We start from the raw sequence: 213,998 nt of genomic DNA, 5'->3' as shown, positions 1-213,998 counted from the left end.
CAACGCACAGAAATGGAAGCCACAAAAGTACCTCAAAAACACCATCATACACTAATCAATAAGTTGGTAGCATTACCGATTTATTTTGTTATTTAAATATCATTAAACTGTAAATAATACATATCCTGATTCACTATCATGTACTACGCTTACTTTAATGCATGTTATAAATGCATGGGTTAACTGACATGAAGTCTGGTTTTCAATAATCTTGTATTTTTCATCGTTCTGTCTCTGCCTGTAATCACGGATATCTATTGATATCGTTACAGGGTCATTTACATATCAAAAAGTTTATCGACAAATAACGACTTAGATCAATAAATCATGGCTTATATCTATTTTATCTGCTGGATATAAATAAGGATTTTAGATTAAATTGTCTTACGTCAATTTGGGTTTTTTCTGTTGTTTTTCCTGTTATTAAAAAGTTGATAAAGATCACTGGTGTGAGTCCTGACAGTACAGTGATAGTCAGAGGAATGACAGGTATCAGACCCTGATTAGCGGATACAAACGTTTGATTATCAATAATCGGTCAATTTTCTGTCAACACAACGAAGTACAATTTACCGGTACCGTTAACGGCTTATTCTCTGAAGTCCGGAAGCAACCCAATGTTATCTGAAGAGAATTTTTATTAAAAAGAGCAAGGAGTCAGGATGTTAGATATCGTCGAACTGTCTCGTCTACAGTTTGCCTTGACTGCAATGTACCACTTTCTGTTTGTGCCACTGACGCTCGGTATGGCGTTTCTGCTGGCAATTATGGAAACCGTATATGTGCTGAGCGGTAAACAAATTTATAAAGATATGACTAAGTTCTGGGGGAAATTATTTGGTATTAACTTTGCCCTCGGGGTCGCTACCGGCCTGACAATGGAGTTTCAGTTCGGGACTAACTGGTCATACTATTCCCACTATGTCGGAGATATTTTCGGAGCGCCGCTGGCCATCGAAGGTCTGATGGCATTTTTCCTTGAGTCCACCTTTGTCGGTCTGTTCTTTTTCGGCTGGGATCGTCTGGGCAAGGTTCAGCATCTTTCTGTCACCTGGCTGGTTGCCCTGGGTTCCAATATGTCCGCCTTATGGATCCTGGTGGCCAATGGCTGGATGCAAAATCCGGTAGCCTCTGAATTTAACTATGAAACCATGCGTATGGAGATGGTCAGTTTCTCCGAATTAGTCCTTAATCCGGTAGCGCAGGTTAAATTTGTTCATACGGTTGCCGCAGGTTATACCACCGGGGCGATGTTTATTCTGGGTATCAGCGCGTACTACTTACTGAAAGGCCGGGATACTGCATTTGCCAAACGCTCGTTTGCTATCGCTGCCAGTTTTGGTATGGCTGCCGTGTTGTCCGTTATTCTGCTTGGCGATGAATCAGGCTACGAGATGGGGGATGTACAGAAAACCAAGCTGGCTGCGATAGAAGCTGAATGGGAAACTCAGCCGGCACCCGCTTCATTCACTCTGTTTGCTATTCCGGACCAGAAGACTGAAAAAAATAACTACTCGATTCAAATCCCTTATCTGCTCGGATTAATTGCCACGCGCTCTCTTGATACCCCGGTTCTCGGGTTAAAAGACTTACTGGCGCAGCATGAAATTCGTATTCGTAACGGGATGAAAGCCTATGGATTGCTGAATGAGTTGCGCAACGGCAACCAGGATCCGGCGGTACGTACCGCATTCGACCAAACCAAAAAAGATCTGGGTTATGGATTGCTGCTGAAACGTTACACACCGGATGTGACCAATGCGACAGAAGCTCAGATTGCGAAGGCGACCAAAGACTCTATCCCTGAAGTAGCACCGCTCTATTTTGCCTTCCGCATCATGGTGCTTTGCGGAGTGCTGCTGCTGGCGATTATTGCGCTTTCTTTCTGGAGTGTGCTGCGTAACCGGATTGGCAAATGCCGCTGGTTACTCAAAGCTGCATTACTCGGTATTCCGTTACCCTGGATCGCGGTTGAGTCAGGCTGGTTTGTGGCCGAATATGGTCGTCAGCCATGGGCTATCGGTGAGGTATTACCGACTGCTGTGGCAAACTCTTCCCTGACAGCAGGCGACCTGCTGTTTTCCATGGGCCTGATTTGTGGTTTATACACGTTGTTCCTGATTGCAGAGATGTACCTGATGTTCAAATTTGCTCGTCTCGGACCCAGCAGTCTGAAAACAGGTCGCTATCATCATGAACAATTGCCAGCAACCACTCAGTCGGCACGATAATTCAGGAGAGCACACATGTTTGATTATGAAGTATTGCGCTTTGTCTGGTGGCTGCTGATCGGGGTTCTGTTTATCGGGTTTGCAGTGACCGATGGTTTCGATATGGGGGTAGGGATGCTCTGCCGGATTATCGGAAAAACAGATACTGAACGCCGGATAATGATTAACAGTATTGCCCCCCATTGGGACGGTAACCAGGTCTGGCTGATTACTGCCGGTGGTGCGCTGTTTGCCGCCTGGCCGACCGTTTATGCGGCCGCCTTTTCCGGATTTTATATTGCGATGATTCTGGTGCTGGCCTCATTGTTCTTCCGGCCGATCGGTTTTGATTACCGTTCAAAACTGGCTGACAGCCGCTGGAGAGGAATGTGGGACTGGGGGATTTTCATCGGCAGCTTTGTTCCGCCGCTGGTAATAGGTGTGGCATTTGGTAACCTGCTGCAGGGTGTTCCTTTCCACATGGATGAGTATCTGCGCCTGTTTTATACGGGTAATTTCTTTATGCTGCTGAATCCGTTTGCCCTGTTAGCCGGCATTGTCAGTCTGACGATGATCCTGACGCAGGGAGCGGCCTATCTGCAGATGCGTACTGCCGGTGAATTGTATCTGCGCAGCCGCAGTATGACGCAGGTTACAGCACTGGTGATGCTGGTATGCTTTGTTGTGGCGGGCATCTGGATTGCTTATGGTATTGATGGCTATGTAGTGAAAAGTGTAATCGATCGTCATGCCGCCTCGGATCCTCTTGGTAAAGATGTTATCCGTGAAAGTGGTGCATGGCTGGTAAACTTTAAACAGTCGCCGGTGTTATGGTTGTTCCCGGTGCTGGGGGCAGTACTGCCGTTGCTGACAATACTCACTACCCGTCTCAACAAAGGCGCCTGGGCATTTGTATTCTCTTCCCTGACCATTGCCTGCGTTATTATGACTGCCGGTATTGCTATGTTCCCGTTCATCATGCCATCGGACACTAACCCTGGTATGAGCCTGACCATGTGGGATGCGACCTCCAGCAAGCTGACTCTGACCACTATGACGTTTGCGGCGATTATCTTTGTGCCTTTGATCCTGGCATATACCGCCTGGTGTTATTACAAAATGTACGGACGGATCACTAAAGATGATATCGACCGTAATACCCATTCACTGTATTAAAAGAGAGGTCAACCATGTGGTATTTTGCCTGGATTCTTGGCACGCTGTTGGCTTGTTCCTTCGGGATCATGACTGCACTGGCATTAGAGAATGGCAGTAAAGATAATCAGGATGAACAGGCCTGATGCAGCGGATGGTCAGCAGGATTTATGACCTGACCGGTAAGGCCCCTTTACGGGGCCTTTCACTGATCGCCGGTTTGCTGGTTGCAGGTTGTGTTCTCTGGGATCCCACCCGTTTTTCACTGTCCTCAAAAACGCTGAGTCTGTGGTGGGGGATATTACTCATCTGGGCGGTGTGTAGCAGTGTGATACACGGCAGTGGTTTTCGTCTCCGTACAATGCTCTGGCAGATAGTGTTTAATCCTCTTTTTGCCTGGATTATTTTATTGTCTGCGATCATTTGCTTCTACAGCGCCTGAATCCGTATTTCCCTCCTTTTTTCTGACGATCAATCCTAATAAATCATTTTCTCCCGCAGGTTGTCCTGCGAGAGGAGATGAAATTATTACCGTATATGCAAATTTTTCTGCTGTGACTGTACGCAGAGAGTAAAAAATCTTAAGAGTTTGTCATATTTATCCCCCTCAGAGGCGAGGGGTGTTTCCGCGGAAATAATTATTTTCACAGGTCAGTATTGTCCCATTCCAAAGCCGATTTCAGTTGCGTATAGTATGCTGGTTTAACTTAATACCGGGATACAGGGTGAGTAACTTACTGTTTCGTTGGCCGGTCAGGGTCTATTACGAAGACACTGATGCCGGAGGTGTGGTGTACCACGCCAGCTACATTGCTTTTTATGAACGGGCACGAACCGAAATGTTGCGTCAGTGCGGCTTTACGCAGCAAACGCTGTTAGAGCAGCAGACCGCTTTTGTGGTACGGCGTATGACGGTCGATTACATTGCGGCAGCCCGGCTTGATGACTTACTGCACATTGAGAGTGAAGTCAGCGATATGGGGCGGGCAACCATGACTTTTCGTCAACGCATGCTAAATTCAGAGGGCAGGCTGATTAATGAAGCTGAAGTTCTTATTGCCTGTATCAACACTCATCGTATGAAGCCGATTGCGCTTCCTAAGTCCATTGTCGCGGAGTTCAAGCAGTGACTGATATGAACATCCTTGATTTGTTCCTGAAGGCAAGCCTTCTGGTCAAATTCATTATGTTGATTTTGATTGGTTTTTCCATCGTATCCTGGGCCATCATTATTCAGCGTACCCGTATTTTAAATGCGGCAAACCGTGAAGCCGAAGCCTTCGAAGATAAGTTCTGGTCAGGTGTCGACTTATCCCGTTTATACCAGGAAAGTCAGGGGCGCCGTGAGGAACTGAATGGTTCAGAGCAGATTTTCTACGCAGGATTTAAAGAGTTTGCCCGGCTGCACCGTGCCAATGTACATGCGCCGGAAGCTGTTGTTGAAGGTGCCAGCCGTGCGATGCGTATTTCGATGAACCGTGAACTGGAAAATCTTGAAAACCATATTCCTTTCCTCGGTACGGTGGGATCTATCAGCCCGTATATCGGTCTGTTTGGTACCGTGTGGGGGATTATGCACGCCTTTATCGCTCTGGGTGCAGTGAAGCAGGCGACTTTACAAATGGTTGCGCCCGGCATTGCGGAAGCACTGATTGCGACAGCAATTGGTTTATTTGCGGCAATACCTGCGGTTATGGCTTATAACCGTCTGAACCAGCGGGTGAATAAGCTGGAACAGGGTTACGATAACTTCACCGAAGAGTTTACCGCAATCCTGCATCGCCAGGCATTTACCAGCGAAAGCCCTAAGTAAGCAGAGGTTGACTCATGGCCAGAACGCGTGGTCGCGCTCGTCGTGACCTGAAGTCAGAGATAAATATTGTACCGCTGCTGGATGTATTGCTGGTGTTGTTACTGATTTTTATGGCAACAGCACCGATTATTACCCAGAGTGTCAATGTGGATCTGCCGGATGCTACCGATTCTAAAACAGTGTCTGCTGATGATAACCCACCGGTGATTTTAGAAGTCTCAGGTGTCGGACAATATACTATTGTTGAAGATCATCAACGGTTAGAACAACTGCCGCCGGAACAGATTATCAGTGAGGCGCAGCACCGTCTGGAAGCGAATCCGAAAAGTATATTTTTGATCGGCGGGGCAAAAGATGTGCCTTACGATGAAATAATTAAAGCACTGAATTTACTTCATCAGGCAGGTGTTAAGTCTGTCGGTCTGATGACCAAACCGATTTAATTATCATCTGTTTTTGGGAACCAATAGTGTCGAAGGCAACCGAACAAAACGATAAGTTAAAGCGCTCAATGATGATATCCGTCGCCTTGCATGTTCTGGTGGTCGGGGTGCTTATCCTTAGCTCGTTTGACGAAAATATTGAACCCAGCGGTGGTGGCGGGGGAAGCGACATTGATGCGGTCATGGTAGATCCTGGCGCTGTCGTTGAACAATACAACCGCGATAATGCCCAGCAGTCTCAGCAGCAGGCTGCCGCAAAACAGGCACAGCAACAGTCTGATAAGCAAGCCGATGCTGATGCAGAAGCCAAAGCACAGGCAGATCAGCAGGCGAAAGCCGCTGCAGCAGAAGCCAAAGCACAGGCAGATCAGCAGGCGAAAGCCGCTGCGGCAGAAGCCAAAGCACAGGCAGAACAGCAGGCGAAAGCCGCTGCGGCAGAAGCCAAAGCACAGGCAGATCAGCAGGCGAAAGCTGCTGCGGCAGAAGCTAAAGCACAGGCAGATCAGCAGGCGAAAGCTGCTGCGGCAGAAGCCAAAGCGAAGGCAGTAGCGGAAGCGAAGCAGAAAGCTGAGGCAGAAGCGAAAGCGAAGGCAGCAGCGGAAGCGAAGCAGAAGGCTGAGGCAGAAGCGAAAGCGAAGGCAGTAGCGGAAGCGAAGCAGAAGGCTGAGGCAGAAGCGAAAGCGAAGGCAGTAGCGGAAGCGAAGCAGAAGGCTGAAGCAGAAGCGAAAGCGAAGGCAGCAGCGGAAGCGAAACAGAAAGCAGAAGCGAAAGCGAAGGCAGCGGCAGAAGCGAAAGCCAAAGCCGCCGCGGCAGCCAGACAAAGCAGTGAAGTTGATAATTTACTGGGGGGGCTGGCGTCAGGGAAAAATGCGCCCAAAGCAGGAAAAAATGCAGGGACCTCTGCAGCTGGTCAGGGAACACAGAAGAAATCCGGAGCATCAGGTGCGGCGATTGAAAGTTATATCGGTCAGGTACAGGGTGCTATTCAGAGCAAGTTCTATGACTCTGATAACTATACAGGGCAAACCTGTAATGTCCGGATAAAACTGATGCCAGACGGGACGCTGATTTCTGCGGTGTCGGCGGGAGGCGATACGGCGTTATGCCAGGCGGCGATTACGGCGGCTAAACTGGCACGTATTCCGAAACCACCAAGTCAGGATGTCTGGCAGGCGGTAAAAGATGCAACACTGGTATTTAAGCCTTAACTGTGTCGCGGAATAAAAGAACGACTATGCTGTCAAAGATAGTCGTTCTTTTATCAGACAATTTATCGGAATTTATACGAATTATCATGAACACTGAGTTCAGATAAGGGAGAAAAGATGAAGCATGCATTTCGTATAACCTTGGGTCTTTTTTTATTGTTATGGACCGTAGTCTCACAGGCTGAAGTACGCATCGAAATCACCCAGGGGGTCAATACGGCTCGTCCGATAGGCGTAGTTCCTTTTCAGTGGGTGGGAACAGGTGCAGCGCCAGAGGACATCGGTGGTATCGTGGCAGCTGATTTACGCAACAGTGGAAAGTTCAATCCATTAGATCGTAGTCGCCTGCCTCAGCAACCGACAACTGCACAAGAGGTTCAGCCTGCAGCATGGTCTGCGTTGGGGATTGATGCTGTTGTGGTCGGTCAGGTTCAGGGGAATGCAGATGGCAGCTATCAGGTATCGTATCAGCTGGTGGATACCGCCGGGGCTCCGGGCACCGTACTTTCTCAGAACTCGTACAAAGTGACCAAACAATGGTTGCGTTATGCGGCCCATACTGCCAGTGACGAAGTATTTCAGAAACTGACAGGTATCAAAGGAGCATTCCGTACCCGTATCGCTTATATCGTTCAGACCAATGGTGGCCAGTATCCATGGGAACTGCGTGTTGCCGATTATGATGGCTACAACCAGTTTGTCGTGCATCGTTCACCGCAACCATTAATGTCCCCGGCATGGTCACCGGATGGCAGTAAACTGGCCTATGTTACGTTTGAAACCGGCCGTTCTGCACTGGTGGTCCAGACCCTGGCGAACAGTGCGATACGTACTATCGCTGATTTCCCACGACACAATGGTGCACCGGCCTTTTCTCCGGATGGGACCAAACTGGCATTTGCTTTATCCAAGACCGGCAGCCTGAATCTTTATCTGATGGATCTGGCGTCGGGGCAGATTCGCCAGCTGACAAATGCGCGATATAACAGTACAGAACCGACATGGTTCCCGGACAGCCAGTCTCTGGCGTATACTTCGGATCAGGCGGGACGTCCGCAAATTTATAAAATCGGTATTAATGGTGGTACACCACAACGTATTACCTGGCAAGGCAACCAGAACCAGGATGCGGATGTGGCCCCGAATGGGAAATTTATGGTGATGATCAGTACCGCAAACGGTGCTCAGCACGTCACTAAACAGGATCTGGAAACGGGAGCCGTTCAAACATTAACGGACACGTACCTGGATGAGACGCCAAGTCTTGCACCTAACGGCACAATGGTTATCTATAGCTCTACTCAGGGTTACGGGTCCGTCTTGCAGTTGGTTTCGACCGACGGGCGTTTCAAAGCGCGTCTTCCGGCGACTGACGGACAGGTGTCATCACCTGCCTGGTCTCCGTATCTGTGATGCATGTGTAAATATGTATGGCAAACTATAATAGGATTTTGAAATGCAACTGAATAAACTGCTGAAAGGGTTAATGCTTGCTCTGCCTGTTCTGGCTGTAGCAGCTTGTAGCTCACATAAAAATGATAATGATAGCGGTGCAACTACCGGTGCAGACAGTGCATACGGTAATGGCGCTAATAGCGGCAATATGTCTTCTGATGAGCAGGCACGTCTGCAAATGCAGCAGCTGCAGCAGAACAATATTGTTTACTTCGGTCTGGATAAGTATGACATCCTGCCTGACTACGCTCAGATGCTGGATCAGCATGCTAACTTCCTGCGCAGCAACCCTTCATACAAAGTGACTATCGAAGGTCATGCGGATGAACGTGGTACACCGGAATACAATATTGCACTGGGTGAACGTCGTGCTAATGCAGTGAAAATGTATCTGCAAGGTAAAGGCGTCGCCGAAGATCAAATGTCTATCGTATCTTACGGTAAAGAAAAACCTGCAGTACTGGGTCATGACGAAGCCGCCTGGGCTAAAAACCGTCGTGCCGTACTGGTTTACTAAGAGAAGAATATGATTAGTAACTTCAGACTTCATACCCTGAGTCTGTCGTTACTGATTGCTGTAGCGGCCGTTCCGGCCGCTCATGCTCAGGCGTCAATCAGTAGCGTTGGCTCTGGCTCGGTAGATGACCGGGTCACCACCCTTGAACGTATTTCGAATGCACAGGCACAGTTACTGCAACAACTGCAACAGCAACTCAGTGACACCCAGAATGATATTGACTCATTGCGTGGTCAGATTCAGCAAAACACCTATCAGCTTAGCCAGGTTACTGAGCAGCAAAAGCAGCTTTATCAGCAAATTGATGCGCTGAGTAGTAATAATTCTGCGTCTGCAACGGCTGCCGCGGCAACCAATGGGGCTGCCAGTACCGCTAACACACCGGCGACAGAAGCCGCGTCAGGTACCCAGTCAGGTGATGCAAACAGCGAGTATAATGCAGCTGTTGATTTGATCCTGAAGCAGAAAAAGTTTGATCAGGCGATCACTGCAATGCAGGCGTGGGTGAAAAAATATCCGGATTCTACTTATCAGCCTAATGCAAATTACTGGCTGGGCCAGCTTTACTACAATAAAGGTCAGCTTGATGATTCTGCCTATTATTTTGCGACCGTAGTAAAAAATTATCCTAAATCACCAAAAGCACCTGAGGCATTATTTAAAGTGGGTGTGGTTATGCAGGATAAAAAAGATACTGATAAAGCCAGGGCTGTTTTCCAGCAAGTGGTAAAACTTTATCCCGCAACAGCATCTGCCAAAGCTGCACAAAAAAAGCTGGCGGAAGGCTAATTACCGATGATTTGACCAGAAATCGTTTTATTTCTGGTCTTACAGGCTGAAAGGTAAGCAGTCAGTTAGTTTTTTTTAAATAAGAGTTGCGCTACCCAGTTAAATCAGTAATATATGCCGCCGTTGCCGGGTGATAAACAAATTGCATTCGGCAATGGTAAAAGAGGGGTCGTTAGCTCAGTTGGTAGAGCAGTTGACTTTTAATCAATTGGTCGCAGGTTCGAATCCTGCACGACCCACCATTCATTAAGAATGCTATCGCAAAAAATTCCCGTCAGGGTCGTTAGCTCAGTTGGTAGAGCAGTTGACTTTTAATCAATTGGTCGCAGGTTCGAATCCTGCACGACCCACCAGTTTCCAGAGAAAAGCATCCGTAAGGGTGCTTTTTTCGTTTCAGCTCTCTGATTATCCCGCCGCGGATGAAAGCCTGCCGCAGGGTCAGGTTATCCTCTGAGCCCTTTGCCTGGCCGCCCGCTGTACTTACTGGCGGTTTTCGGCGATCAATAAAAAATACCCCTATGTCCGAAAAACGGCAATAAGTTTGCTGTTCCGTGGCATAATCAATGCACCCTCTGTATCTCCGGAAATGATAAGCATGTACTTCTATAAATTATTACCGACGCAGGTCGGGGAGCTGACATTAATCGCCGGTGAGCAGGGACTGGCTGCGGTTGCCTGGGAAAATGAGCCCCCGGCGCGTATCAGGGCCAGACCGGAGCTGTTATCTGAGGAACATCCGGTGCTGTTACAGGCGGCAGAACAGTTAACGGAATATTTTGCCGGTGACAGGAAATGCTTTGATTTACCTTTACAGCCAGAAGGGACCTTGTTCCAGCGGCAGGTCTGGCAGGCACTGGCAGAAATTCCCTACGGTGAAACCCGCAGTTATCGGGATATCGCTGCCCGTATCGGCAGGCCAAAAGCCGTTCGGGCGGTAGGCGGGGCGAATGGCAGAAATCCGTTATCAATCATTATCCCCTGCCACCGGGTGATTGGTGCTGATGGCAGCCTGACCGGTTTTGCCGGCGGAACAACGGTAAAACAACAATTACTGCAACTGGAAGCCAGCGGTTTACGGTAATTGTCCTGAAAATCCGGCGCTACGGGGCTGCTTCCCCGGCCGCCGGTAACCGATTAATGGTGGTGTGAATGCCGCTGGTGACGATTACCAGCCGCCGCAGGGTTGTCATGGGGATGTTCTTCGTGGCTGAGCCTGCATTCAGTCTGCGGGCACAGCTGGTATTCAAGCTGTACTGTGGCATGGGATATGGAATAATGCTCATTCAGCCAGAGATGAATACGTTGCAGTAACTGATCCTGCTGATAGTCAGAAATTATCTGCACATGCAGGGTCAGCACTTTCTTTTCACCAACCTGCCAGCAATGGATATGGTGCACATTGCGTACTCCGGCAATCTGTAAGGTAAGCTGACGGGCCAGTTTATCCGTATCAACGTCTGCGGGAGTACGTTCCAGCAATTCACGTACACTTTCGCGTAACAGCCTGCAGGCACTGTTCAGAACCGGTAAACACACCACTACTGACAGAATCGGGTCAAAAGGTGTCCAGCCGGTCCGGATGATCAGCAAGGCAGCAATAATCGCCCCCGCGGATCCCAGCAAATCTCCCAGCACATGCAGTGCCGCAGCCCGCACATTCATATTCTGCTCGCCGTTCCCCTGCCGCAGCAAAAAGAAGCACAGAATATTCGCCAGTAGCCCGGCGATAGCGATCCCCAGCATCAGGCCGCCAGCTACCGGTTGCGGCGAAAAGACGCGGGCTATTGCCTCAGCGACGATAAAAACAATAATCAGCAGTAAAGCCAGTGCATTGACGAACGCGGATAACGTGGTGAGCCGCAGCATTCCGAAACTGTAGTTACGGTCGGTTTGACGGCCTGAAAAATGTGTTGCCAGTAATGCCAGAAGTAATGCAGCGGCATCTGTCAGCATATGGCCGGCATCTGCAAGCAGCGCCAGCGAACCCGACATCCAGCCGCCGATAACTTCAGCCAGCATAAAAATAACCGTCACAATAAAAGCTGCCAGTAAACGTGAGCGATTGACACTGGCAGTGTTGTGGTTGTGCGAGTGAGTCATAAAGTGATGTTAATCCTGAAAGGCTGTTCCGGTAATACTGAACAGCATTGTATAAAAAACTGTTAAATCGTGCCTGTTCAGTATGGCATAAGCTCGGAACAGGGGAGAATATATTGTATATATTTCAGCAGGTAAAAATTCACAGCTGCCACCGGATATTCACAGCAGCCACACTTATTTCTCTCTGCCGCACGGATAAAGCCGATTTACTCCGATGGCGCGGCAGGCTAGAGTAAAGGCCATGATTTCGACTCACTTCTAATGGAACCACTATGAACTATCAGAACGACGACGTAAGGATCAGGGATATCAAAGAACTGTTACCTCCGGTGGCACTGTTGGAGGCGTTCCCGGCCAGCGAGGAAGCGGCTGCAACAGTATTTCGTTGCCGTGAGGCGATCCAAAAAATTTTACAGGGACAGGACGATCGTCTGTTAGTAGTGATTGGTCCATGCTCTATCCATGATCCACAGGCCGCGCTGGACTATGCCGGGCGACTGCTTAAGCTTCGTCAGCAACTGGGCGATGATCTGGAAATTGTGATGCGGGTTTATTTCGAAAAGCCCCGCACCACCGTCGGCTGGAAAGGTCTGATTAATGATCCCGGTATGGATGGCAGTTTCCGGATCAATGACGGGCTGAAAATTGCCCGGCAACTATTACGGGATATTAACCACAGCGGGCTGCCGGCAGCCGGAGAGTTCCTGGATATGATCACCCCCCAGTATCTGGCTGACTTGATGAGTTGGGGCGCTATCGGGGCCCGTACCACCGAATCTCAGGTGCACCGTGAGCTGGCTTCAGGCCTTTCCTGTCCGGTAGGTTTTAAAAATGGCACTGATGGCACCATTAAAGTGGCAATTGATGCGATTAATGCCGCAGCAGCAGGACACTGTTTCCTGTCGGTGACTAAATATGGCCATTCCGCGATTGTCGAAACCCGCGGGAATCAGGATTGTCATATCATTCTGCGCGGCGGAAAAGTCCCTAACTACAGTGCTGAAGATGTTGAATCCGTTCGTCAGGGACTGACCGGTGCCGGGCTTAAGCCACAGATTATGATTGATTTCAGCCATGCCAATAGCCTTAAACAATTCCGCCGTCAGCTTGACGTGGCTGCGGATGTTGCCGGGCAGATTGCTGGCGGGGACCGGGACATTATCGGAGCGATGATAGAAAGTAATCTGGAAGAGGGTAATCAGAACCCGGAAGCAGGACAGCCACTGGTTTATGGTAAAAGTGTCACCGATGCCTGCATCGGCTGGGAAGCAACGGAACAGGTATTACATCAGCTGGCCACAGCGGTACGTGCCAGACGAGCGCTGTGATGCACGGATAAAAAAACGGCCGGTGAAAGTCTTCACCGGCCGCGGATTACAGGCAGATATCCCCGTAACGGATTATTTGGCTTTACCCTGGTTAGCTACCGCAGCAGCTTTAGCCGCGACTTCATCAGCATTTCCCAGATAGTAACGTTTCAGTGGTTTAAAGTTTTCATCAAACTCGTAAACCAGTGGCACGCCGGTAGGGATATTCAGTTCGAGAATTTCATCTTCGGACAGGTCATCCAGGTATTTGATCAGTGCACGCAAGGAATTACCGTGTGCAGCGATAATAACTTTTTCACCGGTCTTAATACGTGGCAGGATAGACTGCTGCCAGAACGGGATAACACGCTCAATAGTCAGGGCCAGACTTTCGGTGGTTGGTAATTGCTCTGCAGTTAATGATGCATAACGAGGGTCATGACCGGGGAAACGCTCATCACTGCGATCCAGTTCCGGCGGAGTGACCGCAAAACCACGACGCCATTGTTTAACCTGTTCGTCACCGTATTTTTCAGCCGTTTCTGCTTTGTTCAGGCCCTGCAGAGCACCGTAATGACGTTCATTCAGACGCCAGGACTTCTCAACAGGCAGCCATGCCTGGTCCAGTTCATCCAGCACGCTCCACAGGGTATGGATGGCACGTTTCAGTACCGACGTGTAGGCAAAGTCAAAATTAAAGCCTTCATCTTTCAGTAACTTTCCTGCGGCTTTTGCTTCTCCGCGGCCTTTCTCGGACAAGTCAACATCGTACCAGCCGGTAAAGCGGTTTTCCTGATTCCACTGGCTTTCGCCGTGACGTACCAGAACAAGCTTGGTTACTGCCATCGCTTAACTCCTTAATGCTCGAAAAGTTCTATGATAATGGAAACTATGCCAATGCCGGAGTCTTCATCCGGGCAGGATACAGGTTAACATAGCTGAAAACTGCAGCCTGCGTAAGTCCGGCGAAGACTCTCTGCAGGATATTTCAACGCAAATCAGACAGCATTAAACCGGTAACAGGTTTGTGTGTGCATTTTTTCACCTGCTGCCAGCCAGCAATCTGGCTGAGGCCATTCCGGATGATTGGGTGAGTCCGGCAGAAAACCGGTTTCTAAAGCAATCCCCTGATAATTTTCATAGACTCCCTGTCGCGCCGGAGTACCGGCTAAAAAATTCCCTGTATAAAGTTGTAACGCCGGTGCATCGGTAAACACGGACATCCGGAGTTTGCCATCGGCTGACCATAAACGGGCGGCTGGCTGAGAGTTACCGCTCAGGGTGTTCAGCAAAAATGCATGATCATAACCGGACGTTTTTTTCTGGTCAGCATCGGTCAGAAAATCATCGGCAACTGATTTTGCCTGGCGGAAATCAAATCCGCTACCGGCGACTGGCTGTAAATCTCCGTCAGGAATACCCTCAGCAGTTACCGGTAAATAACGATCAGCGTTTATTTGTAACCGATGCTGACGTGCATCACCTTGATTCGCATCAAGGTTAAAATAAGCATGATTAGTTAATGCTACCGGACAGGGCTGATCCGTTTCAGCCTGGTAACTGATGACCAGACTATTATCCTCTTTAAGCTGATAGCGGACTTCCGCCGTCAGGTTACCGGGAAAACCCTGATCCCCATCCGGGGAATTCAGGCGATAGATAACTTCATCGGGTGTCTGGCTGACGATCAGCCAGCGGCGGCAGCTAAAGCCCTGCGGCCCGCCATGCAGTTGATGCGGGGGCTGGTTAGCCTGCAGCTGACATCCGCTGCGTGTCAGCAACGCCTGACTAATCCGGTTAGCATAACGGCCGATACAGGCACCGAGATAGGCAGACTGGTTCAGATAGTCGGCCGGGGTGGCACACCCCAGCACCGCTTCCCGCACTGAGCCATCTTCCAGCGGTACTCTGGCGGAGAGCCAGGTCGCTCCCCAGTCCATAAAAGTGACATCCATACCGTTGGCATTACGTAACACGGTCATCCGCCAGGGCTGACCATCCGGTGCTATTGACTGGTTGCTGTGTGACATATTCCTGCCCCCTGTGATGCATGGCAAACATAAAAGGTTTCTTTAATACCCGTCTGCGGCTGGTATTGTTCAGAAACGGCCTGACGGACATCTTCAACCAATCCTACAGGGATAAGTGCCACAATGCAGCCACCAAATCCGCCCCCGGTCATGCGGACGCCTCCCCGCTCACCAATGACTGATTTCACAATATCTACCAGCAGATCAATCTGCGGTACCGTAATGTCAAAGTCATCGCGCATGGAAGCATGGGATTCAGCCATCAGATGTCCGATAGCCACTAAATCGCCACGACTCAGGGCATCGGCAGCATCAGTCGTTCGCTGATTCTCGGTCAGAATATGGCGGACGCGTCTGGCCACCAGCGGATCAATATCAGTGACCATCGCACTGAACTCTGACAGTGAGACATCCCGCAAAGAGGGCTTATTAAACAGCCGGGCGCCAGTATCACACTGCTCTCTGCGGGTATTGTATTCACTGCCGACCAGTGAACGTTTAAAATTGGAGTTAATAATCACCACCGCGGCATTGTGTGGCATCGGCACTGGCCGGGTTTCCAGTGACCGGCAATCCAGCAGCAGCGCATGGTCTTTTTCACCCAGTGCTGAGATCATCTGATCCATAATACCGCAGTTACAACCGACAAACTGGTTCTCTGCCTGCTGGCCGATCAGTGCCAGCGTAGCCGGGTCAAGGTCCAGCTGCCAAAGTTGCTGGATCATCGTCCCGACAGCGACCTCCAGAGAAGCAGAAGAACTCAGACCGGCACCCTGCGGCACATTACCGCTAATCACTAAATCCATGCCGCCAAAAGCAGGATTACGCTGATGTAAGTGTTTAACGACACCACGAACATAGTTGGCCCACAACGGGGATCGGACACTGAGTACCGGCTCATCCAGGGAAAACTGGTCACTGGCATTGTCATAGTCAGCGGCAATTACCCTGATCAGATTATCATCGCGTTTCGCACAACTGATGACCGTCTGGTAATCAATCGCACAAGGTAAAACAAAGCCCTGGTTATAATCAGTATGTTCGCCGATAAGGTTGACCCGTCCCGGGGCCTGAAAACTATGGGTGGCGGGATAACCGAAAAGGTCATTAAACAGGGTCCGGTTCTGTTGCTGTAGTAGCATGTCAGCGCGCCTCATTGAAGTGGATATCACTTACGGCGCGCATTTTCTCTGCGGCCTGTTCGGGGGTTAAATCACGTTGTGTTTCTGCCAGCATTTCATAGCCCACCATAAATTTACGCACAGTAGCCGAACGTAATAATGGCGGGTAAAAATGCGCATGCAGCTGCCAGTGCAGATTCGATTCCCCGTTAAAAGGTGCACCGTGCCAGCCCATTGAGTAGGGGAAAGAACAATGGAACAGGTTGTCATAACGGCTGGTCAGTTTCTTCAGTATCACCGCCAGATCCTGACTTTGTTCACTGTTCAGTTCGCTGAGGCGTAACACCGGGGATTTAGGCAACAGCAGGGTTTCAAACGGCCAGGCCGCCCACCAGGGGATGACCGCAATCCAGTGGCTGGTCTCGGCAACGGTCCGCTGACCGTCGGCCATTTCTCTGTTGGCATAATCAAGCAGCATCGGGGTTCCGTGCTGCTGATAATACTGCCGCTGATTTTTGTCTTCACGCAGGGCCTCATTAGGTAAAAAATTGTTAGCCCAGATTTGTCCGTGGGGATGAGGATTAGAACAGCCCATAGCTGCCCCTTTGTTTTCGAAGACCTGAACCCAGGGATATTCTTTACCCAGGACTTCAGTTTGTTCCTGCCAGACAGTCACAATCTGCAGCAAGGCACTGACGGATAACTCCGGCAGGGTTTTACTGTGATCCGGAGAAAAACAGATCACCCGGCTGGTACCGCGGGCCGCTTCATAACGCATTAACGGGTCGTCGTTTTCGGGTGCCGGCGGTGTATAGGTCATCAGCGCGGCAAAGTCGTTGGTAAATACCCAGCAACCGGTGTAATCGGGGTTTTTATCCCCGGTAATGCGCAGGTTACCGGCACAAAGAAAACAGTCCGGATCATGCGCGGGCAGTGCAGGTAATGCCGGGGTTTCCTGCGCACCCTGCCAGGGACGTTTGGCGCGGTGCGGAGAGACTAAAACCCATTGGTCAGTGAGCGGATTATAACGTCGATGCGGATGATCGACCGGATTAAATACGGACATAATATTATCCTGAGTATCATGAGTCAGGTAAGGCGAAATGCCCTGACGTTAACATAGAGAAACTATCAATATTGTGATCAGTGTGGATGAATGGAAACGTTTACACAATAGGGAAATAGCGGAAAGCAGCAGATTTATATGTGGCGATTCAGCCAGCCAGTAGCCCTGTAAAACAGGGCAGAGAGGAGCTGTCCCGCCCTGTGTGGTATAAGATCAGTGCGGAGGAAGGGGGGATTGCTGATAAGTGTAACCCCCGGATCCATCAGGGACAAAACTCAGACGGTGGGTAATACATTCAGGTGCATCTTCGGCATGGTGGGAGACAAATAATAACTGGGTATGCCCCTCGCGGATCAGAATGGTCACAAACTGGCGGATCAGTTGCCGGTTGATGGCATCCAGCCCCTGTAACGGCTCATCCAGGATGAGTATTCGCGGGTGTTTCACCAGTGCACGGACAATCAGCACCAGCCGCTGTTGTCCCCAGGACAGGCTATGGAACGGCGCATTGGCCAGTGTATTATCCATCCCCAGTAGCGCCAGCCACTCGCTGGCCAGCTGATTCTGACGATCAGATACGGACTGATACAGGCCGACTGAATCGAAAAATCCGGATAAAATGACGGTACGCACCGTTGCGCTGACACGGTATTCAAGGTGCAGACTACTGCTGACATAACCAATATGTTGCTTAATATCCCAGATTGTTTCACCACTGCCACGGCGGATACCAAACAGGGTCAGGTCATTACTGTATCCCTGAGGATGGTCTCCGGTAATCAGACTGAGCAGAGTGGATTTTCCGGCACCATTAGGCCCGGTGATTTGCCAGTGCTGGCCCGGTTCTACTTGCCAGTTCAGCCCGTTAATAATCAGTTTATCGTCCCATGAGACTTTACCATTACGTAAAATCACCGGTGACTGATCTGCCGGACAGCGTCGCTGTGTGGCCGGATCATCTGCAGCGGGTAATTCCAGGGTGGTGATTTTCTCGCTGTGGGCCAGTTGCATGATCAGTGCCTGTTGCAGAATATCCTTGCGTGGCCCGCTATGGCTGAGTGTGCCTTCGGCCAGTACCCCGACATGATCGATAAACTCAGGAATATCTTCAAAGCGATTCAGTACCAGTACCAGTGAGGTGCCTTGCTGATGCAGCGCTTGTAACTGGCGGGTGAGGATTTGCCTGGATTCCACATCCAGGCCATCAAAAGGCTCGTCGAGTACTAATAAATCCGGCGCTGACATCAGCGTTTTGCAGAGTAATGCTTTACGTGTTTCACCGGTGGAAAGAAATTTAAACGGTCTGTCCAGCAGGTGGCGGATAGCAAACTGCTGACTCAGTTGTCGGCAACGTGCTTCATCATCCACCTCATCCATAATAATATCGCGGGTTAAGCGTCCGTTTTCACACTCATCTTCGCTGTACAGGTCCGTATTACTGCGTTGCCACTCTTTGGCGGTCAGCTGCGACAGCTGTTCCAGTGACAGACGTACAGCACGTTCAAATTGCTGACAAAACTGACCTTCAGCAACAGGCAGTTCTCCGGTGACTGCTTTAGCAAGTGACGATTTCCCGCTGCCATTCGTGCCGACAAATGCCCAGCTCTCACCGGCCTGCAGCATTAACTGTTCAATATACAGCGCCCGGTGTTTCCCCTGGCGGAACGTGCCTTGCGATATTTGCAATGATGTCATGTTTTATTCCGTTTTATGCATTGTTTTACCTTGTTGTAACTTCCGGGTAAAAACTTGTCAAACATAAGCGGAATGACAGTGATGGCCGGTGATAATTAACTGAGGCAGGCCAGCAATGCATTTTCCGGCCTGAAACTGACCTGCACCTGCTGACCGGTATAAAAATCATGGGCAGATGAGGGTAATGTAGCGCAAAGTGCTTCACCGTTATCCAGCTGCATTAAGACCTCATCACCTTCGGTACCGGAAGTAATATTACTGACTGTGGCTGAGAACCGGTTTCCTTCGGTGACCGGGCCGGTATGTATCTGTAGCCATGAGGCTTTAATCAGAACCAGTACTTCTTTATCTATCACCAGTTGCAGACGATGACTGCTGTCACGGGTAACAGATACTTCGATGCAGGTTTGCCGGTCACTGAGTAAGACACTGACAATATCAATCGGCCCTGCATGGCGGATTGCGCTAACGGTACCAAATAACTGGTTACGGGCGCTGGTCTGTAATGAAGAACGGGCAATAGCAGCCAGCAGGCTGTTCAGCGGTAAGGTTTCTTTCTGTAAATTATTAAATATCTTCTGCTGTATTTGCTCCAGCAACTGATACAACTGGAGTAATCGCAGGCCGTGGGCGGTCAGCCGGGCGCCACCGCCGCCTTTCCCCCCGGCATTACTTATTACCACCGGAACGTCAGCCAGAGCATTCATTTCATTAATGGCATCCCAGGCCGTTTTGTAGCTGATTCCGGTCAGTTTAGCCCCGTGGCTGATAGAACCCGTTTGCCGGACAGCGTCCAGTAATGTTATCCGGCGCGGGTCAGCAAACAGCGTATTACTGAGGTGGAGAGTTAAAGAAATATCAGCCTGCATAATCGTTCCTCTGTTCAGGGGGGGATCGGCAGCCGCCAGGCAGAAGCAGGTACCGGCGCATACCGGACTTCAGGTAAGAAAACGTAAAAGCACAAAAAGCAATGGGCTTTACGCAGTACTCCCCGTAAAATATCCTTTTTGTGAACAGACTGAGGTTGATATGCTCGAACTGCTCGAAAGCCTGTTGATGGCCATTATAATGGTACCTTTGGTAATGGCAATTATGCTGGGTTTGATTTACGGACTGGGAGAACTATTCAATCTTATTTCCGGGACCCGGGGTAAGGATGATCAGACATCCGGCCAGAGTACCCATCCGTAACGGCTTCTGTGACCTGCCCGGCGAGGCAGGTCATTTTTTATTCAGAGAACTTTCTGATAAATAGTCTCAGCAATCGATGGCCGGTTATTATCGCCTGTCACCCAGCCTGCACGGTCTTTAATTTGCTGATCGGCATTCCCCATCGCAACCCCCAGTCCGGCGTGTTCCAGCATACTTAAATCGTTGTAATTGTCACCGAAAGCAATGACATCCTGCATAGATAAGTTGCGGGTTGCCAGCCATTCTGCCAGCCGCTTACCTTTACTGTTCCCCTGACGTGAAATATCCACCTGATCTGCCCAGGACCACTCGCAGGTAACCTGTGCTTCATCGGCGATACGTAACGCGAAATCCCGTAACTGAGGGAGATTGTCGTGAGACAGGGCAAATTTCCACAATTTATCTGACCGTCGGGCTGCGCTGGTCAGGTCATCAACCCGGGTGAAGAGCGGACGCTGTGCTGCCGGCAGGCTTTCGCCCCAGGCGCTGGTACGGATAACATGCGGAGTAGGGTGCTGGTATAGCATCGCATCGTCAGCATATAACAGGCCTTTAATACCTTCTTCCTCCAGCCGCTGAATGACCAGTTCAGCCTGGGCGACAGACATCGGGTCATTATCCAGTACACGTTTCTGTTGATAATCATACAGATAGGTACCATTACAACAGATTGCAGGTGCAGTTAACTGCAGAGCCTGATAAAACGGATGGATCGCACTGTGGTGTCGTCCGGTGACAATCACCACTTCGGCCCCCGCCTGGCGGGCTTGTGACAGAGCATCAATCGACTCGGGTAATATCGTTTTTTCAGACGTCAGCAGGGTGCCGTCCAGATCAAGAGCAATAACACGATAACGCATAAGATCTTTTACCTGAAGGTGGAGTGGTGCCTGCAGTCTATCCTGATTCCCTGGCAGCCACCAAAAAACCCCGCATGAATAAATCATTTTTTGCGGCGGTATATTGCGATACAGTGGAGCAAATCCCGAAAAATCACCGATTCCAGGTAAGGAGAATACATGCAACAAGTTGTTTATATCGCCAGTCCCGAAAGTCAGCAAATTCATGTCTGGCAGCTCTCTGAGACCGGGGCGCTGACGTTATTACAGGTGATTGATGTTGATGGACAGGTACAGCCGATGGTCGTCAATCCGCATAAACCGGTGTTGTACGCCGGTGTGCGCCCTGATTTTCGTGTGATTGCATTTTCTATTGCTGCCGATGGCAGCTTAACCCGCGCAGGGGAAGCTGCATTGCCGGGCAGTCCGACACATTTATCGACTGACCATCAGGGGACGGCTCTGTTCAGTGGTTTCTATCATGACGGGCTGGTTACGGTCACACCGCTGGATGCTCAGGGTCTGCCGCAGCCTGTCAGTCAGGTCATTGAAGGGCTGGATGGCTGCCATTCCACCAATCTCAGCAGTGATGATCTGCTGTTTACTCCGGCACTGAAACAGGACCGGGTATGTGCTTTTCGCTGGAACAGTAACGGCACCTTAAGCGAACCGGCCTGTGGTCAGGTGGATACCCGGCCGGGTGCCGGACCACGTCATATGGTGTTTCATCCCGCCGGACAGTATGCCTATCTGGTCAATGAGCTGGACAGTACGGTGAGTGTGTTACAACTGAACACCCACGGTGCTGAGACGATTCAGACACTGGATATGATGGCCGATGATTTTACCGGTACCCGCTGGGCGGCGGATATTCATCTGACTCCGGAAGGGCGTTTCCTGTATGCCTGTGATCGTACCAGCAGCACTATCACAGTCTTCTCGGTCAGTGACAGTGGTGATCATCTGACAGTACGCGATATCTGCCCGACAGAGACACAGCCGCGCGGATTCAATATTGATAAACAGGGGAAATTCCTGATCGCTGCCGGACAGAAGTCTCACCATATCGGGGTCTATACTATCGGTGCACAGGACGGCTTATTGACAGAAACAGGACGTTATGCGGTAGGCCAGGGGCCTATGTGGGTAACAGTCCACCAGCTTAGCCCGCAGAAATAAACGGGCACCGGCAGAGACTCTGTCTGAGGGGCTCTGCCGGCAGCGGTCAGTTAAAAGTGACCGTCAGGCTGGCACTGGCCAGTGAATGGAAGTGCACATTAAAACCAACCATTGCCCCGCTGGCATGACTGTCGACCTCAATCAGATCACTATCCAGAGCATGCACGGTAAACACATAGCGATGTTTCTCACCCTGCGGAGGTGCAGCGCCGCCATAGACAGAAGAACCAAAATCGGTCCGGGTCTGTAACGCTCCGGCAGGTAATGGGGCGATGCCTGAACCTGCGCCCTGTTCTATTTCTGAATTCCCGGCGGGAATATTGACCACCACCCAGTGCCACCAGCCACTGCCGGTCGGTGCATCAGGGTCAAAGCAGGTAATCACAAAACTCCGGGTCGCTGCAGGGGCATCTTCCCAGTATAACTGGGGTGACAGATTCCCGCCCTGATAGCCCATACCATTAAACACATGGCGTTGCGGCATGGTCTGCCCGTCAGTTAAATCCTTACTGAATAAACGCATCTTATCTCTCCGTTCTGTAAAGTAGCCTGCCGGACCAGACTACCATACAGTCATCGGGTCCGGCGCTGTTCTGTCAGTCCGGCATGGCGAATAAATTGTCCAGTCTGACCGCAAGACTGATGGCCGTGGTTAACCGGGATAACTCTTCGGGGCGGATAATATAAGGCGGCATCAGATAAATCAGCCGGCCGAACGGGCGGATCCAGACGCCCTGACTGACAAAAAATTGCTGTATTTCGGCCATCCTGACCGGGTGATGACACTCGATCACCCCGATAGCGCCTAATACCCGCACATCCGCGACCCGGGGGCAGTCTTTGAGGGGCTGAAGCTGCTCAGTTAACAGCTGTTCAATCTCTTTCACCTGCCGTTGCCAGTGTCCTTCTGCCAGTATGCTGAGGCTTTCACAGGCCACCGCACAGGCTAACGGATTCCCCATAAAGGTGGGGCCATGCATAAAACAACCGGCAGGGCTGTTGCTGATTTTTTCCGCAACCGCACTGGTTGCGAGGGTGGCCGACAGGGTCATCGTTCCCCCGGTTAATCCTTTTCCAAGGCACATGATATCCGGGGAAATTTCTGCGTGCTGACAGGCAAATAACCGTCCTGTCCGGCCGAAACCGGTAGCGATTTCATCGGCGATCAGCAGTACGCCAAATTGATCGCATAACTGTCTGACACGCCGCAGATAGTTCGGGTGATAGAAGCGCATACCTCCGGCTCCCTGAACAATGGGCTCGAGGATCACCGCTGCCAGTTGCTGATGATGTGCAGCCAGCATTTGCTGCATTTCGGCAATGTCCTCTTCCTGCCAGGGGTGATCGAAACCGGTGGCCGGGGCGGCGACAAACATATGTTCGGGCAGATAGCCTTTCCATAAAGCATGCATCGAGTTTTCAGGATCGCAGACTGACATCGCTGCAAAAGTGTCCCCGTGATAACCCTGACGGATGGTAAGGAATTTCCGGCGCGGGCGGGTATCGCCGCTGTAATACTGAATGGCCATTTTCATCGCAACTTCAACCGCCACAGATCCTGAATCGGCGAGAAAGACCTTATCTAATCCTTCCGTGCTCATATCCACCAGTTTGCGGCATAAGCTGACTGCTGCAGGGTGGGTAATACCGCCAAACATCACATGTGACATATGGCTGATTTGTCTGACCATTGCCTGGTTAAGCCGCGGGTGGTTATAGCCATGAATAGCAGCCCACCAGGAAGACATGCCCTCTGTCAGTTGTGTTCCGTCAGCCAGAGTCAGGGTACAGCGGTCGGCGGTGACCACCGGATAACAGGGCAAAGGATCGATCATTGAGGTGTAGGGATGCCAGATATGCTGGCGGTCGAACGCAAGGTCGTCGGCAGTTAACATAAACTTGTAAACCAAATTAAAAAGATTTAGTTTACAAGTATACGTATAAAAACTGTCTTTGTTAATTACCCGGAGCATGTCATGTCACAACGCTGGACCCTTTCTCAGGCCGAAGCTTTGTTTGAGAAACCGTTACTGGAACTGCTTTTTGAAGCACAGCAAGTGCATCGCCGTCATTTCGATCCGCAAAAAGTCCAGGTCAGTACCTTATTATCGATTAAAACCGGCGCCTGCCCGGAAGATTGTAAGTATTGTCCGCAAAGTGCCCGTTATAAAACCGGCCTCGAGTCAGAGCGCTTAATGGAAGTTGAAGAAGTTCTGGCTTCAGCACGCAAGGCCCGCCAGGCCGGATCAGGCCGTTTTTGCATGGGCGCGGCATGGAAAAATCCCCATGACAGGGATATGCCTTACCTGGAGAAAATGATTGCCGGTGTTAAAGAAATGGGGATGGAAACCTGTATGACGCTCGGCACCCTGTCAGCGCAACAGGCTGAACGACTGGCCAGTGCCGGACTGGATTTTTATAACCATAATCTCGACACTTCCCCCGAATTTTACGGCAGTATCGTGACAACCCGTACTTATCAGGAACGGCTGGATACTCTTGGTGCGGTCAGGGATGCGGGCATGAAAGTCTGTTCCGGAGGAATTGTCGGTCTGGGCGAAACGGTTACCGATCGTGCCGGACTGCTGGTTCAGCTGGCCAATCTGCCGGTTCCTCCGGAGAGTGTTCCGATCAATATGCTGGTGAAGGTCAAAGGTACGCCACTGGCAGATAACGAAGATGTCTGTCCGTTTGATTTTATCCGGACGATAGCTGTGGCCAGGATAATGATGCCTGCCTCTTACGTCCGTCTGTCCGCCGGGCGTGAACAGATGAATGAACAGACCCAGGCGATGTGTTTTATGGCCGGAGCTAACTCTATTTTCTATGGCTGCAAGCTGCTGACCACACCAAACCCTGAAGAAGATAATGACCTGCGTCTGTTCCGTAAACTGGGGCTTAACCCCGAACAGACTTATACGGAACAGGGCGATCGTGGCCGTGAGCAGCAATTACATCAGGTATTACAGGAGAGTGATACGGCGTTGTTCTATAACGCGGCGGTACAATGAGCTGGCAGCAAAAAATCACCGGAGCACTGCGGTTACAGCGTGAGTCTGGGTTGTGGCGTCAGATGCAGCCGGTTACTCCCGCGGCAAATGCAACACTGTCGGCAGAAGGCCGGCAGTATCACCATTTCTCTTCCAATGATTATCTGGGACTGAGCCGGCACCCGCGGATTATTGATGCCTGGCAGCAGGGGCTTAACCGCTGGGGAGCCGGTGCCGGTGCCTCCGGCCATGTGACGGGCTATACCCCGGCACACCGGGAGCTGGAAGAGGCCCTGGCGCAGCGGCTGGGGTTTTCCCGGGCATTGCTGTTCGGTTCCGGATTCGCGGCCAACCAGGCCTTAGTTTTTGCTCTGGCCGGTAAACAGGATCGGTTGCTGGCCGATAAACTGATGCACGCATCATTACTCGAAGCAGCGGCCCTGAGTCCGGCGACGTTATGCCGTTTTCAGCATAACAGCCCGCAGAGCCTGCAACGGTTACTTTCCCGTACCTGTGACGGCGAAACCCTGATTATTACCGAAGGGGTGTTCAGTATGGACGGTGACCGTGCGCCATTGAGGGAGCTCCGTCAGCAGGCAGATGCCTCAGGCAGCTGGCTGGTGGTCGATGATGCGCACGGTATCGGGGTCTGCGGGCCACAGGGCAGGGGCAGTTGCCAGCAACAGGGGATTACGCCTGATATTCTGGTGGTCACCTTCGGTAAGGCATTCGGTGTTGCCGGAGCCGCCATACTCTGCTCTGCAGACGTGGCCGACTATTTGTGTCAGTCGGCAAAACACCTGATTTACAGCACGGCGATGCCTCCGGCACAGGCGGTGGCTATTCATGCGTCATTACACCTGATCGACGTTGCTGATCAACGCAGAGAAAAATTACAGCACAACATCCGTTTATTCCGTCAACAGATGACAGGTCTGCGCTGGTCACTGCTCCCCTCAGAGACAGCGATCCAGCCATTGATGATCGGAGAAAATCAGTCAGCCGTCGATCTGGCCGCAGCACTGCGTCAGCGTGGGTTTTGGATCAATGCGATCCGTCCGCCAACGGTACCTGCCGGCGCAGCAAGGCTGCGTATCACCCTTTCGGCAGCCCATGATCCGCAGCAGATTGAACAACTGGCGGAGCACTTATATGCATTGCAATCCTGAACAGACCGCAGGGCCGGGTGTTGATAAATCAGCAATAGGTAAAGCTTTTGGCCGTGCGGCAGCAACTTATGATGATTATGCAGCGCTGCAGCGTATTACCGGTGACCGTTTACGGGAAATAGCCGGCATGCCGGCAGCAGGCGACTTACTGGATGCGGGCTGCGGCAGTGGCTGGTATAGCCGTTGTTTCAGCGCCGCGGGGTATCGGGTCACGGCACTGGATATTTCGACAGAGATGCTTCGTTATGCCCGTCAGCAACAGAGTGCCGCAGATTATCTACAGGCTGATCTGGACGCGTTACCTTTTCGCGCCGGTAGCTTTGATGTTATCTGGAGCAATCTGGCCCTGCAATGGAGCAACCAGCTGCGGCAGGCAGTATATCAGCTGCGTTCTGCTCTGAGACCGGCAGGTCAGCTGCGATTTTCCACAGTTGCGGCAGGGTCATTACCGGAAGTGGATCAGGCGTGGCAGTCCGTAGACGGTACTGCACATACTAACTCGTTCCTCACTGTGCAGCAGATTACGCAGGCCGTCTGCGGGTATGGTATCAGGCTGATCCATGAGCCCGTAACCCTGCACTTTCCGTCTGCTCGTGCGGCGCTCTGGTCACTGAAAGGGGTGGGGGCCGGTCATCTGCACCAGCGGACGAAGAGTCTGCCCCTTACCCGTCAGCGGCTGGCGCTGCTTGATGCGGGCTGGCCTAAAGAGACAGAAGGCTACCGATTAAGTTATCAGATAGTGTATGGAGTGACAGAATGAATCATCGCTGGTTTATCACCGGAACAGATACAGAAGCCGGAAAAACGGTGGCGACAACCGCATTGTTGCAGGCGGCGGCAACGCAGGGCTGGCGCGCGGCGGGTTATAAGCCAGTAGCCTCCGGCTCGGAAATGACACCGCAGGGATTACGTAACAGCGATGGGCTGTTACTGCAACAAAACAGTTTACCTGGTCTGGATTATCATGAAGTTAATCCGCTGGTCTTTGCTGAGGCCACATCGCCGCATATTGCCAGTGCGGCACAACGACAGCCGATTAGCGCGCAGGCGATGTCAGCAGGGCTGCGTCATCTGGAAACGAAAGCCGACTGGATTGGCGTAGAAGGGGCTGGCGGATGGTTTACACCACTGGCAGACGATTTTTTGTTTTCTGACTGGGTGGTTGCAGAACAATTGCCGGTAGTGCTGGTGGTAGGAATGAAACTGGGCTGTATTAATCATGCGCTTCTGAGTGCTGCCGCAATCCGGGCTGCCGGCCTGACGCTTTCCGGCTGGATAGCTAACTGTGTACAGCCACCTCAGGAGCGTCATCAGCCATATATGGAAACCCTGATTCAGCGACTGCCGGCACCACTGCTCGGCGAAATCCCGCAACTGACCAGCAGACAGCAACTGTCCTGCTGCGGACAATATGTTGATTTACCCGCTGCCGTCAGTTCACGCTGAGCCATTTATTGATCATGCCTTCATCCAGCTGAGTAACACGGCCGTTAGCGACGCTGCGGCCGCAATGCAGCAGTAGAAAATAGTCGGCCACACTGCGGATAAAGGAAACCCGCTGTTCCAGCAACAGGATGGTCATCCCGAACTCATGATTCAGGCAGCGTAGCAGGTTACCCATATCTTCTTCCAGCCAGCAGGACATGCCTCCGGTCGGTTCATCCAGAATCAGTAATTTGGGTTCCAGTACCAGCGCCCGGGCCAGTGCCAGTTGTTGCTGCTGATCGATAGTTAAATCACCACTGCGCTGATGACGCAGGTCATACAGATGCGGGAAAAGATCAAAGATTATTTGCGGGATTGCGTAAGGCGGGCTGCTTTTTGCGGCCTTTAAGGCGATCATCAGGTTATCTTCAACACTCATCTGAGAAAAGATATGCCGCCCCTGGGGAACGTAACCGATCCCCATACCTGCCCGTTGTTCTGACGGTTGTTGCTGAAGGTCGCGTGGCGGAGCATTACGTTCCTGCCAGGTAATGGTACCGCTATTGATCGGCAAATATCCCATAATACAATTGACCAGCGTCGTTTTTCCCATCCCCGGCTGGCCCAGCACAGCAGTGCATGAGCCGGGCATCAGGTCCATGTCGACATCCCGGAGAATATGATTCGGACCATAAAACTGATTGATTGCACGTAAACTCAGCATCTGTTGCACTCCTCTGTATAGGTTACGCCTGGCGGCCCGCAGACTGCCCGGCGACGCTTATGCCGTCTCTCCCCGGACGACAGCACCCTCTGAATAAAGCAATTATCAGGCCACAATGATGTAGCCTGAGAAAAACCGGTTATATCGGGTCTGTCAGGGCCAGTTATGCACAGCCAGTGGCTATCGGCAGGCGCTGTTGCACTTTACCGGTGCCGGGCGGAATGCTTTAGGGTGCATCCTGACCGCTAAAAAGGCAGAAAATCTGAGGAGAGGTACTTGACCGTAGTGAAAAATAACGTAAAGCCGTGCTGCGGCAATGATTTGAAAACTGACATAAGGGGTAAAAAAAGCCAAAAAAAATTTTTTTTAATCTGGCTGAAAAGGGATTAATAATTTATACACAGCCGATGCTATCAGGGCTAAAAACAGTTATCCACTATTCCTGTGGATAACTATGTGCATTAGCATCTTAAAACAGGGCTGAAGCAAGGAAATATGCGGTCTGGCAACAGACTGGCTGTAAATCGGACTTTTGATATTAACTGTATATATTCAATTAGTTAATTAAAAGCAAGCCTGCGGACAGTCAGACGGCCGATTATGGCAGTGGTTTATTACATTAACTTGACAAACGATAAAGTCGGCAGGCAGTCGGTGGATAACACTGGCCACGGAGACAATCGCGCGGAGAAATAAAAATTATTTCTCGTTAAAATTCCTTAAGTCACATTGTGATATGTATCCGTACTGGCTGTATACCCAGTATGACACTGGCAAATTTTCGTTCAGTGGTTAGAATAGATCCCCCGCCAGAACAGATGCGACAGGTGACCCTACGATGAGCAAAGTTTTCACACTCCATTCGGAATTCAAACCGTCAGGTGATCAGCCTGAGGCCATCCGCCGTCTGGAGGAAGGGCTGGAAGACGGATTAGCACACCAGACATTGCTCGGGGTGACCGGCTCCGGAAAAACCTTTACGGTGGCTAATGTGATTGCTGACCTGAACCGGCCAACGATGGTACTGGCCCCCAATAAAACCCTGGCGGCCCAGTTATACGGTGAGATGAAAGCCTTTTTCCCTGATAATGCTGTCGAATACTTTGTGTCTTACTATGATTATTACCAGCCCGAAGCCTATGTGCCGAGCTCGGATACCTTTATCGAGAAAGATGCCTCGGTCAACGAGCATATTGAGCAAATGCGTCTGTCGGCAACCAAAGCTTTACTGGAACGCCGCGATGTCATTGTGGTCGCTTCCGTTTCGGCGATCTATGGTCTGGGTGATCCGGATTTATATCTGAAAATGATGCTGCACCTTAGCCGGGGAATGATCATTGACCAGCGCAGTATTCTGCGCCGACTGGCTGAGCTGCAATATACCCGTAATGACCAGGCTTTTCAGCGCGGAACATTCCGCGTGCGTGGCGAGGTGATTGATATTTTCCCTGCCGAATCTGATGAAATTGCTCTGCGGGTCGAACTGTTTGATGATGAAGTCGAACGACTGTCGATCTTTGATCCTTTAACCGGTCAGGTGGCACAGACGGTTCCCCGCTATACGGTTTACCCTAAAACTCACTATGTCACGCCACGTGAACGTATTGTGCAGTCGATGGAAGAGATAAAACTGGAACTGGCCGATCGCCGCCGTGTATTGCTGGAAAATAATAAATTACTCGAAGAACAAAGGATTACGCAGCGTACTCAGTTCGATTTAGAAATGATGAATGAGCTGGGTTACTGCTCGGGTATCGAAAACTATTCACGTTATCTCTCGGGCCGCGGGCCGGGAGAGCCACCGCCAACCCTGTTCGATTATCTGCCCGCCGACGGCCTGCTGGTGGTCGATGAATCACACGTCACTATTCCGCAAATAGGCGGAATGTACCGGGGGGATCGGGCGCGTAAAGAAAACCTGGTCGAGTATGGTTTCCGTTTACCTTCGGCGCTGGATAACCGCCCGCTGAAATTTGAAGAATTTGAAGCTCTGGCACCCCAGACGATTTATGTTTCTGCGACCCCGGGGGCATATGAACTGGACAAATCCGGCGATGAAGTGATTGACCAGGTCGTCCGGCCAACGGGGCTGCTGGATCCGCTGATTGAAGTGCGTCCGGTGGCGACACAGGTAGATGATTTATTATCTGAAATTCGTCAGCGGGTCGAAATTAATGAGCGGGTACTGGTGACCACTCTGACCAAACGGATGGCGGAAGATCTGACCGAATATCTTGAGGAGCATGGTGAGCGGGTACGTTATCTGCATTCCGACATTGATACGGTCGAGAGGATGGAGATTATCCGCGATTTACGGTTAGGCGAATTTGACGTACTGGTGGGCATAAACCTGTTACGGGAAGGGCTGGATATGCCGGAAGTTTCGCTGGTGGCTATTCTGGATGCAGATAAAGAAGGTTTCCTGCGTTCTGAACGTTCTCTGATTCAGACGATTGGCCGTGCGGCTCGTAATATCAGTGGTAAGGCTATTCTGTACGGCGATCGTATTACGCCTTCCATGGCACGTGCTATTGAAGAAACTGAGCGCCGCAGGGAGAAACAACAAGCCTGGAACCAGCAACACGGGATTGTACCGACCCGGTTAAATAAGAAAGTGACTGACATCCTTGAACTGGGGCAGGGAATTGGCCGTACGAAAGGGAAGTCTCAGGACAAAAATCAGACCAGGCAACGGGCCGCAGAAGCGGCTGGCCAGTATGCAGCATTAACCCCGCAGGCAATGCAGAAAAAAATTGCCGAATTGGAGGCCAGAATGCAGAAGCATGCCATGGATCTTGAGTTTGAAGAAGCTGCGCGGCTACGTGATGAATTACATGAGGTCCGGGCACTGTTTATCGCCGCCTCCTGAGTATCCGTGGGGCGGCGGACTATCCCAGACTCTGTACGGCCTTTTCCAGGGCAATATGCAGCAAATGCCGGTCATGACGGTATCTGATATCACCGGCTTCAAGGGGATGCTGAATAATTCTGCGCCCCCCCAGCTGGCTGATATCAGCGGCAGGACTGACAATAACGGCATCAATCACCCTGCGGCCAATCACCTGCTCCATTTTCTGTAGTTTATCGCTGACCGTCAGAGAACCCGCAGGACTGTGTTCTTTCCCCAGATTACCAATAAAAATCATTTTGGCCGGGGTACGTCGCAGGGCGGTCGCCATCTGTTCCATCAGCAGTACCGGCATCAGGCTGGTATAAAAACTGCCGGGGCCGATTAAGATCAAATCAGCTTCAGCGATAGCCTCTGTCGCTTCACGTGTCGCGGTAACCTGCGGAAAGAGCGTCAGGGAACAGGGCAGTTCATCCATTGCATCAATGGCAGTTTCACCATATACAGCATTTCCCCGGCTATCGGTAGCGACCAGGTCAACCGGTTGCTCCGACATAGGGATCAGAAAAGCATCCACTTTCAGGACATTACGGATAAGATTAATCGCCTCCAGCGGTCTGACACTCAGATTATCCAGCGCTTTCAGCATCAGGTTCCCCAGATTATGTCCGGCCAGTTCACCGTTACCACTAAAGCGGTATTCGAACATGGCAGAGGCGATGCCGGGTTCAGTAATTAACTGATTCAGACAATTGCGCATATCACCCCAGGCAATTCCGCCTTCCGAGCGACGGATCCTGCCGGTGGAACCCCCGTTATCCGTGGTGGTGACAATTCCGGTTAGCCGTGACCCGAGAGAGGAGAGGGATGACATCACGCGGCCTAAACCATGCCCCCCGCCAATGGCCACAACGCGATCTAAATCTGCCAGCGTGCGATTCATAATTATCCTTTGGTTAGCTGTTAGCCCGGGGTGACAAATATCTGCCAAACAACCAGCAGAGAAACAGTTATTCTCTCTTAATAAAAGCCTGTTTAACAGAGGATTAATCTGTAGCGGTAAATGAACATTAACCGCCACAGCGGAGGCCAATAGCGTGACTTATGGAGAGGTTTCGCGCTAAAATTCGTTCGGGCGATTATCTGTACTGATAATCTACACTCTAAGCCCGTATCACCTACGTTATCACGGGTAATAAGGTGTCCGGGCCGCAGTTATTACTGCCAGGGTGCGGGAAGAAATGACCGCATTTCCCGACTTCGGAAAGGTGTTTCTGTGTCTCAGTTGATTGATACGTTTGATCGGCGGTTTTACTATCTGCGTCTGTCAGTGACGGATGTGTGTAATTTTCGCTGCACATACTGCCTGCCGGATGGTTACCGTCCACACAGTGTCCGCAATAAAGGCTTTTTATCCACGGATGAAATCCGCCGGGTGACCCGCGCCTTTGCCGCAGCCGGCACCGAAAAAATTCGGCTTACGGGCGGCGAGCCTTCCTTACGGCGTGACTTCACGGATATTATTGCCGCCGTCAGAGAAAACCCGCACCTGCGTAAGATTGCCACCACAACTAATGGCTACCGTCTGCAACGTGATATCCGCCATTGGCGTGATGCGGGCCTGACCGCCGTCAATGTCAGTATTGACAGCCTTGATGCCCGCCAGTTTTATGCCATTACCGGCCAGGATAAATTTCGCCAGGTCATGGCGGGGATTGATGCGGCTTTTGAGGCCGGGTTTGAGATGGTTAAGGTCAATACAGTATTAATGCGGGACGTTAACAGCCAGCATTTGCAGACATTTCTTGACTGGATCCGTGACCGCCCTGTGCAGTTACGCTTTATCGAATTGATGGAAACCGGTGACGGCAGTGACCTGTTCAGGAAACATCACATTTCGGGTCAGGTCATTCGCCAGCAATTAATTGAACGTGGCTGGCAACTGCAGCAAAGAGCAAAAGATGATGGCCCGGCGCAGGTATTTTCACACCCGGATTACCAGGGAGGGGTCGGTTTGATTATGCCCTATGAAAAAGATTTTTGCCTGAGCTGTAACCGGCTGCGGGTGTCGGCGACAGGTAACCTGCACTTATGTCTGTTTGGTGAAAACGGGATACCGCTGCGGGATTTACTGGTCAGTGACCAGCAACAGGATGAGCTGCTGGCACGGATTACAAAAAGCCTCGGGCAGAAGAAGCAAACCCACTTTCTGCAACAGGGAAATACCGGCCATACCCAAAACCTTTCGTTTATTGGCGGATAGTCAGGAGAGACCAGCATGAGCAAATCCCCGCGGGAATTTATTCCGCTTAGCGTGGCACTGCTTACAGTGTCAGACAACAGAGACCAACACAGCGATAGCTCCGGTGATTACTTTCGTGAAGCGGTTACTGCAGCCGGCCATCGGGTCACGGAACAGGTGATCTGTCAGGATAACTGCTATCACCTCCGGGCTGTGGTTTCACGCTGGATTGCCGGTGAACAGGTGCAGGTGGTCATTGTTAATGGAGGTACCGGTTTCCATGCTAAAAACAGTACCCCGCAGGCATTACTGCCCCTGTTTGACCGGACTATTGATGGATTCGGCGAATTGTTCCGGATGATCTCCTATGAAGAGATTGGTTCAGCGACACTGCAATCGCGCGCAGTGGCGGGTATGGCCAACCGGACGCTGATTTTTGCTGTGCCCGGCTCAACGGCAGCCTGCCGTCAGGCGTGGGAGCGTATTATCGCGTCACAAATTGATGCCGCTACGGCACCCTGTAATTTTGTCTCACAATTGAAGAACCAGTGATATGTCGCGACTCACACATATAAACAGTGCCGGAGAGGCACATATGGTCGATGTTTCTGCTAAGCAGGAGACCGTCCGGGAAGCCCGTGCTGAGGTATTTGTCAGTATAAATCAGCAGACATTACAAATGATTGCTGATGGCAGTCACCACAAAGGGGATGTATTCGCAACTGCGCGGATTGCAGGTATTCAGGCGGCCAAACGCACCTGGGAGCTTATCCCCCTTTGTCATCCGCTAATGCTGAGTAAAGTTGAAGTTTCACTGACCCTGTGCGAGCAGCATCAGCAGGTACATATTGAAACACTGTGCCGGCTGACGGGAAAAACAGGTGTGGAAATGGAAGCGCTGACTGCCGCCTCGGTGGCCGCACTGACCATCTATGATATGTGCAAGGCAGTGCAGAAAGACATTGTTATTGACAGGCTGAGGCTGGTCAGTAAATCCGGCGGTAAGTCGGGTAATTTCAGGGCGGATAATCATGATTAACGTATTGTTATTTGCCCGGGTCCGGGAACTGGCAGGCACTGACGGCGTGACTGTCGCTGCTGAATACTCTGATGCTGAGTCACTGCGTCTGGCTCTGAGCCTTAAGGACAGCCGCTGGGCCATGGCGCTGGAGCAGGGGAAGCTGCTGGTGGCCGTTAATCAGACCCTGGTGCCGTTCAGCCACCCGTTACAGGATGGCGACGAAGTTGCTTTCTTTCCGCCGGTCACCGGAGGTTAACGGACCATGATTCATACACACATCAGGGTGGGCGAAGCACCATTTTCTCTGGCAGAAGCCCATGAATGGCTGTCTGGTGATGATCAGGACGGCGCAGTGGTCACTTTTACCGGTAAAGTGCGTAACCATAACTCAGGGGACAGCGTCGCAACACTGACGCTGGAGCATTATCCGTCGATGACCGAAAAAGTGCTGGCGACGATCGCGGAGCAAGCCCGCGAACGCTGGTCATTACAGCGCATTGTGATTATTCATCGTGTTGGTAGTCTGGCCCCGGGGCAGCATATTGTGCTGGTCGGTGTCAGCTCGGCACACCGCAGCAGTGCTTTTGCTGCGGCGGAATACATTATGGATCTTCTGAAAACTACAGCGCCGTTCTGGAAGCGGGAAACCACACCACAGGGAGAGCGCTGGCTGGAGGCAAAACAGAGTGATCACCAGGCGGCAGGGCGCTGGTCAGACTCGTGCTGACAGTGAATCACACTGCCCGTGATCAGCGGCAGTGCTATATTAACGCTTTCTCTGACGTTATCCGCGGATGCTCTCGCAGAGGACTGTTAGTTCTGCTGATGTTACTGGCTGGCTGCAGCCAGCCACTGACGAAGGTGACGCCACAACAAGCGGCGGCACAGCAGGCAGATATCCGGCGATTACTGCCGGCATCAGTCAGCGATAAACAAGGCTGGTCAGAGGATATTTATCAGGCCCTCCGCCATCAGTCACTGCCTGTCTCACGACAAAATATCTGTGCTGTAATAGGGATAACCGGCCAGGAGTCGGGATTTAATGCAGATGCCCCGGTAGCAGACCTGCCCGGGATCGCCCTTAACGAAATTTATCGCCGCGCGGGGGCGTTATATATTCCCCGGTTTGTTGTGGATACCGCGTTAAAAATTCCGTCATCGGATGGCCGCAGTTATGCAGCACGCCTGAGTACGGTGCGCAGCGAAAAACAACTCAGTGCTATTTTTGATGATCTGGCAGACAGAGTGCCACTGGGACAACGGTTATTCGGGCATTTTAATCCGGTGCATACGGGGGGGCCTATGCAGGTCAGTATCGCTTTTGCTGAAGCGCATAACGACGGTTATCCGTGGCCGACAGAGCATTCCGTACGACAGGAAGTGTTCACCCGGCGTGGCGGAGTGTACTTCGGTACCCTGCATTTACTGGGTTACCCGGCCAGTTATCCGGCGATGATTTACCGGTTTGCTGATTTTAATGCAGGCTGGTATGCCAGCCGTAATGCAGCTTTTCAGGCAGCTGTAATGCAGCTTAGCGGACGTAAGCTGGCCACAGACGGTGACCTGATTCGCTATAACAGTGATGCTGCCGGGGCAACAGAGCAGGCAGTGCTCAGTTTGCAGTCACGACTGGGGATCAGTGCCGGAGATATCCGCCGGCAGTTAGCCCTTAGTAAAACAGAAGCATTTGAGCAGAGTCAGGTCTGGAAGCAGGTCTTCCTGCTGGCGGATAAGCAGCATGGTTCAGCTTTGCCCCGGCAACGGTTGCCGGGTATTGCATTACACAGCCCGAAGATCACCCGTAATCTGACCACCGCATGGTTTGCCGAACGGGTGAACACCCGTTATCAGCAATGTCTGGCGCGGCAAAAATAGCTGACTGGCACAGGACTACCAATGTGTGCCACACTTACTCTATACGTTTAACCGTTTCAGGAGGCGGAGCATGGAGCGATACCAAAGGCAGGACCACTCAGCATTACAACGGGCGGGTTCCGGTTTACAAACCTACATGGCGCAGGTTTATGGCTGGATGACCTGTGGATTATTACTGACGGCATTTATCAGCTGGTTTGCGGCCAGAACCCCGCGGGTTATGGAATTTGTCTTTTCCAGCCAGTTAACTTTTTTTGGTCTGATTATTGTCCAGCTGGCAGTCGTGTTTGTACTGTCCGGGATGGTACATAAAATGAGCAGCGCGCTGGCGACTTCATTGTTTATGCTGTATTCGGCGCTGACCGGACTGACAATGGCCAGTATTTTTCTGGTTTATACCTATTCATCTATCGCCAGTACATTCTTTGTGACTGCCGGGATGTTCGGGGCAATGACGTTGTATGGCTATACCACTAAACGTGATTTAAGTCGTCTTGGCAGCCTGATGTTTATGGCGTTGATCGGTATTCTGATAGCGTCTCTGGTTAACTTCTGGCTGAAAAGTCCGGCGCTGATGTGGGCAATCACCTATATCGGTGTGGTGGTATTCGTCGGGCTGACGGCGTATGACACCCAGAAGCTAAAAAATATCGGTGAAACTATTGATATCAATGATAAAGAAAACCTGCGCCGTTACAGTATCGTCGGTGCACTGACCCTGTATCTTGATTTTATTAACCTGTTCCTGATGCTGTTGCGTATTTTCGGTAACCGCCGTTAATCATCTCACCCGCGATCAATACACAGAGGCCGATCCGGCCTCTGTTTTTTTGTCATATGCGTCCCTGTATCCTGCTGCCCGACCCCGCGTATTAACCTTTTGCTACAGTCCGTTATCAGTCCCGCTGATGGACCGAATTTACTGTCAGACGGCAATAATTATATTCTGCATTATCTCACTAAAATCGGGCGTCTGAGGCGCATAACTGACTGCTGACAGGCTGCCTGAATTGCAAAAAATGAAATAAAAGTGATTTTTATGGCATAATACCGGCGCTGAGTTACCTGACCCAAACAAGAAACTGCTGTTCTGATCACAATTGGACATCAGGAAATGAAAAATAACAGGTGCTTTTTTTTAAACTGGATTAGTCTGATTAATCCTGCCGCTATGTCGGTTTGTATGGGCGACATCACAGTCTGCCAGGAGAAAAAAATGAAATGGTCTAACCGTGTTCAGATTATAACCGGACAAACCTGCTTCCATATTGCGATGCATCTGAGTGTTATTGCCTTGCTGGTCTGGGGCTGGAAACATCAGTTATTAGTGTCCGTCAGCGGCAGCCTGGTCGCAGCCTATGTGGTATTACTCGCGGCGATGATTATCACTCAGAGAGTGACACGTCTGCGGGTGGTTGGTGATTATCTTGAGGAAGCCAGCACGACTTACTATTTTGGTGCGGCAATGCTGTCACTGTTCCTGCTTTCCCGTGTTATTTCTAACCCGTTACTGGTCGGTGCACTGGGGGTGGTGATGCTGATCGGCCCGGCATTGATTTCCCTGCTGGCAAAAGAACCGGTACGCCGGGTTGAAAAAAAAAGTAGTTAGTCTTACACGTCATTGTTATCAGGGTCAGTAATGCGTTAAGCATATGATCCGTGACAAATCAGCCACTATTGATAAGCCGGGGCACTCGCACAGAGCTATTAACTCTGTTAAACTGTCGCCATCATGCATCGTAGTTTTTGCCCCTGACTTATCTCTGAGTCACATGACATAACCCCCTGAAAACTGCACCGTTGTCTTACGGTCAGGGCGTCCCGGAGTAAATTTTCCATGTCTTTTGAATCTCTCGGTCTTAGTGCCGATATTTTGCGTGCTGTCAGCGAACAAGGCTACAGCGAACCTACCCCTATTCAGAAACAGGCAATCCCTGTGGTACTGGCGGGTGGTGACCTGCTGGCCAGCGCCCAGACCGGTACCGGTAAGACCGCCGGATTTACCTTGCCGTTACTTCAGCGTTTATCTGCCAGTCAGCCGGCGGTGATTAAAGGCCGTCGTCCTGTCCGTGCACTGATCCTGACACCGACCCGTGAGCTGGCGGCCCAGGTCGGGGAAAATGTCCGTGAGTACAGCCGTTACCTTAACCTGCGTTCGCTGGTGGTATTTGGTGGTGTCAGTATCAACCCGCAAATGATGAAACTGCGGGGCGGAGTTGATGTTCTGGTGGCAACCCCTGGCCGTTTACTGGATCTGGCGCACCAGAATGCTGTTGACCTTTCGTCAGTAGAAATTCTGGTCCTGGATGAAGCTGACCGTATGCTGGATATGGGCTTTATTCATGATATCCGTAAGGTGCTGGCGAAATTACCGGCGCGTCGTCAGAATTTATTATTCTCTGCCACTTTCTCTGATGAGATTAAAGCACTGGCCGAAAAGCTGCTCGATCGTCCGTCACTGATCGAAGTGGTTCGCCGGAATACGGCTTCAGAGCAGGTCAGTCAGCAAGTGCATTTTGTCGACAAAAAGCGGAAGCGGGAACTGCTGTCTTACCTGATTGGTCGTGATAACTGGCAACAGGTGCTGGTTTTCACCCGCACCAAACACGGTGCTAACCACCTGGCAGAACAGCTGAATAAAGACGGTATTACTGCTGCGGCAATCCACGGAAACAAAAGCCAGGGCGCACGTACCCGTGCTCTGGCAGATTTTAAAACCGGAGATATTCGTGTACTGGTTGCGACCGACATTGCGGCCCGTGGTATTGATATCGAAGAACTGCCACACGTGGTTAACTACGAGTTACCGAATGTCGCGGAAGATTATGTTCACCGTATCGGCCGTACCGGCCGAGCGGCATCAACCGGTGCGGCATTATCACTGGTCTGTGTCGATGAGCATAAACTGCTGCGCGATATTGAACGGTTGCTGAAACGTGAAATTCCTCGTCTGGCTATTCCGGGCTATGAGCCGGATCCGTCGATTAAAGCTGAGCCAATCCAGAATGGCCGGCAGGGCGGTCGTGGTGACCGTCGTCAGGGCGGCCAGGGTGCCGGCCGTGGTCAGGGGGCCCGCTCGCCCCGTACCGGTAATGGCAATAGTAACGGTAACGGTAATCCACGCCCGCGCCGCTCCTCCGGACCGAAGAAAACAGAGCGAACCTGAGAAAATGCGGGTATTACTGGCACCGATGGAAGGAGTGCTTGACTCACTGGTCAGGCATTTGCTCTCTGACGTTAACGACTATGATCTCTGTATCACAGAGTTTCTTCGTGTGACAGACCAGCTATTGCCTGCAAAATCTTTTTATCGTCTGTGTCCTGAACTGCACAATGCCAGCCGTACATCATCAGGTACCCGGGTGAGGGTCCAGTTACTGGGTCAGCACCCCGGCTGGCTGGCGGAGAACGCAGCCCGTGCGGTTGAACTGGGCTCTTACGGGGTTGATCTTAATTGTGGTTGTCCGTCGAAGCTGGTGAATGGCAGTGGCGGCGGAGCTACGCTGCTGAAAGATCCTGCTCTGATTTACCAGGCGACTAAAGCGATGCGCGAAGCCGTTCCCCGGCACCTGCCGGTGACAGTTAAAGTCCGGCTTGGCTGGGATTCCGTCACCCGGAGTCACGAAATTGCCGATGCTGTTGCCAGCGCCGGAGCTTCAGAAATAGTGATACATGGCCGGACGAAGGAAGACGGTTACCGCGCGGATGCGATTAACTGGCCGGCTATCGGAGAAATAAGGCAGCGCTTATCCGTACCAGTGATTGCGAACGGAGAAATCTGGGATCATCAGAGTGCTATGGCTTGCTGTGCCGTCACCGGATGTGATGCGGTGATGGTCGGACGGGGGGCGCTGAATGTGCCGAACCTTAGCCGGGTGATTAAATATAATGAACCACCGATGCCCTGGCCACAGGTTGTCCGGCTACTGAATAACTATTGCGGGCTGGAAAAACAAGGCGATACCGGGTTATACCATGTTGCACGTATCAAACAATGGCTGGGATATTTACGCAAAGCGTATCCGCAGGCGACCGGTGTTTTTACGGAAGTCCGTGCTTTGAAAACATCGCCAGAGATTGCTGCTGCTATTGAACGCATAGCTGTTAACACCTTGTAATAAATCGGTGTTGTGTACATTGTCAGCTATGATAATGTGCACTCAATCATTGTCTCCGGGTTTTCTGTTAATCATGTCTGAATCTGCAGTCCTGAGTCGTGCTCAGTTAAATAAACGCATCCTGTCGGTCATTATTTTCACCTTCTTCTGCTATCTGTCTGTTGGTTTGCCGCTGGCAGTACTGCCCGGTTTCGTTCACCACCAACTGGGCTTTAGTTCCTTTATTGCCGGGGTGATCATCAGCCTGCAATATTTCTCGACCCTGATCAGCCGTCCGCAGAGTGGCCGGCTGGCCGATAGCCTGGGACCCAAAAAAGTGGTCATGCTCGGGCTGGTGCTGTGCGGTATGAGTGGTGTGCTGACAATGATTGCCGGATGCCTGAGTTCTTATCCGTTCCTGAGTCTGTCACTACTGGCTGCAGGGCGTGTTTGCCTCGGATTTGGTGAAAGCTTCAGCAGTACCGGTTCGACCTTATGGGGAATGAATCTGGCCGGACCGCTGCATACGGCCAGAGTGATTTCATGGAACGGGGTGGCAACCTATATGGCAATGGCGATTGGTGCACCGCTGGGCGTTTTTCTGAATCAGATGGCGGGGATCAGTGGTTTTGCAGGGCTGGTGGCATTGATGGGCGGGGCGGGATTTTTTCTGGCGTTCAGCAAACCGGCGGTGGTGGTTACCCCGGGGCAGCGGGTTGCATTCTGTCAGGTTTTTCGCCGCGTGTGGGTGTTCGGACTGGCGCTGGCGCTCGGCACTGTTGGTTTCGGTGTTATTGCGACCTTTATTACTCTTTATTTCAGCAGCCGTGGCTGGGCCGGAGCGGCTATGACCCTGACTCTGTACAGCCTTGGTTTTGCCGGGATTCGGCTGGTCCCGGGAAATGTAATTACCCGTTTTGGCGGAATTAAAGTTTCTCTGGTGTCATTTATTGCAGAAGCCGCTGGCCTGTTTCTGTTGTGGCATGCTGACTCCGTGCTGGCGGCAGATATAGGTGCTTTCCTTACGGGCTGTGGTTTTTCTTTAATTTTCCCTGCGTTGGGGGTAGAGGCCGTAAAACAGGTAGAACAGCAAAGCCAGGGCTCTGCTCTGGGAACCTATTCGGCTTTTCTTGATTTCGGGCTGGGGATCACCGGACCGGTGGCCGGATTACTGATGAACCATGCCGGGGTACGTTCGGTGTATCTGGCGGCGGCATTCGTTGTCATCGGCGGGGGATTAATGATGGTTCGTTTACTGATGCAGCCCGCGACTTCTCAGCAGACCGGATGATGTGTGGGACTGATAGGTAATTTTCGCCTCTCACCGATATAAAAACCGCCCCGGAGGGCGGTTATTGGCAGGAAAATATGGAAATTTATTGCGCCGCAGCCTGTGGCGAGGCGTCCGTCTGAATGATATTGGCACCTTCTGACGACATCGGCGTCATAGGTTGTTCCTGCGGCAGTGCTGACGGGTTTTCGGACACCGGATGAGGCGTGGTATCGATATTATTTTCAACCCCGTTAATTTTTACCGGCATACCACTACGCGCTTTCAGTGCAGCGTTTAATACATTCTGATTTACGCTGGCATCACTCAGAATCTTACTGACCTGAGGAGTAATCGTTAAAGGGACTTCCTGGTTAGAGGTAAACTGCTGTTCAGTGGTGGACAGCGGGTTATGAACCTCGATATAGCGTGAACCATCAGGTTCGATCGCCGCTTTCACTGGCTGGTCAATAAACTGTACGCGGGTACCGACCGGTACATTTTCAAACAACCATTTAATATCATCAGCACGCAGGCGGACACAGCCGTGGCTGACACGTAAACCAATACCAAAGTCGGCATTAGTACCATGGATCGCGTACAGACGCCCGATATATAAAGCATAAAGACCCATCGGATTATCGGGACCCGAAGGGAACACATCCGGAATGTTCTGACCATTTGCCAGGTATTCAGCATGCATTGCTTTGGTCGGAGTCCAGGTCGGATTAGGGCGTTTATGCTGGACACTGGTTACCCAGTTCAGCGGAGTATCTTTGCCCAGCTGGCCAATACCGATTGGCAGTACCACTACACTGTGAGTCCCTTTCGGGTAATAGTAGAGTCGCATTTCTGCGCTGTTAATCACGATACCTTCACGGGGTGCGTCCGGCAGCAGAAGCTGCTGAGGGATCACCAGATCAGAACCGCCTTTAGGCAAGTAAACATCCACCCCGGGGTTTGCTTCCAGCATATTACTCAGTCCCATCTGATACTGGGAGGCAAAGGCTTCTAAAGGTAAGCGATTATCCTGCGGGAGGGTTATCTGAATATTTTCACCGATCAGACTGCTGTTGGCCGGTGGTAATGGATAAAGCACAGCGAATGCTGAGTGGCTATATGCCACCAAAGCCAGTGCCAGTGAAGCGAACGCGCGGATGCTATTTTTCATAATTATACAATATGTGAGTGCCTGAATATGGGCTTGTTAATCTTATTGTGCCGGGTCAGACAGCGACCGGTTGCACATTATAGTGGCTAACAGGAAAACCGGATACTGACATGTTGCGCCGGAAAATATTTCCCGGACAGGTACCGGTTATTGCTGATGCCGTCGCTGTTGCAAAAAGCGTATTCCTTTCCAGATGATGTACAACACCACCCCAATGCCTGCAACCCAGAACAGCGGTTTCAGATATTCATCCAGCTTATCAAACCATGGCGTAATCAGTTTACCGGCAAAATAACCGAGGCTGACAAACAACAACGCCCAGATAAACGCACCGATAATATTAAAAATCAGGAACCGCCGCGGCGATAACTGGCTGGAACCGATGATAATGGGTCCGATAATGCGAAAACCATACATAAAGCGTACACCAATCACAAACAGACTCGGATAACGGTGGATCAGCTGGCTGGCGCGGGTTACTTTATCCTGATGATTACTGAACTTTGCCAGTAATCGGCTACCGTAGCGACGCCCCAGCCAGTATAATAACTGATCACCAATAATACCGCCTGCCATGGCTGCCGCCACCACCCCGGCAAAATGTAACAGACCTTTGTTGGCAGCAATGCCGCCCAGTAATACAAATGTCTCACCTTCGGCCATACATCCAATTAACAGGGCAAGATAGCCGTAATGGGAAATCAGTGAGTTAATATCAATATGCAACGTCGGGGATCCTCCTGGTCAATTGCGTTTTAGTTTACACGTCATTCGGCTTTGGTGCGATGCCGTAACTCTGAGAGTTAATCCGCAGAGACCAGTGGTTCTGTCAGACTTTCTTACAAAATCTGCGTTATCCCGGCCGGGAGGGATTTGGGTATTTTCCCGGTGAACAGCGTATGATGCTGCCGCCAGCGGGGTATCATCAGCAGTTGTCCCGCGGCCTGTGTCTGCACAGCAATAAAATACATCCAGGTATCTTTGATAAAATGTCCCTAAAATTTCGCCATTCTTTACTGTTTTTTGCACTTTGTTCCCCTCTGAGCGCCGTGGTACTGCCGGCTTATGCAGAACGAAGTGCTCCGGATGTCCGTACGGTAGTTCAGCCACAAATAGCCTCGGGCAGCGCTTTAGTTGTTGACCTGAATACCAATAACGTCCTGTTTTCCAGTCATCCTGACCGGGTCCGGCCAATCGCGTCCCTGACTAAATTAATGACAGTGATGGTGGTGTTAGATGCGCATCAGTCACTGAATGAAGTCATTAATGTGGATATCAGCCATACGCCGGAGATGCGCGGTGTATTTTCCCGGGTAAAACTTAACAGTGAAATTAGCCGGCGTAATATGATATTGCTGGCTTTAATGTCTTCTGAGAACCGGGCGGCAGCCAGCCTGGCAGCGCATTACCCCGGGGGGTATCAGGCATTTATCCGTGCCATGAACACTAAAGCGCGTTCACTGGGAATGCTGAATACCCGTTACATCGAACCGACCGGATTGTCATTACAAAATGTCTCTACTGCCAGTGACCTGGTGAAGTTACTTAAAGCCACCGAAAAGTATCCGTTAATCGGTGAACTAAGTAAAACCAGGCAGGAAACTGCTATTTTCAGCCATCCGTCCTATGCCCTGCCTTTCCGTAATACCAATCACCTGGTCTACAATGATAAGTGGAATATCCGCCTGACCAAAACCGGATATACGGATCAGGCCGGACATTGCCTGGCGATGAGAACCACCATTAACGGGCGTCCGGTTGCGCTTGTGGTGCTGGATGCCTTTGGTAAGTATACACACTTTGCCGATGCGACCCGTATTCGTAGCTGGCTGGAAACCGGCAAAGCCGCACCGGTACCCGCAGCAGCGCTGGCCTATAAAAAAGAAAAGGGTCTGTAGTAGGCTGCAGCTGCAGATTTCCGGGGAAACCGTTTAGCGGATTTCCCGGGAATTATTTTTAGTGTCATTCTTATAGCCGCCAGATGAATAACACTCTACAACACAGAGACTAACCACAGACTTTGTGACTACCCTGTTCTGATACTCTGGATACAACGTCATCATGCGTATTTTATCGATCACCCTCAGACTGTTTTTATTGCTGTTGAGTTTTCAGGTTTCGTTTGCCGTGCAGGCAGAGGCTGCCGACAGCAATTCCGAGAGTACTGCCGCCCCTGCACCCCGGGTAAATGCCAGTAAAGAACTGGCAAATATGCAGGCGATTCTGGATAAAATTAAGGGGCAGGTATCCGCTAACAGTACCGATGTTACCCTGAGTCAGCTGAATGACATGGCTCAGGAATTATCACAGAATGCCGATACTCTGGGGCAGAGTCTGTTACCCCTGCGACAGAAAACAGTTGCTCAGCTCGCGGTGCTGGGTACAGCACCGGCACCGGACAGCGGTGTCAAAGAAACAGCCGATGTCGCCAATAAACGCCGGATGCTGGAAGCACAGAAAGCAGAGCTGGATGCTCAGATCTCCCAGGCCGACGGTTTAAAAAACGGGGGGATAACACTGTCGGCTCAGATCCTTAATCTGCGCCGTGATCAGCTTAAAACTCAGCTGGCCCTGAATTCAGGCAGTATCTTTTCCGCCGGTTTCTGGCAGCCCCTGTACAACAGTAACCATTTTGATCGTGAGAAAATCGGTGGTTTCGGTGAAGAACTGGTGAGTACGATAGCCATTTCCTGGCAACCGGCATGGCGAGTCGGCACTGTCTGCTGGTTACTGGCGGCTGTTCTGGTGATGGTTGCCGGCCGGCGCTATATGGAAGAGTTTGTGGCATGGGTCAGCATTCATAAACTTCCCGAAGGGCGTTTAAGACGCAGTTTTCTGGCAACAGCCATTGCACTTACCACCTTAGTATCAGTGGTATTATCCTTCAATTTCCTGGCGCTGGCCTTCACCCGTAGTGAAGCGGTTGACAGCGATGTACAGGAGTATGTCGCACGGCTGGTACAGTTAAGTATTACCAGCGGGCTGATTGCCGGGCTGGGCAGAGCGTTTTTATCCACGCGACGGCCTTCCTGGCGGCTGGCGAATATCAGTAACCGGATCGCGCTGGCGATGAAACCTTTTCCGACCATTATCGCTTCACTGGTATTTGTTTTTCAGGCACTGGAGTCTTTTAACTACATTATCGGGACCAGTGTCAATACCACCGTGTTCGGCAACGGTCTGACAGCATTACTGATTGGTGTATTCGCAGTCATTATCGTTATGCGCATCAGTCAAGTACGTCGCCGTGTACATCAGGATGATTCATCTGAACAGGAGCGCTCTGTCGTTTTCAGCCTGATTGAGCTGGCGTTACTTATTACCGGGATGACTATTCTGCTGTCACTGGCTATTGGTTATGTCACCTTTGGCCGCTTCGTCAGTTATGAAGTGGTATGGGTCGGTATCCTGTTCAGTGCATTTTACCTGCTGAGCCGACTGGCAAGTGACAGCTGCGAAGCGATTTTTTCAACCAGTAATGCCTGTGGCAGGCGGGTACAGCGTGCCCTGAATATTGATGAGCGTTACCTGTATCAGATTTCCACGCTGCTGGCGGCATTATTAAAATCCTGCCTGGTACTTATCCTGATCCTCGCTTTATTTAATGGCACTATTACCTCGTCATCTCCGGCAGAAATGCTGCAAAAAGCCATCGGGTTCTGGGGCGGCAAGGGACTGGAAAAACTGAATATTGTGCCGTCGCAGTTAGTGACAGCATTAATCCCGTTACTGGTTGGTATTTATCTTTTACGGACCATAAGACGCTGGCTGGATGAGGAGTTTTTACCCAAAACCGCCATGGATAAAGGGATGCGGGTATCAATTATTACCCTGTTCAGTAATGTGGGTTATGTGCTGGTGATCCTGCTGGCGTTATCGGTGATGGGGGTACAGTGGAATAAACTGGCATGGATTGTCAGTGCTCTGTCAGTCGGGATCGGTTTTGGCTTGCAGGAAATTGTGAAAAACTTTATCTCCGGACTGATTCTGCTGACTGAACGGCCGGTAAAAGTCGGTGATTTAGTGGGTATAGGCGGTTATGAAGGGGATATCCGGCGGATTAATGTCAGGGCTACCGAAATTCAGCTGACGGATAAATCGACGGTGATTGTCCCTAACTCTCAGTTGATCTCCCAGAACGTCCGTAACGCAACTATGGGCAATGCTCAGGGGGTGGTTACCATACCTGTGACATTTCCGCTGGATATTGATCCGGTACAGGTAAAAGAAATTTTACTGGGTGTTTACCGTGACAATGAACGTATTCTGGAAACTCCGGCCCCTTCGGTGAGTTTTAAAGATCTTTCAGCGCAAGGGATTTTGCTCAGTGTCACCGGTAATGTTGCCACACAGCGGCAGATTTCTTCGGTTAAGAGCGAATTACTGTTTGAAATTCTGGTACGACTCCGGGATCAGGGGGTGGCGTTATCTTCACCCCAGACCATGGTGATTGAACAGAAGCCCGCGATACCGGCAGAAAATACCGCTGCGGCCCGGCAACACTAATCCTTACCCCGGCCGGGCACGGGGCCCGGGCGGTAATGTGCATGCTATGCTTTTCTGACATAACCCGCGGCCTGTGCCGCGGGTTGTACCGGTCTTTATCTCCTTGCCTCTGAGAATATGCTGATGAAATGGATATACCCGTTACTGGCAATAACGATTGCTGTGCCTGCTGCCTTCGGGGCAGAGCCGCAAGCCCCGGCGTTTGGTGGTGAACAGGCCCGGGATGCCTATGTCACACAGTTACTGGATAAAATGACCCTGGATGAAAAAATTGGTCAGTTGCGTTTAATCAGTGTCGGTCCGGATAATCCCAAACCGGCCATCCGTGAAATGATCCGTCACGGACAGGTCGGGGCTATTTTTAATACGGTGACCCGTCAGGATATCCGGGCAATGCAGGACCAGGTGATGCAGTTGAGCCGGCTGAAAATTCCGTTATTTTTTGCCTATGATGTAGTACATGGCCAGCGGACAATTTTCCCGATTCCGTTAGGCCTGGCAGCCAGCTGGGATATTGATGCGGTGAAAACCGTCGGCCGTATTTCGGCATATGAAGCGGCTGATGATGGCCTGAATATGACCTGGGCACCGATGGTGGATGTCAGCCATGAACCACGCTGGGGACGTATGTCAGAGGGGTTTGGAGAAGATACATTGCTGAGCGCCATGATGGGGCGTGCAATGGTAGAATCGATGCAGGGGAAAAGTCCTGCTGACCGATACTCCCTGATGACCAGCGTAAAACATTTTGCACTCTATGGCGCAGTGGAAGGAGGGCGGGAATACAACTCAGTGGATATGAGCCCGCAACGTATGTTCGGCGAGTATATGCCACCCTATAAAGCGGCCTTAGATGCAGGCAGTGGCGGGGTGATGGTTGCCCTTAATTCGATCAATGGTGTACCTGCGACCGCCAATGCATGGTTACTGAAAGATATTTTACGTGACCAATGGAAATTTAAAGGGATTACTATCAGTGACCATGGTGCGATAAAAGAGCTCATTAAACATGGGGTGGCTGCCGATCCCCGTGATGCGGTGCGTATTGCCCTGAAATCCGGCATTGATATGAGTATGAGTGACCAGTATTACAGCCAGTATTTGCCCGAACTGGTGAAAAGCGGTGCGGTGACGATGGACGAAATTAATGATGCCACCCGTCATGTACTGAATGTGAAATACGCGATGGGACTGTTCCGTGATCCCTACAGCCACCTGGGGCCTGCCGGCAGTGACCCGGCGGATACCAATGCTGAAAACCGTTTACACCGCCGGCAGGCGCGGGAAGTGGCTGATAAAACCATGGTACTGCTGAAAAACCGGCTCGATGTTTTGCCCCTGAAAAAACAGGAGACCATTGCACTGGTAGGGCCGCTGGCTGACAGTCAGCGCGATATTATGGGCAGCTGGTCTGCCGCCGGGGTTGCCGGACAGTCGGTGACCCTGTTACAGGGAATGCGTAATGCGTTACAGGGACAGGGGACACTGCTGTATGCCAAAGGCGCAAACATTACCGATAATCCGTTAGTACAAAAGTTTCTGAACAGTTATCAACCGTCGGTAACGGTAGACAGGCAATCGCCGCAACAACTGCGTGATCAGGCCGTGGCTATTGCCCGTAAAGCGGATGTGATTGTTGCCGCAGTTGGTGAATCACAGGGAATGGCCCATGAGGCTTCCAGCCGCAGCGATATCCGTATTCCTGAAGCCCAGCGCCGTTTACTTGATGCTCTGAAAGCCACCGGCAAACCTCTGGTGATAGTACTGATGAACGGACGTCCGCTGGATATCAGCCAGCAGGCTGAGCAGGCCGATGCTATCCTGGAAACCTGGTTCAGTGGCACCGAAGGCGGGAATGCGATTGCCGATATTCTGTTTGGCGACAAAAATCCGTCCGGTAAACTCCCGGTCACTTTCCCGCGTTCGGTCGGACAATTTCCTTTATATTATAATCATCTGCCCACCGGACGGCCTTATGACTACCTGCATCCGGATAAATATACTTCCCATTATTATGATGCGATAAACGGGCCTTTATATCCGTTCGGCTACGGACTCAGTTATACCCGGTTTACGCTGTCGCCGGTGACGTTATCTGCCAGCCACTTTTCGCAGGGTGGTGAACTACAGGCCAGTGTGACAGTCACCAACACCGGTAAACGGCAAGGGGCGACAGTGGTGCAGATGTATCTGAATGATCCTGTTGCCAGTATCAGCCGTCCGGTGGAAGAGCTGAAAGGGTTCCGGAGAATCGATCTTAACGCCGGAGAATCACAGAAGGTTACCTTCAGGGTGAATGAAGATGATTTGAAATTCCTGGACCCGCAGATGAAATATGTGGCAGAACCGGGAGTGTTTAACCTGATGATTGGTCTGGACTCGGTCCGGACACAGAAAACACAATTTACTTATCAATAATCCGGAAAATCAGGCAGCACCGGTACACCGACCGCCGGCGCTGCCCGGTAAATGATGAATATGTTACGTAACAGAATTGCCCGCCAGGTCTACCGGCTGAACGGTCTGTCCCTGAATGAATTTGATTTAAACCAGCCGCCCGGAGATGCCGGGTTATTTGGCCCCGACAGTATGGTGTGGGCGGTACATGGTGACTTTGCATCGATGCTCTGTGGCGGTATCGCCGCCTTGCTGTTACAAATGCAGCATCCCGCAGCCCTGGCAGGTGTCTGGGATCACTCAGATTTTCGTCAGGATATGTTCGGCCGTTTACGGAGAACCAGCCAGTTTATTGCTGTTACCAGTTTTGGTAACATGCAGGATGCCCGTTTTTTAATCGAAAAAGTGAAGAATATCCACCTGCGGGTAAAAGGAAGAACACCGGACGGCCTGGTTTATCAGGCCAGTGATCCGGCGTTACTGACCTGGGTACATGTTGCCGAAATGTCCAGTTTTCTGGCGGCCCATTTACGTTATAAAAATCCGCGCCTCAGCCTGGCAGATCAGAACCGTTATTATGCTGAAGCCGCTTTAACCGGCACCGCACTCGGGGCGGCTGATATTCCCGTCTCCGTGAATCAGGTTGAAGAATATCTGCAGGCTATGCGTCCGCAGCTGCGTATTGATCAACGGACCCTGGAAGTGAGCAGACTCTTATTTTCAGCCCCGCCGCCATCAGCCGCCGCCAGGCCGGTAATGAGTATTATGCTGCGCGCCGGTGGTGATTTACTGCCTTCATGGACCGGTGTGCCGGGACGTCCGCCACGCTCAGGCTTGCAACGGACAATGACACGTTACAGTATGGAGACTATTGCACGGCTATTGCGCTGGTCCATACAGCAGGGGGCATGGCACCGGGCGATGCAACGGGTGGGCAGACTGCCCTGAGGCAAACAATTTCCCGGCAGTCGCGGGCGGTGTATCATTCCGGCAAGTCTATAAAGGAATTTTATGTCAGTGATCGAAGTTATTCTTGTTGATAAAGATGATAAACCGACCGGAACGATGGAAAAACTGGAAGTGCATGAAAAAGGCTTATTGCACAGGGCAGTGACCGTCTATCTGTTTACGCCTGAGGGCGATCTGTTGTTACAACGCCGTGCCGCACATAAATACCATTGTGGCGGGCTGTGGAGTAACACCTGCTGCGGGCACCCGTTTCCCGGAGAAACGACGCAGCATGCGGCAGAACGCCGTTTACAGGAAGAGATGGGGATCAGGATGGCGCTGACGCCGGTTTTTGAAACCTGTTATAACCTTCTGCTGGAGAACGGACTTACTGAGCATGAATACGGGCATATATTTTTCGGAGTCACCCGGCAGTTACCACAGTTAAATCTTCAGGAAGCCGATGCCTGGCGTTACGTCAGCCCCGGCAGGTTGCAGCAGGAGATGGCCGCCAGTGCTGAACGCTTCACGCCCTGGTTCAGGCACACTCTGCAGCAGGTTCTCGAAACAAGGGCAACACAGTAGTCTGCCCGGCACTACCGGCTAATATCCTGATACCGCTGCGATATTCTCCGGTAATGTCTGCCTGTCAGGCACCGATAATAATGCTATACCCGACCAGCATTAGGCCCCCCACGCCGCCGAGGGCAAGCAGGAAAAAAAGGAAAGTAATACCGATTTTTTGCCAGTTCATTTATATACCGCTCCTTAATTCAGATGGCCGATAATACCTGTTAACTGTTCAGTGATAAACGTTATCCTTATCGGGAACCGGTCCCGCCGGTATTTATCCGGCGGGTATTTCCCGCTATCACAGGATTTTCTCTGTCCGTCATCCGTTTTTTATCGCAATTTTTCTTTCAGGGCTGCCGTCAGCCAGCATACTGTGTAAAAATACAGGCTGATTCTTCCAGCAGACGGTCGTTATGGTTCTGACACCCGCAATAAAATTACAAATTGGTGAATGGTATAAGCAACTGCAGGCGCAGGTGGAGGACTTTGTCCCGCGTCCGCCTCAGCGGCAGATGATTGCTGAGGTCGCCAAAACCTTGTCGGGTGAGGCCGGACGTCATCTGGCGATTGAAGCCCCGACCGGGGTGGGGAAAACGTTGTCGTATCTGATCCCCGGTATTGCCATCGCCCGTTCGTCAGAAAAGAAACTGGTGATCAGTACCGCGAATGTGGCACTGCAGGATCAGATTTTTGATAAAGATTTACCATTACTCAAAAAATTCATTCCTGATTTGGCGTTTACCGCGGCTTTCGGTCGCCGTCGTTATGTGTGTCCGCGTAATCTTTATTTTATAAGTGACCAGCAGGATACTCAGGGAGATCTGCTGTACTGGCTGGATGAATCCGCCGGTCAGATAGCAAAAGTCTCAGGAGAACAGCAACAGCGGGAAGAGAAAATAGCGTCCGGGCTGGAGAAGTCCCTGGCCAGTGGCGCATGGGATGGATTGCGTGATCATTGCAGTGAGCAAATTGATGATCAGCTGTGGCAGAAAATTTCGACGGATAAAACCAGTTGTCTTGCGCACCACTGTCAGTGGTACCGGGAATGTCCGTTTTTTCTTGCCCGCCGGGAAATCGAACATTCAGAAGTCATTGTGGCTAATCATGCACTGGTGATGGCTGCACTCGAGACTGACACGGTGTTGCCCCCGGCCAAAGAGATGCTGCTGGTGATTGATGAAGGACATCATTTGCCGGATGTTGCGCGGGATGCCCTGGAGATGAGCAGTGATATCTCCCCGGCCGGTACCGGCCTGCAACTGGATTTGTTTACTAAACTGATAGAAACGCTCCGCAGCTGGTTTACCTTTAAGTCGCCGCCGCCGCTGGCTAATCCGCAACGGCTGGGTGAGCATTGTGCCACGGTGCAGCAACTGATCGTGGAACTGGTGGCGGGTATATCGCCACTGCTGCCGGAACAGGGCCAGACAGCCTGTGAATACCGTTTTGTGATGGGAAAGTTACCGGCAGACACCGAACAATGCTGCCAGCGATTGTTTAAACTGTGTGACGCATTACGCGGGCTGTGTGAGGGTCTGATCACTCTGCTGGGAGAAATGACCGGAAAAGAGAATATGGTACGTATTCATCGCGGGCTGTTACAGCTTAACCGCTTTCTCGGCTGGTTCGAATCGCTGAGTAAGCTATGGTGGCTGGCGGGTATGCAACAGCTCTCGGGCGCACCGGTCTCCAAATGGCTGACCACTGACTGGCAGGAAGGTAAGCGTCATTTATGGTTTCATTGTGCAGGGATCCGGGTCAGCGATCAGCTGGAAAAATTGTTATGGCGGAAAGTCCCCCACGTGATCCTGACATCCGCAACGTTACGTTCCCTGAACAGCTTCCGGCGTCTCAGTGAGATGTCCGGGCTGAATAACGCAGCAGAGGACCGTTTTGTCGCACTGGACTCACCTTTTGACCATGTGCGGCAGGGGAAACTGGTGATCCCTGAAATGCAATATGAACCGCAGCTTGCACAGGAGGCGTTGCATATTGCTGAGATGGCGCGTTATTTTCGTCAGCAGGTAACCGAAAAAAAACATACGGGGAGCCTGGTTTTATTTTCCAGTGGCCGGGCGTTGCAGCTTTTTCTGGCGGAAGTGGCCGATTTACGTCTGATGCTACTGGTGCAGGGCGATCAGCCGCGTTCAAGGCTAATTGCGCTCCATCGTCAGCGGGTAAAGGCAGGACAGCAGAGTGTGCTGGTGGGGCTGCAATCATTTTCTGAGGGGCTGGATCTGAAAGGCGAACTATTAACTCAGGTGCATATTCACAAAATCTCATTTCCGCCTGTCGACAGTCCGGTCATAGTCACCGAAGGTGAATGGCTGAAAAGCCAGAAACGTTATCCGTTTGAAATTCAGAGTCTGCCCAGTGCATCCTTTACCCTTATTCAGCAGGTAGGAAGACTAATACGCAGCCATCAGTGTTCAGGCGAAGTCATTATTTATGATCGCCGGCTGCTAAGTAAAGCGTATGGCAGTCGTTTACTCTCAGCGTTACCGGTATTTGCTATCGAACAGCCGGTGATTCCGCCGCCGGATAACAGTAAAAAAGCCACCGCCAGCACCGGTAAGAAAACCGTAAAGCGCCGGACCCGGCGTTAATACACTGGCTGACTATTAATGACAGGGCCGACGGCCTGCAGACAGGAAATCAGCATGGATATTATCCGGATAGTAAAAGAGATCGGGCGCGGAAAAAATCATGCGCGCGATCTGGACCAGCAGACAGCTTATCAGTTGTACCAGGCGATGCTTGATGACCAGCTTGATCCGCTGACACTGGGCGCGGTATTAATCGCGCTACGTATTAAAGGGGAAAGTGACACTGAAATGCTGGGCTTTTATCGTGCACTCCAGCAGAAACTGCCACAGTTGCGGGTTCCCGCGGGTCTGCCGTTACCGGTGGTAATCCCCAGCTATAATGGTGCTCGTCGCCAGGGAAACCTGACACCACTGCTGGCATTATTACTGCAGAAAATCGGTTTCCCGGTATTTGTTCATGGGATTGATCATGATCCTACCCGCATCACCAGTGAAGCCGTTTTTGCCGCACTGGGTATTTTCCCGGTGAGTATTGCGCAGGCACAACAACAGCTTAATCAGGGGCATCTGGCGTTTATTACCATCGACCAATGGTGTCCGGCGTTAGCCAGGCAACTGGCCCTGCGCTGGCAGCTGGGTTTACGTAACAGTGCCCATTCCCTGGCGAAACTGGCCAGTCCGTTTGCCGATGATGCTGCACTACGCTTATCTGCAGTATCTCACCCGGAATATGTTCCTAAAGTCGCGACCTTTTTCCGCCAGACCGGCGCGCCTGCATTATTATTAAATGGCTGTGAAGGGGAGGTCTACGCCAATCCGCAGCGCGGGCCGGCCATTTATCAGGTCACCGGCGGGGACGGTGAGCCACTGCTACTGACTGAACGGCAGCCTGAAGCGGCCGCCAGGCTGCCTGATTCAAAATCTGCAGCGGATACAGCCCGCTGGACGCAGGACGTGCTGGAACAGTCGATTCCGGTGCCTCAGCCGTTACGGCTGCAGGTTGCCTGTTGTCTGGTTGCCAGCGGCCGTTGTGCAACGGTCGATCAGGGACTGAGACAATTGCAGGCGTTGGGATACTGAATATTCCCTGACTGTTTATATTAATCAGAGATTGCGGCTTTATTTTTTATGCCAGGGTGGGTAAGTTACACGCTGGTTTTTCCTGTGACTATTTATGAAAAAAACAATACTCAAACAATCATTGCATCCGCGGAATCGCTATCAGGGCAGTTATGACCTTGAACGCCTGTCTGCCATCAACCCGCATCTGAGTGACTGGTTAATCACCACACCTGACGGCCGGCGGTCAGTTAATTTTTCCGAGCCAAAAGCGGTCAGAGCATTAAATCAGGCCTTGCTGAAACAGTATTATGATCTGAACTGGCAATTATCTGACGGATTTCTTTGCCCGCCAGTCCCCGGACGGGCCGATTATCTGCATTATATTGCTGACTTATTGTCTGAGGATATACAGGGTCCGGTGCAGGGGGCCGCTGATGTTCTGGACATTGGCTGTGGTGCCAATTGTATTTATCCGTTAATTGGTTATGCGGAATATGGCTGGCGTTTTACCGGTACGGATATTCATCCGGCTTCCGTCACTGCAGCCAATGCGATTGTGGCCGCAAACCCCGGATTGCAGCAGGCAATACGTATCAGGTTACAGAAAAATCCGGCGGCGATATTTAACGGTATTTTGCGTAAAACCGATTTTTACCATCTGACCATCTGTAATCCGCCGTTCCACAGTTCAGCAGAAGATGCGCAGCAGGGCAGTGCGCGAAAAATCCGTAACCTGGGTATCGACAAACACAGCCCGCTCAACTTTGCCGGACAGCATAATGAATTATGGTGCACGGGGGGCGAACGCGGGTTTATTACCCGGATGATCCATGAAAGTGTGATATTTGCCGGGCAGGCTGGCTGGTTCACTAGCCTAGTATCGAAGAAAGAGAATCTGTTGCCACTGACCAGTTTACTGCGGAGTTGTGGTGCTGCACAGATCAGAATCCTGGAAATGGGACAGGGGCAGAAACAAAGCCGGATACTGGCGTGGAGTTTTCATCAGGAAGAGCAGCGACGTAAATTATTACGCCGCCGTTAGCCGAAGACGCAGATATCTCCGCCGTAAGCAGGGATATCTGCCGGTTATCACCGGTGGCCGGATTATTCAATATTCGCTTCAATAAACCACAGGAATTTATCCAGATCCCGCGACGCGGCGGTGAAGATATCTGCACTGTCTTCATCCGGAACTTCATCGATGGCTTTACGAACATCGTTAGCGACCAGCCCGTAACGCTCCGCCAGCGCGACCAGGTGTTCCTGCACTGTATGAATATTCAACGGATAGGCTTTCAGCGGAGATGCATCGTTAACCACCTGAGTGGTTCCTAATGCCACACCGCCCAGCTGAACGATACGTTCGGCAACCGTATCCTGATGATCAGTAATTGCCGTCCGGAAGCCATCCAGCATTTCGTGGACTGCGATAAAGTTGGCGCCACGCATATTCCAGTGGGCCTGTTTGGTGATTAGCGAGAGATCAATTAACTCAACGACCACGCGGCTCAGAACTTTAATGGCAGCCTTTTTATCTTTTTCGGCTACATCATTGCGGGTATAGATCAGATCAGAAGCCTTAGTTTTTACCAGTTTTGCGGTACTCATTTAGTGATTTCCTCTGTCAGTTGATCTTGTATTACAGATCTCTTTAACACGGAAATAAGTATAGCAACGGTGTCATATTTTGCACGGCAGATACACCAATCGGTGTGATTGAGATTACCAATCCCCTGATATCTCAGGGGGTGGCGAGGGGATAATGCAGCAAGGAAACAGGCTCAGGAGGATTTAACTTTAATACGGCGGATCTTATTTTTTGGCGGTTGCATTGTCAGGGTGGAGCCTGCTGAAGCAACAATAATGGCTGTTAATCCCAGCCACTGAGGCAGGGTCAGCATTTCACTAAGGAATATCATTCCTGATATTGCCGCGACTACGGGTTCCATACTCATCAGGGTACCGAATAAACGCGCGGGCAGGCGCGTCAGGGCCATCATTTCCAGAGAGTAGGGGATGGCATTTGATAATAATGCCACCAGCAGGGCCAGCGGGATGATTTCCCAATGCCAGATACCACTGTCAGCAAATGTTACGCCAATCGGTACATATACTACTGAGGCGATCAGAGAACCGACAGCCACGGTTGCCGGGCCATGCTCTGCACCGGCTTTTCTGCCAAATATAATATAGATTGCCCAGCAGGCACCTGCACAGAGGGCGAGTACTGCGCCAAGAGGATCGATATCTGACAGGCTGTCTCCCAGAGGCATCAGTAGCCCCAGGCCGGTAACTGTGACAATAATCCAGATAAAGTCAGGGATACGGCGTGAGTTTGCCAGTGCCAGAGTCAGAGGCCCTAAGAATTCCAGGGCGACACCAATGCCAAGCGGGATGGTTCGCAGGGCAAGATAGAACAGCATATTCATTCCCCCCAGCGCCAGCCCGTAGAAAATAAGCGGTCTGCGTTGTTCTTTTGTAAAGGTCAAACGCCAGGGTTTGAAAATACACCATAACATGAGGGTGGACAGGCCAAGTCGTAAAGCGGCAACTCCGGTGGCACCGGCCATAGGAAACAGGTGCTTAGCCAGTGAGGCCGCACCCTGTAACGAGATCATGGCAACCAGTAACAGCATCACAGGAAACCACAGGCTGGCGTTTTTTTTATCGGCAATGAACATTTCGTGCTATTCCGGCATCAGAAAGATTAATTTGTGGCGGAGTTTAGCTGATTGTATAAATTAACTCATCAGGCGGGTAAAATTAATACGATCGATGGTTGTTTTTTAAGCGGTGAATCTTTTTAAATGTAAAGAAATGTCCTGTTATTTTAAGAATATCCTTAAAGATTTGTCCTGAGCACAAAAAAATTACGCAGAGATTACAGGAGTAATCTAAAATAAAATCAGTGCATTACAGTTGACTGGTAACTTTCTGTTACACCAAACAATCTGTTAGACAATAAAATATCGGCAGAGTTTCTTGCTGGTTTTTGTTATATTTTCCCCGTTGTCAGGAAAAAGTCGTTTCACATTTGAGGTGATTATGAAAAAAATTGCATGTCTTTCAGCATTAGCTTGCGTACTGGCAGTATCTGCCGGTTCTGCAATGGCACAGAGCACCGTTAGCGCAGGTTACGCACAGAGTGACTACCAGGGCGTACTGAACAAAGCTAATGGTTTCAACCTGAAATATCGCTACGAAGATGGTTCTAACCCGCTGGGTTGGATCGGATCTTTCACCTACACTGAAAAAGACCGTACTATTGATGGTTATTACCAGAAAGGTCAGTACTACGGCTTCACTGGTGGTCCTGCTTACCGTCTGAACGACTGGGTCAGCATCTACGGTGTTGTCGGTATCGGTTTCGGTAAATACCAGCTGAACGACCAGACTGCTTACAACAAGAAAGATAGCAGCGATGTTGGTTTCTCTTATGGTGCAGGCCTGCAGTTTAACCCAATCGAAAACGTTGCAGTTGACGTTGGTTACGAGCAGAGCCGTATCCGCAGCGTCGACGTTGGTACCTGGATCACTGGTATCGGCTACAGCTTCTAAGTTTACTTAGACTGTCCTGTAGAAAAAACGGCCCCCGCGGCCGTTTTTTTATGCCTTTGTTTCAGTGATGGCCTTGCTGCACATTCTGTTAGTCTGTATCTCTCCGCTCTGAAAAATGATGGTGCCAGGCACAGATCTTCCGTTGCACCTTCTGTCCGGAACCTCCCTGCGTTGGCAGTCAAACGGGTTACTGAACCATGCACCTTAACGGGCAAACAACAGCAACGGTTCCATTGTATGCATCGGCAGTCTGAACTTTACCGGCAGAGCATTCTCTGAGCGTAAATTTACAGGATTTTTACCGGAATAGGATGCAGGTGACGGAAACGGCTGGCAGGTAATGGCAGCAATGTCTGTTGTCTGGTTTTTTTAAACTGCTGAAACAACATATTCAGTAACAATAACCGCAGGCTGAAGGGCGAACGTAAATATATGCATTTCAGCCACTGATAACTGTGACGATTAACAGAGGCCAAAGATAGCTGGTGCTTACAGATGCCGCAGGTTACTGATTTTTTCATGGCTGCTTCTCCTCTGCCTAAGACTGCCGGTTGGTACAGCACGACACACTGGCTGGCGAACAATAACCATACCTTCTGTGTCTGCAGTAAGATATAGCATTTGCTATATCATTTAGCCATGGCTATTGATGAAAAATTTGAGCTTCTGTGCAGCTGGTTTACAATACCGGACAGATTGCCGGTTTCTGCCCACGGAACTGGCAAGATTATAATGAGGAAGTTTAATGAACCGTCGAGCAAATAATGTCAGTTCCCTGCCGGGGGCAATTAAAGATGTCGAGGATCATGCCGAAGGGTTTCGGCAGGTCAGGGAAGCACATCGCAGGGAATTAATTGATGATTATGTTGAGCTGATATCCGACCTGATTCATGAATTTGGTGAAGCAAGGCAGGTTGATATGGCAGCGAGGCTGGGTGTCTCTCAGCCGACGGTTGCTAAGATGCTGAAGAAACTGGCGGCTAGCGGACTGGTAGAGCAGGTACCTTATCGCGGGGTATTTCTGACAGCAGAAGGGGAAACTCTGGCAGAACAAAGCAGGGAACGGCACCATATTGTCGAAGCTTTTTTACTGACATTAGGCGTCAGCCCGGATACTGCCCACCGTGATGCTGAAGGTATTGAACATCATGTCAGTGAAGAAACACTGGCGATATTTAAAGCGTTTAACCAGCAATATCAGTCAGAAAAATAAATTATCTGGCAGTGTGCAGGATCTCCGATAGCAATCACTTAAGACAACCCGCGGTGACGTGTGGTTGTTTTTTTTGTCCTCAGATAACAGCCAACAGATTACTTTTTCAGTTGTTGCTATAAACTTCCTGAGAAGCCTGCTGTCAGTTCGGATTATTTTTATATCCGGCTGAAAACATAATATTTTTCTGTATATATTCTGTGATATTTAATCTCAGGAAGAAACGGCACTATTCCTTTGCCTGTAGTGACGCAAACGATTCAACAAAACCATTAACCACTCAGCGAGAGTCTGTATGTGGCATAATAAGCTTACAGCCCGGAAGGTTATCTGTCTGAATTTTGATTAGTTGTATTGGTAATGCGTTGCAATATCAGGTACAAAATTCAGCTTCAATTGTCATGTTATGATTAGAAAAGAAGATTTAAGTAATTAATGTCTGCGGAATGTAATGTCCGCCGTTATCATTTTCTATAAGAGTTATCTTGCTTACGGGGTTATGCTAAGAGGGAGTACCGGAGAGCTGGTTATCTGCAGCACTGTTAAATGAGCGTTAATTTTTATTCAGCCTGTAACCGATAATGCTAAATTTAAAATTTAAATTTTATAATCAGTATTCGGCTATTTATTTTTTTATTTAAATTAGGTAACCTCAGCTCCACAGTTATTTGTACCCGGATAAGCAAGGAAAATATGATGAGTGATGCATTTAAAGTTCTCAATAACATTCGTACTCTGCGTGCGCAGGCCCGTGACCTGGCATTAAGTGATCTGGAAGAAGTTCTGGAAAAACTGACTGTTGTTGTTAATGAACGTCGCGAAGAAATTGAAGCTGAACAAGCTCAGAATCGTGAGAAAGAAGAAAAACTGACTAAGTACCGTGAAATGTTGCTGGCCGACGGTATTGACCCTAACGAATTACTGGGTTCAATTGAGGTGAGCAAAAAACGTGTAAAACGCGCCCCGCGTCCTGCTAAATATAAATACACCGATGAAAACGGTGAAACTAAATCATGGACCGGCCAGGGCCGTACACCAGCCGCGATCAAAAAAGCGCTGGACGAAGGTAAAAGCCTGGACGATTTCCTGATCTAATCAGGTGCAAACTCCTTGTTAGTGGGAGAGCCAGTGACATTCTGTTACTGGCTTTTTTGCTTTTATCAGTCACGTGATTAAGACGCAGTACAGGCCAGAGCAGACAACTGACATAAAATCCGTCGGTTATTGTTTCAGTTACTTTTAGCAAATGGTACTGTCTGCTGTTATATAAGATCACTGAATCTCGCTGTGTCAGAAAGTACAGCAACCGTCTGGCTTTCTGAACCACAATTTTTCCTGAATCCGATTTATCTATAAGGCTATCCCGTGTTAGTAACCAGTAATGTGACGATGCAGTTTGGCAGTAAGCCATTGTTTGAAAATATCTCTGTAAAGTTCGGCGGAGGGAATCGTTATGGTTTAATTGGTGCCAACGGCAGCGGTAAGTCAACGTTTATGAAGATCCTGGGCGGTGATTTACAGCCAAGTGCCGGAAATGTCTCTTACGATCCTAATGAGCGGATTGGTAAATTACGCCAGGATCAGTTTGCGTTCGAAAACTTTACGGTCCTTGATACGGTCATTATGGGGCATAATGAACTCTGGGAAGTAAAACAGGAACGTGACCGTATTTATTCTTTACCTGAAATGAGTGAAGATGAAGGTTATAAAGTGGCTGAACTGGAAGTTCAGTATGGTGAAATGGATGGATACACTGCAGAAGCCCGGGCAGGAGAACTATTATCAGGTGTGGGCATCCCTCAGGAACAGCATTACGGCCCCATGAGCGAAGTTGCACCAGGATGGAAATTACGTGTGTTACTGGCACAGGCGCTGTTTTCTAACCCTGATATATTGTTGCTGGATGAGCCAACCAACAACCTGGATATAGATACTATCCGCTGGCTTGAGCAGGTATTAAACGAGCGTAACAGTACCATGGTGATCATTTCCCACGATCGCCACTTTCTGAATATGGTATGTACGCATATGGCGGATCTGGATTACGGTGAACTGCGGGTCTATGCCGGAAATTATGATGAGTATATGACTGCGGCAACTCAGGCCCGTGATCGTTTATTATCAGATAATGCGAAAAAGAAAGCACAGATCGCTGAATTACAGTCCTTCGTGAGCCGCTTTAGTGCCAATGCCTCTAAATCCCGCCAGGCAACATCACGAGCCAAACAAATAGATAAAATTAAACTGGATGAAGTTAAAGCATCCAGCCGTCAGAACCCTTTTATCCGTTTCGAACAGGATAAAAAATTATTCCGTAATGCATTGCAAACGGAAGAATTAAGTAAAGGTTTTGATAAGGGACCATTATTTAACCGTCTTAATTTATTACTGGAAGTCGGGGAAAAGGTCGCAATTATCGGTGCCAATGGTATTGGTAAAACCACACTGCTGAAAACCCTGATGGGGGAAGTTGCGCCGGATAACGGCACCGTGAAATGGTCGGAAAATGTCTTGCAGGGATATTATGCCCAGGACCATGCGGCTGACTTTGCTAATGATCTGACCGTCTTCGACTGGATGAGCCAGTGGAAACAGGAAGGTGACGACGAGCAGGCAGTGCGTGGTATTCTTGGCAGGCTGTTATTTTCTCAGGATGATATTAAGAAACCGGCAAAAGTGCTGTCAGGTGGTGAGAAAGGCCGCATGCTGTTCGGTAAGCTGATGATGGCCCGGCCAAATGTGCTGGTAATGGATGAACCTACCAACCACCTGGATATGGAATCTATCGAATCCCTGAATATGGCACTGGAGATGTATGAAGGAACGCTGATCTTCGTTTCTCATGACCGTGAATTCGTCAGCTCACTGGCCACACGTGTGATTGAGATAAAAGCTGAGGGTATTACCGACTTCACTGGCAGCTATGATGATTATCTGCGTAGTCAGGGGATTGCCTGATTTCCCGCAACAGGAGAATACCCGGCGGCGATAAGCCTCCGGGTAGCTCCCGAACACCAGGCTAAGGCCTCAGGCAAGCCTTAGCCTGTAGCAGAGGGGAATTACTGAGCAGGCTGACCACAAATTTCGCAATCAGGATCGGGCTGCAGGCGCATTTCACGAAACCGGGCCGTCATTGCGTCATACAGCAGGATTTTTCCGCCCCGGCTGTCACCATAACCCGTAAGCACTTTCAAGGTTTCCATGGCCTGCATCGCACCAATAACACCGACCAGCGGAGCCATTACACCTGCTTCGACACAGCTTAGTGTCTGATCGCCAAACAACCGGCTCATGCAACGGTAGCAGGGTTCACCTTTCTGCCAGCGAAAGACGGTTAGCTGTCCTTCCATACGGATAGCTGCCCCGGAGATTAAGGGGATTTTATGGCGATAGCATGCCGCGTTCAGGTATTCACGGGTGGTAACATTATCACTGCAGTCAAGAACCGCATGGTGATGCTGTACCAGGGCATCCGCATTATCATTGGTTAATTGCTGACAGAGGGGTGTGAGAGTGACCCAGGGGTTCAGCTTCTGTAATGACAACACGGCAGAGTCGGTTTTTGCCATCCCGAGAGTATCATCGTTATGTAAAATCTGCCGTTGCAGGTTGGACAAAGATACGGTGTCAAAATCCAGTAACGTTAACTGTCCGACCCCCGCAGACACCAGCCAGGGGGCTGCGGCAGAGCCGAGCCCACCCAGGCCTGCAACTAACACTTTTGATGCCTTCAACTGTTCCTGGCGGTCAAAGTCAAACCCCTGTAATACCAGCTGACGGTTGTAACGCATAATTTCTGCATCATTCAGTGGCATCATGGCTCAGTCACTCAGCAGATCATTAAAAGGCTCAATCGTGACATTTTCACCGCTCTGAACGGCTCCCCGTTCACGTTCCAGCACAATAAAACAGTTGGCTTTAGAAAATGAACTGAATATATGCGACCCCTGGTGCGGGGCAGGGGTAACCTGCAGGGTGCCATCTGCTGTGGCAGAAAAATATCCACGCTGAAAATCAATCCTGCCAGGCATTTTCCGCAGTGATGTACTGGTTCTGGCGGTTAAACGGGCGGCGAGTCCGCTGTGCTGCTGGCCGAGTAAACGCGCCAGCATTGGCTGTACCAGCTGATAGAACGTGACTACCGCGGAAACAGGATTGCCGGGCAAGCCACAAAACCAGCTTTCTGACAGACGACCAAAAGCAAAAGGCTTACCGGGCTTGATTGCCAGTTTCCAGAAAGTGACGGTGCCCAGCGCTTCAAGCATATCGCGGGTGAAATCGGCTTCCCCGACCGAAACCCCGCCGGTACTGATGACTACATCGGCCTGACGGTTGGCTTCCTCAAAGGCCTGTTTCAGTAACTGCTGATCATCGGCGATGATGCCTAAATCGACCACCTCACAACCCAGTTTTTCCAGCATCAGACGGATAGCAAACCGGTTAGTATCGTACAATTGCCCTGCCTGCAGTGGCTGCCCTACCGGCACCAGTTCATCACCGGTCGAAAATATAGCGACCCGCAGTTTACGTAATACGCTGACCTCGCTGATCCCTAAAGATGCGAGTAATGGCAGTTGTGAAGCGCCCAGCCGGACACCCGCTTCCAGAATCTGGTCACCGGCACGGATATCCTCTCCGGTACGACGGATATTTTGTCCGGCAACCACCTCAGCGGTAAACGTTATTCCCTGTTCACTGCTATTGGCCTGTTCCTGCATAACAACCGCATCGGTACCGGCAGGCACCGGTGCTCCGGTCATAATGCGGATGACGGTACCCCGTGGCCATTCGCCGTTAAACGGATTTCCTGCCAGCGCTTTACCGGCAACCGGTAATGGCCGTGACAGAGCCAGGTCATCCAGGCGGACGGCATAACCATCCATCGCTGAATTATCAAATCCGGGTACAGCCATGGGTGAAATCACCGGATCGGCGGTGATTCTTCCGGCCGCATCATTCAGTGCCAGTTGAAGCTTGTCACGGATGGGAGAGATTTGTAGCTGGATTAAATGCTGTGCATCTTCCAAAGAGATAAGTCCGGAAGTATAAGGTTCCATAGTGGCTCCTGCCAGGTTAACGATGCGCGGAGGGCAAGTGTATATTTACCTTGTCCGGTAATACAGATCACACACTAAGAATAGCATTTTAGCCACCGGAGAGGGTAACAATAGCCGGCAGGATCCGCTGCCAAAAAGTATTGCTGAATAAGTATCTGTAATATCATTTATGCTACTTTGAGTATTTCCTCGTTATGTTTCAGCGTGATTAATGTATGGTTATAGTGACGTCATGTCGGTTTCAGTCGGCAGAGTGAGCATCAGCCGTGGTCAGTGAAGTTATCCGGCCCGGAGAAAAAGTCTCTGTGGAAAAATCAGCTAACAGCCTGTCTCTGGTCGGAAATTTTCGTATGTATGCTTTTGGTAAAGAGAGGCGGCAAAGTATACAATCCCTGCGGGCTTATGTTATTGATAGTCCAGTGAACAACTCAGCAGAGTTTATACCGGTGCTGAATATCCTTCCGGTGTGCTCAGCGATTCCTGAGGTCATTCAGGAAATGTATTTACCGGCTCAACAACAGTTAAGTTCTGGTTGATAAAATCCTGCGGATGAACCACATTTTCGAAACTTATCTCTTTTAACAAGGACGGACTGTTAATCATGCAAAAGACATGTCACTCCCCCCGATATCGCGCCGTGATGATAGCTCTGTTACTGGTCTCCCCGGTGCTGGCGCATGCAGATCAACCCGCTGATGCCCCGCAGATCGATGCCAAAGCATGGATCCTGATGGACTACAACAGCGGTAAAGTACTGGCAGAATCCCATGCCGATGACCGGCTTGACCCTGCCAGTCTGACCAAAATGATGACCAGTTATGTGGTGGGTCAGGCTTTAAAATCCGGGAAAATAAAATCTACGGATATGGTCTCCATCGGGCAGGATGCCTGGGCAACCGGTAATCCTAAACTGCGTGGTTCTTCGCTGATGTTTTTAAAACCCGGAGATCAGGTATCGGTCTCTGATTTAAATAAAGGCATCGTGATTCAGTCCGGCAATGATGCCTGCATTGCATTAGCTGATTATGTTGCCGGAAGTCAGAGTGCGTTTATCGACCTGATGAATAACTATGTAAAACAACTGGGATTGCAGAATACGCATTTTTCAACAGTTCATGGACTGGATGAACCGGGACAATACAGTACAGCTCGTGATATGGCACTGATTGGCCAGGCTTTAATCCGTGATGTTCCCGACGAGTATGCATTAAACAAGGAAAAAGAATTTTCCTTTAATAATATACGTCAGCCTAACCGTAACCGGCTGCTGTGGAGTACTGACTTACAGGTTGATGGTATTAAAACAGGTTATACCTCGGGCGCCGGTAATAACCTGGTGGCATCCGCGACGTCGGGGAATATGCGGCTGATCTCCGTAGTTCTGGGTGCTAAAACGGATGCTATCCGGTTCAGGGAAAGTGAGAAATTACTCAACTGGGGTTTCCGCTATTATGAAACAGTATTTCCGATAAAAGCCGACAAACCCTTTGTTCAGCAGCGAGTCTGGTATGGTGACAGCAAATATGCAGATTTAGGAGTGATGGCGAATACAGCGGTCACCTTGCCGAGAGGCCAGGTCAATAATCTGAAAGCGGGTTACACCCTGAACACACCGGTCCTGGAAGCGCCGCTGAATAAAGGGCAGGTTGTCGGGACTGTCAACTTCCAGCTCGGGGGCAAGGTAATTGATCAGAAGCCGCTGGTGGTTATGGAAGAAGTGAAACAGGGGAGCTTTTTTAGTCGTATCCTGGACTTTATAAGTATGAAAATCAGCACGCTATATCAGAAATGGTTTGGCTGATTATGAGAACGGGCAAAGCCTGATCGCTTTGCCCGTAACAGAGGTTTAAGGGTGAACCCATCCTTTGCGGATCAATGGGCCAAATAACCGGCTATAGAGGGTGCCTGCTAAAGATAACAGCCGCTCGCCGTACAGGGACCATCCGCATTGAGAAGCGATGCAGCCAAGCATTCCCACCAGAAAACCACCCAGCATATCCAGTGGCCAGTGAACTCCGAGGTAGACCCTTGACCAGGCAATGGCGATACCTGCCACCATCAGGATCACACCCGACCATAATCTGTGCCAGCAGATAAATGCCAGGGCAACTGTGAAAATAACAGTGCCGTGATCGCTCGGGTAGGAACCATCAGCGCTGTGACTGAGAAACTGATACCCGAGGCCGATAGCGAACGGGCGCGGATGCGGATAAATAAAGGCAACCACAGTGGCAATCCCCAGGGCATACACCAGCGCTGTCGCTGTTTTTAATACCAGTACCCGCTGGCTGGTGACCTTCCTGTCTGGCCCCCATAACCACAGAGCAACGATCAGTAACGGGACTATTGCAATCAGGTCTTTGGCGAAGAAAAGAGCCAGTTCGATGATTGCCCGGGGGGAGTCCGGTGTGGCGTTAATCCACAGGAACAGGATGTGGTTAAGGTTTTCCATGGTGTTCAGGCGGTCCTTTCATCATTCAGCGTGATACAACAGTGCTTGGCGTCAGTGATTTATATAAATCAGAGCGTCATATTACCATCGGGTGATTAAGGCTAGCTTAACAGCATAAAACAACGCGACAGAAAGTAAATAATCCTGGTCTTAATTCTTGTTTATCTGTGCTTTTGTTACACAACCACACAAAATGCGAGGTCCGGGGAGGCATTGTTGCTCCGACACAAAAAGAAAAACCCGCCAGTGAACTGGCGGGACCCTGAAGTGACGGGGTTTTAAAGAAAAGCAGTGGCACAGGTTATGACGGTCCGGGACAGAGAAAGTTCGCTGTCCCTTTTTAAATTCAGCCGGTCAGAGGCCAGAGTAGCACGATAAGTGTGCCGGCCAGCGTCAGTAACACGTTGGCTATGGCATAGGTACCCGCATAACCAAGGGCAGGGATACTGCTGCGTGCTGTATCGGTAATGATTTCCATCGCCGGGGCACAGGTTCTGGCACCCATCAGCGCCCCGAACAGCATGGCGCGGTTCATACGCAGTACATAAGCACCAAATAAATAAGCGATGACCACCGGAATCAGGCTGACCAGTAAACCACACAGCAACATAGCCAGGCCCGCGTTACCAAGACCATGATTAATACCACTGCCTGCACTCAGGCCGACCCCGGCCATAAATACCATCAGACCAAACTCTTTGACCATCGTTAATGCGCCCTGCGGGATATAGCCAAAAGTAGGATGGTTCGCACGTAAAAATCCCAGCATAATACCGGCGAACAGTAACCCGGCCGCATTACCGATACCAACGTTAAAATTACTGAACTGGAAAGTGATCATACCGATCATCAGGCCAACCACAAAAAATGCACAGAAAGCCAGCAGATCGGTGACCTGACTATGAATGGCAATAAAGCCAATCCGGTCAGCAATACTCTTTACCCGTTTCGCTTCCCCGCTCACCTGGAGAATATCGCCTTTATTGAGGATAATATCGTCATCAATAGGCATTTCGATCTGGTTACGGATCACGCGGTTAAGGAAACAACCATGATCCGTTAAACGCAGTTTACCCAGTCTTTTATTCACCGCATTATGGTTTTTCACCACAATTTCTTCGGTGACAATACGCATATCCAGCAGTTCACGATCAAAAACTTCTTTACCATGACGAAAACTCGGATCCAGCCGTGCATGGGCATCAGGATAGCCAACCAGAGAAATATCATCCCCTTGTTGCAGTACCGCATCACCGTCCGGACTGGCCAGAATACCATTACGTCTGATCCGCTCGATATAACAACCGGTTTGCCGGTAGATACCCAGCTCACGCAGGTTTTTCCCGTCACTCCATTCGACCAGTTCCAGACCGACACGGTAAGCCCGGATTACCGGTAAAAATACTTTGCGCTGACTATCTGCATCCAGCCCGCGTTCACGGGCAATCTGCTGGGCACTGGTCGGTAAATCCTGGTGTTGTAACCTTGGCAGGTAACGGGCACCGAGGATTAGACTGACCAGCCCTATCAGGTAGGTCAGAGCGTAACCGAGACTGAGGTGATCCTGCATAAGTGTCAGTTGTTTACCGTCACTGACACTCTGACGGAGTGTATCTCCGGCACCGACTAATACCGGCGTTGATGTCATTGAACCGGCCAGCATCCCGGCAGTCAGGCCGATATCCCAGTGGAAAGCTTTACCTAACCCCAGGGCCAGCAGCAGTGCGCTGATCACCATCACTGATGCCAGCATAAAATAGTTTTTCCCGTCGCGGAAAAAGATAGAAAAAAAGTTAGGCCCGGCTTCCACCCCGACACAAAAGATAAACAACATAAATCCAAGGCTTAACGCATTGGTATTGATCGAAAAATGTTGCTGTCCAAGTAACAGTGACATGACCAATACCCCGATAGAACTGCCGAGCTGAATACTGCCGATACGGAGTTTCCCCAGACAAAGCCCCAGAGAAAGCACAACGAATAACAGCAGGACGTCATTGGCACTCAGCAGGTTGACGACGTTGATGTTCACAAATTAACTTCTTATCCGCAAAAAGGAAGGAACAATAAAGTCAGCGGCCGATCAGGGACGAGGGATACCGTTGACGGAAAGGCGTTATTCTAAACGGATTTCTGCAGGCAGGCTATCAGTGGCTCAGGGAAAAAAGATGAAAAATACCGGTAAAACAGGCGGTAAAAAAGCGCAGGGTGCAGGATAATCCCTGCCCCCTGGTCAGCATTTACTGGAATAATCCCAGATTTTCTTTCGCATAGGCCTGAAATTCAGTGAACCCACCGACATGCAGCTGGTCAAGGAAGATTTGTGGTACGGTTTCTACCGGTTTACCGACGGTTTTTTCCAGGTCAGCTTTAGTGATCCCTTCTGCCTGAATGTCGACATAGCGATAGCTAAAATCTTCACGTTGTTCGGTCAGTTTTTCCGCCAGTTCTTTCGCACGAACACAATAAGGGCAGCCCGGACGACCAAAAATAACTGCAAACATGGTGATCTCCTGAAATAAGTAATATCACATTTAAATAGGGTCAAGACTGTGTATCATGCCTGTCGGAAGAGATGAATTAAAGCAGGAAATACCTGTTACTCTGAATGTTACTATCAATCAGCCCGACAGGCGGGTATCTGCCGCACAATCAGTAAAAGAGAGCAATAACTAATGCCCGATAGTAATCGTTTACCCCGCAGCCTGATCATCACGGAGCTCATCGGCGTTTTTTTTATCCTGATGGCCCTGGTACTACTTAACAGCAATTTTGCGTTCGGCACCGGGACAGAAAATCACTTTCTGGCAAAAGCCAGTCTGTTTTGCGGCGTAATCCTGATATTACCTGCAGTGTGTGTACTGATCTGGCGTACCGTTGTAGCAATGTTAGTGCGCGACACGGCTCAGAAAAAGTAACAGTATCAATGACAGTATCAAGGAGAGAGTAATGACCCCCACCATCGACCTGCTTTGCGATCATCGCTCAGTCCGTGCTTATAAACCGCAACCGGTCAGTGAACAGCAACGTGAGGCAATTTTTCGTGCAGCGCAGTCGGCTTCAACCTCCAGCTTTCTGCAATGTTCATCAATTATTCGTATCAGCGATCGTGAAAAACGGAATACGCTGGCTGAACTGGCAGGACATCAGCCCTGGGTAAGTGAGGCTGCCGAGTTCTGGGTGTTCTGCGCAGACTTTAATCGCCATCAGCAAATCTGTCCTGATGCCGAACTGGGTCTGGCTGAACAATTATTGCTGGGCTGTGTGGACACGGCGCTGATGGCTCAAAATGCAATGGTTGCCGCAGAATCTCTGGGGATGGGCGGGGTTTTTATCGGTGGCCTGCGTAATCATCCTTATGAGGTGAGCGAATTACTTGATTTACCACGTTTTGTACTACCATTGTTCGGTTTATGTATTGGCTGGCCTGATGATCGTCCGGAGATAAAGCCCCGGCTGCCCTTATCTTTACTGGTACACGACAACCAATACCAGCCCATGGATGCGCAAGAGCTGCAGGCATATGATCAGCATATTCTCGCCTATTATCAGCAGCGCAACAGTAATGCCCGTCAGGAAAGCTGGAGCGGAATGATTCAGCGAATGCTTATCAAAGAAAACCGTCCGTTTATGCTTGATTTCCTCCACCAGCAAGGCTGGGCCAACCGCTGAGACCGGATGATTATCGCCACCGGCAGTGATGGTACTGCCGGGTTCTGTGGCTAAGATAGCGCTTTTTGCCTGATATCATGGAGTTCACGGTGGTTTTTGCGTAATCTATTGCGCTGCCACTTCAGCCGGATATGAATATGGATACCCTTGTCAGACCCGAACTTGAGACACTGTGTGACTGGATGGATAAGCAACATATCGAGTGGTTCGAATGCGATAGTTGCCGGGCTTTGCATTTGCCTGCGATGCAGAATTTCGACGGGGTCTTTGATGCTAAACTGGATATTGCGGACAATGTCATCCTGTTTACCGCCAGAGCTGAGGTCAGGCCTTCGGCCTTATTATTACTGGCGGGTGAACTGTCTCAGGTCAATGCCAGCTCTCTGACGGCAAAAGCCTTTCTGGATATTCAGGATGATACCCTGCCAAAACTGATTGTTTGTCAGTCCCTGAATATCGAATGTGGTATTACCCTGTCCCAGTTCACTTATTTTATGCAGCAAAGTGAAGCTCAGATTTCTATGATTATTATGGAAGCGTTTGCTAACCGGATGCTGATTTACCCTGATGATCCTGACGGACAACCTCCTGTGCTTCATCACGCCATGCTGCACTGATTTCGCCGACAGATTGCGGTTCACAACCCGCGGGTTGTGATTAACAGGAGGAGCGACTATGTCAGCAACGCCTTTTTTTTCTGCCGGACGTTTACCGGCTCCGGTGCTTGCCGCCGCGATTGCTATTCTTCTGACGCGTCTTTTTAATCTGCTGATGTTTGTTTTTCAGCCTGACGGAGCTCAGCACGGTGAGCTATTACCTCAGTTAAGTCTGCTACCCGGTTATCTGTTGCTGTTCAGCCTGGTGCTGGTGGTATATTTATCGGAAATTGCCACTGCGGTTGCATTACTGGCGGGCAAACCCGGCGGAAGAAAAATGTTTATCGGTTGCCAGGGATTGCTGTTATTGCTGGTCATCGTGATCTGCTGGCCGGGGGACGGGGCACTGCCCGGTATCGATATGGAGGACGCACAACAGTTAGGCCGTCATCTGTTACTGCAAAAAATCCCTGATGTACTTATTTTGCTGATGCTTTATATACCTGCCAGCAGCCATGGTTTCTTTAAAGGGCACAACCTTGCCGGAAGAACAGACTGAGGGGGCAGACAGAAGTGTGCGGGTGAGCCGGAACCCACCCGCCAGACAGACTAATTACGTCGTTCAAACCGCAGGGCATAGTATTCGACACCGCGCATGAGTAAGGTCAGTAATCCATTAACACACAGATAAATAATACCGGCGGCGACAAATACCGATACATCGTAGGTTCTGCCATATAATAATTGCCCTTCACCCATGACATCCATCAGTGTGATGGTATAGGCCAGTGAGGTACTTTTAAAAATCAGTACCACTTCATTTGAGTACGCCGAAAGTGCGCGTTTAAAAGCATACGGCAGCAAAATACGCAATGTCTGGCCTTTACTCATACCGAGGGCGGCACAGGACTGCCACTGTCCGGAGGGAATGGCTTTGACAGCACCGTAAAACAACTGGGTGGTATAGGCGGCACTGTTCAGGGACAGGGCAAGGATGGCGCATAGCCAGGGCTGTGATAATAATGCCCAGAGTGTCGGATAGTGTTGTAATTGCGGGAACTGACCCGGGCCGTAATAGATCAGGAAAATCTGTACCAGTAAAGGCGTACCGGTAAACAGGGTTATATAAATCCTGACCAGACGGCTGGCAAAAGGTTTTTTCAGTGCCAAAATCAGGGTAAAAATAACCGCCAGTATCAGGGCAATCACCATCGACGTCAGGGTAAGGAACAGGCTGATATGCAGGCCTTTCAGCAGTTGAGGAAAATACTCAGCCATTAAGCGTTCTCCTGTTCAAACCGGGTCGTGTGCTGTTCTATTCGCCGTAAGATAAACTGGCTGACCAGGGTAACAACCAGGTAAATTGCAGCAGCGATTAAATACCAGGTAAAAGGCTGCTGGGTGCGGGTGGCGATACTTTTGGTCTGTAACATTAGATCATTAACACTGATGAGCGAAACCAGGGCCGTATCCTTTAACAGCACCATCCACTGATTTCCCAGTCCCGGCAGTGCATGCCGCCACATCTGGGGCAAAATCAGCCGACGGAAGATGGTCAGCTTTTTCATACCCAGTGCCTGGCCTGATTCCCACTGACCAGCAGGTATCGCTTTCAGGGCACCACGTAACGTCTGTGATGCATAAGCAGAATACAACAGCGATAATGCAATCACCCCGCAAAGAAAGGGGCTGACATTAAAGTCATTAATGGTCATCTGAATATGGAGCCGGGTAAAGCCCAGCGGGAGGGTAAATCCGTCGGATAAGGTCAGCAACAGCTGGGAAGACCCGAAATAGATCCCCAGAACGACCAGAATCTCCGGCAAGCCGCGCAGCACGGTAACCAGCAGCGTGCCCGGCCATGCCAGGATTTTAATCCGCAGTGATTCCCAGCCAGCAAACAGCATAGCCAGCAGCAGGCCAATCAGTAATGCGCAAACGGCAAGGCCGACGGTCATCCCGGCGGCGCTTGCGAGAGGAAGTAACTCGTTCATCAGAAATTACTGCTGGAACCATTTGTGGTAGATCGTCTGATAAGTACCGTCAGCTTTCACTTCTGACAGGCCTTTATTCAGGGACTGCTGCAAAGGCGTGTTGCCCTGACGGACGGCAATACCCAGACCGGTACCGAAATAGTCTTTATCGGTAACTTTGGCACCAACGGCGGCTAATTTAGGATCTTTTTTCAGCCATTCGTTAACCACCGCGGTGTCTCCGAATACTGCGCTCACCCGGCCATTCTCAAGGTCCAGCATAGCGTTCTGGTAACTGTCATAAGGTACCATGGTGATTTCAGGGTGTTTATCGGTCAGGAACTTCTGGTGAGTTGTCCCATTCTGTACCCCGACCCGCATTCCTTTCAGGGCCGCGATATCCGCGACTTTTCCTTTCTGAGCGATAAATAATGCTGAGTTATCGTAGTATGGCTGAGTAAAGAGTACCTGTTTTTCACGATCAGGGGTGATATCCATTCCGGCCATGACTACATCATAACGGCGGAATTTCAGGCCCGGGATCAGGCTGTCAAACGACTGATTACTGAACTCGCAGGTAGCGTCAATTTTTTTACAAATCGCATTAGCCAGATCCACATCAAAGCCCTGGATTTTGTTATCGGCCCCGATAAACTCAAACGGAGGATAAGATGCTTCGGTGGCAAAGTGCAGAGTTGTTGCTGCAGATGCGCTTAAACTTACGCCGGCGAGCAGGGCAGCTAAAATAATTTTTTTCATAGTTATTACCCGGTTAATGAGAAAGATAGTTGGCGAATTCAGGGGTCTGTGGCTGACTCAAATGGCTGGCATCCCCCTGTTCAATAATATGCCCGTTTTCCATGTAAACTACGCGGCTGGCGGTTTTTCTGGCAACTTCCACTTCATGAGTTACGATGACCTGAGTAATATTGGTCCGTGATAACTCACGAATAATGTCGACAACCTGGCCGGTAATTTCCGGATCAAGAGCAGCCGTAGGCTCGTCAAACAATAATACCTGTGGTTCCATCATCAGAGCCCTGGCAATGGCAACACGTTGCTGCTGTCCGCCTGAAAGATGCAGCGGAAAGCGTCCGGCAAAGGGGGTCAGTTTCAGCCGTTCCAGCAAGGTGCTGGCACGCTGGCTGGCAACGGCCTTATTTAATCCGAGAACCCGGCAGGGGGCTTCGGTCAGATTCTGCATTACCGTCAGGTGTGGCCACAGATTGTATTGCTGAAATACAATCCCGACATTGCGGCGAAGTTCCCGAATCTCATTTTCTGCGGGTTTATTACGAAAATTAAACCGGTTACCGGCAATAGAAAGTTCGCCGGAACGTGGCATCTCCAGTAAATTGAGTACCCGGAGGAGTGAGCTTTTACCTGCACCACTGGGACCGAGCAGAACCATCGTTTCGCCCTGCGGGCAATTCAGTTCGATATCGAACAGCGCCTGGTGATCGCCATAAAAGCAGTTAATCCCGTGAAGTTGAATACTCATGCGCAAAAATTGAATAGTGGTAAAGTGCTCTGATAGTAACGTTGACGGCATAGTTATGCAATTATAGCGGTTGAAAATTATTTAAATGCCTTGTGTGGATTGAAATACAGCAGAAAGTACGGTGCCGGTGTTGAATATTTTTGCGGGGTAACTTATGAAATGTGTAACAGATATTCGCCCGCGAAGCTATCTCTTATGGCTGGCGATATTGCTTAGCGGATGCCACTCGCCGCCTATTGAACAACGTCAGGGCTACAGTGTTGACCACCAGATAACGGCGGCAGGACAACAGCCACGGGTACAGATGGCTGTTATTCATTATACGGCAGAAGATAATGCCCGTTCTTTAGATATTCTCTCCCGGGGTAAGGTCAGTGCACATTATCTGATCCCGGAGATGGCCGCACGGCAGCAGATAAACGCCGACAGTTATCAGCTGGTACCGGAAACACAGGTTGCATGGCACGCGGGCAACAGCCGCTGGCGGGGCCTGTCTCATCTGAATAATATTTCAATCGGTATTGAACTGGTTAACCAGGGGTATTACCGAACCCCGGCAGGTTACCGCTGTGATGCTTATTCACCCCGGCAGATTGCGGTGCTGACAGCATTGCTGCAGGATATTATCGCCCGCTATGCCCTGCGACCGCAGAATATTGTCGGCCATAGTGATATTGCACCGCTGCGTAAACAAGACCCCGGTCCCTGCTTTCCGTGGGAAAAACTGGCAAAAGCCGGGGTGGGGGCATGGCCTGACAGCCAGAGTGTCCGTTTCTGGCTGGCAGGCCGGCAGCCGAGACAGCCTGCCGACCAGCGTGTTCTGCTGGGGTTGTTAAACCGTTATGGTTACCAGAGCGGAGATACGCTCTCTGCCTCTCAGCGTCAGATGCTGATTAAGGCTTTCCAGATGCACTTCAGGCCATCGCTGATCTCAGGCCTGGCGGATGCACAAACTGAGGCTATCGCACGGGCTTTGTTACAAAAATATGGCGAATAATTATCCGGCTGAACCGTCTGGTAACTGGCGGAGAAACGCTTTCCAGGCCGAGATTACCTGTTGTAACGCTTCGCGGCGGGTTTCGATATGGGTGACCAGCCGGGTACGTGGTGAAAAACTGATGCGGATGGCGTGCTGATCCATCCACTGTTGTAACGGAAGGACCATGCTCTCTGGCAGCCGGATAAACAGCATATTCGTGTGCTGGCTTTCTACTTCAACCCCCAGCTCAGTCAGCTGCTGTGCCAGCCAGCAGGCGTTATCATGGTCTTCAGCCAGCCTGTCGATATTATGGTCCAGTGCGTAAATCCCCGCAGCTGCCAGTATTCCGGCCTGACGCATGCCGCCCCCGGTCATTTTTCGCCAGCGGCAGGCTTCTTCGATAAACTCATGGCTGCCACACAATAAAGACCCGACAGGTGCGGCCAGCCCCTTTGATAAGCATATGGACAGGCTGTCACAATATCGGCTCAGGCCCTCCAGAGGCTGACCCGTGGCGACTGCCGCATTAAATATACGGGCACCATCAATATGCAATGCCAGCTGCTGTTGCCGGGAAAAATCATACACTTCTTTCAGCCAGGGCAAGGGTAATGCTTTGCCCTGATGTGTATTTTCGATACTGATCAGCCGTGTGCGGGCAAAATGGATATCACGGGGTTTGATGGCTTGACGTATCTCGTCAAGTGGCAGTGTACCATCCTCGCAGGCGGTCACTGGCTGGGGTTGTATGCTGCCCAGAACAGCAGCACCGCCGGCTTCATATTTATAATTGTGGGCCTGTTGTCCGGCAATATATTCATCACCACGCTGGCAATGGCTGAGCAAGGCAGCCAGGTTGGCCTGGGTACCGGAAGGAAAAAATAATGCGGCCTGTTTACCGCTTAATGCTGCTGCTTTTTCCTGTAGTGCATTGACGCTAGGATCATCACCATACACATCGTCCCCGGTGGGTGCAGACATCATTTTACGTAACATCTCCGTACCCGGCCGGGTAACGGTATCACTTCGTAAATCAATCACTGGCTACTCCGCAGTTGCTGAAAAGGTGCCCGGCAGCGGGCAGAAACAGCAGCCACTGTCAGCGGCTGCTGTTCACTTTTATCGTAACCAGTTGGTTTTTGCCAGATCTATAATTTCATCGCCGCGGCCGTTAATAATAGCCCGCAACATATACAGACTGAATCCTTTCGCCTGTTCCAGTTTTACTTTCGGCGGCATAACCAGCTCTTCCCGCGCTGTAGTGACATCTACCAACACGGGGCCGGGATGATCAAAAGCCCGGCGTAATGCATCACTCAGTTCTGAGGCTTTTTCAACATGGATCCCTTTAATATTACAGGCTGCAGCTATGGCAGCAAAATCAGGGTTCTCCAGTTCAGTACCTTCTGTCAGAAAGCCGCCAGCCTTCATTTCCATGGCGACAAATCCGAGGACACTGTTGTTGAAAATAATCAGTTTTACCGGCAGGTTATGCTGAGCAATAGATAATAAATCGCCCATCAGCATAGCAAAACCACCGTCACCGCAGAGCGCAACGACCTGTCGCCCGGAGTCAGCGGCCTGTGCCCCGATAGCCTGTGGCATGGCATTTGCCATTGAGCCATGATTAAAGGATCCCAGTAAACGGCGTTTACCGTTCATTTTCAGATACCTGGCCGCCCAGACAGTCGGCGTGCCGACATCACAGGTAAAGATGGCATCGTCACTGGCCAGTTCACTGATCTGCTCTGCCAGATACTGGGGATGGATGGCCTGTTTATCATTAGGAATGGCCAGTTCATCAAGGGCTTTGCGTGAGTCCTGGTAGTTGACTACCGCATTGTCGAGGTGCTTACGGTTTCGCTTCTCATCCAGACGTGGCAACAGTAACTGCAAGGTTGCTTTTACTTCACCGACCAGAGGTAAATCAACATGGCAATGGGCTCCCAGACTGCCGGCTGAAATATCCAGCTGAATCACGTTGGCCGCGGACGGATAAAATGCCCGGTACGGGAAGCGGGTACCCAGCATCAGTAAGGTATCGGCATTTTTCATTGCGTGATAACCGGAGGAAAATCCGATAAATCCGGTCATACCGACATCATAAGGATTATCGTATTCGAGGTATTCTTTGCCCCGTAAGGCATGAACGATCGGCGCTTTAAGTCGCCCGGCGAGTTCAATCACCTCATGACGGGCACCGGCACAGCCGCTGCCACATAACAGAGTGATGTTTTTTGACCGGTTAAGTATTTCTGCCAGGGTATTGAGTTGCAGCAGGGAAGGTACAGTCACAGGCAGTGCCGGAGGATACCACTCAGCAACCGCATTTTCCGGGGCGGCGGACAAGGCGATATCTCCGGGGAGCACAATGACCGAAACTCCGCGATCCAGAATCGCCTTACGCATTGCTATTGCCAGTACCAGCGGCAGTTGTTCAGGGTTAGAGATCATTTCACAATAATGGCTGCATTCTTTAAATAATTCCCCGGGATGAGTCTCCTGGAAATAGTTACTGCCAATTTCACTCGAGGGAATATGGGCTGCGATAGCCAGCACCGGAGTATTATTACGGTGACAATCAAACAGACCATTAATCAGATGTAAATTTCCGGGGCCACAGGAACCGGCACATACGGCAAGCTGACCGGTGATCATCGCTTCGGCGCCGGCCGCAAAAGCGGCGGCTTCTTCATGACGGGTGGACATCCATTCAATGGTTTTCAGGTTGTTCAGGCTGTCATTGATACCGTTCAGTGAGTCTCCAGTGACTCCCCAGATACGTTTTACACCGGCAAGCTCCAGACTTTTAACAATAAATGAGGCAACAGTACTTTTCATTTCAACCCCCGAAATGGTGTGTGCAGTAACAGCAGAGACAATTTTTCAGCAGAAATAATGAACAAAAGTGTAGCGCATATCATGCACATCAGTGGCCGACAGCACGTATTTATCCGGTCACGGGGCTGTCAGGAGCTTACCGTCGAATACCGGATACCGGCGCCGGCGGGGGGGAATGTTGGCGAAAAAAGCTGTGCAATCAATACCGTTATGAGTACGAAAAAAACCGGACAGGGTACGGGGATGAATGGAATGCTTTGCAACACAGACACTGCCTGAATTTAACGCACTGTGCGGGACAGTTTGCACAGCCCATAGGATTATGACAGATTAGCCTCAGATTCACTGATAGGGATAATCAGGCTTGCCTGGTTACCTTTCGCGCCTGTGCTGGCATTAAAATTCACTTTCTGTCCTGCTTTCAGTGTCTTATATCCTTCCATCTGAATGGTGGAGTAGTGTGCAAAAATATCTTCGCCCCCTGCATCCGGGCAAATAAAACCAAATCCTTTGGCATTGTTAAACCACTTTACAAAACCTGTTTCCATGTGACGATGCCTCTTACCTGAAGTGCAAAATTAAATGAAGATGGCTGTGGGCAGGATAGCCACCTGATGAAAAAACAGACAATACGTTAACTGTGACTATCCCTTTACCGCGAAATATCGTCAAGAAATTCAGCCGCAACAGCAGTGATAATTACTCAAACTTTGAAGCAGTTAACGCTATAGCATCCTGATCCGGCCCGCGGTTTATATTCATCAGTATGGTTGCGGGCTGCGCATCGTTTTTAGGGCATGGTAGACTTAACTGATAGATCTTACGCAGAGTAATGAATAATTCAGTGGAATATTATGGCGAACACTAATGACTGGCTTAATTTTGAACAACTTGCTGACGATAAGACCCGTGAAGAACTGAAGCCACCGTCACTGTATAAGGTTATTTTGAACAATGACGATTATACACCTATGGAATTTGTTATTGACGTACTGCAAAAGTTCTTTTCTTATGATACTGAACGCGCAACGCAGTTGATGCTGGCGGTGCATTATGAAGGAAAAGCCGTTTGCGGAGTGTTTACTGCCGAAGTAGCAGAAACAAAAGTCGTCAGAGTGAACCAATACGCAAGAGAAAATGAACATCCTTTGCTATGCACTCTGGAAAAAGCTGATTAAGCCTCCATATCTGCAGGTATATATCAGAGCGTTAATTGAGGGGGAGGTGCCTTATGCTCAACCAGGAACTGGAACTCAGTTTAAATATGGCTTTCGCCAGAGCGCGGGAGCACCACCATGAGTTTATGACCGTGGAGCATCTGTTACTGGCGCTTATCAGTAACCCGTCGGCACGCGAGGCCCTTGAAGCCTGTTCGGTGGACTTGCTGGTGCTTCGTCAGGAACTTGAAACCTTTATTGAGAAAACCACACCGGTATTACCGGAGACCGGGGATGAACGGGATACCCAGCCAACCCTGAGTTTCCAGCGTGTTTTACAGCGCGCCGTCTTCCATGTGCAGTCATCCGGCCGCAGCGAAGTGAATGGTGCCAACGTACTGGTGGCTATTTTTAGCGAACAGGAGTCTCAGGCGGCTTATCTGTTACGTAAGCATGAAGTCAGCCGACTGGATGTTGTGAATTTTATTTCTCATGGCACCCGTAAAGACGAAACTGACAGTTCGCCGGATACGGAACACCAGGCCACAAACGAAGAACAGAGTGCAGGCGGGGAGGAACGTATGGAAAACTTCACCACCAATCTGAATCAGCTGGCCCGGGTGGGCGGCATCGATCCGCTGATCGGCCGCGATAAAGAACTGGAGCGGGCAATTCAGGTCCTGTGTCGTCGCCGTAAAAATAATCCGCTGCTGGTGGGCGAATCCGGGGTGGGTAAAACGGCTATTGCTGAAGGACTGGCCTGGCGAATTGAACAGGGTGATGTGCCGGAAGTCATGAAAGACTGTACCCTGTATTCGCTGGATATCGGTTCTTTGCTGGCCGGAACCAAGTATCGTGGTGATTTCGAAAAACGTTTTAAAGCGCTGCTGAAACAATTAGAGCAGGATGAGCACAGTATTCTGTTTATTGATGAAATCCATACCATCATCGGTGCGGGAGCTGCTTCCGGAGGGCAGGTCGATGCAGCAAACCTGATTAAACCGCTATTATCCAGTGGCAAAATCCGGGTGATGGGTTCGACAACTTATCAGGAGTTCAGCTCAATTTTTGAAAAAGACCGTGCTCTGGCTCGTCGTTTCCAGAAAATTGATATCACAGAACCTTCGGCCGAAGAAACTGTTCAGATTATTAACGGCCTGAAAGCAAAATATGAAGCACACCACGATGTCCGCTATACGGCTAAAGCGGTACGGGCCGCCGTTGAGCTGGCGGTGAAATATATTAATGATCGCCATCTGCCGGATAAAGCCATTGATGTGATTGATGAAGCCGGGGCCCGTGCGCGTTTAGTTCCCCAGAGTAAACGTAAAAAAACGATCAATGTGCAGGATATCGAATCTGTTGTCGCACGTATTGCCCGAATCCCGGAACAAAGCGTCTCGGCGACAGACAAAGATACGCTGCGTCAGCTGGAATCCCGGCTGAAAATGCTGGTGTTTGGTCAGAATAACGCAATTGATGCCTTGTCCGAAGCCATCAAAATGAGTCGCGCCGGACTGGGGCATGATCATAAGCCTGTGGGGTCTTTCCTGTTTGCCGGGCCGACCGGGGTTGGTAAAACCGAGGTGACTGTACAACTGGCAAAAGCGCTGGGAATTGAACTGTTGCGTTTTGATATGTCTGAATATATGGAACGTCATACGGTCAGCCGGTTGATCGGCGCGCCTCCGGGATATGTCGGTTATGACCAGGGCGGATTACTGACCGATGCCGTGATCAAGCATCCTCATTCGGTGGTATTGCTGGATGAAATCGAAAAGGCACATCCGGATGTGTTTAACCTGTTATTACAGGTCATGGATGACGGGACGCTGACGGATAACAATGGCCGTAAAGCAGACTTCCGTAATGTAGTGCTGGTGATGACGACCAATGCCGGGGTCCGCGAAACTGAGCGTAAATCTATAGGGCTTATTCATCAGGACAATAGCACCGATGCTATGGAAGAGATTAAAAAGACCTTTACGCCGGAATTCCGCAACCGTCTGGATAATATTATCTGGTTTGATCATTTATCCAGTGAGGTGATTCATCAGGTGGTGGATAAATTTATTGTCGAATTACAGGCTCAGCTGGATCAGAAAGGAGTTTCGCTGGAAGTGAGCGATGAAGCCCGGGACTGGCTGGCAGAAAAAGGCTATGACAAAGCAATGGGTGCCCGACCAATGGCCCGTACGGTGCAGGAAAACCTGAAAAAACCGCTGGCGAATGAATTACTGTTCGGATCATTAACAGAGGGCGGGGCGGTGACAGTGGCGCTGGATAAAACCAGCAACACATTAACCTATCACTTCGAAAGTGCGGAAAAGCGTAAGGCAGCAGGAACAGTACATTGATGCCGTAGTGACTGACAGTAAAACAGAAGGCCGGAGTTTCCGGCCTTTTTTTATGCCGCTATTTCAGGCAAAAAATTTACTGAATATTAGCGACTACGGAAGACAATGCGACCCTTGCTCAGATCATAAGGAGTCAGTTCAACAGTGACTTTATCGCCGGTCAGAATGCGGATATAGTTTTTACGCATTTTGCCAGAGATATGAGCGGTAACCACGTGACCGTTTTCAAGCTCAACGCGGAACATGGTGTTAGGCAACGTATCCAGTACGGTACCCTGCATTTCAATATTGTCTTCTTTGGCCATCGAATCCTCTGAATGGACTAGCTAAATTTAAATCGGCAAGATAATGCCGAATTATGGTATCTAAGTAAAGAATTGTTGGTGCTTTTACCAACAGTTCGTTATGCGTCATGTAAAAACATGCACATTGTCCGGAAATTAGGGTGTTGTGACGTCAATTATGGAAACAGCCACAGGCAGCGGAATAGCAAGTCGGGGAAAACCTTCCTTGTTGTTCTTTTGTACCCGGCAGGCTTAATTTCCAGCCGCTTTTGAGAGAGTAGTTTCGAAAAAGCTAACGACATAACAAGCACACGCAGTCTATCACTTTTCCTGCGGAATGTATGCAAAACATTACACCCCGGTCAAATCAGCTCATCCGGATACCAGCAACCGGCAGAAAGACTGCATTTCTGCAGCTGTTCAATCATTTGCAGATAGTCGCGGCGCGGAATTTGCCGGGCACCCAGCGAAGCAGTATGCGGGTTAAGGATTTGGCAATCAATCAGTCTGCCGCCATGGGCCAGGAAGTGCCGGCAGAACAACATTAAGGCGGTTTTAGATGCATTTTCTGCGCGACTGAACATGGATTCGGCACAAAATAACTGGCCTGATGCCAGCCCATATAATCCGCCGGCCAGTTGTTGCCCGGACCAGACCTCGACAGAGTGAGCCACCCCGAGACTGAACAGTGTTAACCAGGCACTGATCACATCATCAGTGATCCAGCAGCCATCAGTCCGGCCAGTCGCACAGCCGCGGATCACCCCTTCAAAATCCTGATCTACTGTCACCCGATAGGGTGAGTGCCGGTGAAAGCGTCTCATACTGCGGCTGAGGTGAAACTCTTCCGGATATAAAACTGCCCGCGGATCCGGCGACCACCATAAAATGGGGTCATGTTCGGAGAACCACGGAAAAATACCCTGCCGGTAAGCACTCTGCATTCTCTGCGGGCTGAGATCTCCGCCAAAAGCCAGCAGCCCCTCCGGTTCTCTGAGTGCGGTCGACGGGGCAGGGAATAACAAGGAATTCTGCTGCAATTGTGGTAAATGAAATGTCATGATTCTCTGCTCACTGATCCCTCAGACGCTGGCTGAATTGCCAGTAACGCCCCCGGTGCTCCAGTAATTGCCGGTGATGACCCTGTTCAATGATTCTGCCGTCCTCCAGTACGCAGATGCGGTCCATTTCTGTCAGCCCGCTCAGGCGGTGTGTGACCATAATCAGCGTTTTATCGCGGGTAACCTGTCGGAGTAAGTGCAGAATTTGTTGCTCAGTTGTGGCATCAAGCCCCTCGGTTGGCTCATCCAGTAACCAGAGTTCCCCCTGATGCAGCATCGCCCGGGCAATAGCTAAACGGCGCAATTCGCCCCCGGAGAGGGTTCTGCCGCCTTCGCCCATCCAGCCGTTCAGGCCTTCACCCTCCAGCAGGCTATGCAGCCCGGTCTGTTGTAATACCTCTGTCAGATCACTGTCACTGCTGTGCGGGGACGCCAGCAGCAAATTATCCCGTAAGGTCTGATTAAATAAAGCCACACGCTGTGTAACTACGCTGGTACGCTGGCGAAGAGTGGCTTCATCCCATTCTGTCAGTGGCAGATTATTGAAACTGATCCCGCCTTTATCCGGGTCAGCTGCACGGGTGAGCAATTGCAACAGCGTAGACTTCCCACATCCAGTCAATCCGAGTAAGGCTATTTTCTCACCGGAATCCACTTTCAGGCTCAGATCGTTAAGTACCCATTGCCCCTGACCCGGATAGCGGAAACCCAGGTCAGTGACCTGTATGGATATCTGGCCTGGCGTGGCCGGTGACGCTTCAGGAAAGACCACTGCCGGAGCTTGTTGTAACAATTCGCTTAAACGGCTGGCGGAAAGTATTACCCGCGAAATATGCAGAAAAGACGAGGCGACCGGGCCGAGAGATTCAAAAGCAGCCAGGACACAAAAGACAAACAAAGCCAGTAGTGTCGGGTTATTGTCAGGTCCGCTCAGCCATTCGCCCCCCAGCCAGAGTACAATACAGACACTGATCCCGGTAATGATCATCAGCACACTCTGAGACGCGGCGGTTAATGCATGCTGGCGTTGCTGGGCCGCGATTAATTGCTGGCCGGTTGCAGACAATTGCTGTTGCCAGCTTTTCTGATGCTGGTAAATTTTAAGTTCAGCCATGCTGCTCAGCCAGCGGGTCAGCTGTAGCCGGTATTCTGCATTCAGGGCGGTCAGATCGTGGCCTGAAGATTTCCCCAGCCGGTAAAACAGCGGCGGCAGGATCAGCAGGGTAAGCAGCATAATCCCTCCTGTCACCAGTGCCAGTGACAGGCTGAGAAAGCTGAGACCGGTGGTCACCGCAACGATGACGCACAGAGCCCCGATCAGCGGTGACAGAACACGCAGATAAAGATGGTCCAGATTATCGACATCAGCGACAAAGCGGTTCAGTAAGTCTCCCTGGCGAAACGTTGCCAGGCCGGCAGGGGAGAGGGGGAAAAGTTTACTGAAAGTGTAGACCCGCAGGTGTTGCAGTACGCGGAATGTACCGTCATGGCTGACTAACCGCTCAAAATAACGGGCTGCGGTACGGATAATCGCCGCACCACGTACCCCTGCGGCCGGCAGCATATAGTTGAAACTGTACAGACCGGCAGTACCTGCCACCGCTGAGGCCGCAAGGAACCAGCCCGACAGTGTCAGCAGACTGATACTGGCCAGCAGGGTAAGGATCGCCAGTATCACCCCGAGAGTCAGCTGTAACCAGTGGCGTTGCCATAAACGCAGAAAAGGCAGTAACGTTTTCATGACTGTAACTCCTTGCTGCGATGCTGCAACATGTCGCGAAAAGCACCCGGTGTGGCGGCCAGTTCCTGCCAGCGACCACGCTGGATTATCTGACCGCGGCCCATTACCCAGATCTCATCCCAGTCCTGCAAGCCCTGAGGCTGATGGGTGATCATCAGGGTTGTTTGCTGTAAAGAGGCTTGTTGTAACGCCCGCATAACTTGCTGTTCACTGCGGCTGTCCAGGCTGGCTGCGGGTTCATCCAACAGCATCAGGCTGGCGGGTAACAGTAATGCCCTCGCGACGGCGATACGTTGCGCCTGTCCGACGGATAAACCACTGGCATTATCACCGATAGCCGTTTCAGCCCCCTGCGGTAACTGACGGATAAAGTCATGGATACCTGCAGAATGCAGTGCCTGCTGAAATTGTTTATCGTCACAGGCCCGGCCGAAAGTAATGTTTTCGCGGAGGGTTGTTTCCGGCAGAACCGGATTTTGTCCAACCCAGGCGATATTTTTCTGCCAGTACTCCGTGTCCGTATCGCGTAATTCGCTGCCATTAATCGTCAGTGATCCGGTATAAGGTAAAAAACCAAGCAAGGCATTCATCAGGGATGTTTTACCGGCACCACTGGTCCCGAGCAGAGCAACTCTTTTCCCTGCGGCGAGGGTAAAATTCAGGGGCTCCGTCAGGGGCTGGCCGCTGGCAGTGGTGACGACCATATTGGTGGCCACCAGTGCCACCGCGCCTTGCCATTGCGGGCGCAGTGATTCAGTCGCGGTGCTTTTCTGCGGGCTTTGCCGGAGAAATGCTTCAAGCACATCAGCAGCGCCAACTGCCTGTGCTTTAGCATGATAAAAGTTGCCAAGATCGCGTAATGGCTGGAAAAACTCAGGAGCCAGTATTAATACCAGGAATCCGGCAAACAGGGTGACACCGCGATGATAATCGCCGAAATGCAGCACACCAAGATAGGAAAACCCGAAATAAACCGCCACCACCGCGATAGAAATGGCTGCGAAAAATTCCAGTACAGCAGAAGATAAAAATGCCATCCGCAGGACTTCCATCGTCCGCTGGCGGAATTGCTCAGAGCTGTCGGCGATGGCTTGTTGTTCTGCCTGCCCCCGGTGAAAAAGGCGCAGTGTATCCAGACCACGCAGACGGTCCAGAAAATCACCGCTGAGACGGGCAAGGGCATGAAAATTTCTGCGGTTAGCTTCTGCCGCGCCCATTCCGACCATCGCCATAAACAGGGGGATCAGCGGCGCAGTACAAAACAGAATTAAGGCGGCGGCCCAGTTAACCGGGGCCAGCACGATCAGAATCATCAGCGGAATTAAGGCAGCCAGTGACATCTGTGGCAGATAACGGGCGTAGTAATCCTGCATATTTTCGATCTGTTCCTGCAGCAGGGTCGTCCAGCTGCCCGTGGGGCGCGTTTTAACCCATACCGGCCCGCAGCTTTCCAGCCGGTCGATAATTTGCTGGCGAATAGCCTGCCGGATTGCCATACCTGCCCGGAATCCAAAAAGTTCGCGAAAGTAATGTAACAGAGCGCGCAACACAAAACAGCCGGCAAGGACCAGCAGCAACGGCAGTGTGTTTACGGGAATCTGCTGTTTCAGGATGAAGTTTTCCAGCAGGAGTGCCAGTAAACCGGCCTGGACAATAATCAGTACGGCACTGAAGACCCCGCTGATAACCGAAAGACGCAGCCAGCGGCCACCGTAATGTCTTTGTTGTTTTAGCCAGCGAAGTAAAAACTGTTGTCGGGATTTATTCATTGGATTCTGCTAAGTGAGAGTCAGCTACCGGCGGTGATAATTAATATCCCCTTGAAAAGTACCGGTACTCTAGCATGGCAGACAGCAAAAAGGCGACAGTTTCACCGTCGCCTTTGTCATAAGAATAGCGTAACTATAATGAATGGTTATTCTGCCAGACCATCCAGATACCGCTCTGCATCCAGGGCTGCCATACATCCGGTTCCGGCAGAGGTAATGGCCTGACGGTAGGTATGGTCCATAACGTCTCCGGCGGCGAATACACCGGGAATGCTGGTCTGAGTGGCATTGCCGTTCAGACCGGACTGCACAACAATATATCCATTATTCAGTTCAAGTTGATCGGCAAAAATAGCGGTGTTCGGGCTGTGTCCGATAGCGATAAATACCCCGGCGACGTCGATCTGTTCAGCGTCAGTACTGCCATCGGTAGGCATCAGGCGAGCTCCGGTAACACCCATATCATCACCGGTTACGGCATCCAGAGTGCGGTTTGTATGTAAAACGATATTGCCGCTGGCGACTTTTTCCATCAACCGGTTAATCAGGATCTTTTCTGCGCGGAAAGTGTCGCGGCGGTGAATCAGGTGTACTTCTGAAGCGATATTCGACAGGTACAGGGCTTCTTCTACAGCGGTGTTCCCGCCACCGACCACGGCGACTTTTTGCTGACGATAGAAAAATCCGTCACAGGTTGCACAGGCTGATACACCCTTACCTTTGAACTCTTCTTCGGAAGGCAAGCCGATATAACGGGCCGACGCTCCTGTCGCAATAATCAGTGCATCGGCAGTATATTCACCGCTATCGCCGATCAGACGGAAGGGACGGTTTTTCAGATCGACAGTATGAATATGATCAAACACGATTTCTGTATCGAACTTGACAGCATGCTCGTGCATACGTTCCATCAGCGCCGGACCCGTCAGCCCCTCAGGGTCACCAGGCCAGTTTTCGACGTCAGTCGTGGTGGTCAGCTGTCCGCCTTTTTCCACACCGGTGATCAGTACAGGTTTCAGGTTAGCGCGCGCAGCATAAACCGCTGCGGTGTAACCCGCAGGCCCGGAACCCAGGATAAGTAATTTACTGTGTTTGGCCATGCTTTATTTCCTCAATAAATAGCCCGCAGGCAAATAATTCTGTGATTGTAGGCAAAGTGACGATTGAAAAAAAGAGTTCCGCGGATGAGATTACTTATTATTGCAAACGTTAAAAGTAATCGTTAATCAGCAAAAGCAGGGTTATGAGGTAATTTTGCCGTGTTCTGACAGATAAAATAGCCCAAAACAGCCTCTTCAAAACATGACAAACGGCAGGTTACGGAATGATGTACTGAAATTGTATGTTTTACTTTGACAATCGCCTGCTGTTTTGCGAAAACATGGGGGGAAGCAAATCATGTTCAGTGAATACAGACCGCGCGAGTGTTGGTCCGAAACACTGAATATATACACCTGAATAGAATTTAGCGCCTTTCAGCGTGGACAGACAGTGAAAGGTGCTGAAAACACGAATACAGCAGGTAGTTGCTTTACCATAATTCATGCCCTGAATCATGAAACGATTAACGGGCAGGTAGTCTTAGGGAAGGAAAAAGAGAGACAATAATAATGACAGACAACAAGAAACGCCCTGGCAAAGATTTGGATCGCATTGACAGAAACATTCTGAACGAGCTGCAAAAAGATGGCCGTATTTCGAATGTTGAGCTTTCAAAACGTGTCGGGTTATCACCTACGCCATGCCTTGAGCGGGTTCGCCGCCTCGAACGCCAGGGTTTTATTCTGGGTTATACGGCGTTACTCAATCCACATTATCTGGATGCTTCGTTACTGGTTTTTGTTGAGATAACTCTGAATCGCGGGGCGCCTGATGTTTTTGAGCAGTTTAATGCTGCGGTACAAAAACTTGAGGAAACTCAGGAGTGTCACCTGGTATCCGGCGATTTTGATTATCTGCTGAAAACCCGTGTTCCCGATATGTCGGCATACCGTAAATTACTCGGTGAAACCTTGCTACGCTTGCCGGGTGTGAACGATACCCGTACCTATGTGGTGATGGAAGAAGTAAAACAGAGCAACCGTCTGGTGATTAAAACTCGCTAAATCAGGCAGGTGCAAAAGCGTTAGCAATTAGGTACACTCCTGTGAATTCATACAGGGACAGTGCTAATACCGGTGCTGTTCCTCTCTTTAGTTGACAGGCACCTGGAGAGTTCACTTGAGCCAGGAATATACAGAAGACAAAGAAGTATCTCTTACCCCGCTGAGTAGCGGGCGGCGGCTGCTGGAAGCTTTACTTATTCTGGTAGCTCTTTTTGCTGTTTATCTGATGGTGTCGCTGGTCAGTTTCAATCCCTCTGACCCCAGCTGGTCTCAGACTGCCTGGCACGAACCAATTCATAACCTTGGCGGCAGCCCCGGCGCATGGCTTGCGGATACCCTGTTATTTGTTTTCGGGGTAATGGCGTATGCTATTCCGCTGGTGATCCTTGGCCTGTGCTGGATAACCTTTCGCCACCGCAACTATGAAGACTACATTGATTATTTTGCTATCGGTTTACGCCTGATAGGGGTGCTGGCTTTAGTGGTCACTACCTGTGGTCTGGCGGCGATAAATGCAGATGATATCTGGTATTTTGCTTCCGGGGGGGTTATTGGCAGCCTGGTCAGCAGTGCGATGGCGCCATATTTAAATCAGGCCACAGGTACCCTGGTGCTGTTGTGTGTCTGGGCGGCAGGTATCACCCTGTATACCGGCTGGTCATGGCTGACGATTGCGGAAAAAATTGGTGGCGCGGTAATGTCAGTACTGACCTTTGCCAGCAACCGTTCCCGCGGTGATGAATACGGGGATGATGAAGATGATGCTGAGGTGTTTGAGCAGGGGCCGGCGGCAATAAAAAAACCGGCAACAGTGCCGCCAGGGGACGTTGTTGCAGACCCGTTACTGCGTAACAAGCAGCCTGCGTCAGCAGCATCATTTTCGGAAGTTCATCCTGCTGCTGAAGCTACGGATGAAGATAATGATCCGTTATTCAGTTCACTGGCAACAAACAGCCATACAAAAAACGATGATCCTTTGTTTAGTATGCCTGTGACACTGGGCAGTGAGGATGACAATGATCCGCTGTTTAGTCCGTCACGCTGGTCTTCACCGTCTGAATCTGTAGAGCACAGAGACGCTGTTATGCCTGCTGAACCGCTGGTTCCTGAAACAAACGAGGGTGCTGCTACACAGAAACATCCATCCCCGTCCCGGCCGGAGCCTGCTGTTGCACGTCAGGCGTATACTGCGCCGACAGACAGTATAACAACAGCACCACTGCCACCGCGTTATCACTTTGACGTCCCTGAATCTGTCGTCGTTCCTGATGCTGTGGCTGTGACCGCCGCGCGGGCTGAGTCAGTAACAGCTGCTGTGCATGAACAACCCGTTGCTGCTGCAACTGCTGCGACAGTGGTCAAACCTGCGGGACAGTCACCGTTTGCAGTCGCTGCCAGTATGGGAAAATTATCCTCTCAGACAGCGGTTGCAGATAAAACCCGTGACAACAATCCGCAGGTAAAAAAAGGGATTGGCGGGCCTGAGTTGCCACGACCAAATCCGGTGCGTTTACCCACCCGCCGTGAAATGGCGTCTTATGGAATTAAACTGCCCTCACAGCGGATGGCAGAAGAAAAAGCACGCGAAGCGGAAAAAGCGCATACAGGCGGCTTTGATGCCTCCTGTACGGATGAGGAAGCTGCTGCATTTGAACAGGCAGAATTAGGTCAGGCATTCGCAAAACAACAAACTGAGCGTTATGGCCATACAGATGACGATGATGCGACTCAGGATGAAGATATGTTGCAACAGGCAGCACTGGCCCGTCAGTTTGCCGAGCATCAGCAGCAGCGTTACCGGGATGTTCCCGCACCAACGCCTGCCGGGCCGGAGCCGTCGGTAGCATCAGTATCCGCTGAAACATTATCTGCATTCGACTTTTCGCCGATGAAAGACCTGGTCGATGAGGGGCCCGGTGAACCTTTGTTCACTATCGCCCCTGCGACTGAACCAGAACCGGAAGTCCCCGCAGCTGCACCTGAAATGCCCGTGTCAGCACCTGTGGATTCGCACAGTCCGAATTTGTCTGCTGCCCGTCCGGCGGTGACCCCGCAGCCAGCAGAAACCACTGCTGTTCAGGGAGCACAACCGGCAGCCAGCAGCCAGCAGCAAAGCCTGTTCCATCCGTTCCTGGTTCGTCATGAACAGCCGCTGGAAAAACCATCCACACCGCTGCCAACGCTGGATTTACTGACGCCTCCTCCGTCGGAGGAAGAACCGGTCGATATGTTCGCCCTTGAGCAGACAGGTAAACTGGTCGAAGCACGGCTGGGCGATTTTCGTGTGAAAGCGGAAGTGGTTGGCATTTCTCCCGGACCGGTGATCACCCGCTTTGAGCTGGACCTGGCGCCGGGGGTGAAAGCTGCCAGAATTTCTAATTTGTCGCGGGATCTTGCGCGTTCTTTATCGGCGGTAGCGGTGCGTATTGTTGAAGTTATCCCCGGCAAACCTTATGTCGGTCTGGAGTTACCGAACAAACATCGTCAAACCGTTTATTTGCGTGAAGTGCTGGACTGTGCAAAATTCCGGGATAATCCGTCACCGTTAGCGGTCGTACTGGGTAAAGATATTGCCGGGCAGCCGGTGGTGGCTGATCTGGCAAAAATGCCCCATTTGCTGGTGGCCGGTACTACAGGGTCAGGTAAGTCAGTTGGTGTAAATGCGATGATCATCAGTATGCTATACAAAGCAACACCTGATGAAGTTCGTTTTATTATGATCGACCCTAAAATGCTGGAACTCTCAGTGTATGAAGGTATACCTCATTTGCTGACAGAAGTGGTTACCGATATGAAAGATGCAGCCAATGCGTTGCGCTGGAGTGTCGGAGAAATGGAACGCCGTTATAAACTGATGTCCGCGCTGGGAGTACGTAACCTGGCAGGTTATAACGAGAAAGTAGAGCAGGCTGAAGCCATGGGGCGTCCGATTCCTGATCCGTTCTGGAAACCGGGAGACAGTATGGACACGACGCCACCGGTCCTGGAAAAACTGCCTTACATTGTGGTTCTGGTGGATGAGTTTGCCGACCTGATGATGGCCGTAGGTAAAAAAGTTGAAGAACTGATTGCCCGCCTGGCTCAGAAAGCACGTGCCGCAGGAATACATCTGGTGCTGGCAACCCAGCGACCGTCGGTGGATGTTATTACCGGTCTGATTAAAGCTAATATTCCAACCCGTATTGCGTTTACCGTATCCAGTAAAATAGATTCAAGAACCATTCTTGATCAGGCTGGCGCTGAATCTCTGCTCGGGATGGGCGATATGTTGTATATGCCACCGAACTCATCGATGCCGGTGCGTGTCCACGGTGCCTTTGTTCGTGATCAGGAAGTTCATGCAGTGGTGCAGGACTGGAAAGCCCGTGGTCGCCCTCAGTATATTGACAGTATTACGGCGGGTGATGAGAGTGAGAGTGGCTCCGGCGGCGGTGATAATAATGGTGAAGAACTTGACCCGTTATTTGACCAGGCGGTCGGATTTGTAGTGGAAAAACGCCGGGCCTCTATTTCCGGGGTCCAGCGTCAGTTCCGTATTGGTTATAACCGTGCTGCCCGTATTATTGAGCAGATGGAGGCTCAGGGAATTGTCTCTGAGCCTGGTCATAACGGTAACCGTGAGGTTCTGGCACCTCCGCCCCATGAAATGTAATTCACCGGGATATTAGCTAACCAGCAATGGGCCAGAGTTTTCTGGCCCATTGCTTATCTGCTGTACCATCTCCATAGTGTGGCTAACAGCTTTCAGTTTTTTCTCCTGTCGGAATCATATGACAGTGGCTAGGGTAATAATGCCTGATCGGAATAACAGAATAAGGAAGAAGATGAAATGATAAAATATCTGCTTGCTACAGGTGCCGTAACCTTGCTGATGTCAGCCAGTGTGCTGGCAGATGATGCTGCCGGATTACAGGCCCGGCTGAATAAAGTCAGCAGTTTTCATGCCGCGTTTAGCCAGAAGGTCACGGATGGTTCCGGTAATAATGTCCAGGATGGTGCCGGTGAATTGTGGGTTAAGCGTCCCAGCCTGTTTAACTGGCATATGACAGCCCCTGATGAAAGTACCATTATCTCCGACGGTAAAACGTTATGGTTTTATAACCCGTTTGTTGAACAGGTGACGGCCAGCTGGCTGAAAAACGCCACCAGTAATACCCCGTTTATGCTGATTGCCCGTAATCAGTCATCGGACTGGAAAAATTACAATGTCAGCCAGCAGGGGGATAATTTTGAACTGACACCGAAAAACAACAACAGTAATCTGAAGCAGTTCACCATAAATGTCGCGCCTGACGGGACTATCCGGCAATTCAGCGCCGTTGAACAGGACGGGCAGCGCACCAGCTATCAGCTGAAAAACCAGCAAAATGGTGCAATAAGCCCTGACAAATTTACATTTACTCCGCCAAAAGGCGTTACGCTGGATGACCAGCGTCAGTGAGGTGACAGTGGATACTCTTTCCCTGGATTTTTCTGCCAGTGAATTTCAACCTCTGGCCGCGCGGATGCGGCCACAGACACTGGCAGAGTATAGCGGTCAGCAGCATTTGCTGGCGGCGGGGAAGCCTTTACCCCGCGCCATCGAAGCTGGCCATCTGCATTCGATGATCCTGTGGGGGCCACCAGGGACCGGCAAGACGACCCTGGCCGAAATTATCGCCCGTTACGCGGATGCCAGTGTGGAACGGATATCGGCGGTAACCTCCGGGGTAAAAGAGATTCGCGAAGCGATTGAAAGGGCCAGACAGAGCCGGCAAACAGGTCGCAGGACGATTTTATTTGTTGATGAAGTTCACCGTTTCAATAAAAGTCAGCAGGATGCCTTTCTGCCCCATATTGAAGACGGCACCATTACTTTTATCGGGGCAACGACCGAAAACCCTTCCTTTGAGCTTAATTCAGCACTGTTGTCACGGGCACGGGTATATTTACTGAAGTCTCTGACCGCAGAAGATATTGAACAGGTTATCAGCCATGCCATGGAAGATAGCCGCCGCGGGCTGGGGGGACAGAACATTGTACTGCCGCGGGAAACTCGACGGATGATTGCGGAACTGGTTAACGGGGATGCCCGCAGAGCCCTGAATACCATAGAAATGATGTCTGATATGGCTGAACCGGATGCACAGGGGCAACGTCTGCTGACGGCTGAGTTACTGACTGAAGTTGCCGGTGAGCGATCGGCCCGCTTCGATAATAAGGGCGATCGTTTTTATGATCTTATTTCTGCTCTGCATAAATCGGTACGGGGTTCGGCTCCGGATGCAGCTTTGTACTGGTATGCGCGGATTATTACTGCAGGGGGCGACCCCCTCTACGTTGCCAGGCGCTTGCTGGCAATAGCGTCAGAAGATGTCGGTAATGCTGATCCCAGAGGGATGCAGGTGGCGTTAGCGGCATGGGATTGCTTTACCAGGGTAGGGCCGGCAGAAGGTGAACGGGCAATAGCGCAGGCGACTGTTTATCTGGCCTGTGCTCCGAAAAGTAATGCCGTCTATAGTGCGTTTAATGCCGCCATGCGTGCTGCCAGAGAACATCCTGATTATGATGTTCCCGAACATTTACGTAATGCGCCGACCAGGCTGATGAAAGAGATGGGGCTGGGCAAAGAGTATCGCTACGCACATAATGAACCTAATGCCTATGCCGCCGGAGAAAATTACTTTCCTCCTGAAATGGCAGGTTCGCACTATTATTCACCAGTTGAGCGCGGATTTGAGACTAAAATCGCAGAAAAGCTGGCATGGCTGGCCGAACAGGACCAAAATAGCCCGACAAAACGCTACCGCTGACAAAAACATTGCGGTAAGGTGAGTAGCAACATTATGTCGTTTTGTTGGAAACATCCAACGAATATTCAATCCATTAACTCATACACAGGATTAGCATGCTCGATCCCAATCTGCTGCGTAATGAGCCAGACGCAGTTGCAGAAAAACTGGCACGCCGGGGATTTACTCTGGATGTTGAAATGTTACGTTCTCTGGAGGAACGTCGTAAAGTACTGCAGGTAGAAACAGAGAACCTTCAGGCTGAACGCAATTCACGATCCAAATCCATCGGTCAGGCCAAGGCGCGTGGGGAAGATATCGAGCCATTGCGTAAGGAAGTGAATGAACTGGGTGAGCGTCTGGATACAGCGAAAGCTGAGCTGGAGGCGCTTCAGACCGAAATTCGTGATTTCTGTCTGGTATTACCGAACCTGCCTGCCGAAGCTGTACCTCAGGGGAAAGATGACAGTGATAACCAGGAAGTCAGCCGCTGGGGAACACCGGCGACCTTTGATTTCACCGTCCGGGATCATGTAGACCTGGGTGAACTGGCTGGCGGGATGGATTTCGCCTCTGCAGTTAAACTGACCGGATCCCGGTTTGTGGTGATGCAAGGGCAGATTGCCCGTATGCACCGCGCATTAAGTCAGTTTATGCTGGATTTGCATACCAGCCAGCATGGATATACAGAAATGTATGTGCCTTATCTGGTTAACCATGACTCATTATATGGTACCGGTCAGTTGCCCAAATTCGGTAATGACTTGTTTCATACCCGTCCGCTTGAAGAAGAAGCTGACAGCAGCAGTTATGCATTGATTCCGACGGCAGAAGTTCCGTTAACTAATCTGGTGCGTAATGAAATCATCGATGAAGATGCGCTGCCGATTAAAATGACTGCGCATACTCCGTGTTTCCGTGCTGAAGCCGGATCTTATGGCCGCGACACCCGTGGGTTAATCCGTATGCACCAGTTCGATAAAGTTGAAATGGTGCAGATAGTGGCTCCTGAAAATTCAATGCAGGCACTGGAAGAACTGACTGGGCACGCAGAAAAAGTATTGCAATTACTGAACCTCCCTTACCGGAAAATGCTGCTCTGTACCGGTGATATGGGCTTCGGGGCCAGCAAAACTTATGACCTTGAAGTCTGGTTACCGGCACAGAATACCTATCGTGAAATTTCTTCCTGTTCCAACATGATGGACTTCCAGGCCCGCCGTATGCAGGCACGCTGCCGGAGCAAAAATGATAAAAAGACCCGTTTATTACATACCCTGAATGGGTCCGGGCTGGCTGTGGGCCGTACTCTGGTCGCGGTGCTGGAAAATTATCAGCAGGCTGATGGGCGAATTCAGGTACCCGGGGTACTGCGCCCTTATATGAATAATCTGGAATTTATCGGCTAATGCCGTATTCTCTGAAAAAAACCTGCCGGTATTTAGTGGCAGGTTTTTTTTTATCTCTCCTCTTAGCCTGAACAGGACAAAGACTGCCTGGCTGATGAAGACCAACCTGTCGGGCCGGATTATTAGTTAGCAGGCGCTGTTGTCTTATTCATGTTGATAAAAACACCGGGAACTAATAACAATGTGATATTATTAGCTGCCTGACCCTGACAGGGTGTCCGGCCTGCCGTGGGAAATATTTAATTTTTATTTATCATATGGATATGCGATTAAGTGACCGGTTTATAGTTACCTATAGTCGTGATACCTTAGCGAGATAATTAATAATTATAATATATTAAGTGAGGGTAAAAAGACTGTCCTCCATATCTGAATGTTTTAACCTATCAATTACCATTCCCTTATTTTTGGTGTTTTATATCGGAATTCTCCGAAGTATAGAAACATAAAACCTTTAATCTTAACGTTTGTGGGTTTTTATGCTGTGAGTTGTTTTATTTGCAGATGTTTGTATTTAATCTATTAATGTGTAATGTCTGTCTTTTACAACATTGGATTTTTAATTGCGCGGCGTATAATGCAGCCGCGCTTATATAGCGTTGCTTTATATCAGCCGGATAAAAACTCTGCTTTTAATATCAATAATAAAAAGAGATAGATATGTTAAAGAAATCATTAGTACTTTCGTCTTTAAGTTCAGCATTACTTTTTTCTGTTATGGCTCATGCTGATACCAGTTCGGCTACAGCAAATATGAATGTGAAATTAACGGTGCAGAAGGCCTGTACTATTAGTATGGGTGATCTTGATTTTGGTACCCAGAACAGTAATGCCGGTGATGTATCCAGAACAGCAACCGGGAGCGTGACCTGTACTAAAGATACGGCTTACAATATAACTGCTGCCAGTAATAGTGGGTATAATTTGTCTGATACTAAAGGCGATAAAGTATCTTATGCTATTTATGCAGATGCCAATCACCAGACAAATCTGAGTGCCAGTGTGGCATCGACTTCCGGAACGGGGACCGGGATAGCACAGCCTGTTAATATCTACGGTGTCATCAACGGAACGTCATTGCAGACTGCCCCGGTTGGTGATTATACCGATAAAGTTACGCTGACAGTTAATTACTAAGGCTCGGCGGACCTATGACCGGGAAAATATATTTTTATAGCGCACTGATTATTTATTTTTTAATTTCTCCGCTGACTTATGCTGCCAGTTTACAGGTATACCCGGTAAATATTAATTTCTCTGTCGGCGAGAACGTTAAAGCTATTTATGTAAATAATACCGGCGTTGATCCTATCAGTGCCCAGGTCAGGGTTTATCAGTGGACTCAGAAAAACGGCAGTGATGTCCTGAGCGAGACTCATTCGTTACTGGTGAGTCCGCCGATCACGGCTATTCCGCCGGGAAAACAGCAGTTGTTAAGGGTGATATTGCCGGTGCCTCCGGCTGGCGGTGCAGAACAGGCATACCGGCTGGTTGTTGATGAGTTGCCGGGAACGTCACAGAATGGCAATCAGACCGTCAGGTTTTTGCTCCGTTATGATCTGCCGGTGTTTATTAATACGCCCGCATCTGTAATAAATCTCAGCCAGGTTGTATTTCATCTGGATACATCGGCAGTGCCTGAACGCCTGTGGATAGAAAATAACAGTTCACAGCACCTGAAATTAAGTAATGTCGTATTATCATCGGCTGGTCATCATTATCCTGTAAATAAAGGGTTGCTGGGGTATGTGTTAGCAAAGAGCACTCGTTCGTGGACATTGCCCAAAGGACATTATTCCGGTTCAACACTTACTTTCAATGTAAATGATAATGCAGAGACTCAGACCGTACCAGTTGTCAGCCCGTAAATTATCTCTGCTAAGTGCAGTGTTTTTACTGCCGGTGTCTTTCTGTGCAGTATCAGATGAAGTTCTTTATTTAACTGTCAGTGTTAATGATGCTGCGGTACCCGGATTGTTTCAGATTCGAAAAAGTGGCGATCATTTTTTTATTTCTGCACAAGATTTTAAGCAGCTGAATATCCGCACTGATAAATTAGCAACGGCAGATAATACCGTTGATATGGTTTCCGGGGGCGGGTTGTCTCTGGTTTATGATGATTTACAACAGCAGTTAAATATCCGGGCAACCGTTGACTGGCTGGCAGGGCATCAGAAGTTAACATCACAATCTAACGGACTGATCACTCGTCAGGACTTTTCCCCGCGGGTCAAAGGTATTGCCTTTGATTATAATCTTTATAGTGCAGAGCAGCCTTACAGTCAGAGCCTGAGCGCTTATACAGACTTGCGTTCTTTCGGAATAGGGCCGGGAAACTTTAGTACTTCCTTTAACAGTCGTTTTAATCATTCTGACACGGGTACCGATAACGGAACCCGGCGGCTGATGAGTGCGTGGAGTTATAATAATACCGACAAACTGCTGAGCTTAACCCTCGGAGACAGTTATACGGGCAGCCAGTCATGGACCAACAGTGTGCGTTTTGCCGGGGTCAGTCTGGCACATAATTACGCACTGCAACCCGACTTTAATACTTCAACGCAGGATATTCTTTCCGATACTGTTGCTTTACCTTCGACCGTCGATTTGTATGTTCAGGGAATAAGACAGACAACACAACATGTCGAACCGGGACAGTTCACCCTGAATACGGCTCCGGTGTTTACCGGTAATAGCTCGGCACAGGTTGTTATCACTGACATAAACGGGCAACAGCGTGTCGTAAACCTGAATATTTATGGATCCGATTTGCTGTTATCTCGCGGGCTGAATAGCTGGAGTATTAATGCCGGCTGGTTACGGAAAGACTACAGTTATCGTTCTTTCAGCTATAACCCGGGCTTAATGGTCACCGGTAACGGACGTTATGGACTCAGGGATGATCTGACGCTGGAAGCGCATACGGAGCAGGGTGAACCGTTGCAGAATGGGGGTATTGGTGCTAATTATCTGTTGTCCCCGTGGCTGGGCATTGTCCACGGAGATATTTCTGCCAGCAGACATAACCGTCTGAACGGTAAACAATGGGGAGTTGGCTGGCAGTGGTCCAACCGCCATCTCAGTTTCTCGCTGACAGATACCCGCCGTGACAGCCATTACCGTGACATGTCGGTATTAACGGAAGGTGAGCTGGCAACACGTTCAGACAATGCTTTTATCAGCTGGTCCATGGGAGCGGCGGGTACAGTAGGTGCCAGCTGGATTAACCGTCAATATGCAGGGGAGACCCGCAGTTATGCCGGTTTTTCCTGGTCAGGAACCTTCCGTCATAATATCAATATTTCCGCCAGCCTCACCCGGGCGCTGGAAATGGATCATGATAAAACACTGTATCTCAGTGTAAGCGTTCCCCTTTCAGATACTCAGTATGTCAGCGTACAGCATTCGCAGGATAGTCAGTCTGCAAACAATCAGCTGACATGGTCGAAATCGGTGATTTCGAATAAACCGGGCTGGGGGGGCGATGTATCACTACAAAACGGAAGTAATGCCACAACGCATCTGGATTATCGCCAGCGTACCGAGTGGAGTGACCTGGAATTGGGCTATAACCGCTACAGTCAGCAGAATAATTATTATGCTTCCCTGTCCGGAACCGCGGGTCTGTTCGCTAATGCATTTTATGCCACGCGACAATTGGGGGATGGTTTCGCCCTTGTGGATACCGACGGTATTGCGGGAATCCCGGTTTATCTGGAGCATCAGCCAGTCGGCAAAACCGACCGCGATGGAAAACTGTTTCTTAATAACCTGCTGCCTTATTACCGTAACAATATCAGTATCGATGTATTATCACTGCCTGATGATTTTCGTGCGCTTTACACGGAGGATAATGCTATTCCTGAAAGCGGTGGTGGTGCAATGGTGCACTTCCGAATCTATCGTGCCCGTGCATTACTGATGACGGTTAAACAGACACAGGGTAAAGCACTGCCGTTTGCTGCACCTGTCAGCGTGGTTACCGCCGCCGGACAGCAACCCGAAACGGGAACCCGCACAACGGTGGTGGGTTATGAAGGCAATATTTATCTTGAGAATCCGCCGGCGGAAGGTTTTGCCATTGTTCATTTACCCGACAGCACATGCCGGATCAGGTTGCCCGCGCAGCTGCCGGCAGGAAAAGCGATAACTACTATGGAGGCAGTATGCCAGTAACCCGGATATTCATTTTTTTACTGGTGCTGTCTGGCGGATTGTTTTTTTCGGCCAGCGCCTCCGCAGATCCCCATTGCTGGACCGGTGACGGGGCAGGGTACAACTTTGGCACCGTAACTCCCGGCCAGGCAGTGTCATCAACAGCACAGATCGGTATTACTTGTAACAGCTATGATCCGTCAACAGATTACATCCGGCTGTGCCTGAATTTTATAGATGAAAATGCACCGGTCGCCATGAACCCGAATGGTATCAGTGGTTACCCTTTGTATTTTAATGTTTATCCGTCAGACAGTCCGGAGACGGCCCTGAGTGCTAATAGTTCCGTATTTGCACAGTTTGATATGGCTGTACCCTCAGGGCAAAGTGCATCCGGCAGCTTTATACTGACTGGCCGTATTCTGGCGGGGCAGACTAAACTGACCGCAATGGATTATTATAAATATAATTTTTTCGCCTATTACAAATATGCCTTTGCTAGCAGCAGAAATCAGCTGCCTTCCTGTGCAGCGATGCCCAATACCTACTCTCAGAACAGAATTTCTGTTTCAGCGACTGCCTCAGTAAAACAAGGCTGTACGCTTGATCAGGTCAGCGATCTTGATTTTGGCCAGCATAGCCCGGCGTTATCACCGCAATTATCGGCAACGGCTATCTCGACCCTGTCAGTGACCTGCCCGGTGAACACTTCTTTCTCGGTAGCATTAGGCAACGGGCTGCATAGCCAGCAATCGGTCCGTCAGTTATGTAATACCGCAGATAACCAGTGTGTGTCTTATCAGCTTTACCAGGATGCGGCTCACAGTGTGGTCTGGAATGATACTAATACTCAGACAGTCCGTTCCGCGACCGGGAACAGTCAGAACCTTATCGTTTACGGGGTGCTGCCTGACCAGAACTGGCCGACAGCGGGCAACTATACAGATACAGTGACAGTCACCCTCCGCTATTAACTGTTTTCTGAGTGCACAACATTTCTCTGTTGTGCGCTTACTTCTTCGGTATTATTTATCACCATTCTTTATTTTTCTGATGGATTTTTAGTCACTCAGTCATCATCTCCCCCGGTTAATATGATTCCGGTCATTTAGTCTCTTACTTTCATTTGATACGGCTACAGAACCCTTGTATACCTGTTGTTACAGATAGAAAAGATTGCCAGTTGTGGTTTTATTTTCATTTCGGGAAAGCATAAGCCTTACGCAGTGATTGCAAAGGAGAAGGGGTATGCGAAATCTGTGCAGTAATCGGTTATTGGCAGGCGTGCGGTTATTTTTAGCCTTGGTGTTGGCTGGTCTCGTTTTCCCTGTAACGGCGGCACTCACTGACGCTGGTATAAATATTCGTTTGCAAGTGGTTAACCGTTGCGCGATGTCTGTAGCTTCATCTGCTGATAGCCCGCAGGTAAACGTGCAATGTCCCCGTTCCGTCACCTATCTGGTGCGGGTGCATCAGCAAGCTGAAACTTACGATCATCAGCCACAATACCGCCGGGTGGAGGTCAGTTACTGATTACGGATATGTGCTCTCCTGACCTGCTGAAGATCATTCCCTGTGGCTTTAAAATACGGGATACAGGGTTTGCTGCTCTATATATAAAAAAGGATTAAACAATAAATTTATAACTCCTGAATAATCTTTCCCCGCGGTTTAAATTTCTTTTTTCAGCAAAAAATGCTCTGCTGTTTTTTGCTAATTGACTTTAAAAATAGTAGTGCCATTATTCGCCACAATTATTACTTTCTTTGTGGTTATGGCTATGTCTGCATGGTCCCGTCCTGTATTGCTTCTGCTCTCCGGTCTGCTGTTATTGACCATCGCAATTGCGGTGTTAAATACACTGGTGCCTCTCTGGCTGACCCATGACCAATTTGCTACCTGGCAGGTGGGTGTGGTGAGTTCTGCTTTTTTTACCGGCAATTTACTCGGGACGGTGATTGCAGGGAAAGTTATCACAACCCTCGGTTTTAACCGCAGCTATTATATAGCGACCGCAATTTTTGCTGTGGCGACCTGCGCTTTATTAATCGCCGGTGGTTTTACTGGCTGGACAGTATGGCGTTTTCTGGCAGGTACCGGATGTGCCCTTATCTGGGTGGTTGTTGAAAGCGCTTTGCTCTGTTCAGGGACCTTACGCAATCGTGGCCGGCTGCTGGCTGCGTATATGATTGTTTATTATATCGCCACAGTGCTGGGGCAGTTACTGGTCAGTCTGGTTTCTGATGCCGCCGGATTTATGATACCTCTGCTGGTGGTGTGCATTATGGTCGCTGTACTGCCGTTATTTTTTGCGCGGATTAACCCGCCTGAAGTCGCAGAAAATTCAGCCTCGCCGAATATCCGTGAAATGTTTTCCCGCCATTCATCACGTTTGGGTATTAACGGCTGTATTCTTTCAGGCGTTGTACTGGGCTCGCTGTATGGACTGTTACCATTATACCTGTCTCACAAAGGTATGAGCGATGCGAACGTGGGTTACTGGATGGCATTACTGGTCAGTGCGGCTATTCTCGGACAATGGCCTGTAGGCCGACTGGCCGACCGTTTTGGTCGTCTGATGGTACTGCGTGTGCAGGTCTTTATGGTGATACTGGGTGCATTAGGAATGTTAACTCAGCTGGCAATGGTGCCTGCTTTGTTTATTCTGGGATGCTCCTGTTTTACGTTGTATCCGGTGGCTATGTCCTGGGCATGTGAAAAAGTTGCGCATCATGAGCTGATTGCAATGAATCAGACCCTGTTACTCAGCTATACAGTCGGCAGTCTGGTCGGGCCGGGAATGACATCATTACTGATGGAGCATTTCACGGATAATGTGTTGTTTACCATGATTGCGGCAGTCTCGTTTGTCTATCTGCTGATGTTACTGCGTAAAGCGGATCATCAGACAACACCGGTCGCTCATGCGTAAGGCGGATACGCTTGTGTCTGAAGAAGGGGCCAGCGGCCCCTGCATATTCAGTAAATAACGTTATGGCCGTAACTGGCAATAATTGATTTTACCCGTTCCATGGTTTCTTTCGGCGGAGGACTTACTCCTTCCAGCGGATATTTTTCGCCCATTGCTGTCCATTTATGTTTACCCAGTTCATGATAGGGCAGTAATTCTATTTTTTCGATATTGTCCATTGCAGCAGTAAACTGCCCCAGCCGGTGCGCAGACTGATCATCATCTGTGTACCCGGGCACGACCACATAACGTATCCAGGTGCGTTTACCGGTTTTATGCAGATATTCTGCGAACTCCAGCATCCTGTGGTTTGAAACACCGGTCAGTTTCTGATGTATCTGATCATCCATTTGCTTCAGATCCAGCATGACAAGATCGGTGACCTCCATCAGTTCAGTGATTACATGATCATAGCGGCGGACAAACCCATTGGTGTCCAGACAGGTATCGATACCCGCCTGTTTACAGGCTCTGAACCAGTCGCGGACAAACTCAGCCTGCAAAATAGCCTCACCGCCTGACGCGGTAACCCCGCCACCGGAGGCGGCAATATAGTGTTTATAGGAAAGCAGGTCATCCATAAGTTCTTGTACGGTAACTTCCTGGCCGCCATGAGTATCCCAGGTATCACGGTTATGGCAATACAGGCAGCGTAGCAGGCAACCCTGAAAAAAAACGATAAAGCGAATACCTGGTCCGTCGACGGTACCACAGGATTCGACAGAGTGAATATGACCAGTGACTGACATGCGATGGTTCCTCCGGGGTGAGCTGCGGTAATCTCGCAGGCCGGCATTGACAGGTGTTTATAAGTTGCTGTTATATTCAGCATAAAACAGGAAGAGTAAAAAGGCTCCCGGCCGGGAGCCTTTTTAACCTGGTTAACCAGTATTAAATTGATTGAGTGAACGTACGGGTAATAACGTCCTGCTGTTGTTCTTTGGTCAGTGAATTAAAGCGAACAGCATACCCCGAAACCCTGATGGTCAGCTGTGGATATTTTTCCGGATTATCCATCGCTTCCAGCAACATCTCACGGTTCATTACATTGACATTCAGGTGCTGTCCGCCCTCGATAGCGGCTTCATGATGGAAATATCCATCCATCAGTCCTGCAAGGTTAGCTTTACGGATATCATCATCTTTACCCAGCGCGTTAGGGACAATAGAGAAGGTATAAGAAATACCATCTTTAGCGTAGGCAAAGGGCAGTTTTGCCACTGATGTCAGGGAAGCGACAGCACCTTTCTGGTCACGTCCATGCATCGGGTTCGCGCCGGGACCGAATGGTGCTCCGGCACGGCGGCCATCAGGAGTATTACCTGTTTTTTTACCGTAAACCACATTTGAGGTGATGGTCAGTACTGACTGGGTCGGAACCGCGTTACGGTAAGTTTTCAGTTTCTGAATTTTTTTCATAAAACGTTCAACTAAATCGCAGGCCAGTTCATCGACCCGTGCATCATTATTCCCGAATTGCGGATACTCACCTTCGATTTCGAAATCAATAGCCAGGCCATTTTCGTCACGAACCGGTTTAACTTTGGCATATTTAATTGCAGAAAGGGAGTCAGCCGCGACTGACAGTCCTGCGATACCACATGCCATAGTGCGGTAAACATCACGGTCATGCAGAGCCATTAAAGCAGCTTCATAGCTGTATTTATCGTGCATATAGTGAATGACGTTCAGCGCTGTGACGTACTGGGTTGCCAGCCAGTCCATAAAATGATCCATACGGGCCATCACAGTATCGAAGTCGAGGATCTCATCGGTAATCGGGGCCTCTTTGGGGCCGACCTGAATTTTCAGTTTTTCATCCATCCCGCCGTTAATCGCGTACAGCATGGTTTTCGCCAGGTTAGCGCGGGCACCAAAGAACTGCATCTGTTTGCCGACGATCATCGGGCTGACACAACAGGCAATGGCATAGTCATCACTGTTAAAGTCAGGCCGCATCAGGTCATCATTTTCATACTGGATAGATGACGTATCGATGGACACTTTAGCCGCATATTTTTTGAAATTCAGTGGTAATTGTTCTGACCACAGAATAGTCATATTCGGTTCAGGTGAAGGCCCCATGGTATAGAGGGTATTGAGGAAGCGGAATGTACTTTTAGTGACCAGCGTCCGGCCATCCAGTCCCATACCTGCCAGTGACTCGGTTGCCCAGATCGGGTCGCCGGAGAACAGTTCATCGTATTCCGGGGTACGCAGGAACCGAACCATCCGCAGTTTCATCACCAGGTGGTCAATCAGCTCTTGTGCTTCATCTTCGCTCAGAATGCCCGCCTGCAGGTCTCGTTCAATATAGATATCCAGGAAGGTTGAAACACGGCCGAATGACATAGCCGCACCATTCTGTGATTTTACGGCAGCCAGATAACCGAAATAAGTCCATTGCACAGCTTCACGGGCATTCGTCGCCGGAGAGGCGATATCCAGACCATAACGGCTGGCCATTTCTTTCATATCTTTCAGAGCCTGATACTGGTCTGAAATTTCTTCGCGCAGACGAATAGTTTCTTCGAGAGCATTACCCTGTTCGAGGTCACTTTGCAGTGAGCCAAACTGGGCCAGTTTATCTTTCATCAGTGCATCAATACCGTAGAGTGCAACACGGCGATAATCACCGATAATACGGCCGCGACCATAGGCATCCGGCAGGCCGGTCAGAATTCCGGACTTACGGCAACGCATAATATCCGGTGTGTAGACATCGAACACACCCTGGTTATGTGTTTTACGGTATTCAGTAAATATTTTTTTCAGTGTCGGATCGAGTTCACGGCCATATACCTGACAGGAGCCTTCAACCATACGGATACCACCGTAGGGAATAATGGCACGTTTCAGGGGCGCTTCCGTTTGCAGACCGACAATTTTTTCCAGTGACTTGTTGATATAGCCTGCGTCGTGGGAAGTAATTGTTGAAGCCAGATCCGTATCAAAATCGACCGGTGCATGGGTCCGGTTTTCGATTTTAATACCTTCCATAACCTTATCCCACAATGTGGTTGTGGCATCTGTTGCGTTGCTGAGGAAGGCTTCATCGCCTTCATAAGGTGTATAGTTTTTCTGAATAAAATCGCGGACGTTAACGCTGGTTTGCCATTCACCGGCTGCAAACCCCTGCCACGCCTGGTTCATTTTTTCATTAAGTTCAGTCATGAGATACCTGCCTTGTTAAGTTGAATTCAGCGTACGGGCAGCGGTACGTGACCTGCCGGTACAAAATCTATGTTCAGTGTAGTATTGATAAATTAGTTTTCACTATTATCTTTACGCAAGTAAATAATCCAGTACGTGAGCCCTACTAATAAACCGCCACCAATAATATTCCCCAGAGTAACGGGAATAAGATTATCGGTAATAAATTGCCAGGGAGTCAGTGTGGAAAATTGTCCGGCTGTGGTACTGGTCAGTTGCCAGAAATCAGCAGAAGCAAAATCTTTAATGACAATAGCCATCGGAATCATAAACATATTGGCAATACTGTGTTCAAACCCGCTGGAAACAAACATAGTCACCGGCAGGATCATGGCAAGGGTTTTATCTGTCAGTGAACGACCGGAATAGCTCATCCATACGGCCAGACAAACCAGTAAGTTGGCCAGAATTCCCAGGGCAACGGCTTCGACAAATGTATGGTGCATTTTATGATCGGCTGTCTGCAGTACATTGAGGCCCCATAATCCATTAGCCACCAGATGTTCACCAGATAACCAAATCAGCGCCACAAACAGTAACGCGCCAAACAGGTTTCCGAAATAGACGATAATCCAGTGGCGCGTGAGCTGAGCCCAGCTGATACGCCCACTGGCTTTGGCAACCACAATAAGAACGGTTGAAGTGAATAAATCAGCACCACAGACGACCACCAGAATCAACCCGAGAGAGAAACAGAGTCCGCCAATCAGTCGCGAAATACCATAAGGTAATTCGCTGCTACCGGTAGTGACGGTAATATAAAAAGTGAAGGCGATGGAGATAAAAACACCTGCATTAATTGCCAGGAAAAAGGTGGTTAATGGTGGTTTTGATGCCTTATAGACACCTGCTTCTTCGGCAACTTTTGCCATTGCTGCCGGCATTAACAGATCAAAAGGATTGTCCGTTTTCACACAAATCCCCTCAGAGTTTTCGCTGTGCCCAGAGTATCAAATGGCCTGTTTGTGAGAATTGACCTGGATCACTTTTAACCGTTGCTGGTCTGCTAAAACTGTCTTTTTTGGTCAGTGATATATCATAATGCATTGAAAATAAAGGTTAAAATTTATTTTAATAACTATTTTATTTTTTGATTAACCGGGTATTGTCGCCAGATGATTAAACAATAAAGACTAAAAACGGCATGATTATGCGCCGGGAGAGGGAGCTACAGCTAAATATAAACAGACGGGGCAAAAAAACAGCGCCGGTCGAAGGCGCTGTAAATATTTTTTTAACAAAGAATCGGCGGAGACTTAATTTTCTGACCAGTACTGACGTTTTGCGGCCTGAAGTTTCTCATAAGCCGCCAGTAAAGACTGATGGGCAGGGAAAGCAGTCAGAGACAAGTCAACTTTCTGCAGCCCATAAAAAGGTTCTTCGCCACTGATTGCCGCAGACGCAGCTTCTACCGCATCGCTGCCGTACATACGGTTAAAGGCGGTCAGATATTCGCCGGGGGTCCGCTCATCTTCCAGTGACAGCAACAGTAATGTCTGCAGGCAGCGGTAGTAATTAGCCCGTTCGGCACTGAAGACTGAATTGTTAAATTCAATGGTCCACTCGGTCCAGATCAATGCCTGGTCGAGATCGCCTCCGGCAAGTGCCAGCATAGCTTTAAGTTCACCGACGCGCAGGGTTGACCAGCCATTATCTTTGCCCGTCGCCAGACCCAGCAGTTCGCGTACCCGGGTAAAATCGTCCAGGCCTTCGTCATCCATCTGCGTAATCAGTTCAAGGTAGTCCTGAGGTTGCCATTCGCTGCCCGGTAAACTAAGGAAAGTTTCACGGAAACCGGATCCCATATTGTTGTTAGCCAGCAATAAATCTTCGGCCGGATAAATATCAGACATGCCGGGAACAATAATCCGGCAGGCATATACGCCCAGATGTTCATAGTCGGCAATATACACTTCTTTATTTTCGGCACGGAAAATATTCATCAGTGTCGAAAATTCCTGTTCGGTGGTACCGGAAAAGGACCAGTCAGCGAACGGATAATCAGGAGTATCTTTGAACATATCCCAGGAGATCAGGCCGCTGGAATCGATAAAATGTGTTTCCAGGTTAGTGTGTTCTGCGACTTCTTCATCATCAAAGGTTGGCGGAGTAAACACATCCAGATCTTTCAGGCTGCGGCCCTGTAATAGTTCCGTAACGGTGCGTTCCAGCGCGACGCCGAAATCAGGATGGGCGCCGAAAGAAGCAAAACAGGTACCATTTTCCGGATTAAATAACACCACACAGATCACCGGATACTGGCCGCCCAGCGAGGCGTCGTAGGCAAAAATCGGGAAACCTTCGGCTTCCAGTTGTGCAATAGCTTCGATAACCGCCGGATAACGGGCCATGACTGTCTGTGGAATTTCCGGCAGGCTGATTGATTCAGCGATAATACGGTTTTTAATGTAACGCTCAAAGACTTCCGAAAGACCCTGAACCCGTGCCTCACTGGCGGTATTACCGGCTGACATACCATTGGATACATATAAATTACCGATAATATTCATCGGAATATAGACGGTCTGCTTGTCTGACTGACGGATAAACGGCAGTGCGCAGATTCCCCGGTCATCGTTACCTGACTGCAGATCAACCAGCAGGCTGGCACCGAGGACATTGTCCGGGTCATAGAACTTACGCAGTGCAGGGTCCAGCAGTCCTTCCGGTAAATCGTCGTCTTCAGTCAGCGGGAACCATTTCTCATTCGGATAATGGACAAAGTCACCGCCAGCGACCGTTTCACCCAGCCAGAAATCGGCAAAGAAATAGTTCGTTGATAACCGTTCAAAATATTCACCTAACGCAGAAGCCAGGGCGGCTTTTTTGCTGGCACCTTTGCCATTGGTAAAACACAGAGGACAGTCACGATCGCGGATATGGACTGACCAGACATTCGGAACCGGATTCAGCCATGAAGCTTCTTCAATAGTAAACCCTAAAGACTGTAGCTTATGCTGAAACCGTGAAATAGAGTCTTCTAAAGCGGCATCTTTGCCTGGTATAAATGTTTGCGTCATAGTGCCGCGTTCTCCCGGGGAGTGATAAACAGATGTGTTGGGGTAATGATACGGAATTTATACGATGACCGCTATCAGCCGACAGTAAAATCTCCCCGTTATAACTCCGTTACCCGGAGCCGAAATAAGCCGTTGTCCGGAAAAAAATAAACATCAGGGTCAGGGGATTAACCGGAGAGTCATAAAAATCGTCCTGCAGACCGATTAATTATTGCAGCGTTTTTCAGGCAGTGATACAACCGACAGGTATCTGATAATCGTTTCGATGTAACCATGGTGAGTATAAATGACGCAGGTGTATAATTTTAGTTCTGGCCCGGCAATGTTGCCAGCAGAAGTACTTCGTCGTGCACAGCAGGATCTGGTTAACTGGCAGGGTCTGGGCACTTCAGTAATGGAAATCAGCCATCGCAGCAAAGAATTTATCAGCGTTGCTGAAACGGCAGAGCAGGACTTCCGGGATTTATTAAAAATCCCGTCCAATTATAAAGTATTGTTCTGCCACGGTGGTGGCCGTGGTCAGTTTGCGGCAGTACCCGGTAATTTACTGAATGGTGCCAGCCAGGCTGACTATATTGATGGTGGTTACTGGGGGCACAGTGCGGTTAAAGAAGCCGCTAAATTTTGTACCCCGAATATTATTGATATTAAAGTCACTGAAGAAGGTAAAACTGCGTTATTACCCATGAGCCAATGGCAGCTGAATGATAACGCTGCTTATGTGCATTACTGCCCGAATGAAACCATCGATGGTACCGCGATTGATGAGCAGCCGGATTTCGGCGATAAAATAGTGGTCGCTGATTTCTCCTCCACCATTTTATCCCGTGAGATCGATGTCAGCCGCTACGGGGTGATTTATGCCGGCGCCCAGAAAAATATCGGTCCTGCCGGGCTGACACTGGTTATTGTCCGTGAAGACCTGCTGGGTAAAGCCCGTAAGGATCTGCCTTCTGTCTTCGATTACTCGGTGCTGGCAGAAAATAACTCAATGTTTAACACCCCGCCAACTTTTGCCTGGTATCTGTCCGGACTGGTATTCCAGTGGCTGAAAGAGCAGGGCGGCGTCGCGGCAATGGATAAAGTCAACCAGGCGAAGGCCGATCTTCTTTACAGCACCATTGATCACAGTGATTTCTATCGTAATAATGTTGCAGACAGCAACCGCTCGCGGATGAATATCCCTTTCCAGCTGGCAGATTCCGCGCTGGATAAGCTGTTTCTGGACGAGTCTGTCAGCCACGGACTGCATGCTCTCAAAGGGCACCGGGTGGTTGGCGGAATGCGGGCTTCTATTTACAATGCCATGCCGCTGGCGGGTGTGAAAGCACTGACTGAGTTTATGCTCGATTTTGAACGCCGCCATGGCTAAGCCAGTGGTGATTTACTGGCCTTTTTGTTTACCCCGCCAGTGGCGGGGTTTTGATCTTTTATAAAGAGTGACTTTTGACATGCCGGATTCTCTGACCTTACAACCTGTAGCCCGTATTGACGGTACGGTAAATTTACCCGGCTCGAAAAGTGTGTCAAACCGCGCGCTATTGTTAGCTGCAATTTCCAAAGGAACGACCCGCCTGACGAATCTGCTGGACAGTGATGACATTAAGTACATGCTTAATGGACTGAGCTTGCTGGGGATTGAATATACATTATCTGCAGATCGTACCGAATGTGTTGTCACCGGGATCGGTGGCCCGTTACATGCCGCAGCTCCTGTTGAGTTATTCCTCGGGAATGCGGGAACGGCGATGCGTCCGCTGGCGGCGGCCTTAAGCCTGGCGGGTAAAGATATTATCCTGACCGGCGAACCACGAATGAAAGAACGTCCAATCGGTCACCTGGTTGATGCTCTGCGTCAGGGGGGAGCTGATATCAGCTATCTGGAAAATGAAAACTACCCGCCATTACGCCTGAACGGCGGGTTCAATGGAGGCGAAATCAGTGTCGATGGCAGTGTGTCAAGCCAGTTTCTGACTGCGTTGCTGATGACTGCGCCTTTAGCCAGTGAACAGACAACCATTACCATTACCGGTGAACTGGTTTCAAAGCCATATATTGATATCACGCTGAATCTGATGAAATGTTTTGGTGTCAGGGTTGAAAACCAGCAATACCAGCGTTTTGTTATTCAGGGCGGGCAGCAGTATCAGTCTCCCGGCGAATATCTGGTTGAAGGGGATGCCTCATCGGCTTCTTATTTTCTGGCTGCTGCGGCAATTAAAGGCGGTACTGTCCGTGTCACCGGTATTGGCCGCAACAGTGTACAGGGCGATATTCGCTTTGCTGATGTGCTGGAAAAAATGGGGGCAGTGATTGAATGGGGGGATAATTATATTTCCTGTACCCGTGGCGCACTGAAGGCGATAGAGATGGATATGAACCACATCCCTGATGCGGCGATGACTATTGCCACCACTGCCTTGTTTGCGGAAGGTACTACCCTGATGACGAATATCTACAACTGGCGGGTAAAAGAAACCGACCGGCTTGCGGCCATGGCAGCTGAATTACGTAAGGTCGGGGCAACAGTTGAAGAGGGGTATGATTTTATTCGTATTACGCCGCCTGCTACCCTGAAACATGCAGACATTGAAACCTATAATGATCATCGTATTGCGATGTGTTTCTCTCTGGTTGCATTGTCGGATACCCCGGTCACTATTCTCGACCCCGGATGTACAGCAAAAACTTTCCCTGATTATTTCCACCAGCTGGCTGCTGTCAGTCATTAATTATCAGTGGACTTTCTCTGTTCTGGTCTGTATTTAGTCCGGTTGCGCCGGGTTTATCTCACCCGGTGGTTGCCGTCTTAGCTGAAAACTCTGTTTTTTTGCCCCTGTGGCGGAATAAGTCACTGCGACTTCCGTTCGCCACAGGTATACTTAAGGCAAACGGTGTATTTATATGCTGAGAAATCCAGATCAGCGATAAAGGAGATTATAATGACAACGGTCCCGGTGATGACGATTGATGGCCCGAGTGGGGCCGGGAAAGGCACGCTGTGTAAAGCGATTGCTGAGAAACTGCAATGGCATTTACTGGACTCCGGCGCGATTTATCGGGTGCTGGCCCTGGCGGCGTTACATCATCGCGTGGATATCAGCTCGGAAGAAGCGCTGGTTCCGATTGCAGCGCATCTTGATGTGCGTTTTCTCTCCGTTGACGGTGAGCTGCAGGTTATTCTGGAAGGTGAAGAGGTGACCAGCGAAATCCGTACCCAGGATGTCAGTAATACGGCGTCTAAAGTCGCAGCGTTCCCGCGGGTGCGGGAAGCTCTTTTACGGCGGCAGCGGGCTTTTAAAGAAGCGCCGGGGCTGATTGCTGATGGCCGTGACATGGGAACGGTCGTGTTTCCTGAAGCCGCAGTGAAGATTTTCCTCGATGCCAGCGCCGAAGAAAGAGCAGAACGGCGTATGCTACAGTTGCAGGAAAAGGGCTTTAGTGTTAACTTTGAGCGCCTTTTATCTGAGATAAAAGAACGGGACGACCGTGATCGTAACCGTGCCGTGGCTCCGCTGGTGCCTGCGGCGGATGCATTGGTTATTGATTCTACTGGCATGACTATTGAGCAAGTGATTGAAAAAACACTTGAATATGCCAGGTCACGGTTGAAAGATCTCGTTTGAGTTCTGGCCAGCGCGCCGACAGAATGCTTTACCCCCGTACCACGGATGGTGCGGGGTATGTGAAACAACCCCATCCGACAATGATGTCAGATGGACGTTAAATTGAAGAATCCTGAAGATTATCAATATGACTGAATCTTTTGCTCAACTCTTTGAAGAGTCCCTGAAAGAAATCGAAACCCGTCCGGGTTCCATTGTTCGTGGTGTTGTTGTTGCTATCGACAAAGACATCGTTCTGGTTGATGCGGGTCTGAAATCTGAATCTGCAATTCCTGCAGAGCAGTTCAAAAACGCAGCTGGCGAACTGGAAATCCAGGTAGGCGACGAAGTTGACGTAGCCCTGGATGCTGTAGAAGACGGCTTCGGTGAAACGCTGCTGTCCCGTGAAAAAGCTAAACGTCACGAAGCTTGGATCACGCTGGAAAAAGCGTATGAAGAAGCTGAAACTGTTACCGGTATTATCAACGGCAAAGTCAAGGGCGGCTTCACTGTTGAGCTGAACGGTATTCGTGCGTTCCTGCCAGGTTCACTGGTAGATGTGCGTCCGGTTCGTGATACTCTGCACCTGGAAGGCAAAGAGCTTGAATTCAAAGTAATCAAGCTTGATCAGAAACGTAACAACGTGGTGGTTTCCCGCCGTGCGGTTATCGAATCTGAGAACAGTGCTGAACGTGATCAACTGCTGGAAAACCTGCAGGAAGGCATGGAAGTTAAAGGTATCGTTAAGAACCTGACTGACTACGGTGCATTCGTTGATCTGGGTGGTGTTGACGGCCTGCTGCATATCACTGATATGGCGTGGAAACGTGTTAAACATCCAAGCGAAATTGTCAACGTTGGCGACGAAATCACTGTTAAAGTGCTGAAGTTCGACCGCGAGCGTACCCGTGTATCTCTGGGCCTGAAACAGCTGGGCGAAGATCCTTGGGTTGCTATCGCTAAGCGTTACCCTGAGAGTACCCGTCTGACGGGGCGCGTGACCAACCTGACTGATTACGGCTGCTTCGTAGAAATCGAAGAAGGCGTTGAAGGTCTGGTACACGTTTCTGAAATGGACTGGACTAACAAAAACATTCACCCATCTAAAGTTGTTAACGTGGGTGATGTTGTTGAAGTTATGGTTCTGGACATCGACGAAGAACGTCGTCGTATCTCCCTGGGTCTGAAGCAGTGTAAATCTAACCCATGGCAGCAGTTCGCAGAAACTCACAACAAAGGCGATCGCGTTGAAGGTAAAATCAAGTCAATCACTGACTTTGGTATCTTCATCGGCCTGGACGGTGGTATCGACGGTCTGGTTCACCTGTCAGACATCTCCTGGAACGCGACCGGCGAAGAAGCCGTGCGTGAGTACAAGAAAGGCGACGAAATCGCCGCTGTTGTACTGCAGGTCGATGCAGAACGTGAGCGTATCTCTTTAGGCGTTAAGCAACTGGCTGAAGATCCTTTCAACAACTACATCACCCTGAACAAGAAAGGCGTGATCGTGACTGGTAAAGTTACGGCAGTTGATGCGAAAGGTGCTACAGTTGAGTTAGCTGACGGCGTTGAAGGTTACCTGCGCGCTTCTGAAGCTTCACGTGACCGCGTTGAAGATGCAACTCTGGTTCTGAATGTCGGCGACGAAGTTGAAGCTAAATTCACCGGTGTTGATCGTAAAAACCGTGTTGTAAGCCTGTCTGTTCGTGCAAAAGACGAAGCTGACGAGAAAGATGCAATCGCAACTGTTAACAACAAACAGTCTGACGAAAGCAACTTCTCTAACGCAATGGCTGAAGCTTTCAAAGCAGCATCTAAAGGCGAGTAATCTGCCTGAAATGACGGACAACAACCCGCGGTTGTTGTCCGCTCAGGTCAGCTGTCAAATGTTCCATAAAGGAATTAACCGGAGGATTCATGACTAAGTCAGAGTTGATCGAACGCCTTGCCAGCCAGCAAACACATATTCCGGCTAAGGCTGTTGAAGATGCTGTAAAAGAGATGCTTGAACATATGGCATCGACCCTGGCACAGGGTGAGCGTATCGAAATCCGGGGATTCGGCAGTTTCTCTCTGCACTATCGTGCTCCCCGTACTGGCCGTAACCCGAAAACGGGTGACAAAGTGGAACTGGAAGGTAAATACGTTCCCCACTTTAAACCAGGAAAAGAGCTACGAGATCGTGCAAACATTAGTGAATAATGTCTGAGCCTGAACTCATTGGATGCTAAAAACGGTACCTCAGGGTACCGTTTTTTTTTGCCCGTAACAGTGTACGACCCGCGCCGCTGAATTTTCACCCTCTAATCATCAGCTTGTTTTCACCTTGCGTCTTTTGTCGCAATTATTCATCCCCCGTGTATCAGTAACAAAATCAAACGATGATTATTTTCTCCTGATAAACGGGAGACACTTGTGAACCTGATTATTTTTGCCTGGATAACCACCGTCAGCCTGATACCGCTGCTATTTTTGCCCGTATTACCGGCACCGCCAGTACTGGTCTTTATTTCGGTCATTGCTTTGATGTTATTACAGACTGATAACGCCTGGTTATGGGCTATCGCCTGGTCTGGCCTGATATTCAGCTGGGGAGTGCTGGTGGCATCTCAGCAATTACGTGAAGTGGAACAACTGACCCGCCGTCCGCTGAATGCGGTGGTCACAGTCGCGGCAACCGAAATCAGCCGCAAACGGATCCGGGTACAGATACATCAGGCGGAAGGGCGACAGCGCTTCCCGGCACTCTCTGCCTGGCTGACCGCAGGTGATACAGTGACTGAGTTTTGCCCGGGGCAACGCTGGGAAATGCGTCTCAGGCTGCGACCAGTGCATGGCCAGTTAAATGAAGGGGGATATGATCAGCAACGTTATGCGCTGGCAAATTACTGGCCGTTACAGGGAAAAGTACTGGCTAAAAAGCCGCAGAATCTGAGTTGCAGCCTGAGATCCCGGGTGATTAATCGGGCCAGAGAAGAGATGTCATCAGTAGCCAGTCAGGGGTACTTCAGGCGCTTTTATTTGGCCTGCGTGACAATATCCCTCAGCGAACTAATCAGTTGTTCCGTGAAACAGGGGTGGCGCATCTGATGGCGATTTCCGGCATGCATATTGGTCTGGCGGGTAGCTTTGGCTGGTGGCTGGCCCGCAGTATGCAGAAAGGGCTATCGGAGCGTTATATCAGCCCGCAATTTCCACAGGTGGCAGGGTGGCTATTAGCGGCACTCTATACCTGGATCTCCGGAGGTCTGGCACCGGCATTACGGGCGATGCTGGCCCTTACACTGTGGATGTTTATCCGGAATTACCGTTTCAATCTGAATAGCTGGCAGGTGTGGATCAGTTGTGCGGCAGGCTTACTGATCAGCGATCCTGTACTGATCCTTTCCGACAGTTTCTGGCTATCTATGCTGGCGGTATTGATGCTGCTGATCTGGTACCGGTGGTTTTCTTTACCCCGCTATCTTTCGCGTCCAGTCCGCTGGTTCTGGTTACGGTTATTGCATTTACAACTGGGAATGATGCTATTAATGCTGCCCTTGCAGGCACTGTTATTCAACGGAGTCAGTCTGGCTGCGTTACCGGCCAATATGATTGCTATTCCTGTCGTGTCATTACTGACATTACCCCTGGCAGGCATAGCGCTTCTGCTGACACCCACAGGGCTCTCTCCTGTATTCTGGATGCTGGCAGACAAATCCGTGGTGCTGATGGTCACGGTACTTGAAGCGCAACCTGCCAGCTGGTTTCCGGTCAGCGATTTCTTTTTGTGGGCGACCATTGCCTGGGGAGGGCTGCTATTTTTTCGTGCCGGCTTTGGCCGGTATTTTTCCGGCTCAGGCGGCGCTGTATTACTGAGTTGTTTATTATGGCGTTATTCTTCCGCGGGGGAGCAATGGCGTGCAGATATGCTGGATGTCGGACATGGTCTGGCGATAGTGATCAGTCAGGGGAAAGAGGCAGTTATTTATGACACCGGCAATCGCTGGCAGCAAGGGGATACCGGACAGAGAATTATTATCCCCTGGTTACAGCAGCGACAGTTAATGCCGCAGGAGGTGATTATCAGCCACCGCCATCTCGATCATTATGGCGGTCAGGGGAGTATCAGCAACCGCTGGCCCGCTATACCGCTGCGCACTGCGCTGGCCCGGCCCGCAGATTTATCCTGTTTTCGTGGTGAGCAATGGCAGTGGAAAAAGCTGACGTTTAGTGTGCTGTGGCCCCCGCAGAGCAGGGTCAGCGGTCAGAATGACGACTCCTGTGTGATCAGAGTCAGTGATGGTAAGTTTAGTTTATTGCTGACGGGTGACCTCGAACGGCGCGCGGAGCGCGAACTTGTCAGGCTGGAAAAGGAACAGTTACGCTCTACATTTATCCAGGTGCCTCATCACGGCAGTAATACTTCGTCTGCCCCGGTATTATTACGGCGGGTCAATGGTCAGCTGGCAATGGCCTCGCTGGCCCGTTATAACAACTGGAAGATGCCATCCCCAGCGGTGATCAAACGCTATCGTGATGCGGGGTTTCGCTGGCTTGATACTGCTGTCTCGGGACAAATTTCCCTGCGTATTTATAAGGACAGTTATCAGGTTTTAGAAATGCGCGAACAAATTTCCCGGCGCTGGTATCATCAGTGGTTTGGCGTAAAAGCCGAATCCAGGTAGAATAAGCCGTAATCCCAAACAACGTGAAGAAATAATGCATCCAGATAAAGATCTCTCAACGTGGCAGACATTCCGTCGACTATGGCCAATGATTACTCCGCACAAGGCGGGATTAGTGGTGGCGGCGGTTGCTCTGGTACTGAATGCCGCAGGCGATACCCTGATGTTATCGTTACTAAAACCCTTACTTGATGATGGTTTCGGAAAAGCCGATAAATCAGTGCTGATATGGATGCCATTAGCGGTAATGGGTCTGATGCTGATCCGTGGTGTGACCAGTTATGTCTCAAGTTACTGTATTTCGTGGGTGTCCGGTCATGTTGTTATGACCATGCGCCGTCGTTTATTTTCCCATATGATGGGCATGCCGGTTGCCTTCTTTGATCAACAGTCGACCGGCACATTATTGTCGCGTATTACTTATGATTCTGAGCAGGTAGCCTCTTCGTCATCCAGTGCCCTGGTAACAGTGGTCAGAGAAGGTGCATCCATCATTGGCCTGTTTATTATGATGTTTTACTACAGCTGGCAGTTATCGTTAATTCTGATTGTGTTAGCCCCGATCGTCTCTGTCGCTATCCGTATGGTATCTAAGCGTTTCCGTGGTATCAGTAAATCCATGCAGAACACCATGGGACAAGTGACTACCAGCGCAGAGCAAATGCTGAAAGGCCATAAAGAAGTCCTTATTTTTGGCGGACAGCAGGTGGAAACCAAACGTTTTGATGTGGTCAGTAACCGTATGCGTCAGCAGGGGATGAAGCTGGTGTCAGCATCGTCAATCTCTGACCCTATTATTCAGTTGATTGCTTCACTGGCACTGGCTTTTGTGCTCTATGCTGCCAGCTTCCCGGAGGTGATGGATACCCTGACTGCAGGTACAATTACCGTAGTTTTTTCCTCGATGATTGCCTTAATGCGTCCGTTGAAATCACTGACCAACGTTAACGCACAGTTCCAGCGTGGTATGGCGGCCTGTCAGACCCTGTTCACTATCCTTGACTCCGAACAGGAAGTGGATACGGGGACTAAAGTACTGGAGCGTGCCCGTGGTGATATTGAGTTCCGTAATGTCACATTCAGCTATCCCGGCCGTGACACCCCGGCTTTACACGATATTTCCATGACCCTGCCGGAAGGAAAAACCGTTGCTTTAGTCGGACGTTCGGGGTCAGGTAAGTCAACAATCGCCAGTTTACTGACCCGTTTTTACGATATTCAGTCCGGCCAGATTACGCTGGATGGTCATGACCTGCGGGAATACACCCTGCATTCCTTACGTAATCAGGTCGGGCTGGTTTCTCAGAATGTGCATTTATTCAATGATACTATCGCGAATAATATCGCCTATGCCCGGGAATCAGAATTCAGCCGTGAAGAAATAGAACGGGCTGCCACTATGGCCCACGCCATGGACTTTATCGGAAAAATGGATAATGGTCTTGATACGGTGATTGGTGAGAATGGTGTACTGTTATCCGGTGGTCAGCGTCAGCGTATTGCCATCGCGCGGGCATTGTTACGTGATTGTCCGGTACTGATTCTGGACGAAGCTACCTCAGCACTGGATACCGAATCTGAACGGGCAATCCAGTCAGCGCTGGATGAATTGCAAAAAAACCGTACCTCGCTGGTGATTGCTCACCGTCTGTCGACCATCGAAAAAGCCGATGAAATCGTGGTGGTGGAAGACGGCAGAATTATTGAACGTGGTTCACACACCGACCTGCTGGAGCAGCGGGGTGTTTACGCGCAACTTCATAAAATGCAGTTTGGCAAATGATTGAGCGGCTGTGGAGTGGTCAGTCAGGGTGGTGGCGCTTACTGCTGCCCTTTTCTCTGCTGTACGGCGCAGTCACTACGCTGTTACGGTTAAGTTACCGTAAAGGCTGGCGCAAAAGCTGGCGGGCACCGGTGCCTGTGGTGGTGGTCGGTAACCTGACTGCCGGCGGAAACGGTAAAACCCCGGTGGTGATCTGGCTGGTGGAACAGTTGCTGGCCAGGGGGTTACGTCCGGCAGTGGTATCACGGGGTTATGGCGGAAAAGCCGACCGTTATCCACTGCTGCTTAATGATAAAACCACCACCGGGGAAGCCGGCGACGAACCGGTACTGATCTATCAGCGTACCGGAGTGCCGGTCGCGGTTGCACCGGTACGTGCAGACGCGGTTTCAGCCGTCCTGCAGTCGTATACTATTGATGTTATCGTGACGGATGACGGGTTACAGCATTACGCACTGCAACGGGATATTGAAATTGTGGTGGTTGACGGAGTCCGCCGGTTTGGCAATGGCTGGTGGCTGCCTGCCGGTCCGATGCGTGAACGAAGCTCAAGATTAAGTGACGTTGATGCGGTAGTGATTAATGGGGGGACTGCCGGGGAAAGTGAAATCAGTATGCACCTTGCGGCCGGAGATGCGGTTAATTTACTGAGCGGTGAAACCCGTAAGTTGTCTGAGCTAAGAAATGTTATCGCTATGGCAGGTATCGGCCATCCGCCCCGTTTCTTTAACACCCTCAGGGAACAGGGACTAGTCCTGCAGGCCGAAATCGCTTTTTCTGACCATCATGCTTACAGTGCTGATGAAGTGGAACAGTTGCTGACCGGTGATCAGCAATTACTGATGACCGAAAAAGACGCCGTAAAATGTCGTGCTTTTGCCAGAGAAAACTGGTGGTATTTACCCGTAAGTGCCCGGCTCTGCGGGACAGCTGTCGGCCCTTTGCTGGACAATATCCTCAGCCGGGTGTCGCCGCGCTGACGGCTGCATTTTTTCTGTTTTGTCTTTCTTCTGTCAGAGGCTATTTTATGGCCTCTGATGCTTTCTGCGGGTGACAAACAATGTCTCCTCTCCGGGCGGCTGTGATATGCTAACGCTCTGCACCCTGATGGAGGAAATATGGATCATCGTTTACTTGAAATAGTGGCATGCCCTGTCTGTAATGGTAAGTTGCATTATAATCAGAAACTTCAGGAACTGACCTGTAAAGCCGACGGATTAGCTTACCCTGTGCGTGATGGCATTCCGGTTTTACTGGAAAATGAAGCCAGGACGCTGACCGCGGAAGAGAAACTGTCATGAGTTTTGTGGTCATCATCCCTGCGCGTTTTGCATCTACCCGTCTGCCCGGTAAGCCATTAATGGATATTAACGGATTACCGATGGTTGTTCGTGTGTTGCAGCAAGCCGCGGCCTCAGGAGCATCACGGGTTATCGTTGCTACGGATCATTCTGAAGTGGCAGCCGCAGTCACGGCTGCCGGCGGGGAGGTCTGTATGACACGCGAAGACCACCATTCCGGTACTGAACGACTGGCTGAAGTTATTGAGAAATATAACTTCCCTGACGACACGATTATTGTAAATGTTCAGGGTGATGAACCACTGATTCCGCCGGCGATCATCCGTCAGGTTGCCGGTAATCTGGCGAACGCAACCTCCGGAATGGCAACGCTGGCTGTACCGATCACTGATGCAGAAGAGGCGTTTAATCCTAATGCGGTTAAAGTTGTCACTGATCATCAGGGATACGCCTTATATTTCTCCAGGGCGACTATTCCGTGGGATCGCCAGCGTTATGCCGAATCCCGCGAACAGGCCGGAGATACGCTACTCAGACATATCGGCATTTATGCGTACCGGGCAGGATTTATCCGTCGTTATATCCGCTGGGAGCCCTGCGCCCTGGAACAGACAGAGCTGCTGGAGCAGTTACGGGTTCTGTGGTACGGCGAAAAAATTCATGTCGATGTGGCCCTGGAAACGCCGAGTGTCGGGGTTGATACACTTGCGGATCTGCAACGTGTGCGCGACATCCTGAGCTGATGACCGCCCGGCAGCTGATACAGCGAGGTATCAGGAGGGAAGATGGAACGATTAAAATCAGAGCTCAGTCTTATCCTCGGGGAGTCTGTCGGCCGGATAGAACCCCTTAACTGTCAGCCTCACTCCTGCCTGTATGCACTTTATGACCGGTCCGGTCAGGCGATGCCGATGGTGGTGCGTGATTTTTCGCAACCCGGCCTCGCGGAACAACAGGCCAGAAAACTGATGTTATTACGACAGCACGGGTCGGTCCCTGTACCTGCCGTCTACGGTGTTGTATTCAGTGACCGGTTACCCTTTCATGAATTATTGCTGGTGGAAAGGCTGGGAGGAATTTCTGCCGCAGCGCCGGTCCGTTCTCCTGGTGCTCAGGAACGGCTGGCACAACAGATTGCAGACGGGCTGGGCAGCTGGCACAGTCAGTCAGCAGATAATATGAGTGGTTATATTGACAGCTGTCAGTCACTCAGCTGGCCGGACTGGTACAGGCAGTACACCACGGTTCTGTGGTCTCTGCTCAGGCAAAAAAAACAAACAGCCCTCTCTGCTGCAGACCTGCAATTTCTGTCACTGACCCAGCGTAACTATCAGCAGCTGTTTGCTGATCTGAGTCAGCCGAATGTTATGCTGCACGGTAACCTTGAGCTCAGCAATATTATCAAAGACCCTCATACGGAAAGTCTGCTGGCGATGGTTCAGCCCGGCCGTATACTCTGGGCACCGGCGGAATTTGAACTGTTCCGTTTATGGAATGAACCTGTCGGACAAGCGATTATTCTTAAATACCGGCACAGACACCCGCTGGACGAAGGCTTTATCTGGCGTTGCCCGTTATACCGCCTATGGTATCAGGCAGAGCAGGTTGTCTGTAACCAGCCATTTTCAGCACAGGACTTTGCTGAAGCCAGGAGGCAACTGCTTCCGTGGCTTGCTGAATAAGCTTCAGCTGCTGATTTTTTGCCACAGTTGCCCCAGTGTTTCATACCAGGCCCGTTCGCTGTGAGATAACCAGATGGCAGCAGGCGTTATCCTTTCCAGGAAAGTTAACGGGCCGGAGATCGCCAGCTGGTTTGCCGGTGCCGGCCAGGGGTGCAGCCCCTGACGCTGGAAGAAGATCATCGCTCTGGGCAGATGATTGGCAGATGTCACCAGCAGCAGAGAGTGCCGGCCGACGATATTTTTTACGGCGGCGGCTTCTTCGGCCGTATCTCTGGGAGTATCGAGCTGAATAATATCAGTGGCGGGGACGCCAAGTGAGACAGCAACTTCTGCGGCAACACTGGCGTTACTGCGCGGGTTATCGCCGGCTCTTGCACCGGTAAAAATCATCTTAGCCGCGGGGCTTAATCGCCATTGTCTGACACCTTCTGCCACCCTTGGCAGACTGTTACCCACCAGATTAGACCCCGGCGCCCAGTGAGGGTCATAGGTATAGCCGCCCCCCAGCACCACGATATAATCGACCGGACGCTCACCTTGCCAGGTGGGATAGTGATTTTCCAGAGGGGCCAGTAAACGATCGGCCACCGGTTGCAGGCTTAACAGCAGTAAAACCAGCCAGCTGACCGAAAGCATAATTTTGCCGGATTTCTGCCAGCGGCTGAACCAGAGCAAAATAAGTCCCGATGCCATAAAAATAATGATTAACGGCAGCGGAGACAGCACTGCGCCTATCATTTTTTTAACCATAAAAAGCATAAATCTCACCAGTTTTGTCTGAAAAAACAGCAGCCGATCGTAATCTCAGGGATGAAAGCTACATTCTTGCAAGAGCTGTGACAAAATAGCATATTTGCGCCATCACCTAACCGGAGCTTTGCCATGAAGGATCGTAATTTTGATGATCTTGCAGAAAAATTTGCTCAGAATATTTACGGTACCGCGAAAGGTCAAATTCGTCAGGCAATTCTCCGGGATGAACTTGAAGATATATTATCTGCACTGCCACAACGGCCCTTATCAATAATTGATGCCGGTGGCGGTATCGGTCAGATATCCAGCGGACTGGCGTTGTGTGGCCATCAGGTATTACTCGGGGATGTCTCAGCAGAAATGCTGCGGCGTGCTGAAGAACATGCCCTGGCGACCGGTGCCAGCGGGAATATGGTTTTTAAGCAAATGCGGGTGCAGGATATTACAGACCATTTGGATCAGCCTGCGGATCTGGTATTGTTCCATGCCGTGCTGGAATGGATCGCTGAACCTGAACTGGCGCTGAAGGCATTATTTGAAGCGTTAACCCCCGGCGGGGTATTATCGCTAATGTTTTATAATCTTCACGGACTGACGATGCAGAACCTGACACTGGGTAATTTTGGTTACCTGCGGGCGGATATGAAAAAACGGAAGAAGAAAACCCTGTCACCGGACTATCCCCGCGACCCTCAGCAGGTCTATGGCTGGTTAACCGAATGCGGGTTTACCATCGAGCAACGGGCAGGGATCCGTGTGTTCAGTGATTTTATCCGTGATATGCCCCCGAGTGCCAATGGCTTTGACGGTATTCTGGAAATGGAGCGGCGATTCAGTCGTCAGGAACCTTTCTTAAGTCTGGGCCGTTATATTCATGTGACTGCGCGTAAATCTCTGCAGAAGGATCAATTATGAGTGATTTCTCCCAGACGATCCCGGAGCTGGTTTCCTGGGCCCGTACCAGCGATTTTTCTATTTCGCTGCCCACGGAGCGTCTGGCTTTCCTGCTGGCTATTGCGACGCTGAATGGCGAAAGAATGGACGGTGAGCTGAGTGAAGGAGAACTGACTGACGGGTTTCGTCATGTCAGCAAAGCCTTTGAACAAACCAGTGAAACCGTCCAGACCAGGGCGAACAACGCCATCAATGATATGGTAAGACAGCGATTACTTAACCGCTTTACCAGTGAACAGGCTGACGGACATGCGATTTACCGGCTGACCCCGCTGGGAATTGGTATTACGGATTATTATATTCGTCAGCGTGAATTTTCTACCCTGCGCTTATCCATGCAGTTATCTATTGTAGCCAGTGAGCTGAAGCGGGCGGCAGAGGCGGCAGAAGAAGACGGCGATGAATTCCACTGGCATCGTAACGTGTTTGCGCCATTAAAATATTCGGTAGCAGAAATTTTCGACAGTATCGATCTCACACAGCGCTCAATGGATGAACAACAGCAGGGTGTCAAAGATGATATCGCTGCATTGTTAAATAAAGACTGGCGCGCAGCCATTTCAAGTTGTGAGTTATTACTGTCTGAGACTTCCGGTATTCTGCGTGAATTACAGGATACCCTGGAAGCGGCGGGGGATAAATTACAGGCTAACCTGATGCGGATTCAGGATGCCACGCTTAACAGCCCTGATTTGGGTTTTGTGGATAAGCTGGTGTTTGATCTGCAAAGCAAACTGGACAGGATCACCAGCTGGGGTCAGCAGGCAATTGACCTGTGGATTGGCTACGATCGCCATGTACATAAATTTATCCGTACCGCGATTGATATGGACAAAAACCGTGTATTTGCTCAGCGGTTACGTCAGTCGGTACAGAATTACTTCGAAAACCCCTGGGCGCTGACTTACGCCAATGCCGAACGTCTGTTTGATACCCGCGAAGATGAACTGACTCTGCGTAATGAAGAAGTGACCGGGGAATTACCGGCAGAACTGGAGTTTGAGGAATTTAACGAAATCCGTGAGCAACTGGCCGCCATGATTGAAGAAGCGTTACGGGTTTATAAACAACAGGCAATACCACTGAACCTGGCCGATGTCATGCGTGAATATCTGGCACAGTATCCGCGTGCACGGCATTTCGATTTAGCGCGGATTGTTATCGATCAGGCAGTACGTCTGGGTGTTTCTGAAGCTGATTTAGCAGGGCTGCCTGCTGAGTGGCAAACTATAAATGATTACGGAGCCAAGGTGCAGGCACATGTCATTGACAAATATTGAACAAGTGATGCCGGTTAAGCTGGCACAGGCACTGGCTAATCCGATTTTTCCGGCGCTGGACAGTCAGTTAAGGGCCGGCCGGCATATCGGTTTTGAAGAATTAGACAATCATGCCTTTTTAATGGATTTTCAGACCGAACTGGAAGAGTTTTATTCCCGTTATCACGTTGAATTAATCCGCGCGCCGGAAGGTTTTTTCTATCTGCGTCCGCGCTCCACAACGCTGATCGCCCGGTCGGTAATGTCAGAGCTGGATATGATGGTAGGAAAAATTCTCTGTTACCTCTATCTCAGTCCGGAACGGCTGGCGAATGAAGGTATCTTCACCCAGCAGGAATTGTATGACGAACTGATGTCTCTGGCAGATGAAAATAAACTACTGCGTTTTGTGAATCAGCGTTCAACCGGCTCCGACTTTGACCGTACAAAATTGCAGGAAAAAGTACGGGCTTCACTGAACCGGCTGCGCCGGCTGGGCATGGTATGGTTTATCAGTAATGACAGCAGCAAATTCCGCATTATGGAATCCGTATTCCGTTTCGGTGCTGAAGTCCGCAGTGGTGATGAACCACGTGAAGCCCAGTTGCGTTTAATCCGTGACGGTGAAGGCGTGGCACTGGCGTCCGGGGAGACAGAGAATCGTGCAGCAGCAGAAAATGATCAGCGCAGTGATGACGTTGCAGCAAACGGGGAGGATGACGAAGAATGATTGAACGCGGAAAGTTTCGATCCCTGACATTAATCAACTGGAATGGCTTCTTTGCCCGTACCTTTGATCTCGATGATATGGTGACCACCCTGTCCGGAGGCAATGGTGCCGGTAAGTCGACCACGATGGCGGCATTTATCACAGCACTGATTCCTGACCTGACATTACTCCATTTCAGAAATACAACCGAAGCCGGAGCCACCAGTGGTTCACGGGATAAAGGGCTACACGGAAAACTGCGCGCCGGTGTGTGTTATGCGGTACTTGATGTTGTGAACTCCCGTGGCCAGCGCTCTGTGGCTGGCGTGCGTTTACAACAAATTTCCGGACGTGATAAGAAAGTTGATATCAAGCCGTTCAGTATTCATGAACTGCCGGAGGCAACCAGCCCGACCGAACTGCTGACAGAAATTGTGAACAGCCGTCAGGCTAAAGTCCTGCCATTAAATGAAGTAAAAGAGCGGCTGGAAGGCGTTGAGGGTGTGACCTTCCGCCAGTATAGCTCTGTGACTGACTATCACAGTATGATGTTTGAACAGGGTATTGTTGCGCGCCGGCTGCGTACTCAGGGTGACCGCAGCAAATATTACCGGCTGATTGAAGCGTCGTTATATGGCGGGATCTCCAGCGCGATTACCCGATCATTACGTGATTATCTGTTGCCGGAAAATGGCGGGGTACGTAAAGCATTCCAGGATATGGAAGCCGCACTGCGTGAAAACCGGATGACGCTGGAAGCTATCCGGGTGACCCAGTCAGACCGAAACCTGTTTAAGCACCTGATCACCGAAGCCACAGATTATGTGGCTGCGGATTATATGCGACATGCGAATGAGCGCCGGACGCATCTGGACGGTGCTTTGTTACTGCGTAATGAACTGTTTACCGGTCGTAAAACACTGGCAGCTGACCAGTATCGTCATGTCGAAATGGCCCGCGAACTGGCAGAGCATTCTGCCGCTGAAGGTTCTCTGGAGTCTGACTATCAGGCTGCCAGTGATCACCTTAACCTGGTGCAGACGGCCGTCCGGCAGCAGGAAAAAATTGAGCGTTATGAAGGTGAGCTTGATGAGCTGACTTACCGGCTGGAAGAACAGCAGGAAGTGGTTGCTGAAGCCGAAGAAATTAATGAAGACAATCAGCAACGTGCTGAAGCTGCGGAGCTTGAAGTTGATGAACTGAAAAATCAGCTGGCTGATTTCCAGCAGGCGCTGGATGTTCAGCAAACCCGTGCTATCCAGTATCAGCAGGCGATACAGGCCCTGCAACGGGCGCGGGAACTGTGCCAGATCCCCGATTTATCCCTGGACAGTGCCGAACAATGGCAGGAACGTTTTAGTGCCAGAGAAGAAGAAGCAACCGGCCAGTTACTGGCATTAGAGCAGAAACTCAGTGTCGCCGAAGCAGCACACAGCCAGTTTGAACAGGCCCTGGAACTGGTCACCCGCATTTCCGGCCCTGTCAGCCGTCATGATGCCTGGCAGACCGGCCGGGAAATCGTACGTGACGCCGCAAACCAGCGGCATTATGCTGATCAGTTATCGTCTTTGCGTTTACGTCTGGCTGAGCTGGAGCAGCGTTTACGTGAACAACACGAGGCTGAACGTCTGCTGGCCGAATTCTGTAAAACGCAGGGGCAGCACTATGATGCTGATAGCCTGGAAGAACTGCACCGCGAGCTGGAAGCACAGATTGAGTTGCTGGCTGATGTGGTGGCAAATGCCGGAGAGCAGCGTTTAACCCTGCGTCAGACCCTGGCACAGATCCGTGAAAAAATCACCGGTCTGACCAGCAAAGCCCCCCATTGGCTGGCTGCCCAGGAGATCCTGACTCAGCTGAGCGAGCAGACCGGGCAGGCATTAACCAACAGCCAGCAGGTGACGGGTTATATGCAGCAGTTGCTGGAGCTGGAGCGTGAAACCACCGTCGAACGTGATGCGGTTGCAGCGCAAAAACGCGAAGCAGAACAGCAGATTGAACGTCTCAGCCAGCCCGGCGGCTCTGAAGACAGCCGTCTGAACCAGCTGGCAGAGCGCTTTGGCGGGGTATTGCTGTCTGAAATATATGATGATGTCACCCTGGATGATGCTCCGTATTTCTCTGCATTGTATGGCCCTTCACGTCATGCGATCGTGGTCCCGGATTTAAGCCTGATCCAGCAGCAGCTCTCCGGGCTGGAAGATTGTCCGGAAGATCTCTACCTGATCGAAGGGGATCCTCAGTCATTTGATGACAGTGTATTCAGTGCCGATGAGCTGGAAGGCGCAGTTATTGTCAAAGTGGCGGATCGCCAGTGGCGTTATTCACGTTTTCCGAAAGTCCCGTTATTCGGCCGTGCTGCGCGGGAGAACCAGCTGGAATTACTGCACAATCAGCGTGATAAACTGGCTGAAACTTACGCGACCTTGTCATTTGATGTACAGAAAACCCAGCGTCTGCACCAGTCATTCAGTCGTTTTATCGGCAGTCATCTGGCGATTGCATTCGAACAGGATCCTGAAGCGCAAATTCGTGAACTGAATAATCAGCGGGTGGAGATAGAACGCGCACTCAGCCAGCACGAGAATGAAACACAGCAGCAGCGCCAGCAGTATGAATTGGCGAAAGAGGGCGTAGCCCGGCTCAACCGTCTGTTACCACGGGTAAGCCTGTTGCAGGATGATACCCTGGCCGATCGTTGTGAAGAGAGCCGCGAGCAGGTCGAAGAAGCTCAGGAAGCTTCCCGCTATCTGCACCAGCATGGCAGTAAAATCAGCAAGCTGGAAAGCATGTTATCAGTACTGCAAAGCGATCCGCAGCAGCATGCTCAGCTGCAGACTGACTACCAGACGGCACAGCAGAAGCAGCGCGAATACCGTCAGCAGTCCTTTGCACTGACCGAGGTCTTACAGCGCCGCGCCCATTTCAGCTATACAGATTCAGGCAGTATGCTGAACGGTAACAGTGACCTGAGTAATAAACTGCGCAAACAGCTCGAACAGGCAGAGGGTGAACGCTCGCAGGCCAGAGAGCGGTTACGGGAACATCAGTCAATGCTGACGCAGTATTCGCGGGTACTGGCATCCCTGAAAAGTTCTTATGATGCCAGGAAAGATATGCTCCGGGAATTGCATCAGGAAATGCAGGATATCGGCGTGGCTGCGGATACCAGTGCGGAAGAACGGGCCCGGTTACGCCGTGATGAACTGCATAATCAGCTCAGCCACAACCGTGCGCGACGTAATCAGCTTGAAAAACAGATTACATTCTGTGAAGCGGAAATGGATAGCCTGCAAAAACGGCTGCGTAAACTGGAACGGGAGTATGCCCAAAGCCGTAGTCAGGTGGTCAGAGCCAAAGCGGGCTGGTGTACAGTGATGCGGCTGGTGAAAGATAACGGCATTGAGCGTCGTTTGCATCGCCGTGAACTGGCCTATCTGGGCGGAGATGAACTGCGTTCCATGTCGGATAAAGCTCTCGGTGCGCTGCGTCTTGCGGTTGCTGATAATGAACATCTGCGGGATGTACTGCGGTTATCGGAAGATCCAAAGTATCCGGAACGTAAGATTCGTTTCTTTATCGCGGTCTATCAGCACCTGCGTGAACGTATCCGTCAGGACATTATCCGTACTGATGATCCGGTTGAAGCTATCGAACAGATGGAAATTGAACTCAACCGGCTGACCGAAGAACTGACTGCCCGTGAACAAAATCTGGCAATCAGCTCCCGCAGTGCGGCAAATATTATCCGTAAAACAATACAGCGTGAGCAGAACCGTATTCGTCAGCTTAACCAGGGGTTGCAGGCGGTCAGTTTCGGACAGGTCAACAGCGTACGTCTTAACGTGAACGTCCGTGAAGCACATTCTGTGCTACTTGAAACCCTTGCCCGTGATCACGATCAGCATCAGGATCTGTTTAACAGCCAGCGTCTGACCTTCTCGGAAGCGATGGCGAAATTGTACCAGCGTCTGAATCCGCATATCGATCTCGGACAGCGCACGCCGCAGGTGATTGGTGAAGAACTGCTGGATTACCGTAACTATCTGGAAATGGAAGTTGAAGTAAACCGTGGTTCTGAAGGCTGGCTGCGTGCGGAAAGTGGTGCCCTGTCTACCGGGGAAGCGATTGGTACCGGCATGTCTATTCTGGTGATGGTGGTACAAAGCTGGGAAGAGGAATCACGCCGCCTGCGGGGCAAAGATATTTCTCCCTGCCGGTTACTGTTCCTTGATGAAGCAGCACGGCTTGATGGCCGTTCGATCGCTACGTTATTTGAGTTGTGCGAGCGGCTGGATATGCAACTGGTGATTGCGGCACCGGAAAATATCAGTCCGGAGAAAGGCACCACCTATAAACTGGTCCGTAAGGTGATTAATAATACGGAGCATGTGCATGTGGTTGGTTTACGTGGATTTAGTCCGGAGCCGTCGCTAACAACACCGCCGTCAGAAGCAGCAGCAGAAGAATAACTTTATCTTTCTGACCTGTTTCAGGGTACAAATTAAATAACATAAAACGGCATTTGTTTTTCAGCAAATGCCGTTTTATTGTTTACACTGGATGTATTAATCCGAAAACGTAATGTCTGAACGAGTGCTGTTGCTTACGGTAAGATATAAGGGGGCAGGGATGTTAAAAAAAGGTCGTATGTTCAGGCCGGTAATAATATTGTGCGGGCTGCCACTGGCACTGATGCCCGTATCATCATTGCTTGCGGCACAGATTAACAATCGCGGAGACGCCGCGGAACAGCAGGTCCGTGTTCATCCTGAGACTGTCAATTTTCGTACGGTGATCAGTTCATTACCTGCCGGAGTGCATCCCAGATACTTATCCGAACTGTCGGCCCTTTACCAGGCCCGCCATATGCAACCTGTGTGGCAGGATACTCTGGCCACTGACAAATTTGAACAGCAATTAGCTGAGGTTGCGTTGTCCGGGGTCCAGCCACAATTCGGGGAATGGATCCGCGTACTATCACGCAGCGACATCACCGGAATGAAACGGGATATTATATTATCCGATGCCATGCTGGGTTATTTGCAGTTTGCGGCGCAGGCGCCTTTAAAAGGCGAAAGCTGGCTATACGGTAATACGCCCTATGCAATGACCGCGCCTTCCGCCGGACAGATTGCCCTCTGGCAGGCATCTTTGAACAGTCACCGTGAAGTTGCCTTTATTAACGGCCTGGCACCGCAACATCCGCAGTATCTGCCTATGCAGGCAGCACTGAAAAAGCTGCTGGCTGACAACAGGCCGTGGCCACATATGTCCGGACGCGGGTCGATAAGGCCGGGGGAAAGTCGTCCGGAGATACCGGAACTGCGTGCGATTTTGATCCGCAGCGGAATGCTGAACGAAAATACTCCGGTTCCGGTGGTCAGTGTCTCTCCGGCAGCGACGGACAGCGGAACACCGACGGCAGCCACCCAACCTTCCGCCGCGGGCGGACAAGGGTTACCGGCCAACAGTAACCTGACAGAGTCTTCCCCGGCCGTCATGCCAGTGGATCCGCAGACTCTGTATAGTCCTGAGCTGGTCGACGCTGTGAAACGCTTTCAGCAGTGGCAGGGGCTGGCCGCCGATGGTGTGATTGGTGCCCGTACCCGTGAATGGCTGAATGTCAGTCCGGGGATGCGTGCCGGATTACTGGCACTGAATATGCAGCGTCTGCGTTTACTGCCGGACGATATGCATAATGGCATTATGGTGAATATCCCTGACTTCTCGATGAATTTTTATCAGGACGGTAAAACGATTCTGCACTCGAGGGTGATTGTCGGACGACCGGACAGAAAGACACCACTGATGAGGAGTGCGCTGAATAATGTCGTCCTGAATCCGCCCTGGAACGTGCCGACCAGTCTGGTAAGAGACGATATTGTCCCGAAAGCGAAAAGTGACCCTTCGTACCTTTCAAAACACGGATTTACACTGTTCTCCGGCTGGACGGCAGATGCCAGTGTCATCAATCCGGATACTATCAACTGGGCTGCGGTTAATCCGGCCACGTTCCCGTACAGGGTTCGTCAGTCTGCGGGGCCGCAAAGTGCCCTGGGGCGTTACAAATTCAATATGCCCAGCTCTGATGCCATTTACCTGCATGATACCCCGAACCATACTCTGTTCCGGAGTGATATTCGTGCCCTGAGCTCCGGGTGTGTCAGGGTAAATAAAGCGTCTGAACTGGCAGGTTTACTGCTGCAAAACGTTGGCTGGGACAGTCGCCGGATTGCCGGGGCGATACAGCAGGGCGATACGCGGTTTGTTGCTATCCGCCACCGCATTCCTGTCAATCTCTATTATCTGACTGCCTGGGTGGGGGGGAACGGTCAGCCGGCATTTCGTACCGATATTTACAGTTACGATAATCTGGCCCGTAATGGACAAAGCAGTCTCAGTAATGCCGGTAAATTTATTCTTTAGTCTCTGAACGAAAAAAGCTTTTACCGAACCTTGCTATATGGCTGATTGCTGTTTTATTTTTTTATCGCGGAAACTGCGCATTTATTGCAGATAACCGTCTTGACGCAGCCGGATCATCTGGTTATCGTGCTTTTTGTCTGTTTTTTGTCCCTCCGTTATTCAGGTTATATGTGTTCATGGATAAATTTGATTCCCAGCGTCGAAAACTGTTGTTGTTAGGCGGAGCTACCGCCGGCTTACTGGTACTCCCGGGGATGGCTGAGGCCTCCGTATCTGCATCACGTCCGCGTATACTTACTCTGAGTAATATGCATACCGGCGAAACCCTGAAAACAGAATTTTTTAACGGTAAAAGTTACAATAAAAGTGAACTGGTCCGGCTGAATCACTTTTTTCGTGATTACCGCGTAAACCAGATTAAGCCAATCGATCCACATCTGTTTGACCAGCTTTACCGGCTGCAGGTCATGCTTGGCACCCGCAAACCCGTGCAGCTGATTTCCGGTTACCGGTCCCTGGCGACAAACAACCGCTTACGTGCCAGCAGCAGCGGAGTGGCGAAGCACAGTTACCATACCCTTGGACAAGCCATGGATTTCCATATTGAAGGGGTACAATTAGCAAACATCCGTGCCGCGGCCCTGAAAATCCGTGCCGGAGGGGTCGGGTATTATCCGAAGAGTAATTTTGTCCATATTGATACCGGGCCCGTCAGGCACTGGTCTTAGTTTTTTGTTTTATTGAGGTTATTTCATTGAGTCAACTGCGCTACCATCTTATTCCGGTGACGGCTTTTTCCCAGAACTGCTCTGTTATCTGGTGCGAAGCGAGCGGAGAGACGGCGATAGTCGATCCGGGCGGTGATGCTGAAATTATCGTTCAGACCCTGAACTCCCTTGGACGTACGCCGTCGAAGATCCTGCTTACCCACGGGCACCTGGACCATGTCGGAGCGGCAGCGGAACTAGCCGCCCGTTATCAGATACCGCTGACTGGCCCCCAGATCCGTGACAAATTCTTACTGGATGCTCTGCCACAGCAAAGCCAGATGTTCGGGTTCCCTTATTGTGCGCCGTTACAGCCTGATAAATGGCTGGAGCAGGGCCAGGAGGTGCCTCTCGGTGAATTATCTCTGGAAGTATTTCATTGCCCGGGACACACGCCGGGGCATATTGTCTTTTTTGAGCGCAGCAGCCGGTTACTGATTTCCGGTGATGTGATCTTTAAAGGTGGTGTCGGGCGTTCAGATTTCCCTCAGGGCGACCATCAGCAGTTAATCCATTCGATAGTATCGACTTTACTGCCATTAGGGGATGACGTGACCTTTATCCCCGGGCATGGTCCTCTCTCCACCCTCGGAGATGAGCGTCAGACCAATCCGTTTCTCCGCTGAACAGATATAAAAAAAGCCATCAGCAAATAATTGCGATGGCTTATTTCGCGGGTTTCCTGATTACAATACGGCGATAATCGCTTCACATAACGCGGACATATTATCCGGCGTCATTCCGGCAATATTGATCCGTCCGGAATCTACGGCATAAATACCGGATTCATGGCGTAACCGGTGTACCTGCGCCGTTGTCAGACCACTGAAAGAGAACATACCGTTCTGATTATTGATAAAGCTGAAATCCTGTGCTGCGCCTTTATCCGCCAGAGTATTAACAAACAGCTGACGCATCCGCTGGATACGCTGTCGCATATCTGACAGTTCCTGTTCCCAGATAGTCCGTAATGCGTCGTTACCGAGGATCGTCGCGACAATCGCTGCACCGTGTGACGGAGGATTTGAATAGTTTGAACGGATGGCAAATTTCACCTGGCTGAAAGCTGCAGTGGCTGCACTGCTGTCTTCAGCGACCAGGGTTACGGCACCGACACGTTCGTTGTACAGTCCGAAATTCTTCGAATAAGAGCTGCACACCAGTAATTCTTTATGCTTCTCTGCAAAGATACGCAGTCCGGTAGCATCTTCTTCCAGGCCTTTACCGAATCCCTGATATGCGAAATCGAATAACGGCAGCCAGCCGCGTGCAACTGACAGTTCAGCCAGTTGCTGCCATTGTTCGGCAGTCGGGTCGATACCGGTAGGGTTGTGGCAGCAACCATGGAACACTACGACATCACCGGCGGCAGCCTGCTGTAATGAATCTGTCAGTGCAGTAAAGTCCAGCTGGTGGTTTTGTGCATCGTAATAATGATAAGTGCATACTTCCAGGCCACTGGCGGCAAAGATATTTTTATGATTCGGCCAGCTCGGATTGCTTATCCAGACACGTTTAACGCCAGTCTGCTGCACCAGAAAATCGGCGGCAACCCTCAGTGCACCGGTCCCCCCCGGGGTCTGAGCGGTACGGGCGCGTTGTGCAGCCAGTAACGGGTTATCTTTACCAAACAGTAACTCCTGAGTAAGACGGGCGAACTCAGGGTATCCGTCGATACTGAGATAACTTTTGGTGGTTTCATTTTCCAGCAGGAACTGTTCTGCTTTCTTCACGCTGGTCAATACCGCGGTTTTTCCTGTTTCATCTTTATATACACCAATACCGAGGTTAATTTTATTCGGACGGTCATCGGCGCGGAAAAGATCAGCCAGGCCCAGTATAGGATCGGCAGGTGCAGCAGAAATTAATTCAAACATGAGTGAGACCCGATTAGAGATAAACACATTGTGCGAGAGCTCAAGGTTATCCCGATGGCTGCAGATTGCCAACAGCTACAAGGCAAATTTATGCGCTAAATATCATATTTTTATTATGACAGAGGACTGAGCAGAGCGGAGAAAGGATGCAGAACAGGAAAAGTGTGTGAAGTGAAAATAGCGGGAAAAACCAAAATATACGGGGCCATCCGGCCCCGTGTGCAGTACTGAGTTATCTGACAATCAGAACTGGTAAACCAGACCGACGGCCACGATGTTATCGGTAGCCAGACCCAGCTTGTTATCGTCTTTCAGCAGGTTGATTTTGTAATCAACGTAGGTAGACATATTCTTGTTGAAGTAGTAAGTCGAACCGACATCAATATATTTATTGATATCTACATCACCGATATTTTCAACATCTTTGGCTTTAGTCTGGATATAGGCCAGAGAAGGACGCAGGCCGAAGTCAAACTGATACTGTGCAACCAGTTCAATATCCTGAGTCTTGTTAGCAAAACCATAAGTTTTATCGCCATTGCTGGCAGTCTTGGTTATTGGTGTTGCATTCTGGCCTTCAGCATAGGTCGCTGCCAGGTAGATGTCATTTGCGTCATATTTCAGACCGGTAGCCCATACCTGCGCATGTTTTCCATGACCGTAGGTTTGCAGGTTCTGATCTGTAGTGCGGTTTTCTGAAGAGAAAGCACCGGTAACAGCGACACCAATTGGTGAGGTATAAGATGTTGAAATACCCCAACCATCTCCGTTAGCACGCTGTGCCTGTGGGTTATTATTAGGTTTATCACTGTCGGTACGGTCATTTTTGCCCTGGTACTGAACAGCGAAGTCCCAGCCATTCACCAGACCAAAGAAGTCAGTGTTACGGTAGGTAGCAACACCGGTAGTACGGCCAGTCATGGTATCAGTGATACCAAAGTCGCCACCGAACTCTGGCAGCATATCGGTCCAGCCCAGTACGTCATAAGCAACGGCGTAGTTACGGCCGTAATCAAAGGTACCGTACTGACCGGCTTTCAGGCCGGCGAAGCCCAGACGGGTCTTGTTACCGTCTTGTGCATCAGAGCCTTCGGAGTTATTCGCGTTGAAGTTGTATTCCCACTGGCCGTAACCGGTCAGCCAGTCGTTAATCTGAGTTTCGCCTTTAAAACCGAAACGGGCATAAGACTGGTCACCATCATTTGATTTGTCTTTAGAAAAATAGTGCAGGCCGTCGACTTTACCGTACAGATCCAGTTTATTACCGTCTTTATTATAAATTTCAGCGGCGTTAGCTGCGCCTGCAACTAACAATGCCGGGATCACGACTGCCAAAATGTTGCGCTTCATCATTTATTACCCTCATCGGAGTTTATTGTAGACAACTGTCACTATCGTCAACAATTCTTTACAAGAACTATTTGCGATGTTTCGTGTCTTTCTGTGTCTGAGGCATCTTTCCATTCATACGATGCCATTTCTAGCCCGAATATGCTACAAAACTAAAATTTGAGTTTCAAGCTGAAAAAGTGTATTTCAAGATGTAAATAACATGGAACTTTGTGAGAGGAATAAGTTCGGTACAAAATAATAAAGCCGGTAATTACCGGCTTTATTATCTATATGAATTTATTATGCTTTAATTAGCATTTAGAAATTTGCATTTCTCGGGGTGCGGGGGAACGGGATAACATCTCTTACATTTTGTACGCCGGTGACATAAGCGATCAATCGTTCAAAACCTAATCCGAAACCTGAATGTGGTACGGTGCCATAGCGACGAAGGTCACGGTACCACCAGTAATCCTCTTTGTTCAGGCCCATTTCAGCCAGGCGCTGGTCAAACACATCCAGACGCTCTTCACGTTGTGAACCGCCGATGATTTCACCAATACCCGGGGCCAGCACGTCCATGGCTGCGACAGTTTTTCCGTCGTCATTCAGTCGCATATAGAATGCTTTAATATCTTTCGGATAGTTTTTCACCACCACCGGGGCACAGAAGTGTTTTTCTGCCAGGAAGCGTTCATGTTCTGAGGACAGGTCAATTCCCCAGGAGACGGGGTTTTCGAATTTGTGACCACTCTGTAACAAAATATCTATCGCATCCGTATAGTCGACCTGGGCGAAATCGGTACTGATAAAGGTCTCCAGGCGCTGGATAGCTTCTTTATCAACACGTTCAGCGAAGAACGCCATATCGTCAGCACGCTCGGCCAGTACCGCTTTAAATGCGTATTTCAGCATTGCTTCGGCCAGTGCTGCCGCATCATCCAGTTCTGCAAAGGCAATTTCCGGCTCTATCATCCAGAACTCAGCCAGATGACGGCTGGTGTTAGAGTTCTCGGCACGGAAAGTCGGGCCAAAGGTATATATTTTGGACAGTGCACTGGCGTAGGTTTCGCCATTCAGCTGTCCGGAAACTGTCAGGAATGATTCCTTACCGAAGAAATCTTCACTGAAATCAACTTTACCCTGTTCGGTACGCGGCAGGTTTTCTAAATCCAGCGTCGAAACGCGGAATAATTCACCGGCACCTTCGGTGTCTGATGCAGTAATTAGCGGTGTCGACACCCAGAAATAGCCGTTTTCGTGGAAAAACCGATGAATAGCCTGAGCAAGGGTGTGACGGACACGGGCAACAGCACCAATCAGGTTAGTACGCGGGCGCAGGTGAGCAACTTCGCGCAGATATTCAATACTGTGACGTTTTGCTGCCATCGGGTAACTGTCCGGGTCATCAACCCAGCCAGCCACTTCAATGGCGGTGGCTGCAATTTCAAAAGCCTGGCCCTGGCCCGGCGACTCCACCACTTTACCGGTGACAATCACAGAGCAACCGGTGGTAAGGTGTAAGACTTCATCCTGATAATTATTAAGCGAATTATTAACAACAGCCTGAACAGGATTAAAGCAGGAACCGTCATAAATGGCGATAAAAGAAAGACCGGCTTTGGAATCTCTACGGGTACGAACCCAGCCGCGAACTGTGATTTCACTATCAACAGCAACACGGCCTTGCAGTACGTCCACTACAGGCACTACGCTCATAATTATCTCTCTATTCAATAATGTTTATAAATGCCCCGACAGGGGGTAGCAGATATGTTACTTGCGAGTTTTCAGGAAACAAGAAAAATTACGCGAAGCAGGATGATTTCACGGTAAAAGAGAGAGAATAGCTGCTCTCCGCAGCTATTCAACTGGCGCGCCTGACCGCAGGCAGGTCAAAAGCTTTTTGCAGGGCCCGGACAAATGACTGGTCGTGACAAATGGTTTTTCCGGGGCTGTCTGAAAGCTTGGCGACAGGTTTACCATTACAGCTGACCAGCTTAATCACAATATTCAGAGGTTCGGTTTCCGGAATATCACAGGTCAGGCGGGTTCCGACACCGAAAACAACCCGGATCTGGCTGTCAAAGTGACGATACAGATCCAGTGCTTTGTTCAGTGTCAGGCTATCGGAAAATACCAGGGTTTTGGTCTGCGGGTCGATACCCAGTTTGCGGTAGTGAGCAATAACTTTTTCACCCCATTCCCGCGGGTCTCCTGAATCGTGGCGCAGTCCCTGATAGTGGCTGGCAAAGTGACTATCAAAATCACGCAGGAAAACATCGGTGCTGATACAATCTGTCAGCGCAATCCCCAGCTGGTCCTGATATTCGTCCAGCCATACCTGTAAGGCAACCCGCTGACTGTTAGCCAAATCAGGACTGATTTGCTGGTGGGCCTGAAACCATTCGTGGGCCTGGGTGCCGACGGGGCTAATATCAAGGCGTCGTGCAAGATCATAATTACTGGTGCCAGCCAGCCAGCTGACATCCTGTTTCAGGGTTTCCACGACTGCCTGCTGTACCGGACGCGAGAAGCGGCGACGGGTACCGAAATCCATCAGACGAAAACGGCTCAAATCGAGACCGGCAGAGGCGTGGTTAAATTCCGCCAGCTTTTGCTGCAAATAATCGACTGCCTGAGTCACACCGTGGTCAGGAGAGCGATCACGATGAACCAGTTCGCTAATCATCGCCAGTAACGGGACTTCCCACAAAATCACATCGACCCACAGGCCGCTGATAGTGATCACCAGCTTGCCCTGTTGATCGGTAACTGACACCTGTTGTGAATTAAAACGGAAGTTTCTGAGCCATCGCAGATAATCAGTGCTGAAAAACGGAAGGGTGCTCAGGTAGTTATACTCTTCGGGAGTTAATGCCAGCGATTGCATCAGCTGAATTTGCTGACGAATTTCCGCGGCATACCGGCCCGGGAGCTGTTCACCCCGGCAGCGGAATTCTGCGGTCACTGAGACATCACGATAACGATGATAAACCGCTTGCTGCATATGAAGCTTATAAGCATCAGTGTCCAGCAATGAAGTAAGTATCGGGGAAGCATGTCGTTTCATGGTGCGTATCTGCATCCTGTTCCGCGGCGCCCGGGGCTGGCCTGGTGAAAGTTAAGAATATTAAACAACAGTTGCAGTATAACCTGATCCCGGGAAAAGTGAATCAGATCACAACACACTTTATGCGGTCAGGTCGAGATTAAATTGTGCCAGATGTTAAAAAAATGTACATAATAAGTTCGCTTATACTTTCGTCTGGAAACCCATGCGTAAGAAGCATAAACTCGGGATTTAAGACTATTTTTCTAAGGCTGAGAAGGAATGATGACAGATCAACCGCAAATTAAGTATCGTCACGATTATCAGGCACCGGACTTCACTATCACTGATATTGATCTAAGTTTTGATCTTGATGAACAACAGACCAGAGTGGCTGCAGTGAGCCAGGTTAAACGTCTGAATGATCAGGCTGCGGCACTGGTTTTGCAGGGGGAATCATTAACCTTACATTCTATTGCTATCGACGGTGTTACATGGGAAGACTACCTTATTGAGGGCAATCTGCTGACCATAAACAACGTACCTGCACAGTTCAGTCTGCAAATAATTAATACCATTCATCCGGACCAGAATACCGCCCTTGAAGGCTTGTACAAATCCGGGGATGCACTCTGTACTCAGTGTGAAGCTGAAGGGTTCCACCATATTACCTGGTACACCGACCGCCCGGATGTACTGGCGCGTTTTACGACAACGATTACTGCCGACAAGAAAAAATACCCTTATTTACTGTCCAACGGTAACCGGGTTGACTCGGGAGAGGCTGAAAATGGCCGTCACTGGGTAAAATGGCAGGATCCGTTCCCGAAGCCCTGTTACCTGTTTGCGCTGGTGGCCGGTGAATTTGATGTCCTGCGTGACAGTTTTACCACCCGTTCAGGCCGTGAGGTTGCACTGGAAATTTTTGTCGACCAGGGAAATCTTGACCGTGCTGACTGGGCAATGACCTCACTGAAACAGAGTATGAAGTGGGATGAAGAACGTTTCGACCTGGAATACGATCTGGATATCTTCATGATTGTCGCGGTTGATTTCTTCAATATGGGGGCAATGGAAAACAAAGGGCTGAATGTTTTTAACTCTAAATATGTGCTCGCCAAAGCAGAAACCGCGACCGACAAAGATTATCTGGGTATTGAAGCCGTTATCGGACATGAATATTTCCATAACTGGACCGGTAACCGTGTCACTTGCCGTGACTGGTTCCAGTTAAGCCTTAAGGAAGGCCTGACCGTGTTCCGTGACCAGGAATTCAGTTCTGATTTAGGTTCCCGGCCGGTCAACCGCATTGATAACGTACGGGTTATGCGCGGGGCACAGTTTGCTGAAGATGCCAGTCCGATGGCACACCCGATCCGGCCCGAGCAGGTCATGGAAATGAATAATTTCTACACCCTGACCGTCTATGAAAAAGGCTCAGAAGTTATCCGTATGATGCATACCTTATTGGGCGAAGATAAATTCCAGCAGGGTATGAAACTCTATTTCCGTCGCCATGACGGCAGTGCTGCAACCTGTGATGATTTTGTACAGGCGATGGAAGATGCGTCCGGGGTTGATCTTACCCAGTTCCGCCGCTGGTACAGCCAGTCGGGGACTCCGGTACTGACGGTGCAGGATGAATATGATCCGCATACTGAGACTTATAAACTGCATGTGAAACAGCATACACCGGCCACTGCGGATCAGACTGAAAAACTGCCATTACATATCCCGCTGGATATCGAACTTTACGACGGACAAGGCGAGGTTATCCCGCTACAGTACCAGGGGCAACCGATAGCTTCGGTACTCAATGTGACTCAGGCTGAGCAAACTTTCGTGTTTGATAAAGTATACTTCCAGCCAGTGCCGTCTCTGCTGCGGGAGTTTTCGGCACCGGTCAAACTCGACTATCAGTGGAGCGATGCTCAGCTGACTTTCCTGATGCAGCATGCACGTAATGATTTTTCTCGCTGGGATGCGGCACAAAGTCTGCTGACCACCTATGTGAAGCTGAACGTATTACGTTTCAGCCAGAAACAGCCATTATCGCTGCCGAAACACGTTGCTGAAGCCTTCCGTACTCTGTTGCAGGATAACACCAGTGACCCGGCGCTGAGAGCCTTGATCCTCAGCCTGCCATCAGAAAATGAAATGGCAGAATGGTTCAGCGTTATCGATCCTCTGGCGATTTCTGCTGTCAGAACCTCAATGATCCGTACCCTGGCAAAAGAGCTGCACAATGAGCTGCTGGAAGCCTGGCAGCAGAACCAGTGTGGTGAGTATCGTGTGGTGCAGCAGGATATTGGAAAACGGGCCCTGAAAAATGTCTGTCTGAGTTATCTGGTGTTTGGTGATCCACTGGCCGCCGATGCTCTGGTTCGCCAGCAATACCTGCAGGCAAACAATATGACGGATGCGCTGGCAGCCTTAAGCGCAGCGGTATCTGCACAATTGCCTTGTGTCGATGAACTGTTGCAGCAATGGGATGAACGCTGGCATCAGGACGGGCTGGTCATGGATAAATGGTTTATGCTGCAAGCGACCAGCCCGGCGGCAGATGTGTTATCACGGGTTGAACAGTTGCTGACACACCGTTCCTTTACCATGAGTAACCCTAACCGGGTCCGCTCACTGATCGGTGCCTTTGCTTCGGCAAACCCGTCTGCGTTCCATGCTGCCGATGGCAGTGGTTATCGTTTTCTGACCCGTATGCTAACTGACCTGAATAAACGCAATCCGCAGATCGCGTCCCGTCTGATTGAACCGTTAATTCGCCTGAAACGTTATGACAGTCAGCGTCAGCAACTGATGCGTGAAGCATTAGAACAGCTGAAATCTCTGGACGATTTGTCGGGTGATTTATACGAAAAAATCACCCGCGCATTAGCGGCCTGATTACTGGTTAAAGACAGCACAGTGACGAAACCACCGGCAATGACCGGTGGTTTTTTTTGCATCTTAAATAATAAGTTTATTTGATACCCCTCAGGATCTGCGGGCAGTTTGCGGGTTAAATTTACTTTTGTCCGAAAGCTCTTTACCATTCCGGCGCAGAAAACGTTTCAGCCTGACCCCTAACCGCGACCAGTGTTTCCAGGAGAGTGCATGTTATATCCAATCATCCGCCCTGCATTATTTAAACTTGACCCCGAGCATGCTCATGAGCTGTCAATAAAACAGCTGAAATTACTTCAGGGAACCGCATTTGAGCGTCTGATCCATCAGTCTGTGCCTTCAAAGCCGGTAACTTGCATGGGTCTGCAGTTTGATAACCCGCTCGGCCTGGCGGCCGGATTAGATAAAAATGCCGAATGTATTGATGCATTTGGTGCAATGGGTTTCGGATTTGTTGAAGTCGGTACCGTCACGCCACGTCCCCAGCCAGGCAATGATAAGCCTCGTTTATTCCGGCTGGTGGAGGCCGAAGGAATTATTAACCGGATGGGGTTTAATAACCACGGGGTTGATCATCTGGTCGAAAATGTAAAAAAAGCAAAATTTCGCGGTATTATCGGGATCAATATCGGAAAAAATAAAGATACACCTGTTGAGCAGGGTAAAGATGATTACCTGACATGTATGGAAAAAACTTATGCCCATGCCGGTTATATTGCCATTAATATATCTTCACCGAATACTCCGGGCTTACGGACATTACAATACGGCGAAGCGTTAGATGATTTGCTGTCAGCAATAAAAGAGAAACAACAGGAATTACAACGCAGACATTTAAAATATGTGCCTGTCGCGGTAAAGATCGCGCCGGATCTTTCAGAAGAAGAATTGATCCAGGTTGCCGACAGTTTAGTCCGTCATAATATTGATGGTGTGATTGCGACGAATACCACCCTGGATCGGTCGTTGGTTGAAGGATTGAAATATGCAGGAGAAGCAGGCGGGCTTAGTGGCCGTCCTGTTCAGCTACGCAGTACCGAAATTATTCGTCGGCTGAGTAAAGAATTAAACGGGCGGTTACCTGTTATCGGGGTGGGCGGGATTGATTCTTTAATGGCAGCGAAGGAAAAACTCGCGGCAGGAGCTACGCTGGTTCAACTATATTCAGGATTTATTTATAAAGGTCCCGGACTTATCCGGGATATCCTGAGGGATATTTAAGCACAATAAGTTTATTATTTAGCCAGAGGGGTTTCTTTATTCCTCTGGCTCGTTTATATTTTATCCGGATTATACTCAGCAGGACCGGTTTAGTTATTCAGAACAGGCTGTGATTTATATTCAGGAAAGAGATTTCCACCGTAATGAGAGAGGCGGCTAGAGATGACATTAAAGCCCGATGATCGCTGGCAATGGTATTACGATGATGTCCGGGATCGTATGATGCTTGATTTAACCGAAGGGCTGCACTTCTGTTCCCGTTTTCCTAAAAAAATGCTGACGCCCGATGCATTTGAACCGCAGCGTTTTTGTGTTGATGATGCTGCCGGTTTTTTCAATTTCGATGAAAAATGTCGTGCTGTTAACTTTAGTCATCAGCAACGGGCTGAATTGGTGTTAAATGCGCTGGTAGCCAGCCGTTTTCTGAAACCACTGATGCCAAAAAGCTGGCATTTTGTTGCCTGTCATTCCGGCTGGCAACCGGAAGCAGGGCAACTGGCGGAAGCAATCCTCTCTGATACCGGTCAGCCGGCACGTTTGCTGGTGGTTGAAACGGGCAGCAATGCTGCACTGTGTGTTGTTGCCCAGAGTTCGCTGGAATTATCAGGAAAAAGGCTGTTACTGGGTGATGCCATTAAAATTATGTACGATCGGCTGCGTCCCGCGGACACCGCCGGCGAATTCTCCCTGGAACAGGCCGGTTAATCTCAGTCACTTTCCAGAACGACGGCACTGCGCGGTATACAGCTACAACTCAGTACTTTGTCACCGTTAACTCCTGAAGCATTCAGTGCGGTGACCTCTCCGCTGACCAGAGTCAGCCGGCAACATCCGCAGGCACCCGCACGACATGAATAGGGGATACTGAATCCCGCCGCTTCCAGTTGCTCCAGAAGGATCTGCTGGTTATTACCACGGAAGCTTTTTCCCTGATAGCGGATATCGATAATGGCATTATCCGTCTCTGGTCGGGCCACGGTTTGCTGACGTTGTGTCACTGTGTAGGGACGGGCGGGTTTTCTGGCCAGTACGGTAACATCATCGCCACAGCGGATGACGCCGCTGTTACGGGCGATCAAATTCAGGCCGAAATCGATATCACCACTGCTGTCTGCGGCCAGACGGAACATTTTCAGGGTTGTCATGGGTTCACCGGATGGGTGCTTAACTCCGCGTTCGGTACTGACCGTGGTGAAAATACAACGGCTGCAGGGTTTTGCCACATCGAACGTAATATCGCCGACCCGGATCACAGACCACTGATCTTCATCCCAGGCGCTTGCCCCCGCCACTACCAGATTCGGACGAAATTGTTCGAGACGGATCCCCGCCGGACAGCGATTCTGTAAATCATAAAAAGAAGACTGGTTGATCAACAGAAACGGGTAACCATCAGCAAAGCCGACCGGGATCTCCGGAAAACGCCTGACCCGGCGTGCAGGTTTAATACCGGTCCAGCGCAGTTGTACCGGATGAGGAAAAAACCGGCTCAGCCATTGGTTAATCACTTCGGGGGCGATACAGGAGGCAAAGTTGCTGCCCCAGACCTCGGCGGGTTCCACCTGCGGGCTGAAATCGTCAAATCTTACCAGCACCTGACTATTATCCGGCGCCTGGATAAACAGTCCTTCTGGCTGAACCAGCGGAGTAAATAGCACCATTTCCGGATACTGGCGGGCAGTAATAAACTTACCTTCAGTAGTGGTTACCATAAACATCCGGTCCCAGGAAAGTCCCTGTGGTTGTACCAGTGACTGGGAAACAGCGGTACCGCGCATCGATTTTACCGGGTGAATAAATAACCGCGACAGACTGATCATAATTTCTCCGTTCCGGGCTTCTTGCTAATAAAGACGCTAACTTTATGACATAGCGCTGTGATTCGCTATAATGCGCAGCAATTTCCAATTAAGTAGACCAAAAATATGAATTCTCTGTTTGCCAGTACAGGCCGTGGGCTGGAAGAACTTTTAAAAACTGAGCTTGAAGCGTTAGGCGCTCAGGATATACAGCTGGTGCCGGGCGGTGTTCATTATCAGGGCGATGATAAAATGCTGTACCAAAGCCTGATGTGGAGCCGGCTTGCTTCGCGGATCCTGCTGCCATTAGGAGAGTTTGGTCTGTGGAGTGATCTCGATTTATATGTCGGCGCACAGTCGATTCCCTGGACCGAATTATTCGACAGCCAGCATAGTTTTGCGGTGCACTTCAGCGGCACCAACGACATTATCCGTAACAGCCAGTTCGGTGCTATGCGGGTAAAAGATGCCATTGTCGACAGTTTCACCCGTAAGAATCTGCCAAGGCCGGACGTTAACCGTGACGCTCCTGATATCCGCATCAATGCATGGCTGAACAAAGACAAAGTCAGCATTTCTCTTGACCTGAGCGGAGATGCGTTACATCAGCGTAATTACCGTCAGCAGACCGGACAGGCACCATTAAAAGAAAATCTGGCGGCAGCCGTGGTACTACGCTCAGGCTGGCGTCCGGGGACGCCGATGATAGACCCGATGTGTGGCTCAGGTACTCTGCTGATTGAGGCTGCCATGATCGCCGCCGATCGTGCCCCGGGGCTGGCTCGTCAGCATTGGGGATTCACGGCCTGGAAAGGACACAATGCCACCCTGTGGCAGGAAGTGACAGCTGATGCTAATCGCCGTGCCGGGCAGGCAATGCAGGGTAAAAAAGTGCGTTTTTATGGCTACGACAGCGATCCGATTGTTATTCAGCGGGCACAGGCCAATGCACGCAAAGCGGGCATGAGTGCGTTTATCAGTTTTAAACGCCAGGATGTCTCACAGCTGACGAATCCGCTGGCTGCCGAAGATCAGGGGACCCTGCTCAGTAACCCGCCTTATGGCGAACGTCTGGAAAGTGAACCGGCGCTGATTGCACTGCACAGCCAGCTGGGCAGGATTGTGAAACGTGAATTTCCCGGCTGGACATTATCGCTGTTCAGTGGCTCCCCGGAACTGCTGAGCTGTCTGCAACTGCGTGCTGAGCGTCAGTTTAAAGCGAAAAATGGTCCGCTGGATTGTGTGCAGAAAAATTACCAGCTGATGGCCGGATCCGGTGAAGCAGGGCGGGAAATCGCCGGGGATTATGCTAACCGTCTGCGGAAAAATGTGAAAAAGCTGGATAAATGGGCGAAACAGGAAGGTATTGACGGTTACCGGATCTATGATGCCGACTTACCGGAATACAATATTGCTGTAGACCGTTATGCCGACTGGGTGATAATTCAGGAATATGCACCACCAAAAACAGTGGATGCACAGAAAGCACGACAGCGCCTGTTTGATGTGATCAGTGCCACCCTGACCGTATTGGATCTTCCGGCAAACCGGTTGGTGCTGAAAACCCGTGAGCGCCAGAAAGGTAAAAACCAGTATCAGAAATTAGGCGATAAAGGCGAGTTTTTCCCGGTAAAAGAATATAACGCCCGATTGCTGGTCAATCTGACCGACTACCTGGATACCGGATTATTTATTGACCACCGTATTGCCCGTAAGATGCTGGGCCAGATGAGTGAAGGGAAAGACTTTCTTAACCTGTTCGCATACACCGGCAGTGCCAGTGTTCATGCCGGACTGGGCGGAGCCCGCTCAACCACGACGGTTGATATGTCACGCACCTACCTGGAATGGGCAGAGCGGAATTTACAACTGAATGGGCTGGCCGGCCGGGCACACCGTCTGATCCAGGCTGACTGTCTGAGCTGGCTGAAAGAAGCGACAGAATCTTTCGACCTGATCTTTATCGATCCGCCGACATTCTCAAACTCAAAACGGATGGAAGACAGCTTTGATGTTCAGCGTGACCATCTTGATCTGCTGCGTGATCTGCAGCGATTACTGCGTCGTGGCGGAACGATTATGTTCTCGAACAATAAGCGCGGGTTTAAAATGGACTTTGACGGGCTGGCGGCTCTCGGACTACAGGCCAATGAAATTACGCAAAAAACCCTTTCTCAGGACTTTGCCAGAAATAAACACATTCATAATTGCTGGCTGATTACTGCCGCGGGTAAGGAATAATTTTTTATGTCATTAATCAGTATACACAATGCCTGGCTGTCATTCAGTGACGCGCCATTACTGGATAACACCGAACTGCACATTGAAGAGAATGAGCGGGTATGTCTGGTCGGACGTAACGGGGCCGGTAAGTCGACATTGATGAAAATCATTAACCAGGAAATTGCCCTGGACGATGGTCGCATTGTCTATGAGCAGGACCTGGTCGTTGCCCGGCTGCAGCAGGATCCGCCACGAAATATCACCGGCTCGGTGTATGACTTTGTCGCCGAAGGGGTCGCGGAACAGGCAAAATACCTGAAGGAATACCATGCGATTTCGCATCAGGTCATGCAGGATCCGAGTGACAAGAATCTTAACGAAATGGCGAGATTACAGACATTACTGGATCATCATAACCTGTGGCAGCTGGAAAGCCGTATTAATGACGTGCTGGAAAAGATTGGTCTGGATGCGGAAACTGAACTCTCTTCTCTGTCGGGCGGATGGTTACGTAAGGCGGCACTGGGGCGTGCACTGGTCAGTAACCCGAAAGTACTGCTACTTGATGAACCGACCAACCACCTGGATATTGAAACCATTGACTGGCTGGAAACATTCCTCAAGACCTTTACCGGCAGTATTATTTTCATTTCCCATGACCGTTCGTTTATTCGCAATATGGCAACGCGTATTGTTGACCTGGATCGCGGGAAACTGGTGTCATGGCCGGGTGACTATGACAATTTTGTGCTGGGTAAAGAAGAAGCTCTGCGGGTAGAAGAACAGCAAAACGCGGAGTTTGACCGTAAGCTGGCCCAGGAAGAAGTCTGGATCCGCCAGGGGATTAAGGCTCGCCGTACCCGTAATGAAGGCCGTGTCCGCGCTCTGAAAGCATTACGTCGCGAACGCTCTGAGCGTCGCGAAGTCATGGGCAAAGCAAATATGCAGGTTGAGGAAGCATCCCGTTCAGGGAAAATTGTCTTTGAACTGGAAAATGTTAATTACCAGGTGGACGGTAAAACACTGGTCGATAATTTTTCGGCACAGGTTCAGCGTGGTGACAAAATTGCACTGATTGGGGCTAATGGTTGTGGTAAAACCACAATGTTACGTCTGATGCTGGGTGATTTAGCCGCGGACAGCGGACGGGTACATAGCGGTACCAAGCTGGAAGTAGCCTATTTTGATCAGCACCGTGCTGAACTGGATCCTGATCGCACAGTTATGGATAACCTGGCAGAAGGCAAGCAGGAAGTGCTGGTTAACGGTAAACCGCGCCATGTCCTCGGTTACCTGCAGGACTTTTTGTTCCATCCTAAACGGGCGATGACCCCGGTCAGGGCTCTGTCAGGCGGAGAACGCAACCGGTTATTGCTGGCCAGATTATTCCTGAAACCAAGCAACCTGCTGATCCTCGATGAACCTACCAATGACCTGGACGTGGAAACACTGGAACTGCTGGAAGAACTGATTGATGGCTACCAGGGGACAGTATTACTGGTCAGCCACGATCGTCAGTTTGTCGATAATACTGTCACTGACTGCTGGATTTTTGAAGGTAACGGCGAAGTCGGCCGGTTTGTCGGGGGGTACCATGATGCACAGCAACAACGTGCCGCCTACAAACAGACCAAAAAACCGCAGAGTGTCAAGCCAGATGCACAGGCGAAATCACCCACTGAGACCAGAGCAAAAACCACTAAACCCGCTAAGCTTAGTTATAACCTGGCACGGGAACTGGATCTGTTACCACAGAAACTGGAAACTCTGGAAACAGAGATAGGTGAGTTGCAGGCAAAAATGGGGCATGCTGATTTTTTCAGCCAGCCCCATGACAAAACTCAGCCGGTAATCGATCAGCTCTCCGCAGCCGAACAGGCTCTGGAAGAGGCTTTTTCCCGCTGGGAATATCTTGAAAATCTCAGGAACGGAGAGTAATTCCCATGAACATAACCCGGTGTGAGCAACGTAATGATGCAGACACATGGGTTTTGTGTCCTCAGTGTGATATGGCATGCCGCTTACCGCCCCTCAGCATCGGGACGAAAGCGGTTTGCCCGCGCTGTCACACAACTCTGAATATGCACTGGCCGGATCCCGGCAGACGGCCTATCGCTTATGCGGTGTCGGCTCTGATTATGCTGATTCTGGCAAATATGTTCCCGTTTATCAGTATGCATGTTGCCGGCTTAAGCAGCGAAATCACCCTGACCCGTATTCCGGATATTATGGTGTCTGATAATTTTCGATCGCTGGCATTTCTGTTTTTATTGCTGGTACAAATTATTCCGGCCAGTTGTCTGGTGATGATTATTTTACTGGTTAATCACGTAAAAATACCCCGTTCTTTGCGGATCCTGCTGGCCCGGCTGTTTTTCCAGCTGCGCAGCTGGGGCATGGCTGAAATTTTTATGGCCGGGGTTCTGGTCAGTTTTGTAAAACTGATGGCTTACGGAGATATCGGACTGGGGATCAGCTTCTGGCCGTGGTGTCTGTTTTGCATACTGCAATTACGCGCTTTCCAGAGTGTGGATAAACGCAGTTTATGGCGTCATATTCAGCCGCAACAACCGTTGTTTAAAACGCCACAGGCAGGTATCAGTGGTTTAGCTCAGGGGATGCGGTCATGTCCCTGTTGTACTGCTATTCTTCCCGCAGAGACGCGTATCTGCCCGCGTTGCTCAACGGCCGGAACGGCACGAAAAAAACAAAGTTTGCAATGGACACTGTCATTATTGCTGACTTCTGTAATGCTTTATATACCCGCCAATATTATGCCGATTATGGTGACCGATGCCCTGGGGTCGAAGATCACGTCGAATATTATGGCAGGGGTCGTGTTGTTATGGAGTGATGGATCTTACCCGGTCGCGATGGTTATTTTTATCGCCAGCATTATGGTACCGTCGCTCAAAATGCTGGCTATTGGCTGGTTAAGCTGGAACGCCAGCGGTAAGGGGCGGAGAGACAATCAAAAAATGCATTTGATTTATGAAGCCGTCGAATGCGTCGGACGCTGGTCTATGATTGATGTATTCGTGATCGCTATTTTGTCATCCCTGGTGCGAATGGGGGGGTTAATGAATATTTATCCGGCTCCCGGAGCACTGTTGTTTGCCAGCGTTGTTATTTTAACCATGTTTGCCGCACTGACATTTGATCCTCGTTTGTTGTGGGACCGTGAAACAAAGAACCGTATTGAGGAATCTGGTGTTGAAACAGAATAATCATGAAACAGCCCGTATAGAGAACATCAAAAGGTGGTCACCGGTATGGATTGTGCCGATTGTGACGATTCTGATTGGGGCATGGATACTTTTTTATCACTTTTCACATCAGGGACCGGAAGTTACCCTGATAACCAGTAATGCCGAAGGTATTGTCCCCGGCAAAACGACCATCAAAAGCCGCAGTGTCGATATTGGTCTTGTGCAAAGTGCTGAACTGAGTGATGACCTGCGGCATGTGGAAATTAAAGCGCGGCTGAATGCAGGAATGGAAAAAACCCTGCATCAGGATTCGGTATTCTGGACCGTTAAGCCGCAAATCGGCAGGGAAGGTATTACCGGACTGGGGACGCTGCTGTCCGGTTCTTACATTGAATTACAACCGGGAACAACAGGTGATAAACCGGACCATTATGCGTTACTTGACTCGCCTCCGTTAGCTCCGCCGGATGCTAAAGGGATCCGCGTGACTCTTGACAGTTCTAAAGCCGGACAGCTGAATCCCGGGGACCCGGTATTATTCCGTGGCTACCGGGTCGGCTCGGTGGAAACCAGTAAGTTCGATACGGAAAAACGTCTGATGAGTTATCAGTTATTTATTCAGGCACCTTATGACCGGCTGGTAACCACCAATGTCCGTTTCTGGAAAGACAGTGGTGTCTCCTTCGACATGTCAGCCTCAGGAATGCGTATCGAAATGGGATCACTGACGACCCTGTTCAGCGGCGGGGTCAGTTTTGAAGTCCCTGATGGTGCTCCTCTTGGTGAACCGGCAAAAAATAATGCTGATTATCATCTGTTTGATGATCAACATTCTTTACAGGAATCGATTTATACCCAGCACACCAACTTCGTGATGTTTTTTAATGAATCGATTCGCGGGCTGCAGCCTGGCGCGCCGGTGGAATTCCGGGGGATTCGTTTAGGTACCGTCGCTAAAGTACCTTATATAATGCCGGGCAGCCTGAATACTCTGAAAAATGATTACCGGATTCCGGTACTGATCCGTATCGAGCCCGGACGACTGGCGGCCAGTGTGGGAGATAAGTTTGATCTGCAACAGCACTTGCAGGATGCCCGTCAGCATGGCCTGAGAGGCAGCCTCAAGACGGCAAACCTGATTACCGGTGCACTGTATGTTGATTTAGATTTTTACAATAACGTACCGCCATTCACTGGCCCGGATAAGGTGGGTGATGTTGAAGTGATACCGACAATTGCCAGCGGGCTGAATCAGATGCAACAGAAGGTGATGACTATTCTCGACAAGGTTGAGAAGTTACCTCTGGCACCAATGCTGACTGAAGCTACCGGTACCCTGAAACAAAGTCAGAAGACCCTGAAAAATATGCAAACGGCTCTGGATAATCTGAATAAGATCACTTCCAGCCCGGCGATGAAAACATTGCCTGCCGATATGCAGCAAACCCTGCGTGATTTAAATCGCAGTCTGAAAGGGTTACAACCGGGATCGCCGGCATATAACAAGCTGGTGGGTGATATGCAACGACTTGACCAGGTATTGCAGGAGCTGCAACCGGTGCTGAAGACTCTGAACAATAAGAGTAATGCGCTGGTATTTGAAGCACAGCCTGGCAAAGATCCCCAGCCGAAGAGGGCGAAATAATGAAAAGAACATTCATCGCGGCTTGTGTACTGTTGCTCAGTGCCTGCAGCAGTGAGGCAGATAAGCATTATTATCAGCTGCCGGCACAGCCGGTACCTGTATCTGCTGTCTCTTCGCCGGGGCTGTCCTCTGCTGACTCCCCGAAAGTATTATGGGTAGAACCGGTCAGTGTCTCCGATTTTCTGTCAGGAACGGGTCTGGCCTATCAGACCAGTGATGTACAGTATGTGATTGCCACTAGTAACCTGTGGGCCAGCCCGCTGGATCAGCAATTACAACAGACGCTGGTCAGTAATCTGAGCCAGCTTATGCCTGGCTGGCTGGTGACCGGATCACTGGCCGGTAATAACTATGACACCTTATCGGTTTCGGTCACCGGTTTTCATGGCCGTTATGATGGTAAAGTTATTATTACCGGTTCATGGATCCTGCAACGTGGCCAGCAAACCCTGCGCCGGCCGTTTTCACTGGTATTGAAACAGTCACAGGATGGCTATGCGGCATTAGTCCGAACCCTGGCAGAAGGCTGGCAACAGGAAGCAGTGCAAATAGCCAGACAAATCAACCAGTAATATAATATTATCCCCTGAAAGCCTCCTGACGGAGGCTTTTTTTATCCGCAGAAGCCGGCCTCGGAATATTCCTGAATGATGCTGCTGTTTGTAAATAATTCTCTATGAAAGAATAACAGGTGACGGTAACACATTGTCTGAACTCTGTTTGTCTGCCGGTTGTGTCAACAGGATGACAATCTGATGAATTTCAGTGATTGATCTTTTGTTTTTGAGGCGGTAGAAATAGGGCGTGGCCGGATGTTTATTAACCACACATCCTTTCTATCCCGTCCCACCTTAGACAATGAGGGAAAGCTGATATGAAGAGACAAAAAAGAGACCGCCTGGAACGAGCACATTCACGCGGCTATCAGGCCGGCATTACCGGACGTTCAAAAGAGAACTGTCCGTATCAAACCATTGATACCCGTTCCCATTGGTTAGGCGGGTGGCGCATGGCGATGGCCGAACGCTCGGTGTTTGCTTAGCTCTGAAAGGATAGGACGCCGGGGCCTGTGCCCCGGCAGAAAATACCGGACTCTGATAACCTGCCTGATAGATCCCTTTGCCCGCCGGGCCCGCCCGTTTTTTCTCTCTGTTATGGTCCGAAACCGATGCTGATAGTCTGTTTCTGCGGCGGTGAACCGCCAGTAACCCCGTGACCCTTATAAAGGATTAACGGCAGCCAGAACAGGGGAGTTTTGCATAAAAAACGGGAGTGAATTATCACTCCCGCTCAGGTCGGTACTGTCAGTCAACGGTGATCAGAAAGATTCAGTATCTTTGAATAAACCAACTTTCAGGTCGCTGGCATTGTAGATCAGCTGACCATCAACAAAGACTTCACCATCAGCCACACCCATCACCAGTTTACGGTTGATGACACGTTTGAAGTGAATTTTATAAGTGACTTTTTTAGCGGTAGGTAATACCTGTCCGGTGAATTTAACTTCACCAACACCTAATGCGCGGCCTTTACCTTCTGCGCCCAGCCAGCCGAGGTAGAACCCGACCAGCTGCCACATTGCATCCAGACCCAGACAGCCTGGCATCACCGGGTCATTGACGAAATGACAGGCAAAGAACCATAAATCAGGGGTGATATCTAACTCAGCTTCAACGAAGCCCTTGTCAAACTTACCACCCGTTTCGGACATTTTGACGACGCGGTCCATCATCAGCATGTTTCCTGCCGGTAATGGCGGACCATTCTCACCAAATAACTCTCCGCGTCCGGAGGCAGCAAGATCTTCTTTTGTATAGGATTCGCGTTTATCTACCATGTCTTTTTCTAGCCTTAAATTTATGAATGACGGAGAATAGCTTACAGTTGTACGCTGAGCAAGTCCGATTAACGCTGGTTAAACCAGTTGAGCCAGCGTAAGACTCCTGTTCTGCTGCTGTGTTCGGGTTGTGTAGCCTGAGCAATACGCCGCTGGATCAGAGAGATCAGATCGTCGCTGTCGTCTTCTGTCAGCCATTGTTTACCGGTCAGCAGTGTCAGGGCCTGGTCGGCACTGTCGACTGCCCACAGGTGAAATTGCCCTGCTTTTACTGCCTCTGTGACTTCATCACTCAGTGACAGATGACGCACATTGCTTCGGGGAATAACCACACCTTGTTTACCGGTCAGTTCACGCGCTGAACACACGCCAAAGAAACCTTCAATTTTTTCATTTAAGCCGCCAACCGGCTGAACATTACCCAGTTGATCAATTGAACCGGTAACGGCAATCGATTGTGTCAGAGGCTGCAGAGCTAAGGCACTGACCAGCGCACAGAGTTCTGCCAGCGAAGCACTGTCACCATCCACCTCTGAATAGGATTGTTCGAAAACCATTGAGGCACTGAAAGGCAGCTGTTGATCGAGTTCAAGTTCAGAAATAAGAAAGGCCTGGATAATCATCATACCTTTGGCATGCAGGTTGCCGCCCAGTTCCGCTTTCCGCTCTATATCCATAACTTCGCCATCACCATAATGGACAACACAGGTAATACGGGAAGGTTCGCCCCATGGACGCGGATGGCCGGGGAAGTCCAGTACCGACAAACCATTCACCTGACCAATCACTTCACCTTCGGTTTCAATAAATACCTGCTGGTCATTGATCTCGTCCTGCATCCTGCCGGGCAAATAACTTTCACGCCAGCGTCGGGCCTCTAAGGCTCCCCTCAGGGTACGGGCACAAATTTCTCCGCCATAGCTGACAGCATCGGTTAACTGTCGCTGTATCCAGTGCGGACAAAGGGGCAGCAGAGTCTGGTCTCCCGTATAACGGCAGCCCTCAGTCACCAGTAATGGCCAGCTGTCTTCAGCGATATCCGGCAGATTCAGTTCCTGGCTCAGGCAAGTGACCCAGCCACACCATAAGGCCATGTCATCGTTATTACTGAAACGCCACTGCTCTTCGTATTCAGTGTACAAAGCCCGGGCAACAAACTCAGGCTCAGACTCCTGAAATTCAGCCAGTGCATCCCGGTCACCGCATAAAATAAGTTTAATATTCAGTGGCAGATCGGGCAGGGAGACGGGTAATGGCCGGCGTTCATCCGCTGACAACCACTGAAAATATCCGCGCGCAAGATATTGCTTTAACCGCAGCCACATCAGAGGCTGTGCGAGCAGAGTACGGACGGACAGAATAAGTGTGCCGCCGTTCGCCTGATGCAACAGTCCCGGTTCAGGACGGTAGTCGCCGGCGTGCCCGCGTACGGCACCAAACAGCTCGGTACTCTCTATCCATTCACGGAAGAAAACCCCCGGCTGCTGACAAAACACAGCATCTCCGGGGGCGGCCGGGACCAGCAGAAAACGGTCATCAGCCTGTCGCTGATAATTCCAGCCACTGAAGTCGCCGTTGTTCTCTGAAACGGCAAGATACGCGGCTGCGATACGTGAGAGATAGTCGGTATTTTCCTGACTACGAACCATCAGTACCGGTGAAAGGGTCTGGTTATCCAGGTAAGCCAGTCCATTGATTAAACGCGGCTGGATCGCTGCCTGAATATCACCTTCAGTATCGGGAATCCGGGTGAATGCTGTCCGGTAGTCGTCAGTGTTTGGCCGCAGTGCCTGCCAGGGGAGTTGAGAGCTGATCAAAGTAATAGCATTTATCCGGTGGTAAGAAAGGCACGATTATACAGGAAATGAGGTTATGAAACAGTGCAGCGTGACTGGCCGGTTTCAGTGAAGTAATCCTTACTACAGCAGCGCAAAAAACTGTTATTCTTAGCAGGATACCCGAATATGATGAGACCCCTGATGAAATATCTGCAACTTGAAAATCTGGAGTCCGGCTGGAAATGGAAATACCTGGTGAAAAAACACCGGGAAGGTGAGGCCATCACCCGTTACCAGGAGCAAAGTGCTGCGGATGAGGCGGTCAGATTACTGGCGACCCTTGAACACAGGCCTGATGATATTGCCGGCTGGATTGAACAGCATATGAACCCGGCACTGGCTAACCGGATGAAGCAGACCATCAGAGCACGCAGAAAACGGCATTTTAATGCTGAACAGCAACACACCCGTAAGAAATCCATCGATCTTGAGTATCTGGTGTGGCAACGGCTGGCGGGGCTGGCACAGCGTCGCAGTGCAACTCTTTCGGAAACCATTGTTCAGCTGATAGAAGATGCTGAGAGAAAAGAACAATACGCCTCTCAAATGTCATCCCTGAAACAGGATTTACAGTCAATACTCGGTCAGAAGAGTAGCGGGGATCCTTCATCACAGCAATAATCTGCAGGAGCGATCATTCCTTTGTATTTTATTGCATAAAAAAACCCCGCATTTGCGGGGTTTTTAATTAGCCGGAGTGACTCATTAGCCCTGAGGCTGAGAAACTACGTCTTTGATACCTTTCACTTCGATTTCAACGCGACGGTCCGGACCCAGACACTGGATCAGGGCAGCACGGCCTTTCACGTTGTTACAAGTGTTGCCGGTAACCGGATCTGCTTTACCCATGCCTTGTGCAGAGATTTTGTTTGAAGGAATACCTTTAGATACCAGGTAGTTCACAACAGACTGTGCACGTTGCTCAGACAGTTTCTGGTTGTATTGAGCAGAACCGATACGGTCAGTGAAGCCCAGAACAACAACAGAACCATCTTTAGGATCCAGAGAGCTCAGCTGAGTATACAGCTGATCCAGCGCCTGCTGGCCGCTTGCTTTCAGGGTAGCTTTGTTGAAGTTAAACAGTACGTCTGATTTCAGAGTAAAGTGTTTGGTTTCAACAACCGGAGCTGGTGCAGGTGTTGGCGCAGCAACAGGTGCCGGCGCATCATCCTGACCGAAACGGTAAGATACACCAACGCTCAGCATGGTGTTATCCGGACGAGTACCAACGGTACCAGCGTCACCGATGTGGTTAACCCACTGGTAATCCAGACGGGTTGCCCAGTTTTTGGTCAGTGCATATTCAACACCAACTGCGGCCAGCGGAGAAACACCGGTGTCGTTATCTTTCAGATGTGCACCGTTTTTGTTCTCGCTAGAGTCTGCACGCCATACCATGCCACCCAGACGCGTATAAACATCCAGATCGTCAGTGATTGGGTAGCTCAGTTTAGCCGCCAGCTGTACGCCCTGCGCTTTAAATGCGCCATTAACGTTGGTGCCTTTATGAGGCATACGGCCCAGCCAATCGTAACCCGCTTCGAAGCCCAGGTATTGGTTTGCCTGATAGCCTACGAATGCACCGGCACCCAGCTGACTTTTGTGGGTAGGGCCATCATTCTGCTCGTAGTTGTTACCGTAGAAACCGGTGTCGTGATACTGAGACCAGCCCAGTTTACCACCAGTGTACCAGGTATTATCTTTCGGTGCGGCCTGCGCTACGGTAGCGAAACCTGCCAGTGCCACTGCAATTGCGATAGCTGTCTTTTTCATTTTGCGCCTCGTTATCATCCAAAATAGGCAATGAGCATAAATTTTGCTCTTTGGTTGTAATCCTTTGCCGGGTTGTAATGCTCGATTTTTACTCTGCCAAAAAGGAGATTATTGAGCACCCTGGCGAGCTAAAGTCTACAACGAGATTAGAAAGTTACAAGTACGATATGATGTTGTACAGTAAAAAAACAGCATTTTGTACATATATGGTTACATTTAAAACTGAACTAAGGCCGGAAATGCCATTACAAAATCACGTTAACTCATTGTTGGCTCTGGGGTGCCATGAGGTAACGGTGATTTATTTTTCTTCACGTAAATTTTCCTGAGAAAAATCTTATTTTAGCTCAATGTAGTAACGGAGACTGAATTTTCAATCGATTTTCCTGTCTGCCGGGGTAAACGAAGCCATTTTCTTCCCGCATGATCAGTCCGAGAGTACAACCTTCTTTTGCTGCCAGTTCGAGATCTTCCCGTTCAGCTATCGTCAGATGATCTGGTAACCAGGCCATCACCACACTGAAATTCCCTGAACGAAGAGCCTTAGTCATCGCGCGGACGTCGCTACAGGTATCCAGAGATGCAACCTGTATGCTTTTTGCCAGCGGTAACCCGGATTGTTGTAACCAGTGACGGTTCAGCTTATGTGGCGGGCTAAGCCATAGCTGCCAGCGTGACTGCTCACCCAGTTGCCTGAGTAACGGCAGCAGTAAACTATGCAGTAACGCGGGATGCTGTGCATGATAACTTAATTCACTGATACAACCGCTGACACTGGCAGGTGTCGCCGTATGCCGGTGAAGGTTAATTGTCGCTGATTTCAGTAGTTGAGCACGCATATTTTTATATCATCCGCAATGAACTGTATGTATATACAGTATTCCGGTTATGGATAAAGATCAATCATTTTTCTGAAAACAGTTCGCATAATCCAAAACTAACCGGCCAAACGGCTATTTATGCATTGAACTACTAATAGCTTTTGTTTAACTTCTAACATGTTGATAAGTATTATTTTATTGGCAGTTATGCCATTGCCAGAACCAGGGAGGTTCGCGATGAAAACATCCGGTCAACGTATTGAAGAATCAAAGAAACAGCTTTCAGCATTAGGTGACATTCAGTCACGTACCCAGTTCGGCGGATATTCTTTATCGGTTGAGAAAATTGTGTTTGCTTTGGTGAGTGAAGGTGAACTGTATTTGCGGGCCAGTGAAGAAATGCATACTTATCTGCAGATGCGGCCTCTGCAGCCATTTATTTTTCATAAACGCGGACAGTGCGTCAGTCTTAATTATTATCGGGTGGATCATCAGCTCTGGGGCCACCAGGACGTATTGCTGGGCCTGTCGCGTAGCTCCCTGAATGAAGCCAGAGCATTGCGTCAGGCACAACTTGACTGTCACCGTTTAAAAGACCTGCCTAACCTGAGTATCCGTCTGGAAGTATTATTGAAAGAAGCCGGCGTGCCGACCATTAGCCGGTTGCGTGAGCTGGGCGCGAAGCAAAGCTGGACAAGGCTAAAAAATAACAACAAACATCTTGGAATTAAAACTCTGTATGCGTTGCAGGGGGCAATCTCCGGCCAGCACCAGGAGGTACTGACCAGAGAGGTGAAAGAAGAACTGAGGCACTGGTATCAGCAGTTTATTAAAGCATCTGCCTATCCGCTACCGCCGGGGGTTAAAGGGCGTTGATTTCCTGGCGGATATTAAGCAGTTCGGGAAGGACTTTCAGTATTAAGCCAATCTGTTGCAGTATCACCGGCTGATGACTCTCCGGGTTGGCTTCTATAGTATTCATCTCGCGGGTTAATGCCTGTAGTTTTTCCGGAATCTGTTGCTCACCCGCCGGGCTCATCTGTAACACATTTTCGGTCAGACTGACGGCATCATCGATGAGTTGCAGTAAATCGCTGCGTTCGATTTTCTCACGGTGGGCACCGAGTGCTGCAATATAACTCAGCAGGCTGTGATTAAGGCAAAGTACCCGGAAAGCCACATCTTTTACTGGCTGATGTAAACCGTTTCCTGCGTTCAGGTTGGAAATAACCAGTGCCAGCTCGGCATCCGAATTATGTGCATCACGGCGCGCGACCCGATAAGACATTCGGTTATCCTTGCCCTCATGATACTGGACCATAATGGCATCCAGATATTTAGCATTCGCTGCCAGCGCCTTATTGATCACATCGGGCAGCTGACGGTAGCGCCAGTCCGGGAATATCCAGGCCACCGCCATCCATGCCAGCGCACATCCGATAAGCGTATCAATAATCCTCGGTAATGCGACGTCGAATCCCTGGCCCAGCAGATTAAAACTCAGCAATGCCAGTAATGTAATAAACAGAGTCGCCTGTGCGTACTGAATCAGCCGGAAGGCAAAAAACAGTACCCCGGTGATCACTATCAGAATTAACTGCCCCTGCACCGAAGGCACCAGCCACAGAACCGGTAATCCGATGATAATCCCTGCCAGAGTACCGATTATACGTAAAGCCAGACGTTTTTTGGTGGCACTGTAATTTGGCTGGCAGACAAATAAACTGGTCAGCAGGATCCAGTAACCATGCTCAAGTCCCGTCAGGCTGATAAAGGCATAACCAATACAGAGTACTAAAGATACCCTGACAGCATGACGGAACAGAGGGGATTTCGGGCTCAGGTGGCGTGTCAGGCGCAGGCGCACGTCCTGCCATCCGGTCAGACCTTCGCGCGATAAATGGGTATCACTGTTTTGCCACAGATGGTTCAATATCTGTTCAGAGGCGATAGAAATCAGCTGGTCGTCGATCGCTTTCAGATTACGCAGTAACCAGTGCAATCCGCGGGACTGAGGATCATCAGGGTATTGCTGTGTCAGCCGGTCCAGCGCCTGTTGCAGATGAAAAAAAGCCCGTTCAAAGCGATGGTCATGATGATAAGGTGTGTTCATCGTCACGGAATGGGCGACCTGACGACAGGCCCCTGCCTGCATATTCAGTAACCGCTGAAAACGGAACAGAATTTCACTATAACGCCATTGATCACGCAGTTGATGGTACTGAATATGTGAAGAATTAGCACGTTCGTGAATTTCCTGGGCGGCAAAGTAGTACAGCAGTGAACGGCGGCTGCCGCGGGCGGCACGTTCGCCGCTGATCCGGCTCTGAATAGCGGTTTTGGTAATATTGAACTGAGAAACCAGCTGGCTGTTTACCAGCGCAGCCTGGATCAGTGATAAATCATCCGCGCCTTCAGCATCCGGATCAAACAGATTTGCTTTGGCATCCAGATAACTGGCCAGTTGACTGTAGGTGGAGGATAACTGTAGCTGCACCGGCTGTACGGGGAAAAACAGGTGCATCACCATGGTCAGCAAATTATACCAGAGTGCCCCTGCCAGCAGCAGTAGCGGCTGAGTATACCAGTGGCTGAACAGATGGATCCCCAGCATGGTATAGATGGCAATCAGTAACGCGCCAAAAGCGATGGTGGCATAGCGCTGTCCCAGTGCTCCCAGCAGGATAAAGATCCAGCTGGAGACTGCCAGCCCGATCAGAAAGAACAGCGGATAAGGGAAAAGAAGTTCCACAGAGACCGCTGCCAGACAAAAACAGGCAAGGGTAATCACCATATTACGTAAACGACCGCTCAGACGGTCATCAATATCGGTCAGCCCTGCAGCAACCACCCCGAGAATTAACGGTATGGTCCACGTAATCGTCTGTAATGACCAGGACAGCACGACACAACCCGTCATGGCGATAAAAATTCGCACCGGGTCACGCCATAGTTTATTCATCAGAAAAGTGTGCCAGCCATTGAGCATGGTCGAACCTGACTTCATTAATCCGTTTTCCCTTAAAACCGCAGACGTGCCGCGTTCTCGCGGGCCATTTTTGCTTCTTCAACCGATACCACACGGCGGCCTACCGGCCACAGAGCAATAGCGGCAATCTTGAAATTTGCAATGCCGACAGGAATACCGATGATCGACAGGCATTGTACAATTCCGGCAAAGATATGCGTCAGGCACAGCCACCAGCCGAAAAATATAAACCAGAATATATTCAGCAGCGTTCCGCCGGAATTACGCAGTGCATTCTTATTTTGCGGTTGCAGTTCATCAACATGGATAGCTTCGTTACCGAAAGGAAACAGCGATAACCGGGTAATTTCCCAGCAAGAACGGGTCAGCGGGAGTGTGAAAATCAGCACAATGGTCAGCAGGGTGGCACAAAACCAGGCCAGGGTGGTGGCAAATCCGCCAAGTACAAAATTGAGAATATTGAGTACGGTTCTCATCAGATTACTATCCTTTCGGCTGTCTTACTCAGTGACTGCTGTGTAACCTGTTTTTTATCTGGAGCACTCAGGCACCCGCAGTTAAACTGTTACATCAGCAATGGCTAAAAACGGCGTGAAGCATGGAACTAAAAGCGACTTCAATGGGTAAACGTCTGGCACAGCATCCTTATAACCGGGTCCGTTTGCTACCGGCGGGTGTTGAAGTGAGCGGCGACCGTCATGAATATATTATCCCATTTAATCAGTTACTGGATATTCAGTGTAAACGAGGGATGGTATGGGGAGAACTGGAATTTCTGCTTCCTGAAAAGAAAGTCGTCAGACTTCATGGTACTGAATGGCAGGAAACGCGCCAATTCTACCAGCATTTACTGCATACCTGGCAGCAGTGGAGCCAGCAAATGGCCGATGTCTGTTATCAGGTACTGAATGAATTACAGCAATATCTGTTAAGCCAGATACAGCGTGACTGCTGGCTGACCCGCAATGATGTCGCCGGGTTTAGTGAGAAAATACGTGATAAATTCTCAGCATTACCTTTGCCCGCGGAACGGATCCCCGAATTCGAGCCTTGCCGTCCCCTGTGGGACTTTTGTCTGTGCTGGCTCCGGTCGACAGATAAACAACGAGCAGAACGTAACCGTCAATGGTCAGATGAAATCCTGACCCGTTACCAGGATTTTTTCGCTTCTGTAGAATCTTCCCCGTTAAATGCTTCCCAGTGCCGCGCGGTAATTAACGGAGAGGAGTCACTGCTGGTTCTGGCCGGGGCCGGCAGCGGTAAAACCTCGGTACTCGCCGCCCGTACTGCCTGGCTATTGAAACGAAAGCTGGCCTCTGCTGATCAGATTTTGCTGCTGGCTTTTGGCCGGCAGGCAGCAGAAGAAATGGACCAGCGGGTAATTAAATCCACCGGTGAATCATCAATTACCGCCCGGACCTTCCACTCACTGGCGTTGCATATTATTCAGCAGGGCAGTAATAAACGTCCCCTGATCAGTCAGCTGGAAACAGACTCCGATTTCCGGCGGCAGATGCTGACAGATGTCTGGCAGCAGCAATGTACAGAAAAGAAATCTTACGCCAATGGCTGGCGGAGCTGGTTACAGGAGGAGCTGCAGTGGGGGCTATTACCTGAACAGTTCTGGCAGGATAAAACGCTGGTCAGCCAATTATCCGGCAGGCTGGAACGCTGGGTGTCTCTGATGAGAAATCATGGCGGAGCACAGGCAGCAATGATCGCCGAGGTGCCTGAAGAAATACGGGTGCTATTCGGTAAACGTATCAGGCTTATGGCCCCGTTACTGAAAGCCTGGAAAAGTCAGCTGAAACAGGAAGGCGCGGTCGATTTTGCCGGTTTGATCCAGCAGGCGGTAGCCTTACTGGAAAAGGGCCGTTTTATCAGTCCGTGGAAATATATCATGGCAGATGAATTCCAGGACCTTTCCCCGCAACGTGCGGCACTGATTACGGCATTGCGTAAACAAAACAAACGCAGCAGTCTGTATGCGACAGGCGACGACTGGCAGGCGATCTATCGTTTTTCTGGCGGAGAGGTGAATCTTACAACCGGTTTCCATCAGCAATTCGGTGAAGGCGATATCTGTATCCTGGATACGACCTATCGTTTTAATCAGCAAATCGGTCATGTTGCGAACCGCTTTATCCAGAAAAATCCGCGACAGATGAAAAAAGAGCTTAACAGTCTGACTAAAGGCAGCCGTAAGTCTGTAACACTGCTGGAAGAAGATTCTCTGGAAGCATTGCTCAATAAAATGAGTGGCTATGCAGGGAATGATGAAAAAATACTGATTCTGGCACGCTATCATTACCTCAGACCATCAGTTCTGGATAAAGCTCCGACCCGCTGGCCTAAGCTTTCGTTATCTTTTATGACCTTCCATGCCAGCAAAGGCGGGGAAGCAGATTATGTGATAGTGCTGGGGCTAAATAACGGAATAAACGGCTTCCCTGCCGCTGAGCGCGAATCCGTTATCGAACAGGGATTACTCCCCGTAGCCGAAGACTTCCCGGATGCAGAAGAGCGGCGGCTGGCATATGTTGCGATGACCCGGGCCAGGAAACAACTCTGGCTGTTGTATGATAAATCCGCTCCGTCCTGTTTTGTGGACGAGCTGCGGGAGCTCGGTGTACCGGTGGCGCGTAAACCCTGATCCTGTCAGCCATTATTTAATAATGGCTCTTGCAGGCGTTCTGCCATATAGCGCGGATAATCCGGAATGGTTATTCCGACCCGTTGAGTATACAGGGCTGAATTAACAATAAAGTCGGCAGTAGAGCGGTTGGTGGCTACAGGAATATTCCAGACAGTTGCCAGACGAAGTAATGCTTTAACATCCGGGTCGTGGGGTACGGCGTTCAGCGGATCCCAGAAAAAAATCAGCATATCGATTTTACCTTCGGAGATCATCGCGCCGACCTGTTGGTCACCGCCTAATGGCCCGCTTAATAAAGGATTAACCTGCAGACCACAGTGCGAGTTGATTAGATTACCGGTAGTCCCAGTCGCATATAAAGTATGAGAAGCCAGAGATGGCTGATTTTTTTTAACCCAGTCGAGAAGAGACGCTTTACAATTGTCATGTGCGACCAGGGCTATATGTTTACTTTCCGGCAACGTTCTGACTGTCTGCTCCATTATTGATCCTTTTAATTAAGCGGATACACAGGTTGTTATGGCAGTGTAACGCGGGCCTGAATCAGGGTTCAACTGGTTCGTAATGCGCGCAGCCATGAAACCAGCGTATGGAAAGACCAGCCGGAAAGAGATAATGGTTGTTCAGTGGCCGGCAGTTGCAGATGACGGTTTTCCCTGAGTGATTCCGTTTGCAGCGGGTTACTCTGTGATCCTGCAAGGACAAATTTTTCAACCGATGCTTTATGGCTGTGACGGTTATAATCAGCTATTGCTGCGACATAATTGGTCGCCGGTTGCAGTGGAAGCTGATCCTGAATGGCTGGCAGTTGACGATTATGTTCGTCCACCACCAGAAAACGGAAACGGGAAGTCAGCGGACGCGGTAAGGCACCGGGAACGGTAACCTGTGGCATAACAACACTGACCGCCCGGCTGTCAGCGGTAAATGTGATGATAAAAGCAGGCGATGGCCCGGGTGTGTCAAGGGTAAACAGGATCTGGTGCTGTCCGCGATCCAGTTCGATGCTGTCAGCTCCTTTGAGCAGGCTGCCCGGCAGTTTATTTCCGTCCAGCACCAGTAAATTCATCTGCGGGTTTAGCCTGAAGCTCAGGGCTTCAGCCGCTGAAGTGTAACCACTTAGCAGTAGGCAGAAGAGTGTTACTACAAACTTCATGGTTGCTCCCGGAAGCCCCGTGACGGAAATTTATTAACAGTTACTATTATGGCATCAACTTTTACATTTTGTCATATTTATTGTGCGATATATCGGTGACTGTCTGAATATGCTGCGGTTAACTGGCAGGTGTTCTGGCTGATAAAGCAGCAGGAATAACAGGAGGCTGAATAATGAATGACTCAGATATCCGTAAAATATTAACCGGTACCCGGCGAATTGCATTAGTCGGGGCCAGTGATAATCCGCAACGTCCTGCGTGGCAGGTGATGATGTTTTTATTGCAGCATGGTTATCAGGTGATCCCGGTCAGCCCGCGAATGGCCGGGAAAACAGTTGCGGGTCAGCAAGGATATGCATCTCTTGACGAGGTGCCGGGAAGTATCGATATGGTTGATGTATTCCGCAATCCGGAGGTGGTTCCGGCTATCGCGACCCGGGCCATTGCCCGTCAAATACCCGTATTGTGGTTACAGCCGGGCACAGTAAATCCACAGGTGGTAAATATAGCCCGGCAGGCCGGGCTGATCGTTGTGGAAAATAAATGTACGAAAATCGAAATTAACCGGCTGGAAATACCGCCTTTGCCTGTCTGACAGGCAAAGGAAAGAGACTCAGTGGCAGCGATAAGGTGCCTGCAACTGCTGGCGCACATTTTCGGCCAGCTCATCAAGCACTGGCTGATCGGGGTGTTCATCATAGACTTCACCGGTCAGCTGGAATTCGGCGATATAAGTATGCACAGTATCGCCGGATTCATCTTCCATAACTACATGGTACCAGGGGCTGGTTCCTGCAATGTCACTGCTGTTCTCATCGGATGCTTGCATATCGAGAGAAAACTCGGCATCGACATCAACAATCACTCCCAGAGTACCGGATAGCCTGTGCCGGACTTGCTGACCAATGCCAAATTTACTGCTTATCATAAATACCTCCGGAAGATTCTCTCCATCAGATATAAGGGCAGTGTACTTTTTTTCAAGCTATTCGACGTAACAAACAAACCCTTTCAGGTATAACCCTTCAGGATAGCTCGAGATGACCGGATGATCGGCTGCCTGACGTAACTGGTCGACAAACTGTACGTTTTTTCCGGCATCAAGGGCGGCATCAGCAACCACTTTCTGAAACAGGTCAACCGTCATCAGTCCGGAACAGGAGAAGGTTAATAAAATCCCTCCGGGGTTCAGTAACTGCATGGCCAGCATATTGATATCTTTATAGCCACGGCATGCGCCTGCCAGCTGATTTTTATTTTCAACAAATTTGGGCGGATCCATGACAATAACATCGAATTTTTCGCCGGTATCGCGGTAGGTACGCAACAGTTTGAACACATCATCACGGATAAACTGTGCTTTACTCAGAGGCAGCTGATTCAGTTCCACGTTCTGTCGCGCAATATCCAGCGCTGCTTCCGAAGTATCAACACTGATAACTTCCTGACATCCCCCCATCAGGGCAGAGACTGCAAACCCGCCGGTATACGAAAAGCAGTTCAGGACACGGGCATTTTCGCTGTAACGGCGCAGAGCAAAGCGGCTGTCGCGCTGGTCAAGATAATATCCGGTTTTATGTCCTGCTTTTATATCTACCAGCAGTTTCATACCATGCTCAGAGATTGGTAACAGGGCAGGGGGTTGCTGGCCGGAAATCAATCCGTGACTTAATGGCAGACCTTCTTTCTTACGGACAGAAACATCAGAACGATCATATATTGAGCATTCAGGGAAGCAGTTTTGCAGAGCCGTAATAATGGCCGGACACTGGTATTCTGCCCCGGCAGACAATAACTGTACGACCAGATAGTCGGAAAATTTATCGATTGTCACACCCGGTAAGCCGTCAGACTCTCCGGCGATTAAGCGATAGCTGTCAAGGGAGTCAGCTTTTGCCAGCCACTGACGCCACTGGCCGGCTTTTCTGATCTTTTGCTCAAAGAAGGCGATATCAATAGTTTCATCAGCCTGCCAGCTCCATACTCTGGCGCGGATTTGTGACTGGGGGGACCAGGCTGCCTTTGCCAGCCAGCTGCCTTTATGGTCACAGACATCGACCGTCTCACCGGAAATGGCATTACCTTCAACACGGCTGATGGCGCCGGAGAAAACCCACGGATGGCGGCGTAACAGGGATTTTTCACGTCCCCTGGAAAGAATTAATCGGGCAGTCATAATATACAGTTACCAGAGAATAAAGGCGGTATTGTTAAGCGGATATCGGAAAATTGCAAACCGGAGAGTGAACCGCGGAGGAAACAGGATGCAGGTAATGTATAAAGTCAGAGTATCAGGCCGGGTACAGGGCGTATTTTTCCGTGGCAGTACCCGACAGCAGGCGATCAAATACAGGGTGTCTGGTTACGCCAAAAACCTTCCCGACGGCAGTGTGGAGATCCTGCTGGCAGGAGATGTCCGTGACGTTGACCATATACTGGCATGGATCTCGGCAGGGGGGCCTCCGGCAGCCAGCGTTGCTCATGTCGGGGTTCAGCAAATAACAACGGAGCAGCAAATCCGGGGATTTATAACTGGCTGAGTACCGGCTTTACAGGCACTTAGCCGGTTTGGGCAATCCGGCAATTTTGGTGGCTTGCTTCGCCGGCCCTTGCGGAAACAGCCTGAACAGATAACGGCTGTTACCTTTTTCTTCGCCAAACTCTCTGGCCATTGCTTTCACCAGCATACGTATTGCCGGAGAAGTGTTAAATTCCAGGTAAAAATCACGTACCAGGCGCACCACCTGCCAGTGGGCATCAGTCATAGTAATCTCTTCACCGGCAGCAATTTCTGCCGCCAGTTCAGCCGACCAGTCTGCAGGATGTTTCAGGTAACCTTCTGCGTCAGTTTCAATATCATTACCGGCAAACTTCACTTTTTATCCTCATTCTTAACCGGCAGGCAGTGTAGCAAAGAGTTAAGGGTGAAAAAATACCCGCATCAGCGGGTATTATTTGTCAGGACGGCGGAGAGGCGAGGATCAGTTACTGCGGGAAAGGCCTAACAGGCTCAGCAGACTGACAAAAATATTATACAGAGACACATACAGGCTGACTGTTGCACGGATATAGTTAGTTTCGCCGCCATGGATGATATTACTGGTTTCCCAGAGGATTGCGCCGGTCGAGAACAGAATAAACAGGGCACTCAGGGCCATTTGCAACGCCGGAAGATGCAGAAACAGGTTAGCCACCATACCGACCAGTAGCACCACAAAGCCCGCCATCATCATTCCGCCCAGGAAAGACATATCTTTTCGGGTAGTCAGAACATAGGCAGAGCAACAAAAAAATACCAGAGCAGTACCGCCTAACGCCAGAGCAATAACATCGCCCATGCCTGCTGCCAGGAAGCTGCTCAGAATCGGGCCGAGGCAATACCCGAGAAAACCGGTAAACGCAAATGCTGCCAGAATTCCCGCAGGTCTGTCAGCCAGGCGATAGGTAAGAAACATCAGTCCGTAAAAACCGGCCAGCATCAGAATAAATCCCGGAGCCGGAAGGGCCAGCAAAGTACTGGCGGTTGCTGTCACCGCGGAAAAAGCCAGAGTGAGGCCCAGCAGGAAATAGGTATTTCTCAACACCTTATGAGTGCTGAGTAAACTGCTGTTGCGACCAGAGGAAAGAATTCTGTCCATACAGACTCCTTAATAATTCAGAAATAATATTTTAATCACAGCAGAATACGCATCGCCCTGCTACGGATGAAGTCGTTTTACCCATCTTTACGTGCTGAATTGCTATTAAAACCAGCAATATGCTGAACTTGCCAGCATTCACCCATAAATTGGCTGTTTTTCAGGCGAATGGAGCTATCGGGGCTTTACAACATCGTGGGGGATGTTTATAGTGCGCCTCATTGCGGAGGGGTGGCCGAGCGGCTGAAGGCAGCGGTCTTGAAAACCGCCGATGGGAAACCATCCGAGAGTTCGAATCTCTCCTCCTCCGCCATATTTCAGAAGAAACCAGCTATCAGGCTGGTTTTTTTTCGTCGGTAGTCTCCTCCCTGAGCGCTTTTCCGCCAGTGGCGGGAACTTTACACGCACAGAAACAGTCTATTCTCACTAACGCTGGCAATGAAGTTTGCTATAGTGATGGAAATCTTTGCTCTGACAGACGTCGCCGGAGAAGAGTGAAAGGCGGCTGACAGCCTGTTGATCTGCAAGGAATCTGTCAGAGACAATAACCCGTGCCCCTCAGAATTCATGGATTAGTTACAATGATTAAAAAATTAAGCTTGTGCACTCTCGCGGTGCTGGCGGCATTACCTGTAAGTCTGAACGCTCTGGCGGAAGAAAATGGTATGCAACTGGAACAGGTTTTAATGCTGAGCCGTCATAACCTGCGGGCGCCGCTGGCGAATGGAGGCAGTATTCTTGAGCAGTCTGCCAGCCGGAGCTGGCCGCAATGGGATGTTGCCGGTGGTGAACTGACCACCCGTGGCGGAGTGCTTGAAGCTTACATGGGGAAATATACCCATGACTGGCTGGCCAGGCAGGGAGTAATTGATAAAAACCAGTGTCCGAACCCGGCGTCAGTATTTGTTTATGCTAACAGCCTGCAGCGTACTGTAGCCACAGCACAATTCTTTGTCAGTGGTGCTTTCCCCGGGTGTGATATTGCCATTACCCATCAGGATGCAATGGGTACCATGGATCCGGTATTTAATCCGGTGATCACTAACGGCAGTGCTGAATTTAAAAAGGCGGCAATTGAAGCGATGGTCGCCGCTGAGAAACAGCAGCAGTCGCAATTGCAGGGCGCTTACAGCCAGCTGAATAAAGTGGCTGATTTCGCGAACGCTCCCCTGTGTAAAGGTAAAGAAAAATGCAGCCCGGGAAGTATGGCCAATACTTTCAGCATCGAAAAAGGCAAGGAACCTTCGGTTGACGGGCCATTGAAAATCGGCAACGCGCTGGTTGATGCGTTCACGTTACAGTATTACCAGGGATTCCCGGCTGATCAGGTGGCATGGGGACAAATTAAAACCCCGGATCAATGGAAAGCCTTGTCTGAAATAAAAAATGCCTACCAGGATATTCTGTTCACTACACCACCGGTTGCCCATGATGTTGCTGCGCCGCTGGTTGACTATATACGCAGTCAGCTGATTGACCAGGATAAATCCAGCGCGCCGGTATTCACCTTTATGGTCGGGCACGATTCGAATATCGCATCATTACTGGCAGATCTGAAAGTGAAGCCTTACCAGTTACCGGGCCAGTATGAACAGACGCCGATTGGCGGACAGCTGGTATTTGAACGCTGGCATGATAAAAACAACAACAAAGATCTGTTGAAAATCGAATACGTTTATCAGAGCACTCAGCAATTGCGAGATGCGGAGCCGCTGAGTCTGAGTCATCCGCCGCAACGGGTGACTTTACAACTGGAAGGTTGTCCGACGGACAGCAACGGATACTGTGCCTGGTCCGATTTCGCGACTGTGCTGAATACCGCACTGCAGGGAACGGCTATGCAACCGCATATGGCAACTACTGACACTCCTGCAGCTGCGGGCCCGCAGCCGAAGGATGGAGCCGTAACCACGGCAGCCGGGACGGCTGCTTCTGCGCAACCCGCGGCAGAGAAACCGGCGAAACGCAGCGAGCCGGCACCAGCCCAGCGGACGTCCACAGAAGCTACTCACGCCTCAGGGGCAGAGGCCGGACAATCCCGGTCGGGTCACAGTCAGGATAGTGGCGGAGAAAAGCACTGATTTCCGGTGCAGCAATATCAGTCATCTGCTGACCGTACAGTGATATAAAAAGGCAGCCCCGCAAATCAAATAATGCGGGGCTGCCTTTTTTATCCAGTGGTAAGAACTAAGAACAGGGGACTGACCCTGTTCTTAATCGGGCACTTATGCAGCTTTACGTTTTTGCACCTGCCAGCCGATAGCCAGCACAATAAACCATAATGGCGTTACCATCAGTGCCTGACGGGTATCCGGCTGTAAGGTCAATAGCACTAAGACAAAAGCAAAAAATAGCAGGCATACCCAGCTCATTACTTTCCCTGCCGGCATTTTAAACTCTGAAATATTATGTAGTTGCGGCCTTGTTTTGCGGTAAACAAGGTAACTGCATAAAATGATCGACCAGACGAACATAAATAAAATAGCGGAAACAGTCGTCACCAGAGTAAATACGGTCATGACATTAGGGATCAGATAAATCAGGGCGATTCCTGCCAGCAGGCAGAGGCATGAAAATAGCAGACCACTGACCGGGACGGAGCGTGCTGACAGACGGGCAAACCTGCGATGAGCAACCCCTTGTTCCGCCAGACCAAATAGCATCCGGCTGGTGGAAAAAATACCACTATTGGCGGATGACGCTGCGGAGGTAAGCACGACGAAGTTCACAATACCGGCAGCCGCAGGTAAACCTGTAAGCACAAACATTTCGACAAACGGGCTGCGTGAAGGAACGACCAGGTCCCAGGGCGTCACTGCCATAATGACTAACAGAGAACAGACGTAGAACATAATGATACGTAACGGGATAGCGTTAATTGCCCGTGGCAGAACCTTTTGCGGATCGCGGGTTTCGGCGGCAGTCGTCCCCACCAGCTCAATACCGACAAACGCGAATACGGCAATCTGAAATCCGGCAAAGAAACCGCTCAGACCTTTCGGGAAAAAGCCGCCGTGGGACCAGATATTACTGACAGCCGCCCGGGTACCGTCCGGTGCGCTGTAGTGAATACCGGTTAAAACAATTCCTGTGGCGATCAGCGCAATAATGGCGACTATTTTGATAATAGCAAACCAGAACTCCATTTCGCCGAACAGTTTTACAGTCGCAATATTCAGGACCAGGAAAACGGCAATACAGAGTATGGCGCTCATCCAGACAGAGAATCCCGGCATCCAGAACTGCAAATATGACGTAATAGCAACAATGTCAGCAATACCGGTGACAACCCAGCAAAACCAGTATGTCCAGCCAGTAAAATAACCGGCCCACGGGCCGAGTAAGTCCGCTGCAAAATCGCTAAAGGATTTATATTCCATATTTGACAGTAATAATTCGCCCATCGCCCGCATAACGAAAAACAGCATAAAGCCGATCAGCATATAGACGAAAATTATCGATGGTCCGGCAAGACTGATGGTTTTTCCGGATCCCATAAATAATCCGGTGCCGATAGCGCCACCAATCGCTATCAATTGTATATGGCGATTATTTAAATTACGCCGCAGTTTTTGCGGATCCTCACCGGTCACATTATCCTGAGGTTGATGTGTCATGTTTTTATTTCCTGTGATTGTTTTTTCAGCTCTGTTGGCTGTTTTGTTGTTATCTGTCCGGACGATAGTCAGTATTTCGTAGCCAGTAAATGGCAGCGCCCTGACGGGGCCTGTTTACCTTGTACCACACTCTCTGCAACCGGAGGAATAACCAGCGTAACCGGCCATGCTAAGTGATGATTTTTCACCCGGTATTTCTGAAGGACAAGGGCAGCGGAGCATCTATGGCCGGGTGATACAGGCAGCCATAACAAACAGCAGCAGGTCAGAAGAGGGGAATGTTTCCTGCCTCAGGGGAGACAGGAAAACAGACTATTATTGCAAATAGCCCGCTTTAATCTGTTTCAGCGTGGTAATAAATAATTCGGTATCGGCGTCAGCATCCAGTGAAGCCAGATAACGTTCCATATTCAGGATCGCCTTACCTGCATCGACCTGGCTCATGGATTGCAAAATACAGGTTATCATCATCTTCAGACAGGTGACTTCACGGGATAATGCTTCAGGGTTTTTTTCTGTAGGAAATTCTACATAATTCATTGTTTCAGACTCCGTTAACCGGCAATACCTTGCCATAATGGCGTGGATTATAACAGAATCATGATGGGGGCATTAGCATTTTCCGCCTGACACAGAGGCCGGTATTGGCGGGGGAAGACCGGCGGGGAAATAACGGAAAACAGCGGATAGCCTGTATTTCTCGCGGGTATTATCCGGTAAAAGACAGAGAAGGTTCGGCAACTATTGCTATAATCAGAATTTGATAAGAGTCAAAAACGTAATGTCTCTCAACGGATCCCGGCGGCCTTTTATGTCAAACTGCCAGAAATAAACCCGGTTGTTTCTTCTCTCAATACAGTTGAACCTCAGCCCTGAAACAGTGAATAGTTACCGTTACCGTATGTTCAGTAAACTGAATATCAACGGCGATGCAGAGCTGGCACCTCTTGCCATACGTCACGGGCTGATTAATACGGATTTGGTGATAAGCAGTGAATGATATTTTTGACCCTGCAGATTTTCTTCGGACAGTGACCCACCAGCCGGGTGTATACCGTATGTACGGTACCGGTGATGAAGTTATCTATGTAGGTAAAGCGAAAGACCTTAAAAAACGACTGAGCAGTTACTTCCGCGCTCAGGTCCCGGGCCGGAAAACAGAGGCTCTGGTGGCGCATATTGTGCATATTGATGTCACCGTGACCCACAGTGAAACGGAAGCCTTACTGCTTGAACACAACTACATTAAACTATACCAGCCCCGCTATAATGTCTTGCTGCGGGATGATAAATCTTATCCTTTCATCCTGCTCAGTAATGATAAGCATCCACGGCTTGCATCCCACCGTGGTGCCAGACAGGCGAAAGGTGAATATTTTGGTCCTTTTCCTAATGGCAGTGCAGTGCGCGAAACCCTGGCCATTTTGCAGAAAGTCTTTCCTATCCGGCAATGTGAGAACAATGTTTATCGCAACCGGTCGCGTCCCTGTCTGCAATATCAGATAGGTCGCTGTCTGGGGCCCTGTGTCAGCGGGCTGGTCACGGAACAGGAATATCAGCAACAGACCGAATACGTCCGTTTATTCCTCGCGGGGAAAGATGATCAGGTATTGAAATTACTGATCAGTCGCATGGAGCAGGCAAGTGCAGAGCTAAAATTCGAAGAAGCAGCCCGGCTCCGTGACCAGATTCAGGCGGTCAGACAGATCACCGAAAAACAATTTGTATCAAACCAGGGGGATGACCTGGATGCTATCAGTATTGCTTTCGATTCAGGGATGGCCTGTGTCCATGTCCTGTTTATCCGTCAGGGGAAAGTACTGGGCAGCCGGAGTTATTTCCCTAAAGTGCCACCGGGTACTGAGCTTGCAGAAGTTGTGCAGACGTTTGTCGGTCAGTTTTATCTGCAGGGCAGTGAAGTCCGTACGTTACCGGGTGATATTCTGCTCGATTTTACCTTGCCTGAAATCAGTGTGCTGAGTGAATCTTTGTCAGAAATGGCGGGGCGTAAAATCAGCCTGCAAAGCAAACCCCGTGGTGACAGAGCACGGTATCTTAAGCTCGCCAGAACGAATGCGGCGACAGCACTGACGTCAAGACTGGCACAGCAGTCAACGGTCCATCAGCGGCTGGCTGCACTGGCCAGCTATCTTAGTCTGCCCGCAATTCGACGGATGGAATGTTTTGATATCAGCCATACTATGGGTGAACAAACGGTTGCATCCTGTGTTGTCTTTGATACCAATGGCCCGCTGCGTGCCGAATACCGGCGTTATAATATTACCGGCATTACACCGGGGGATGATTATGCGGCAATGAATCAGGTACTGCAGCGGCGTTACAGTAAAGCACTCGAGGCAAGTAAAATTCCTGATGTTATTGTGATTGATGGTGGTAAGGGGCAACTGGCTCAGGCGAAAGATGTTTTTGCGGGGCTGGAAGTCGACTGGGACAAAAACCACCCGCTATTACTGGGCGTGGCAAAGGGCAGTGACCGTAAAGCCGGGCTGGAAACCTTATTTCTCGATGCAGAAGGCGAGGGGATGTCATTACCTCCTGACTCACCGGCACTGCATGTTATTCAGCATATCCGTGATGAATCTCATAACCATGCGATCTCCGGACACCGTCTGAAACGGGCGAAAGTAAAATCGGCCAGCAGCCTGGAAGGCATTGAAGGGATCGGACCTAAACGTCGCCAGCAGTTACTGAAATATATGGGGGGCTTGCAGCCATTAAAAAATGCCACTGTTGATGAAATTGCCAGGGTTCCCGGGATTTCTGTGGCTCTGGCGGAAAAAATATTCCATTCTCTCAAACACTAGCATTGAAACAGCAGGGGCAATGTAGCAACATAGAGGCTATCGCTACCGTATCCAGGCTGTCAGTCCCCTATGCAATTTAACATACCGACCTATCTCACGCTGTTCAGGGTTGTTTTAATTCCCTTTTTTGTACTGGCGTTTTACCTGCCTTTTAGCTGGGCGCCGGTCTGCTGTGCGTTATTGTTCGTCCTTGCGGCGATTACTGACTGGTTTGATGGTTTTCTGGCGCGGCGCTGGAAACAAACCACTGCTTTTGGTGCATTTCTCGACCCGGTAGCAGATAAAGTTATGGTGGCAATTGCACTGGTGCTGGTGGCTGAATATTTTCACTCCTGGTGGATTACATTACCGGCTGCAACCATGATTGCACGGGAAATTATTATTTCTGCGCTGCGTGAATGGATGGCTGAAATAGGAAAACGTAGCAGTGTGGCAGTTTCATGGATTGGCAAAGTAAAGACAACCGCACAGATGCTGGCATTAGTTGCCTTGCTGTGGCGGCCTAACAGCAGTGTCGAGCTTGCCGGTATTCTGGCACTGTATATAGCGGCGGCATTAACTTTCTGGTCGATGTTCCAGTACCTGAGTGCGGCCCGCAAAGACTTGCTCGATCAGTAAGCAATGCGATGAAAATGACAGCAAATGATTGCTGTCATTGAAAAAATGGTTGACTGGTCTGTCGTGCTTAGTAGAATACAGCACATCAAAAAATTGTCCGGATACAGCTTATACGCTTTATCAGCGATGGATAATATTGCGGGAATAGCTCAGTTGGTAGAGCACGACCTTGCCAAGGTCGGGGTCGCGAGTTCGAGTCTCGTTTCCCGCTCCAGATTATATAATACCAGAGAGTCGATAAATTTCTGGTAAATGCCAAAACAGGACCGAAAGGTCCTGTTTTCGTTTTAGCCGCTGATGCTGTCCGCAGCCGGAATTGCCCCTGAATTTCTCTTCTCTGTCATTACCTTTCAGTTTTTGTACCGCTATCAATCGGCCAGTCCTGTCCGCGACAGTACCTTTTGGCCGCAGAATAAAACATAGCTGTTGAGAGTTATCATAGTCTGCGGGCTGAATATTGCGCTGATGGTGATGCTGTTAAGGACTGCATCGGCGGCCAGTGATTACGGTCGGGACTGGCAGGGTTGGTTTATACAGTATCACGACAGACCGCCTGACAGGCAGTGTAACGCGAAGGCGCGTACCGGCACGCGGTAGTGTCGGAATAAAAGTGATTCCTGAACGCGGGGGGATTGTTCACTGAACCGGCAGTGAGCGCGGGTAATTTAATCACTTTCATTTTCAGGTGTTTGCTCTCTGAACAGTTCGCTGAATTTTCAGTCACTCAAACGTTTTTCTCAGAAAAAAAAGCGTATTGCTCTTGCCAAGCATGGGGAACAAGTCCATAATAGCCGCCATTCCAGAGACAACAAGACATTAAGTCTTCGGAATCAAATAGTTAAGTCTGAATCTGATTTCAGATTAAAAGAATTAAAGATTATAGCGCAAAGTAACGTGTTGTAATTTAAAGAGTTAAAAGGCGCGTTGGCAGAGTGGCCATGCAGCGGATTGCAAATCCGCCTACCTCGGTTCGACTCCGGGACGCGCCTCCAGATTTGCCCGGGTGGTGAAATCGGTAGACACAAGGGATTTAAAATCCCTCGGCTGTATGGCTGTGCGGGTTCAAGTCCCGCCCCGGGCACCACTGATTCAAAATGAACAAAAATAAGCACTTATGTGCAATGTCGTTTAACCGCCGCAAGGCGGTTTTTTATTTTCTGCGGTTGTACGTTATTGTCAGGCAAAAAAACCAGCTTTAAGGCTGGTTTCTGTGGTTAGGGTATGTCCGGAGAAAGTGCCGGGATCACATGTTGTGGATCGCGTTCTATCGCTCTGAGCAATGCTTTTGCCGGTCCGGTGGGTTCGCGTCGTCCCTGTTCCCAGTTCTTTAGCGTATCAACATTTACTGAAATCAGTTTAGCGAACCCACTTTGTGAAAGACCTGTGGCTGTTCTGATAGCTTTGACCTTAACTGCGGTAACCATTGTTTCACGGGATGGTTCACGTGAACCATCAACAATTTCATTCATTTGCGCCATACTTTCTGTCAGGCGTTCAAACAGTTTTTTGTCCATTACCAGCTCTCGTTCAACGCCCTTAACAGACGTTTTTCTTCCTCAGATAAATCATCCCTGATGCCTTTTTTATAGATGAGTAGTAGCCTGATCTGTGATTCGGATACTTTATAGTAGTAAATTACCCGGACACCACCACGTTTACCTTTGCCTTTGGCCGCCCAACGTACCTTACGGAGGCCACCTGTATTTTGGATCACGTCTCCCCAGGCAGGGTTGTCTGCCATGAACTGCTGAAACTCACAATATTCATCATCGTTCAGTAGTTCCTTTACATCTTCGGTGAATATATGGGTTTCAATAAATAGCATAAGTATACGTCATTGGCGTATGGCGGCAGAGATGCTAGCACCTATAATCTATAAGTCAATGGTGTATAGTTCGGTGTGGGATTGCGCTTATAATAAAGTGGAAAAATTCAATAATCAGCTAAATTGAGTAGCTGTAAATAATATACAATTTAAAATAAATCATAATCTTATGCGTTTTAAACGCAGCATTGTAGTTTTTAAAACCAATCGGCTGTATGGCTGTGCGGGTTCAAGTCCCGCCCCGGGCACCACTGATTCAAAATGAACAAAAATAAGTACATATATGCAATGTCGTTTAACCGCCGCAAGGCGGTTTTTTGTTTTCTGCGATCCGCAGTGGCAGCAAAATGGCAGCAATGCGTTTTATCACCAATCCATTGATGTGACTTCTTCGCGATTATTAAAAGGGTTAAGTGCGACAACTGCATCAGGAGGATCTGCTGCAAAGTGGGCATATTTCATCGCCATTGTAATGTGACCGGGTACCAGCTGAATCAGCAGAGTATTCTCTCCCCGCATCATAAAATGACTGGCGAAGGCTGTCGCCTCTTTACTGGTCTCCAGCGGCCAATACAGCTTATATGATGTGAAAGCACAACCGGCCATGCCAGCATCCAGAGTACGAACGGTATGCCAAACTGACACCGGAGCGTATCCGCCAGACAGGGCAGGGTGTGACATAGTTGTTGATGCCGTGATAAAGACGCCGGTGAATTGGAAAAAATGACAGGCAACAGCGCATCCACCCGGTTATCTTCGGTGGTGTGGACCGCGGAACGGTAGCCGCGGTGATCGAATTTTTGGCCGTGATCATGACATATTTATCGGCTATGCAGAAACGGTAACGAAGAATCAGTCACCGGTTTTCGCCTGCTGTGACTGCGGATATTCTCTCGTCTTTGAACTCGTCTGATACAGCCCCGGTACATTTTTATGTGCCGGGGCTTGTTCATCTACGGAGGCAGTCATGTTACAAACCTGATGATTACCGTCTTAGATAAACATCACTGAGATATTTCGCCCCCAACAGGTCTTAAGAGCATTAGAAATGTGCAATCAAAAGACTGATAGCATAAGCCGAAACTCACACGTCAATTTATTACCGGTAAGTTTTTACTGTAGTACTGACTCGCCTGAACCGCTGCTCATTACCGACGCTGTACCCCGGTACGACTTCAAAAATACCAATAAACCGGTAAAGAGTTCTGTTATATTCATCTTTGGATTTAGCCATAACAATCCGGTATTCCCAATCATTCTTCCGGAAATCATCTGCCTCCTTTTTCTTTTCGATAATCAACAACCCGTCATCAGACAGTGAATTATCCCATGCGGCATTATCATCAAGTGTCGGAAACCAGACGCTTGAGTTATAAGGCAGTTCAATTACATCGCAGATTTCATCGGGGATCTTCCAGGCAGCCCGCTGGTAATGGCCCTTCTGGTAGCCAAAACAATTCAATGCATCCTTGTGTGTCCTGAACACAGCATTAGTCGATATATCAATATAGCCGGCTTTGATATGTGGTGTAGCAGTGTAGCGATCACTGTCAGTCCCTGCATTGAGTTTATCTCTGGACACCATGCTCTCCTTTTTGTCTTTTTATATATAGCAATAACATTTTCTATCATTGATTCAACTTTTTTCAGTCATTCCCCCATTTTTAACGAAGGCGATAAGCAGAATCAGTGTATACGCTGAATATACTGCATCAGTGTAAACCCATTCAGAACCCTATTCGGCCGTTGGTGATTATAAAACCATTATCATTTTCTCGCATATGCCTGCCCTTCGGGTCACACAAGTTCCTCTGAATTCAGGTGAGTAGAAACTCTGCTTATGAACACACCGCTTTTTCGGCGGATTACCGGTTGTCTGTGCATTGAAGAGGCCAGAAGAGGCGTCTCATTTTATCTGAGTGGTTATTACAACAGAATACGTCGCCACAGGTATAACAGCGGACTATCCCCGGTAGCCAAAGAAAAACGGATGCAAAACGGACTTCTGTCTGTGCCCTGAAAATATTGACCATACAGGGTGAGATCCCCTTTGAGGAACCGCTCTCCTGGCATGGCCGGCTGTGGAACGCTATTCGGTCATCGTGCGGCGATATTTTCAACCTGCGCGTTATCGGACAGGGTCTGAAGTACATCAGGTGCCACCCGGTGCCCATTACCGGGCAAAATTAAGTTGACCGTGGACAATTTCTGCGCATAATAATTGCATTTTATTACAATTGTTTTCTTTCTTTTTCGTTTATTTGTGTTTTGACAGGGAAAAGTCATGCGCTACTCTGCTTACTCTTCGCTCAGCCTTGCTGTGCGTAAGGTCTGTATTCCATGTGGCCCCGTTGTTTTGCCGCTGTTTATATTCAGCCAACCGTTGCTGGCAGCAACATCAAACAGTGAACAGCTGATCATACAGCAGCAGCGGCAAAAGGCGCTGGAGCAACAACTGATCCCCGCGACGCCTGATGTGCGTCTGTCACCACCGTCGTCCAGCGCTGGCCGCATTGCTTTCCCGGCAGAAAAACCTTGTTTCCCTATCGATCAGGTCGTATTGAGCGGCCAGGACAGGCTCCCCGATTGGCTGCCGTTGCAACGTATCGCCAGTCAGGCACAGGGCCGTTGCCTGGGCGGGCAGGGCATTAACCTGCTGATGAGCACCCTGCAAAACCGGCTGGTGGATCACGGCTATATCACCAGCCGCGTATTGGCACCGACGCAGGATCTGAAAAGCGGCCAACTGCGATTATTAGTGGTGCCAGGCTACGTGCGGCAGGTGAAACTGACGCCGGACAGCGGCCATTACATTCAGCCCTACAGCAGCATCCCGGCCCATGCGGGCAACCTGCTGGATCTGCGTGATATTGAACAGGGACTGGAAAACCTGCAACGCTTGCCGACGGTGCAGGCCAGTATGGAAATTATCCCCGGTGAACAGCCCGGCGAAAGCGACATTGCCCTGAGCTGGAAGCAGCAGCGCATGTGGCGTATTGGCGTCTCGCTGGATGATTCCGGCACCAGGAGTACCGGGCGTTATCAGGGCGGTTTGACCCTGTCGCTGGATAACCCGTTTTCGCTCAGTGATCTGTTCTATATCTCCGGCTCTGCCGATCTGCAAAACCAGGGCGGCAAGGGGTCGAAGAACATCACCGGGCACTATTCGGTGCCTTTCGGTTACTGGATGGCCGGCGTCACCGCCAACAGCTATGACTACCACCAGACCATTGCCGGGCAGAATCAGGACTACCGTTACCGCGGCAACAGCAGGAACCTGGATTTCCAACTCAGCCGGGTGCTGCACCGTAACGGCAGCCAGAAAACCATGCTGACCTATGACGTGCTGGCGCGCGAGTCCGGCAACTACATCAACGATACCGAAGTGGAAGTACAGCGCCGGCGTACCTCAGGATGGCGGCTGGGATTGCAGCACCGCCACTATATTCAACAAGCCACGCTGGACGCGGGTATCAGCTACCAGCGCGGTACCCGTTGGTTTGGCGCATTACCTGCGCCGGAAGAGACCTTTGGCGAGGCGACGGCACTCAGCAAAATTGTGCAGCTTAACGCCCGGCTCGACGTGCCATTCAGCCTGCTCAGCCAGAACTTCCGCTACAACGTGCAATACCAGCGTCAGATCAGCGATACGCCGCTGACGCCGCAGGACCAGTTCGCTATCGGCAACCGCTGGACGGTGCGCGGCTTTGATGGCGAGCGTACCCTGAACGCCAATCACGGCTGGTTCGTCCGTAACGATCTGGCCTGGCGTACGCCGTTACAGGGGCAGGAGTTGTATCTCGGTGCCGACTACGGCGAAGTGGGCGGCTACGGTTCAGACTATCTGGTTGGGCAGCATCTGGCCGGTGGCGTAGTGGGCCTGCGCGGCTATGCCTTCAGGGTCGGTTACGATCTGTTCGCCGGCGTGCCTTTCTCCAAACCCGGGGGATTCAGCACCAGCCCGGTCACTCTGGGTTTTAACCTTAGCTGGAACTACTGAGGACACGACCATGCGCATAGGCGAATATGATATCAGGGCGCCGTTGATCCTCGGCGGTGAAGACAGCGAGGCAGAAGCCTTTGGCGCGGCGGTATGGCTGTGGATGCATTCGCCGATGCACCGCGACGCCCCGTTGCACACTCTGCCGACACTTCTGCTGCCGATCATCAAGCGACAGCAATATGTGCTGGCGTCGCAGCGAAATCAGCCGGTATTTTTCCTCAGCTGGGCGTGGATGAATCAAGAGGCCGAGGCGCGTTATCTGACACAGCCTGCGGTTAACATGCTGGAAATTGACTGGAACAGCGGCGATCGCATGTGGTTTTGTGACTGGATAGCGCCTTTCGGGCATACGCGGGAAATGCGTAATCTAATCACGCGGGAAATCTTCCCGCACCTGTGCATGCGGGCGCTGTATCACCGCGGAGAGCAGCGTGGAAAGCGCGTGGTGAACTTTAAAGGCGCGCAGGTTAGCCATCATCAGGCGCAGCAATGGCGGGCAAGTCACCCGGTAGCCGTGGAGCTGTCAGAAATTTAATAAGGATATTGCCATGAACAAGGACAGGTATCGTATCGTTTTCAGCAAAGCGCGTGGCATGCTGGTGGTGGCGGCGGATATCGCCCGTTCCGGTCGTGCCGGATCTGCCCGCTCGTCTGGTCCGGGGCATACCCAGAGTCAGTGCATTGGCAGGATGAACGCCATCAGCTTTAGCCTGTTAATATCGCTGGGGGCTATCCAACCGGTGCAGGCGGCGATTATTGCCGACGGCAATGCGCCGGGCGGCCAGCAGCCGACCATCATCAACAGCGCCAACGGTACGCCACAGGTCAATATCCAGACGCCAGGCGCCGGCGGGGTTTCGCGCAATACCTATAGCCAGTTTGACGTCGACAAGCGGGGCGTGATCCTCAACAATTCCCATAAAATGACCCAAACTCAACAGGGTGGCTGGGTCGACGGTAACCCGTGGCTGGCGAAAGGCGAAGCCAGGATAATTCTCAACGAAGTCAATTCCCGCGACCCCAGCCGTCTGAACGGTTATATCGAGGTTGCCGGACAGCGTGCTCAGGTGGTAATCGCCAACCCGTCCGGCATTACCTGTAATGGCTGCGGCTTTATCAACGCCAGCCGCGCCACCCTGACCACAGGTCAGGCGCAGATCAACAACGGTAACCTGACCGGCTTTAACGTTGAGCGGGGTGAAGTGGTGGTTGAAGGCGCCGGTATGGACAGTTCGCGCCAGGATTACACTTAAATCATTGCGCGTTCGGCGAAGATCAATGCCGGATTGTGGGCTAACGATCTTAAGGTCACTACCGGACGCAACAAGGTGGATGCGGCGCATCAACAGATCGACAAACAAAGCGACGATCCTTCCACCCGCCCGCAGCTGGCGGTCGATGTGGCTAAACTGGGCGGCATGTACGCCGGTAAGATCCGCATGATCGGCACCGAAACCGGCGTCGGGGTGCGTAATGCCGGTAACATCGGTGCGCAGGCCGGTAGCGTGGTGGTCACCGCCGATGGCCGCATTGAAAACAGCGGTAAAATCAGTAGTGGCGGCGATACGCAGCTGGCCTCGAAGGGCGGTGTCAGCAACAGCGGCTCACTGTTCGCGGCGGGTCATACCGGCATCAGCAGCGGTGGCGAGGTGCAAAACAGCGGATCTATTGCGGCTGGCAATAATCTGCGGATACAGGCTGCCAGCCTGAACAGCAGCAAAGGCAGTACGCTGGCGGCCGGTGTGCAACAGGATGGCCGGCCAGGCGGCAGCGGCGAACTGGCGCTCACCACCAGTGGCAAACTGACTGCACAGGGGCTAAATCTGGCGGCAGGCAACCTGCGCGTGAACGGGCAGGGCGTGGATATCAGCGGCAGCCGTACCGCAGCGACTCAGGTCACGCTGCAAGCCGGGTCCGGCGATTTGTCCACGGCCAGTGCGCAGGTTACAGCCACGCAACAGCTCACCGCCAGCAGCGGCAAGCGGTTCAATAATGACGGTGGCAAGCTGGCGGCAAATACACTGGCGCTTAATGCGCATGACTTATCCAACCGCAAGGGGGAGATCACCCAGTCTGGCGAAGACAACCTCCGGTTGAACCCACAGGGCAAACTGGATAACGCCGGTGGCCGTATTGCCAGTAATGGCAATGACCTGACGCTGGACGCCGGTTCGATCGACAACCAGGGCGGGCAAATCATCCATGCGGGTAAAGGTGCGCTGGCGGTGAATACCGGTCGCTTGCAGGGCGATGGCGGCAAGCTGCTGTCCAACGGCCAGCTCAGCATGCAGGGCGGCGACTACGTGTTGGACGACGCTACCACTTCGGCGCAGCAGATCGCGCTGGATGCCGGCAGCCTGTCTAACCGCAACGGTCAACTGGTGCAGAGCGGTAAGAGTGAGATGCGCCTCAGCGTCAGTGAGGGGATTGATAACCAGGGCGGCCAACTGGCGGCCAATGGCAAGGTCGCGCTTAACGCCGCGCGGTTGAACAACCAGAGCGGCAAAGTGATTGCTGCGCAGGACGGCAGCCTGAAGGCGCAGGTCAGCGGCGCTATCGATAACCGCCAGGGGCAACTGGCGGCCAGCGGCGATACTCAGCTACGGGCGGACAGGCTGGATAACCGCAAGGGGCTGGTTTCTGCCGCGACGGGCAATGCTGAGGTCACGGCGCAACAGGCGCCGGATAACCGCGGCGGCCGTATTGAGGCCAGACAGGCTCTGCAACTGACGGGTACCGGGCTGGAGAATCAGGCCGGGCAGGTAGCGGGCGGCGCGCTTTCGCTGGCGCTGGGCAACGGGGCGCTGAATAACCTGCAGGGCGTCATCGCTGCCAGCGGCGATCTGAGCCTGAGCAGCGGTGCGCTGAACAATAACGCTGGTCTGCTGCAATCCGCGGGCAATATGAATATTGACACCCGGGACGCGGCGTTGAGTAACCGTCTGAGTGGTGAAAGCGGCGGTATTGTCAGCCAGGGGATGTTGACGATCCACAGCGGTGCGCTGGATAACAGCCAGGGCATTCTGGCCGGCAAGCAGCAGCTGAATATCGACAGTCTGGCACTGACCAACGACGGTGGACTGTTGCAGGCGGGCGGTGATGCGCGCATCGATACGCACGGACAGGCCCTGAGCAATCGTGACAGCGGCAGGCATGGTGGTATCAGCAGTCCGGGCAAACTGACGATCGCCAGCGGTGCTGTGGATAACCAGGCCGGTTTTATCGCCAGTTCGGGTGACCTGCAACTGTATAGCGAGCAACTGGATAATCGCCGCGGTACCCTGGCTTCAGAGAATCAGCTGTCGGCCACCGTCAGGGTGATCAATAACCAGGCCGGGGCGATCAAGTCCGGTCAGGATATGGGGCTGAATGCTGAAGACGTGCTGGATAACAGCAATACCGGGGTGATTGGCGCAGGTAAAAAACTGCAGCTGGACAGCGGCCATCTGCTGAACAATCAGGGCACGCTGGTCAGCGCCGATACGGCTAAGATTCATTTCAGCCTGCTGGAAAACCGGGGCGGCCAGTTGGCGGCACAGACGGCGCTGGAGCTGCACGGTAATAGCCTCAGTAACAATGACGGCGGCCTGATCCAGAGTGGTCAGGGGTTAGATCTAACGGTTGAACGGCTGACCAACGCCAACAGCGGCGACAAGGGCGGTATTACCAGCCAGGGGGCGATGAACCTCACGACCGGCGAGTTCGATAACGGCCAGGGCGTGGTGATTGCCGCTAAAGACTTGCAGATCGATGCCGAAACGCTGCTCAACGGTGGCGGAAAACTAGTGGCGCAGCAGAGATTGGTGCTGAATACCCCCGGCGCGGGCGGCCTGAATAACCAGGGGGGATTGGTGCAGTCGGGCACGGATATGTATGTCGATACCTACGGCCAGCGGCTGGATAACCAGAACGGTACCTTGTACAGCCCGGGTAAACTGCAGCTCAGCAGTGGCGACGTCAATAATCAGGGCGGTACGCTGGGAGCCAAAGGCGACTTCGCCCTGGCAGCGCTAAATCTGGACAATGCTAACGGCGGGCGGATTATTGGCGAACAGACGATCCGGCTGTCCAGCGTCAGTCTGGATAACCGCAACGGACAAATTCAGGCGGTCGGCAACCTGTTGCTGGACAGCGGGCGGGGGATTATCGACAACGCCCGGGGGCTGATCCGCAGCGGTGCCACTGCGACGCTCAATGCCCTGCAGTTGATCAATGACGACACCGGGGCGGAAAATAAAGGCCTGGAAGGCGAGGCCGTGGTGCTGAACACCGGCGCGATCAACAACCGTGGCGGCAGTATTCTGGCTAACCAACAGCTGACTATCACCAACGGCGGTCAGTTGGATAACAGCGCGGGTCAGCTGGCTGCCAGCGAAACCCTGCAGTTGCAGGGCACGGCGTTTAACCTGCTGAACACCGGCGGCATCGTCAAGGCTGGTAAGCTGCTGGACATTAACGCCACAGCGGTCGGCGGCGACGGGCAATTGTTGTCGCTGGGCGATATCAGCCTGGTCAGTGCCCGGGGCATCAATAACCGCGGTGAGATGATTGCCAACGGTAATTTCAACCTCACCACGCCGGGCGATGTGACTAACAGCGGCAAACTGCTGGCGGGCGCCAGGTTTGATCTGCGCGCCAGTCATCTGTTGAATGCCGCCAGCGGCGAGATTAACGCCGGGCAGGATTGGCTGACGGTCAACGGCACCCTGACCAACGATGGCCTGATTGATGGCAAACATACGTTGATCTACGCCGACATGCTGACCAACATCGGCACCGGCCGTATTTATGGTGATGCTATTGGCGTGCAAACCGTCACCTTTAACAACCTGGCGGAGAACGGCACTGCTGCCACGCTGGCCGGGCGCGAAAGGGTGGATATCGGCAGCCAAACGCTGAATAACGACCAGCATGGGTTAATTTACAGCGGCGGGGACATGGCGATTGGCGGCCAGCTTGACGCCAGTTACCTGGCTACCGGCCAGGCCGGTACCCTCAACAATCACAGTTCGACCCTGCAATCTGCGGGTAACATGGCGATTTCGGCCGGACAGATCAACAACATCAACGACCGCTTTACTACCGAACTGGTTACCGTTTCCACCGGAAAAATTACCGGGTATCAGCAATCGGCTGATCCGGTACGCTGGATGGCCGGAGAAGAGGGTGTGTTTGTTGACCGCAATTCAGCAGACTCGCTGTTGAACCTTAATACCCCTGGCAAAACCGGGTATGGGAATGACAGGTTCAGCCAATACGACTACAACCGCACGGTGCAGGAAACCCGGGTCAGGGAAAGCGAACCGGGCAAAATTATCGCGGGTAGCGATATGGCGATCAACACCGGGCATTTGCTGAACGATAAGAGCCAGGTGATCGCGGGCGGCACGCTGGCGATAAATGCCGGCAGCGTGGATAACGTGGCGGTGCCGGGCCAGCGCCTGACCACCGACGTCGGCGAAGTGACCAGTTACTACCGCATCAGGAAGAAGGGTAAAGATAAGCAGGGGCACAATACCACGGCCTATACGCCACCGACCACCATTCAGACCATTTCACTGAAGCCGGGCCAGCTGACTGACCATCAACAGGTGGCAGGTAACCCGATCGCCATTGCCCCGCTGACGCAGCAGGGCACCAATACCCCTATCGGCGCTGCCGGCGGGGTCAGTGCGGCAGTCAGCGGCAGTGATATTTCCGCCAGCCTGCAGACCATTGGCAGTGGCGCGCTGCCGGTGATCCCGGCCGTAGCGTTGCAGCCGGGCCAGCAGTTCGAAGTCGCCAACAGGGTCAATAGCCAGCAAGGCGACGCAGCGGACAGCGTGGTGCGCATTGTCGGGCCGGACACCCGTTTGCCGGACAACAGCCTGTTCATGACTAATCCGGCACCGGGCGGACAGTATCTGGTGGAGACCGATCCGCGTTTCACCAGCCAGAAAGCCTGGCTGGGCTCGGATTACATGATGGGTAAAGTGACTAACAATCCGGACAATATATTGAAGTGGCTGGGCGATGGTTACTACGAACAGCGGTTGATCCGCGAACAGGTAATCAACCTGACCGGGCAGCGCTATCTGGAGGGTTACAGCAACGACGAAGAGCAGTTTAAGGCACTGATGGATCAGGGGGGGGCCTTCAGTCAGCAATATAACCTGAAGGTGGGCGTAGCGCTGACGGCCGGACAGATGGGCTTACTGACCCGGGATATCGTTTGGCTGGTGAAGGCCAGCGTCACCTTGCCGGACGGCAGCCAGCAAGACGTCCTGGTGCCGCAAGTGTATGCCCGCATGCAACCGGGCGATCTGGACGGCTCCGGTGCGCTGATTGCCGGGCGTAACCTTAATCTCAATCTGGGCGAAGGCTTGTTCAACAGCGGCCATATCGCCGGGCGTGACGTGGTGAAACTGAGCGCCGCCAACATCACGAACATGGCGGGCCGCATTCAGGGGACCGACGCTGACCTGACTGCCCGCACCGACATTAACAATATCGGCGGGCTGATCCGGGGTAACAACTCGCTTCTGGCCAGCGCCGGGCGTGATATCAATACCATCAGCATAACCAGCACGGCACAGAGCATTCACGGTGACAACAGCTTCGAACGCACCAATATTGACAGCGTGGCTGGCATGTACGTGCAGGGAAGCGACGGCAAGCTGATACTGCAGGCCGGTCGCGACATCAGGCTGGATGCGGCTCAGGTGGTTAACCGCGGTGAGAATGGCCAGACCCTGCTGAGTGCCGGGCGCGATCTCACCCTGAATACGGTGACCACGGCCAGCCGCGATAACCTGATCTGGAATGGCGACAACAGCCTGAAACAGGGCAACAGCCAGCAGGCCGGCAGCGAAGTGGTGGGTAAAGGGGCGGTGACCCTCAATGCCGGGAACGATATCACTGCCCATGCCGCAACGGTTTCGGCCGGTGATGGACTGAATCTTAATGCCGGCCATAACATTAATCTTCTCAGCGGCGAGAACACCCTCGATCTGGACGAACGACACAAGGTGACCGGCGGTAACGGCCTGATGTCGAAAACCACTACCACCACCCGCGACATTCTGGAGCGCCAGAGCGTACAGGGGACTCTCCTGAGCGGCGACAGCATTAATGTGTTGGCGGGCAACGATTTACGGGTTCAGGGCAGCAGCGTGGCCGGGACTCAGGACGTGAAACTGCTGGCAGGGAACGATCTGAATATCACCGGTGCGACCGAAAGCAACAGTGAACTGCACCTCAGGCAGGAGAAAAAATCCGGCCTGATGAGCAGCGGTGGTATCGGCATCAGCTACGGCACCGAAAGCCTGAAAACCACGGAGACCGCGCAGGGGCTGACTAATCAGGGCAGCACCGTCGGTAGCGTAAACGGTAACCTCACCCTGGGGGCCGGTAATCATCTGGCGGTGACAGGCTCCGGGCTGGTGGCCGGCAAGGACATGGCGCTGACTGGCAGGAATGTGTCGGTGACACAGGCGCAGGATCAAAACAGCCAGACTCACAAGGTTGAACAGAAGAAATCCGGTCTGACGCTGGCACTGTCCGGCACGGTTGGCAGTGCACTGAATACTGCGGCAGAAACCTCGCAGCAGGCGAAACTCACCGGCGACAGTCGCCTGGCGGCATTGCAGGGTACCAGGGCGGCACTGAGCGGCATACAGGCGGTGCAGGCGGCGAGTTTGGCGCAAGCGCAGGGTGCCGATCCGGCCAATAACAATATGGCGGGGATCAGCATTTCCTATGGCACCCGGTCTTCCGCGTCCACCCAAAACAGCGGACAGAGCACCGCGCAGGGCAGCAGCCTGACGGCGGGCAACAACCTGAACATTACCGCCAGCGGCAACGGCGTGAAGGGCCAGTACGGCGACATCCTGGTGCAGGGCAGCCAGTTGCAGGCAGGCAAAGACGTCACCCTGAATGCCAGCCGCGACGTGAATCTGCTTTCCGCCAGCAACACCCGGTATCTGGACGGTAAAAACGAGAGCCAGGGCGGCACACTGGGCGCAGGTATCGGTGCCGGTTCCGGCGGTATCGGGCTGAGCGTTTCCGCCAGCGTCAACAAGGGCAAGGGTAACGAGAAGGGTAACGGCACCAGCCAGACCGAAACCACGGTTAATGCCGGTAATCAGGTCAGGATTACCAGCGGGCGCGATACCAGCCTGACAGGCGCACAGGTCACCGGCGAATCGGTCCGGGCTGACGTGGGCCGCAACCTGCTGCTGGAAAGCCAGCAGGACAGCGATCGTTACGCTTCCGGGCAGCAGAACGTCAGCACCGGTGGCAGCTTTACCTTCGGCTCGATGACCGGTTCGGGCAGCATCAGCCTGAGCAAAGACAAAATGCACAGCAATTACGACAGCGTGCAGGAACAGACGGGTATCTTCGCCGGCAAAGGCGGTTTTGATATCACCGTGGGCGAACAGACCCGGCTGAACGGTGCGGTTATCGGGTCGACGGCGACGGCAGAGAAGAATAAACTGGATACCGGCATGCTGGCGTTTAGTGATATCAACAACAGTGCTGCGTATAAAGTCGAACACCAGAGCGTGGGTATCAGCACGGGCGGTAGCGTGGGCGGTCAGTTCCCGGGGAACGTGACCAGCGGGCTGCTGGTGGGCGCGAACGGCAGCGGAAGCGACCGCTCGGCCACGAAGTCCGCGGTAAGCGCAGGCACGATAGTTATTCGCGATAAGGATAAGCAACAGCAGGATGTGGCCGGGCTGAGCCGTGACGTGGAGCATGCCAGCCAGACGCTGAGTCCCATCTTCGACAAGGAGAAACAGCAGAAACGGCTACAGCAGGCGCAGCTGATAGGGGAAATCGGCAGTCAGGCAGCGGATATCGCCCGGACGCAGGGCCAGACAGAAGCCACAAAAGCCGGTAAGGCAGAACTGGCTGCGAAAGGCGTCAAAGAGCCGGGCGCAAATGCCACGAAGGAAGATATCGCTGCGTACAACAAAACCCTGACGGAAAGCTCCGGCTACAAAACGGCCCAACAGAAATGGGGCACCGGCAGCGCCATCCGGCAGGGTATGCAGGCCGCGACGGCGGCGGTACAGGGGCTGGCGGGTGGCAATCTGGCGCAGGTGCTGGCCGGGGGGCTTAGTCCTTATGCGGCGGGGGTCATCAGGGAGATGACAACCAACGCGGATGGCAGCACCAGCGTTGCGGCAAACGCGATGGCGCATGCGGTATTGGGGGCGGTTGCAGCGAAGGTCAGTGATAATAGTGCATTAGCGGGGGCCGCCGGCGCGGCCAGCGGTGAGCTGATGGCGCGCTATATAGCGGAGACGCTTTACCCGGGAGTGAAACCGGAAAACCTGACGGAAGAGCAAAAACAGACCCTGAGCGTGCTGGGAACATTAGCCGCAGGGCTGGCCGGCGGACTGGCGGGGGAGGGCACCGGCGATGCCATAGCAGGTGCACAAAGCGGCAAGAATGCGGTTGAGAATAATCTGCTGGGTGCTACATCCTCAGACAAACTTGATAAAGCCATCGAAAAAATCAAACAGGGTGATAAATCTCTGGCCGCGGCCAGTGAGCTGATTAAGCTGGAAAATGCCGACAAACGCAGTGATGCGCTGGTCTCCAAATTCACCAAAGACCCTTCTCAGATGAGCAGTACTGAACGGGCTGAACTGGCGGGCTATCTGCGGGTTTATGCGGCTGAAATGGAGAAAGAATACGGCGCCACTGTCTCACAGGAACTGGTTAAAGGACTGTTATCGGGGCAGGATTATATAAAACGCCAACCTGACTCAGAGGCAATGTCTAAAGCGCAGAGTATTATGAACACCTGGGGCTACCATAAATCGAATGCGAGTATCGGTGATGCGCCGCTGATATTTGGTAGCAGTGTACTGGGCAATACCATCAGGGAAGGTATGGTGCTGAATGCGGCGATTGGTACGGGGGTGAATACGGGCGTTCAACTGAGCGGAAATGATGTGTTCAGTTATGTGGATGTGATTATGGCAGGAATAACGTCAGCTGCCACGACAGGAAAAAGCTGGCAGGCATCAGCAGTAATTAATATGGGTGGTGCGGCGATTGGGAGCGGGATTAAAGGGGAGAATCCGATTAACTCTATGGCTGGTGCAGGATTCGGTAGCGTGGCTGGAGGAATCGCTGGGAAGGTTGCATCAGAAGTCATAAAGCCAGTTGTTAAGGAGACAACATCTGAAGTAGCTGAAGCTGCTATTGGTTCCATTACATCTGAAGTGGCTGGTAATAAAGTTAAAGAGCAATTAGACCATGGGAGGAAAAAATAATAATGTTCAAGAAAATTGGATATCCATTGTTTATTTACCTCGTTTTATATTGGGTGATGATGATTTTCTTAATAGTTTTTTTATTAAGTCTTGGTATTGCATTCATTTTTTACTTGGGAAATGATAGTGGTTTTTATTTTGATTTTTTTAAAGAAGCAACTTATTCCCTAAGTAAGGCTGTACCAGGTGGTAGTATCCTGGGAAGTGGCCTCTGGATAAAAGTCTGGCTACAAGAGAGGAAAGATAAAAAAAGTTTATCAAAATAAACTCTCATCAATTCCAGCCTTAGTGTCGGGATTATTGTGGAGAATAATCATTTAAGCCTGTCAAATGGAATGATGAATTATGGTCAGGCGGTTGCCTCCTGGAGCCAGTACGCAACGGATAATAATCTCACGCCGGAACAAACCCAGACCGGACTGAATCAATTGGCGAAAGGTGATTTACCGGAAGGAGCGAATATCACCAACGTTATCGTTAATGGCTATAAAGATGGGGTCTTGATTGCAGGTGCGGCTTATTTAGGCCCGGCTGCATCAGTAGGTAAATCTGTGGGGGGAGCAGTCATCGCGGAAATCGCTAATGGTTCTTATCAGTGGTTCGATCTGAGTAAGCCGGGAAATGAAAGTAAAGGTTGGGATTACCGGGGGAGTGCTTCGGCAGGTATTACGGGAGCACTGGCTCCGGGCCGTGGTGTCTGGCAGAACGTTGGCATAGCGGCAGGTGGGGCTGTGTTTACGGATGGAGCTGATGCCGGGGCTGTTGGAAGTGCCGCCGCTGGAGCATGGGTCGGCGGAAAGTTCGGGGAATATGCGCCAGGGTTGGTGAACTCGGTCATAGGGAAAGAATCACCAGGATTTATCTATGATGTTGGAGGTGCTTTCGCCTCAGAAGCTACAACAGACGCAGGCAAAAGCATTATCAAAAAACAGGGGAACGAAAAGTGATGAAAACCGTTCTCAAATATATACTGCTTTTTAGCTACTTTACAGTTGGCTTTTTCTTCCTGGGCTTACTTATAAAAATTGTCATTGGCTTTATACATATAGGTGGTTTTTTCTTGCCATTTGAGGAGATCACTAAAAATTTCATCAAAAGTATTATTGCTGGTTCAGCTATAACAGCAGCTGCAATCATCTTTAATCTGATTGATTATTTTAAGGCCCGAAAATCTCCCCCATCCGGTCCGCAGTAAACAGCGCCCCCAGCCCTTGCAGCTGGGATTTATTACCCGCCGAACACTCCTCAGCCAGTGGCCCTTAAGGGTAACCGCCCGGTTCCTGGGTAATCCCCCCGAAAAGCCGGTGTATTTATAAGCAGAATTTTATACTCACCTGAATTCAGGGGGATTTCTATGACCCGAAAGGCAGCGAAGCTCACCGATCACGTTTTACTGACAGCCAGATCATCGCGATTCTTAAGCAGACGCAATCTGCCTTTTTCCCCGGAATTATTTGAAAATCAGAACCTCACTCAGGGCGGTGTCTGCATTACGTGGGTAGGAGCATTGTCTCTGCTGGTTTGACCGCAGGGTCTCCCCCCCGATTAGTGGGTGACTGATTTTGAAAACAGCTGGATAACAACCACGCCGCTGATAATCAGTCCGATGCCCAGAATGGCGGGTAAATCCAGCTTCTGGCGGAAAAAGAACCAGGAGATCAGTGAAACAAGGCAGATCCCGACCCCCGCCCAGACGGCATAAGCAACCCCGACATTCATCACTTTAACGACCTGAGATAACCCGATAAAAGAAATTATATAGCCACAGATCACGGCCAGCGAGGGCAGCAGACGACTGAAACCTTCAGAAGATTTGATCATTGAAGTGGCAAAGGTTTCGGCAACGATCGAAATGAAAAGAATAATCCATACTTTTAACATGACACAATCCTGTAAATGGCGTGGTGGCCGGGGGAAGTTGCCGCAGGGGCACTCTTAATCAGCCGTTATCTTCGGGCAGCGTACGACCCAGTATACAGACATTTTTCTGTTTCCCTGAAGATTACGGAAATATACCTGGGATCAGCCGGGTGAGTATGCCAGTCATCGGGCAGTGAATATTTGACCGGACAGCGGTTGTTGAGTAGAAAATGGATTTCCCGGGGGGAGGCGGTATGATCTTCAGAAGGCAGCAGTGAATCTGGTTGTGTGATATTCACGAATAAATAATCTTTTTGTGGTTATATTTATGAGCATCCGGAAAGCCGGGTAATATGACTGCTAAAGAGAGCTGACGATAAAAGTAATAATCTGTTTCAATGGCTACACTCTGAAATAATAAAACAACCTGATTAAATAATCAGGAAATTATAATGACGGGCGTTACCGTACATTCCCTTCAGCAGTTAGAAAAAATGACCGGATTGTCTGTCTTGTTACTGTCAATCAAAGGTATGCGCCGGACGTGCAGCAGTCTCAAAATATAAGGTATTTTTATGTCCCTGCTATATTCTGTATCACCGGAAGTACATTCATTACAGCTGTTACAATTTTTTATCGTCTGACAACAGGCGGCTGTATTATACTTGCCGATTATATAAAAAATACATAATTAAGTTACTCTGCCTTATGAACTTTTTGACAAAAAGTGCGTTTATTTTTTCGTTAAAAACGACACTTGCGGCTTTTCTGGCCTTTTATCTGGCACTCAGGCTGAACCTGGAAAAACCGACCTGGTCTCTTACCACCGTCTATGTGGTTTCACAGATTTACACTGCCTCTACTGTTTCAAAATCGTTTTTCAGGCTGGCCGGGACGGTACTCGGGGGGATGTTTATATTTCTGATCTACCCGGCGACCGTGATGTCCCCGGTACTGTTCAGTCTGGCGGTTTCAGCCTGGGTTGCTGTTTGTCTGTATCTGTCTTTACGGGATCGTACACCGAAAAGTTATATTTTTATGCTGGCAGGTTACAGTGCCGCGATCATGGGGTTTCCGGATGTGGCTACTCCTTCGGCGATTACTTACACTGTAATTTCCCGTATCGAAGAGGTTGCCGTTGGGATTATTATCAGCAGCCTGGTCCATGTACTGATTTTCCCGGTCAGTATGAAGTCGTTGCTGGAAAACAGTGTCAATAACTGGTATCAGCAGGGGAAAAAACTCTGTGGTTCTTTACTCAGGCAGCATTCGTCGGCCGGCTCCCCTGAGCGTGACCAGATTCTGGTTCAGATGGCTAACTATCCGCTGAGTGTGGAAGTACTGATGACCCACTGTGCCTATGAAGCCAACCAGGTTCAGCGTCTGGTAAGACTGGTATCGGCGCAATATCAGCATTTATCCTACCTGGTGCCGACACTGACCGCGATCGAAAAACGACTGAATTTACTGGCTGCTGACAATATCCGGTTGCCGGAATTTGTCCATAACAGTGTCTGCCGCTTCCTCGCCTGGCTGGATGATGCGGCCGGTGAGGACAGTGCGTCGGTAACCCGGCAACTGGCACATACGCGGAGTATGATTGAACAGCATTTCCTGGAAAACAGGATGAGTACCGAAGAAAGTCTGCTGTTTACCGGTCTGATTGATCGCTTACAAAATGTTGTCCGTATTCTGACGGCTTATCACGGCGTCGGGGTCCGCTTATCCCGGCTGAAAAAACGTCCTGAGGGTGCTGAAGCAATCCACAGGAAAAAGTATATTGATAAAGGAATGAATGCCTTGTCTGCATTCACTGCCTTTATTGCTACGTTACTGGCTTGCCTGTTCTGGATTGGCAGTGGCTGGCACAGCGGAGCAAATGCGGCAATGATCGCCGCGGTGACCTGCTCTTTCTTCGCCACCCACGACAGCCCGGTGGGTGGTATGCGTATTTTTATGAAAGGCATGGTTATCGCGATAGCCATCAGTATTTTCTATTCTTTGATGGTGCTGCCGGCAGCCGTTACTTTTGAATCAATGATTATTTGCCTGTCACCGGCACTGATATTCATGGGACTGGTGATCGCTAACCCTGCGACTAATTTTATCGGATTAATTGTTGCGACCCAGTTACCTGCATATATCGGATTGACCCATGATTTTGCACCCGATACTCTGACAACGATCAATGCAGCAATATCGACAATGGTCGGGATTATTATTTCGCTGGTTGTTACTTTAATGATACGTAATAAACGTCCCTCCTGGACTGCCAAAAGAGCTCTCAGGGCGGGGATCCGTGAATTACTACAGCTAATAATCGATATCCGTCTGCAGCAGGCCTCGCTGCTGCAACGTCAGCAGTTCATTCAGCGGATGCTGGACAGAATCAATATTATTCTGCCACGTAACAAAGCTGACCCGGCAATCAGTATGACGATAGAAAATAATCTGATTACTGAGTTGTGGCTGGGGGCTAATCTTTTTGATTTTTATGGGCGTCATTTTCAGATTATTCAGCAATACGGGATAAAAACTGAGCCTTTATTTCACGAAATTAATCTTTACCTGAAAAGGCGGTTGAAAAACATCCATGAGTTACCCGGCGGGCATTTATTACGCGAGCTTGAAAAGGTACTGTCAGTCATGGAGTTGCGGGTAAAGGAAAATAATACGCTTTATATGCCATTCTATTTTTTATTTAATATCCGGTTAGCACTGTTTCCGGGAGTACGATGGAAAATTTCTCAGGGACAAGGGTACCTGTCAGATGATATCGAATGACAGTACTTCGGAAAAAAGACATATTGAGGTAATCAAGTGAAAAAATATTTTGCGGTGCTCGGGGTATGTGGCGGATTGCTGGCTGCGCCACTGGCGGGGGCCACCGATTTAAGCTATTTATTTATGCCCGCAGCCCAGCCGGGGCCGGATCCGTCAATGCTGGTTATGATGCACGGCTACGGGGCGAATGAGCAGGATTTTAATGATTTTCCGGTGATTGTGCCGGGCAACATGCTAGTGGTTTCCTTGCGGGCACCGTTACCTGTAGCCGGTGACAGCTACCAGTGGTATCGGAATAATGTCAGTGAATCTCAGGCGGCATCTGATGTTACAGAAAGCGGCAATGCGGTGGTAAAAACTGTGCAGGCGCTACAGCATCAGTACCATATTTCACCGGCACATACGTATCTGGGGGGGTTCAGCCAGGGAGCGGTGATGACCTATGCGGTCGCTCTGACACACCCACAGTTGTTTCATGGTGCGGCAATTTTCAGTGGTCGTTTACCGGATGGGTTCAGTCCTGCTGAGGTACCGGTTGAAGCAGCGAAGCAGCTGCATGTGTTTGTTGGTCATGGTGAGGCCGATCAGCGTATTCCTCTGAAAACCGGCCAGCAGGCAGTAAAACAGCTGACAGATTTTACCCCGTCGGTGGTCTTTAAAACTTATCCGGGAATGGGGCATACGATCAGTCTTGATGAAATAAAAGATTTCAGACAGTGGTTATTCCGCCAGGAAACACCCTGATCGGTGACTATTTCCTGCCCTGTCCGGCGCATCCTTAATATTCTTCCGGGGAATATTAAGGATGATTTTCTTATATAAAATACACAGAGTAACGGCTTCTCCCCGCCGGGCGATTATGTCATTATCATGAACGTTTACATTCTGCAATAAATGACGGAGCACAGGTGAGTAAATCTTTGAAATTATTTTTCCCCGCATTATTGCTGGTGGCCGGTAGTTTACTGACGGCCTGTGATAAAACCAGCGAAGACAGTAACCATATAAGAGTCGGTGTTATTAACGGAGCAGAGCAGGATGTGGCAGAAGTCGCCAAACAGGTTGCTCTGAAAAAGTATGGCCTGCATGTTGATTTAGTCGGATTCAGTGGTTCATTATTACCAAATGATCCTACGGCTAATAAAGAGCTGGATGCAAACGTATTTCAGCACCGGCCTTTCCTGGCAGAAGATAACCAGGCGCGGGGATATCACCTGGTGGCGGTAGCTAACACCTTTGTGTTTCCGATGGCCGGATATTCACGAAAAATCCATAATGTCTCTGAACTGAAAAGCGGAGATACCATTGCTATTCCCAATGATCCGACCAACCTTGGCCGTGCATTATTGTTGTTACAGAAAGAAAAGCTGATCACTCTGCGTAGCGGCACCGGATTACTGCCGACCGCTGCGGATATTACCAGTAATCCCCTCAGACTGAATATTATGCAACTGGAAGGCGCCCAGTTACCGCGTGTTCTGGATGACCCTAAAGTCACGGTCGCTATCATCAGTACCACCTATCTCCAGCAAACCGGCCTGTCTCCGGTCAGAGATGGTATCTTTATCGAAGATAAAAACTCACCCTATGTGAATGTGATTGTGACCCGCGAAGATAATAAAGATGCACCTAATGTGAAAAAATTTATTCAGGCCTACCAGTCACCGGAAGTGGCAGCGGCGGCGAATATTATATTTAATGGCGGTGCAGTCAAAGGCTGGTAATATGTCCGGTGTTGCTGTCAGGTGACTGGCAGCAACGGGATCATGATCAACAGGTGAATAATGGCTATTGATATTACGTTCTATCGTGCTTTTTCTGCAGATATTCTGGCTGGCCGCAAGATCATCACCATTCGTGACCACAGCGAAGCGGGTTTTTTGCCGGGCCAACGGCTCAGGGCTGGGTATCAAGATGATCAGCAGTATTTTGCTACCCTGCGGGTTATCCGCATTACGCCGGTGTTACAGTCACAACTGACAGGGGAACATGCCCGCCAGGAAAATATGAGCCTGCCACAGTTACACAAGGTTATCGCGACCATTTATCCGCAGACGGAACAGTTATTCGTGATTGAGTTCTGTCTGTGTGAGCCTGCAGACTGAAACACCTTCAATGCCGGTGTTCTTTCACCGGCGACGATGTGCCATATAAACCATGATAAGATCACCTTTCTCCGCGGACTAATGAACGTTTTATCGGCGAAAGGGAAATATCATCGCCTGACACCGCGTAAAAATGCCATTACTGGTGCCATATTGTTTTATATGTATATTTAACGACATAAATAACTTACCTCAGGATATATATCATCCTATCCGAAAATATAATGCACAGGAGATGCATTTTTATTTCGCAGTCTGACTTCCAGAGCAGATGATTTCATCAAATTACATTTTTTAAAAAATGTCCCCTGATATTCACGAAAACTCCTTATGCATAATCTATATCAATGCTCTATGCTAGATTTATGTCAGACTACAGAGTAATGATGATGGAACAGATATACCGGATGGCGGAGCAGTCAGAATGAATAAAAAAATAATACTTACGATGTTATTAATGGTCGCAGTAGTATCGCTGGCGATTTTTTTCAGGGCACAAAACCAGGGGTTATTATTACAAGGAGAAGTTGATGCACCGGAAGTGATTGTTGCTTCTAAGGCAAAAGGGCGGGTTGTGCAACGGCTGGTTGAACGGGGCGATGATGTACAAGCCGGACAAGTGCTGATGAAACTGGATGCACCTGAACTGATAGCACAGTTACGGGCTGCACAGGCTGCCAGGGACCAGGCAAAAGCGCAACTTGATTTATCTCTGAGTGGTACCCGTGAAGAGAGTATTCGTAATCTGCGGGCGGCACTGGCTTCTGCTACCTCTGATTACCAGAATGCCAGGGATGAATATAACCGTCAGCAGAAAATTGCTGAAAAGGGATATATTTCGGCACAGGCCCTGGATAATGCGCGTAATGCGCGTAATACGGCATTGCAGTCAATGCAAAGTGCCCGTGCGAATCTGGATGAAGGGCTGCATGGCGATCGTCTGCAACAGCGTGATATTTATGCCGCACAGCTGGATGAAGCCGAACAACAGTTACTTGAAGTCAAAGCCCAGACCGATGATCTGGTTGTCAGGGCTCCGGTATCTGGCGAGGTCGGGCCGATACCGGCAGAAGTCGGGGAGCTGCTGAGTGCATCCAGCCCGCTGCTGACTCTGGTCCGTCTTCACCAGGCGTATTTTATTTTTAATCTGCGTGAAGATATTCTGGCTCATGTCAGGAAAGGTGACCTGATTAAACTCAGGGTACCGGCACTGAATAACCAGTTAATCGAAGCCAGAGTGCATTACATCGCACCTCTGGGGGATTTTTCGACCAAAAGTGCGACCAGGGCGACAGGAGATTTTGACCTGAAAACCTTTGAAGTGCGTTTAACGCCGGTGATGCCGGTGAAAGGATTACGACAGGGAATGAGTGCATTATGGCAGTGGCAACATTAAAACGCAGCTGGCGTTATTTCTACCGCGCATTTAATAAACAAATCCGCACTGACTCACGCAAACCAGTGATCCACTGGCTTACGTGGTGTTTTCCGTTATTACTGTTCTGGTTACTGAGCAGTAACTTTTCTGCCGGTACTTTGCTGAATCTGCCGGTCGCGGTCGTGGATAATGACCATAGTCAATTGTCCCGTGAACTGATCCGTAAACTGGATGCCGGTCCCCATGCCCGCCTCACCGAATGGCCGGGCGGATTGCCACAGGCGGAGGAAAAATTACGTACCGCAGACGATTACGGGATTTTGTATATTCCGCCTGATTTTGAAGCTGATGCCCTGGCGGGACGTCAGCCGCAAGTGGTGTTTTATTATAATGCGCTGTTTTATGCGGCCGGCCTGTATTCGACACAGGATTTTTCCGGACTAATGAGCGCTCTGAACAGTCAGTACCGGACGATTATTGCGGCTAAAATCGGTAAGCCTGTGCCCGCGCTGGCGCAGGTATCACTGACCTACCAGAGTTTGTTTAATGCCAGCGGCAGTTATATTTATTACCAGCAATTTGCGGCGACGATCCATCTGATGCAGCTGTTTGTTGTAACCTGTATGATTTATGTGCTGTCACGCAGTAAAGCACTGATCTATTCCGGTGCCTTTACCTTGTCCCTGCTGGGGAAACTGGCGCCTTACACTCTGGTGTATACGGTGGTGCTGATGGGCCAGATTGCACTACTGGTCTGGAGCTCAGATGCCACAGTGGCAGGTAATCCGTTGTATATGTTCTGTGTGGCATTCTTCTATATTATTGCCGCACAGAGCCTGGCCGTATTGCTGTTCACTTTTACACGGACCTCGATTACCGCCTATACCCTGATGGCATTAATGGTCAGTATTGCGATGACTTTTTCGGGGATTGCGGTCCCCGAATTATCGATGCCATTACCGGCACAGATTATTGCGAATCTTGAGCCTCTGACCCATGCATTATATGCCATGTTTGATTTGTTCCTCCGCCAGGTCCCGGCGAAGCCGGTTGCCTCGGTCTGTGCCCTGTTACTCGCCTATCCGTTAGTGATCAGCCTGCTGGTGAGAAAGCGGTTACCGGTCCGGTTACGTGAGCAGGAGGCGATGGTATGAGGGAATACCGGCAGACTTTTATAAAGGTGCTCAGCGGGATGCTGCAACGGCCGATGTGGGGGATGCTGCTGATCTCTCTTTGTGTTATGAGCCTGGTGTATGCTAACCGTACCGTATGGAATTTACCGGTCGCGGTGGTGGACATGGACCACAGTCCGGCCAGCCGTTTATTTATCCGTGATCTGGATGCCACCTCGAAGATTGATATGATCAACTACGCCAGCCTGGAAGGCGCAAGGCGTGATCTCGGCTGGCGCAAGGTATTTGCGGTCATTGTTATGCCGGTAGATTTAGAGAAAAAAATGCTGGCTGGCCAGAGTGTGGCTATCCCCGTATTCGGCGATGCGACCAACCGGCTGGCGAATGGCCAGATTGAGCAGGATATTATCGGGGCGTACCAGCAAATGGTCACCCATTACAACAGCGCGATTCTGATGAATAATGGTTTTACCCGGCCGGAAGCGCAGGTGCTGCTGACACCGATTCGCGCCATCACCCAGCCATTATTTAATCCCGGCATCAGTTTTGCCGCGATAGTCTTTCCGGGGCTGCTGGTGATGCTGCTGCAACACTCACTACTGATTGCCAGTGTCAGGGTCAACCTGACCATCAGCGCCAGTGGCCAACCCTCCCTGTCGGTGATCCTCGGCGCGTATTCGGCGTTGATCCCGATCTGGCTGTTTTTATCTGTGGTGTTGTTTGGCCTGTGGCCATGGGTATTAGGTTACCGGCAAACCGCGTCTATCCCGGAAATTCTGCTGCTGACGTTCCCGTTTTTACTGGCGGTGATCAGCCTCGGTAACCTGCTGACTGAATGTATCCGGCGGGTGGAAATTGTCTATCTGACACTGTCATTTATTACTATGCCGGTATTTTATATTTCCGGAACCATCTGGCCGGTTCAGGCGATGCCGTGGGGGGTAAGATTTATTTCTGATCTGTTGCCTTCAACATGGGCGATAAAAGCCATTGCCGGGGTAAATCAGATGGGACTGCCATGGAAAAATGCTCTGCCTTATATCATGGTATTACTGCTGCTCTGTCTGTTGTTTAATGTTCTGGAATTTCTGATCAATATTTTTCGTAACCGCCAGCGCAGAGAGACTTTTCTGAAATACCTTGGTTATCGCGGATAAGCGGGGGGCAGTGATAAAATCCGGCGGGGAGTCTCTCCCCCGCCGTTATCGGACTCAGGTTTTTTTTCTGGCCAGCAGGTTATAACCAATCATCAGCAGATAGATTGCCACCAGCAGCGAAATAATAGTCGCAGGGGTCAGGTATTTAATCCCGTTGCCGAGAATAATCCCTACCACACCGAAGTCAGAATCTGAGAAAGTGGTATTCTCCAGTCCGACCTGACCGAGCAATGGCAATAGCATCGCCGGCAGGAAGGTAATTAACAAGCCGTTAGTAAAGGCTCCGAATACCGCGCCCCGGCGTCCGCCGGTGGAATTGCCGAAAACACCGGCGGTTGCACCGGTAAAGAAGTGCGGGACGACCCCCGGCAGGATCAGTACCCAGTTCAGCTGGCCCAGAATAACCAGTCCGGCCAGCCCGCCGGCAAAACTGGAGATAAAACCGATTAATACTGCATTAGGTGCATAAGGATAGACAATAGGGCAGTCAAGGGCTGGTTTTGCGTCAGGGACCAGCTTTTCCGAGAATCCCTGAAAGGCAGGCACAATTTCTGACAGAATCAGACGCACCCCGGCCAGAATAATATAAACGCCGGCAGCAAAGGTGATGCCCATTATCACAGAAAAGATAATGATATTCTGTCCCTGACTAAAGTTTTGCTCAACATAACTGCTGCCGGAACAAAGGCTCAGAATGATATAGACCACCATCATGGTCAGTGAGATAGAAATAGTACTGTCCCGTAAGAAACCGAGATTTTTCGGTAAGTCCATCTCTTCAGTAGACGGCGAATTTTTGCCGACCAGTCGTCCAATCAGACCTGAAAGTACGTAACCAATGGTGCCGGTATGGGCCAGTGCGACGTCATCCTCACCGGTAATTTTCCGCATAAAAGGCTGTGCCAGTGCCGGGAAAACAACCATAAACAACCCCATAATCAGTGAGCCGCAGATAACCAGCGACAGACCACTAAACCCGGTAATGCTTAAAATAACAGCCAGCATACAGGCCATATAAAATGAGACATGTCCTGACAGGTAGATATATTTAAGCCGGCTGAATCTGGCCAGGAAAATATTGGCGACCATACCAAAAGCCATAATATAGGCGGTACTTTCACCATATTTACTCATGGATAATGAAACAATGGCCTCATTATTAGGAATAACACCCTGCACATTAAATGCATGTTCAAACATTCCGCCCAGCGGTCCGAGGGTCGTCACCAGTAAGGCTGCACCACCGCTCAGTACCAGAAAGCCGAGAATAGTTTTAATTGTGCCCTGGATGATCAGATCGATGCTTTTTTTCTGGGCACACAGGCCGATCAGTGCGATCAGGCCCACCAGAATAGAAGGAACTTTTAGTATATCGAGGAAAAAAGAGAGAACCGAATCCATAGTTATACCCCCGAAGCTATACAAGTCAGATGGTCAGTGATAAATCAGCGGTGATCCCCCAGAAACAGGGTCAGTTTTTCTTCCAGTTCAGCTTTTGAAATAATACTTTTCAGTACGATGACTTTCTGACTATCGACTTTTCCGGCAATGGCTGCTGCCAGGTCCTGACCGACCACAAAAATATCGGCAAGATTATCAGAGACAGAAGCCAGGTCGATATGGCCGACATCGGCAGTGGTGCCGTTTTTTGCCAGCACAGTGTTAATATTTTTTTCCAGCATAAAACTGCTGCCGAGACCATGACCACAAACCGCAAAAATTTTCATAGTACTTCCTCTGTTTAAGTAACGTGCCCCGCAAGGTAGGGGCACTGCAAAATAAATCAGTCAGTACGGATTAATAGCGCTGAATAATTGTATCGATGGTATCCCTGTTGCCGGTAGCCAGCAGAGCAATATTCTCTTCATCATCAAGTAATTCTGCCAGGGAAGAGATAAGAGCGATATGGCTGTCAGCATCTTTGGCAGCAAGAAAGAAAATTACTTTGACCGGATCATTGTCTTCGCTGCCGAAGTTAATACCTTGCCTGATCACCAGCAGTGAGAGGCCAATACCGTTGGAACCATTTTCCGGACGGCTATGGGGCATGGCAACGCCGGGGGCCAACACATAATAAGGGCCGGTTCGCCCGTGTTCTGCGATAATCTCATCAATATATCTCTGGCTGATCACACCCTGTTTCAGTAACGGGTCAGCAGATAAGGTCACCGCCTGTTGCCAGTCAGCGACAGTGTCACAGATATGGATTCTTTCTTTGGTCAGATAGTCAGTTAACATTGCATACCCTTTTCATGATGAAAACCGCAGGGATCTGAAAAACCTCGTAAAATCAGCGTCTCACATTACATAAAGCCTGCAGACATTATTGTGATGTGTTTCACAGATTAATCAGTGGCAGAGCCAGACAGCCGCATAACCCCGCAGCTGCGAAGTTAACCGTGGCCGGCTTTGCACACATCAGCGGCTAATCAGTTCCCCTTTATATGTACTGAGTAGTGTCTGTAAATCATTAACCACAAGGGCTATTTTTTCGTTATCAGGCAATATCCGGATAATCACCAGATATTCATGCAGTAACTGCTGCAGTTTTACATAAGCCCGTTCCCGCTGAATCGCCATTTTCTGCTGAGATAAATCACTGGCTGTTTCACGGATCTGCAGGTGAAAGTCAGACAGTGTCTGCAAATAGGGAATATTTAAGGCGGTAATACGCCGGTAAATAATGATCAGATTAATCCCGAGACGGTAACGTTTTAATTTACGGCTATCAAGGGTGATCAGTAACAACAGGTCATCGTATAAGGCGCTGAGACGACTGATTTTACGTCGTTTAGGGTTAGTGGTCAGTGTCTGCAGTGAGGTAGTAAGAATATTGCGTAACAGTGCATTGGACATGGAGCTTTTACTTAAGTCCGGAATCAGCCAGATAATCAGCAGGGTCACAATGGCACCGATAATCTGTCCCAGGGCGCTGTCCAGATAATGACTGAAATTGAACACTTCCGGGTTGGTAATCGGGATCAGGTTAAAAATAAACATCAGAGAAGCCGCACTGCCCAGGATTTTCCACTGTACACACAGAGAAAAGAAAAATACCAGAATACTGACTGCAATAATCAGTAATAAGAAACTCTGCTGGGTGGCAGGCAGGACAATCAGGTAATAAAAAAAGCTGACCGGCAGGATATAAATCATACCGTAGATAAAATCCATGGCGACGCGGCGCGGATTTTCTGCCCGCATCGCCAGGGTAGCAACAATACTCGAGATAATCAGAAACCCTGTGACTGCTGTTGAGGTGGTGGTAAACCATAAACAGCAGCCGACAAAGCCGGTCAGGAAAGTACGGAAGCCGTTCACCAGAGCATGTTTTCTTTGTACCGAAGCCGCAGCATTAATCGCATAACGGCTGATTATTTCCTTCTCGATATCATGCAATGGCACTTTGGAGTGAAACCCGGTGCACAGAATACGTAATTCTTTCAGCCCTTTTATCCAGGAAGAGAGGGCATACGGGGTCTGATGTGACGCTAACTGAGGAATAAGTAAAGTAAACTGGTGGAGTTTCTGTGTCAGTGCCGGAGTGCTGTCTGGTATCTGGCTGAACAGCAGATACCAGCTGGTACTGCGTTTTTCCGGACGCTGGTGGAAATACTGCCAGGTTTCATAGGTCAGGGTACATAAATGAAACATCAGTCCGTTTATTCCCTTCAGCCGCTGCAGTAACACCGGATTATTATGGGTGGACTCCATTTTCAGTACCTGACGCATTGCATTAAACTTTTTACATTCTTCAAGCATATGCCTGAAACGCTCTTCAAATTCCTGCTCATTGGCTGCGGTAAAGCAGCAGGCCATCAGGCGAAATAATGCCATTGGACAGTCATCAATAAAGCGTTTTATTTGCGGCTTAATACTGCGGGGCATAAAGATTAAATCGGAAAATATAATACACAACAGCCCTAAAGATATTTCCAGCGAACGGTAAATTGCTATTTGCGGCGCTGCCTGAGGCGTTTGCCAGGCGGTGACCAGAATAATAAATACCGAATAGCCGGCAAGGCCGAAAGCATAAGAGATTTCCTGCTTAACAATCGTATATAGCCAGGAAAAGAAACCCGCCCACAGACAACAGGCAAACAGCATCAGTACCGGGGCACGTGACAGGCCGCAGATAATGATGACCGCCCCCAGTGAACCAATCGCGGTACCTATCAGCCGTAAAAATCCCCTGAACCTCAGTACGCCGGTCATCGGCTCTCCGCCGGAGGCGAACGCCGGAGAAGCAGCAATAATAGCGACTGTCATCATTGACCATTTTGGTGTGTCCAGCTGCAGGACAAAGCTAAGTACTAACGCCATCACCAGGGCAAAAGTCGTTTTGCAGGCAAAACGAAGCCGGAAAAGTAATGAATTATGCATTTTTTATTGAATCATTATTAAAATAATTGCAGGCAGCTAAAAAAAGCCACACCTATACAGCAGCAACCAGCGATGGTTACAAAAGAGGCGATTAAATTAACGGTGCATCAGGGACATTTCCACACAGGAATTGGGTGATGAGCCTCATCTTACGCCTTTGTGAAGGAACACAAAAGTGTGATTTACATCAAAGTAATAAAATTTATTTCGGAGTCTGGCTGTCAGGAGAGCAGTAAAGGAACGGCAGAGCGGCTGGCGATCTGCCGTCAGTTAATCAGGCGTTGCGGATCCGTTCTGCCCACTGACTGATATCTTCACCACTACCCATATCCGGCTGGATCAGGCCATTAATCATAAAGGTCGGAGATACATGAATCCCGTTCTGACGGGAATATTTGCAATGCCATTTGATCAGCTGTTGCAGTTCCGGCTTTTCAAACGGCAGCCAGATATCAACACCACTGTATTTCTCAATACGTTCGATAATCTGCCGTGGTGTGGCATCCATATTCGGCCCGCTGCAGTGGTCGGTAAACTCGAACTCTTCACGATGATCACCGACCGCTTTCAGGACTTTCAGGGCGGCACTGTTGCCCTGTGGCAGGGTAGCGGCGGCGAGGATAGCGCGGACAATCACCCCGGAAAACATATGCCATGGCTGAGACTGCAGATAAATTTTGATAGTCAGTTGATCTTCGCCCATCAGGCTGAGCAACCCGTCGAGTTTATTCAATGCCCGGACCGAAAAAGGGCAGGTCGGTTCGAGAAAAATCGCCAGTAACGCCGGGCCATGGCCCAGGGTCAGTGCTTTTTCAGAAACAGGTGTTACAGCCATGATAATCCTCATTAGTCATTGCAGACCAACAAATACCCTGAGTTCTGTATGCAGGGTATTTATCAGTACAGGAGTGATGATGTCAGAATAAAGGGCGATACCGCCGGGCGCAACTCCTGCCGGTGACGCCCGGGGCAGCCGATCGGATGATTAGCCTGCGGGATTTAACTGAGAAAAAATACCGGTCACCGGTTTCGGTACCGGATAAGCCAGGTCACCGTGTTTGCTGGTGGTAAGGCCGAGAGACAACAGTGACTCCAGAATTTTCACTGCCGCAGTCACACCATCAATAACCGGGATCCCCAGTTCACGGGTAAGTTCACTGGCCAGCCCGGCCATCCCGCCACAGCCCAGCACAATCGCCCCGCTGTTATCATATTTCATCGCCTCAATACACTGCTGACGTATTTTCTCCCCCGGCAGCGGGCTGTCCTGTTCCAGAGCCAGTACCGGCAGGTCGATAGTACGGATTGCCGCGCAATGCCCGCTAAAGCCATACTGCTGTAACAGGTGGCGGGCGATAACCACTGTACGTGGCAGGGTGGTAACAATAGTGAAACGGGTGGCGACCATTGTCGCCAGATGCATTGCCGCTTCAGCAATACCTATCACCGGGCCGCTGGCCAGTTCCCTGGCCGCCAGCAGCCCCGGATCGCCGAAACAGGCAATAATGTGCCCGTCGACCCGCTGGCGCAGTCCTGCGTTCACTTGTTGCAGTACCCCGACCGCCGCAATAGCTTCATCAAAATGTCCTTCAATGGAATTGACCCCTGAATCCGGACTGACAGCCAGAATACGGGTGTCAGGAGCAGCGACCGAGCGTGCAGCGGAGGCCATATTTTCGGTCATCGACTGGCAGGTGTTAGGATTAATTAATTGTATACAATACTGACCCATAAAGACTCCGGAATATTATTCAGCAAACAGTTTTCGAAAATCGGGCAGGGGCTTTTTAGCCCCGTTAAAATCCAGGCTCTGGACGATATTGTCAAAATGCGCCTGCATCAGGGCACTGAGAACCGGCAGATCCCGGTCCCTGACGGCATCCAGTAACTGCTGATGTTCTGAATCCCGGCACCCCTGTTGCCACTGGCTTCCCCAGGCGGCAATCACCAGTGAAGATCGTAATGTCAGATTAGTAACGATTTCGCTTATTACCGGGTTACCGGCGACCGCATGTAAACGAATATGGAACATGGCTGAATGGCGGATTGCCGCAGCCGCATCCCGCTGATGGTGCGCCTGGTGTTCGAGCTGCAGGACCTCTGCCAGCTCCTGATGATCCTGTGGCTGCAGGCGTTGTGCCACATCCGGCAAATTTGCCAGTTCAATCAGGGTCCGCGTCCGGAAAATCTGTAATGATTCGCCGGCTGTCGGGTTAGCGACAAATGCACCACGGCCGGGCGTCATATTCACCATTTGCACCGTGGCGAGGCGGGTCAGCACTTTCCTGATGCCGGTCCGGCTGATACCGAACGCATCGGCCAGTGCTTCCTCCGGAAGTTTACTGCCCGGCGGTAGCTGGTGTTCCACCATCGCTTTTATTAAAGCTTCCCGGATGTGGTCTTCTTTTTCCTGCCCTTCGCGACTGTCACGGTAAGGGGTGGCGGTTAACATGCGGTTCTCCCGGATAATGTTCTTTATTAGGTATACCAATTTTTTGTTTTTTGTATACAAAAAAATGAAAGCTGGTCTGGATCCTGCAAGGTATCAGAGCGTGTGATTATTACTTCAGAATAGCTAAAGGGTCTGCAACTATGCCAAAAAATGAACCACAGAACGCCGGGCTCGTCAAACCAGGTTACAGCCCGAGGCTGACCAATGACGACTTAGCGCCGGTCAGAAAGCAACACTGGAACTGGTACAATATTTTTTCTTTCTGGATGTCAGACGTACACAGTATGGGTGGCTACGTGGTTGCCGCCAGTTTCTTTGCCCTCGGGCTGGCAGGGTGGCAGGTGCTGCTGTGTCTGCTGGCAGGAATTTGCATTGTCCAGTTTTTCGCCAACCTGGTCGCTAAACCCAGCCAGCTCAGCGGGGTGCCCTATGCGGTTGTCTGTCGTCAGGCCTTCGGTGTGTTCGGGGCAAATATACCGGCAGTGATCCGTGGCCTGATCGCATTCGCCTGGTATGGTATCCAGACATGGCTGGCATCAAATGCATTACTGCTGGTGTTACTGAAATTCTGGCCCGCGCTGGTACCGATGACGGTCCCCCGTTTCCTCGGCCTTTCGGCTCTTGGCTGGGTATGCTTCGCGATTATGTGGGTATTACAGGCTCTGGTCTTCTGGCATGGAATGAATGCCATTAAACGCTTTATTGATATTGCCGGCCCGGCGGTCTATATCGTGATGCTGGCATTAGCCATATGGATTATTTCGCAGACCGGCTTCGCCGGTATATCTCTGACCCTGGCAGAAAAGCCGTTATCTTTTGCTCAGCAGGGATGGCAGATGATTTCGGCGGTTGCGCTGGTCGTTTCCTACTTTTCCGGTCCGTTGCTGAACTTTGGTGATTTTTCCCGCTACGCTGCCAGCATGCAGGATATCCGGCGCGGTAATCGCTGGGGCTTACCGTTTAACTTTTTACTGTTTTCGGTAATTACGGTGGTCATCGTTTCCGGAACCCATTCATTGTTCGGCAGAATGATTACCGATCCTATCGAAACCGTCTCTCAGGTTGGTAGCGGCGTGGCAATGGCAGTGGCTTTACTGACAATGATTATTGCTACGATAGGGATTAATATCGTGGCGAACTTTGTTTCACCGGCTTTTGATTTCTCTAACTGTGCACCGCAGAAAATCAGTTTCCGGATGGGCGGGATGATTGCTGCCGTAGGATCTGTCATTCTTACGCCGTGGAATTTGTTCCAGTCACCGGAGTTGATTCATTATACCCTCGACGTACTCGGTTCTTTTATCGGCCCGTTGTTCGGTATTCTGTTGTGTGATTTCTATCTGGTAAATCGCAGCCAGATAAACACCGACCAGTTATTTAATGATTCACCGCAAGGCGCTTACTGGTATCGGCAGGGCTTTAATCTGAAAGCGATTTTGTCCCTGCTGCCGGCAGTGATGCTCTGCCTGCTGCTCAGCTTTATTCCGTCTTTACATTCGGTCGCCAGTTTCAGCTGGTTTATCGGCGTTGCCCTGGCTGCCGGAATCTATTACCGGGTGAGCGGGGCCGGAGTCAGGGCTCAGTCAGCAACAGATATTTCAGCCGGCGTCACTAAAGATATCTGATAATCCTGTTCGCACTGGCGGACAGACAGGGGGGATAAGCTCTTCGTGCGCGGGGCCTCATTTCCCCCGCGAAATCCTGTGGTTGCTGTGCAACCTCTCGGCTATACTCGGCGGTCTGTTCAGCATTACCATCGCAGGAGCGATATGCTTGATTCTAACGGGTTAGTAAAACAACTTTGCGACCAGGGCTGGTTTTACCAGCAAAATGTACTGGATCCCGCGCTTATTTCGGGTTTAGCCGACTTATGTCATAGCCGTACCTTCCTGCAGGCAGGAATCGGCCGTGGCGTGAAGAACATTATTAATGAATCGATCCGTTCTGACAGCATCAGCTGGATAGAAAAGTCTGAAACAGACCCGGCCATTAGCCGCTATCTGACGCTGGTGGAGCAAACCCGGCAGCTACTTAACCGTGAGTTTTTTCTTGGGTTGCAGGATTTTGAAGGGCATTTCTCCCGCTATCCTGCGGGGGCTTATTACAAACCCCACTATGACTGTTTTGCCAATGATAAACGCCGGGCGGTCACGTTTATTGTTTATATCAACCAGAACTGGCATCCGCAGGATGGCGGGGAACTCTGTCTCCATTTACCGGAAGGGGAGCGGCTGATCCAGCCAGTTGCCGGCAGTGTTTTATGCTTCCTGTCGGAGCAGATCCTGCATGAAGTTAAGCCGACCCGCAAAGAACGTATGGCACTGACTGGCTGGTTTATCCGTAATGGCGGTCAGGATTACTACTACAGCTAACCAGCCATTCCCCGGCGGGGGACGATGTTGCCGACAGTAAAAGTCCGGTGCTGCCTGCCGGTACTCAGGAGGACGCTTTTTTGCCTGCCGTCACCTGACTGCCGGCATTTTTCTCCAGCAGTAAAATATCTGCCATTGCAATCAGGCATAACACCCCGAGGGCAATAAATGACAGCCGGAAACTGACCGCCGGTAACCCGTGAAGCCACTGTGATGTCTGACCCAGGCGCCCGGCCAGGTAGATACTGAGTGCGCAGAAAGTAATGCCTGCGCCCATGGAGAGCTGGGAAGATGCGCTGAACAGTGCGTTGGCATGGCTCATTTGCGCTTTAGGTACATCACAAAACACTAAGGTATTAATCGCGGTAAACTGCAAAGAACGGAACATACCGCCGATAAACAGCACCAGCATAATCAGCCAGTGAGCTGTCTGCGGAGTAAAAAATGCACAGGCGACCATCGCCACGACATTAAGCAGACCATTCACGGTCAGGACAGTTTTAAAACCAAAGGTCCGCAGAATCCGCGTTGTCGCGGGTTTGATAGCAAGATTTCCGGCAAAGACCGCCAGTACCAGCAATCCCGAATGAAAAGCATCCATATGAAAGCCGGTCTGAAACATCAGAGGCAGCAGGAACGGAATCGCGGAAATAGCCGAGCGAAACAGGAATCCGCCGATCAGGGTGGCGCGGAAGGTCGGGATTGATAAAGCATCCATGCGGATCATCGGACAGGGCGCCCGCTTCATATGCCACCAGGTGATCCGGAGTCCGGCCAGACTGATCACCGACAATCCCAGTGTCAGGGGCAGAGGGATATCCGACGATACCATTTCCATACTGCATACCACACCGATCATTGACAACGCAGACAGGATAAAACCGGTTATATCAAAGGGCCGTTGTCCGGTGTCACTGCTGTTTTTCATCAGTCGTCGGGACAGCATAAACGCTATCATCCCCAGCGGCAGATTCAGAAAAAAAATCCAGCGCCAGTCAAACCAGGTGGTAATAAACCCTCCCAATGGCGGGCCGATAATCGGAGCGACCAGCGCAGGCCAGGTTAATGTCGCAATGGCGGTGATCAACTGCTCCGGCGGGGTGTTTTTTAATACTGCCAGCCTGCCGACCGGCACCATTAATGCGCCACCGGCCCCCTGCAGAATACGCATTGCCACAAACATCGTCAGATTTTCGCTGAGGCCACATAACACCGAGGACAGGGTGAAGATGACCAGTGCCAGAGAAAATACATTCTTTGCACCGTAGCGATCGGCTATCCAGCCACTGACCGGGATCAGGACCGCCAGGGTCAGTAAATAGGCACTGATCCCCAGATTCAGCCGGACAACATCTGTGGCAAAGGTGTGTGCCATCTGTGGCAGTGCGGTTGCAATCACCGTACCGTCGAGGAACTCCATAAAAAAAGGTTCATCGCACCTTAGCGTGAATTAATAGAAAACGGCGGTAAAAGTGGTTAGTTTTGTATTCGCCAAAACACTAAC

184 protein-coding genes, 6 tRNA genes, 4 pseudogenes and 1 riboswitch are annotated in these 213,998 nt (G+C 50.4%); of the genes and pseudogenes, 123 read left to right on the top strand and 71 right to left on the bottom strand.

Going from position 1 to position 213,998, the window contains the following annotated elements; genetic code table 11:
- The first annotated feature begins 662 nt into the window (after positions 1-662).
- From cydA to JK211_RS00890, 14 genes are all read left to right on the top strand, one after another.
- Entirely contained in the window at positions 663-2,231 is a 1,569-nt protein-coding gene (gene cydA / locus JK211_RS00955) for a cytochrome ubiquinol oxidase subunit I (RefSeq protein ID WP_212706789.1), read from the top strand.
- A gap of 15 nt (positions 2,232-2,246) precedes the next feature.
- Positions 2,247-3,386: a cytochrome d ubiquinol oxidase subunit II gene (gene cydB, locus JK211_RS00950; protein ID WP_212706788.1), complete on the top strand. Its 1,140-nt coding sequence runs from the start codon at positions 2,247-2,249 to the stop codon at positions 3,384-3,386.
- A gap of 14 nt (positions 3,387-3,400) precedes the next feature.
- Complete coding sequence (gene cydX / locus JK211_RS00945; RefSeq protein WP_212706787.1) at positions 3,401-3,511, top strand: cytochrome bd-I oxidase subunit CydX; 111 nt, start codon at positions 3,401-3,403, stop codon at positions 3,509-3,511.
- On the top strand, positions 3,511-3,807 hold the full coding sequence (ybgE, locus tag JK211_RS00940; RefSeq protein WP_212706786.1) for a cyd operon protein YbgE: 297 nt from the start codon (positions 3,511-3,513) through the stop codon (positions 3,805-3,807). The genes cydX and ybgE overlap by 1 nt, the downstream gene beginning before the upstream one ends.
- A 283-nt stretch (positions 3,808-4,090) precedes the next feature.
- On the top strand, positions 4,091-4,495 hold the full coding sequence (gene ybgC / locus JK211_RS00935; protein WP_212706785.1) for a tol-pal system-associated acyl-CoA thioesterase: 405 nt from the start codon (positions 4,091-4,093) through the stop codon (positions 4,493-4,495).
- Positions 4,492-5,178 carry a Tol-Pal system protein TolQ gene (gene tolQ, locus JK211_RS00930; protein ID WP_212706784.1) on the top strand — a complete coding sequence of 229 codons (687 nt, stop codon included), beginning with the start codon at positions 4,492-4,494 and terminating at the stop codon, positions 5,176-5,178. The genes ybgC and tolQ overlap by 4 nt, the downstream gene beginning before the upstream one ends.
- A 14-nt stretch (positions 5,179-5,192) precedes the next feature.
- Entirely contained in the window at positions 5,193-5,621 is a 429-nt protein-coding gene (gene tolR / locus JK211_RS00925; protein ID WP_212706783.1) for a colicin uptake protein TolR, read from the top strand.
- Positions 5,622-5,647: 26 nt separating this feature from the next.
- Positions 5,648-6,829, top strand: coding sequence for a cell envelope integrity protein TolA (tolA, locus tag JK211_RS00920; RefSeq protein WP_212706782.1), 1,182 nt, complete (start codon positions 5,648-5,650; stop codon positions 6,827-6,829).
- Positions 6,830-6,946: 117 nt separating this feature from the next.
- Entirely contained in the window at positions 6,947-8,242 is a 1,296-nt protein-coding gene (gene tolB, locus JK211_RS00915) for a Tol-Pal system beta propeller repeat protein TolB (protein WP_212706781.1), read from the top strand.
- 43 nt (positions 8,243-8,285) lie between these two features.
- On the top strand, positions 8,286-8,801 hold the full coding sequence (pal, locus tag JK211_RS00910; RefSeq protein ID WP_212706780.1) for a peptidoglycan-associated lipoprotein Pal: 516 nt from the start codon (positions 8,286-8,288) through the stop codon (positions 8,799-8,801).
- 9 nt (positions 8,802-8,810) lie between these two features.
- Entirely contained in the window at positions 8,811-9,590 is a 780-nt protein-coding gene (cpoB, locus tag JK211_RS00905; protein WP_212706779.1) for a cell division protein CpoB, read from the top strand.
- A gap of 166 nt (positions 9,591-9,756) precedes the next feature.
- Positions 9,757-9,832 (top strand) — tRNA-Lys (locus JK211_RS00900).
- Positions 9,833-9,867: 35 nt separating this feature from the next.
- Positions 9,868-9,943, top strand: a tRNA-Lys gene (locus tag JK211_RS00895).
- A gap of 242 nt (positions 9,944-10,185) precedes the next feature.
- Positions 10,186-10,671 (top strand): methylated-DNA--[protein]-cysteine S-methyltransferase, encoded by a 486-nt coding sequence (locus JK211_RS00890; protein ID WP_212706778.1) that lies wholly within the window; start codon positions 10,186-10,188, stop codon positions 10,669-10,671.
- A 53-nt stretch (positions 10,672-10,724) separates the two neighbouring features.
- Here the strand turns inward: JK211_RS00890 and zitB are convergent, their stop codons facing one another.
- Positions 10,725-11,690 (bottom strand): CDF family zinc transporter ZitB, encoded by a 966-nt coding sequence (zitB, locus tag JK211_RS00885; RefSeq protein ID WP_212706777.1) that lies wholly within the window; start codon positions 11,688-11,690, stop codon positions 10,725-10,727.
- Between the two features lie 272 nt (positions 11,691-11,962).
- On the opposite strand from zitB, the gene aroG reads away from it, so the two are divergent.
- Positions 11,963-13,018, top strand: coding sequence for a 3-deoxy-7-phosphoheptulonate synthase AroG (gene aroG / locus JK211_RS00880; protein WP_212706776.1), 1,056 nt, complete (start codon positions 11,963-11,965; stop codon positions 13,016-13,018).
- 72 nt (positions 13,019-13,090) lie between these two features.
- Here aroG and gpmA read toward each other — a convergent pair whose 3' ends face one another.
- The 6 genes from gpmA to JK211_RS00850 all read right to left on the bottom strand — a co-directional run bounded on the left by gpmA (position 13,091) and on the right by JK211_RS00850 (position 19,778).
- Complete coding sequence (gpmA, locus tag JK211_RS00875; protein WP_212706775.1) at positions 13,091-13,843, bottom strand: 2,3-diphosphoglycerate-dependent phosphoglycerate mutase; 753 nt, start codon at positions 13,841-13,843, stop codon at positions 13,091-13,093.
- A gap of 152 nt (positions 13,844-13,995) precedes the next feature.
- Positions 13,996-15,027, bottom strand: a complete 1,032-nt coding sequence (gene galM / locus JK211_RS00870) for a galactose-1-epimerase (protein ID WP_212706774.1) — start codon at positions 15,025-15,027, stop codon at positions 13,996-13,998.
- Positions 15,003-16,169, bottom strand: coding sequence for a galactokinase (gene galK, locus JK211_RS00865; RefSeq protein WP_212706773.1), 1,167 nt, complete (start codon positions 16,167-16,169; stop codon positions 15,003-15,005). The genes galM and galK overlap by 25 nt, the downstream gene beginning before the upstream one ends.
- A 1-nt stretch (position 16,170) precedes the next feature.
- Positions 16,171-17,214 (bottom strand): galactose-1-phosphate uridylyltransferase, encoded by a 1,044-nt coding sequence (gene galT, locus JK211_RS00860; RefSeq protein ID WP_212706772.1) that lies wholly within the window; start codon positions 17,212-17,214, stop codon positions 16,171-16,173.
- 213 nt (positions 17,215-17,427) lie between these two features.
- Complete coding sequence (gene modF / locus JK211_RS00855; RefSeq protein WP_212706771.1) at positions 17,428-18,909, bottom strand: molybdate ABC transporter ATP-binding protein ModF; 1,482 nt, start codon at positions 18,907-18,909, stop codon at positions 17,428-17,430.
- 95 nt (positions 18,910-19,004) lie between these two features.
- Positions 19,005-19,778: a TOBE domain-containing protein gene (locus JK211_RS00850; protein ID WP_212706770.1), complete on the bottom strand. Its 774-nt coding sequence runs from the start codon at positions 19,776-19,778 to the stop codon at positions 19,005-19,007.
- A gap of 160 nt (positions 19,779-19,938) precedes the next feature.
- On the opposite strand from JK211_RS00850, the gene JK211_RS00845 reads away from it, so the two are divergent.
- Positions 19,939-20,100 carry an AcrZ family multidrug efflux pump-associated protein gene (locus JK211_RS00845; RefSeq protein ID WP_212706769.1) on the top strand — a complete coding sequence of 54 codons (162 nt, stop codon included), beginning with the start codon at positions 19,939-19,941 and terminating at the stop codon, positions 20,098-20,100.
- 41 nt (positions 20,101-20,141) lie between these two features.
- Here the strand turns inward: JK211_RS00845 and JK211_RS00840 are convergent, their stop codons facing one another.
- Positions 20,142-20,960, bottom strand: coding sequence for a pyridoxal phosphatase (locus tag JK211_RS00840; RefSeq protein ID WP_212706768.1), 819 nt, complete (start codon positions 20,958-20,960; stop codon positions 20,142-20,144).
- Between the two features lie 159 nt (positions 20,961-21,119).
- On the opposite strand from JK211_RS00840, the gene pgl reads away from it, so the two are divergent.
- Entirely contained in the window at positions 21,120-22,118 is a 999-nt protein-coding gene (pgl, locus tag JK211_RS00835) for a 6-phosphogluconolactonase (protein ID WP_212706767.1), read from the top strand.
- Positions 22,119-22,164: 46 nt separating this feature from the next.
- On the opposite strand, the gene JK211_RS00830 is transcribed toward pgl, so the two are convergent.
- A complete protein-coding gene (locus tag JK211_RS00830; protein WP_212706766.1) occupies positions 22,165-22,641 on the bottom strand; it encodes a kinase inhibitor in 477 nt (158 codons plus the stop codon).
- 73 nt (positions 22,642-22,714) lie between these two features.
- Complete coding sequence (bioA, locus tag JK211_RS00825; RefSeq protein ID WP_212706765.1) at positions 22,715-24,013, bottom strand: adenosylmethionine--8-amino-7-oxononanoate transaminase; 1,299 nt, start codon at positions 24,011-24,013, stop codon at positions 22,715-22,717.
- An 81-nt stretch (positions 24,014-24,094) separates the two neighbouring features.
- Here bioA and bioB point away from each other — a divergent pair, with 81 nt between their 5' ends.
- The 4 genes from bioB to bioD are packed head-to-tail and all read left to right on the top strand — an operon-like array spanning position 24,095 to position 27,723.
- The gene (gene bioB, locus JK211_RS00820) at positions 24,095-25,129 is read left to right on the top strand and encodes a biotin synthase BioB (protein WP_212706764.1); all 1,035 of its coding nucleotides are present in this window, start codon (positions 24,095-24,097) and stop codon (positions 25,127-25,129) included.
- A complete protein-coding gene (gene bioF, locus JK211_RS00815) occupies positions 25,126-26,277 on the top strand; it encodes an 8-amino-7-oxononanoate synthase (RefSeq protein WP_212706763.1) in 1,152 nt (383 codons plus the stop codon). Before bioB ends, bioF begins: the two co-directional genes overlap by 4 nt.
- Positions 26,261-27,037, top strand: coding sequence for a malonyl-ACP O-methyltransferase BioC (gene bioC, locus JK211_RS00810; RefSeq protein ID WP_212706762.1), 777 nt, complete (start codon positions 26,261-26,263; stop codon positions 27,035-27,037). Before bioF ends, bioC begins: the two co-directional genes overlap by 17 nt.
- Positions 27,034-27,723, top strand: a complete 690-nt coding sequence (bioD, locus tag JK211_RS00805; protein ID WP_212706761.1) for a dethiobiotin synthase — start codon at positions 27,034-27,036, stop codon at positions 27,721-27,723. Before bioC ends, bioD begins: the two co-directional genes overlap by 4 nt.
- On the opposite strand, the gene JK211_RS00800 is transcribed toward bioD, so the two are convergent.
- Complete coding sequence (locus JK211_RS00800) at positions 27,710-28,426, bottom strand: ATP-binding cassette domain-containing protein (protein WP_212706760.1); 717 nt, start codon at positions 28,424-28,426, stop codon at positions 27,710-27,712. The genes bioD and JK211_RS00800 overlap by 14 nt on opposite strands.
- 838 nt (positions 28,427-29,264) lie before the next feature.
- Between JK211_RS00800 and uvrB the strand changes: the two genes are divergently transcribed.
- Positions 29,265-31,295: an excinuclease ABC subunit UvrB gene (gene uvrB, locus JK211_RS00795; RefSeq protein WP_212706759.1), complete on the top strand. Its 2,031-nt coding sequence runs from the start codon at positions 29,265-29,267 to the stop codon at positions 31,293-31,295.
- A gap of 19 nt (positions 31,296-31,314) precedes the next feature.
- Here uvrB and yvcK read toward each other — a convergent pair whose 3' ends face one another.
- Positions 31,315-32,217, bottom strand: a complete 903-nt coding sequence (gene yvcK, locus JK211_RS00790) for a uridine diphosphate-N-acetylglucosamine-binding protein YvcK (RefSeq protein WP_212706758.1) — start codon at positions 32,215-32,217, stop codon at positions 31,315-31,317.
- A gap of 206 nt (positions 32,218-32,423) precedes the next feature.
- Positions 32,424-32,561: riboswitch (molybdenum cofactor riboswitch) on the top strand.
- On the opposite strand from yvcK, the gene moaA reads away from it, so the two are divergent.
- The 11 genes from moaA to JK211_RS00735 all read left to right on the top strand — a co-directional run bounded on the left by moaA (position 32,551) and on the right by JK211_RS00735 (position 41,800).
- Positions 32,551-33,537 (top strand): GTP 3',8-cyclase MoaA, encoded by a 987-nt coding sequence (moaA, locus tag JK211_RS00785; protein ID WP_212706757.1) that lies wholly within the window; start codon positions 32,551-32,553, stop codon positions 33,535-33,537. It overlaps the preceding riboswitch by 11 nt.
- 15 nt (positions 33,538-33,552) lie before the next feature.
- On the top strand, positions 33,553-34,068 hold the full coding sequence (gene moaB, locus JK211_RS00780; protein WP_212706756.1) for a molybdenum cofactor biosynthesis protein B: 516 nt from the start codon (positions 33,553-33,555) through the stop codon (positions 34,066-34,068).
- Position 34,069: 1 nt separating this feature from the next.
- The gene (gene moaC, locus JK211_RS00775; protein WP_212706755.1) at positions 34,070-34,555 is read left to right on the top strand and encodes a cyclic pyranopterin monophosphate synthase MoaC; all 486 of its coding nucleotides are present in this window, start codon (positions 34,070-34,072) and stop codon (positions 34,553-34,555) included.
- Positions 34,548-34,793, top strand: coding sequence for a molybdopterin synthase sulfur carrier subunit (moaD, locus tag JK211_RS00770; RefSeq protein WP_212706754.1), 246 nt, complete (start codon positions 34,548-34,550; stop codon positions 34,791-34,793). Before moaC ends, moaD begins: the two co-directional genes overlap by 8 nt.
- A 9-nt stretch (positions 34,794-34,802) precedes the next feature.
- A complete protein-coding gene (gene moaE / locus JK211_RS00765; protein WP_212706802.1) occupies positions 34,803-35,264 on the top strand; it encodes a molybdopterin synthase catalytic subunit MoaE in 462 nt (153 codons plus the stop codon).
- Positions 35,265-35,362: 98 nt separating this feature from the next.
- Complete coding sequence (locus tag JK211_RS00760) at positions 35,363-36,412, top strand: DUF1615 domain-containing protein (RefSeq protein ID WP_212706801.1); 1,050 nt, start codon at positions 35,363-35,365, stop codon at positions 36,410-36,412.
- Positions 36,413-36,482: 70 nt separating this feature from the next.
- A complete protein-coding gene (locus tag JK211_RS00755) occupies positions 36,483-37,193 on the top strand; it encodes a Bax inhibitor-1/YccA family protein (protein WP_212706753.1) in 711 nt (236 codons plus the stop codon).
- 435 nt (positions 37,194-37,628) lie between these two features.
- Complete coding sequence (locus tag JK211_RS00750; RefSeq protein ID WP_212706752.1) at positions 37,629-38,021, top strand: YbhQ family protein; 393 nt, start codon at positions 37,629-37,631, stop codon at positions 38,019-38,021.
- Between the two features lie 228 nt (positions 38,022-38,249).
- The gene (rhlE, locus tag JK211_RS00745; protein ID WP_249213221.1) at positions 38,250-39,578 is read left to right on the top strand and encodes an ATP-dependent RNA helicase RhlE; all 1,329 of its coding nucleotides are present in this window, start codon (positions 38,250-38,252) and stop codon (positions 39,576-39,578) included.
- Positions 39,579-39,582: 4 nt separating this feature from the next.
- On the top strand, positions 39,583-40,530 hold the full coding sequence (gene dusC, locus JK211_RS00740; protein ID WP_212706800.1) for a tRNA dihydrouridine(16) synthase DusC: 948 nt from the start codon (positions 39,583-39,585) through the stop codon (positions 40,528-40,530).
- A gap of 73 nt (positions 40,531-40,603) precedes the next feature.
- Positions 40,604-41,800 (top strand): MFS transporter, encoded by a 1,197-nt coding sequence (locus tag JK211_RS00735; protein ID WP_212706751.1) that lies wholly within the window; start codon positions 40,604-40,606, stop codon positions 41,798-41,800.
- A gap of 85 nt (positions 41,801-41,885) precedes the next feature.
- Here JK211_RS00735 and JK211_RS00730 read toward each other — a convergent pair whose 3' ends face one another.
- Positions 41,886-42,950 carry a L,D-transpeptidase family protein gene (locus JK211_RS00730; protein ID WP_212706750.1) on the bottom strand — a complete coding sequence of 355 codons (1,065 nt, stop codon included), beginning with the start codon at positions 42,948-42,950 and terminating at the stop codon, positions 41,886-41,888.
- Positions 42,951-43,097: 147 nt separating this feature from the next.
- The gene (locus JK211_RS00725) at positions 43,098-43,676 is read right to left on the bottom strand and encodes a DedA family protein (protein ID WP_212706749.1); all 579 of its coding nucleotides are present in this window, start codon (positions 43,674-43,676) and stop codon (positions 43,098-43,100) included.
- Between the two features lie 263 nt (positions 43,677-43,939).
- Here JK211_RS00725 and pbpG point away from each other — a divergent pair, with 263 nt between their 5' ends.
- The 8 genes from pbpG (at position 43,940) to rlmF (ending at position 56,024) form a co-directional block, all read left to right on the top strand.
- A complete protein-coding gene (pbpG, locus tag JK211_RS00720) occupies positions 43,940-44,848 on the top strand; it encodes a D-alanyl-D-alanine endopeptidase (RefSeq protein ID WP_212706748.1) in 909 nt (302 codons plus the stop codon).
- A 163-nt stretch (positions 44,849-45,011) separates the two neighbouring features.
- Positions 45,012-47,456 (top strand): DUF3772 domain-containing protein, encoded by a 2,445-nt coding sequence (locus JK211_RS00715; protein WP_212706747.1) that lies wholly within the window; start codon positions 45,012-45,014, stop codon positions 47,454-47,456.
- A 123-nt stretch (positions 47,457-47,579) separates the two neighbouring features.
- The gene (gene bglX, locus JK211_RS00710; RefSeq protein ID WP_212706746.1) at positions 47,580-49,874 is read left to right on the top strand and encodes a beta-glucosidase BglX; all 2,295 of its coding nucleotides are present in this window, start codon (positions 47,580-47,582) and stop codon (positions 49,872-49,874) included.
- A 51-nt stretch (positions 49,875-49,925) separates the two neighbouring features.
- Positions 49,926-50,801 (top strand): oxygenase MpaB family protein, encoded by an 876-nt coding sequence (locus JK211_RS00705; RefSeq protein ID WP_212706745.1) that lies wholly within the window; start codon positions 49,926-49,928, stop codon positions 50,799-50,801.
- Between the two features lie 63 nt (positions 50,802-50,864).
- On the top strand, positions 50,865-51,386 hold the full coding sequence (gene idi, locus JK211_RS00700) for an isopentenyl-diphosphate Delta-isomerase (protein WP_212706744.1): 522 nt from the start codon (positions 50,865-50,867) through the stop codon (positions 51,384-51,386).
- A gap of 401 nt (positions 51,387-51,787) precedes the next feature.
- On the top strand, positions 51,788-53,980 hold the full coding sequence (dinG, locus tag JK211_RS00695; RefSeq protein ID WP_212706743.1) for an ATP-dependent DNA helicase DinG: 2,193 nt from the start codon (positions 51,788-51,790) through the stop codon (positions 53,978-53,980).
- 54 nt (positions 53,981-54,034) lie between these two features.
- Positions 54,035-55,000 carry a DNA-binding protein YbiB gene (gene ybiB, locus JK211_RS00690; RefSeq protein ID WP_212706742.1) on the top strand — a complete coding sequence of 322 codons (966 nt, stop codon included), beginning with the start codon at positions 54,035-54,037 and terminating at the stop codon, positions 54,998-55,000.
- A 94-nt stretch (positions 55,001-55,094) separates the two neighbouring features.
- Positions 55,095-56,024, top strand: a complete 930-nt coding sequence (gene rlmF, locus JK211_RS00685) for a 23S rRNA (adenine(1618)-N(6))-methyltransferase RlmF (protein ID WP_212706741.1) — start codon at positions 55,095-55,097, stop codon at positions 56,022-56,024.
- 62 nt (positions 56,025-56,086) lie between these two features.
- Here rlmF and dps read toward each other — a convergent pair whose 3' ends face one another.
- Together dps and rhtA are read right to left on the bottom strand one after the other, a co-directional pair.
- The gene (gene dps / locus JK211_RS00680) at positions 56,087-56,590 is read right to left on the bottom strand and encodes a DNA starvation/stationary phase protection protein Dps (RefSeq protein WP_212706740.1); all 504 of its coding nucleotides are present in this window, start codon (positions 56,588-56,590) and stop codon (positions 56,087-56,089) included.
- Positions 56,591-56,763: 173 nt separating this feature from the next.
- Positions 56,764-57,663 (bottom strand): threonine/homoserine exporter RhtA, encoded by a 900-nt coding sequence (gene rhtA / locus JK211_RS00675; RefSeq protein ID WP_212706739.1) that lies wholly within the window; start codon positions 57,661-57,663, stop codon positions 56,764-56,766.
- 364 nt (positions 57,664-58,027) lie between these two features.
- Between rhtA and ompX the strand changes: the two genes are divergently transcribed.
- Complete coding sequence (ompX, locus tag JK211_RS00670; RefSeq protein ID WP_212706738.1) at positions 58,028-58,540, top strand: outer membrane protein OmpX; 513 nt, start codon at positions 58,028-58,030, stop codon at positions 58,538-58,540.
- 287 nt (positions 58,541-58,827) lie between these two features.
- On the opposite strand, the gene JK211_RS00665 is transcribed toward ompX, so the two are convergent.
- Positions 58,828-59,061 (bottom strand): hypothetical protein, encoded by a 234-nt coding sequence (locus JK211_RS00665; RefSeq protein WP_212706737.1) that lies wholly within the window; start codon positions 59,059-59,061, stop codon positions 58,828-58,830.
- 224 nt (positions 59,062-59,285) lie between these two features.
- Here JK211_RS00665 and mntR point away from each other — a divergent pair, with 224 nt between their 5' ends.
- The 3 genes from mntR to JK211_RS00650 all read left to right on the top strand — a co-directional run bounded on the left by mntR (position 59,286) and on the right by JK211_RS00650 (position 62,711).
- Positions 59,286-59,753, top strand: a complete 468-nt coding sequence (mntR, locus tag JK211_RS00660) for a manganese-binding transcriptional regulator MntR (RefSeq protein WP_212706736.1) — start codon at positions 59,286-59,288, stop codon at positions 59,751-59,753.
- Positions 59,754-60,449: 696 nt separating this feature from the next.
- On the top strand, positions 60,450-60,848 hold the full coding sequence (locus tag JK211_RS00655) for an H-NS family nucleoid-associated regulatory protein (RefSeq protein ID WP_212706799.1): 399 nt from the start codon (positions 60,450-60,452) through the stop codon (positions 60,846-60,848).
- A 270-nt stretch (positions 60,849-61,118) separates the two neighbouring features.
- A complete protein-coding gene (locus tag JK211_RS00650) occupies positions 61,119-62,711 on the top strand; it encodes an ABC-F family ATPase (protein WP_212706735.1) in 1,593 nt (530 codons plus the stop codon).
- A 101-nt stretch (positions 62,712-62,812) separates the two neighbouring features.
- On the opposite strand, the gene JK211_RS00645 is transcribed toward JK211_RS00650, so the two are convergent.
- Positions 62,813-63,571, bottom strand: a complete 759-nt coding sequence (locus JK211_RS00645) for a molybdopterin-synthase adenylyltransferase MoeB (RefSeq protein ID WP_212706734.1) — start codon at positions 63,569-63,571, stop codon at positions 62,813-62,815.
- 3 nt (positions 63,572-63,574) lie between these two features.
- Complete coding sequence (moeA, locus tag JK211_RS00640) at positions 63,575-64,810, bottom strand: molybdopterin molybdotransferase MoeA (protein WP_212706733.1); 1,236 nt, start codon at positions 64,808-64,810, stop codon at positions 63,575-63,577.
- Positions 64,811-65,115: 305 nt separating this feature from the next.
- On the opposite strand from moeA, the gene JK211_RS00635 reads away from it, so the two are divergent.
- Both JK211_RS00635 and JK211_RS00630 read left to right on the top strand, forming a co-directional pair.
- Positions 65,116-65,346, top strand: coding sequence for a hypothetical protein (locus JK211_RS00635; protein ID WP_212706732.1), 231 nt, complete (start codon positions 65,116-65,118; stop codon positions 65,344-65,346).
- Between the two features lie 65 nt (positions 65,347-65,411).
- Positions 65,412-66,611 carry a serine hydrolase gene (locus tag JK211_RS00630; protein ID WP_212706731.1) on the top strand — a complete coding sequence of 400 codons (1,200 nt, stop codon included), beginning with the start codon at positions 65,412-65,414 and terminating at the stop codon, positions 66,609-66,611.
- A gap of 45 nt (positions 66,612-66,656) precedes the next feature.
- Here JK211_RS00630 and ybjG read toward each other — a convergent pair whose 3' ends face one another.
- The 3 genes from ybjG to JK211_RS00615 all read right to left on the bottom strand — a co-directional run bounded on the left by ybjG (position 66,657) and on the right by JK211_RS00615 (position 69,766).
- Complete coding sequence (gene ybjG / locus JK211_RS00625; protein ID WP_212706730.1) at positions 66,657-67,262, bottom strand: undecaprenyl-diphosphate phosphatase; 606 nt, start codon at positions 67,260-67,262, stop codon at positions 66,657-66,659.
- Between the two features lie 346 nt (positions 67,263-67,608).
- On the bottom strand, positions 67,609-69,294 hold the full coding sequence (locus JK211_RS00620; RefSeq protein WP_212706729.1) for an aspartate:alanine antiporter: 1,686 nt from the start codon (positions 69,292-69,294) through the stop codon (positions 67,609-67,611).
- Positions 69,295-69,502: 208 nt separating this feature from the next.
- Positions 69,503-69,766, bottom strand: a complete 264-nt coding sequence (locus tag JK211_RS00615; RefSeq protein WP_212706728.1) for a GrxA family glutaredoxin — start codon at positions 69,764-69,766, stop codon at positions 69,503-69,505.
- 171 nt (positions 69,767-69,937) lie between these two features.
- Here JK211_RS00615 and JK211_RS00610 point away from each other — a divergent pair, with 171 nt between their 5' ends.
- From JK211_RS00610 to JK211_RS00595, 4 genes are all read left to right on the top strand, one after another.
- Entirely contained in the window at positions 69,938-70,180 is a 243-nt protein-coding gene (locus tag JK211_RS00610) for a DUF1418 family protein (RefSeq protein WP_212706727.1), read from the top strand.
- Positions 70,181-70,211: 31 nt separating this feature from the next.
- Complete coding sequence (nfsA, locus tag JK211_RS00605; protein WP_212706726.1) at positions 70,212-70,934, top strand: oxygen-insensitive NADPH nitroreductase; 723 nt, start codon at positions 70,212-70,214, stop codon at positions 70,932-70,934.
- A gap of 137 nt (positions 70,935-71,071) precedes the next feature.
- Positions 71,072-71,551: a YbjN domain-containing protein gene (locus JK211_RS00600; protein WP_212706725.1), complete on the top strand. Its 480-nt coding sequence runs from the start codon at positions 71,072-71,074 to the stop codon at positions 71,549-71,551.
- A gap of 58 nt (positions 71,552-71,609) precedes the next feature.
- Positions 71,610-72,089, top strand: coding sequence for a YbjO family protein (locus JK211_RS00595; RefSeq protein WP_212706724.1), 480 nt, complete (start codon positions 71,610-71,612; stop codon positions 72,087-72,089).
- A 50-nt stretch (positions 72,090-72,139) separates the two neighbouring features.
- On the opposite strand, the gene artM is transcribed toward JK211_RS00595, so the two are convergent.
- Genes artM through artP form a run of 4 tightly spaced genes read right to left on the bottom strand, consistent with a single transcriptional unit; the run spans position 72,140 to position 75,004 of the window.
- On the bottom strand, positions 72,140-72,808 hold the full coding sequence (gene artM / locus JK211_RS00590; protein WP_212706723.1) for an arginine ABC transporter permease ArtM: 669 nt from the start codon (positions 72,806-72,808) through the stop codon (positions 72,140-72,142).
- Positions 72,808-73,524, bottom strand: coding sequence for an arginine ABC transporter permease ArtQ (gene artQ / locus JK211_RS00585; RefSeq protein WP_212706722.1), 717 nt, complete (start codon positions 73,522-73,524; stop codon positions 72,808-72,810). The genes artM and artQ overlap by 1 nt, the downstream gene beginning before the upstream one ends.
- A 6-nt stretch (positions 73,525-73,530) precedes the next feature.
- Positions 73,531-74,262 carry an arginine ABC transporter substrate-binding protein gene (gene artJ, locus JK211_RS00580; protein ID WP_212706721.1) on the bottom strand — a complete coding sequence of 244 codons (732 nt, stop codon included), beginning with the start codon at positions 74,260-74,262 and terminating at the stop codon, positions 73,531-73,533.
- Positions 74,263-74,275: 13 nt separating this feature from the next.
- On the bottom strand, positions 74,276-75,004 hold the full coding sequence (artP, locus tag JK211_RS00575; protein WP_212706720.1) for an arginine ABC transporter ATP-binding protein ArtP: 729 nt from the start codon (positions 75,002-75,004) through the stop codon (positions 74,276-74,278).
- 154 nt (positions 75,005-75,158) lie between these two features.
- Here artP and JK211_RS00570 point away from each other — a divergent pair, with 154 nt between their 5' ends.
- Positions 75,159-76,001, top strand: coding sequence for an N-acetylmuramoyl-L-alanine amidase (locus JK211_RS00570; protein ID WP_249212912.1), 843 nt, complete (start codon positions 75,159-75,161; stop codon positions 75,999-76,001).
- Here the strand turns inward: JK211_RS00570 and ltaE are convergent, their stop codons facing one another.
- From ltaE to cspD, 3 genes are all read right to left on the bottom strand, one after another.
- The gene (gene ltaE / locus JK211_RS00565) at positions 76,002-77,024 is read right to left on the bottom strand and encodes a low-specificity L-threonine aldolase (protein ID WP_212706719.1); all 1,023 of its coding nucleotides are present in this window, start codon (positions 77,022-77,024) and stop codon (positions 76,002-76,004) included.
- Between the two features lie 78 nt (positions 77,025-77,102).
- Positions 77,103-78,824, bottom strand: coding sequence for a ubiquinone-dependent pyruvate dehydrogenase (gene poxB, locus JK211_RS00560; protein ID WP_212706718.1), 1,722 nt, complete (start codon positions 78,822-78,824; stop codon positions 77,103-77,105).
- Positions 78,825-79,144: 320 nt separating this feature from the next.
- Complete coding sequence (gene cspD / locus JK211_RS00555; RefSeq protein WP_212706717.1) at positions 79,145-79,372, bottom strand: cold shock domain-containing protein CspD; 228 nt, start codon at positions 79,370-79,372, stop codon at positions 79,145-79,147.
- 306 nt (positions 79,373-79,678) lie between these two features.
- On the opposite strand from cspD, the gene clpS reads away from it, so the two are divergent.
- On the top strand, positions 79,679-80,002 hold the full coding sequence (gene clpS, locus JK211_RS00550; RefSeq protein ID WP_212706716.1) for an ATP-dependent Clp protease adapter ClpS: 324 nt from the start codon (positions 79,679-79,681) through the stop codon (positions 80,000-80,002).
- A 53-nt stretch (positions 80,003-80,055) separates the two neighbouring features.
- A complete protein-coding gene (clpA, locus tag JK211_RS00545) occupies positions 80,056-82,338 on the top strand; it encodes an ATP-dependent Clp protease ATP-binding subunit ClpA (protein ID WP_212706715.1) in 2,283 nt (760 codons plus the stop codon).
- A gap of 86 nt (positions 82,339-82,424) precedes the next feature.
- Here clpA and infA read toward each other — a convergent pair whose 3' ends face one another.
- The 5 genes from infA to trxB all read right to left on the bottom strand — a co-directional run bounded on the left by infA (position 82,425) and on the right by trxB (position 88,293).
- Entirely contained in the window at positions 82,425-82,643 is a 219-nt protein-coding gene (gene infA, locus JK211_RS00540; protein WP_002211347.1) for a translation initiation factor IF-1, read from the bottom strand.
- A gap of 341 nt (positions 82,644-82,984) precedes the next feature.
- Positions 82,985-83,683: a leucyl/phenylalanyl-tRNA--protein transferase gene (aat, locus tag JK211_RS00535; protein ID WP_212706714.1), complete on the bottom strand. Its 699-nt coding sequence runs from the start codon at positions 83,681-83,683 to the stop codon at positions 82,985-82,987.
- 10 nt (positions 83,684-83,693) lie between these two features.
- A complete protein-coding gene (gene cydC, locus JK211_RS00530) occupies positions 83,694-85,424 on the bottom strand; it encodes a cysteine/glutathione ABC transporter ATP-binding protein/permease CydC (RefSeq protein ID WP_212706713.1) in 1,731 nt (576 codons plus the stop codon).
- On the bottom strand, positions 85,421-87,193 hold the full coding sequence (cydD, locus tag JK211_RS00525; protein WP_212706712.1) for a cysteine/glutathione ABC transporter permease/ATP-binding protein CydD: 1,773 nt from the start codon (positions 87,191-87,193) through the stop codon (positions 85,421-85,423). The genes cydC and cydD overlap by 4 nt, the downstream gene beginning before the upstream one ends.
- Before the next feature lie 146 nt (positions 87,194-87,339).
- Complete coding sequence (trxB, locus tag JK211_RS00520; protein WP_212706711.1) at positions 87,340-88,293, bottom strand: thioredoxin-disulfide reductase; 954 nt, start codon at positions 88,291-88,293, stop codon at positions 87,340-87,342.
- Between the two features lie 510 nt (positions 88,294-88,803).
- Here trxB and lrp point away from each other — a divergent pair.
- The 11 genes from lrp (at position 88,804) to JK211_RS00465 (ending at position 103,565) form a co-directional block, all read left to right on the top strand.
- Positions 88,804-89,298 carry a leucine-responsive transcriptional regulator Lrp gene (lrp, locus tag JK211_RS00515; protein ID WP_038019770.1) on the top strand — a complete coding sequence of 165 codons (495 nt, stop codon included), beginning with the start codon at positions 88,804-88,806 and terminating at the stop codon, positions 89,296-89,298.
- A 115-nt stretch (positions 89,299-89,413) separates the two neighbouring features.
- On the top strand, positions 89,414-92,950 hold the full coding sequence (locus JK211_RS00510; protein ID WP_212706710.1) for a DNA translocase FtsK 4TM domain-containing protein: 3,537 nt from the start codon (positions 89,414-89,416) through the stop codon (positions 92,948-92,950).
- A 177-nt stretch (positions 92,951-93,127) separates the two neighbouring features.
- Positions 93,128-93,739: an outer membrane lipoprotein chaperone LolA gene (lolA, locus tag JK211_RS00505; protein ID WP_212706709.1), complete on the top strand. Its 612-nt coding sequence runs from the start codon at positions 93,128-93,130 to the stop codon at positions 93,737-93,739.
- Positions 93,740-93,746: 7 nt separating this feature from the next.
- Positions 93,747-95,090: a replication-associated recombination protein A gene (locus tag JK211_RS00500; protein ID WP_212706797.1), complete on the top strand. Its 1,344-nt coding sequence runs from the start codon at positions 93,747-93,749 to the stop codon at positions 95,088-95,090.
- Between the two features lie 95 nt (positions 95,091-95,185).
- Positions 95,186-96,478, top strand: a complete 1,293-nt coding sequence (serS, locus tag JK211_RS00495) for a serine--tRNA ligase (protein WP_212706708.1) — start codon at positions 95,186-95,188, stop codon at positions 96,476-96,478.
- Positions 96,479-97,138: 660 nt separating this feature from the next.
- Complete coding sequence (locus tag JK211_RS00490) at positions 97,139-97,615, top strand: spore coat U domain-containing protein (RefSeq protein ID WP_212706707.1); 477 nt, start codon at positions 97,139-97,141, stop codon at positions 97,613-97,615.
- A 14-nt stretch (positions 97,616-97,629) separates the two neighbouring features.
- Complete coding sequence (locus JK211_RS00485; RefSeq protein WP_212706706.1) at positions 97,630-98,346, top strand: molecular chaperone; 717 nt, start codon at positions 97,630-97,632, stop codon at positions 98,344-98,346.
- Positions 98,309-100,654, top strand: a complete 2,346-nt coding sequence (locus tag JK211_RS00480) for a fimbria/pilus outer membrane usher protein (RefSeq protein WP_212706705.1) — start codon at positions 98,309-98,311, stop codon at positions 100,652-100,654. The genes JK211_RS00485 and JK211_RS00480 overlap by 38 nt, the downstream gene beginning before the upstream one ends.
- Positions 100,645-101,607 carry a spore coat U domain-containing protein gene (locus tag JK211_RS00475; RefSeq protein ID WP_212706704.1) on the top strand — a complete coding sequence of 321 codons (963 nt, stop codon included), beginning with the start codon at positions 100,645-100,647 and terminating at the stop codon, positions 101,605-101,607. The genes JK211_RS00480 and JK211_RS00475 overlap by 10 nt, the downstream gene beginning before the upstream one ends.
- A gap of 274 nt (positions 101,608-101,881) precedes the next feature.
- Positions 101,882-102,166, top strand: coding sequence for a hypothetical protein (locus JK211_RS00470; RefSeq protein ID WP_212706703.1), 285 nt, complete (start codon positions 101,882-101,884; stop codon positions 102,164-102,166).
- 247 nt (positions 102,167-102,413) lie between these two features.
- Positions 102,414-103,565 (top strand): MFS transporter, encoded by a 1,152-nt coding sequence (locus tag JK211_RS00465; protein WP_212706702.1) that lies wholly within the window; start codon positions 102,414-102,416, stop codon positions 103,563-103,565.
- Between the two features lie 47 nt (positions 103,566-103,612).
- On the opposite strand, the gene pflA is transcribed toward JK211_RS00465, so the two are convergent.
- The 4 genes from pflA to ycaO form a co-directional block, all read right to left on the bottom strand.
- On the bottom strand, positions 103,613-104,353 hold the full coding sequence (pflA, locus tag JK211_RS00460) for a pyruvate formate lyase 1-activating protein (protein WP_212706701.1): 741 nt from the start codon (positions 104,351-104,353) through the stop codon (positions 103,613-103,615).
- Positions 104,354-104,495: 142 nt separating this feature from the next.
- On the bottom strand, positions 104,496-106,778 hold the full coding sequence (pflB, locus tag JK211_RS00455; RefSeq protein WP_212706700.1) for a formate C-acetyltransferase: 2,283 nt from the start codon (positions 106,776-106,778) through the stop codon (positions 104,496-104,498).
- A 92-nt stretch (positions 106,779-106,870) separates the two neighbouring features.
- Entirely contained in the window at positions 106,871-107,731 is an 861-nt protein-coding gene (focA, locus tag JK211_RS00450; protein ID WP_212706699.1) for a formate transporter FocA, read from the bottom strand.
- A 342-nt stretch (positions 107,732-108,073) separates the two neighbouring features.
- A complete protein-coding gene (gene ycaO, locus JK211_RS00445; RefSeq protein WP_212706698.1) occupies positions 108,074-109,837 on the bottom strand; it encodes a 30S ribosomal protein S12 methylthiotransferase accessory factor YcaO in 1,764 nt (587 codons plus the stop codon).
- Between the two features lie 286 nt (positions 109,838-110,123).
- Between ycaO and serC the strand changes: the two genes are divergently transcribed.
- From serC to JK211_RS00390, 12 genes are all read left to right on the top strand, one after another.
- Positions 110,124-111,209 carry a 3-phosphoserine/phosphohydroxythreonine transaminase gene (gene serC / locus JK211_RS00440; protein WP_212706697.1) on the top strand — a complete coding sequence of 362 codons (1,086 nt, stop codon included), beginning with the start codon at positions 110,124-110,126 and terminating at the stop codon, positions 111,207-111,209.
- Positions 111,210-111,288: 79 nt separating this feature from the next.
- Positions 111,289-112,569, top strand: a complete 1,281-nt coding sequence (gene aroA / locus JK211_RS00435) for a 3-phosphoshikimate 1-carboxyvinyltransferase (RefSeq protein WP_212706696.1) — start codon at positions 111,289-111,291, stop codon at positions 112,567-112,569.
- 210 nt (positions 112,570-112,779) lie between these two features.
- Positions 112,780-113,463 carry a (d)CMP kinase gene (gene cmk / locus JK211_RS00430; RefSeq protein ID WP_212706695.1) on the top strand — a complete coding sequence of 228 codons (684 nt, stop codon included), beginning with the start codon at positions 112,780-112,782 and terminating at the stop codon, positions 113,461-113,463.
- Positions 113,464-113,590: 127 nt separating this feature from the next.
- Positions 113,591-115,270 carry a 30S ribosomal protein S1 gene (gene rpsA / locus JK211_RS00425; protein ID WP_212706694.1) on the top strand — a complete coding sequence of 560 codons (1,680 nt, stop codon included), beginning with the start codon at positions 113,591-113,593 and terminating at the stop codon, positions 115,268-115,270.
- A gap of 89 nt (positions 115,271-115,359) precedes the next feature.
- A complete protein-coding gene (ihfB, locus tag JK211_RS00420; RefSeq protein WP_038019815.1) occupies positions 115,360-115,644 on the top strand; it encodes an integration host factor subunit beta in 285 nt (94 codons plus the stop codon).
- A gap of 213 nt (positions 115,645-115,857) precedes the next feature.
- The gene (locus JK211_RS16860; RefSeq protein WP_249213729.1) at positions 115,858-116,532 is read left to right on the top strand and encodes a DUF4131 domain-containing protein; all 675 of its coding nucleotides are present in this window, start codon (positions 115,858-115,860) and stop codon (positions 116,530-116,532) included.
- Positions 116,427-118,109, top strand: coding sequence for a DNA internalization-related competence protein ComEC/Rec2 (locus JK211_RS00415; RefSeq protein ID WP_371734555.1), 1,683 nt, complete (start codon positions 116,427-116,429; stop codon positions 118,107-118,109). The genes JK211_RS16860 and JK211_RS00415 overlap by 106 nt, the downstream gene beginning before the upstream one ends.
- A 34-nt stretch (positions 118,110-118,143) precedes the next feature.
- Positions 118,144-119,892 carry a lipid A ABC transporter ATP-binding protein/permease MsbA gene (gene msbA / locus JK211_RS00410; RefSeq protein ID WP_212706693.1) on the top strand — a complete coding sequence of 583 codons (1,749 nt, stop codon included), beginning with the start codon at positions 118,144-118,146 and terminating at the stop codon, positions 119,890-119,892.
- On the top strand, positions 119,889-120,872 hold the full coding sequence (gene lpxK / locus JK211_RS00405) for a tetraacyldisaccharide 4'-kinase (protein ID WP_212706692.1): 984 nt from the start codon (positions 119,889-119,891) through the stop codon (positions 120,870-120,872). Before msbA ends, lpxK begins: the two co-directional genes overlap by 4 nt.
- A 138-nt stretch (positions 120,873-121,010) precedes the next feature.
- On the top strand, positions 121,011-121,193 hold the full coding sequence (locus JK211_RS00400) for a Trm112 family protein (RefSeq protein ID WP_212706691.1): 183 nt from the start codon (positions 121,011-121,013) through the stop codon (positions 121,191-121,193).
- A complete protein-coding gene (gene kdsB / locus JK211_RS00395) occupies positions 121,190-121,936 on the top strand; it encodes a 3-deoxy-manno-octulosonate cytidylyltransferase (RefSeq protein WP_212706690.1) in 747 nt (248 codons plus the stop codon). Before JK211_RS00400 ends, kdsB begins: the two co-directional genes overlap by 4 nt.
- Positions 121,937-121,978: 42 nt before the next feature.
- Complete coding sequence (locus JK211_RS00390; RefSeq protein WP_212706689.1) at positions 121,979-122,875, top strand: phosphotransferase; 897 nt, start codon at positions 121,979-121,981, stop codon at positions 122,873-122,875.
- Between the two features lie 3 nt (positions 122,876-122,878).
- On the opposite strand, the gene elyC is transcribed toward JK211_RS00390, so the two are convergent.
- Positions 122,879-123,634, bottom strand: coding sequence for an envelope biogenesis factor ElyC (gene elyC / locus JK211_RS00385; RefSeq protein WP_212706688.1), 756 nt, complete (start codon positions 123,632-123,634; stop codon positions 122,879-122,881).
- 123 nt (positions 123,635-123,757) lie between these two features.
- Between elyC and cmoM the strand changes: the two genes are divergently transcribed.
- The 7 genes from cmoM to JK211_RS00350 all read left to right on the top strand — a co-directional run bounded on the left by cmoM (position 123,758) and on the right by JK211_RS00350 (position 134,372).
- A complete protein-coding gene (gene cmoM / locus JK211_RS00380) occupies positions 123,758-124,543 on the top strand; it encodes a tRNA uridine 5-oxyacetic acid(34) methyltransferase CmoM (protein WP_212706687.1) in 786 nt (261 codons plus the stop codon).
- A complete protein-coding gene (gene mukF, locus JK211_RS00375; protein WP_212706686.1) occupies positions 124,540-125,862 on the top strand; it encodes a chromosome partition protein MukF in 1,323 nt (440 codons plus the stop codon). The genes cmoM and mukF overlap by 4 nt, the downstream gene beginning before the upstream one ends.
- Complete coding sequence (gene mukE, locus JK211_RS00370; protein WP_212706685.1) at positions 125,843-126,571, top strand: chromosome partition protein MukE; 729 nt, start codon at positions 125,843-125,845, stop codon at positions 126,569-126,571. Before mukF ends, mukE begins: the two co-directional genes overlap by 20 nt.
- Entirely contained in the window at positions 126,568-131,022 is a 4,455-nt protein-coding gene (gene mukB / locus JK211_RS00365; RefSeq protein WP_212706684.1) for a chromosome partition protein MukB, read from the top strand. Before mukE ends, mukB begins: the two co-directional genes overlap by 4 nt.
- Before the next feature lie 160 nt (positions 131,023-131,182).
- Positions 131,183-132,979, top strand: coding sequence for a L,D-transpeptidase (gene ldtD, locus JK211_RS00360; protein WP_249212914.1), 1,797 nt, complete (start codon positions 131,183-131,185; stop codon positions 132,977-132,979).
- A gap of 176 nt (positions 132,980-133,155) precedes the next feature.
- The gene (locus tag JK211_RS00355) at positions 133,156-133,707 is read left to right on the top strand and encodes a YcbK family protein (RefSeq protein ID WP_212706683.1); all 552 of its coding nucleotides are present in this window, start codon (positions 133,156-133,158) and stop codon (positions 133,705-133,707) included.
- Between the two features lie 35 nt (positions 133,708-133,742).
- The gene (locus JK211_RS00350; protein ID WP_212706795.1) at positions 133,743-134,372 is read left to right on the top strand and encodes an MBL fold metallo-hydrolase; all 630 of its coding nucleotides are present in this window, start codon (positions 133,743-133,745) and stop codon (positions 134,370-134,372) included.
- A gap of 60 nt (positions 134,373-134,432) precedes the next feature.
- Here the strand turns inward: JK211_RS00350 and JK211_RS00345 are convergent, their stop codons facing one another.
- From JK211_RS00345 to pncB, 4 genes are all read right to left on the bottom strand, one after another.
- The gene (locus JK211_RS00345; protein WP_212706682.1) at positions 134,433-135,623 is read right to left on the bottom strand and encodes an amino acid aminotransferase; all 1,191 of its coding nucleotides are present in this window, start codon (positions 135,621-135,623) and stop codon (positions 134,433-134,435) included.
- Between the two features lie 243 nt (positions 135,624-135,866).
- Positions 135,867-136,976 carry a porin OmpF gene (ompF, locus tag JK211_RS00340; protein WP_283092694.1) on the bottom strand — a complete coding sequence of 370 codons (1,110 nt, stop codon included), beginning with the start codon at positions 136,974-136,976 and terminating at the stop codon, positions 135,867-135,869.
- A 297-nt stretch (positions 136,977-137,273) separates the two neighbouring features.
- The gene (gene asnS / locus JK211_RS00335) at positions 137,274-138,674 is read right to left on the bottom strand and encodes an asparagine--tRNA ligase (RefSeq protein WP_212706681.1); all 1,401 of its coding nucleotides are present in this window, start codon (positions 138,672-138,674) and stop codon (positions 137,274-137,276) included.
- A gap of 148 nt (positions 138,675-138,822) precedes the next feature.
- The gene (pncB, locus tag JK211_RS00330; protein WP_212706680.1) at positions 138,823-140,028 is read right to left on the bottom strand and encodes a nicotinate phosphoribosyltransferase; all 1,206 of its coding nucleotides are present in this window, start codon (positions 140,026-140,028) and stop codon (positions 138,823-138,825) included.
- A gap of 264 nt (positions 140,029-140,292) precedes the next feature.
- Here pncB and pepN point away from each other — a divergent pair, with 264 nt between their 5' ends.
- The 3 genes from pepN (at position 140,293) to JK211_RS00315 (ending at position 144,834) form a co-directional block, all read left to right on the top strand.
- Positions 140,293-142,908, top strand: a complete 2,616-nt coding sequence (gene pepN / locus JK211_RS00325) for an aminopeptidase N (protein ID WP_212706793.1) — start codon at positions 140,293-140,295, stop codon at positions 142,906-142,908.
- A gap of 210 nt (positions 142,909-143,118) precedes the next feature.
- Complete coding sequence (gene pyrD / locus JK211_RS00320) at positions 143,119-144,129, top strand: quinone-dependent dihydroorotate dehydrogenase (RefSeq protein WP_212706679.1); 1,011 nt, start codon at positions 143,119-143,121, stop codon at positions 144,127-144,129.
- Between the two features lie 162 nt (positions 144,130-144,291).
- The gene (locus tag JK211_RS00315; RefSeq protein WP_212706678.1) at positions 144,292-144,834 is read left to right on the top strand and encodes a cell division protein ZapC; all 543 of its coding nucleotides are present in this window, start codon (positions 144,292-144,294) and stop codon (positions 144,832-144,834) included.
- 2 nt (positions 144,835-144,836) lie between these two features.
- On the opposite strand, the gene JK211_RS00310 is transcribed toward JK211_RS00315, so the two are convergent.
- A complete protein-coding gene (locus JK211_RS00310) occupies positions 144,837-145,949 on the bottom strand; it encodes a YcbX family protein (RefSeq protein WP_212706677.1) in 1,113 nt (370 codons plus the stop codon).
- Between the two features lie 105 nt (positions 145,950-146,054).
- Here JK211_RS00310 and rlmKL point away from each other — a divergent pair, with 105 nt between their 5' ends.
- From rlmKL to rmf, 6 genes are all read left to right on the top strand, one after another.
- The gene (gene rlmKL, locus JK211_RS00305; RefSeq protein WP_212706676.1) at positions 146,055-148,169 is read left to right on the top strand and encodes a bifunctional 23S rRNA (guanine(2069)-N(7))-methyltransferase RlmK/23S rRNA (guanine(2445)-N(2))-methyltransferase RlmL; all 2,115 of its coding nucleotides are present in this window, start codon (positions 146,055-146,057) and stop codon (positions 148,167-148,169) included.
- A 6-nt stretch (positions 148,170-148,175) separates the two neighbouring features.
- Positions 148,176-150,089 carry an ABC transporter ATP-binding protein gene (locus JK211_RS00300; RefSeq protein WP_212706675.1) on the top strand — a complete coding sequence of 638 codons (1,914 nt, stop codon included), beginning with the start codon at positions 148,176-148,178 and terminating at the stop codon, positions 150,087-150,089.
- Positions 150,090-150,094: 5 nt separating this feature from the next.
- The gene (pqiA, locus tag JK211_RS00295; RefSeq protein WP_212706674.1) at positions 150,095-151,378 is read left to right on the top strand and encodes a membrane integrity-associated transporter subunit PqiA; all 1,284 of its coding nucleotides are present in this window, start codon (positions 150,095-150,097) and stop codon (positions 151,376-151,378) included.
- Complete coding sequence (gene pqiB / locus JK211_RS00290) at positions 151,365-153,005, top strand: intermembrane transport protein PqiB (protein WP_212706673.1); 1,641 nt, start codon at positions 151,365-151,367, stop codon at positions 153,003-153,005. Before pqiA ends, pqiB begins: the two co-directional genes overlap by 14 nt.
- Positions 153,005-153,577 (top strand): membrane integrity-associated transporter subunit PqiC, encoded by a 573-nt coding sequence (gene pqiC, locus JK211_RS00285; protein WP_212706672.1) that lies wholly within the window; start codon positions 153,005-153,007, stop codon positions 153,575-153,577. The genes pqiB and pqiC overlap by 1 nt, the downstream gene beginning before the upstream one ends.
- 302 nt (positions 153,578-153,879) lie before the next feature.
- On the top strand, positions 153,880-154,047 hold the full coding sequence (gene rmf / locus JK211_RS00280; protein ID WP_212706671.1) for a ribosome modulation factor: 168 nt from the start codon (positions 153,880-153,882) through the stop codon (positions 154,045-154,047).
- A gap of 276 nt (positions 154,048-154,323) precedes the next feature.
- Here rmf and fabA read toward each other — a convergent pair whose 3' ends face one another.
- On the bottom strand, positions 154,324-154,842 hold the full coding sequence (fabA, locus tag JK211_RS00275) for a bifunctional 3-hydroxydecanoyl-ACP dehydratase/trans-2-decenoyl-ACP isomerase (protein ID WP_212706670.1): 519 nt from the start codon (positions 154,840-154,842) through the stop codon (positions 154,324-154,326).
- 68 nt (positions 154,843-154,910) lie between these two features.
- Positions 154,911-156,659 carry a Lon protease family protein gene (locus tag JK211_RS00270; RefSeq protein ID WP_212706669.1) on the bottom strand — a complete coding sequence of 583 codons (1,749 nt, stop codon included), beginning with the start codon at positions 156,657-156,659 and terminating at the stop codon, positions 154,911-154,913.
- A 162-nt stretch (positions 156,660-156,821) separates the two neighbouring features.
- On the opposite strand from JK211_RS00270, the gene matP reads away from it, so the two are divergent.
- Positions 156,822-157,301, top strand: a complete 480-nt coding sequence (gene matP, locus JK211_RS00265) for a macrodomain Ter protein MatP (RefSeq protein ID WP_212706792.1) — start codon at positions 156,822-156,824, stop codon at positions 157,299-157,301.
- Between the two features lie 84 nt (positions 157,302-157,385).
- Here matP and ompA read toward each other — a convergent pair whose 3' ends face one another.
- Together ompA and sulA are read right to left on the bottom strand one after the other, a co-directional pair.
- Positions 157,386-158,453 (bottom strand): porin OmpA, encoded by a 1,068-nt coding sequence (ompA, locus tag JK211_RS00260; RefSeq protein ID WP_212706668.1) that lies wholly within the window; start codon positions 158,451-158,453, stop codon positions 157,386-157,388.
- Between the two features lie 347 nt (positions 158,454-158,800).
- Positions 158,801-159,292, bottom strand: a complete 492-nt coding sequence (gene sulA / locus JK211_RS00255; protein WP_212706667.1) for an SOS-induced cell division inhibitor SulA — start codon at positions 159,290-159,292, stop codon at positions 158,801-158,803.
- A 219-nt stretch (positions 159,293-159,511) separates the two neighbouring features.
- Between sulA and JK211_RS00250 the strand changes: the two genes are divergently transcribed.
- Positions 159,512-160,150: a TfoX/Sxy family DNA transformation protein gene (locus tag JK211_RS00250; protein ID WP_212706666.1), complete on the top strand. Its 639-nt coding sequence runs from the start codon at positions 159,512-159,514 to the stop codon at positions 160,148-160,150.
- Here JK211_RS00250 and yccS read toward each other — a convergent pair.
- Positions 160,137-162,281 carry a YccS family putative transporter gene (gene yccS, locus JK211_RS00245; RefSeq protein WP_212706665.1) on the bottom strand — a complete coding sequence of 715 codons (2,145 nt, stop codon included), beginning with the start codon at positions 162,279-162,281 and terminating at the stop codon, positions 160,137-160,139. The genes JK211_RS00250 and yccS overlap by 14 nt on opposite strands.
- A 14-nt stretch (positions 162,282-162,295) precedes the next feature.
- Positions 162,296-162,739 carry a YccF domain-containing protein gene (locus JK211_RS00240; protein ID WP_212706664.1) on the bottom strand — a complete coding sequence of 148 codons (444 nt, stop codon included), beginning with the start codon at positions 162,737-162,739 and terminating at the stop codon, positions 162,296-162,298.
- 122 nt (positions 162,740-162,861) lie between these two features.
- Between JK211_RS00240 and helD the strand changes: the two genes are divergently transcribed.
- A complete protein-coding gene (gene helD / locus JK211_RS00235; RefSeq protein ID WP_212706663.1) occupies positions 162,862-164,916 on the top strand; it encodes a DNA helicase IV in 2,055 nt (684 codons plus the stop codon).
- Positions 164,917-164,921: 5 nt separating this feature from the next.
- Here helD and JK211_RS00230 read toward each other — a convergent pair whose 3' ends face one another.
- Positions 164,922-165,401 (bottom strand): methylglyoxal synthase, encoded by a 480-nt coding sequence (locus tag JK211_RS00230; protein WP_212706662.1) that lies wholly within the window; start codon positions 165,399-165,401, stop codon positions 164,922-164,924.
- Between the two features lie 68 nt (positions 165,402-165,469).
- Positions 165,470-166,075, bottom strand: coding sequence for a DUF2057 family protein (locus JK211_RS00225; protein WP_212706661.1), 606 nt, complete (start codon positions 166,073-166,075; stop codon positions 165,470-165,472).
- A 173-nt stretch (positions 166,076-166,248) separates the two neighbouring features.
- On the opposite strand from JK211_RS00225, the gene JK211_RS00220 reads away from it, so the two are divergent.
- Positions 166,249-166,671 (top strand): CoA-binding protein, encoded by a 423-nt coding sequence (locus tag JK211_RS00220; RefSeq protein WP_212706660.1) that lies wholly within the window; start codon positions 166,249-166,251, stop codon positions 166,669-166,671.
- Positions 166,672-166,689: 18 nt separating this feature from the next.
- Here the strand turns inward: JK211_RS00220 and hspQ are convergent, their stop codons facing one another.
- Positions 166,690-167,004 (bottom strand): heat shock protein HspQ, encoded by a 315-nt coding sequence (gene hspQ, locus JK211_RS00215; protein WP_212706659.1) that lies wholly within the window; start codon positions 167,002-167,004, stop codon positions 166,690-166,692.
- Positions 167,005-167,061: 57 nt separating this feature from the next.
- Complete coding sequence (gene rlmI, locus JK211_RS00210; RefSeq protein ID WP_212706658.1) at positions 167,062-168,252, bottom strand: 23S rRNA (cytosine(1962)-C(5))-methyltransferase RlmI; 1,191 nt, start codon at positions 168,250-168,252, stop codon at positions 167,062-167,064.
- A 97-nt stretch (positions 168,253-168,349) separates the two neighbouring features.
- Between rlmI and JK211_RS00205 the strand changes: the two genes are divergently transcribed.
- Positions 168,350-168,616 carry an acylphosphatase gene (locus tag JK211_RS00205; RefSeq protein ID WP_249213140.1) on the top strand — a complete coding sequence of 89 codons (267 nt, stop codon included), beginning with the start codon at positions 168,350-168,352 and terminating at the stop codon, positions 168,614-168,616.
- Between the two features lie 9 nt (positions 168,617-168,625).
- On the opposite strand, the gene JK211_RS00200 is transcribed toward JK211_RS00205, so the two are convergent.
- Together JK211_RS00200 and yccA are read right to left on the bottom strand one after the other, a co-directional pair.
- Positions 168,626-168,952, bottom strand: a complete 327-nt coding sequence (locus tag JK211_RS00200; protein ID WP_212706656.1) for a TusE/DsrC/DsvC family sulfur relay protein — start codon at positions 168,950-168,952, stop codon at positions 168,626-168,628.
- A 105-nt stretch (positions 168,953-169,057) separates the two neighbouring features.
- Positions 169,058-169,714: an FtsH protease modulator YccA gene (gene yccA / locus JK211_RS00195; protein ID WP_212706655.1), complete on the bottom strand. Its 657-nt coding sequence runs from the start codon at positions 169,712-169,714 to the stop codon at positions 169,058-169,060.
- A 225-nt stretch (positions 169,715-169,939) separates the two neighbouring features.
- On the opposite strand from yccA, the gene JK211_RS00190 reads away from it, so the two are divergent.
- A tRNA-Ser gene (locus tag JK211_RS00190) sits at positions 169,940-170,027 on the top strand.
- Positions 170,028-170,295: 268 nt separating this feature from the next.
- Entirely contained in the window at positions 170,296-171,795 is a 1,500-nt protein-coding gene (agp, locus tag JK211_RS00185) for a bifunctional glucose-1-phosphatase/inositol phosphatase (protein WP_212706654.1), read from the top strand.
- Between the two features lie 144 nt (positions 171,796-171,939).
- Here the strand turns inward: agp and cycA are convergent, their stop codons facing one another.
- Together cycA and JK211_RS00175 are read right to left on the bottom strand one after the other, a co-directional pair.
- Positions 171,940-173,331: a D-serine/D-alanine/glycine transporter gene (cycA, locus tag JK211_RS00180; protein WP_212706653.1), complete on the bottom strand. Its 1,392-nt coding sequence runs from the start codon at positions 173,329-173,331 to the stop codon at positions 171,940-171,942.
- 315 nt (positions 173,332-173,646) lie between these two features.
- Positions 173,647-173,871: a DUF2594 family protein gene (locus tag JK211_RS00175; RefSeq protein ID WP_212706652.1), complete on the bottom strand. Its 225-nt coding sequence runs from the start codon at positions 173,869-173,871 to the stop codon at positions 173,647-173,649.
- Positions 173,872-174,178: 307 nt separating this feature from the next.
- On the opposite strand from JK211_RS00175, the pseudogene JK211_RS00170 reads away from it, so the two are divergent.
- From JK211_RS00170 to JK211_RS00145, 6 genes and pseudogenes are all read left to right on the top strand, one after another.
- A pseudogene (locus tag JK211_RS00170) lies at positions 174,179-174,331 on the top strand (LuxR C-terminal-related transcriptional regulator); the annotation flags it as partial.
- Complete coding sequence (uvrC, locus tag JK211_RS00165; RefSeq protein ID WP_212706650.1) at positions 174,324-176,156, top strand: excinuclease ABC subunit UvrC; 1,833 nt, start codon at positions 174,324-174,326, stop codon at positions 176,154-176,156. The pseudogene JK211_RS00170 and the gene uvrC, both read left to right, overlap by 8 nt.
- Positions 176,157-176,225: 69 nt before the next feature.
- Entirely contained in the window at positions 176,226-176,774 is a 549-nt protein-coding gene (gene pgsA, locus JK211_RS00160) for a CDP-diacylglycerol--glycerol-3-phosphate 3-phosphatidyltransferase (RefSeq protein WP_212706649.1), read from the top strand.
- Between the two features lie 138 nt (positions 176,775-176,912).
- Positions 176,913-176,988 (top strand) — tRNA-Gly (locus tag JK211_RS00155).
- A 704-nt stretch (positions 176,989-177,692) separates the two neighbouring features.
- A tRNA-Cys gene (locus tag JK211_RS00150) sits at positions 177,693-177,766 on the top strand.
- A gap of 5 nt (positions 177,767-177,771) precedes the next feature.
- Positions 177,772-177,858: transfer RNA gene (locus tag JK211_RS00145), tRNA-Leu, on the top strand.
- 130 nt (positions 177,859-177,988) lie between these two features.
- Here the strand turns inward: JK211_RS00145 and nadS are convergent.
- The 3 genes and pseudogenes from nadS to JK211_RS16855 form a co-directional block, all read right to left on the bottom strand.
- Positions 177,989-178,288, bottom strand: coding sequence for a NadS family protein (nadS, locus tag JK211_RS00140; RefSeq protein WP_212706648.1), 300 nt, complete (start codon positions 178,286-178,288; stop codon positions 177,989-177,991).
- A complete protein-coding gene (locus tag JK211_RS00135; RefSeq protein ID WP_212706647.1) occupies positions 178,288-178,599 on the bottom strand; it encodes a type II toxin-antitoxin system RelE/ParE family toxin in 312 nt (103 codons plus the stop codon). The genes nadS and JK211_RS00135 overlap by 1 nt, the downstream gene beginning before the upstream one ends.
- Before the next feature lie 366 nt (positions 178,600-178,965).
- Positions 178,966-179,136, bottom strand: a pseudogene (locus JK211_RS16855) (hypothetical protein); the annotation flags it as partial.
- A 1-nt stretch (position 179,137) separates the two neighbouring features.
- Here JK211_RS16855 and JK211_RS17035 point away from each other — a divergent pair.
- A pseudogene (locus JK211_RS17035) lies at positions 179,138-179,282 on the top strand (integrase); the annotation flags it as partial.
- A gap of 416 nt (positions 179,283-179,698) precedes the next feature.
- Here JK211_RS17035 and JK211_RS00125 read toward each other — a convergent pair.
- Positions 179,699-180,184 (bottom strand): hypothetical protein, encoded by a 486-nt coding sequence (locus JK211_RS00125; RefSeq protein WP_212706645.1) that lies wholly within the window; start codon positions 180,182-180,184, stop codon positions 179,699-179,701.
- 699 nt (positions 180,185-180,883) lie between these two features.
- Between JK211_RS00125 and JK211_RS00120 the strand changes: the two genes are divergently transcribed.
- From JK211_RS00120 to JK211_RS00095, 7 genes are read left to right on the top strand one after another with little or no spacing between them, the layout of a single operon-like run.
- The gene (locus tag JK211_RS00120; protein WP_212706644.1) at positions 180,884-182,599 is read left to right on the top strand and encodes a ShlB/FhaC/HecB family hemolysin secretion/activation protein; all 1,716 of its coding nucleotides are present in this window, start codon (positions 180,884-180,886) and stop codon (positions 182,597-182,599) included.
- Positions 182,600-182,609: 10 nt separating this feature from the next.
- The gene (locus JK211_RS00115) at positions 182,610-183,137 is read left to right on the top strand and encodes a toxin-activating lysine-acyltransferase (RefSeq protein ID WP_212706643.1); all 528 of its coding nucleotides are present in this window, start codon (positions 182,610-182,612) and stop codon (positions 183,135-183,137) included.
- Between the two features lie 13 nt (positions 183,138-183,150).
- Positions 183,151-183,855, top strand: a complete 705-nt coding sequence (locus JK211_RS16850) for a filamentous hemagglutinin N-terminal domain-containing protein (RefSeq protein ID WP_249213728.1) — start codon at positions 183,151-183,153, stop codon at positions 183,853-183,855.
- A 33-nt stretch (positions 183,856-183,888) separates the two neighbouring features.
- A complete protein-coding gene (locus JK211_RS00110) occupies positions 183,889-192,870 on the top strand; it encodes a hemagglutinin repeat-containing protein (protein ID WP_249213727.1) in 8,982 nt (2,993 codons plus the stop codon).
- Between the two features lie 2 nt (positions 192,871-192,872).
- A complete protein-coding gene (locus JK211_RS00105; protein WP_212706642.1) occupies positions 192,873-193,136 on the top strand; it encodes a hypothetical protein in 264 nt (87 codons plus the stop codon).
- A gap of 36 nt (positions 193,137-193,172) precedes the next feature.
- Entirely contained in the window at positions 193,173-193,817 is a 645-nt protein-coding gene (locus JK211_RS00100; RefSeq protein ID WP_349290193.1) for an adhesin, read from the top strand.
- Positions 193,814-194,065 (top strand): hypothetical protein, encoded by a 252-nt coding sequence (locus JK211_RS00095; RefSeq protein WP_212706641.1) that lies wholly within the window; start codon positions 193,814-193,816, stop codon positions 194,063-194,065. Before JK211_RS00100 ends, JK211_RS00095 begins: the two co-directional genes overlap by 4 nt.
- A gap of 350 nt (positions 194,066-194,415) precedes the next feature.
- Here the strand turns inward: JK211_RS00095 and JK211_RS00090 are convergent, their stop codons facing one another.
- Complete coding sequence (locus JK211_RS00090; RefSeq protein ID WP_212706640.1) at positions 194,416-194,751, bottom strand: multidrug efflux SMR transporter; 336 nt, start codon at positions 194,749-194,751, stop codon at positions 194,416-194,418.
- A 687-nt stretch (positions 194,752-195,438) separates the two neighbouring features.
- Here JK211_RS00090 and JK211_RS00085 point away from each other — a divergent pair.
- From JK211_RS00085 to JK211_RS00055, 7 genes are all read left to right on the top strand, one after another.
- Entirely contained in the window at positions 195,439-197,514 is a 2,076-nt protein-coding gene (locus JK211_RS00085; protein ID WP_212706639.1) for an FUSC family protein, read from the top strand.
- Positions 197,515-197,550: 36 nt separating this feature from the next.
- The gene (locus JK211_RS00080; RefSeq protein WP_212706638.1) at positions 197,551-198,258 is read left to right on the top strand and encodes a dienelactone hydrolase family protein; all 708 of its coding nucleotides are present in this window, start codon (positions 197,551-197,553) and stop codon (positions 198,256-198,258) included.
- A 176-nt stretch (positions 198,259-198,434) separates the two neighbouring features.
- Entirely contained in the window at positions 198,435-199,238 is an 804-nt protein-coding gene (gene nlpA / locus JK211_RS00075; RefSeq protein WP_212706790.1) for a lipoprotein NlpA, read from the top strand.
- 60 nt (positions 199,239-199,298) lie between these two features.
- Positions 199,299-199,619, top strand: coding sequence for a N(4)-acetylcytidine aminohydrolase (gene yqfB / locus JK211_RS00070; protein WP_212706637.1), 321 nt, complete (start codon positions 199,299-199,301; stop codon positions 199,617-199,619).
- Positions 199,620-200,043: 424 nt separating this feature from the next.
- Entirely contained in the window at positions 200,044-201,015 is a 972-nt protein-coding gene (locus JK211_RS00065; RefSeq protein WP_212706636.1) for an HlyD family secretion protein, read from the top strand.
- On the top strand, positions 200,997-202,151 hold the full coding sequence (locus JK211_RS00060) for an ABC transporter permease (RefSeq protein ID WP_212706635.1): 1,155 nt from the start codon (positions 200,997-200,999) through the stop codon (positions 202,149-202,151). The genes JK211_RS00065 and JK211_RS00060 overlap by 19 nt, the downstream gene beginning before the upstream one ends.
- Complete coding sequence (locus JK211_RS00055; RefSeq protein ID WP_212706634.1) at positions 202,148-203,287, top strand: ABC transporter permease; 1,140 nt, start codon at positions 202,148-202,150, stop codon at positions 203,285-203,287. The genes JK211_RS00060 and JK211_RS00055 overlap by 4 nt, the downstream gene beginning before the upstream one ends.
- A gap of 54 nt (positions 203,288-203,341) precedes the next feature.
- On the opposite strand, the gene JK211_RS00050 is transcribed toward JK211_RS00055, so the two are convergent.
- From JK211_RS00050 to JK211_RS00020, 7 genes are all read right to left on the bottom strand, one after another.
- Entirely contained in the window at positions 203,342-204,688 is a 1,347-nt protein-coding gene (locus JK211_RS00050) for a PTS ascorbate transporter subunit IIC (RefSeq protein ID WP_212706633.1), read from the bottom strand.
- Between the two features lie 44 nt (positions 204,689-204,732).
- On the bottom strand, positions 204,733-205,014 hold the full coding sequence (locus JK211_RS00045) for a PTS sugar transporter subunit IIB (RefSeq protein ID WP_212706632.1): 282 nt from the start codon (positions 205,012-205,014) through the stop codon (positions 204,733-204,735).
- Positions 205,015-205,084: 70 nt separating this feature from the next.
- Positions 205,085-205,525, bottom strand: a complete 441-nt coding sequence (locus JK211_RS00040) for a PTS sugar transporter subunit IIA (RefSeq protein ID WP_212706631.1) — start codon at positions 205,523-205,525, stop codon at positions 205,085-205,087.
- A gap of 180 nt (positions 205,526-205,705) precedes the next feature.
- Positions 205,706-207,670 carry an FUSC family protein gene (locus tag JK211_RS00035; protein ID WP_212706630.1) on the bottom strand — a complete coding sequence of 655 codons (1,965 nt, stop codon included), beginning with the start codon at positions 207,668-207,670 and terminating at the stop codon, positions 205,706-205,708.
- Between the two features lie 274 nt (positions 207,671-207,944).
- Positions 207,945-208,505: a thioredoxin gene (locus tag JK211_RS00030; protein ID WP_212706629.1), complete on the bottom strand. Its 561-nt coding sequence runs from the start codon at positions 208,503-208,505 to the stop codon at positions 207,945-207,947.
- A gap of 150 nt (positions 208,506-208,655) precedes the next feature.
- Positions 208,656-209,402 (bottom strand): aspartate/glutamate racemase family protein, encoded by a 747-nt coding sequence (locus tag JK211_RS00025; RefSeq protein WP_212706628.1) that lies wholly within the window; start codon positions 209,400-209,402, stop codon positions 208,656-208,658.
- A 15-nt stretch (positions 209,403-209,417) separates the two neighbouring features.
- The gene (locus tag JK211_RS00020; RefSeq protein WP_212706627.1) at positions 209,418-210,122 is read right to left on the bottom strand and encodes a GntR family transcriptional regulator; all 705 of its coding nucleotides are present in this window, start codon (positions 210,120-210,122) and stop codon (positions 209,418-209,420) included.
- Positions 210,123-210,262: 140 nt separating this feature from the next.
- Here JK211_RS00020 and JK211_RS00015 point away from each other — a divergent pair, with 140 nt between their 5' ends.
- Entirely contained in the window at positions 210,263-211,747 is a 1,485-nt protein-coding gene (locus tag JK211_RS00015) for an NCS1 family nucleobase:cation symporter-1 (protein ID WP_212706626.1), read from the top strand.
- Positions 211,748-211,891: 144 nt separating this feature from the next.
- On the top strand, positions 211,892-212,494 hold the full coding sequence (locus JK211_RS00010; RefSeq protein WP_212706625.1) for a 2OG-Fe(II) oxygenase: 603 nt from the start codon (positions 211,892-211,894) through the stop codon (positions 212,492-212,494).
- A 64-nt stretch (positions 212,495-212,558) separates the two neighbouring features.
- On the opposite strand, the pseudogene JK211_RS00005 reads toward JK211_RS00010, so the two are convergent.
- Positions 212,559-213,920: pseudogene (locus tag JK211_RS00005) on the bottom strand (MFS transporter); the annotation flags it as partial.
- Positions 213,921-213,998 lie beyond the last annotated feature (78 nt).

It is taken from the genome of Tatumella sp. JGM130 (assembly GCF_018257525.1).
In the GTDB taxonomy this organism is placed as follows: Bacteria; Pseudomonadota; Gammaproteobacteria; order Enterobacterales; family Enterobacteriaceae; genus Tatumella; species Tatumella punctata.
The sequence above is the reverse complement of the archived record's forward strand: the minus strand, read 5'-3'. Positions and strand labels throughout refer to the sequence as shown.

What these genes read in the sequence shown, in the direction of transcription:
- artP (WP_212706720.1), bottom strand. Translation starts at nt 75,004, where the DNA reads ATGAGTATTCAACTTCACGGGATTAACTGCTTTTATGGCGATCACCAG.
- pbpG (WP_212706748.1), top strand. Translation starts at nt 43,940, where the DNA reads ATGTCCCTAAAATTTCGCCATTCTTTACTGTTTTTTGCACTTTGTTCC.
- JK211_RS00175 (WP_212706652.1), bottom strand. Translation starts at nt 173,871, where the DNA reads ATGAATTATGTAGAATTTCCTACAGAAAAAAACCCTGAAGCATTATCC.
- clpS (WP_212706716.1), top strand. Translation starts at nt 79,679, where the DNA reads ATGGCGAACACTAATGACTGGCTTAATTTTGAACAACTTGCTGACGAT.
- JK211_RS00750 (WP_212706752.1), top strand. Translation starts at nt 37,629, where the DNA reads ATGAAATGGTCTAACCGTGTTCAGATTATAACCGGACAAACCTGCTTC.
- dinG (WP_212706743.1), top strand. Translation starts at nt 51,788, where the DNA reads ATGGTTCTGACACCCGCAATAAAATTACAAATTGGTGAATGGTATAAG.
- yccS (WP_212706665.1), bottom strand. Translation starts at nt 162,281, where the DNA reads ATGAAGTCAGGTTCGACCATGCTCAATGGCTGGCACACTTTTCTGATG.
- nfsA (WP_212706726.1), top strand. Translation starts at nt 70,212, where the DNA reads ATGACCCCCACCATCGACCTGCTTTGCGATCATCGCTCAGTCCGTGCT.
- cmoM (WP_212706687.1), top strand. Translation starts at nt 123,758, where the DNA reads ATGAAGGATCGTAATTTTGATGATCTTGCAGAAAAATTTGCTCAGAAT.
- bioC (WP_212706762.1), top strand. Translation starts at nt 26,261, where the DNA reads ATGCATTGCAATCCTGAACAGACCGCAGGGCCGGGTGTTGATAAATCA.
- JK211_RS00470 (WP_212706703.1), top strand. Translation starts at nt 101,882, where the DNA reads ATGCGAAATCTGTGCAGTAATCGGTTATTGGCAGGCGTGCGGTTATTT.
- JK211_RS00890 (WP_212706778.1), top strand. Translation starts at nt 10,186, where the DNA reads ATGTACTTCTATAAATTATTACCGACGCAGGTCGGGGAGCTGACATTA.
- helD (WP_212706663.1), top strand. Translation starts at nt 162,862, where the DNA reads ATGGAACTAAAAGCGACTTCAATGGGTAAACGTCTGGCACAGCATCCT.
- lrp (WP_038019770.1), top strand. Translation starts at nt 88,804, where the DNA reads ATGACAGACAACAAGAAACGCCCTGGCAAAGATTTGGATCGCATTGAC.
- JK211_RS00800 (WP_212706760.1), bottom strand. Translation starts at nt 28,426, where the DNA reads ATGCTGAGTTTACGTGCAATCAATCAGTTTTATGGTCCGAATCATATT.
- JK211_RS00085 (WP_212706639.1), top strand. Translation starts at nt 195,439, where the DNA reads ATGAACTTTTTGACAAAAAGTGCGTTTATTTTTTCGTTAAAAACGACA.
- JK211_RS00025 (WP_212706628.1), bottom strand. Translation starts at nt 209,402, where the DNA reads ATGGGTCAGTATTGTATACAATTAATTAATCCTAACACCTGCCAGTCG.
- bglX (WP_212706746.1), top strand. Translation starts at nt 47,580, where the DNA reads ATGAAATGGATATACCCGTTACTGGCAATAACGATTGCTGTGCCTGCT.
- galK (WP_212706773.1), bottom strand. Translation starts at nt 16,169, where the DNA reads ATGCTACTACAGCAACAGAACCGGACCCTGTTTAATGACCTTTTCGGT.
- JK211_RS00490 (WP_212706707.1), top strand. Translation starts at nt 97,139, where the DNA reads ATGTTAAAGAAATCATTAGTACTTTCGTCTTTAAGTTCAGCATTACTT.
- cydC (WP_212706713.1), bottom strand. Translation starts at nt 85,424, where the DNA reads ATGAAAACGTTACTGCCTTTTCTGCGTTTATGGCAACGCCACTGGTTA.
- bioB (WP_212706764.1), top strand. Translation starts at nt 24,095, where the DNA reads ATGTCACAACGCTGGACCCTTTCTCAGGCCGAAGCTTTGTTTGAGAAA.
- bioA (WP_212706765.1), bottom strand. Translation starts at nt 24,013, where the DNA reads ATGTTAACTGCCGACGACCTTGCGTTCGACCGCCAGCATATCTGGCAT.
- cydX (WP_212706787.1), top strand. Translation starts at nt 3,401, where the DNA reads ATGTGGTATTTTGCCTGGATTCTTGGCACGCTGTTGGCTTGTTCCTTC.
- cpoB (WP_212706779.1), top strand. Translation starts at nt 8,811, where the DNA reads ATGATTAGTAACTTCAGACTTCATACCCTGAGTCTGTCGTTACTGATT.
- JK211_RS00840 (WP_212706768.1), bottom strand. Translation starts at nt 20,960, where the DNA reads ATGCGTTATCGTGTTATTGCTCTTGATCTGGACGGCACCCTGCTGACG.
- moeA (WP_212706733.1), bottom strand. Translation starts at nt 64,810, where the DNA reads ATGGAACCTTATACTTCCGGACTTATCTCTTTGGAAGATGCACAGCAT.
- lolA (WP_212706709.1), top strand. Translation starts at nt 93,128, where the DNA reads ATGATAAAATATCTGCTTGCTACAGGTGCCGTAACCTTGCTGATGTCA.
- hspQ (WP_212706659.1), bottom strand. Translation starts at nt 167,004, where the DNA reads ATGATAAGCAGTAAATTTGGCATTGGTCAGCAAGTCCGGCACAGGCTA.
- ybjG (WP_212706730.1), bottom strand. Translation starts at nt 67,262, where the DNA reads ATGGAAAACCTTAACCACATCCTGTTCCTGTGGATTAACGCCACACCG.
- galM (WP_212706774.1), bottom strand. Translation starts at nt 15,027, where the DNA reads ATGTCACACAGCAACCAGTCAATAGCACCGGATGGTCAGCCCTGGCGG.
- JK211_RS00035 (WP_212706630.1), bottom strand. Translation starts at nt 207,670, where the DNA reads ATGCATAATTCATTACTTTTCCGGCTTCGTTTTGCCTGCAAAACGACT.
- JK211_RS00240 (WP_212706664.1), bottom strand. Translation starts at nt 162,739, where the DNA reads ATGAGAACCGTACTCAATATTCTCAATTTTGTACTTGGCGGATTTGCC.
- mukB (WP_212706684.1), top strand. Translation starts at nt 126,568, where the DNA reads ATGATTGAACGCGGAAAGTTTCGATCCCTGACATTAATCAACTGGAAT.
- tolR (WP_212706783.1), top strand. Translation starts at nt 5,193, where the DNA reads ATGGCCAGAACGCGTGGTCGCGCTCGTCGTGACCTGAAGTCAGAGATA.
- yccA (WP_212706655.1), bottom strand. Translation starts at nt 169,714, where the DNA reads ATGGACAGAATTCTTTCCTCTGGTCGCAACAGCAGTTTACTCAGCACT.
- JK211_RS00300 (WP_212706675.1), top strand. Translation starts at nt 148,176, where the DNA reads ATGTCATTAATCAGTATACACAATGCCTGGCTGTCATTCAGTGACGCG.
- rlmI (WP_212706658.1), bottom strand. Translation starts at nt 168,252, where the DNA reads ATGACTGCCCGATTAATTCTTTCCAGGGGACGTGAAAAATCCCTGTTA.
- ybgE (WP_212706786.1), top strand. Translation starts at nt 3,511, where the DNA reads ATGCAGCGGATGGTCAGCAGGATTTATGACCTGACCGGTAAGGCCCCT.
- msbA (WP_212706693.1), top strand. Translation starts at nt 118,144, where the DNA reads ATGCATCCAGATAAAGATCTCTCAACGTGGCAGACATTCCGTCGACTA.
- matP (WP_212706792.1), top strand. Translation starts at nt 156,822, where the DNA reads ATGAAATATCTGCAACTTGAAAATCTGGAGTCCGGCTGGAAATGGAAA.
- agp (WP_212706654.1), top strand. Translation starts at nt 170,296, where the DNA reads ATGATTAAAAAATTAAGCTTGTGCACTCTCGCGGTGCTGGCGGCATTA.
- trxB (WP_212706711.1), bottom strand. Translation starts at nt 88,293, where the DNA reads ATGGCCAAACACAGTAAATTACTTATCCTGGGTTCCGGGCCTGCGGGT.
- JK211_RS00030 (WP_212706629.1), bottom strand. Translation starts at nt 208,505, where the DNA reads ATGGCTGTAACACCTGTTTCTGAAAAAGCACTGACCCTGGGCCATGGC.
- JK211_RS00115 (WP_212706643.1), top strand. Translation starts at nt 182,610, where the DNA reads ATGCGCATAGGCGAATATGATATCAGGGCGCCGTTGATCCTCGGCGGT.
- pal (WP_212706780.1), top strand. Translation starts at nt 8,286, where the DNA reads ATGCAACTGAATAAACTGCTGAAAGGGTTAATGCTTGCTCTGCCTGTT.
- elyC (WP_212706688.1), bottom strand. Translation starts at nt 123,634, where the DNA reads ATGCTTTTTATGGTTAAAAAAATGATAGGCGCAGTGCTGTCTCCGCTG.
- JK211_RS00480 (WP_212706705.1), top strand. Translation starts at nt 98,309, where the DNA reads ATGCAGAGACTCAGACCGTACCAGTTGTCAGCCCGTAAATTATCTCTG.
- JK211_RS00220 (WP_212706660.1), top strand. Translation starts at nt 166,249, where the DNA reads ATGAATGACTCAGATATCCGTAAAATATTAACCGGTACCCGGCGAATT.
- cmk (WP_212706695.1), top strand. Translation starts at nt 112,780, where the DNA reads ATGACAACGGTCCCGGTGATGACGATTGATGGCCCGAGTGGGGCCGGG.
- pflA (WP_212706701.1), bottom strand. Translation starts at nt 104,353, where the DNA reads ATGTCAGTCACTGGTCATATTCACTCTGTCGAATCCTGTGGTACCGTC.
- JK211_RS00730 (WP_212706750.1), bottom strand. Translation starts at nt 42,950, where the DNA reads ATGAAAAATAGCATCCGCGCGTTCGCTTCACTGGCACTGGCTTTGGTG.
- JK211_RS00600 (WP_212706725.1), top strand. Translation starts at nt 71,072, where the DNA reads ATGGATACCCTTGTCAGACCCGAACTTGAGACACTGTGTGACTGGATG.
- poxB (WP_212706718.1), bottom strand. Translation starts at nt 78,824, where the DNA reads ATGAAAAGTACTGTTGCCTCATTTATTGTTAAAAGTCTGGAGCTTGCC.
- pepN (WP_212706793.1), top strand. Translation starts at nt 140,293, where the DNA reads ATGACAGATCAACCGCAAATTAAGTATCGTCACGATTATCAGGCACCG.
- JK211_RS00060 (WP_212706635.1), top strand. Translation starts at nt 200,997, where the DNA reads ATGGCAGTGGCAACATTAAAACGCAGCTGGCGTTATTTCTACCGCGCA.
- JK211_RS00390 (WP_212706689.1), top strand. Translation starts at nt 121,979, where the DNA reads ATGGAACGATTAAAATCAGAGCTCAGTCTTATCCTCGGGGAGTCTGTC.
- pncB (WP_212706680.1), bottom strand. Translation starts at nt 140,028, where the DNA reads ATGAAACGACATGCTTCCCCGATACTTACTTCATTGCTGGACACTGAT.
- JK211_RS00230 (WP_212706662.1), bottom strand. Translation starts at nt 165,401, where the DNA reads ATGGAGCAGACAGTCAGAACGTTGCCGGAAAGTAAACATATAGCCCTG.
- rmf (WP_212706671.1), top strand. Translation starts at nt 153,880, where the DNA reads ATGAAGAGACAAAAAAGAGACCGCCTGGAACGAGCACATTCACGCGGC.
- JK211_RS00090 (WP_212706640.1), bottom strand. Translation starts at nt 194,751, where the DNA reads ATGTTAAAAGTATGGATTATTCTTTTCATTTCGATCGTTGCCGAAACC.
- JK211_RS00630 (WP_212706731.1), top strand. Translation starts at nt 65,412, where the DNA reads ATGCAAAAGACATGTCACTCCCCCCGATATCGCGCCGTGATGATAGCT.
- JK211_RS00010 (WP_212706625.1), top strand. Translation starts at nt 211,892, where the DNA reads ATGCTTGATTCTAACGGGTTAGTAAAACAACTTTGCGACCAGGGCTGG.
- tolB (WP_212706781.1), top strand. Translation starts at nt 6,947, where the DNA reads ATGAAGCATGCATTTCGTATAACCTTGGGTCTTTTTTTATTGTTATGG.
- asnS (WP_212706681.1), bottom strand. Translation starts at nt 138,674, where the DNA reads ATGAGCGTAGTGCCTGTAGTGGACGTACTGCAAGGCCGTGTTGCTGTT.
- pgl (WP_212706767.1), top strand. Translation starts at nt 21,120, where the DNA reads ATGCAACAAGTTGTTTATATCGCCAGTCCCGAAAGTCAGCAAATTCAT.
- JK211_RS00310 (WP_212706677.1), bottom strand. Translation starts at nt 145,949, where the DNA reads ATGATCAGTCTGTCGCGGTTATTTATTCACCCGGTAAAATCGATGCGC.
- JK211_RS00830 (WP_212706766.1), bottom strand. Translation starts at nt 22,641, where the DNA reads ATGCGTTTATTCAGTAAGGATTTAACTGACGGGCAGACCATGCCGCAA.
- JK211_RS00755 (WP_212706753.1), top strand. Translation starts at nt 36,483, where the DNA reads ATGGAGCGATACCAAAGGCAGGACCACTCAGCATTACAACGGGCGGGT.
- cydB (WP_212706788.1), top strand. Translation starts at nt 2,247, where the DNA reads ATGTTTGATTATGAAGTATTGCGCTTTGTCTGGTGGCTGCTGATCGGG.
- JK211_RS00345 (WP_212706682.1), bottom strand. Translation starts at nt 135,623, where the DNA reads ATGTTTGAATTAATTTCTGCTGCACCTGCCGATCCTATACTGGGCCTG.
- rhtA (WP_212706739.1), bottom strand. Translation starts at nt 57,663, where the DNA reads ATGTTCATTGCCGATAAAAAAAACGCCAGCCTGTGGTTTCCTGTGATG.
- dusC (WP_212706800.1), top strand. Translation starts at nt 39,583, where the DNA reads ATGCGGGTATTACTGGCACCGATGGAAGGAGTGCTTGACTCACTGGTC.
- JK211_RS00645 (WP_212706734.1), bottom strand. Translation starts at nt 63,571, where the DNA reads ATGATGCCACTGAATGATGCAGAAATTATGCGTTACAACCGTCAGCTG.
- ldtD (WP_249212914.1), top strand. Translation starts at nt 131,183, where the DNA reads ATGTTAAAAAAAGGTCGTATGTTCAGGCCGGTAATAATATTGTGCGGG.
- rlmKL (WP_212706676.1), top strand. Translation starts at nt 146,055, where the DNA reads ATGAATTCTCTGTTTGCCAGTACAGGCCGTGGGCTGGAAGAACTTTTA.
- idi (WP_212706744.1), top strand. Translation starts at nt 50,865, where the DNA reads ATGTCAGTGATCGAAGTTATTCTTGTTGATAAAGATGATAAACCGACC.
- JK211_RS00570 (WP_249212912.1), top strand. Translation starts at nt 75,159, where the DNA reads ATGAAATGTGTAACAGATATTCGCCCGCGAAGCTATCTCTTATGGCTG.
- JK211_RS00610 (WP_212706727.1), top strand. Translation starts at nt 69,938, where the DNA reads ATGCCCGATAGTAATCGTTTACCCCGCAGCCTGATCATCACGGAGCTC.
- artQ (WP_212706722.1), bottom strand. Translation starts at nt 73,524, where the DNA reads ATGAACGAGTTACTTCCTCTCGCAAGCGCCGCCGGGATGACCGTCGGC.
- JK211_RS16850 (WP_249213728.1), top strand. Translation starts at nt 183,151, where the DNA reads ATGAACAAGGACAGGTATCGTATCGTTTTCAGCAAAGCGCGTGGCATG.
- infA (WP_002211347.1), bottom strand. Translation starts at nt 82,643, where the DNA reads ATGGCCAAAGAAGACAATATTGAAATGCAGGGTACCGTACTGGATACG.
- dps (WP_212706740.1), bottom strand. Translation starts at nt 56,590, where the DNA reads ATGAGTACCGCAAAACTGGTAAAAACTAAGGCTTCTGATCTGATCTAT.
- artM (WP_212706723.1), bottom strand. Translation starts at nt 72,808, where the DNA reads ATGGCTGAGTATTTTCCTCAACTGCTGAAAGGCCTGCATATCAGCCTG.
- bioD (WP_212706761.1), top strand. Translation starts at nt 27,034, where the DNA reads ATGAATCATCGCTGGTTTATCACCGGAACAGATACAGAAGCCGGAAAA.
- JK211_RS00040 (WP_212706631.1), bottom strand. Translation starts at nt 205,525, where the DNA reads ATGTTAACTGACTATCTGACCAAAGAAAGAATCCATATCTGTGACACT.
- JK211_RS00105 (WP_212706642.1), top strand. Translation starts at nt 192,873, where the DNA reads ATGTTCAAGAAAATTGGATATCCATTGTTTATTTACCTCGTTTTATAT.
- cspD (WP_212706717.1), bottom strand. Translation starts at nt 79,372, where the DNA reads ATGGAAACAGGTTTTGTAAAGTGGTTTAACAATGCCAAAGGATTTGGT.
- ompX (WP_212706738.1), top strand. Translation starts at nt 58,028, where the DNA reads ATGAAAAAAATTGCATGTCTTTCAGCATTAGCTTGCGTACTGGCAGTA.
- clpA (WP_212706715.1), top strand. Translation starts at nt 80,056, where the DNA reads ATGCTCAACCAGGAACTGGAACTCAGTTTAAATATGGCTTTCGCCAGA.
- serS (WP_212706708.1), top strand. Translation starts at nt 95,186, where the DNA reads ATGCTCGATCCCAATCTGCTGCGTAATGAGCCAGACGCAGTTGCAGAA.
- JK211_RS00705 (WP_212706745.1), top strand. Translation starts at nt 49,926, where the DNA reads ATGATGAATATGTTACGTAACAGAATTGCCCGCCAGGTCTACCGGCTG.
- JK211_RS00595 (WP_212706724.1), top strand. Translation starts at nt 71,610, where the DNA reads ATGTCAGCAACGCCTTTTTTTTCTGCCGGACGTTTACCGGCTCCGGTG.
- serC (WP_212706697.1), top strand. Translation starts at nt 110,124, where the DNA reads ATGACGCAGGTGTATAATTTTAGTTCTGGCCCGGCAATGTTGCCAGCA.
- aat (WP_212706714.1), bottom strand. Translation starts at nt 83,683, where the DNA reads ATGACATTTCATTTACCACAATTGCAGCAGAATTCCTTGTTATTCCCT.
- JK211_RS00850 (WP_212706770.1), bottom strand. Translation starts at nt 19,778, where the DNA reads ATGCAGGCTGATATTTCTTTAACTCTCCACCTCAGTAATACGCTGTTT.
- ompA (WP_212706668.1), bottom strand. Translation starts at nt 158,453, where the DNA reads ATGAAAAAGACAGCTATCGCAATTGCAGTGGCACTGGCAGGTTTCGCT.
- JK211_RS00715 (WP_212706747.1), top strand. Translation starts at nt 45,012, where the DNA reads ATGCGTATTTTATCGATCACCCTCAGACTGTTTTTATTGCTGTTGAGT.
- mukF (WP_212706686.1), top strand. Translation starts at nt 124,540, where the DNA reads ATGAGTGATTTCTCCCAGACGATCCCGGAGCTGGTTTCCTGGGCCCGT.
- moaC (WP_212706755.1), top strand. Translation starts at nt 34,070, where the DNA reads ATGTCGCGACTCACACATATAAACAGTGCCGGAGAGGCACATATGGTC.
- pqiA (WP_212706674.1), top strand. Translation starts at nt 150,095, where the DNA reads ATGAACATAACCCGGTGTGAGCAACGTAATGATGCAGACACATGGGTT.
- ompF (WP_283092694.1), bottom strand. Translation starts at nt 136,976, where the DNA reads ATGATGAAGCGCAACATTTTGGCAGTCGTGATCCCGGCATTGTTAGTT.
- JK211_RS00065 (WP_212706636.1), top strand. Translation starts at nt 200,044, where the DNA reads ATGAATAAAAAAATAATACTTACGATGTTATTAATGGTCGCAGTAGTA.
- JK211_RS00135 (WP_212706647.1), bottom strand. Translation starts at nt 178,599, where the DNA reads ATGCTATTTATTGAAACCCATATATTCACCGAAGATGTAAAGGAACTA.
- moaB (WP_212706756.1), top strand. Translation starts at nt 33,553, where the DNA reads ATGAGCAAATCCCCGCGGGAATTTATTCCGCTTAGCGTGGCACTGCTT.
- mntR (WP_212706736.1), top strand. Translation starts at nt 59,286, where the DNA reads ATGAACCGTCGAGCAAATAATGTCAGTTCCCTGCCGGGGGCAATTAAA.
- JK211_RS00015 (WP_212706626.1), top strand. Translation starts at nt 210,263, where the DNA reads ATGCCAAAAAATGAACCACAGAACGCCGGGCTCGTCAAACCAGGTTAC.
- aroG (WP_212706776.1), top strand. Translation starts at nt 11,963, where the DNA reads ATGAACTATCAGAACGACGACGTAAGGATCAGGGATATCAAAGAACTG.
- JK211_RS00055 (WP_212706634.1), top strand. Translation starts at nt 202,148, where the DNA reads ATGAGGGAATACCGGCAGACTTTTATAAAGGTGCTCAGCGGGATGCTG.
- JK211_RS00845 (WP_212706769.1), top strand. Translation starts at nt 19,939, where the DNA reads ATGCTCGAACTGCTCGAAAGCCTGTTGATGGCCATTATAATGGTACCT.
- JK211_RS00225 (WP_212706661.1), bottom strand. Translation starts at nt 166,075, where the DNA reads ATGAAGTTTGTAGTAACACTCTTCTGCCTACTGCTAAGTGGTTACACT.
- yqfB (WP_212706637.1), top strand. Translation starts at nt 199,299, where the DNA reads ATGGCTATTGATATTACGTTCTATCGTGCTTTTTCTGCAGATATTCTG.
- zitB (WP_212706777.1), bottom strand. Translation starts at nt 11,690, where the DNA reads ATGACTCACTCGCACAACCACAACACTGCCAGTGTCAATCGCTCACGT.
- JK211_RS00665 (WP_212706737.1), bottom strand. Translation starts at nt 59,061, where the DNA reads ATGAAAAAATCAGTAACCTGCGGCATCTGTAAGCACCAGCTATCTTTG.
- fabA (WP_212706670.1), bottom strand. Translation starts at nt 154,842, where the DNA reads ATGGTAGATAAACGCGAATCCTATACAAAAGAAGATCTTGCTGCCTCC.
- bioF (WP_212706763.1), top strand. Translation starts at nt 25,126, where the DNA reads ATGAGCTGGCAGCAAAAAATCACCGGAGCACTGCGGTTACAGCGTGAG.
- JK211_RS00400 (WP_212706691.1), top strand. Translation starts at nt 121,011, where the DNA reads ATGGATCATCGTTTACTTGAAATAGTGGCATGCCCTGTCTGTAATGGT.
- JK211_RS00760 (WP_212706801.1), top strand. Translation starts at nt 35,363, where the DNA reads ATGTTACTGGCTGGCTGCAGCCAGCCACTGACGAAGGTGACGCCACAA.
- JK211_RS00120 (WP_212706644.1), top strand. Translation starts at nt 180,884, where the DNA reads ATGCGCTACTCTGCTTACTCTTCGCTCAGCCTTGCTGTGCGTAAGGTC.
- JK211_RS00315 (WP_212706678.1), top strand. Translation starts at nt 144,292, where the DNA reads ATGACATTAAAGCCCGATGATCGCTGGCAATGGTATTACGATGATGTC.
- JK211_RS00050 (WP_212706633.1), bottom strand. Translation starts at nt 204,688, where the DNA reads ATGGATTCGGTTCTCTCTTTTTTCCTCGATATACTAAAAGTTCCTTCT.
- artJ (WP_212706721.1), bottom strand. Translation starts at nt 74,262, where the DNA reads ATGAAAAAAATTATTTTAGCTGCCCTGCTCGCCGGCGTAAGTTTAAGC.
- cydD (WP_212706712.1), bottom strand. Translation starts at nt 87,193, where the DNA reads ATGAATAAATCCCGACAACAGTTTTTACTTCGCTGGCTAAAACAACAA.
- JK211_RS00125 (WP_212706645.1), bottom strand. Translation starts at nt 180,184, where the DNA reads ATGGTGTCCAGAGATAAACTCAATGCAGGGACTGACAGTGATCGCTAC.
- nadS (WP_212706648.1), bottom strand. Translation starts at nt 178,288, where the DNA reads ATGGACAAAAAACTGTTTGAACGCCTGACAGAAAGTATGGCGCAAATG.
- ihfB (WP_038019815.1), top strand. Translation starts at nt 115,360, where the DNA reads ATGACTAAGTCAGAGTTGATCGAACGCCTTGCCAGCCAGCAAACACAT.
- lpxK (WP_212706692.1), top strand. Translation starts at nt 119,889, where the DNA reads ATGATTGAGCGGCTGTGGAGTGGTCAGTCAGGGTGGTGGCGCTTACTG.
- JK211_RS00655 (WP_212706799.1), top strand. Translation starts at nt 60,450, where the DNA reads ATGAGTGATGCATTTAAAGTTCTCAATAACATTCGTACTCTGCGTGCG.
- JK211_RS00045 (WP_212706632.1), bottom strand. Translation starts at nt 205,014, where the DNA reads ATGAAAATTTTTGCGGTTTGTGGTCATGGTCTCGGCAGCAGTTTTATG.
- aroA (WP_212706696.1), top strand. Translation starts at nt 111,289, where the DNA reads ATGCCGGATTCTCTGACCTTACAACCTGTAGCCCGTATTGACGGTACG.
- JK211_RS00205 (WP_249213140.1), top strand. Translation starts at nt 168,350, where the DNA reads ATGTATAAAGTCAGAGTATCAGGCCGGGTACAGGGCGTATTTTTCCGT.
- galT (WP_212706772.1), bottom strand. Translation starts at nt 17,214, where the DNA reads ATGTCCGTATTTAATCCGGTCGATCATCCGCATCGACGTTATAATCCG.
- modF (WP_212706771.1), bottom strand. Translation starts at nt 18,909, where the DNA reads ATGACATCATTGCAAATATCGCAAGGCACGTTCCGCCAGGGGAAACAC.
- rhlE (WP_249213221.1), top strand. Translation starts at nt 38,250, where the DNA reads ATGTCTTTTGAATCTCTCGGTCTTAGTGCCGATATTTTGCGTGCTGTC.
- uvrB (WP_212706759.1), top strand. Translation starts at nt 29,265, where the DNA reads ATGAGCAAAGTTTTCACACTCCATTCGGAATTCAAACCGTCAGGTGAT.
- pgsA (WP_212706649.1), top strand. Translation starts at nt 176,226, where the DNA reads ATGCAATTTAACATACCGACCTATCTCACGCTGTTCAGGGTTGTTTTA.
- gpmA (WP_212706775.1), bottom strand. Translation starts at nt 13,843, where the DNA reads ATGGCAGTAACCAAGCTTGTTCTGGTACGTCACGGCGAAAGCCAGTGG.
- cydA (WP_212706789.1), top strand. Translation starts at nt 663, where the DNA reads ATGTTAGATATCGTCGAACTGTCTCGTCTACAGTTTGCCTTGACTGCA.
- mukE (WP_212706685.1), top strand. Translation starts at nt 125,843, where the DNA reads ATGTCATTGACAAATATTGAACAAGTGATGCCGGTTAAGCTGGCACAG.
- ybiB (WP_212706742.1), top strand. Translation starts at nt 54,035, where the DNA reads ATGGATATTATCCGGATAGTAAAAGAGATCGGGCGCGGAAAAAATCAT.
- cycA (WP_212706653.1), bottom strand. Translation starts at nt 173,331, where the DNA reads ATGACACATCAACCTCAGGATAATGTGACCGGTGAGGATCCGCAAAAA.
- kdsB (WP_212706690.1), top strand. Translation starts at nt 121,190, where the DNA reads ATGAGTTTTGTGGTCATCATCCCTGCGCGTTTTGCATCTACCCGTCTG.
- rpsA (WP_212706694.1), top strand. Translation starts at nt 113,591, where the DNA reads ATGACTGAATCTTTTGCTCAACTCTTTGAAGAGTCCCTGAAAGAAATC.
- JK211_RS00020 (WP_212706627.1), bottom strand. Translation starts at nt 210,122, where the DNA reads ATGTTAACCGCCACCCCTTACCGTGACAGTCGCGAAGGGCAGGAAAAA.
- JK211_RS00465 (WP_212706702.1), top strand. Translation starts at nt 102,414, where the DNA reads ATGTCTGCATGGTCCCGTCCTGTATTGCTTCTGCTCTCCGGTCTGCTG.
- moaD (WP_212706754.1), top strand. Translation starts at nt 34,548, where the DNA reads ATGATTAACGTATTGTTATTTGCCCGGGTCCGGGAACTGGCAGGCACT.
- pyrD (WP_212706679.1), top strand. Translation starts at nt 143,119, where the DNA reads ATGTTATATCCAATCATCCGCCCTGCATTATTTAAACTTGACCCCGAG.
- JK211_RS00355 (WP_212706683.1), top strand. Translation starts at nt 133,156, where the DNA reads ATGGATAAATTTGATTCCCAGCGTCGAAAACTGTTGTTGTTAGGCGGA.
- JK211_RS00250 (WP_212706666.1), top strand. Translation starts at nt 159,512, where the DNA reads ATGAAAACATCCGGTCAACGTATTGAAGAATCAAAGAAACAGCTTTCA.
- yvcK (WP_212706758.1), bottom strand. Translation starts at nt 32,217, where the DNA reads ATGAATCGCACGCTGGCAGATTTAGATCGCGTTGTGGCCATTGGCGGG.
- JK211_RS00615 (WP_212706728.1), bottom strand. Translation starts at nt 69,766, where the DNA reads ATGTTTGCAGTTATTTTTGGTCGTCCGGGCTGCCCTTATTGTGTTCGT.
- rlmF (WP_212706741.1), top strand. Translation starts at nt 55,095, where the DNA reads ATGAAAAAAACAATACTCAAACAATCATTGCATCCGCGGAATCGCTAT.
- sulA (WP_212706667.1), bottom strand. Translation starts at nt 159,292, where the DNA reads ATGCGTGCTCAACTACTGAAATCAGCGACAATTAACCTTCACCGGCAT.
- pqiC (WP_212706672.1), top strand. Translation starts at nt 153,005, where the DNA reads ATGAAAAGAACATTCATCGCGGCTTGTGTACTGTTGCTCAGTGCCTGC.
- pflB (WP_212706700.1), bottom strand. Translation starts at nt 106,778, where the DNA reads ATGACTGAACTTAATGAAAAAATGAACCAGGCGTGGCAGGGGTTTGCA.
- ycaO (WP_212706698.1), bottom strand. Translation starts at nt 109,837, where the DNA reads ATGACGCAAACATTTATACCAGGCAAAGATGCCGCTTTAGAAGACTCT.
- JK211_RS00475 (WP_212706704.1), top strand. Translation starts at nt 100,645, where the DNA reads ATGCCAGTAACCCGGATATTCATTTTTTTACTGGTGCTGTCTGGCGGA.
- JK211_RS00485 (WP_212706706.1), top strand. Translation starts at nt 97,630, where the DNA reads ATGACCGGGAAAATATATTTTTATAGCGCACTGATTATTTATTTTTTA.
- JK211_RS00735 (WP_212706751.1), top strand. Translation starts at nt 40,604, where the DNA reads ATGTCTGAATCTGCAGTCCTGAGTCGTGCTCAGTTAAATAAACGCATC.